The 218,799-nt window shown below is 52.5% G+C and carries 262 protein-coding genes, 1 tRNA gene, 1 other RNA gene, 39 pseudogenes and 1 riboswitch (2 of these 304 only partly in view); of the genes and pseudogenes, 146 read left to right on the top strand and 157 right to left on the bottom strand.

Annotated features, from left to right (window positions below; translation table 11 throughout):
- Positions 1 to 1,183, bottom strand: partial view of a 3-demethoxyubiquinol 3-hydroxylase gene (ubiF, locus tag SGP1_RS07125; protein WP_011410675.1) — the 5' portion only. Its footprint begins 2 nt before the window's first position; the window shows 1,183 of its 1,185 coding nt (coding positions 1-1,183); the start codon lies at positions 1,181 to 1,183; only part of the stop codon is in view: it crosses the left edge, with 1 base visible at position 1.
- A 173-nt stretch (positions 1,184 to 1,356) separates the two neighbouring features.
- On the opposite strand from ubiF, the gene miaB reads away from it, so the two are divergent.
- From miaB to SGP1_RS07075, 11 genes and pseudogenes are all read left to right on the top strand, one after another.
- Positions 1,357 to 2,781 (top strand): tRNA (N6-isopentenyl adenosine(37)-C2)-methylthiotransferase MiaB, encoded by a 1,425-nt coding sequence (gene miaB, locus SGP1_RS07120; RefSeq protein WP_011410674.1) that lies wholly within the window; start codon positions 1,357 to 1,359, stop codon positions 2,779 to 2,781.
- Between the two features lie 223 nt (positions 2,782 to 3,004).
- Positions 3,005 to 4,099 carry a PhoH family protein gene (locus SGP1_RS07115; protein ID WP_011410673.1) on the top strand — a complete coding sequence of 365 codons (1,095 nt, stop codon included), beginning with the start codon at positions 3,005 to 3,007 and terminating at the stop codon, positions 4,097 to 4,099.
- Positions 4,096 to 4,566 carry an rRNA maturation RNase YbeY gene (gene ybeY, locus SGP1_RS07110; RefSeq protein WP_011410672.1) on the top strand — a complete coding sequence of 157 codons (471 nt, stop codon included), beginning with the start codon at positions 4,096 to 4,098 and terminating at the stop codon, positions 4,564 to 4,566. The genes SGP1_RS07115 and ybeY overlap by 4 nt, the downstream gene beginning before the upstream one ends.
- A 41-nt stretch (positions 4,567 to 4,607) precedes the next feature.
- Positions 4,608 to 5,486, top strand: coding sequence for a CNNM family magnesium/cobalt transport protein CorC (corC, locus tag SGP1_RS07105; protein WP_011410671.1), 879 nt, complete (start codon positions 4,608 to 4,610; stop codon positions 5,484 to 5,486).
- 7 nt (positions 5,487 to 5,493) lie between these two features.
- Entirely contained in the window at positions 5,494 to 7,023 is a 1,530-nt protein-coding gene (lnt, locus tag SGP1_RS07100; RefSeq protein WP_011410670.1) for an apolipoprotein N-acyltransferase, read from the top strand.
- 9 nt (positions 7,024 to 7,032) lie between these two features.
- Positions 7,033 to 7,248, top strand: a complete 216-nt coding sequence (locus tag SGP1_RS32950; protein WP_243466333.1) for a hypothetical protein — start codon at positions 7,033 to 7,035, stop codon at positions 7,246 to 7,248.
- Positions 7,176 to 7,613, top strand: a complete 438-nt coding sequence (locus SGP1_RS07095) for a pyridoxamine 5'-phosphate oxidase family protein (RefSeq protein WP_243466194.1) — start codon at positions 7,176 to 7,178, stop codon at positions 7,611 to 7,613. The genes SGP1_RS32950 and SGP1_RS07095 overlap by 73 nt, the downstream gene beginning before the upstream one ends.
- Before the next feature lie 716 nt (positions 7,614 to 8,329).
- A complete protein-coding gene (locus SGP1_RS07090; protein WP_011410669.1) occupies positions 8,330 to 9,226 on the top strand; it encodes an amino acid ABC transporter substrate-binding protein in 897 nt (298 codons plus the stop codon).
- A 155-nt stretch (positions 9,227 to 9,381) separates the two neighbouring features.
- Positions 9,382 to 10,120 (top strand): annotated as a pseudogene (locus tag SGP1_RS07085) (amino acid ABC transporter permease).
- Positions 10,120 to 10,605 (top strand): annotated as a pseudogene (locus tag SGP1_RS07080) (ABC transporter permease subunit). Before SGP1_RS07085 ends, SGP1_RS07080 begins: the two co-directional pseudogenes overlap by 1 nt.
- Positions 10,602 to 11,327 (top strand): amino acid ABC transporter ATP-binding protein, encoded by a 726-nt coding sequence (locus SGP1_RS07075; protein WP_011410668.1) that lies wholly within the window; start codon positions 10,602 to 10,604, stop codon positions 11,325 to 11,327. Before SGP1_RS07080 ends, SGP1_RS07075 begins: the two are co-directional and overlap by 4 nt.
- 82 nt (positions 11,328 to 11,409) lie before the next feature.
- Here SGP1_RS07075 and SGP1_RS07070 read toward each other — a convergent pair whose 3' ends face one another.
- Complete coding sequence (locus SGP1_RS07070) at positions 11,410 to 11,889, bottom strand: zinc ribbon-containing protein (protein ID WP_011410667.1); 480 nt, start codon at positions 11,887 to 11,889, stop codon at positions 11,410 to 11,412.
- A gap of 269 nt (positions 11,890 to 12,158) precedes the next feature.
- Between SGP1_RS07070 and leuS the strand changes: the two genes are divergently transcribed.
- From leuS to lipA, 14 genes are all read left to right on the top strand, one after another.
- The gene (gene leuS, locus SGP1_RS07065; protein ID WP_011410666.1) at positions 12,159 to 14,741 is read left to right on the top strand and encodes a leucine--tRNA ligase; all 2,583 of its coding nucleotides are present in this window, start codon (positions 12,159 to 12,161) and stop codon (positions 14,739 to 14,741) included.
- Between the two features lie 14 nt (positions 14,742 to 14,755).
- A complete protein-coding gene (lptE, locus tag SGP1_RS07060) occupies positions 14,756 to 15,334 on the top strand; it encodes an LPS assembly lipoprotein LptE (RefSeq protein ID WP_011410665.1) in 579 nt (192 codons plus the stop codon).
- Between the two features lie 34 nt (positions 15,335 to 15,368).
- Positions 15,369 to 16,400 carry a DNA polymerase III subunit delta gene (gene holA, locus SGP1_RS07055; RefSeq protein ID WP_011410664.1) on the top strand — a complete coding sequence of 344 codons (1,032 nt, stop codon included), beginning with the start codon at positions 15,369 to 15,371 and terminating at the stop codon, positions 16,398 to 16,400.
- Entirely contained in the window at positions 16,393 to 17,046 is a 654-nt protein-coding gene (nadD, locus tag SGP1_RS07050) for a nicotinate-nucleotide adenylyltransferase (protein WP_041866741.1), read from the top strand. The genes holA and nadD overlap by 8 nt, the downstream gene beginning before the upstream one ends.
- A gap of 181 nt (positions 17,047 to 17,227) precedes the next feature.
- Positions 17,228 to 17,533, top strand: coding sequence for a ribosome silencing factor (rsfS, locus tag SGP1_RS07045; protein WP_041867430.1), 306 nt, complete (start codon positions 17,228 to 17,230; stop codon positions 17,531 to 17,533).
- A gap of 3 nt (positions 17,534 to 17,536) precedes the next feature.
- Entirely contained in the window at positions 17,537 to 18,007 is a 471-nt protein-coding gene (rlmH, locus tag SGP1_RS07040; RefSeq protein WP_011410661.1) for a 23S rRNA (pseudouridine(1915)-N(3))-methyltransferase RlmH, read from the top strand.
- A gap of 37 nt (positions 18,008 to 18,044) precedes the next feature.
- Entirely contained in the window at positions 18,045 to 19,949 is a 1,905-nt protein-coding gene (gene mrdA / locus SGP1_RS07035; protein WP_011410660.1) for a peptidoglycan DD-transpeptidase MrdA, read from the top strand.
- 6 nt (positions 19,950 to 19,955) lie between these two features.
- Positions 19,956 to 21,068, top strand: a complete 1,113-nt coding sequence (gene mrdB / locus SGP1_RS07030; protein WP_011410659.1) for a peptidoglycan glycosyltransferase MrdB — start codon at positions 19,956 to 19,958, stop codon at positions 21,066 to 21,068.
- A 136-nt stretch (positions 21,069 to 21,204) separates the two neighbouring features.
- Entirely contained in the window at positions 21,205 to 21,387 is a 183-nt protein-coding gene (locus tag SGP1_RS35605) for a hypothetical protein (protein ID WP_158302352.1), read from the top strand.
- Positions 21,384 to 21,620, top strand: coding sequence for an SPOR domain-containing protein (locus SGP1_RS36215; protein ID WP_041866739.1), 237 nt, complete (start codon positions 21,384 to 21,386; stop codon positions 21,618 to 21,620). Before SGP1_RS35605 ends, SGP1_RS36215 begins: the two co-directional genes overlap by 4 nt.
- Before the next feature lie 204 nt (positions 21,621 to 21,824).
- Entirely contained in the window at positions 21,825 to 23,036 is a 1,212-nt protein-coding gene (gene dacA / locus SGP1_RS07015; protein ID WP_011410658.1) for a D-alanyl-D-alanine carboxypeptidase DacA, read from the top strand.
- 130 nt (positions 23,037 to 23,166) lie between these two features.
- Entirely contained in the window at positions 23,167 to 23,430 is a 264-nt protein-coding gene (gene ybeD / locus SGP1_RS07010; protein ID WP_011410657.1) for a DUF493 family protein YbeD, read from the top strand.
- 77 nt (positions 23,431 to 23,507) lie between these two features.
- Entirely contained in the window at positions 23,508 to 24,104 is a 597-nt protein-coding gene (gene lipB, locus SGP1_RS07005; RefSeq protein WP_424141157.1) for a lipoyl(octanoyl) transferase LipB, read from the top strand.
- Between the two features lie 178 nt (positions 24,105 to 24,282).
- Positions 24,283 to 25,248 (top strand): lipoyl synthase, encoded by a 966-nt coding sequence (lipA, locus tag SGP1_RS07000; RefSeq protein ID WP_011410655.1) that lies wholly within the window; start codon positions 24,283 to 24,285, stop codon positions 25,246 to 25,248.
- 62 nt (positions 25,249 to 25,310) lie between these two features.
- Here the strand turns inward: lipA and tatE are convergent, their stop codons facing one another.
- Positions 25,311 to 25,511 carry a twin-arginine translocase subunit TatE gene (tatE, locus tag SGP1_RS06995; RefSeq protein WP_041866738.1) on the bottom strand — a complete coding sequence of 67 codons (201 nt, stop codon included), beginning with the start codon at positions 25,509 to 25,511 and terminating at the stop codon, positions 25,311 to 25,313.
- 169 nt (positions 25,512 to 25,680) lie between these two features.
- Positions 25,681 to 25,744: riboswitch (Fluoride riboswitch) on the top strand.
- A 75-nt stretch (positions 25,745 to 25,819) separates the two neighbouring features.
- Here tatE and crcB point away from each other — a divergent pair.
- Positions 25,820 to 26,217, top strand: a pseudogene (gene crcB / locus SGP1_RS06990) (fluoride efflux transporter CrcB).
- Between the two features lie 210 nt (positions 26,218 to 26,427).
- Here crcB and SGP1_RS06985 read toward each other — a convergent pair.
- The 56 genes and pseudogenes from SGP1_RS06985 to SGP1_RS06775 all read right to left on the bottom strand — a co-directional run bounded on the left by SGP1_RS06985 (position 26,428) and on the right by SGP1_RS06775 (position 54,740).
- Positions 26,428 to 27,194: pseudogene (locus tag SGP1_RS06985) on the bottom strand (DNA adenine methylase).
- Between the two features lie 462 nt (positions 27,195 to 27,656).
- Positions 27,657 to 28,629: pseudogene (locus SGP1_RS06980) on the bottom strand (IS110 family transposase).
- Between the two features lie 347 nt (positions 28,630 to 28,976).
- Positions 28,977 to 29,552 (bottom strand): phage baseplate protein, encoded by a 576-nt coding sequence (locus SGP1_RS23630; RefSeq protein ID WP_050747484.1) that lies wholly within the window; start codon positions 29,550 to 29,552, stop codon positions 28,977 to 28,979.
- Between the two features lie 33 nt (positions 29,553 to 29,585).
- Positions 29,586 to 29,939 carry a tail fiber assembly protein gene (locus SGP1_RS25530; protein ID WP_050747483.1) on the bottom strand — a complete coding sequence of 118 codons (354 nt, stop codon included), beginning with the start codon at positions 29,937 to 29,939 and terminating at the stop codon, positions 29,586 to 29,588.
- A gap of 208 nt (positions 29,940 to 30,147) precedes the next feature.
- The gene (locus tag SGP1_RS06965; protein WP_041866737.1) at positions 30,148 to 30,354 is read right to left on the bottom strand and encodes a hypothetical protein; all 207 of its coding nucleotides are present in this window, start codon (positions 30,352 to 30,354) and stop codon (positions 30,148 to 30,150) included.
- A gap of 195 nt (positions 30,355 to 30,549) precedes the next feature.
- Positions 30,550 to 31,023: a hypothetical protein gene (locus SGP1_RS06960; RefSeq protein ID WP_041866736.1), complete on the bottom strand. Its 474-nt coding sequence runs from the start codon at positions 31,021 to 31,023 to the stop codon at positions 30,550 to 30,552.
- On the bottom strand, positions 31,020 to 31,415 hold the full coding sequence (locus SGP1_RS06955) for a putative phage tail protein (protein ID WP_243466264.1): 396 nt from the start codon (positions 31,413 to 31,415) through the stop codon (positions 31,020 to 31,022). Before SGP1_RS06955 ends, SGP1_RS06960 begins: the two co-directional genes overlap by 4 nt.
- 16 nt (positions 31,416 to 31,431) lie before the next feature.
- Positions 31,432 to 32,205 carry a baseplate J/gp47 family protein gene (locus tag SGP1_RS06950; RefSeq protein WP_243466193.1) on the bottom strand — a complete coding sequence of 258 codons (774 nt, stop codon included), beginning with the start codon at positions 32,203 to 32,205 and terminating at the stop codon, positions 31,432 to 31,434.
- Positions 32,154 to 32,471: a hypothetical protein gene (locus SGP1_RS32935; RefSeq protein WP_243466192.1), complete on the bottom strand. Its 318-nt coding sequence runs from the start codon at positions 32,469 to 32,471 to the stop codon at positions 32,154 to 32,156. The genes SGP1_RS06950 and SGP1_RS32935 overlap by 52 nt, the downstream gene beginning before the upstream one ends.
- Before the next feature lie 224 nt (positions 32,472 to 32,695).
- Entirely contained in the window at positions 32,696 to 32,836 is a 141-nt protein-coding gene (locus SGP1_RS35600; RefSeq protein ID WP_341532846.1) for a hypothetical protein, read from the bottom strand.
- Positions 32,837 to 32,993: 157 nt separating this feature from the next.
- Positions 32,994 to 33,158 carry a hypothetical protein gene (locus SGP1_RS32930; RefSeq protein WP_243466191.1) on the bottom strand — a complete coding sequence of 55 codons (165 nt, stop codon included), beginning with the start codon at positions 33,156 to 33,158 and terminating at the stop codon, positions 32,994 to 32,996.
- On the bottom strand, positions 33,155 to 33,655 hold the full coding sequence (locus tag SGP1_RS06940) for a phage baseplate assembly protein V (protein WP_011410652.1): 501 nt from the start codon (positions 33,653 to 33,655) through the stop codon (positions 33,155 to 33,157). The genes SGP1_RS32930 and SGP1_RS06940 overlap by 4 nt, the downstream gene beginning before the upstream one ends.
- Positions 33,648 to 34,742: a phage baseplate assembly protein gene (locus tag SGP1_RS06935; RefSeq protein ID WP_011410651.1), complete on the bottom strand. Its 1,095-nt coding sequence runs from the start codon at positions 34,740 to 34,742 to the stop codon at positions 33,648 to 33,650. Before SGP1_RS06935 ends, SGP1_RS06940 begins: the two co-directional genes overlap by 8 nt.
- 52 nt (positions 34,743 to 34,794) lie before the next feature.
- Positions 34,795 to 35,658 carry a hypothetical protein gene (locus tag SGP1_RS06930; protein WP_041866734.1) on the bottom strand — a complete coding sequence of 288 codons (864 nt, stop codon included), beginning with the start codon at positions 35,656 to 35,658 and terminating at the stop codon, positions 34,795 to 34,797.
- Between the two features lie 45 nt (positions 35,659 to 35,703).
- Positions 35,704 to 35,899, bottom strand: a pseudogene (locus tag SGP1_RS29295) (DNA circularization N-terminal domain-containing protein); the annotation flags it as partial.
- 44 nt (positions 35,900 to 35,943) lie between these two features.
- The gene (locus SGP1_RS06920) at positions 35,944 to 36,651 is read right to left on the bottom strand and encodes a hypothetical protein (RefSeq protein WP_041866732.1); all 708 of its coding nucleotides are present in this window, start codon (positions 36,649 to 36,651) and stop codon (positions 35,944 to 35,946) included.
- Between the two features lie 15 nt (positions 36,652 to 36,666).
- The gene (locus SGP1_RS06915) at positions 36,667 to 37,665 is read right to left on the bottom strand and encodes a phage tail tape measure protein (RefSeq protein ID WP_148203412.1); all 999 of its coding nucleotides are present in this window, start codon (positions 37,663 to 37,665) and stop codon (positions 36,667 to 36,669) included.
- 328 nt (positions 37,666 to 37,993) lie between these two features.
- The gene (locus SGP1_RS30645) at positions 37,994 to 38,131 is read right to left on the bottom strand and encodes a hypothetical protein (RefSeq protein ID WP_158302351.1); all 138 of its coding nucleotides are present in this window, start codon (positions 38,129 to 38,131) and stop codon (positions 37,994 to 37,996) included.
- Positions 38,132 to 38,171: 40 nt separating this feature from the next.
- Positions 38,172 to 38,309, bottom strand: a complete 138-nt coding sequence (locus tag SGP1_RS30640) for a hypothetical protein (RefSeq protein ID WP_158302350.1) — start codon at positions 38,307 to 38,309, stop codon at positions 38,172 to 38,174.
- Between the two features lie 66 nt (positions 38,310 to 38,375).
- On the bottom strand, positions 38,376 to 38,549 hold the full coding sequence (locus SGP1_RS32925; protein WP_243466190.1) for a hypothetical protein: 174 nt from the start codon (positions 38,547 to 38,549) through the stop codon (positions 38,376 to 38,378).
- A 1-nt stretch (position 38,550) separates the two neighbouring features.
- The gene (locus tag SGP1_RS06900; RefSeq protein WP_243466189.1) at positions 38,551 to 39,786 is read right to left on the bottom strand and encodes a phage tail sheath C-terminal domain-containing protein; all 1,236 of its coding nucleotides are present in this window, start codon (positions 39,784 to 39,786) and stop codon (positions 38,551 to 38,553) included.
- Between the two features lie 260 nt (positions 39,787 to 40,046).
- Positions 40,047 to 40,496, bottom strand: a complete 450-nt coding sequence (locus tag SGP1_RS06895; RefSeq protein ID WP_050747481.1) for a phage protein Gp37 — start codon at positions 40,494 to 40,496, stop codon at positions 40,047 to 40,049.
- Positions 40,450 to 40,620: a phage protein Gp37 gene (locus SGP1_RS35000; protein WP_148203410.1), complete on the bottom strand. Its 171-nt coding sequence runs from the start codon at positions 40,618 to 40,620 to the stop codon at positions 40,450 to 40,452. The genes SGP1_RS06895 and SGP1_RS35000 overlap by 47 nt, the downstream gene beginning before the upstream one ends.
- A 124-nt stretch (positions 40,621 to 40,744) precedes the next feature.
- On the bottom strand, positions 40,745 to 41,041 hold the full coding sequence (locus tag SGP1_RS06890) for a gp436 family protein (protein WP_243466188.1): 297 nt from the start codon (positions 41,039 to 41,041) through the stop codon (positions 40,745 to 40,747).
- A complete protein-coding gene (locus SGP1_RS06885) occupies positions 41,025 to 41,657 on the bottom strand; it encodes a Mu-like prophage major head subunit gpT family protein (RefSeq protein WP_041866730.1) in 633 nt (210 codons plus the stop codon). Before SGP1_RS06885 ends, SGP1_RS06890 begins: the two co-directional genes overlap by 17 nt.
- A gap of 13 nt (positions 41,658 to 41,670) precedes the next feature.
- Entirely contained in the window at positions 41,671 to 42,645 is a 975-nt protein-coding gene (locus SGP1_RS06880) for a phage protease (RefSeq protein ID WP_011410650.1), read from the bottom strand.
- A 248-nt stretch (positions 42,646 to 42,893) separates the two neighbouring features.
- Positions 42,894 to 43,127: a phage virion morphogenesis protein gene (locus SGP1_RS32920; RefSeq protein WP_243466263.1), complete on the bottom strand. Its 234-nt coding sequence runs from the start codon at positions 43,125 to 43,127 to the stop codon at positions 42,894 to 42,896.
- A gap of 54 nt (positions 43,128 to 43,181) precedes the next feature.
- Positions 43,182 to 43,367: a hypothetical protein gene (locus SGP1_RS32915; protein WP_243466187.1), complete on the bottom strand. Its 186-nt coding sequence runs from the start codon at positions 43,365 to 43,367 to the stop codon at positions 43,182 to 43,184.
- Positions 43,368 to 43,513: 146 nt separating this feature from the next.
- A complete protein-coding gene (locus SGP1_RS06870) occupies positions 43,514 to 43,714 on the bottom strand; it encodes a hypothetical protein (RefSeq protein ID WP_148203409.1) in 201 nt (66 codons plus the stop codon).
- A pseudogene (locus tag SGP1_RS32910) lies at positions 43,690 to 45,290 on the bottom strand (phage portal protein family protein). Before SGP1_RS32910 ends, SGP1_RS06870 begins: the two are co-directional and overlap by 25 nt.
- A gap of 160 nt (positions 45,291 to 45,450) precedes the next feature.
- Positions 45,451 to 45,972 carry a phage terminase large subunit gene (terL, locus tag SGP1_RS32905; RefSeq protein ID WP_070108742.1) on the bottom strand — a complete coding sequence of 174 codons (522 nt, stop codon included), beginning with the start codon at positions 45,970 to 45,972 and terminating at the stop codon, positions 45,451 to 45,453.
- Between the two features lie 96 nt (positions 45,973 to 46,068).
- Positions 46,069 to 46,578: a hypothetical protein gene (locus SGP1_RS32900; RefSeq protein WP_243466186.1), complete on the bottom strand. Its 510-nt coding sequence runs from the start codon at positions 46,576 to 46,578 to the stop codon at positions 46,069 to 46,071.
- Positions 46,536 to 46,910, bottom strand: a complete 375-nt coding sequence (locus SGP1_RS32895; protein WP_070108740.1) for a hypothetical protein — start codon at positions 46,908 to 46,910, stop codon at positions 46,536 to 46,538. Before SGP1_RS32895 ends, SGP1_RS32900 begins: the two co-directional genes overlap by 43 nt.
- Positions 46,911 to 46,940: 30 nt before the next feature.
- Positions 46,941 to 47,153: a hypothetical protein gene (locus SGP1_RS06850; protein WP_041866728.1), complete on the bottom strand. Its 213-nt coding sequence runs from the start codon at positions 47,151 to 47,153 to the stop codon at positions 46,941 to 46,943.
- A gap of 226 nt (positions 47,154 to 47,379) precedes the next feature.
- Positions 47,380 to 47,847 (bottom strand): annotated as a pseudogene (locus SGP1_RS06845) (DUF1804 family protein).
- Between the two features lie 226 nt (positions 47,848 to 48,073).
- Positions 48,074 to 48,247 (bottom strand): hypothetical protein, encoded by a 174-nt coding sequence (locus tag SGP1_RS25510; RefSeq protein WP_243466185.1) that lies wholly within the window; start codon positions 48,245 to 48,247, stop codon positions 48,074 to 48,076.
- On the bottom strand, positions 48,237 to 48,701 hold the full coding sequence (locus tag SGP1_RS06835; protein WP_011410649.1) for a hypothetical protein: 465 nt from the start codon (positions 48,699 to 48,701) through the stop codon (positions 48,237 to 48,239). Before SGP1_RS06835 ends, SGP1_RS25510 begins: the two co-directional genes overlap by 11 nt.
- A 111-nt stretch (positions 48,702 to 48,812) precedes the next feature.
- Positions 48,813 to 49,172 carry an N-acetylmuramoyl-L-alanine amidase gene (locus tag SGP1_RS06830; RefSeq protein ID WP_050747478.1) on the bottom strand — a complete coding sequence of 120 codons (360 nt, stop codon included), beginning with the start codon at positions 49,170 to 49,172 and terminating at the stop codon, positions 48,813 to 48,815.
- Between the two features lie 209 nt (positions 49,173 to 49,381).
- Complete coding sequence (locus SGP1_RS26815; RefSeq protein ID WP_083764696.1) at positions 49,382 to 49,573, bottom strand: phage protein GemA/Gp16 family protein; 192 nt, start codon at positions 49,571 to 49,573, stop codon at positions 49,382 to 49,384.
- A 76-nt stretch (positions 49,574 to 49,649) separates the two neighbouring features.
- Complete coding sequence (locus tag SGP1_RS36210; RefSeq protein WP_158302349.1) at positions 49,650 to 49,856, bottom strand: hypothetical protein; 207 nt, start codon at positions 49,854 to 49,856, stop codon at positions 49,650 to 49,652.
- Positions 49,766 to 50,287 carry a 3'-5' exonuclease gene (locus SGP1_RS06815; RefSeq protein WP_050747477.1) on the bottom strand — a complete coding sequence of 174 codons (522 nt, stop codon included), beginning with the start codon at positions 50,285 to 50,287 and terminating at the stop codon, positions 49,766 to 49,768. The genes SGP1_RS36210 and SGP1_RS06815 overlap by 91 nt, the downstream gene beginning before the upstream one ends.
- A 342-nt stretch (positions 50,288 to 50,629) precedes the next feature.
- Positions 50,630 to 50,821 carry a hypothetical protein gene (locus SGP1_RS06805; RefSeq protein WP_041866725.1) on the bottom strand — a complete coding sequence of 64 codons (192 nt, stop codon included), beginning with the start codon at positions 50,819 to 50,821 and terminating at the stop codon, positions 50,630 to 50,632.
- A 3-nt stretch (positions 50,822 to 50,824) separates the two neighbouring features.
- Positions 50,825 to 51,070 carry a DUF3164 family protein gene (locus SGP1_RS36205; protein WP_424141141.1) on the bottom strand — a complete coding sequence of 82 codons (246 nt, stop codon included), beginning with the start codon at positions 51,068 to 51,070 and terminating at the stop codon, positions 50,825 to 50,827.
- A gap of 7 nt (positions 51,071 to 51,077) precedes the next feature.
- On the bottom strand, positions 51,078 to 51,341 hold the full coding sequence (locus SGP1_RS36200) for a DUF3164 family protein (protein ID WP_424141156.1): 264 nt from the start codon (positions 51,339 to 51,341) through the stop codon (positions 51,078 to 51,080).
- 99 nt (positions 51,342 to 51,440) lie between these two features.
- Positions 51,441 to 51,656 carry a hypothetical protein gene (locus SGP1_RS06795; RefSeq protein WP_041866724.1) on the bottom strand — a complete coding sequence of 72 codons (216 nt, stop codon included), beginning with the start codon at positions 51,654 to 51,656 and terminating at the stop codon, positions 51,441 to 51,443.
- Positions 51,657 to 51,663: 7 nt separating this feature from the next.
- On the bottom strand, positions 51,664 to 51,954 hold the full coding sequence (locus SGP1_RS06790) for a hypothetical protein (protein ID WP_041866723.1): 291 nt from the start codon (positions 51,952 to 51,954) through the stop codon (positions 51,664 to 51,666).
- Between the two features lie 11 nt (positions 51,955 to 51,965).
- The gene (locus SGP1_RS32890) at positions 51,966 to 52,226 is read right to left on the bottom strand and encodes a hypothetical protein (protein ID WP_243466184.1); all 261 of its coding nucleotides are present in this window, start codon (positions 52,224 to 52,226) and stop codon (positions 51,966 to 51,968) included.
- Positions 52,217 to 52,417, bottom strand: a complete 201-nt coding sequence (locus SGP1_RS34995; protein WP_279379446.1) for an AAA family ATPase — start codon at positions 52,415 to 52,417, stop codon at positions 52,217 to 52,219. The genes SGP1_RS32890 and SGP1_RS34995 overlap by 10 nt, the downstream gene beginning before the upstream one ends.
- Positions 52,410 to 52,904, bottom strand: a complete 495-nt coding sequence (locus tag SGP1_RS34990) for an AAA family ATPase (RefSeq protein ID WP_279379445.1) — start codon at positions 52,902 to 52,904, stop codon at positions 52,410 to 52,412. The genes SGP1_RS34995 and SGP1_RS34990 overlap by 8 nt, the downstream gene beginning before the upstream one ends.
- Positions 52,905 to 52,911: 7 nt before the next feature.
- Positions 52,912 to 53,247, bottom strand: coding sequence for a hypothetical protein (locus tag SGP1_RS32880; RefSeq protein ID WP_050747476.1), 336 nt, complete (start codon positions 53,245 to 53,247; stop codon positions 52,912 to 52,914).
- Entirely contained in the window at positions 53,248 to 53,430 is a 183-nt protein-coding gene (locus SGP1_RS32875; RefSeq protein ID WP_050747475.1) for a Mu transposase C-terminal domain-containing protein, read from the bottom strand. It abuts the gene before it with no gap.
- Positions 53,431 to 53,646 carry a hypothetical protein gene (locus SGP1_RS32870; protein WP_050747474.1) on the bottom strand — a complete coding sequence of 72 codons (216 nt, stop codon included), beginning with the start codon at positions 53,644 to 53,646 and terminating at the stop codon, positions 53,431 to 53,433. It abuts the gene before it with no gap.
- On the bottom strand, positions 53,636 to 53,989 hold the full coding sequence (locus SGP1_RS32865) for an integrase catalytic domain-containing protein (RefSeq protein WP_050747473.1): 354 nt from the start codon (positions 53,987 to 53,989) through the stop codon (positions 53,636 to 53,638). The genes SGP1_RS32870 and SGP1_RS32865 overlap by 11 nt, the downstream gene beginning before the upstream one ends.
- Positions 53,990 to 54,235, bottom strand: a complete 246-nt coding sequence (locus SGP1_RS32860) for a hypothetical protein (protein ID WP_243466332.1) — start codon at positions 54,233 to 54,235, stop codon at positions 53,990 to 53,992. It lies immediately after the preceding gene.
- Entirely contained in the window at positions 54,138 to 54,434 is a 297-nt protein-coding gene (locus SGP1_RS32855; RefSeq protein WP_050747472.1) for a hypothetical protein, read from the bottom strand. Before SGP1_RS32855 ends, SGP1_RS32860 begins: the two co-directional genes overlap by 98 nt.
- A gap of 84 nt (positions 54,435 to 54,518) precedes the next feature.
- Positions 54,519 to 54,740 (bottom strand): helix-turn-helix domain-containing protein, encoded by a 222-nt coding sequence (locus SGP1_RS06775; protein WP_243466183.1) that lies wholly within the window; start codon positions 54,738 to 54,740, stop codon positions 54,519 to 54,521.
- A gap of 171 nt (positions 54,741 to 54,911) precedes the next feature.
- Here SGP1_RS06775 and SGP1_RS32850 point away from each other — a divergent pair, with 171 nt between their 5' ends.
- On the top strand, positions 54,912 to 55,403 hold the full coding sequence (locus tag SGP1_RS32850; RefSeq protein WP_050747471.1) for a hypothetical protein: 492 nt from the start codon (positions 54,912 to 54,914) through the stop codon (positions 55,401 to 55,403).
- A gap of 575 nt (positions 55,404 to 55,978) precedes the next feature.
- On the opposite strand, the pseudogene cspE reads toward SGP1_RS32850, so the two are convergent.
- The 6 genes and pseudogenes from cspE to SGP1_RS06745 all read right to left on the bottom strand — a co-directional run bounded on the left by cspE (position 55,979) and on the right by SGP1_RS06745 (position 61,229).
- Positions 55,979 to 56,187, bottom strand: a pseudogene (gene cspE, locus SGP1_RS26800) (transcription antiterminator/RNA stability regulator CspE).
- Between the two features lie 251 nt (positions 56,188 to 56,438).
- The gene (locus SGP1_RS06765) at positions 56,439 to 57,206 is read right to left on the bottom strand and encodes a DUF481 domain-containing protein (RefSeq protein ID WP_011410648.1); all 768 of its coding nucleotides are present in this window, start codon (positions 57,204 to 57,206) and stop codon (positions 56,439 to 56,441) included.
- A 345-nt stretch (positions 57,207 to 57,551) separates the two neighbouring features.
- A complete protein-coding gene (lpxP, locus tag SGP1_RS06760; RefSeq protein WP_011410647.1) occupies positions 57,552 to 58,475 on the bottom strand; it encodes a kdo(2)-lipid IV(A) palmitoleoyltransferase in 924 nt (307 codons plus the stop codon).
- A 504-nt stretch (positions 58,476 to 58,979) separates the two neighbouring features.
- Positions 58,980 to 59,459 carry a lipoprotein YedD gene (yedD, locus tag SGP1_RS06755; protein ID WP_011410646.1) on the bottom strand — a complete coding sequence of 160 codons (480 nt, stop codon included), beginning with the start codon at positions 59,457 to 59,459 and terminating at the stop codon, positions 58,980 to 58,982.
- A 369-nt stretch (positions 59,460 to 59,828) separates the two neighbouring features.
- Complete coding sequence (locus tag SGP1_RS25500) at positions 59,829 to 60,128, bottom strand: hypothetical protein (protein WP_070108739.1); 300 nt, start codon at positions 60,126 to 60,128, stop codon at positions 59,829 to 59,831.
- Positions 60,129 to 60,374: 246 nt separating this feature from the next.
- A complete protein-coding gene (locus SGP1_RS06745; protein WP_011410645.1) occupies positions 60,375 to 61,229 on the bottom strand; it encodes an N-acetylmuramoyl-L-alanine amidase in 855 nt (284 codons plus the stop codon).
- Between the two features lie 1,268 nt (positions 61,230 to 62,497).
- Between SGP1_RS06745 and SGP1_RS06735 the strand changes: the two genes are divergently transcribed.
- From SGP1_RS06735 to SGP1_RS06710, 6 genes are read left to right on the top strand one after another with little or no spacing between them, the layout of a single operon-like run.
- Entirely contained in the window at positions 62,498 to 62,872 is a 375-nt protein-coding gene (locus SGP1_RS06735) for a hypothetical protein (RefSeq protein ID WP_041866721.1), read from the top strand.
- Positions 62,850 to 63,209 carry a hypothetical protein gene (locus SGP1_RS06730; protein ID WP_148203408.1) on the top strand — a complete coding sequence of 120 codons (360 nt, stop codon included), beginning with the start codon at positions 62,850 to 62,852 and terminating at the stop codon, positions 63,207 to 63,209. Before SGP1_RS06735 ends, SGP1_RS06730 begins: the two co-directional genes overlap by 23 nt.
- Complete coding sequence (locus tag SGP1_RS29280) at positions 63,166 to 63,645, top strand: hypothetical protein (RefSeq protein ID WP_148203407.1); 480 nt, start codon at positions 63,166 to 63,168, stop codon at positions 63,643 to 63,645. The genes SGP1_RS06730 and SGP1_RS29280 overlap by 44 nt, the downstream gene beginning before the upstream one ends.
- A gap of 59 nt (positions 63,646 to 63,704) precedes the next feature.
- Entirely contained in the window at positions 63,705 to 63,839 is a 135-nt protein-coding gene (locus SGP1_RS34985) for a hypothetical protein (RefSeq protein WP_279379444.1), read from the top strand.
- A 37-nt stretch (positions 63,840 to 63,876) separates the two neighbouring features.
- On the top strand, positions 63,877 to 64,407 hold the full coding sequence (locus SGP1_RS06715) for a hypothetical protein (RefSeq protein ID WP_148203405.1): 531 nt from the start codon (positions 63,877 to 63,879) through the stop codon (positions 64,405 to 64,407).
- Entirely contained in the window at positions 64,364 to 65,665 is a 1,302-nt protein-coding gene (locus tag SGP1_RS06710; protein WP_011410644.1) for an RHS repeat domain-containing protein, read from the top strand. The genes SGP1_RS06715 and SGP1_RS06710 overlap by 44 nt, the downstream gene beginning before the upstream one ends.
- A gap of 212 nt (positions 65,666 to 65,877) precedes the next feature.
- On the opposite strand, the gene SGP1_RS32845 is transcribed toward SGP1_RS06710, so the two are convergent.
- Complete coding sequence (locus tag SGP1_RS32845) at positions 65,878 to 66,156, bottom strand: hypothetical protein (protein ID WP_041866716.1); 279 nt, start codon at positions 66,154 to 66,156, stop codon at positions 65,878 to 65,880.
- Here SGP1_RS32845 and SGP1_RS32840 point away from each other — a divergent pair.
- Together SGP1_RS32840 and SGP1_RS06695 are read left to right on the top strand one after the other, a co-directional pair.
- A complete protein-coding gene (locus SGP1_RS32840) occupies positions 66,148 to 66,399 on the top strand; it encodes a hypothetical protein (protein ID WP_041866715.1) in 252 nt (83 codons plus the stop codon). The genes SGP1_RS32845 and SGP1_RS32840 overlap by 9 nt on opposite strands.
- Before the next feature lie 50 nt (positions 66,400 to 66,449).
- Positions 66,450 to 67,112: a hypothetical protein gene (locus SGP1_RS06695; RefSeq protein WP_011410643.1), complete on the top strand. Its 663-nt coding sequence runs from the start codon at positions 66,450 to 66,452 to the stop codon at positions 67,110 to 67,112.
- 148 nt (positions 67,113 to 67,260) lie between these two features.
- Here the strand turns inward: SGP1_RS06695 and SGP1_RS06690 are convergent, their stop codons facing one another.
- Complete coding sequence (locus tag SGP1_RS06690) at positions 67,261 to 67,449, bottom strand: hypothetical protein (protein WP_041866713.1); 189 nt, start codon at positions 67,447 to 67,449, stop codon at positions 67,261 to 67,263.
- An 8-nt stretch (positions 67,450 to 67,457) separates the two neighbouring features.
- Between SGP1_RS06690 and SGP1_RS06685 the strand changes: the two genes are divergently transcribed.
- The 3 genes and pseudogenes from SGP1_RS06685 to SGP1_RS06680 all read left to right on the top strand — a co-directional run bounded on the left by SGP1_RS06685 (position 67,458) and on the right by SGP1_RS06680 (position 69,117).
- Entirely contained in the window at positions 67,458 to 67,823 is a 366-nt protein-coding gene (locus tag SGP1_RS06685) for a hypothetical protein (RefSeq protein WP_041866712.1), read from the top strand.
- Between the two features lie 265 nt (positions 67,824 to 68,088).
- Positions 68,089 to 68,214: pseudogene (locus SGP1_RS36195) on the top strand (hypothetical protein); the annotation flags it as partial.
- 132 nt (positions 68,215 to 68,346) lie between these two features.
- A complete protein-coding gene (locus SGP1_RS06680) occupies positions 68,347 to 69,117 on the top strand; it encodes a hypothetical protein (protein ID WP_243466182.1) in 771 nt (256 codons plus the stop codon).
- 83 nt (positions 69,118 to 69,200) lie between these two features.
- Here SGP1_RS06680 and SGP1_RS31135 read toward each other — a convergent pair whose 3' ends face one another.
- Genes SGP1_RS31135 through SGP1_RS06670 form a run of 3 tightly spaced genes read right to left on the bottom strand, consistent with a single transcriptional unit; the run spans position 69,201 to position 69,992 of the window.
- The gene (locus tag SGP1_RS31135) at positions 69,201 to 69,416 is read right to left on the bottom strand and encodes a hypothetical protein (protein WP_162010778.1); all 216 of its coding nucleotides are present in this window, start codon (positions 69,414 to 69,416) and stop codon (positions 69,201 to 69,203) included.
- A gap of 16 nt (positions 69,417 to 69,432) precedes the next feature.
- Positions 69,433 to 69,732, bottom strand: coding sequence for a hypothetical protein (locus SGP1_RS29270; protein ID WP_041866711.1), 300 nt, complete (start codon positions 69,730 to 69,732; stop codon positions 69,433 to 69,435).
- Positions 69,729 to 69,992 carry a hypothetical protein gene (locus SGP1_RS06670; protein ID WP_148203404.1) on the bottom strand — a complete coding sequence of 88 codons (264 nt, stop codon included), beginning with the start codon at positions 69,990 to 69,992 and terminating at the stop codon, positions 69,729 to 69,731. Before SGP1_RS06670 ends, SGP1_RS29270 begins: the two co-directional genes overlap by 4 nt.
- 338 nt (positions 69,993 to 70,330) lie before the next feature.
- Between SGP1_RS06670 and azuC the strand changes: the two genes are divergently transcribed.
- Positions 70,331 to 70,414 (top strand): stress response protein AzuC, encoded by an 84-nt coding sequence (azuC, locus tag SGP1_RS36190; protein ID WP_148203648.1) that lies wholly within the window; start codon positions 70,331 to 70,333, stop codon positions 70,412 to 70,414.
- 101 nt (positions 70,415 to 70,515) lie between these two features.
- On the opposite strand, the gene SGP1_RS06665 is transcribed toward azuC, so the two are convergent.
- The gene (locus tag SGP1_RS06665; RefSeq protein ID WP_011410640.1) at positions 70,516 to 70,842 is read right to left on the bottom strand and encodes a helix-turn-helix domain-containing protein; all 327 of its coding nucleotides are present in this window, start codon (positions 70,840 to 70,842) and stop codon (positions 70,516 to 70,518) included.
- A gap of 91 nt (positions 70,843 to 70,933) precedes the next feature.
- Between SGP1_RS06665 and SGP1_RS06660 the strand changes: the two genes are divergently transcribed.
- Positions 70,934 to 71,185: a helix-turn-helix domain-containing protein gene (locus SGP1_RS06660; protein ID WP_041866709.1), complete on the top strand. Its 252-nt coding sequence runs from the start codon at positions 70,934 to 70,936 to the stop codon at positions 71,183 to 71,185.
- Between the two features lie 32 nt (positions 71,186 to 71,217).
- On the opposite strand, the gene SGP1_RS06655 is transcribed toward SGP1_RS06660, so the two are convergent.
- The 6 genes and pseudogenes from SGP1_RS06655 to SGP1_RS06620 form a co-directional block, all read right to left on the bottom strand.
- Complete coding sequence (locus tag SGP1_RS06655) at positions 71,218 to 72,177, bottom strand: DMT family transporter (protein WP_041866708.1); 960 nt, start codon at positions 72,175 to 72,177, stop codon at positions 71,218 to 71,220.
- A 76-nt stretch (positions 72,178 to 72,253) separates the two neighbouring features.
- A pseudogene (locus tag SGP1_RS06650) lies at positions 72,254 to 73,085 on the bottom strand (AraC family transcriptional regulator).
- A 535-nt stretch (positions 73,086 to 73,620) separates the two neighbouring features.
- Positions 73,621 to 73,956: a hypothetical protein gene (locus SGP1_RS06645; protein ID WP_041866707.1), complete on the bottom strand. Its 336-nt coding sequence runs from the start codon at positions 73,954 to 73,956 to the stop codon at positions 73,621 to 73,623.
- A gap of 1,262 nt (positions 73,957 to 75,218) precedes the next feature.
- Positions 75,219 to 75,431, bottom strand: coding sequence for a hypothetical protein (locus SGP1_RS06635; RefSeq protein ID WP_148203403.1), 213 nt, complete (start codon positions 75,429 to 75,431; stop codon positions 75,219 to 75,221).
- Positions 75,432 to 75,585: 154 nt separating this feature from the next.
- Positions 75,586 to 76,524 (bottom strand): IS5 family transposase, encoded by a 939-nt coding sequence (locus SGP1_RS06630; RefSeq protein WP_011410636.1) that lies wholly within the window; start codon positions 76,522 to 76,524, stop codon positions 75,586 to 75,588.
- A gap of 572 nt (positions 76,525 to 77,096) precedes the next feature.
- The gene (locus SGP1_RS06620; RefSeq protein ID WP_341532861.1) at positions 77,097 to 77,636 is read right to left on the bottom strand and encodes an acyltransferase family protein; all 540 of its coding nucleotides are present in this window, start codon (positions 77,634 to 77,636) and stop codon (positions 77,097 to 77,099) included.
- Positions 77,637 to 78,226: 590 nt separating this feature from the next.
- On the opposite strand from SGP1_RS06620, the pseudogene SGP1_RS06615 reads away from it, so the two are divergent.
- Positions 78,227 to 78,880: pseudogene (locus SGP1_RS06615) on the top strand (IS5 family transposase); the annotation flags it as partial.
- 16 nt (positions 78,881 to 78,896) lie between these two features.
- Here the strand turns inward: SGP1_RS06615 and SGP1_RS26790 are convergent.
- From SGP1_RS26790 to SGP1_RS06575, 9 genes and pseudogenes are all read right to left on the bottom strand, one after another.
- Complete coding sequence (locus SGP1_RS26790) at positions 78,897 to 79,289, bottom strand: GNAT family N-acetyltransferase (RefSeq protein WP_041866702.1); 393 nt, start codon at positions 79,287 to 79,289, stop codon at positions 78,897 to 78,899.
- A gap of 258 nt (positions 79,290 to 79,547) precedes the next feature.
- A complete protein-coding gene (locus tag SGP1_RS06605; RefSeq protein WP_243466331.1) occupies positions 79,548 to 79,919 on the bottom strand; it encodes a hypothetical protein in 372 nt (123 codons plus the stop codon).
- Between the two features lie 507 nt (positions 79,920 to 80,426).
- Entirely contained in the window at positions 80,427 to 80,702 is a 276-nt protein-coding gene (locus tag SGP1_RS32835; protein WP_243466181.1) for a hypothetical protein, read from the bottom strand.
- A gap of 12 nt (positions 80,703 to 80,714) precedes the next feature.
- Positions 80,715 to 81,251 (bottom strand): LacI family DNA-binding transcriptional regulator, encoded by a 537-nt coding sequence (locus SGP1_RS32830; protein WP_243466180.1) that lies wholly within the window; start codon positions 81,249 to 81,251, stop codon positions 80,715 to 80,717.
- A 468-nt stretch (positions 81,252 to 81,719) separates the two neighbouring features.
- Positions 81,720 to 82,223, bottom strand: coding sequence for a protein disulfide oxidoreductase (locus tag SGP1_RS06595; protein ID WP_011410634.1), 504 nt, complete (start codon positions 82,221 to 82,223; stop codon positions 81,720 to 81,722).
- Entirely contained in the window at positions 82,223 to 82,948 is a 726-nt protein-coding gene (locus SGP1_RS06590) for a DsbA family protein (RefSeq protein WP_011410633.1), read from the bottom strand. The genes SGP1_RS06595 and SGP1_RS06590 overlap by 1 nt, the downstream gene beginning before the upstream one ends.
- On the bottom strand, positions 82,945 to 84,948 hold the full coding sequence (locus tag SGP1_RS06585) for a protein-disulfide reductase DsbD family protein (RefSeq protein ID WP_011410632.1): 2,004 nt from the start codon (positions 84,946 to 84,948) through the stop codon (positions 82,945 to 82,947). Before SGP1_RS06585 ends, SGP1_RS06590 begins: the two co-directional genes overlap by 4 nt.
- A gap of 49 nt (positions 84,949 to 84,997) precedes the next feature.
- Positions 84,998 to 85,354, bottom strand: a complete 357-nt coding sequence (locus tag SGP1_RS06580) for a hypothetical protein (protein ID WP_041866701.1) — start codon at positions 85,352 to 85,354, stop codon at positions 84,998 to 85,000.
- 374 nt (positions 85,355 to 85,728) lie between these two features.
- Positions 85,729 to 86,567, bottom strand: a pseudogene (locus SGP1_RS06575) (LysR family transcriptional regulator).
- Positions 86,568 to 86,822: 255 nt separating this feature from the next.
- Here SGP1_RS06575 and ampC point away from each other — a divergent pair.
- The 3 genes and pseudogenes from ampC (at position 86,823) to SGP1_RS23590 (ending at position 89,085) form a co-directional block, all read left to right on the top strand.
- Positions 86,823 to 87,843: pseudogene (ampC, locus tag SGP1_RS06570) on the top strand (class C beta-lactamase).
- Between the two features lie 409 nt (positions 87,844 to 88,252).
- Positions 88,253 to 88,570 (top strand): hypothetical protein, encoded by a 318-nt coding sequence (locus tag SGP1_RS23595; RefSeq protein ID WP_148203401.1) that lies wholly within the window; start codon positions 88,253 to 88,255, stop codon positions 88,568 to 88,570.
- A gap of 266 nt (positions 88,571 to 88,836) precedes the next feature.
- On the top strand, positions 88,837 to 89,085 hold the full coding sequence (locus SGP1_RS23590; RefSeq protein WP_148203400.1) for a hypothetical protein: 249 nt from the start codon (positions 88,837 to 88,839) through the stop codon (positions 89,083 to 89,085).
- Positions 89,086 to 89,164: 79 nt separating this feature from the next.
- Here the strand turns inward: SGP1_RS23590 and SGP1_RS26785 are convergent.
- A pseudogene (locus tag SGP1_RS26785) lies at positions 89,165 to 89,251 on the bottom strand (DUF882 domain-containing protein); the annotation flags it as partial.
- Between the two features lie 72 nt (positions 89,252 to 89,323).
- On the opposite strand from SGP1_RS26785, the gene SGP1_RS06560 reads away from it, so the two are divergent.
- The 9 genes and pseudogenes from SGP1_RS06560 (at position 89,324) to SGP1_RS06515 (ending at position 101,182) form a co-directional block, all read left to right on the top strand.
- Complete coding sequence (locus tag SGP1_RS06560; protein WP_011410631.1) at positions 89,324 to 90,223, top strand: IS5 family transposase; 900 nt, start codon at positions 89,324 to 89,326, stop codon at positions 90,221 to 90,223.
- Between the two features lie 1,058 nt (positions 90,224 to 91,281).
- Positions 91,282 to 92,001 carry a hypothetical protein gene (locus tag SGP1_RS06555; protein WP_011410630.1) on the top strand — a complete coding sequence of 240 codons (720 nt, stop codon included), beginning with the start codon at positions 91,282 to 91,284 and terminating at the stop codon, positions 91,999 to 92,001.
- A gap of 1,003 nt (positions 92,002 to 93,004) precedes the next feature.
- Positions 93,005 to 93,868, top strand: a pseudogene (locus tag SGP1_RS25490) (IS256 family transposase).
- A gap of 2,803 nt (positions 93,869 to 96,671) precedes the next feature.
- Positions 96,672 to 96,983, top strand: a complete 312-nt coding sequence (locus tag SGP1_RS26780; RefSeq protein WP_148203399.1) for a hypothetical protein — start codon at positions 96,672 to 96,674, stop codon at positions 96,981 to 96,983.
- 218 nt (positions 96,984 to 97,201) lie between these two features.
- Positions 97,202 to 97,390 (top strand): helix-turn-helix transcriptional regulator, encoded by a 189-nt coding sequence (locus SGP1_RS26775; protein ID WP_083764694.1) that lies wholly within the window; start codon positions 97,202 to 97,204, stop codon positions 97,388 to 97,390.
- A gap of 683 nt (positions 97,391 to 98,073) precedes the next feature.
- Positions 98,074 to 99,024: an Rpn family recombination-promoting nuclease/putative transposase gene (locus SGP1_RS06525; RefSeq protein WP_011410629.1), complete on the top strand. Its 951-nt coding sequence runs from the start codon at positions 98,074 to 98,076 to the stop codon at positions 99,022 to 99,024.
- Between the two features lie 114 nt (positions 99,025 to 99,138).
- Positions 99,139 to 100,008, top strand: a complete 870-nt coding sequence (locus SGP1_RS23570; protein ID WP_011410628.1) for a DUF1796 family putative cysteine peptidase — start codon at positions 99,139 to 99,141, stop codon at positions 100,006 to 100,008.
- 78 nt (positions 100,009 to 100,086) lie between these two features.
- Positions 100,087 to 100,266, top strand: a complete 180-nt coding sequence (locus SGP1_RS29260) for a hypothetical protein (RefSeq protein ID WP_148203398.1) — start codon at positions 100,087 to 100,089, stop codon at positions 100,264 to 100,266.
- Positions 100,253 to 101,182: an acyltransferase family protein gene (locus SGP1_RS06515; protein ID WP_158302347.1), complete on the top strand. Its 930-nt coding sequence runs from the start codon at positions 100,253 to 100,255 to the stop codon at positions 101,180 to 101,182. The genes SGP1_RS29260 and SGP1_RS06515 overlap by 14 nt, the downstream gene beginning before the upstream one ends.
- A 40-nt stretch (positions 101,183 to 101,222) precedes the next feature.
- Here the strand turns inward: SGP1_RS06515 and SGP1_RS06510 are convergent, their stop codons facing one another.
- From SGP1_RS06510 to SGP1_RS06425, 20 genes and pseudogenes are all read right to left on the bottom strand, one after another.
- Positions 101,223 to 101,597, bottom strand: a complete 375-nt coding sequence (locus SGP1_RS06510; protein ID WP_041866698.1) for a tail fiber assembly protein — start codon at positions 101,595 to 101,597, stop codon at positions 101,223 to 101,225.
- The gene (locus SGP1_RS31365; protein ID WP_166506520.1) at positions 101,597 to 102,022 is read right to left on the bottom strand and encodes a hypothetical protein; all 426 of its coding nucleotides are present in this window, start codon (positions 102,020 to 102,022) and stop codon (positions 101,597 to 101,599) included. The genes SGP1_RS06510 and SGP1_RS31365 overlap by 1 nt, the downstream gene beginning before the upstream one ends.
- A 142-nt stretch (positions 102,023 to 102,164) precedes the next feature.
- Positions 102,165 to 102,269 (bottom strand): annotated as a pseudogene (locus SGP1_RS36185) (tail fiber protein); the annotation flags it as partial.
- 801 nt (positions 102,270 to 103,070) lie between these two features.
- Positions 103,071 to 103,568, bottom strand: a complete 498-nt coding sequence (locus SGP1_RS06495) for a DUF2612 domain-containing protein (RefSeq protein WP_050747464.1) — start codon at positions 103,566 to 103,568, stop codon at positions 103,071 to 103,073.
- Positions 103,552 to 103,728, bottom strand: coding sequence for a hypothetical protein (locus SGP1_RS30635; protein ID WP_158302346.1), 177 nt, complete (start codon positions 103,726 to 103,728; stop codon positions 103,552 to 103,554). The genes SGP1_RS06495 and SGP1_RS30635 overlap by 17 nt, the downstream gene beginning before the upstream one ends.
- 8 nt (positions 103,729 to 103,736) lie before the next feature.
- Positions 103,737 to 104,024, bottom strand: coding sequence for a hypothetical protein (locus SGP1_RS31360; RefSeq protein ID WP_050747463.1), 288 nt, complete (start codon positions 104,022 to 104,024; stop codon positions 103,737 to 103,739).
- A 441-nt stretch (positions 104,025 to 104,465) separates the two neighbouring features.
- On the bottom strand, positions 104,466 to 104,726 hold the full coding sequence (locus SGP1_RS31665) for a hypothetical protein (protein ID WP_050747462.1): 261 nt from the start codon (positions 104,724 to 104,726) through the stop codon (positions 104,466 to 104,468).
- Positions 104,723 to 105,082 carry a hypothetical protein gene (locus SGP1_RS06485; protein ID WP_041866697.1) on the bottom strand — a complete coding sequence of 120 codons (360 nt, stop codon included), beginning with the start codon at positions 105,080 to 105,082 and terminating at the stop codon, positions 104,723 to 104,725. Before SGP1_RS06485 ends, SGP1_RS31665 begins: the two co-directional genes overlap by 4 nt.
- A 2-nt stretch (positions 105,083 to 105,084) precedes the next feature.
- Entirely contained in the window at positions 105,085 to 105,771 is a 687-nt protein-coding gene (locus SGP1_RS06480; protein WP_050747461.1) for a hypothetical protein, read from the bottom strand.
- The gene (locus SGP1_RS06475; RefSeq protein ID WP_011410624.1) at positions 105,734 to 106,615 is read right to left on the bottom strand and encodes a hypothetical protein; all 882 of its coding nucleotides are present in this window, start codon (positions 106,613 to 106,615) and stop codon (positions 105,734 to 105,736) included. Before SGP1_RS06475 ends, SGP1_RS06480 begins: the two co-directional genes overlap by 38 nt.
- Positions 106,608 to 106,913: a phage baseplate plug family protein gene (locus SGP1_RS06470; RefSeq protein ID WP_011410623.1), complete on the bottom strand. Its 306-nt coding sequence runs from the start codon at positions 106,911 to 106,913 to the stop codon at positions 106,608 to 106,610. The genes SGP1_RS06475 and SGP1_RS06470 overlap by 8 nt, the downstream gene beginning before the upstream one ends.
- Complete coding sequence (locus SGP1_RS06465; protein WP_011410622.1) at positions 106,913 to 107,707, bottom strand: hypothetical protein; 795 nt, start codon at positions 107,705 to 107,707, stop codon at positions 106,913 to 106,915. The genes SGP1_RS06470 and SGP1_RS06465 overlap by 1 nt, the downstream gene beginning before the upstream one ends.
- Positions 107,708 to 107,717: 10 nt before the next feature.
- Positions 107,718 to 109,565 carry a hypothetical protein gene (locus SGP1_RS23555; protein WP_011410621.1) on the bottom strand — a complete coding sequence of 616 codons (1,848 nt, stop codon included), beginning with the start codon at positions 109,563 to 109,565 and terminating at the stop codon, positions 107,718 to 107,720.
- Between the two features lie 198 nt (positions 109,566 to 109,763).
- On the bottom strand, positions 109,764 to 110,186 hold the full coding sequence (locus SGP1_RS06455; RefSeq protein ID WP_041866696.1) for a hypothetical protein: 423 nt from the start codon (positions 110,184 to 110,186) through the stop codon (positions 109,764 to 109,766).
- Complete coding sequence (locus tag SGP1_RS06450) at positions 110,186 to 110,620, bottom strand: phage tail fiber protein (RefSeq protein WP_011410620.1); 435 nt, start codon at positions 110,618 to 110,620, stop codon at positions 110,186 to 110,188. The genes SGP1_RS06455 and SGP1_RS06450 overlap by 1 nt, the downstream gene beginning before the upstream one ends.
- Positions 110,621 to 110,629: 9 nt before the next feature.
- A complete protein-coding gene (locus SGP1_RS06445) occupies positions 110,630 to 112,111 on the bottom strand; it encodes a DUF3383 family protein (protein WP_011410619.1) in 1,482 nt (493 codons plus the stop codon).
- On the bottom strand, positions 112,108 to 112,641 hold the full coding sequence (locus SGP1_RS06440) for a phage neck terminator protein (protein ID WP_148203396.1): 534 nt from the start codon (positions 112,639 to 112,641) through the stop codon (positions 112,108 to 112,110). Before SGP1_RS06440 ends, SGP1_RS06445 begins: the two co-directional genes overlap by 4 nt.
- Entirely contained in the window at positions 112,613 to 113,002 is a 390-nt protein-coding gene (locus tag SGP1_RS06435; protein ID WP_011410618.1) for a hypothetical protein, read from the bottom strand. The genes SGP1_RS06440 and SGP1_RS06435 overlap by 29 nt, the downstream gene beginning before the upstream one ends.
- Positions 112,989 to 113,453 carry a hypothetical protein gene (locus tag SGP1_RS06430; RefSeq protein ID WP_011410617.1) on the bottom strand — a complete coding sequence of 155 codons (465 nt, stop codon included), beginning with the start codon at positions 113,451 to 113,453 and terminating at the stop codon, positions 112,989 to 112,991. The genes SGP1_RS06435 and SGP1_RS06430 overlap by 14 nt, the downstream gene beginning before the upstream one ends.
- Entirely contained in the window at positions 113,441 to 113,863 is a 423-nt protein-coding gene (locus tag SGP1_RS06425; RefSeq protein ID WP_041866693.1) for a DUF4054 domain-containing protein, read from the bottom strand. The genes SGP1_RS06430 and SGP1_RS06425 overlap by 13 nt, the downstream gene beginning before the upstream one ends.
- Before the next feature lie 83 nt (positions 113,864 to 113,946).
- Between SGP1_RS06425 and SGP1_RS06420 the strand changes: the two genes are divergently transcribed.
- Positions 113,947 to 114,213, top strand: coding sequence for a hypothetical protein (locus SGP1_RS06420; protein WP_041866692.1), 267 nt, complete (start codon positions 113,947 to 113,949; stop codon positions 114,211 to 114,213).
- On the opposite strand, the gene SGP1_RS06415 is transcribed toward SGP1_RS06420, so the two are convergent.
- The 8 genes and pseudogenes from SGP1_RS06415 to SGP1_RS06380 form a co-directional block, all read right to left on the bottom strand.
- The gene (locus SGP1_RS06415) at positions 114,210 to 115,241 is read right to left on the bottom strand and encodes a hypothetical protein (RefSeq protein ID WP_011410616.1); all 1,032 of its coding nucleotides are present in this window, start codon (positions 115,239 to 115,241) and stop codon (positions 114,210 to 114,212) included. The two genes, SGP1_RS06420 and SGP1_RS06415, sit on opposite strands and share 4 nt — an antisense overlap.
- A 2-nt stretch (positions 115,242 to 115,243) precedes the next feature.
- Positions 115,244 to 115,726 carry a structural cement protein Gp24 gene (locus SGP1_RS06410; RefSeq protein ID WP_011410615.1) on the bottom strand — a complete coding sequence of 161 codons (483 nt, stop codon included), beginning with the start codon at positions 115,724 to 115,726 and terminating at the stop codon, positions 115,244 to 115,246.
- Positions 115,726 to 116,829: a DUF2213 domain-containing protein gene (locus SGP1_RS06405; protein WP_011410614.1), complete on the bottom strand. Its 1,104-nt coding sequence runs from the start codon at positions 116,827 to 116,829 to the stop codon at positions 115,726 to 115,728. Before SGP1_RS06405 ends, SGP1_RS06410 begins: the two co-directional genes overlap by 1 nt.
- Before the next feature lie 83 nt (positions 116,830 to 116,912).
- Positions 116,913 to 117,599, bottom strand: coding sequence for a phage minor head protein (locus SGP1_RS06400; protein WP_011410613.1), 687 nt, complete (start codon positions 117,597 to 117,599; stop codon positions 116,913 to 116,915).
- Positions 117,574 to 118,722 (bottom strand): annotated as a pseudogene (locus tag SGP1_RS23550) (DUF1073 domain-containing protein). The gene SGP1_RS06400 and the pseudogene SGP1_RS23550 overlap by 26 nt, the downstream one beginning before the upstream one ends.
- A 260-nt stretch (positions 118,723 to 118,982) precedes the next feature.
- Positions 118,983 to 120,353 carry a PBSX family phage terminase large subunit gene (locus SGP1_RS06390; protein ID WP_011410612.1) on the bottom strand — a complete coding sequence of 457 codons (1,371 nt, stop codon included), beginning with the start codon at positions 120,351 to 120,353 and terminating at the stop codon, positions 118,983 to 118,985.
- Positions 120,340 to 120,737 (bottom strand): annotated as a pseudogene (locus SGP1_RS06385) (DNA-packaging protein). Before SGP1_RS06385 ends, SGP1_RS06390 begins: the two are co-directional and overlap by 14 nt.
- 11 nt (positions 120,738 to 120,748) lie before the next feature.
- Complete coding sequence (locus tag SGP1_RS06380) at positions 120,749 to 121,219, bottom strand: lysis protein (RefSeq protein ID WP_011410611.1); 471 nt, start codon at positions 121,217 to 121,219, stop codon at positions 120,749 to 120,751.
- A 151-nt stretch (positions 121,220 to 121,370) separates the two neighbouring features.
- On the opposite strand from SGP1_RS06380, the gene SGP1_RS29250 reads away from it, so the two are divergent.
- Positions 121,371 to 121,691: a hypothetical protein gene (locus SGP1_RS29250; protein ID WP_148203395.1), complete on the top strand. Its 321-nt coding sequence runs from the start codon at positions 121,371 to 121,373 to the stop codon at positions 121,689 to 121,691.
- Between the two features lie 52 nt (positions 121,692 to 121,743).
- On the opposite strand, the pseudogene SGP1_RS06375 reads toward SGP1_RS29250, so the two are convergent.
- Together SGP1_RS06375 and SGP1_RS06370 are read right to left on the bottom strand one after the other, a co-directional pair.
- Positions 121,744 to 122,220: pseudogene (locus SGP1_RS06375) on the bottom strand (lysozyme).
- Positions 122,217 to 122,459, bottom strand: coding sequence for a phage holin family protein (locus SGP1_RS06370; RefSeq protein ID WP_011410609.1), 243 nt, complete (start codon positions 122,457 to 122,459; stop codon positions 122,217 to 122,219). The pseudogene SGP1_RS06375 and the gene SGP1_RS06370 overlap by 4 nt, the downstream one beginning before the upstream one ends.
- A 107-nt stretch (positions 122,460 to 122,566) precedes the next feature.
- Here SGP1_RS06370 and SGP1_RS30630 point away from each other — a divergent pair, with 107 nt between their 5' ends.
- Positions 122,567 to 122,707 carry a hypothetical protein gene (locus SGP1_RS30630; protein ID WP_158302344.1) on the top strand — a complete coding sequence of 47 codons (141 nt, stop codon included), beginning with the start codon at positions 122,567 to 122,569 and terminating at the stop codon, positions 122,705 to 122,707.
- A 9-nt stretch (positions 122,708 to 122,716) separates the two neighbouring features.
- A complete protein-coding gene (locus SGP1_RS06365; protein WP_041866690.1) occupies positions 122,717 to 123,157 on the top strand; it encodes a hypothetical protein in 441 nt (146 codons plus the stop codon).
- Between the two features lie 217 nt (positions 123,158 to 123,374).
- Here SGP1_RS06365 and SGP1_RS34980 read toward each other — a convergent pair whose 3' ends face one another.
- From SGP1_RS34980 to SGP1_RS06330, 10 genes and pseudogenes are all read right to left on the bottom strand, one after another.
- Positions 123,375 to 123,689, bottom strand: coding sequence for a bacteriophage antitermination protein Q (locus SGP1_RS34980; protein WP_050747455.1), 315 nt, complete (start codon positions 123,687 to 123,689; stop codon positions 123,375 to 123,377).
- Positions 123,690 to 123,729: 40 nt separating this feature from the next.
- Positions 123,730 to 124,056, bottom strand: coding sequence for a bacteriophage antitermination protein Q (locus tag SGP1_RS34975; RefSeq protein ID WP_050747454.1), 327 nt, complete (start codon positions 124,054 to 124,056; stop codon positions 123,730 to 123,732).
- Position 124,057: 1 nt separating this feature from the next.
- Positions 124,058 to 124,417 carry a RusA family crossover junction endodeoxyribonuclease gene (locus tag SGP1_RS06355; protein WP_011410608.1) on the bottom strand — a complete coding sequence of 120 codons (360 nt, stop codon included), beginning with the start codon at positions 124,415 to 124,417 and terminating at the stop codon, positions 124,058 to 124,060.
- Positions 124,414 to 124,703, bottom strand: a pseudogene (locus tag SGP1_RS06350) (DUF1364 domain-containing protein). Before SGP1_RS06350 ends, SGP1_RS06355 begins: the two are co-directional and overlap by 4 nt.
- A 2-nt stretch (positions 124,704 to 124,705) precedes the next feature.
- Complete coding sequence (locus SGP1_RS06345; protein WP_041866689.1) at positions 124,706 to 125,218, bottom strand: phage N-6-adenine-methyltransferase; 513 nt, start codon at positions 125,216 to 125,218, stop codon at positions 124,706 to 124,708.
- A 215-nt stretch (positions 125,219 to 125,433) separates the two neighbouring features.
- Positions 125,434 to 125,733 (bottom strand): NinE family protein, encoded by a 300-nt coding sequence (locus SGP1_RS29245; RefSeq protein ID WP_148203394.1) that lies wholly within the window; start codon positions 125,731 to 125,733, stop codon positions 125,434 to 125,436.
- The gene (locus SGP1_RS06340; RefSeq protein ID WP_041866688.1) at positions 125,730 to 126,167 is read right to left on the bottom strand and encodes a recombination protein NinB; all 438 of its coding nucleotides are present in this window, start codon (positions 126,165 to 126,167) and stop codon (positions 125,730 to 125,732) included. Before SGP1_RS06340 ends, SGP1_RS29245 begins: the two co-directional genes overlap by 4 nt.
- A gap of 109 nt (positions 126,168 to 126,276) precedes the next feature.
- Positions 126,277 to 127,508 (bottom strand): annotated as a pseudogene (locus SGP1_RS06335) (DnaB helicase C-terminal domain-containing protein); the annotation flags it as partial.
- Complete coding sequence (locus SGP1_RS29240) at positions 127,498 to 127,929, bottom strand: hypothetical protein (RefSeq protein ID WP_148203393.1); 432 nt, start codon at positions 127,927 to 127,929, stop codon at positions 127,498 to 127,500. The gene SGP1_RS29240 and the pseudogene SGP1_RS06335, both read right to left, overlap by 11 nt.
- Positions 127,926 to 128,258 carry a hypothetical protein gene (locus SGP1_RS06330; RefSeq protein ID WP_050747452.1) on the bottom strand — a complete coding sequence of 111 codons (333 nt, stop codon included), beginning with the start codon at positions 128,256 to 128,258 and terminating at the stop codon, positions 127,926 to 127,928. The genes SGP1_RS29240 and SGP1_RS06330 overlap by 4 nt, the downstream gene beginning before the upstream one ends.
- 458 nt (positions 128,259 to 128,716) lie before the next feature.
- On the opposite strand from SGP1_RS06330, the gene SGP1_RS06325 reads away from it, so the two are divergent.
- Positions 128,717 to 129,280, top strand: a complete 564-nt coding sequence (locus SGP1_RS06325) for an ISAs1 family transposase (RefSeq protein ID WP_041866687.1) — start codon at positions 128,717 to 128,719, stop codon at positions 129,278 to 129,280.
- A gap of 689 nt (positions 129,281 to 129,969) precedes the next feature.
- Here SGP1_RS06325 and SGP1_RS06315 read toward each other — a convergent pair.
- Complete coding sequence (locus SGP1_RS06315; protein WP_041866685.1) at positions 129,970 to 130,293, bottom strand: hypothetical protein; 324 nt, start codon at positions 130,291 to 130,293, stop codon at positions 129,970 to 129,972.
- A 134-nt stretch (positions 130,294 to 130,427) separates the two neighbouring features.
- On the bottom strand, positions 130,428 to 130,685 hold the full coding sequence (locus SGP1_RS26765; RefSeq protein ID WP_243466179.1) for a Cro/CI family transcriptional regulator: 258 nt from the start codon (positions 130,683 to 130,685) through the stop codon (positions 130,428 to 130,430).
- A gap of 54 nt (positions 130,686 to 130,739) precedes the next feature.
- Here SGP1_RS26765 and SGP1_RS32815 point away from each other — a divergent pair.
- A pseudogene (locus SGP1_RS32815) lies at positions 130,740 to 131,018 on the top strand (helix-turn-helix domain-containing protein); the annotation flags it as partial.
- A gap of 623 nt (positions 131,019 to 131,641) precedes the next feature.
- Positions 131,642 to 131,989 carry an antitermination protein N gene (locus SGP1_RS36180; protein ID WP_083764691.1) on the top strand — a complete coding sequence of 116 codons (348 nt, stop codon included), beginning with the start codon at positions 131,642 to 131,644 and terminating at the stop codon, positions 131,987 to 131,989.
- On the opposite strand, the gene SGP1_RS06300 is transcribed toward SGP1_RS36180, so the two are convergent.
- Positions 131,978 to 132,460 carry a hypothetical protein gene (locus SGP1_RS06300; protein WP_050747926.1) on the bottom strand — a complete coding sequence of 161 codons (483 nt, stop codon included), beginning with the start codon at positions 132,458 to 132,460 and terminating at the stop codon, positions 131,978 to 131,980. The two genes, SGP1_RS36180 and SGP1_RS06300, sit on opposite strands and share 12 nt — an antisense overlap.
- Before the next feature lie 146 nt (positions 132,461 to 132,606).
- Between SGP1_RS06300 and SGP1_RS06295 the strand changes: the two genes are divergently transcribed.
- From SGP1_RS06295 to SGP1_RS06275, 7 genes are all read left to right on the top strand, one after another.
- Complete coding sequence (locus SGP1_RS06295; RefSeq protein WP_041866683.1) at positions 132,607 to 132,849, top strand: hypothetical protein; 243 nt, start codon at positions 132,607 to 132,609, stop codon at positions 132,847 to 132,849.
- Positions 132,850 to 133,012: 163 nt separating this feature from the next.
- Positions 133,013 to 133,171: a hypothetical protein gene (locus tag SGP1_RS30625; protein ID WP_158302342.1), complete on the top strand. Its 159-nt coding sequence runs from the start codon at positions 133,013 to 133,015 to the stop codon at positions 133,169 to 133,171.
- 242 nt (positions 133,172 to 133,413) lie between these two features.
- Positions 133,414 to 134,046, top strand: coding sequence for an AAA family ATPase (locus tag SGP1_RS06290; RefSeq protein WP_243466178.1), 633 nt, complete (start codon positions 133,414 to 133,416; stop codon positions 134,044 to 134,046).
- Entirely contained in the window at positions 134,046 to 134,684 is a 639-nt protein-coding gene (locus SGP1_RS06285) for a PD-(D/E)XK nuclease family protein (protein WP_011410605.1), read from the top strand. Before SGP1_RS06290 ends, SGP1_RS06285 begins: the two co-directional genes overlap by 1 nt.
- 68 nt (positions 134,685 to 134,752) lie before the next feature.
- Positions 134,753 to 135,349: a hypothetical protein gene (locus tag SGP1_RS06280; RefSeq protein WP_011410604.1), complete on the top strand. Its 597-nt coding sequence runs from the start codon at positions 134,753 to 134,755 to the stop codon at positions 135,347 to 135,349.
- A gap of 264 nt (positions 135,350 to 135,613) precedes the next feature.
- A complete protein-coding gene (locus tag SGP1_RS29235) occupies positions 135,614 to 135,823 on the top strand; it encodes a transcriptional regulator (protein WP_148203392.1) in 210 nt (69 codons plus the stop codon).
- A gap of 32 nt (positions 135,824 to 135,855) precedes the next feature.
- Positions 135,856 to 136,548, top strand: a complete 693-nt coding sequence (locus tag SGP1_RS06275; RefSeq protein ID WP_011410603.1) for a helix-turn-helix transcriptional regulator — start codon at positions 135,856 to 135,858, stop codon at positions 136,546 to 136,548.
- Positions 136,549 to 136,703: 155 nt separating this feature from the next.
- Here SGP1_RS06275 and SGP1_RS06270 read toward each other — a convergent pair whose 3' ends face one another.
- Positions 136,704 to 136,991, bottom strand: a complete 288-nt coding sequence (locus SGP1_RS06270; protein ID WP_148203391.1) for a DUF1640 domain-containing protein — start codon at positions 136,989 to 136,991, stop codon at positions 136,704 to 136,706.
- Between the two features lie 320 nt (positions 136,992 to 137,311).
- Between SGP1_RS06270 and SGP1_RS06265 the strand changes: the two genes are divergently transcribed.
- The 11 genes and pseudogenes from SGP1_RS06265 to SGP1_RS06235 all read left to right on the top strand — a co-directional run bounded on the left by SGP1_RS06265 (position 137,312) and on the right by SGP1_RS06235 (position 144,818).
- A complete protein-coding gene (locus SGP1_RS06265; protein WP_011410602.1) occupies positions 137,312 to 138,070 on the top strand; it encodes a Rha family transcriptional regulator in 759 nt (252 codons plus the stop codon).
- 70 nt (positions 138,071 to 138,140) lie between these two features.
- A complete protein-coding gene (locus SGP1_RS36175) occupies positions 138,141 to 138,488 on the top strand; it encodes a hypothetical protein (RefSeq protein ID WP_148203389.1) in 348 nt (115 codons plus the stop codon).
- A 125-nt stretch (positions 138,489 to 138,613) separates the two neighbouring features.
- Positions 138,614 to 138,724: pseudogene (locus SGP1_RS36170) on the top strand (phage antirepressor KilAC domain-containing protein); the annotation flags it as partial.
- A 51-nt stretch (positions 138,725 to 138,775) separates the two neighbouring features.
- Positions 138,776 to 139,153, top strand: a complete 378-nt coding sequence (locus tag SGP1_RS36165) for a phage antirepressor KilAC domain-containing protein (protein ID WP_341538084.1) — start codon at positions 138,776 to 138,778, stop codon at positions 139,151 to 139,153.
- Between the two features lie 44 nt (positions 139,154 to 139,197).
- On the top strand, positions 139,198 to 139,947 hold the full coding sequence (locus tag SGP1_RS06255) for a Rha family transcriptional regulator (protein WP_011410601.1): 750 nt from the start codon (positions 139,198 to 139,200) through the stop codon (positions 139,945 to 139,947).
- A 12-nt stretch (positions 139,948 to 139,959) separates the two neighbouring features.
- Positions 139,960 to 140,163, top strand: a complete 204-nt coding sequence (locus SGP1_RS26755; protein WP_083764690.1) for a hypothetical protein — start codon at positions 139,960 to 139,962, stop codon at positions 140,161 to 140,163.
- Between the two features lie 5 nt (positions 140,164 to 140,168).
- Positions 140,169 to 140,354 carry an ANR family transcriptional regulator gene (locus tag SGP1_RS06250; protein WP_041866682.1) on the top strand — a complete coding sequence of 62 codons (186 nt, stop codon included), beginning with the start codon at positions 140,169 to 140,171 and terminating at the stop codon, positions 140,352 to 140,354.
- Between the two features lie 138 nt (positions 140,355 to 140,492).
- Positions 140,493 to 140,573, top strand: a pseudogene (locus SGP1_RS36160) (hypothetical protein); the annotation flags it as partial.
- A 161-nt stretch (positions 140,574 to 140,734) separates the two neighbouring features.
- Positions 140,735 to 141,900 (top strand): annotated as a pseudogene (locus tag SGP1_RS06245) (tyrosine-type recombinase/integrase).
- A gap of 339 nt (positions 141,901 to 142,239) precedes the next feature.
- Complete coding sequence (locus SGP1_RS06240) at positions 142,240 to 143,319, top strand: tyrosine-type recombinase/integrase (RefSeq protein ID WP_243466177.1); 1,080 nt, start codon at positions 142,240 to 142,242, stop codon at positions 143,317 to 143,319.
- A gap of 110 nt (positions 143,320 to 143,429) precedes the next feature.
- A complete protein-coding gene (locus tag SGP1_RS06235; protein WP_011410600.1) occupies positions 143,430 to 144,818 on the top strand; it encodes an MFS transporter in 1,389 nt (462 codons plus the stop codon).
- Between the two features lie 189 nt (positions 144,819 to 145,007).
- Here the strand turns inward: SGP1_RS06235 and SGP1_RS26750 are convergent, their stop codons facing one another.
- Positions 145,008 to 145,586, bottom strand: a complete 579-nt coding sequence (locus SGP1_RS26750) for a metal-dependent hydrolase (protein ID WP_011410599.1) — start codon at positions 145,584 to 145,586, stop codon at positions 145,008 to 145,010.
- 207 nt (positions 145,587 to 145,793) lie between these two features.
- Here SGP1_RS26750 and SGP1_RS06230 point away from each other — a divergent pair, with 207 nt between their 5' ends.
- The 5 genes from SGP1_RS06230 (at position 145,794) to SGP1_RS06205 (ending at position 149,058) form a co-directional block, all read left to right on the top strand.
- Entirely contained in the window at positions 145,794 to 146,699 is a 906-nt protein-coding gene (locus SGP1_RS06230) for an Rpn family recombination-promoting nuclease/putative transposase (RefSeq protein WP_011410598.1), read from the top strand.
- Positions 146,700 to 147,223: 524 nt separating this feature from the next.
- A complete protein-coding gene (locus SGP1_RS06220; RefSeq protein WP_041866681.1) occupies positions 147,224 to 147,511 on the top strand; it encodes a hypothetical protein in 288 nt (95 codons plus the stop codon).
- Positions 147,511 to 148,017, top strand: a complete 507-nt coding sequence (locus SGP1_RS36155) for a hypothetical protein (protein WP_011410597.1) — start codon at positions 147,511 to 147,513, stop codon at positions 148,015 to 148,017. The genes SGP1_RS06220 and SGP1_RS36155 overlap by 1 nt, the downstream gene beginning before the upstream one ends.
- Entirely contained in the window at positions 148,004 to 148,624 is a 621-nt protein-coding gene (locus tag SGP1_RS06210) for a YqaJ viral recombinase family protein (protein WP_041866680.1), read from the top strand. The genes SGP1_RS36155 and SGP1_RS06210 overlap by 14 nt, the downstream gene beginning before the upstream one ends.
- 32 nt (positions 148,625 to 148,656) lie before the next feature.
- Positions 148,657 to 149,058, top strand: a complete 402-nt coding sequence (locus tag SGP1_RS06205) for a single-stranded DNA-binding protein (RefSeq protein WP_041867407.1) — start codon at positions 148,657 to 148,659, stop codon at positions 149,056 to 149,058.
- A gap of 8 nt (positions 149,059 to 149,066) precedes the next feature.
- Here SGP1_RS06205 and SGP1_RS06200 read toward each other — a convergent pair whose 3' ends face one another.
- Positions 149,067 to 149,426 carry a hypothetical protein gene (locus SGP1_RS06200; protein WP_011410595.1) on the bottom strand — a complete coding sequence of 120 codons (360 nt, stop codon included), beginning with the start codon at positions 149,424 to 149,426 and terminating at the stop codon, positions 149,067 to 149,069.
- A 116-nt stretch (positions 149,427 to 149,542) separates the two neighbouring features.
- On the opposite strand from SGP1_RS06200, the gene SGP1_RS06195 reads away from it, so the two are divergent.
- From SGP1_RS06195 to SGP1_RS31660, 39 genes and pseudogenes are all read left to right on the top strand, one after another.
- On the top strand, positions 149,543 to 150,343 hold the full coding sequence (locus SGP1_RS06195) for a KilA-N domain-containing protein (protein ID WP_011410594.1): 801 nt from the start codon (positions 149,543 to 149,545) through the stop codon (positions 150,341 to 150,343).
- A gap of 294 nt (positions 150,344 to 150,637) precedes the next feature.
- A complete protein-coding gene (locus SGP1_RS29225) occupies positions 150,638 to 150,829 on the top strand; it encodes a hypothetical protein (protein WP_148203388.1) in 192 nt (63 codons plus the stop codon).
- Between the two features lies 1 nt (position 150,830).
- Positions 150,831 to 151,124, top strand: coding sequence for a hypothetical protein (locus tag SGP1_RS29220; RefSeq protein ID WP_148203387.1), 294 nt, complete (start codon positions 150,831 to 150,833; stop codon positions 151,122 to 151,124).
- Positions 151,117 to 151,527, top strand: coding sequence for a replication protein (locus SGP1_RS06185; protein ID WP_041866678.1), 411 nt, complete (start codon positions 151,117 to 151,119; stop codon positions 151,525 to 151,527). Before SGP1_RS29220 ends, SGP1_RS06185 begins: the two co-directional genes overlap by 8 nt.
- A gap of 193 nt (positions 151,528 to 151,720) precedes the next feature.
- Complete coding sequence (locus SGP1_RS23520) at positions 151,721 to 151,969, top strand: hypothetical protein (protein WP_050747446.1); 249 nt, start codon at positions 151,721 to 151,723, stop codon at positions 151,967 to 151,969.
- A 308-nt stretch (positions 151,970 to 152,277) separates the two neighbouring features.
- Complete coding sequence (gene dnaC, locus SGP1_RS06175; RefSeq protein ID WP_041866677.1) at positions 152,278 to 153,009, top strand: DNA replication protein DnaC; 732 nt, start codon at positions 152,278 to 152,280, stop codon at positions 153,007 to 153,009.
- Positions 153,010 to 153,304: 295 nt separating this feature from the next.
- Complete coding sequence (locus SGP1_RS06170) at positions 153,305 to 153,850, top strand: phage N-6-adenine-methyltransferase (RefSeq protein WP_011410592.1); 546 nt, start codon at positions 153,305 to 153,307, stop codon at positions 153,848 to 153,850.
- A complete protein-coding gene (locus SGP1_RS06165) occupies positions 153,816 to 154,181 on the top strand; it encodes a RusA family crossover junction endodeoxyribonuclease (protein ID WP_041866676.1) in 366 nt (121 codons plus the stop codon). Before SGP1_RS06170 ends, SGP1_RS06165 begins: the two co-directional genes overlap by 35 nt.
- A 39-nt stretch (positions 154,182 to 154,220) precedes the next feature.
- Positions 154,221 to 154,400, top strand: a complete 180-nt coding sequence (locus SGP1_RS26745) for a phage holin family protein (RefSeq protein ID WP_083764686.1) — start codon at positions 154,221 to 154,223, stop codon at positions 154,398 to 154,400.
- 22 nt (positions 154,401 to 154,422) lie between these two features.
- On the top strand, positions 154,423 to 154,656 hold the full coding sequence (locus SGP1_RS06160; protein ID WP_041866675.1) for a hypothetical protein: 234 nt from the start codon (positions 154,423 to 154,425) through the stop codon (positions 154,654 to 154,656).
- Complete coding sequence (locus SGP1_RS06155; protein ID WP_011410591.1) at positions 154,656 to 155,153, top strand: lysozyme; 498 nt, start codon at positions 154,656 to 154,658, stop codon at positions 155,151 to 155,153. The genes SGP1_RS06160 and SGP1_RS06155 overlap by 1 nt, the downstream gene beginning before the upstream one ends.
- A 163-nt stretch (positions 155,154 to 155,316) precedes the next feature.
- Positions 155,317 to 155,931, top strand: coding sequence for a Rha family transcriptional regulator (locus tag SGP1_RS06150; protein ID WP_050747445.1), 615 nt, complete (start codon positions 155,317 to 155,319; stop codon positions 155,929 to 155,931).
- Positions 155,909 to 156,118: a hypothetical protein gene (locus SGP1_RS06145; protein WP_041866674.1), complete on the top strand. Its 210-nt coding sequence runs from the start codon at positions 155,909 to 155,911 to the stop codon at positions 156,116 to 156,118. Before SGP1_RS06150 ends, SGP1_RS06145 begins: the two co-directional genes overlap by 23 nt.
- A 245-nt stretch (positions 156,119 to 156,363) precedes the next feature.
- Complete coding sequence (locus SGP1_RS06140; protein ID WP_011410590.1) at positions 156,364 to 157,353, top strand: DNA cytosine methyltransferase; 990 nt, start codon at positions 156,364 to 156,366, stop codon at positions 157,351 to 157,353.
- A pseudogene (locus tag SGP1_RS35585) lies at positions 157,268 to 157,746 on the top strand (lysis protein). The gene SGP1_RS06140 and the pseudogene SGP1_RS35585 overlap by 86 nt, the downstream one beginning before the upstream one ends.
- Positions 157,743 to 157,958, top strand: coding sequence for a DUF551 domain-containing protein (locus SGP1_RS06130; protein WP_050747444.1), 216 nt, complete (start codon positions 157,743 to 157,745; stop codon positions 157,956 to 157,958). The pseudogene SGP1_RS35585 and the gene SGP1_RS06130 overlap by 4 nt, the downstream one beginning before the upstream one ends.
- 5 nt (positions 157,959 to 157,963) lie before the next feature.
- Positions 157,964 to 158,278 carry a hypothetical protein gene (locus tag SGP1_RS29215; RefSeq protein WP_148203385.1) on the top strand — a complete coding sequence of 105 codons (315 nt, stop codon included), beginning with the start codon at positions 157,964 to 157,966 and terminating at the stop codon, positions 158,276 to 158,278.
- An 8-nt stretch (positions 158,279 to 158,286) separates the two neighbouring features.
- The gene (locus SGP1_RS26740; RefSeq protein WP_011410589.1) at positions 158,287 to 158,625 is read left to right on the top strand and encodes an HNH endonuclease signature motif containing protein; all 339 of its coding nucleotides are present in this window, start codon (positions 158,287 to 158,289) and stop codon (positions 158,623 to 158,625) included.
- Between the two features lie 153 nt (positions 158,626 to 158,778).
- Complete coding sequence (locus SGP1_RS06120; RefSeq protein ID WP_041867403.1) at positions 158,779 to 159,246, top strand: phage terminase small subunit P27 family; 468 nt, start codon at positions 158,779 to 158,781, stop codon at positions 159,244 to 159,246.
- Positions 159,197 to 160,945, top strand: a complete 1,749-nt coding sequence (locus SGP1_RS06115; protein WP_011410587.1) for a terminase large subunit — start codon at positions 159,197 to 159,199, stop codon at positions 160,943 to 160,945. The genes SGP1_RS06120 and SGP1_RS06115 overlap by 50 nt, the downstream gene beginning before the upstream one ends.
- Positions 160,945 to 162,273 (top strand): phage portal protein, encoded by a 1,329-nt coding sequence (locus SGP1_RS06110; RefSeq protein WP_011410586.1) that lies wholly within the window; start codon positions 160,945 to 160,947, stop codon positions 162,271 to 162,273. The genes SGP1_RS06115 and SGP1_RS06110 overlap by 1 nt, the downstream gene beginning before the upstream one ends.
- 15 nt (positions 162,274 to 162,288) lie before the next feature.
- Positions 162,289 to 163,166 (top strand): annotated as a pseudogene (locus SGP1_RS06105) (head maturation protease, ClpP-related).
- 12 nt (positions 163,167 to 163,178) lie between these two features.
- Complete coding sequence (locus SGP1_RS06100; RefSeq protein ID WP_011410585.1) at positions 163,179 to 164,423, top strand: phage major capsid protein; 1,245 nt, start codon at positions 163,179 to 163,181, stop codon at positions 164,421 to 164,423.
- 59 nt (positions 164,424 to 164,482) lie between these two features.
- Positions 164,483 to 164,800 (top strand): head-tail connector protein, encoded by a 318-nt coding sequence (locus tag SGP1_RS06095; protein ID WP_041866673.1) that lies wholly within the window; start codon positions 164,483 to 164,485, stop codon positions 164,798 to 164,800.
- Positions 164,797 to 165,180, top strand: a complete 384-nt coding sequence (locus tag SGP1_RS06090; RefSeq protein WP_041866672.1) for a phage head closure protein — start codon at positions 164,797 to 164,799, stop codon at positions 165,178 to 165,180. The genes SGP1_RS06095 and SGP1_RS06090 overlap by 4 nt, the downstream gene beginning before the upstream one ends.
- Positions 165,167 to 165,700 carry a hypothetical protein gene (locus SGP1_RS06085; RefSeq protein ID WP_011410584.1) on the top strand — a complete coding sequence of 178 codons (534 nt, stop codon included), beginning with the start codon at positions 165,167 to 165,169 and terminating at the stop codon, positions 165,698 to 165,700. The genes SGP1_RS06090 and SGP1_RS06085 overlap by 14 nt, the downstream gene beginning before the upstream one ends.
- A complete protein-coding gene (locus SGP1_RS06080; RefSeq protein ID WP_011410583.1) occupies positions 165,690 to 166,229 on the top strand; it encodes a phage tail terminator protein in 540 nt (179 codons plus the stop codon). Before SGP1_RS06085 ends, SGP1_RS06080 begins: the two co-directional genes overlap by 11 nt.
- Complete coding sequence (locus SGP1_RS06075) at positions 166,226 to 166,498, top strand: DUF2635 domain-containing protein (RefSeq protein ID WP_041866671.1); 273 nt, start codon at positions 166,226 to 166,228, stop codon at positions 166,496 to 166,498. Before SGP1_RS06080 ends, SGP1_RS06075 begins: the two co-directional genes overlap by 4 nt.
- Positions 166,495 to 167,994: a phage tail sheath subtilisin-like domain-containing protein gene (locus SGP1_RS06070; RefSeq protein WP_011410582.1), complete on the top strand. Its 1,500-nt coding sequence runs from the start codon at positions 166,495 to 166,497 to the stop codon at positions 167,992 to 167,994. Before SGP1_RS06075 ends, SGP1_RS06070 begins: the two co-directional genes overlap by 4 nt.
- Positions 167,994 to 168,359 (top strand): phage tail tube protein, encoded by a 366-nt coding sequence (locus tag SGP1_RS06065; RefSeq protein WP_041866670.1) that lies wholly within the window; start codon positions 167,994 to 167,996, stop codon positions 168,357 to 168,359. Before SGP1_RS06070 ends, SGP1_RS06065 begins: the two co-directional genes overlap by 1 nt.
- Positions 168,356 to 168,679 carry a phage tail assembly protein gene (locus tag SGP1_RS06060; protein ID WP_011410580.1) on the top strand — a complete coding sequence of 108 codons (324 nt, stop codon included), beginning with the start codon at positions 168,356 to 168,358 and terminating at the stop codon, positions 168,677 to 168,679. The genes SGP1_RS06065 and SGP1_RS06060 overlap by 4 nt, the downstream gene beginning before the upstream one ends.
- Before the next feature lie 84 nt (positions 168,680 to 168,763).
- A pseudogene (locus tag SGP1_RS06055) lies at positions 168,764 to 170,647 on the top strand (phage tail tape measure protein).
- Positions 170,648 to 170,681: 34 nt separating this feature from the next.
- Entirely contained in the window at positions 170,682 to 172,004 is a 1,323-nt protein-coding gene (locus SGP1_RS06050) for a DNA circularization protein (protein WP_041866669.1), read from the top strand.
- Positions 172,001 to 173,063, top strand: a pseudogene (locus SGP1_RS06045) (phage baseplate assembly protein). The gene SGP1_RS06050 and the pseudogene SGP1_RS06045 overlap by 4 nt, the downstream one beginning before the upstream one ends.
- A gap of 47 nt (positions 173,064 to 173,110) precedes the next feature.
- Positions 173,111 to 173,677, top strand: coding sequence for a phage baseplate assembly protein V (locus tag SGP1_RS06040; RefSeq protein ID WP_011410578.1), 567 nt, complete (start codon positions 173,111 to 173,113; stop codon positions 173,675 to 173,677).
- A gap of 5 nt (positions 173,678 to 173,682) precedes the next feature.
- On the top strand, positions 173,683 to 174,093 hold the full coding sequence (locus SGP1_RS06035; protein ID WP_011410577.1) for a phage GP46 family protein: 411 nt from the start codon (positions 173,683 to 173,685) through the stop codon (positions 174,091 to 174,093).
- On the top strand, positions 174,083 to 175,153 hold the full coding sequence (locus SGP1_RS06030; RefSeq protein WP_011410576.1) for a baseplate J/gp47 family protein: 1,071 nt from the start codon (positions 174,083 to 174,085) through the stop codon (positions 175,151 to 175,153). The genes SGP1_RS06035 and SGP1_RS06030 overlap by 11 nt, the downstream gene beginning before the upstream one ends.
- Before the next feature lie 5 nt (positions 175,154 to 175,158).
- Positions 175,159 to 175,749, top strand: a complete 591-nt coding sequence (locus tag SGP1_RS06025) for a YmfQ family protein (protein ID WP_041867402.1) — start codon at positions 175,159 to 175,161, stop codon at positions 175,747 to 175,749.
- Positions 175,736 to 176,827, top strand: coding sequence for a hypothetical protein (locus SGP1_RS31660; protein ID WP_050747443.1), 1,092 nt, complete (start codon positions 175,736 to 175,738; stop codon positions 176,825 to 176,827). The genes SGP1_RS06025 and SGP1_RS31660 overlap by 14 nt, the downstream gene beginning before the upstream one ends.
- Here the strand turns inward: SGP1_RS31660 and SGP1_RS26735 are convergent.
- Positions 176,744 to 177,352, bottom strand: a complete 609-nt coding sequence (locus SGP1_RS26735) for a tail fiber assembly protein (protein ID WP_083764685.1) — start codon at positions 177,350 to 177,352, stop codon at positions 176,744 to 176,746. The two genes, SGP1_RS31660 and SGP1_RS26735, sit on opposite strands and share 84 nt — an antisense overlap.
- Positions 177,352 to 177,744, bottom strand: a complete 393-nt coding sequence (locus tag SGP1_RS06015) for a hypothetical protein (RefSeq protein ID WP_041866667.1) — start codon at positions 177,742 to 177,744, stop codon at positions 177,352 to 177,354. The genes SGP1_RS26735 and SGP1_RS06015 overlap by 1 nt, the downstream gene beginning before the upstream one ends.
- Positions 177,745 to 177,986: 242 nt before the next feature.
- On the opposite strand from SGP1_RS06015, the gene SGP1_RS06010 reads away from it, so the two are divergent.
- Positions 177,987 to 178,577: a recombinase family protein gene (locus tag SGP1_RS06010; RefSeq protein ID WP_011410572.1), complete on the top strand. Its 591-nt coding sequence runs from the start codon at positions 177,987 to 177,989 to the stop codon at positions 178,575 to 178,577.
- Positions 178,578 to 178,699: 122 nt separating this feature from the next.
- On the opposite strand, the gene SGP1_RS06005 is transcribed toward SGP1_RS06010, so the two are convergent.
- From SGP1_RS06005 to SGP1_RS05995, 3 genes are all read right to left on the bottom strand, one after another.
- Positions 178,700 to 179,212 (bottom strand): DUF1543 domain-containing protein, encoded by a 513-nt coding sequence (locus SGP1_RS06005; RefSeq protein WP_148203384.1) that lies wholly within the window; start codon positions 179,210 to 179,212, stop codon positions 178,700 to 178,702.
- Positions 179,213 to 179,305: 93 nt separating this feature from the next.
- Positions 179,306 to 180,760 (bottom strand): SH3 domain-containing protein, encoded by a 1,455-nt coding sequence (locus tag SGP1_RS06000; protein ID WP_011410570.1) that lies wholly within the window; start codon positions 180,758 to 180,760, stop codon positions 179,306 to 179,308.
- 618 nt (positions 180,761 to 181,378) lie between these two features.
- Positions 181,379 to 181,455: transfer RNA gene (locus SGP1_RS05995), tRNA-Arg, on the bottom strand.
- Between the two features lie 183 nt (positions 181,456 to 181,638).
- On the opposite strand from SGP1_RS05995, the gene folD reads away from it, so the two are divergent.
- Both folD and SGP1_RS26725 read left to right on the top strand, forming a co-directional pair.
- The gene (folD, locus tag SGP1_RS05990) at positions 181,639 to 182,511 is read left to right on the top strand and encodes a bifunctional methylenetetrahydrofolate dehydrogenase/methenyltetrahydrofolate cyclohydrolase FolD (RefSeq protein WP_011410569.1); all 873 of its coding nucleotides are present in this window, start codon (positions 181,639 to 181,641) and stop codon (positions 182,509 to 182,511) included.
- A gap of 2 nt (positions 182,512 to 182,513) precedes the next feature.
- Positions 182,514 to 182,681: pseudogene (locus SGP1_RS26725) on the top strand (RNA-binding S4 domain-containing protein); the annotation flags it as partial.
- Here the strand turns inward: SGP1_RS26725 and cysS are convergent.
- Positions 182,671 to 184,044: a cysteine--tRNA ligase gene (gene cysS / locus SGP1_RS05985; RefSeq protein WP_011410568.1), complete on the bottom strand. Its 1,374-nt coding sequence runs from the start codon at positions 184,042 to 184,044 to the stop codon at positions 182,671 to 182,673. The pseudogene SGP1_RS26725 and the gene cysS sit on opposite strands and share 11 nt — an antisense overlap.
- Positions 184,045 to 184,297: 253 nt before the next feature.
- Between cysS and ppiB the strand changes: the two genes are divergently transcribed.
- On the top strand, positions 184,298 to 184,792 hold the full coding sequence (gene ppiB, locus SGP1_RS05980) for a peptidylprolyl isomerase B (protein ID WP_011410567.1): 495 nt from the start codon (positions 184,298 to 184,300) through the stop codon (positions 184,790 to 184,792).
- Positions 184,793 to 184,802: 10 nt separating this feature from the next.
- On the top strand, positions 184,803 to 185,522 hold the full coding sequence (locus SGP1_RS05975) for a UDP-2,3-diacylglucosamine diphosphatase (protein WP_011410566.1): 720 nt from the start codon (positions 184,803 to 184,805) through the stop codon (positions 185,520 to 185,522).
- Between the two features lie 136 nt (positions 185,523 to 185,658).
- Here SGP1_RS05975 and SGP1_RS34970 read toward each other — a convergent pair whose 3' ends face one another.
- Both SGP1_RS34970 and SGP1_RS29210 read right to left on the bottom strand, forming a co-directional pair.
- On the bottom strand, positions 185,659 to 185,790 hold the full coding sequence (locus SGP1_RS34970) for a hypothetical protein (RefSeq protein WP_279379443.1): 132 nt from the start codon (positions 185,788 to 185,790) through the stop codon (positions 185,659 to 185,661).
- Positions 185,787 to 185,972, bottom strand: a complete 186-nt coding sequence (locus tag SGP1_RS29210; protein ID WP_050747442.1) for a hypothetical protein — start codon at positions 185,970 to 185,972, stop codon at positions 185,787 to 185,789. Before SGP1_RS29210 ends, SGP1_RS34970 begins: the two co-directional genes overlap by 4 nt.
- A gap of 233 nt (positions 185,973 to 186,205) precedes the next feature.
- On the opposite strand from SGP1_RS29210, the gene purE reads away from it, so the two are divergent.
- Both purE and purK read left to right on the top strand, forming a co-directional pair.
- Positions 186,206 to 186,715, top strand: coding sequence for a 5-(carboxyamino)imidazole ribonucleotide mutase (purE, locus tag SGP1_RS05965; protein WP_011410565.1), 510 nt, complete (start codon positions 186,206 to 186,208; stop codon positions 186,713 to 186,715).
- Positions 186,712 to 187,782 carry a 5-(carboxyamino)imidazole ribonucleotide synthase gene (gene purK / locus SGP1_RS05960; RefSeq protein WP_011410564.1) on the top strand — a complete coding sequence of 357 codons (1,071 nt, stop codon included), beginning with the start codon at positions 186,712 to 186,714 and terminating at the stop codon, positions 187,780 to 187,782. Before purE ends, purK begins: the two co-directional genes overlap by 4 nt.
- Before the next feature lie 38 nt (positions 187,783 to 187,820).
- On the opposite strand, the gene SGP1_RS05955 is transcribed toward purK, so the two are convergent.
- The 3 genes and pseudogenes from SGP1_RS05955 to SGP1_RS05945 form a co-directional block, all read right to left on the bottom strand.
- Positions 187,821 to 190,052: an NADP-dependent isocitrate dehydrogenase gene (locus SGP1_RS05955; protein WP_011410563.1), complete on the bottom strand. Its 2,232-nt coding sequence runs from the start codon at positions 190,050 to 190,052 to the stop codon at positions 187,821 to 187,823.
- A 412-nt stretch (positions 190,053 to 190,464) separates the two neighbouring features.
- A pseudogene (locus SGP1_RS05950) lies at positions 190,465 to 191,511 on the bottom strand (ABC transporter permease); the annotation flags it as partial.
- 38 nt (positions 191,512 to 191,549) lie between these two features.
- Complete coding sequence (locus tag SGP1_RS05945; protein ID WP_011410562.1) at positions 191,550 to 192,116, bottom strand: ATP-binding cassette domain-containing protein; 567 nt, start codon at positions 192,114 to 192,116, stop codon at positions 191,550 to 191,552.
- On the opposite strand from SGP1_RS05945, the pseudogene SGP1_RS29205 reads away from it, so the two are divergent.
- The 3 genes and pseudogenes from SGP1_RS29205 to SGP1_RS32785 all read left to right on the top strand — a co-directional run.
- A pseudogene (locus tag SGP1_RS29205) lies at positions 192,087 to 192,420 on the top strand (GDSL-type esterase/lipase family protein); the annotation flags it as partial. The gene SGP1_RS05945 and the pseudogene SGP1_RS29205 overlap by 30 nt on opposite strands.
- Positions 192,421 to 192,627: 207 nt before the next feature.
- The gene (locus tag SGP1_RS05935; protein ID WP_011410561.1) at positions 192,628 to 193,545 is read left to right on the top strand and encodes an SPFH domain-containing protein; all 918 of its coding nucleotides are present in this window, start codon (positions 192,628 to 192,630) and stop codon (positions 193,543 to 193,545) included.
- On the top strand, positions 193,514 to 193,984 hold the full coding sequence (locus tag SGP1_RS32785; RefSeq protein ID WP_424141140.1) for an NfeD family protein: 471 nt from the start codon (positions 193,514 to 193,516) through the stop codon (positions 193,982 to 193,984). The genes SGP1_RS05935 and SGP1_RS32785 overlap by 32 nt, the downstream gene beginning before the upstream one ends.
- 323 nt (positions 193,985 to 194,307) lie before the next feature.
- On the opposite strand, the gene SGP1_RS05925 is transcribed toward SGP1_RS32785, so the two are convergent.
- On the bottom strand, positions 194,308 to 194,907 hold the full coding sequence (locus SGP1_RS05925; RefSeq protein WP_011410559.1) for a hypothetical protein: 600 nt from the start codon (positions 194,905 to 194,907) through the stop codon (positions 194,308 to 194,310).
- Between the two features lie 155 nt (positions 194,908 to 195,062).
- Positions 195,063 to 195,380 carry a hypothetical protein gene (locus SGP1_RS05920; RefSeq protein WP_158302340.1) on the bottom strand — a complete coding sequence of 106 codons (318 nt, stop codon included), beginning with the start codon at positions 195,378 to 195,380 and terminating at the stop codon, positions 195,063 to 195,065.
- A 508-nt stretch (positions 195,381 to 195,888) separates the two neighbouring features.
- Between SGP1_RS05920 and SGP1_RS32780 the strand changes: the two genes are divergently transcribed.
- The 5 genes and pseudogenes from SGP1_RS32780 to SGP1_RS36145 all read left to right on the top strand — a co-directional run.
- The gene (locus SGP1_RS32780; RefSeq protein ID WP_243466175.1) at positions 195,889 to 196,026 is read left to right on the top strand and encodes a hypothetical protein; all 138 of its coding nucleotides are present in this window, start codon (positions 195,889 to 195,891) and stop codon (positions 196,024 to 196,026) included.
- Positions 196,027 to 196,156: 130 nt separating this feature from the next.
- Positions 196,157 to 197,648, top strand: a pseudogene (locus SGP1_RS26715) (heavy metal translocating P-type ATPase); the annotation flags it as partial.
- Between the two features lie 59 nt (positions 197,649 to 197,707).
- A complete protein-coding gene (locus tag SGP1_RS05910) occupies positions 197,708 to 198,508 on the top strand; it encodes a TraB/GumN family protein (protein ID WP_011410558.1) in 801 nt (266 codons plus the stop codon).
- 78 nt (positions 198,509 to 198,586) lie between these two features.
- Positions 198,587 to 198,949, top strand: a pseudogene (locus SGP1_RS36150) (YbaK/EbsC family protein); the annotation flags it as partial.
- Between the two features lie 39 nt (positions 198,950 to 198,988).
- Positions 198,989 to 199,588, top strand: a pseudogene (locus SGP1_RS36145) (cation:proton antiporter); the annotation flags it as partial.
- Positions 199,589 to 199,614: 26 nt separating this feature from the next.
- Here SGP1_RS36145 and hemH read toward each other — a convergent pair.
- The 7 genes from hemH to apt form a co-directional block, all read right to left on the bottom strand.
- Complete coding sequence (gene hemH / locus SGP1_RS05900; protein WP_011410557.1) at positions 199,615 to 200,622, bottom strand: ferrochelatase; 1,008 nt, start codon at positions 200,620 to 200,622, stop codon at positions 199,615 to 199,617.
- Between the two features lie 407 nt (positions 200,623 to 201,029).
- A complete protein-coding gene (gene adk, locus SGP1_RS05895) occupies positions 201,030 to 201,674 on the bottom strand; it encodes an adenylate kinase (protein ID WP_011410556.1) in 645 nt (214 codons plus the stop codon).
- Positions 201,675 to 201,991: 317 nt separating this feature from the next.
- Positions 201,992 to 203,878 (bottom strand): molecular chaperone HtpG, encoded by a 1,887-nt coding sequence (gene htpG / locus SGP1_RS05890; RefSeq protein ID WP_162010790.1) that lies wholly within the window; start codon positions 203,876 to 203,878, stop codon positions 201,992 to 201,994.
- 146 nt (positions 203,879 to 204,024) lie between these two features.
- Entirely contained in the window at positions 204,025 to 204,630 is a 606-nt protein-coding gene (gene recR / locus SGP1_RS05885; protein WP_011410554.1) for a recombination mediator RecR, read from the bottom strand.
- Positions 204,630 to 204,959: a YbaB/EbfC family nucleoid-associated protein gene (locus tag SGP1_RS05880; RefSeq protein ID WP_011410553.1), complete on the bottom strand. Its 330-nt coding sequence runs from the start codon at positions 204,957 to 204,959 to the stop codon at positions 204,630 to 204,632. Before SGP1_RS05880 ends, recR begins: the two co-directional genes overlap by 1 nt.
- 59 nt (positions 204,960 to 205,018) lie before the next feature.
- The gene (dnaX, locus tag SGP1_RS05875) at positions 205,019 to 207,223 is read right to left on the bottom strand and encodes a DNA polymerase III subunit gamma/tau (protein WP_011410552.1); all 2,205 of its coding nucleotides are present in this window, start codon (positions 207,221 to 207,223) and stop codon (positions 205,019 to 205,021) included.
- A gap of 74 nt (positions 207,224 to 207,297) precedes the next feature.
- Positions 207,298 to 207,849: an adenine phosphoribosyltransferase gene (gene apt / locus SGP1_RS05870; RefSeq protein ID WP_011410551.1), complete on the bottom strand. Its 552-nt coding sequence runs from the start codon at positions 207,847 to 207,849 to the stop codon at positions 207,298 to 207,300.
- Positions 207,850 to 208,104: 255 nt separating this feature from the next.
- Here apt and priC point away from each other — a divergent pair, with 255 nt between their 5' ends.
- Positions 208,105 to 208,638 carry a primosomal replication protein PriC gene (priC, locus tag SGP1_RS05865; RefSeq protein WP_011410550.1) on the top strand — a complete coding sequence of 178 codons (534 nt, stop codon included), beginning with the start codon at positions 208,105 to 208,107 and terminating at the stop codon, positions 208,636 to 208,638.
- 109 nt (positions 208,639 to 208,747) lie between these two features.
- Complete coding sequence (locus tag SGP1_RS25480; RefSeq protein ID WP_070108800.1) at positions 208,748 to 208,897, top strand: DUF2496 domain-containing protein; 150 nt, start codon at positions 208,748 to 208,750, stop codon at positions 208,895 to 208,897.
- Between the two features lie 29 nt (positions 208,898 to 208,926).
- Here SGP1_RS25480 and acrR read toward each other — a convergent pair whose 3' ends face one another.
- The gene (acrR, locus tag SGP1_RS05860) at positions 208,927 to 209,586 is read right to left on the bottom strand and encodes a multidrug efflux transporter transcriptional repressor AcrR (protein WP_011410549.1); all 660 of its coding nucleotides are present in this window, start codon (positions 209,584 to 209,586) and stop codon (positions 208,927 to 208,929) included.
- A 144-nt stretch (positions 209,587 to 209,730) separates the two neighbouring features.
- Between acrR and SGP1_RS05855 the strand changes: the two genes are divergently transcribed.
- The 6 genes and pseudogenes from SGP1_RS05855 to SGP1_RS05830 all read left to right on the top strand — a co-directional run bounded on the left by SGP1_RS05855 (position 209,731) and on the right by SGP1_RS05830 (position 215,805).
- Positions 209,731 to 210,927 carry an efflux RND transporter periplasmic adaptor subunit gene (locus tag SGP1_RS05855; RefSeq protein WP_011410548.1) on the top strand — a complete coding sequence of 399 codons (1,197 nt, stop codon included), beginning with the start codon at positions 209,731 to 209,733 and terminating at the stop codon, positions 210,925 to 210,927.
- An 18-nt stretch (positions 210,928 to 210,945) separates the two neighbouring features.
- On the top strand, positions 210,946 to 214,110 hold the full coding sequence (locus tag SGP1_RS05850; protein WP_011410547.1) for an efflux RND transporter permease subunit: 3,165 nt from the start codon (positions 210,946 to 210,948) through the stop codon (positions 214,108 to 214,110).
- A 152-nt stretch (positions 214,111 to 214,262) separates the two neighbouring features.
- Positions 214,263 to 214,519, top strand: a pseudogene (locus SGP1_RS05845) (type B 50S ribosomal protein L31).
- Positions 214,520 to 214,538: 19 nt separating this feature from the next.
- Positions 214,539 to 214,679, top strand: coding sequence for a type B 50S ribosomal protein L36 (gene ykgO / locus SGP1_RS05840; RefSeq protein WP_011410546.1), 141 nt, complete (start codon positions 214,539 to 214,541; stop codon positions 214,677 to 214,679).
- Between the two features lie 516 nt (positions 214,680 to 215,195).
- Positions 215,196 to 215,555 carry an Hha toxicity modulator TomB gene (gene tomB / locus SGP1_RS05835; RefSeq protein WP_011410545.1) on the top strand — a complete coding sequence of 120 codons (360 nt, stop codon included), beginning with the start codon at positions 215,196 to 215,198 and terminating at the stop codon, positions 215,553 to 215,555.
- A 46-nt stretch (positions 215,556 to 215,601) separates the two neighbouring features.
- A complete protein-coding gene (locus SGP1_RS05830) occupies positions 215,602 to 215,805 on the top strand; it encodes an HHA domain-containing protein (RefSeq protein WP_011410544.1) in 204 nt (67 codons plus the stop codon).
- A gap of 490 nt (positions 215,806 to 216,295) precedes the next feature.
- Here SGP1_RS05830 and ffs read toward each other — a convergent pair.
- An RNA gene (ffs, locus tag SGP1_RS25475) (signal recognition particle sRNA small type) lies at positions 216,296 to 216,392 on the bottom strand.
- A gap of 200 nt (positions 216,393 to 216,592) precedes the next feature.
- On the opposite strand from ffs, the gene SGP1_RS05825 reads away from it, so the two are divergent.
- Positions 216,593 to 216,895 (top strand): MGMT family protein, encoded by a 303-nt coding sequence (locus tag SGP1_RS05825; protein WP_041866665.1) that lies wholly within the window; start codon positions 216,593 to 216,595, stop codon positions 216,893 to 216,895.
- A 194-nt stretch (positions 216,896 to 217,089) separates the two neighbouring features.
- On the opposite strand, the pseudogene SGP1_RS05820 reads toward SGP1_RS05825, so the two are convergent.
- A pseudogene (locus SGP1_RS05820) lies at positions 217,090 to 217,640 on the bottom strand (YbaY family lipoprotein).
- Positions 217,641 to 217,897: 257 nt separating this feature from the next.
- Positions 217,898 to 218,799: pseudogene (gene amt / locus SGP1_RS05815) on the bottom strand (ammonium transporter); it runs 328 nt beyond the window's last position.

Genomic DNA, 218,799 nt, shown 5'->3' with positions numbered 1-218,799 from the left:
ACAGCCCCAGCGCGTAACACAGCACCCGGTGCTTAAGGCCGCCGGCGCGCTGTGCCAACATCAGGCCGAGATTGCGTGCCAGCATTAGCGGCGGCAAGTAGTTGCTAAACGTCGTGTAAAACGCATCCATTCCCGCCTGCATCAGCAGGTTATCGCCGCGCCGACGGCGTTGGTAACGTTGCAGCACCGCCCGCGTTTCCCAACGTTCACCACGATCGCGAGCGACAATCAAGACCTCCGCCAACGCATCGGCATCGCGAAAGCCAAGATTGGCCCCCTGCCCGGCGAGGGGGTTAATGGTATGCGCGGCATCCCCTATCAGCGCCAGCCCCGGCAACACATAGTCGCGGGCGTGGCGGCGCGTTAAGGGAAACGATGCCGCCCCATGCAGGGTGAAGGCACCGAGCCGGTCGGGAAAGGCCGCCTGCACTTCTCGCGCCAGCGCCGGCAGAGGGAGTTTATCCAACTGGCGAATACGCGCCGCGCTGTCATACCACACCAGCGACGCCCAGCGCCCGTAGAGCGGCAAAAACGCCCGCGGTCCAGAGGGGTGAAACGCCTGCCAGGTCACGTCCTGTTGCTGTCCGCCGTCCATTTCTACGCTGAGCAAGAGGCAGGATTGGCGATACTGCCAGCCGCTGACCGCAATGCCCGCGTGTTGACGTACCCAGGAATGCGCGCCGTCGGCCCCGACCACGAGCCGACTCGCGACGCTACTGCCATCATCAAGCGTTAACCGCCAGCGGCCGTCGTCCCACGCCATGGCGGCGAGCGACGCCGGGCAACGCAGCGTCAACGCGTCGCAGTCTGTAAAGCCTTGCCATAAGGCCTGCTGGAGTCGGCGGTTCTCCACCATAAAACCCAGCTCCGGCAGGTTAAGGGAGGCGGCATCGAACGCCACCACCGAAGACGGCCATTCCCAGGTTTCCAGACGGCGGTACGGCACGCAAAACCGCTCGTCGAGGCGTTGCCAGGCGCCGATGCGGCGCAACAGCGCCACGGAAGCGCAGCTGATAGCCGACACCCGCAAATCCGGCGGTGCGTCATCTGCGGCCGGCGTCGGCGGCGCCGGATCGATTATCAGAACCCGGAAGCCCGCTTGCGCCAGCGCCAGCGCCAGCGCCGCCCCCACCATGCCGCCGCCAGCCACCACTACTTCATAGCCTGTCTCGTTCGTCTTCATTTCGGCCTATGCCTACGCTATTATTTTCCAGTTTCCGGTAGTGTACCGCAAAATTGGCCCTTCCAAGATCCGCCTCGCGCGCTAGACTGGTCACAACACCGGCAAAGGATTACAATACGCGCCCTGCGCAAGCCTACGGGCTTTTTAATACTGCATCGAGTACTGGCAAGCTGATGACCAAAAAACTCCATATCAAAACCTGGGGCTGTCAGATGAATGAATACGATTCATCCAAGATGGCCGACTTACTGGATAGCACTCACGGCTATCAGTTGACGGACAACCCCGAAGAGGCGGATGTCCTGCTGCTTAACACCTGCTCCATCCGGGAAAAAGCGCAGGAAAAGGTGTTCCATCAGCTGGGGCGCTGGCACATGCTTAAGGAAGCCCGACCGGAATTGATCATCGGCGTCGGCGGCTGCGTGGCGTCGCAGGAAGGCGCCCATATCCGTGAGCGGGCCAATTACGTGGATATCATTTTCGGGCCTCAGACGCTGCACCGCCTGCCGGAAATGATTAATCATGTCAATGGCACCCGCAGCCCGGTGGTGGATATCAGCTTTCCGGAAATCGAAAAATTCGATCGTCTGCCGGAACCGCGCGCCGAAGGGCCGACCGCCTTTGTGTCTATCATGGAAGGCTGCAACAAATACTGCAGTTTTTGCGTCGTACCCTATACCCGCGGCGAAGAAGTCAGCCGCCCGTGCGACGATATCCTGTTCGAGATAGCCCAGCTTGCGGATCAGGGTGTGCGTGAAGTCAACCTGCTGGGACAGAACGTCAACGCCTATCGCGGCGCCAGCTATGACGGCGGCATCTGCACCTTCGCCGAACTGCTGCGGCTGGTGGCGGCCATCGACGGTATCGACCGTATCCGCTATATCACCAGCCACCCTATTGAGTTTACCGACGATATTATCGACGTTTACCGCGATACGCCGGAACTGGTCAGCTTCGTGCACCTGCCGGTGCAAAGCGGCTCCGATCGCATCCTGACCATGATGAAACGCGCCCACACCGCGCTGGAATATAAATCGATCATCCGCCGGCTGCGCAAGGCGCGCCCGGATATCCAAATCAGCTCCGACTTCATCATCGGCTTTCCGGGCGAAACCCAGCAAGACTTTGAGCAAACGATGCAGCTTATCGCCGACGTGAATTTCGACATGAGCTTCAGCTTCATTTACTCCGCGCGTCCCGGCACGCCTGCCGCTGATATGGTGGATAATGTCAGCGAAGAAGAGAAAAAACAGCGGCTCCATATCTTGCAGGAACGTATCACCCAACAGGCCATGCAGTACAGCCGCCGCATGAAGGGTAAAGTGCAACGTATTCTGGTGGAAGGCACATCGCGCAAAAATGTGATGGAGCTGTCCGGCCGTACCGAAAACAATCGGGTGGTCAATTTTGAAGGCGCGCCGTCCATGATTGGCAAATTCGTCGATGTGGAGATCGTCGACGTGTATCCCAATTCCCTGCGCGGCGTCTTGTTGCGCACCGAAGATCAGATGACATTGCGCAGCCATGAAAGCACGGCGTCGGTCATTGCCCGCACCCGTAAAGAGAACGAACTGGGCGTGGGCATGTACCAGCCGTGACCCCCCTGCCCGCCAGCTTTCCGGAGCGGCTTGCCGCTCCGCCGCCATGCGGCTCACCTGCTTGCATTGCACTAATTGTGCCCCAATATACATATAATGGTCTTTGCCCTTGACGCGTGGGTGGGGATGCTTCATTTATTAATCTTGGGCCTTCGCTGCCGGCCCTGCCGGCGCACGACCTGGGGTTCACCTTGCAAAAGCTTGAGAGGCCGAGAGGAAAGATTTGAACGTCGAAACCAAAGAAATCATGCTGGAACCCGCAGACAACAACCGTCTGTTGAGCCTCTGTGGGCCGTTTGATGACAATATCAAGCAACTTGAGCGCCGGTTGGGCATTGAGATCAATCGGCGTGACAATACCTTCAAGCTGGTGGGTAAATCGTTGTGCGTTGACGCCGCCGCGTCGATCCTCACCTCGCTGTACGTCGACACGGCTCCTCTGCGCGGCGTTATCGCCGATATCGAGCCGGAACAAATCCATCTGGCCATCAAACAGAGCCGGGTGCTGGAGCAAACGGCGGAGAGCGTGCCCGATTATGGCCGCGCGGTGAATATACAAACCAAACGTGGCATCATCAAACCGCGCACGCCCAATCAGGCGCAATACATCGCCCACATTCTCGATCATGACATCACCTTCGGCGTCGGCCCGGCCGGGACCGGCAAAACCTATCTGGCGGTGGCGGCTGCGGTAGACGCGCTGGAGCGCCAGGAAATTCGCCGTATTCTTTTGACCCGCCCGGCGGTGGAAGCAGGCGAGAAACTGGGTTTTCTGCCCGGCGATCTCAGCCAGAAGGTCGACCCTTATCTGCGCCCGCTTTACGACGCCCTCTTTGAAATGCTGGGCTTTGAGCGGGTGGAAAAACTGATTGAGCGCAATGTCATTGAGGTCGCGCCGCTGGCCTATATGCGCGGACGAACCCTGAACGATGCATTCATTATTCTTGACGAAAGTCAGAACACCACCATCGAACAGATGAAGATGTTCCTGACCCGCATCGGTTTCAATTCCAAAGCGGTCATCACCGGTGACGTCACTCAAATAGACCTGCCGCGCAATCAGAAATCAGGGTTGCGTCACGCGGTGGAAGTGCTGGAGGAAGTGGAAGAAATCAGTTTCAATTTCTTCCATAGCGAAGACGTGGTACGCCACCCGGTAGTGGCGCGAATTGTCAATGCCTATGAAGCCTGGGAAACCGCCGATCAAAAACGCAAAGAACAACTCGCCGCCGAGCGCAAACACGAGGCCTTGGCACAGAACAACGGCGCCGCTCTGGCCGGCCACGGTTCGTCATCCTCCAGGGAGTCTGATGCATGAGCGACGTGATACTTGACCTGCAGCTGGCCTGCGATGAAGCGCGTGGTTTGCCCGCCGAGGCGGATTTCCTGCGCTGGCTGCAGGGCGTGCTGCCGCTGTTTCGCGACTGCGCGGAGGTGACCGTTCGCCTGGTGGACGAAGCGGAAAGCCATGAACTTAATATGACCTACCGCGGCAAAGATCGGCCCACCAATGTGCTTTCCTTTCCCTTTGAGGCGCCACCGGAAGTGGAACTGCCGCTACTGGGGGATTTGGTAATCTGCCATCAGGTAGTGGAGCGCGAAGCGCAGCAGCAGGAGAAGGCGCTGGAAGCCCATTGGGCGCATATGGTTGTTCACGGTTCACTGCATCTGTTAGGGTATGATCATATACAGGATGAGGAAGCCCTGGAGATGGAATCGCTGGAAACCGAGATTATGCAAAAGCTCGGTTACCCGGATCCGTATCTTGCGGAAAAAGAGGCGTAATGCCCCCCATAATCATTAGAGAGTGAAACTGACTAAACGCTATGAGCGACGACCATTCGCAGAGCAACGATAGCCCCAGTCCCAAGAAGGGCTTTTTTACCCTGATGCTAAATCAGCTGTTTCACGGCGAACCGAAAAACCGTGACGATCTTCTCGAACTTATCAGGGATTCCGAACAGAACGAGCTTATCGACCCCGATACCCGCGATATGCTGGAAGGCGTCATGGACATCGCCGAACAGCGGGTACGGGATATCATGATCCCCCGCTCGCAGATCATCACGCTGATGAAAAACCAATCGCTACAGGAGTGCCTCGACGTCATCGTCGAATCGGCCCATTCCCGCTTCCCGGTTATCAGCGAAGATAAGGATCATGTTGAAGGGATTCTGCTGGCCAAGGACCTGTTGCCGTTCATGCTCAGCCACGACGAACCCTTCAGCATCGAGAAGATTCTGCGTCCGGCGGTCGTGGTGCCGGAAAGCAAGCGGGTCGACCGTATGCTGAAGGAGTTTCGCTCCCAGCGCTACCATATGGCCATCGTCATCGATGAATTCGGCAGCGTGTCCGGTCTGGTGACCATTGAAGATATCCTGGAGCTTATCGTCGGCGAAATCGAAGATGAGTACGACGATGAAGAAGATCAGGATATTCGCCAGTTGAACCGCCACACCTTCACCGTTCGCGCCCTGACGCCCATTGAAGATTTCAACGAGGTCTTCAATACACACTTCAGCGATGAGGAAGTGGATACCATCGGCGGCCTAGTCATGCAGGCCTTTGGCCATTTGCCGGCGCGCGGCGAGGCCATCGATATCGACGGCTACAATTTCAAAGTGGCGATGGCCGACAGCAGACGCATTATTCAGGTACACGTCAAAATCCCTGAGAACTCACCGCAACCCATCATGGAAGATTAATTCCCCCATGGCCATCGCCTCACTGTTTGCACGCCAGCGGCTCCGCGCGTTGCTGGCGCTCGTTACCGGCGCCTGCGGTACCCTGGCATTTTCCCCCTACGATTTCTGGCCTGCGGCTATGGTTTCGCTGGGCGGCCTGCTGGCGGTCACCCTCAACCGCAGCGCCCGGCAAGCCGGCTGGCTGGGCTTTCTCTGGGGATTCGGCCTGTTCGGCACCGGCGTCAATTGGGTCTATGTCAGCATCGCGCAGTTCGGCGGCCTGCCCGGCCCGGTCAATGTGGCGCTGGTGGTGGTGCTCGCCACCTATCTGGCGCTTTATCCCCTGCTGTTTGCCGCCCTGCTGGCGCGGCTGTGGCCGCGTACCAGCCTATGGCGGTTGGCGCTCGGCGCGCCGGTGCTGTGGTCGATCACCGAATTTTTACGCGGTTGGGTACTGACCGGCTTTCCCTGGCTGGAATTCGGCTACAGCCAGATAGACGGCCCGTTAAAAGGCATTGCGCCGCTGTTCGGTGTACAGGCGATCACGTTCATACTGGTGATGATAAGCGGGCTGGCGGTCTATGCGCTGGCGCAGCGGCGAACGTTGCCGGCTGTCGCCGCGTTGGCGCTGCTGCTGCCCTGGCCGCTGCGTTCGCTGCATTGGTATCAGCCTCAGCCGGAGCGGGCCATTAACGTCGCGCTGGTGCAAGGCAACATTGCCCAGTCGATGAAATGGGAGGCGAGCCAGGTGGTGCCGACGCTGGATATTTACCTGCAGCGTACCCTGCCGGCTCTTGGCAAGGCGCAGATGGTTATCTGGCCGGAATCGGCTATACCCGACGATGAGATTGCCCAAAACGCCTTCCTGACCCGTCTTGATGAACAGCTACGCCAGGGACATACCCGGTTGATCACCGGCATCATCGACGCGCGGCCTACCCCACAAGGCTACGATTACTACAACAGCATTATCGTATTGGGCGAATCCACACCCTACCGGTATCCCTCCAAGGATCGCTACAACAAGCATCATCTGGTGCCCTTTGGCGAGACCGTGCCGTTGGCAAGTCTGCTGCGGCCGCTGGCGCCGCTGTTCAATCTGCCGATGTCATCGCTCAGTCAGGGACGTTATTTGCAGCCACAGCTGCGGGTGGCCGGTATGAAGCTCACCGCCACCGTCTGCTATGAGATTATCCTGGGCGGTCAGGTGCGGGATAATTTCCGCCCCGATACCGACTTCCTGCTGACAGTGTCAAACGATGCCTGGTTCGGGCATTCCATTGGCCCGTGGCAGCACTTCCAGATGGCGCGTATGCGTTCGCTGGAGCTGGGGCGGCCGCTGCTGCGCAGCACCAATAACGGTATCACCGCGGTCATCGACGCCGACGGAACGCCGCAGGCGCAATTGCCGCAATTTACCCGCGACGTGCTCAACGTTCGCGTGACCCCGACGCAGGGAATGACACCCTACGCCCGTGCCGGCTCCTGGCCGCTATGGATTGTTACGCTGCTGGCCGGATTTACCGCGCTGGTTTTTGATCGCCGCCGAGGCGCCTGAGGAAATGGCATGCTGCTTGATGAACGCTATGTGCTGAAGGACAGCGCGCAATTGCGCGACTATTACGCGGCCCCCCATCCTGGCGTGCTGCATAAACAAATCGACCATGTGGATGACTATGCGCGCCGGCTTATTGCTCGTCGCCGTTTATCGTGCTCGGCACGCAGGGTCCCCGCGGGTTCGACTGTTCACCGAAGGGTGGCGAACCTGGCTTTGTGCAGGTAGAGAACACCAAGACGCTGCTGCTGCCGGATCGCGGCAGCAATAATCGCCTGGACGGGTTGACCAATCTGCTGCATAACCCCGCTGTCGGGCTGTTGTTTTTGATCCCCGACTGGTCTGAGTGTTTCCGGTTGAATTATCAGGCGCAGATTTCCGTGGATCCGGCGCTGTGCGCTCGCTTTGCCCAAAACGGCGTGCCCGCGAAGAGCGTGCTGGTTATCCGGGTTGATGAAGCGTTTATTCACTGCGGCCGCGCGATCGATTTCGCCGGACTGTGGGAAAGTAACAAACGGTTGGATGCGGCGCAGTTGCCGAAGGCGCTGGATATTTTCAAAGCGCATGTCGCTCTGCATAAAGCGGCGCAATAGCGAAAACCACCGGGGACACGCGGCGAGGCCCGCGTGCCTTCGCAGCTGCGCCGGCTTGCGGGTTCGTCAAGCCTCCTTCAGCCCGCCGGCTGCGCCCCGTTACGCTGCCTCCGCCACACCGGATATGCATCGGCGTCCATTTGCCAGTCGCTGAATTCTCCTCATCTCCCCATCCCTCGTCCCCATAGCCCATAGCCCATAGCCCATAGCCCATAGCCCATTATCCATTCATCCTTTAGATCCATGGTCCCTTCGTCCCTCATTCCCTTGCTTTGTCAGCGCATGAATTGTCTTTGTCTCATAAGGGAGCTTTTTTTGCTCCTTCAGACTCTGCTGCGCTGCCTGCAGGATAGCGTTGATACTCGGTCGAGATGCTGCTTCATAGCGGGGCAACAGTTTCACCTGGCATGAATATTGCTGCCAATAATGTGTTGAGCATACCGAGGCGGCGTCACGTGACAAGGGCCAGCGTTCTGTTGCGGTGCAGGTCACGCACTGGAAATGAGCAGAACATCGTCGTGTGCCGCATTTTAGTGTGCAGCGGTTCTCAAAACTTCAACATTTTGGTGTTAGTTTATTTACATTAGGCTATTTTAACGGTAATTATATTGACAAATACGTCTCAAAAGTGGGTATTACTTCAGGCCAGCTTGCCGCCACAGTGCCGCCGGACGCTGATAGGTCTGATACCGTAATCACAGCAAAGGAGCAGGAAGATGCACATGCGCAAATTGGCGTTATCATTAGTGATGATCGGCATTGCCGCCAGTCAGGCTCATGCCGAAGAGTTAACGGGCACACTGAAAAAAATCAAAGACAATGGCGTCATCGTGGTAGGTCACCGCGAATCGTCTATTCCTTTCTCCTATTATGACAACCAGCAGAAAGTGGTAGGCTATTCGCAAGATTACTCCAACGCCATCGTTGACGCCGTGAAAAAGAAAATCGACGCGCCGAATCTGCAGGTTAAATATCTGCCCATTACGTCCTCCAATCGCATCCCGCTGCTGCAAAACGGAACCTATGATTTTGAATGCGGCTCCACCACCAACAATCTGGAACGTCAGAAACAGGTGGACTTCTCCGATACGCTGTTCATTATCGGCACCCGCCTGGCGGTGAAAAAAGGGGCGCTAATCAAAGACTTTAGCGATTTAGCCGGCAAAACTGTCGTCGTCACCGCCGGAACCACGTCGGAAGTGTTGCTCAACAAGCTCAACGATGAGAAGCAGATGAAAATGCGCATCATCAGCACCAAAGATCACGGCGACTCTTTCCGCACCCTGGAAAACGGCCGCGCGGTGGCCTTCATGATGGATGACGCGCTGTTGGCCGGCGAACACGCCAAATCGCGCAAACCTGATCAGTGGGATATTGTCGGTACGCCGCAGTCGAAAGAAGCCTATGGCTGCATGCTGCGCAAAGACGACGCCCAGTTCAAGACCCTGATGGATGACACTATCGCCCATATTCAAACGTCCGGCGAAGCGGAAAAATTGTACGACAAGTGGTTCAAACAACCCATCCCGCCGAAGAATCTGAACATGAACTTTGCCATGTCGGACGATATGCAAGCCCTGTTCAAATCCCCTAACGATAAAGCCGTAAACTAATAACGATAATAAGGGCGGGATTGCCCGCCCTCTTGATTGCTGACCAAAGGCCCGGACAGACAGACGCGCCAAGGCCGTTCCCCGAAGCGCGGGAATACGGGGCCATTCATCAATCTTCAGGGTAGCGTTTGCTACCCTTTTTTACCGGATTTTTTATGTCAAAAAATTGGAACTAGGGAATTTTTTTGAAGCTGCCATGTTCGGCAACACCACCTATTTGGGTTGGCTATGTTCAGGCTTTCAGGTCACCATCGCCGTGTCGTTCTGCGCCTGGATAATTGCTTTCGTCGTCGGTTCGCTGTTCGGTATTCTGCGCACCCTGCCTAACCGCTTTCTGGCGGAGATCAGGATCTATTATGTGGAGCTGTTCCGTAATATTCCACTGATAGTGCAGCCGTTTATCTGTATCTGGTGGTGCCGGAACTGCTGCCTGCCTCCATCGGCACCTGGTTCAAAGCCGAGCTGGATCCCACTATTCAGTTCTTCGTGTCCTCGATGCTATGCCTGGGGCTGTTCACCTCCGCGCGCCTTTGCGAGCAGGTGCGTTCCGGCATTCAGTCGCTGTCCAAGGGGCAATTAAACGCCGCACTTGCGATGGGGCTCACGCTGGGACAGGCCTATCGCTATGTTCTGCTGCCCCATGCCTATCGAATCATCGTCCCGCCGATGACCTCGGAAATGCTTGACCTGGTAAAAAACTCGTCGGTCGCCTCGACGATCGGTCTGGTGGAAATGGCGGCGCAGGCCAGCAAACTGCTGGATTATTCCGCCCACGCCTATGAGTCTTTTACCGCTATTACCCTGGGCTATCTGCTTATCAACGCCGTGATTATGCTGATAATGCATTTTGTCGAAAGAAAAGTGCGCCTGCCGGGCAATCTGGGGAACAAATAATGTACGAATTCGACTGGAGTTCTATTCTGCCCGGCTTGCCTTATATGTTACAGGGCATGGCCGTAATGCGTCTGTCGCCGTAAACCGATATCCGGCTCATTTCCGCCATGATCGCGTTTTCGCTGTTCGAGGCGGCCTATTATTCGGAAATCATTCGAGCCGGTATCGTCAGTATCGCTCGCGGTCAATCTTCCGCCGCACTGGCGCTGGGCATGACGCACTGGCAATCCATGCAATTGGTGATTCTGCCGCAGGCGTTTCGCGCGATGGTGCCGCTGCTGCTAACGCAGGGTATTGTGCTGTTTCAGGATACCTCGCTGGTTTACGTATTGAGTCTGGCCGATTTCTTCCGTACCGCTTCCTCTATCGGCGAGCGTGACGGTACGCAGGTGGAAATGGTGCTGTTCGCCGGTTTGGTTTATTTTGTCATCAGCCTGAGCACGTCGACGCTGGTGAACTATTTGAAAAAAAGGACGGTTAGATGATTTCCCTGAAAAATATTTCCAAGTGGTATGGTCACTTTCAGGTGCTGACCGACTGCTCAACCGAGGTCAATAAAGGCGAAGTGGTCGTGGTGTGCGGCCCTTCAGGCTCCTGTAAATCGACGCTTATCAAAACCGTTAACGGCCTGGAACCCATTCAGGAAGGAGAAATCCATGTCAACGGCATCAGCGTTAGCGACAAACGTACTAATCTGGCGCAGTTGCGCAGCAAGGTGGGCATGGTGTTCCAGCATTTTGAGCTATTTCCCCATCTGTCGATTATCGACAACTTGACTCTGGCGCAGGTGAAGGTTTTGAAACGCGACAAAGGGGCGGCGCGTACCAAAGGGCAAGCCCTGCTGGAGCGGGTGGGTCTGGCGGCGCACGCCAGCAAATTCCCGGGTCAGCTGTCCGGCAGCCAGCAGCAGAGCGTGGCGATCGCCCGGGCGCTGTGCATGGATCCGGTTGCAATGCTGTTCGACGAACCCACCTCCGCGCTGGATCCGGAAATGATAAACGAAGTGCTGGATGTCATGGTGGAACTGGCCCAGGAGGGGATGACAATGATGGTGGTCACCCATGAAATGGGCTTTGCGCGCAAAGTGGCCAACCGGGTCATTTTCATGGATGAGGGCCGCATTATCGAAGATACGCCGAAAGAGGCGTTTTTTGCCCATCCCCAGTCGGACCGCGCCCGCGATTTCCTGGCGAAAATCCTGCATTAATCGTCCCACCGCACGGCAGGGAGAATCTCTGCTCCCGCCCTGCCGCGCCTCTATTGTTGTCCCTGGTCTACCGCCGGCGCCCTTAACGGAACGGCTGACGATGAAATTCATCGAAGCTGCAATCCGGGCAAAGCGGCAAGGTTTCCGGGGTATAGAACGCCAGCGTATGATGACAGCGTTCGCACACCAGATTGCCCAGGCCGACTACTTCTCCGCTGTGGTAGACGCCTTGGTGGCTGACGTCCTTGAACACCTCTTTCCATTCCAACTGCGTCCTATCGGTAATATCCGCCAGCCGCTGCCATAAGCTCTCCTTAATCACCCGCAAAAACACGCTTTCGTCATCCTGCTCACGGCTTTCATCGTAACTGCGGGCAAACTCCTCCAGATCCCGGCGCACCGCGCGGGTCACGTTCTCCACCTCCAGGGGGGTAAGATCGCCGCTGGCCAGCAGGCTCCGGCGGGCATCCGCCTCAAGCGCGTCGATATCCCGTTCCCCTTGTTCCAGCCGCTGGGTCAGCGAAGTAAGCAATTGATGGTAATGTTGCGCGACATTGTCCATTATTTTCTCCTTGACCGGCGGTGCTGCCGGCTCGTTGTCATCGTCTTCATTATTTTAGTTCAAAACGGTCTGCGCGCCCGGTGTCACGCACCTCACGCGAGGGGGATTTGCCACGCTCGCCGCGAATATCGGCAGAAAAACGGCCCAGCCGGGCGCTGGGTGTTGTTGCCACTATCGCTTATCAGCTATGCTAGACGGATACTAGCATTATGCTTCATACGCTCCCTGCGCGAGCGTCGCCGTATTTCACTTAAGGACCACTGGCTGCCATGCAAGAGCTTTATCGCCCGGAAGAGATAGAATCCACCGTCCAGCAACACTGGCATGAAAACGATACGTTCAAGGTTACCGAAGACCCCTGCAAGGAAAAGTACTACTGCCTTTCCATGCTGCCCTATCCTTCCGGCCGCCTACACATGGGGCATGTCCGCAACTACACCATCGGCGATGTGATAGCCCGCTATCAGCGCATGCTAGGCAAAAACGTCCTGCAGCCTATCGGCTGGGATGCGTTCGGCCTGCCCGCCGAAGGGGCCGCGGTGAAAAATAACACCGCTCCGGCACCCTGGACCTACGCCAATATCGATTACATGAAAAACCAGCTTAAACTGCTGGGCTTCGGCTACGACTGGAGCCGTGAAGTCACCACCTGCCGCCCGGACTATTACCGCTGGGAGCAGTGGTTTTTCACCCGCCTGTATGAAAAGGGGCTGGTGTATAAAAAGACTTCCGCGGTCAACTGGTGCCCGCAGGATCAGACGGTGCTGGCCAATGAACAGGTCATCGACGGCTGCTGCTGGCGCTGTGACACCAAGGTCGAGCGCAAGGAAATACCGCAGTGGTTCGTGAAGATTACCGCCTACGCCGACCAGCTCTTGTACGATTTGGACAAGCTGGAGAGCTGGCCCGAGCAGGTGAAAACCATGCAACGCAACTGGATCGGCCGCTCAGAAGGGGTGGAAATTACGTTCCAGGTCGCAGACAGCGAAGAGACGCTGACGGTTTACACCACGCGCCCGGACACTTTTATGGGTACAACCTATGTCGCGGTAGCGGCGGGTCATCCGCTTTCGCTGCAGGCGGCGGCGTCCAATCCAGCCCTGGCCGATTTTATTCAGGAATGCCGCACCACCAAAGTGGCGGAAGCGGACATGGCCACGATGGAGAAAAAGGGCATGGCCACCGGCCTGCATGCGGTGCATCCGCTGACCGGCGAGATGCTGCCGGTCTGGGTCGCCAACTTTGTGCTGATGGATTACGGCACGGGTGCTGTCATGGCGGTGCCGGGGCATGACCAGCGCGATTTTGAGTTCGCCCGCAAATATGACTTGCCAGTGAAACCAGTTATCCGCAATGCCGACGGTAGCGAGCCGGATCTCAGCGCTCAGGCGATGACTGAAAAAGGCGTTCTGTTCAATTCCGGTGAATTTGATGGTCTGGACTTCCAGGCGGGCTTCAACGCCATCGCCGATGCGCTGGTGGCGCAGGGCGTCGGCGAGCGCAAGGTGAACTATCGCCTGCGCGATTGGGGGGTTTCCCGCCAGCGCTACTGGGGAGCGCCGATTCCGATGATGACGCTTGAAGACGGTACCGTCGTGCCGACACCGGAAGATCAGCTGCCGGTTGTCCTACCGGAAGACGTGGTGATGGACGGCATTTCCAGCCCGCTGAAAGCCGATCCGGACTGGGCGAAAACCACCTACAACGGCCAGCCCGCGCTGCGTGAAACCGATACCTTCGATACCTTCATGGAATCTTCCTGGTATTACGCGCGCTATACATGCCCGGATTATGACCGCGGCATGCTCGATCCGGCCGCCGCCAACTATTGGCTGCCGGTGGATCAGTACATCGGCGGCATTGAACATGCCATCATGCATCTCATGTATTTTCGTTTCTATCACAAGCTGCTGCGCGACGCGGGTCTGGTCACCTCCGACGAGCCGGCCAAGCGTTTGCTGTGCCAGGGGATGGTGCTGGCCGACGCCTTCTACTATCTGACCTCCAGCGGCGAGCGCGTCTGGGTGTCGCCGCTGGAGGTCAGCGTGGAACGGGATGAGAAAGGCCGCATCGTGAAATCGACCGATGCCAGCGGCCGCGAGCTGGTGTACGCCGGCATGAGTAAAATGTCGAAATCGAAAAATAACGGTATCGACCCGCAGGAAATGGTCGAGAAATACGGCGCCGACACGGTGCGCCTGTTTATGATGTTCGCCTCACCGGCGGAAATGACGCTCGAATGGCAGGAATCCGGTGTGGAAGGGGCCAACCGGTTCCTGAAGCGCGTTTGGAAACTGGCCTATGAGCATCCCCAGCAGGGTCCGGTGGGCGCACTGGATATCGACGCCCTGAACGACGAACAAAAGGCGCTGCGCCGCGAGGTGCATAAAACTATCGCCAAAGTCACCGACGATATCGGCCGCCGTCAGACGTTCAACACCGCCATCGCCGCCATTATGGAATTAATGAACAAGCTGGCACGCGCGCCGCAGCAGACCGGGCAGGATCGCGCTCTGCTGCAGGAGGCGCTGGTAGCGGTTGTACGGATGCTTTATCCTTTCACCCCGCATGCCTGCTTTACGCTCTGGCGGGCGCTGGGCGGCGAAGGGGACATCGATAATGCACCGTGGCCGGTCGCAGATGAGGCCGCTATGGTGGAAGACGCCAAGCTGGTGGTCATTCAGGTCAACGGCAAGCTGCGCGGCAGGATTACCGTGCCCGCAGATGCGGACGAAGCCCTGGTGTGTGAACGCGCCTCCCAGGAACATCTAGTGGCGAAACATCTTGAAGGGACCACGGTGCGCAAAGTGATTTATGTACCGGGTAAGCTGCTTAACCTGGTTGTGGGTTAACAGAAGGAGGCGTTGTGCGATATTGGACTTTAGCACTGGTACTGGGCCTGGCGGTGACGATCACCGCCGGCTGTGGTTATCACCTGCGCGGCACCACAGACCAGGTGCCGACCGAAATGAAAACCATGACCCTGAACAGTTATGATCCTTACGGGCCGCTCACCCGCGCCGTGCGGGCGGAACTACGTCTGAACGATGTGACGCTGGTTGACGACGCCCAGGACAAAAACAATACGCTGCCGTCGCTGCGTATTGTCAATTCCTCGGAAAATCAGGTCACCGCCTCGGTGTTTCAGGACGGTAAAACCGCCGAATACCAGATGACGCTGGGCGTACACGCGCAGGTCCTGATGCCCGGCGAAGATTACTATCCTATCGACGTCAAGGTTTATCGCTCGTTCTTCGATAACCCGCTAACGGCGCTGGCGAAGGATGCCGAAGGGGATATTATTCGCCAGGAGATGCGCCAGCAGGCCGCGCAGCAGCTGGTACGTAAGCTGCTGACAGTGCATGCCGCGGAAGAGGCGGATAAGGCGCTGGACGCAAAACTGAAACAGCAGCAGCCACCGCAGCCGGTGGCGCCGGCCTCCTGATGACCCTGTGTCTGGTGAAACGGCGGTCAGCGTCATGATTCGGCTGTATGCCGAACAGTTGGCTGCGCAATTACTGGAAGCACTGCGCCCATGTTATCTGCTGTTTGGCAACGATCCGCTGCTGCTACAGGAAAGCCAGGATCGCATTCGCGACCGGGCACAGGCGCAGCAATTCGACGAGCGTTTCAGCGTCACGCTGGACGCCGCCACCGATTGGGACGCGATTTTCAGTCTGTGCCAGGCGCGCAGTCTGTTCGCCAGTCGGCAAACGCTGCTGCTTGTCCTGCCGGACGGCGGCATCAACGCCGCCATGGCGGAAAAAATGCTCCAGCTGGCGTCGCTGTTGCATGACGACGTGCTCTTGATCCTACGCGGCAGCAAGCTGACCCGCGCCACGGAGAACGACTCCTGGTTCAAGGCACTGAGTCAAAACGCGGTGCTGGTGAGCTGCACCACGCCGGAGCAGGCGCAGCTGCCGCGCTGGGTGGCAAGACGTGCCGCGAGTATGAAGCTGACGCTGGATGATGCCGCCTGCCAGCTATTGTGTTATTGCTACGAGGGCAACCTGCTAGCGCTGGCCCAGGCGCTGGAACGATTGTCGCTGCTTTATCCTGACGGCAGTCTGACGCTGCCGCGGGTCGAAGCGGCGGTGAACGACGCCGCACACTTCACGCCGTTTCACTGGGTCGACGCCGCGTTGGCGGACAAAAGCAAACGCGCCGCGCATATTTTGCGTCAGTTGCGGCTGGAGGCCACGGAGCCGGTCATCCTGTTGCGCAGCATCCAGCGCGAAGTCCTGCTGCTGCTGACGCTCAAACGGCAAACGGCCGTCGCGCCGCTGCGTACCCTGTTCGACCGCCACAAGGTCTGGCAGAACCGCCGTTCGCTGCTGACGCAGGCCATAGGGCGGCTTACTCTGGCGCAGTTGCGCGATACGGTGGCACTGATGACGAAAATCGAACTGGCGCTCAAACAGGATTATGGCTACCCCGTATGGTCCGATCTGAACGCCCTGGCGTTATTGTTGTGCGGCAAATCGCTGCCCACGGCAATGTTTGATGTCTGAACGCGCGCTCACCGCCTTTTACGGAGGCACGTTCGACCCTATCCACTACGGCCACCTGCGGCCGGTCATCGCGCTGGCGCGCCTTGTCAACCTGCAGCGGGTGATCCTGCTGCCGAACAATGTCCCGCCGCACCGGCCGCAGCCGGTGGCGTCTGCGCAGCAGCGGCTGGCGATGGCGCGGCTGGCGATTGCCGAATTGCCCGATCCCATATTCACCCTTGATGAGCGCGAACTCCAGCGCCCGACGCCTTCTTATACGGTAGACACGTTTGAAGCGCTACGCCGCGAGTATGGCCCGGACTCGCCGCTGGCCTTCATTATCGGCCAGGATTCGCTGCTGACTCTGACGCAATGGCATCGCGGCCTGGAATTGCCGGCGTTATGCCATCTGCTGGTGTGCGCCCGGCCCGGTTATGACTACGGGCTGGCCGATGAGCGCGACAATCGCTGGCTCGCCCGCCGGCTGACCCGCGATCCGCAGGCGCTGCACCAGCAACCGGCGGGGCTTATCTATTGCGCGGCCACGCAGCAACTGGCCATTTCCGCCAGCGATATCCGCGCGCGCTATCGGGAAGGCCGCGCCTGCGACGGCCTGCTCCCTCCCTCGGTGCAAGGTTATATTGACGCACAGGGCTTATACCGTTAGTGCGCGCGCTATGCTATGCTATGCGCCTTATCTTCTCTTCTTCGCCGGCCTGGCCGGCGCTGTTAATCTCTGTTCATTCCGCGGTCAACCGGCGCCTGGCAGCTATCCCATTGACTAGCGTCACCCTGTTTCAGCGTGGCGCGTGCGAAGCATACCGGAGGGGGAACCTTTGCTTGATACCATGCTCAAAGATTTTGTTGTTGACAAGATAGACGATTTGAAAGGGCAGGACATTATTACCCTCGACGTGCGCGGCAAGTCGAGCATTACAGATTGCATGGTGATCTGCACCGGGACATCCAGCCGCCATGTCATGTCCATTGCCAACCATGTGGTACAGGCGTCGCGTGCCGCCGGCCTGATGCCGCTGGGCGTAGAGGGGGAAAACGCCGCCGACTGGATCGTGGTCGACCTGGGTGATGTGATTGTGCATGTGATGCAGGAAGAAAGCCGCCGTCTGTATGAGCTGGAAAAGCTCTGGAGCTGAGGGGTGAGACTGCAGCTTATCGCCATCGGCACCAAAATGCCGGACTGGGTGCAGACCGGGTTTAGCGACTATCTTAAGCGCTTTCCCAAAGATTTGCCCTTCGACCTGACGGAAATTGCGGCCGGTAAGCGCGGCAAAAACGCGGATATTGCACGTATCCTGGACAAGGAAGGCGAGCAGATGCTAGCAGCGGTAGCAAAAGGGAACCGCATTGTTACGCTGGACATCCCCGGCGCGCGCTGGGAAACACCGCGGCTGGCGCAGCAGCTCGAGCGCTGGAAACAAGACGGGCGCGATGTCAGTTTCCTTATCGGCGGGCCCGAGGGGCTGGCCCCTGCCTGCAAGGCAGGGGCCGAGCAAAGCTGGTCGCTGTCCCCGTTAACTTTACCGCATCCGCTGGTCCGGGTGCTGGTCGCGGAGAGCCTGTATCGTGCGTGGAGCATTACAACCAATCACCCTTATCACCGTGAGTAACGCGGCGACGATGATTAACGTGAACTAATTCCGCTGAATGAAAATAGAACGTAACCCCTTTCGCGACTATTCAGCCGAGTCGGCGCTATTTGTGCGTCGCGCACTAGTGGCGTTCGCCGGCATATTGCTGCTGAGCGGCGTCCTCATCGTCAATCTGTACCATTTGCAAATTACCCGCTTCGAGGATTACCGCACGCGCTCCAATGAAAACCGCATCAAGCTGGTGCCTATCACGCCGAGCCGCGGCATTATCTACGATCGCAACGGCACGCCCCTGGCGCTGAACCGCACCATCTATCAGTTGGAACTGGTACCGGAAAAGGTAGACAATTTAGCGCAGACGATTGCCGACATGCGACCGATTGTCGATTTGACCGATGATGATATTGCCAATTTTGAAAAAGAGCGTAAACGCTCCCGCCGTTTTACATCGCTTCCACTTAAAGTCGGTTTGACCGACGTGCAGCAGGCCCGTTTCGCCGTCAACCAGTACCGCTTTCCCGGCGTCGAAGTGAAGGGCTACCAGCGTCGCTATTATCCCTACGGCTCTGCACTCACCCACGTCATAGGCTATGTGTCGAAAATCAACGACCGCGACGTGGAACGTCTGGATAAAGAAGGGATCCTGCCGAACTATGCCGCGACGCACGATATCGGGAAATTGGGTATCGAACGCTACTATGAAAGTGCGCTGCACGGTAAAACCGGTTACGAAGAAGTGGAAGTCAACAACCGCGGCCGGGTGATCCGTCAGCTGCACGAGCAGCCGCCCCAGGCGGGGAAGGATATTACCCTGACGTTGGATCTGAGCCTGCAACAATATATCGAGAAGCTGCTGGCCGGCAGCCGCGCCTCGGTGGTCGTGGTGGATCCCCGTGACGGCGGCATCCGCGCGCTGGTATCCAACCCGAGCTACGATCCCAACCTGTTTGTCGACGGTATCTCCAGCAAGGAATACCACGCGCTGCTGGAAGATGAAAACCGCCCGCTTATCAATCGCGCCACCCAAGGCGTCTATCCGCCCGCCTCCACTGTAAAACCCTATATTTCGGTGTCGGCGCTCACGCTTGGCGTCATTAATAAAAATTTCTCCTTGTTCGATCCGGGATGGTGGCAATTGCCCGGCTCGGAGAAACGTTACCGCGACTGGAAACGCTGGGGGCACGGCCGGTTGAACGTCACCCGGGCGCTGGAGGAGTCGGCGGACACCTTTTTCTATCAGGTAGCGTATGACATGGGCATTGACCGGCTTTCCGAATGGATGACCAAATTTGGCTACGGCCAGTATACCGGTATCGATCTGTCCGAAGAGCGCGCCGGCGTGATGCCGACCCGCGAGTGGAAAGTCGCACGCTTTAAAAAACCCTGGTACCAGGGGGATACCATTCCGGTCGGGATCGGCCAGGGTTACTGGACCGCCACGCCGCTGCAGATGTCCAAGGCGCTGATGACGCTGATTAACGACGGAGCGGTGAGGACGCCGCATCTGCTCTCCGGCACGCGGGAAAACGGCCGCCAGGTTCCCTACCGTCAGCCGGAGCATGTGCAAATCGGAGACCCACATTCCGGCTTCTGGGAAATAGCCAAAGACGGCATGTATGGCGTCGCCAACCGGCCAAACGGCACGGCGCGCAAGAGTTTTGCCGACGCGCCTTACAAGGCGGCCGCCAAATCCGGTACAGCTCAGGTGTATGGTCTGAAGGCCAACGAAACCTATAATGCCCACAAAATCGCCGAACGCCTGCGCGACCATAAACTGATGACCGCCTTCGCCCCCTATGATAAACCGACGGTGGGCGTAGTGGTCATTCTGGAAAACGGCGGCGTTGGACCGGCAGTGGGAACGATTACCCGCCAGATTCTGGATCATATCCTTCTGGGCAATAACACCACAGACTTACCCGCGGAGCCGCCCGCCCCGCCCGGCAGCGAGAGTGATTAACCCATCATGACTGATAATCCGCAACAAACTTCCCTGTGGAACAAGCTGCACATTGATGTGATGCTGCTGTTTTTCGTTACGCTGCTGCTGGTGTACAGTGCCCTGGTGGTGTGGAGCGCCAGCGGCCAGGATGTCGGTATGATGGAGCGTAAGATTGCCCAGATAGTGATGGGTCTACTGGTGATGCTGGTGATGGCGCAGGTGCCGCCTCGCGTCTATGAGGCCTGGGCACCGTATCTGTATATCTTCTGCGTGTTTCTGCTGGTGCTGGTGGACGCCTTTGGCCAGATCAGTAAAGGTGCGCAACGCTGGCTGGATCTGGGCATTATCCGCTTCCAGCCTTCGGAAATCGCCAAAATCGCCGTGCCGCTGATGGTCGCGCGTTTTATCAACCGCGACAGTTGCCCGCCGTCGCTGAAAAATACCACTATCGCGCTGGTGCTGATTTTTGTGCCCACGCTGCTGGTGGCGGTTCAGCCCGATTTGGGCACCGCTATCCTTATTGCCGCCTCTGGCCTGTTCGTGCTGTTCCTGTCGGGAATGAGCTGGAAACTGATCGCCATCGCCGCGCTGCTGGTGGCGGCGTTTATCCCCGTGCTATGGTTCTTTTTGATGCATGATTATCAGCGGGATCGGGTGATGATGCTGCTCGATCCTGAAACCGATCCCCTGGGCGCCGGCTATCATATCATCCAGTCGAAAATCGCCATCGGCTCCGGCGGCCTGTCGGGAAAAGGCTGGCTGCACGGCACCCAGTCACAGCTGGAATTCTTACCGGAACGCCATACCGACTTTATTTTTGCCGTGCTGGGTGAGGAGCTGGGGCTTATCGGCGTGTTGGTGCTGCTGGCGCTTTATCTTGGCTTAATCATCCGCGGTCTGGTGATCGCCGCGCGGGCGCAGAACACCTTCGGCCGGGTAATGGCCGGCGGTTTGATGCTGATTTTGTTCGTTTACGTGTTCGTGAATATCGGTATGGTTAGTGGTATCTTACCAGTGGTTGGCGTGCCGCTGCCGTTGGTAAGCTACGGCGGTTCGGCGCTCATCGTGTTAATGGCGGGGTTTGGTATCGTCATGTCGATACATACTCATCGAAAAATGTTGTCCAAAAGTTTATAGAGGTGAGCAATGCAGAAGCTTAGATGCGTTATCGGCATGATGGGGTTGCTACTCGGCGCCTGTTCTACCCAGCAAGAGACGCAGCCGTCGGCGCCGGCAGCAGGCCTATACCGGGCCGGTGGTGGAGATCAGCGGTGTGGAACCACACTATGAGCCCTATAATCCGGGCAATATGCAAGATTACACGGTCAACGGCAAACGCTATAGCATCGTGAAAAACCCGCAAACGGAGGCAATACCGGCGGTAACGGCGCGCTGCTCACGTCCGGCACTGGCGCAACCGCGGCCTCCCAGGAAGGCGGGGCCGAGAGCGCAATGACCGGCACACAACAGGACGCAACGCTGCTCACCAGCCCCAGTCAGCCGCCGCGGTTTCCTGGGCGCGTGGTGGAAACACAGCCCGCCGAACCTGCTGTGCCGGGCAGAGTGGCGGCCAGCGGCAATTTATACCGCGTGCAATTGGGCCCGTTCCAAAGCCGTCAGCAGGCGCAAGCCTTGGTGCAGCGGTTGCAAAGCGAAGCGCAACAGTCTGCCTTTATTGCCGCGCAGTAGCGGCCGTAATGCCTTTTTGGCCAGTGCGCCGTTTCCTGGCGACGCCGGCCGTTTGTCAACGTGCCCACGCCCCGTGTAAACCCCTGAAACAAAATTATTTGCCTTAGCCGCACGCGGTGCCGTTTTGCCTGATGCCGCCTTTTTTGACATCTGGTATAGTGTGGCACGATTTTAACTTACCCCTACGGATGCCGTTGTCCTGACATGAAAAATGTAACTACACCTCTCTTATTCAGTCGGTTAGCCTTAAGTACCGTTTTGGTGATGGGCGTTGTTTCCACAAGCTTTGCCGATGATGTCAATCTGAAGACCATGATTCCGGGCGTACCGCAGATCGACGCCGAATCCTATATCCTCATCGATTACAATTCCGGTAAAGTGCTGACGGAAATGAACGCCGACGTGCGCCGCGATCCCGCCAGCCTGACCAAAATGATGACCAGTTACGTCATCGGCCAAGCGATCAAATCCGGCAAAATCACCCCGAATGATGTGGTTACGGTCAACAAAGATGCCTGGGCCACCGGCAATCCGGTTTTCAAAGGCTCCTCGCTGATGTTTTTGAAGCCCGGCGACCGGGTACCCGTGTCACAGCTGAACCGCGGTATCATTCTCCAATCGGGTAATGACGCCTGCGTGGCAATGGCGGACTACGTCGCCGGCAGCCAGGACGCGTTTGTGGGGTTGATGAACAATTATGTCGGCGCCCTTGGGCTGCAAAACACCCATTTTGAAACCGTGCATGGCCTGGATGCCCCCGGACAGTTCAGCTCCGCCCGTGACATGGCGATGATCGGTAAAGCGCTGATCCGCGACGTACCGGACGAGTACGCCACCTATAAAGAAAAAGAATTCACCTTCAACAACATTCGCCAGATGAACCGTAACGGCCTGTTATGGGACAGCAATCTGAACGTCGACGGCATCAAAACCGGCCATACCGAATCTGCGGGCTATAATCTGGTGGCCTCGGCGACCGAAGGCCAGATGCGGCTGATTTCAGCGGTGCTCGGCGGACATTCAATGAAAGGCCGGGAAAACGAAAGCCGCAAGCTGATGACCTGGGGTTTCCGCTTCTTTGAAACCGTCGCGCCGCTGAAAGCCGGCAAAGAGTTCGCCGCCGAGCCGGTGTGGTTTGGCGATACCGACAGCGTTAAACTGGGCGTGGACAGCGATGCCTATCTGACCATCCCGCGCGGCCGGATGAAGGATTTGAAGGCCAGCTATGTGCTGGACAATCAGGAATTGCATGCGCCGCTGGCGAAAAATCAGCGGGTAGGCACCATCAATTTTCAGCTGGACGGCAAAACCATTGAACAGCGCCCGCTGGTGGTGCTGAATGAAGTGAAAGAAGGCAACTTCTTCAGCCGCATCGTCGATCATGTCAAGCTGATGTTCCACCATTGGTTCGGTTAATCCCTTCATCCCTTGTCAGGGGCGAATCAGCACCCCTATAATACCCCTATTGTTTCTGCTCCCGCCGCGGCGGGAGCGCCTGCCGTCTGTTGTTACTACGGCAGGCTTACGCCGGTCACCGGGAGCCCTTATGAAAACTAAACTCAATGAATTGCTCGAATTCCCCTGCCCTTTTACCTATAAGGTGATGGGCATCGCCCAACCGGAGTTGGTCGATCAGGTGGTGGAAGTTGTGCAGCGCCATGCCCCGGGCGATTATTCCCCCCAGGTTAAACCCAGCAGCAAGGGAAACTACCATTCTGTTTCCATTACCATTACTGCTACCCACATCGAGCAGGTAGAAACGCTGTACGAAGAGCTGGGTAAAATCGATATTGTGCGTATGGTGCTGTAAGCCGGGAGATAAACGTGTCAGAGAGCCTGGTTATCCGCCAGCTTGGCCTGCAGCCCTATGAGCGGGTCTCGTTTGCGATGCACCGCTTCACCGATGCGCGTAGCACCGCCAGCGCTGATGAAATTTGGCTGGTACAGCATCCGCAGGTCTTTACTCAAGGTCAGGCCGGTAAAGCCGAGCACCTGCTGCAGCCAGGTGCTATCCCGGTGGTACAAAGCGATCGCGGCGGTCAGGTGACCTTCCACGGTCCGGGCCAGCAGGTAATGTATGTCCTGCTGGACCTGCGTCGTCGCCGGCTGGGCGTGCGTTCTCTTGTCACCCTGCTGGAGCAAACGATCGTCGCCACCCTGGCGTGCTTTTCAATTAGCGCCCATGCCCGCACCGACGCGCCGGGCGTCTACATCGGTGCCGATAAGATCTGCTCGCTCGGTTTACGTATCCGCAAAGGCTGCTCATTCCACGGCCTGGCGCTGAACGTTGCCATGGATCTCTCGCCCTTTTTGCGTATCAATCCCTGCGGCTATGCCGGCCTGCGCATGACGCAGGTGAGCGATTTAGCCCCCGGCACCGGCATCGACGACGTCGCGCCGGTATTACTTGCAGAATGCCTGCGGCTGATGAAGGCCTCCGCTGGTGAGATTCAAGGCTGGGATCCGGCGTATTATGGCACCTGAGCCGCGGCAGACGGGCTGCACGGGTAGGTATTGGCCTTCAGGCCACGTTTTGCATTCACCCGCTGTGAACAACATGTTATAATTTTTAAAATTTTTTTGATATTCGCCAAAAATTCACGCAACAGACTGATTTATCTGCTTTTCAGGCTGTCGACTTCTGGACTGGACCTGCACCATTATGAGTAAACCGATACAGATGGAACGCGGCGTTAAATACCGTGACGCTGATAAAATGGCGTTAATCCCTATCAAAACCGTCGCGGTGGAACGTCAGGAAATTTTGCGCAAGCCCTCCTGGATGAAAATCAAATTGCCCGCCGACTCGACCCGTATTCAGGGCATCAAGGTGGCAATGCGTAAAAACGGCCTGCACTCGGTGTGCGAGGAAGCCTCCTGCCCTAATTTGGCGGAATGCTTTAACCACGGCACCGCCACCTTTATGATTCTGGGGGCCATCTGCACCCGGCGTTGCCCTTTCTGCGATGTCGCGCACGGCCGTCCCGTCACCCCGGATGCCAACGAGCCGGAGAAACTGGCGCAAACCATCGCCGACATGGGGCTGCGCTACGTCGTGGTCACCTCTGTCGATCGCGACGACCTGCGCGATGGCGGCGCCCAGCATTTCGCCGACTGTATCAGTGCCATCCGCGCCAAAAATCCTAACATCCGCATCGAGACGCTGGTGCCCGACTTCCGAGGTCGTATGGATCGCGCGCTGGAAATCATTAACGCGGCGCCGCCCGATGTCTTTAACCATAATTTGGAAAACGTGCCGCGTCTGTATCGTCAGGTGCGTCCCGGCGCCGACTATCATTGGTCGCTCAAGCTGCTGGAAAACTTCAAAGTCGCCAATCCGCAGTTGCCGACCAAATCCGGTTTGATGGTGGGATTGGGCGAAACCAACGCCGAAATCGTTGATGTGATGCGCGACCTGTGTCGTCATGGCGTCACCATGTTGACGCTGGGCCAGTATTTGCAGCCCAGCCGCCATCACCTGCCCGTTAAGCGCTATGTCAGTCCGCAAGAATTTGATGAGATGAAACAAGAAGCGTTGGCGATGGGCTTCACCCACGCCGCCTGCGGGCCCTTCGTACGCTCGTCCTACCACGCGGATTTGCAGGCTAAAGGGATAGAAGTCAAATAATCTCCCGGCGGGCGGGCAAAAAAAGCGGACGCCTCAGGTGTCCGCCTTTTTGCCGCGATGCATTATTCTTTGCGATCGGCGATGCGCGCTGCATCATCAGCCTGGGTCTGCTGCGCCGGCACTGAATCGTCATTCATGGCTTTTTTGAAGCCTTTGATGGCCGCACCCAAGTCGCCGCCCAGCGAGCGCAGCTTCTTGGTGCCGAACAACAGCACAATCAGGGCGCCGACGACTAACAATTTGGTAATGCTTAAACCTTCCATAACCACCTTCCGGTTTTACGCTGACTGATAATTACAGCGGTGAATGAATATACCCTGTCTTGTACCGCTAATGCGGTTGCAATACAAGCGATATATGTAACAGGTTGCCACCCGTTACGCCTGTTGCGTCGCGCCCTCTCAGCTGTCCCGCGCCAAAAAATCTGATATACTTTCCCCAGGAGATGAAATTACTCTTTATAACCGCCGCTCTGGCTGATGATGTCTACGTTCATCCGCAGGTATTAGGGAACGTGGCGTCACGTTTTCCTTTCCGGGGTTTTTACCCACTCTTATTGTGAAAGGTTGTTATGTTTGCCTTATTTTCGGCTGTCTTCATCGGCGGCGGTATCGGTAGTGTCCTGCGCTGGTATGTTAGCGTCAAATTAATCCATTCGGTTCTGCCCTTCCCCGCCGGCACGCTGCTTGTCAATTTGGTGGGGGCATTTATCATCGGCTTAGCGCTTGTGCTCTTCCCGCGCATGCCGCAGCTGGATCCCGCCTGGAAGTTACTGCTCACATCACCACCGGTTTTTGCGGCGGTTTGACCACATTCTCCACCTTTTCCGCTGAAGCCGTGGCCTTGATGGCCGGCGGGCAGTTGGTCTGGGATGTGGGTAATATCCTGCTGAATCTGCTGGGTTCGCTGCTGATGACGGCGGTGGCGATCGGCTTGGTGAATTGGCTGACGCCACCCTTGCCCCTTTAACCTTGACGGCTCGGGCTGCGGCCGAAGTTGCCTACGCATAGGACTTCGCGCTGCAAAATCGGGCCGTGCTCGGTCTTCAGGTGGCGAAAACCTGCTGCCCTTATGTAGCGATGTAATAAATTCTGGACTAATTTGCAATCAATTCTGGACTCCCATAAACCCTAAAAAATGGCCATTTTGGACAATCCAGAATTGTTTGCAAAAAGAAAATCAGGCGAAATTGCGAATGATCAACTCGCATCTACTATGACGGTTGTTGCCTAATGAGTATTTTAGGTCAACAACGTCGATATGAGGGTTTTTGAAGATACTCCTCATTTCCAGGATATCATTAACTGAAATAACCATTCTTCCTGCTATTGAATGAGCCAGGCTATCAATGATGCCATATTGTTTTAGGCCAAACGCCACGCTATAGCCTTGAGTCTTCCAGAGGTGGATCAAGGTAGAACAATGTGTGTTGCCTATCATATTTTTCAATACAAGTTTGCCACCCAAGATGCTCTATGGTTGCCTGAGATAAACGTAGATGAGCCTGAGATAGCTGTTCTTCTATTCTTAAGGAGGTTCAATGCCTGTGATCGCACAGCGGAAGTACCAAAGTTCTACCCGCTCACTTTGCCACCAAATGTGAGTTGCTGGAGATAGTAAAACCGTGCGGCTCGCTGTATATCGGTCAGCGTTTATGGCGGTGTTTCTTTTAGCCAATCAAACAGCTGCCTGCTGCTTAAAGCCCACTTAAACTGACGTATAAATTCCTCCAAGCGGTACTTAACCACCCGATAGAGGTTTATCAAATCGCCATTGATATCGTTCAGCACTGCGACTTTGGATGGTTCCTTGCTGAAAAACAGCGCCGCTCCCCCACAAAATGGTTCAACGTAGCATTTGTGCTCAGGAAAGCACGATAGAATACGTTTAGCCAGCCGCCGCTTTCCTCCCATCCAAGGTACGATTGGTGTACTCATTAATGCAATACTCATGCGTTACTATAATTTTTGCCGATCAACAATCAGAAATTGATCGTCAAAGCAATTATTGCTACGCCTGTAACATGTAGATACCGTCGGAAACGTAGGGGTAAATGCAGTGGATTCGCATCCTGATCGATCTCACCATGGTAGTAACTATGTTTGGAAAGAAGAAAACGGGGTATCATTAGCGCGCAGTAGCCGAAACGGCCATGCACCGCATCAAAACAACCCTAGAGAACAATCTGAGACTATGGATCTAGGGCCTGTTTAGATTTAGCTGTTCTGATGGATTTTTGTTCACAATTAGAACAAAAAATAAACTTTTTCCTTATGGATATCTTGAATTAAGTAATTTATTTACTGGATTTCTGATTACTTTAAAAGCAATATTTATTTAAAATTCAAAGAAACATGCTGATCATCAACAGGCCCTAGGGAGAGAAGCAACTGTCTTGAACGATAAAATTATAGAGAAACGTGATGGTACGATTCATCCCACTCTTCGTTCTTTCTGAGCATCGTGTTCAGGATAGTCAGAAGTTTACGCATACAGGCAACCAGCGCGACTTTTTTGGCTTTTCCCGCTGCAAGCAGCCGCGTATAAAATGCTTTTATCACCGGATTAAAGCGGGTTGCGACAAGTGCGGCGATATAAAGCGCTGTTCGGACTCCGCCCCTTCCGCCAAAGATGGTTCGCCGGCCCCGCATGGTACCCGAGTCCCGGTTTATGGGAGCAACGCCTACAAGCGCGCTGATGGCTCGTCTCGAGAGGCTACCCAGGTCGGAAACCTCCGCCAGCAACGCTGCAACCGTCATCGTACCAACCCCTTTAATACTGCTCAGTCTGGCAGCCAGCTCTTTGAAGTGGTTCCTGATGTGGTTGTTCATATCTTCATCGATTCTGGCAAGCTCATCTTCCAGCGCTTTGATGATGATATTGATACTTTTCCTGCTCTGTGGATGAACGGGATAAAGACGGTTACGCTCAGCAATCAACATCGCTGTTAGCTGGCGTCGGCGCACTACCATCGCAGCAAGAACCTGACGCTCCGCATCCAGCATGGCACGGATAAAGCGTTCCCGCCCTGGATGTCGATTAGTGACCTCCGCCATTTGTGCAAGCACCCGTGCATTAATACGGTCCGTTTTTGCCAGATAGCCCATAGTGCGGGCAAAGTCACGAGCCTGTCTGGGATTGACCACCGCGACGTCAAAGCCTTCAGCCTGAAACAAGCAGGCCACGGCAGCTTCAAGTCCACCAGTGGCCTCTATCAGAACCAACACCACCGGATACTTTCTCAGTTCATCAGTAATAGCATCAAAACCGTCCGTCAGAGTCATTACTGACCGTAAACTGAGCAATATCACTGCTGGCAGCAATGTCCAGTGTCGCTTTAGAAACATCAATTCCCACAAAAAGTGGATTTGGCAGACTCATTATTACCCATCCTTGCAAATACGTTATGGAGTACGGACAACTGTTCGGGTTTCAGATGAGTGGCTCAGTATAGGCGTCATTAGCTTCTCTACAGGCTATAAACCCTGGGATGAATCAGACTACATACACCTTGCCAAATCTATTCGTAACTATGCTAACTAAATTTCAAGATACAAGAGATGGCGAGAATCAAGGTGCTTAACCTGACAACCCGGTTAGGAATGCTGTACAATGCCTACATTACATAACAATTGCTCCACCAAGCCAGGCGAACTCTTATTGTCAGTTTTCATTTATTCAATAAGGACTAAATGAACATGAGATAATAAATGCCATCTATGTTACTGTTACACTACTAATCCAGTATTTATATTTGTTATATTGGGTTTTGCTAGAGAGTTGTGGGTATGCTCACCACTATCACTCATCCGCCTGGAGCCATGATCAAAGCTGCATGTACTACCGTTAAAGGTATGAGCATGTGGCGGTGAGTTTTCCATGGTCAGTTTTACGGTATCAGAGCCGCCCGTGCTTTTTACATCACTACCATCTTTTTTAGCCAGCCGGATAGTCCTATTTTCACCAATATAGTCCCATTTCGTCCCTGGAAATAACGTGTTTGGATCTTTATTTTCGGCAAACCAGACAACCACGCCCACGGGATAAACGCTGCTGACCGCGTGAGATAATGAGGCGGCGGCAATAGCCTTAATCGCCGCCAGTAACTGTGCCGACCGGCTGCCATTGAGCTTCATGCCCACCTCAGCCAGAATATTCTTATGCTCCGTCTGGGTATCAATCATCACCCCCTGCATGGCATTCAGCCATTTGGCGTACACCACAGTCCCCTCGGCACTGGTAGACGGGTCACCATCGTGAAACAGGCCATCTGTGGTCTCGACAGATGAAATAATATCTTTCATTTGTTTTTTTCCTCGTGATTAAACACATTACGTCTATGCAGGGTATTTCGGTGTTTTAGGCAAGTAGATATCCGGCGCAGCGCTGATATCCACGCGGTTAAGCAGTACACTGTAGGTCTCCCACTCTGTTAGCACTGCTTTTTCTTTATCCGTTGATATACCCAGTCGAACAGCACGTGCCAGTGGGGCTATTTTGTTCTCAGCCTGTCGCTGCTTTTCTTCTTTCAGCATGGCTGCCGCTTCGTGGTATTCTTCAGCACTGTAAATTCGCGGCTGGATTTTTCCGTCTCGATACATCCACTCCCCTTCAATGAGAGTATCCTTGTCGACCGTCTGCAAAATGCTCGCATTAACCTCGGTGACGGACAGATCAATGGGGACCAGCATGTGCCCGCCATTTTGATTAATCCGTTTTTCTCGATATACGCTATTTTTAATGTCCCTGGTGAAAAAAGTTTTTGAGCGTCGTACCAGTCATTGCCGTTTTCGTCTTTCAAAAACAGTTTGGTGTAGAGGCCAAATTTCTTAAATACCACTGAATTTTCATCGGGTTTGTAGCGCTTAAAATTTCTTAATGTTTGCATGGCATTTTTCTTTAATCGTTAACAACACTGACCCAGGTATCACCAACCAATAATTGAAAATAGCGAACGGCGAATTCGGTAGTGGTAATATAAGCATTTGCCTTAACGCCGACACCACCATCGCCAAAAGTGTGGCGATCATAGCCTATGCCGCCTGTCCAGGCGATGCCTGTCAGGCGGCCTTTCGTGACGAAGGTCCTGTGAAGATGGCCGCTCAATGTCCCGCCCTAAATGGGACCCGCCACATCACCGTTTTCGTGGAAAGTCAAGGTTTTACCGCCCCATGAGATGGTGACATTGCCGCCAAATGTCGCTCCACCGCCAGCGTGAAACTCACCGGTGTTATGAAACTCAAATGCCCCATCTCGTCCCCCTGACCAGACATGAAACCTCAGGGAGGCGGATTGGCCTATCTACTCCCAGAAATAGATATCACTGCCCTGAGCACCTTCTCCCTGAAAGCGAAGTCTTTGCGTATTACGGACATTATTTGCCTTGTCATGAATGATGCCCGATTTCACCAGATAATCCTGCGCGTTTTGTGCCCGTTCAACGATATCTTTCAGCCCCAGATTGGCCACGAACGCCGTTTTATGCGGGATATCCGCACCGTTGTTTCGCTTAAGCAGGCTCTGGCTGCTATTCTCTTCCTGCAATTGTTGAATCAGCCCCTTGATAGCCTCGGCCAGCTGGTTGTTTTGTGCCAGGTTGGGCTGCATTCCGGCGGCCGCCAGAATATTTTTCTGCTCGGTCTGTGTATCGATGACCGCACCCTGCATGGCGTTCAGCCATTGGGCGTAGACCACGGTGCCCCTGACGTCGCCGGCCGGGTCGCCGTCATGAAACAGTCCGTCCTCGCTGTCAATCGGCGCGATAATGTCCTTCATGGGCGCGTCTTCTCCCTAGTTAAAAACTCCTGGGTGCGCGCGGGTTTCAGGTCCTTAAACAGGCCTTCAATCAGGTTCTGGCCAAAGGTCAACAGCTTTTCCCCGGCCACCGAGCTGCCAGCGAGGAACGGCTCCGGCTCGTCAATGGTGACGCGGTAACCCAGCGATTTGGCGAGATTAATAAAGTATGTCCGGCTCAGGCCGCCGGTGGCGTTAATCCTGGCAAGTACCTGCTGGCAGCGCTGCTGTAGCGTCATGCTGCTGTCGGGGGAAAGACTTAACATTCGCTCCCAATCGGCCAGCAGCCCCACAGCCATAAAGGGCGTAATACCGTCTGCCACTTCGCCTGCGCGGATTTCCAGCTGTGCCAGGCTCTTCCCTTCGGCCTGCAGTTCGACACCGAGTCGCTCACCGGTCAGCGCATAGCTTTTCGGTGGCAGCAGGGCACTGAGCAGCTGCGCGTATCCATTGCACGGTCTGTTTGTTCACCACCGGCACTACATTGGTTTTCGGGGCAAGCAACTGGTAGTCCACCACGCCGACCACCTCCGATATCAGTGCCCCCAGCTGGGTTCTGACCGCCACTTCTCCGGGCACCAGACGGTTAAAGTAGTCGGTGAGCGCGCTCGTAATCTGTTTGCGCGCCGCGTCAAGCGTCAGGTTGCTCAGGCTGACCCGGGACGTGATATCAGCTTTCACCACCTCGGGGGCCAGTACCAGGCAGTCTTTCACAGTGACCGGGCGCATCTCGTCAAGGTAGCGCTGCACGGCCTTAATCGTCTCAGGCGAGGGTAAGTCATTATGGGTGACTATCACCACATCCACCGTACCGTAGCCCCGGCGCAGCGGGTAAACATAGGCTTCGGTGACGCCGGGCAGGGACACCGCCCAGCGATGGTAATCGTATTGATTGCCGCCCGCAGGCGAACGGCGTATCACCTCCAGCAGACGTGCCAGCAGGGCGGCGTCGGATTCGGCCTCACTGCCGCCGACCATACGGGTAAGTGTCACCTTGCTGTCAACACCCTCAGGTGCCATCAGCAGCGTCCCCGGCTTATTGTCCGCCAGATTGCCCTGGGTACCGCTTTCGAGTGCTCGCGCGGGCAAGGTCAGGCTGCCGGTTGCGTCTATCATGCCCGGCGCGGTGGTCTGGTAGCGCTGACGGTGGCCTGTGGGACGCAATTGCAGCCGGCCGGGGTGGCCGATTTCGGCGTGAGGTTGCGTGTGCGGGCGTGCATCACCAGATAGTCATGGTCGGCGGTGTCCGGAAACATCTGCCGCACTATCCACATCTGGTGCTGGTACAGCCCCTGCAGCGCACTGGCAATGGCGTTCGCACGCACCGCGTAGTCACTGTCGGGGCCGGTATCGGCGTCCGGCAACTGGTTGCGGATATCACGCAAGAGCGTATCGGCAATCTCGGTATGGGTGGGGGTGCTGTGCGCCATGTGGATATCCCGTTTAAATGACCTTTACCAGTTGGGTAAAGGTCTGCAAATTGCCGTTGGCGGCCTCGACATCGATATGCAGCCGCAGGTCGCCCTGTGCCGGACGGCTGACCCTGATATCAATACGACGGGCGCGGTTATCAGCCAGCAGCGGTTGCAGTGCCTGCTCGGCATATTATTGAGCCAGTCGGAGGGTGGTGGCCGAGTCCTTGGCCCGCGCCAGCTCATACAGGCGCGACCCCAGCTGCAGGGTCAGCCCAATACTGCCCAAGCGGCGTCATCAGGCGCAGGTAGACCGCGTTATGCAGGTCAGTGGTGCGGGTGCCGGTGTAATCGCCGGTCAGGCTGTCAATCAGTGCGTCCATGGCGTCAGGGTAAGGCAGGAGACGGGACCGGAGGAGTGACGCGCACGTAGGGGGTAACTGGCCGGGTGGCGGGCGTTGCGAGGTTGTCTCGCGACAATTAAAAATGCAGAGTCAATGCGAACGCCTTTTTAATTGTCGTCAGACATACGATGCCATCTTACCCGTTAACCGGTCCGTCGGACAGCCCCGCAGGCGTGGGATGCCTGTGGCCGCTTTGCCGGATGCCGTTGATTTCCACCTCGGCACTACGCAGGGTGCCTCCCTGATACTCGATATCCCCCGCAAAGAGCGCCACCGCGCCGTCACCGCCGTTAAGGGTCATCTACCGTGACCGCGGATATGCCCCTCGGCCGTCAGTGCCTGTGAGGCTGACAGCATCGGTATCTCAAAGCCGGCGCGCTCTTTGGCATTCACCTGGAAACGCTTGCAGGTGACCTGATAATCGTCGCATTCCACGGCAATGATTTTGTGCCGTTTCAAAGTAATACTGGCCCCTTCATCGGTATACAGCGCCACCTCGCCGTTTGCCAGCCCCTGCAGCCGGTAGGTGCTGTGTTCGGTGGCAATCACGATACTGTGGCGGGTACGGCCGCCCACGGGCAACACCACCGCCATGGTGCCGGCCGGCAGCACCGAGGTCAGGCCGTAGTGCTGGAACAGCTCCACGTCCGGCGTAATCTCGCCGGCCAGCCCCGAGACCTGGGCAGTCTGGACACCGCCCGTGGGCATCACGCGGCTCAATACCGCGCAGTAGGCCAGACGCAGGCCGCCCAGGGCACGGCGAATACGCTGGTCGATGTGTGTTATCAGGTCAGCCATCTATCTGCTCCCAGCTTTGCCATAGGGCTTTCGCGCCCTTGACCTTGCTCAGACGCTTGCTGTTCGACAACGAATCCGGCAACCAGACGCCATCCTCACGCAGCGTCAGCAGGGTCTGCAGCGGCTGGCCGCCGCTAAAGCGTCGGTGCATCAGGTAAAAAGTGTCGTCAATGCCGTGCGGCTCGCTGTGTATCCGTACCTGCTGGCCCGGTGCCCACAGCTGACCGGCGGCGGTATGCAGCCCGCGCACCACGGTGGTGATAAGCAGGCTGTTAAGCCTGGCGTCCGCCATCAGCTTGCGGGCGCGAAAATGCACCTCCTCATCGCTATCCGTATCGCCTACCACTGCCACCAGGGGGCGGTAGACCGGGACGCTCACATCTTTTACCTGACTGCGGCAGTCATGGCGGCCGTCGGCCTGTGCGCTGCCATGCCCCTGGGCCAGCACCGTGACCTCAGAGTAGCGGCTGCTGATATTGTCACTCACCGCCAGGCGCAGCAGGTTATTGCCCTGACCGTCGCGCCGCATTATAAGCGGGGTGCTGTAGTCCGGGCCACCCACCACCAGAGTGCCGTCGGCGCTCACCCAGGGCCACAGCCCGCTGGCTTCCACCGCTTTGCGCAGCGCGCCCCAGGCGGTATCGCCGGGGTCAATGCTGACCTTTTTGGCGGCCAGCGGCGAGGTGGCCTGCAGGAGAATGTAGGTGATTCCCAGCGGCCGCACTATCTGGGTGACCACCTCCTGCAGGCTCATGTCCTGGGCGCTAAACAGCGGGGCCGAGCAGTCAACCAGCACGGCAGCCGCATCGCGGCCATAGACGCTCAGCGTATGCTGCCCGCGCGCCACCTCGTGGCGCAGTTCGTCCATCTGACCGGTCATGATAAGCGCGTCACCGGCACGCAATTTGGCCAGTGCGCCCACCCTAACCTCCGGCGGCAGACGGGCCTGACTCAGCCCGACGGTGAACGCCCAGCCCGCCTCCGGGGTCAGCAGGTCGGCGTCCACTTCAATGTCCAGCCAGTCATCATGGGCTACCCCGCCAATCTGCAGGGCGATGCGCTCGGTAGCGTTAACGGGCGAAGGCATACAGACGGTCTCCGGGTTGCAGCGCGTTGGGGTTGCGCAGGGTGGGATTTAATCAGGCCAGTTCGCTGGCGCGCGCGGCCTCGCCGTACCATTCAAAGGCCAGCAGATGCAGCGCAGTGATAAGACGGCTGTCGTTGCGGGCGTCGGGTGTGACGTCGTGGGTCTGGTGTGCCGTGCGCTGCCGGGTGTCCATCACGGCGCGCTGGGTCACGATGGCGGTGACGATTAACGCGCGCACCTCTTCACAGGCGTTCAATATCGCTGCCGGAAAGCGTCGGCGTCGCCTCTTCCGCCTGAAAGATATCCGCGCCACGTCAACCCATTCCGCTATCGTCACCAGGCGCACGGTCTGGTTAATCAGCTCACGGTCGGCCTGCGGCATAATGCTGGCCCGGTTCAGGGTGGAGGCAAAAACGCCGTCCGGGTTATGGGATGCGTTCGCCGTCATGCGCCGTTCGGCAAACCCGGCCAGCCGCTCGCCCTGACTTCGCACTGCCAGCCAGTCCGACAGTCGCGTCACCTCGCTAAAATTCAACCGGTCACTGAAAGCGGACAGCAGCCCTTTCAGGTCAGAGACAAACGCCGTGGGCATATCAAGGTAGTTCATCACGCGGCCCAGCGAGGTCTGCACCTCGTCGGCCAGCGCCTGCACCACATACTCCGCCGAGGCCACCAGATTACTGATGCGGGCGATACCTCCATTGCCGCGCTGGATGGTCGCCAGTGCGTCCGACAGCCCAGCGGTTACACTGTCCAGCAAGCTACCGGTGCGTGGCACACTGCTTACCGGCGCAAACAGGGCCTGCTCCGTACTGGCCTCGACAAACACCAGCTCCACGGTCACCGCGTTAAGGGGCTTTACCTCGTGCTCGACGCCCGCTTCCAGCAGCTGCACACGCGGCAGTGAGCCATACACCGGGTGAAGTAGCTCACCGGGGCTGGGGGCTTTCAGCGCTGCCAGAAATGCCTTGAGGCGCGTCTGGTAGCCGTTGCCCCAGAATAGCGCACAGGCGCAGGTTCAGTGCTTTCAGCCCGTGGTCTTCTACCTCAGCGCCGTCACGCCAAGGGTATTCATACACCACCGTATCGCGGGCCAGCACCTCGCGGGTGTAAAGGCAATCGAAGGCGGTACCCCAGAAAGACGCCGGCAGCAGCATATCGACACCCAGCTGCCCGGCCAATTGATAAAGCGTATTCGCCATCAGTGTCGTCTCCCGTCACGCGCCAGCCGCGTCTCCACGGCAGTGGCAATCTCGCGCCCGTACAGCGTGACGCTGACATTGACGGCAGGAGCCGAGGTGGCGGCCGGGGCCGTCGCCGACGATGTCGCCTCCCTCGGTGTGGTGTGGCTTCCCGCCAGCCAGCGGCGTATCTCGTCCAGCACATCCAGCGCGCCGACAGACGGCATGGGCACCGGGCTGGGCGGCAGCCCGCCTGCCTGTGCCTCAGCCTCCTTATCCTTGCCGCGCTGCAGCTGTATGAGCGGAAAGTCCTGAGCTCCTTGCAAGGCCATCAAACCACTCCCCAGAAGCGGGAGACCCTTTAGCAGCGCCCCAACTTTACTGGCCGCGCCTTTCAGCACGCCCCCGGCGGCCCTGGTCAGCGTACCGCCGCCTTTACCCAGCAGCAGGTCCGCGCCGGTCTTGACGGCCGCAGCCGCCCCCAGCGCGGTAATGGCCAGTGACGCCTGGGTCGCTGCTGTGGTCAGTCCGGGAAATTTCTGGGCCAGCCTGGCCCCGCTCTCCGCCACGTCGCCCAGCACCTGAGAGACCGGGGCCACGGCGTCGTTGGTAGCAAACAGCTTTTCATTCTCCGCCTGCTGAACGCGAAACTGGCTGTCTTTTCTCACCAGGCTAAAATCCAAATCGGCCGAGCGCGCCCCTTCAGGCGTCTCAAACTGTTTGACCACCTCATCGGTCAGCTGTTAGAACATCGCCCGGCTGCGTTCATAGCCATAAAACGCATTGCGCGATTGCTGATTGGTCAGAAGGGTCGAGACATAGGCACCGTGACGCCCTTCAATCGCCGCTTCCAGGTTAGCGTGCTTTTCCGGATCACGCGTATTGGCCATCTCGGCGCGCAGTTTTTTCGTTTGCGCATCGTGCCTGTCCGCCAGTTGTATCACCCGGTCCAGCGTATCGAGTGGCGTCAGGCCGGCTTTCGCATCCTGGGTCATCAGCGCCTGGATATCGACGCCCTTGCCCCGGATAAGCAAATTTTTAGCGTTGTTTTTCAGGTTGGTGGAGGACAGCTCGGCCAGCAAATCGTTGGCGTTGGTGGCCGCCTCACTCGGTTCACCGGCAACCGAGCCGGCGGCTTCAAACAGCGCCAGGGTCTGGGCATAACCCCGTCGTCCATGGAAGCCGGCCGACTTGGCGGCCTCAAGCGCGCGCGGCACAGCCGAAGCCAGCAGCGGCACGTCCACCAGACCGTGTTGCGCCGCCGTGGTGGCCCCGCTCAGGGCGATGCGGCTGTCGCGCTCACTGAGGTTAAAATTGACCGCCGCATTTTGCAGCAGCGCCATCTCTTTTGGCTCAGCCCCGGTGGCCGTGGCGTTTTTCATCACCTCCGGCAGATAGGAAAAGGCTTTTTCCTTCGGCATGGAGCGCAGCATGATTTCCAGCGCTTCCATGGCCGGGCCGGGGGTGCCACCGCCGGCGCGAATGTGCTGGTCAATGACCGTCAGGCCCGCCTCGCGCACGCTCGCGTTATCATTGCGGTAGGCAAAATTGGCCAGCTTGCGCAGGTGCGCATCGTAGTCCATCTGGCGGGTAACAGGCTGGTGCAGCGTCATGGCCCTGGCAACCAGCCCGGAGCCGAGGGACAGCGTCCCCTTAAGCCAGCTGTGTTGCTGGCGTTCGGCCCCGGCCATTTCCTGACGCAGCCGGGCAATGCTCGCCTGCATCCTGTCATAGGCGCGCACCTGCTCGCTGGCCGACAGGGTGCCGCTGCGCGCCAGGCGCTGATAGGCTGCCTGGGTGCGCTGGATTTCCCGCTGCAGGTGACGCTCGCCGCGTAGCCCCAGGGTTTCCCGCGCCTGACTCAGGCGGCGGAACTCCTCCGACAGACGGAGAATGCCCGGCGTCGCGCTGTCCTTGACGCCAAAGCGTAGCTGGGATCAAATTCACGGGCCATGGGTTACGTCCATTTGGCTGAGGGAGGCCGGCGGCGCAGGCTTTTGATGGTTCTGTTTTTCCGCCAGCCCTTGGGGTTTTCCAGACACCCGATAGCGTCGAGCAGCCCGCCCAGGGCTACAGCGTCAAGGCGGCGGGCGCGGACGGCGCTGATGCCGTACTGTCCGAGTCGGACAAGGGAGAAACGGTAGTCGCGCAGGGGGCTTCAGCGCGCTGAGCTTTTTTTTTCGCCTCAAGCTGGGCGGTATGCAGCACGGCATAGTCCTCAGGCACCAGTGTGTCGCACAAAAGCGAATTAGGTAATGTCTTCCGGTGCCAGGTTGCCCAGCTGGGTCAGGCAGCGGGCCAGAATACCCACCGCCGTGCCGGATTCGGGAATACCGTCCTCGATAACGGCGATTTCATCGCCCACGGTGGCCAGACGGACCGTCACCTCACGTTGCAATACGCCGTCGAAATGCCCAGGTGATGCGCTTGCCGCCGGTGAGGGGGTATTGCGTCAATTTCGCGCCCGAGATTTTTCCCAGTGCAGGGTATTGTTGACCGGCACCACAGCGGTGATGGACAGCTCCCAGGTGGCAATCCCCTGAGTGTAACCCTTGGCGCGTCCGATGGAGTTCATGGTCTTGACCAGCTGCTTGCCGGTGCTCGCGCGCAGACTAAACTCAGTCACCTCAACCTCGGTGCTGTTGACCTCCAGATAAAAGATAAATGGTGGTGGCAAACACATGCAGACCGCACACCACCGCCGCCGGTATACTGTCATCGGCGCGGCTGTCATCCTGCCGACTGCGCGTTACCGTCAGCTGGTCCTTGTGCGCGTCCACGTTCTCAACGATTTCCAGCTGCTCCAGGGCGTAGAGCACATCGAGCAGCTCGGAGCGGATACGCTGCAGGCGGATATCGTTGAGCTTTTCGCGCGGGAAGCACTGGGTGATACGGGCACGGCAGGCCAGGCGCACATAGTCCAGCGAGCGTAAGATGGTGATATCCATCAACGAACGGTCGGTGACGCCCATGCTGTTTTTCACATAGGTACTGACCGCCCGCACAATCTGCACCTGACTGCCGTTCACTTCAAAAGGCGTCAGGCCTTTGGCCAGCGCGTTTTCCTGCTCGCTACGCCCCGGCCATTTGTCCTGCGGCGTGATGTCCGCACCGGGTAACGCCAGGGTATTGAGCGGACGCGCTGGGTCGGACTCGCTGGCGATAATGGCAGCATATATCGCCGCCAGCTCGCCGTTGGGCAGCATTGAACCGCGGTACCAGCCCATCGTGATGCGCTGCTCCAGCGGCCCGGACACCTTGTCCAGCCAGGCGGCAAGGGTGGTGAGCGCGGTTTTGCTGGCGTACGGCGAAATCACCAGGGTATGCCCGGCGCTGAACATCGCCGTCAGCGCCGCATCCAGTGCGGGGTCGCCCTCGCCGCCGCGCATCGGCGTTAGCGCAGCGGTGATACCCGGCGCGCTGACCGTGACGGCCACGCCAATCTGGTTACCACAGGCCCCTTTGTTCCGTGCCGTCAGCACCAGCTGCTTGCTGGGGCTTTTACCGCCGGACGATGGCGGCGGGATATCCGCCAGACTCGCCGTTACCGGTAGCACGTCCAGGGTGTTGATGGCCTCGACCAGGCTGAGCATCAGCGCCCCGGCGCTATCGCCACTGGCGACAGCAATGGCGACGGTTTCGCCGCAGACACTCACCCTTACCTGCCCAGTGCCGCTGGCGCTGCCCTTGAGTACCAGCGTACCGGTGGTCGCCACGCCGGCCTCGCTGTCCAGTATGCCCACCACCGACAGCTGCAGGGTATCGTTGGCGCGGATGGCGGCGCGCGCCATCCGGTGTGCCTGGGAGCCACGACCAAACAGACGGGCGGCGTCCTCATCGCTGAACACGTTTACCGGCGTCAAGGTATCCGTGTCCGGCCTGGTGGTGCGCTGGGCTAGAATGACCAGCTTCTGGTCGTTGGTGTCAAGCGCCCGCGACGCCAGGGTGGTGTTAAACCCAAAGTAATCCGGGTTTATAGGTTGGCGTCAGTATCACGGCATCAATGCTCATGCGTCCCCCTTGGTGGATGGTTTATCGCGCAGCCCTTGACGTGCCATCACGTCAATCATGTTCTTTTGCCCTGGTGGTCACGATATCCTGCGCGACAGCCGTTGACGGGTCATCAGTGATACGCCAGCCCGGTGCGCTCATGCATCGGCCACGGTGTATCCAGTCTCCCCTGATGGTCAGCAAACAACCGATCAGGATCATTGTCACCTTCCGGCGCAGGCCAGCGGCCGTTATCCAGCGCCTCTTCAACCCAGACCGTGTCGAACTCGCAGGCATAGGCCGCCAGAGCATCACTGTTTAGGCGGGTGCTAAACAGCGAGCGCACCCAGCCCGGCAGCAGAGGCTCGATGTGCAACCCCATATCCTGACGGCTCATCAAGCGCCGCACGGCCTGAATCAGCCGGTTACAGCCCACTTCATCGCGGGCCGGGCCGCCCTTGCGCTGTGCCGCTTCCTTGCACACCGAACAGGCCGCCAGCAGCACCGAGAAACGCCCGGTGGTGTAAAACAGCTGTTTATGGGTACTGAGCGGGCGGGTCTGCTGCACGCCGAGAAAGGTCACCCAGCAAGCTGGCGATAGCCCCCACATCCTCTAGCTCGCCGCCATAGCTGCCGACGCTATACACCATGCGACCCAGCCCGTCTTTAAGGCGCACCATCATGGCGTTTTCAATTTCGCTTATCATTAAAATCCCCTTCCGCCAGTCTAGTTGCGTCCCCAGATGCGGCGACTGGAAAAGAACGCCGCCCCAGCGTTACCCTGCAGCGTCCCACCGTTCTAGGTGGTGGCCAGCGTGACCCGCCCATTGGCTACATTTTCCAGATAGCGTCACGGTAGCGGTCACGGATTTCACCGGTGCACACCCGTTCGGTGCCGGTGAGGCGGTAGCGGGCGATATCACAGGCAATGCCGCGCAGGTTGGAGGACACCACCGGCAGCGGCAGGGTATAGCGCCCGCCGATATAGCCATTAATCTCATCGGCTGCGGCCTGCAACCCGCCGGCAAGCACGGCAGCGTTAATCTCGCCGGTGTTGTCGCGGTCGGTCAGGGTGCGAACCTCACGCTCGCCGAAGCGCAACACCATGTCATCACGGCGCGCGTACACGTTTATTTGCCCGTCGAGCCGTAGGCCATCTGCCAGAAGCCAAACCCGGCCTGGCCGCGCGCGCCTCTGCACCAAACTTGAACTGCTTGCGCATAAACACGTCCGGGCTGTTGATATCGGTCATGGCGACAAACAGCGGGGCCTGGCGCTGCTGGAAAATCCGCTGCTTTAACGGGCGGCTGGTATCCATCAGGAACCAGGCGCTGTCCGAGGTCAGCCAGGGCACGACCAGCACCTCGGCGGTGCCTTTGTAGATATTGGCCTTGCCATCATCCAGACGTTCTGCGGTGATAAGGGTACGCGCCACATAGTCCAGCGCCGGCGGCACGACCAGCAGATTGGGCATGATATTCAACGGCCGTCCCTCTTCGTCCTTCATCTGGCACAGCTGCTTGCGCGCCTCGCCGTAGGACGCCTGCGCCTTGACCTGCTTGTCGCCTATCCATTTGCACATCCGCGAGAAGCGGCTTAACCAGGCGTAGGTGTTCTCCTTGCCGGTGGACGCCACCAGGGTGGCGACTTTGTCCCATTGGGTGGGCGCGGCGTCAAACGCCTGGTTAAAGGTGAGTTTAATGTTGCAGAAAATTACCCTTAAATTTGCGGCATTCACTAACATAGTCAGTTTCTCCCTATTCGACCCAAACGCCCGCCGCGTCAAGCATGATGATGGTGCCTGCGGCTGACCGGCTGGCGGGTTTCCCCGGCTTGCCTTCCTGCGCGGGCATGCCGCCGTCGCTGGCAGAGATCGTCTGGTTATCCACCACATAGGCCGGCTTGCCGACATGCTCCTGCTTCACCGAGCCGTCGTTCTCCCACAAAAACGCCTTGTGGCGGCGTACCAGAATCTGCTGGTCGCCGTTGCCGCTCAGCTGACGACCGAGTGCCGCCACCTGCTCACGCAGTTCATTGACCACGCTGACAGGGGCATAGGCAGCCGGATCGGGTGGTGTGCTGGTCTGCTGTGACAGCGCGGTAATCTGGTTATCCTTCTCGCTGAGCAGCGACAGCAGATTGATGTGAGCCACCGCCGTCCCTTGTCCGCACGACAGGCGGTCGATGAGTTTTTTCAGCTCAACCGTCACCTCGTCAGGCGTGGCCGACAGCGGCAGATTCAACATCCAGCGCAGTTGTTCTAACAGTTCATCCACGTTATTTTCTCCCGTGAGTTGTTGTGACGCCGCCAGCAGCGCCGCCATACCGTCAAGCGCCGGCACGTTGGTCAGCGCGGCATTCACCAGGCAGGTCACATTGCCCTGCCCGTCGTAGCGAAACAACGGGGAGACAAAGCGGTACTCCCCGGCGGCAATCATAGTGCGGGCGCGCTCGACCCATTCCAGCTGCGAATACCAGCCGGCAACCGGTGCAGGCTGGCCGTTCTCCCTGGCACGGACAGCCTGGTGCTCATAGTCAAAGCAGTAGGGCGTCTGGCGCGCCTGGGCGGCGTCAATTAAACGTTGGGCCTGAGGGGCCTCAAGCCGCCAGTGCGTCACGTCGGTGGGACGCGAATCCTGCGAGCGAAAGGTGCCAGCCGGAAACAGCTGGACACGGATGCCGGCGCTCTCCAGCACCACGGTCAGTGCGACAAGGCGGACGGTGTTTTTCACGCGGTGGCAGTCCCAGAAGCATCATTCATGGGAAACAGCCTAACCTGCGCTTCGGGTATCTCGTCGTGACGGGGGTGTAGGGGGTAAGAATGGGGAAGGAAAAGGACACAAACGCACTGCCATCAGACTACACCGCTAACGTGGGCGGCGATACCCCGTTTAAATCGCTCCAGAATCGCTTAACGCGGTTTCACCCACATCATCGCCTGCCTGACTATAAAAAAACGCGCCACGGCCTTTACAGGGCGTCATTCTTCCAGCGCGTGCTGGAGGTAATCATTGATGGTATGCGTCAGGGCCTGATAATCCTGCTCGGTCAGACTGAGAAAGGGGCGCGCCGGTATCGTTGAGCCGGGATGATTGACGCGTTTTACCACCCGGCCGTTAAAGACCAGCGCCTTTTTATAGCGTGGGCGAATGACATGGGGCCGGTTGGTGGTGCCCTGCTGGTGAATACGCTCGTACACCACATTGCTCCCCACCACGGCCTGGTCGTTATCGGCGTCGCTGTCAATGGAGGCGGCCAGCCGACCCGACTACTGCAGGATTTTGCCAGCGCGGTCAATGGGCAGCCAGCGTGGGCGGCCTTCCTGCTCGAAATTTTCCACCACCGCGTCATACAGATCTTCACTGAGGGTGCGCATTAACGGCTGGCGGTGGCTCAGGGACTGCGCCAGGCGCTCAAAGGCCTGACGCAGAGTATCGGGCACGGTGATCGTCACATCTTCATGGTGATACCTCTTCTGACGGCCTGGGTCAGTTTTACTTAGCAGGATGGATCATTTTTCAATTGGTAGTGACACATACGAATCAGTGATCGGGTGAAATCAGAATCGCTGATCGGATACGTCCGAATCTGCACTATGATTTACTGCAGCGTACCCCACAACACCTCATCACCCGCCTGATGTTTGAGTGCGTCCAGATCGCCAACGATATCAACGTGGCGAACCCTAAGGGACCCCACCTTGCTGTCGGCAGCGCCGGCGGATTGACCTGCGACCAGGCCATCTATCGACACCACGCCCTGACGGGCGCTATCCTTCAGGTCGAAGACGTACAGCAACACCGGCGTCGTCGGTAGAGGATGGTGCACGGACGATACAGTGACGACACCAAAGCGGACCAGAAGATCGCGGGCAGCGCTCCCTGCTTGCTGTCGCGGGTAGCGTGCAGCAGGTTGGCGTCTGTCAGGGTGATCACTGCCAAGTCCGGCACAACGCCTTTGCCGGCCAGCGCGTCCACCACGGCAGGCCGCAATGCGCCGACAGGGCGAAAGTCGCCACGTGCCTGCCGCTGTGCCATCACCTGACTGACCCAGTTACCGGTATCGCGGTTTAAGGCATTAAGCAACGCCGGTTGGCCTAGCGTTTCCTCTACCGCCTGTGCTGCCAACCGGGTATCGGCGCGGGCGGCGCGGTTGAGCAGCTGCTCGCTGAGATGGCAGAGGTAGCCTTTGCCGGGGTTAAGATGAAAGCCCGCATCCGGGGTAAACACCTGGCCGGTTTTTGGGTATTTCAATCCCGTTACCGGCCGCATCTTACCGTTAACGCCCTGCGGCTGGTCAACCGTGACGCGATAGTCGTCGGTGGATTCCAGCCCGATAGGGTGACGTGCAAGCTGTGCCGGCGTCAGCGCCCGTACCCGGCAGCGGCAGTTGTAGCCGTTCGGGCTGGCACCGATAAAGGGCGGGAGATTGCCAGGCAGCTGCAGCAGGGGCTCGTCGTCCCGGGCGGCAGGAATGCCGCTTTCCGCTAGTGCCCAGGCCACCGGCACCGGTACGCCGCTGCGCACCAGGAGATCCAGGTTCTCGGCGGTCTTCTTCATATCGCGCGGCTGGCGGTTATCAAACTCAAAGCGGCACATGCGGCGCGGGGTGATATCGCTATAGCCGTTAAGCTTGAGCAGCCGATAGAGCAGGTCGCGGGTCAGCGTGCCGGCCCGCTGCACCGCATCGCTGGCGGTCAGCTCGTGGCGCCCCTCGTTATGCACGTTGCCCAGGGCATTGGTGCTATTCTTGCCGTCTGCCTGTGTGGTCAAGGTGCCACCCAGAATGACCTTGGACTGGGTGCTTTCGCACCACTGCATCATATACTGGAATGGGTCGACCTGCCCCTGGGCGACGGATTCAAAGCGGATAGCGGTGCGTTCGTGGATAATGCCGCCGGCGTTATGCCCCAGGTCACGCAGCGCCCACAGCAGCATGTTCTTTTCTTCTTCACTGGCCCCGTCGGAATAGGTACCCACACCAGTACCCGGAACAGACCGCTTTCGGCTACCCAGCCGCTTTTGGCCTGATGGCGATGCAGCAGCCAGCCAAAGGGATTAAGCCCAGCGCCGTCAAGGCTGCCTTCAATCAGGCGGATAGTGTTACGGTCATGGGTCGCAGTCTGGAACCAGCGTTGCGGGCGCTTGTAGAAGGCACAGGGCAGCCAGATGTTTTCCGCCTGTTTCCACTCTATTTCCACGGCAGCAAAGCCGTGGCCAATGGCGTCCAGCAAGTCGAACAGCAGCGTTTCAAACTCCGGCAGGTCTGAAAACCATTCAGTCGCGGCGTCCGCCATCGCCTTTTCCTGCGCACTGGGATGACACGGCGGCACAATGCGCCAGGTAAGCGGCATCACCGAACGGCGGCGCTTGCTCATCTCGGCAAAAAGATGGCCGTCGCGCTCCTCCATATCAAAAAACAGGTCAGCCTGGCGCACCAGGTGCCCCTGCTCGGCCTCGCTCAGGATGTCATACACCCGGTGGATATCGATGCCCAGCAAGGGGGGCTCGGCCACCTGCTGGTAACGCAGCTGGCGGTCATCGGCGGTCTGCGGATGCGTCAGGGTGCGGTGGCGCAACAGCCGGCCGTAAATATCGGTGAAAATGCCCATTACCAGCCTCCACGGGAAAAGCCCAGCCGTCCGGGGTGACGGCACCGGACAATGAGCGGTATTCGGTTTTCGGGCCGTGGCTCACGGCCAGCGTCCAGAGCATATGCAGCGCGTCCGGGCCGTCGTCATGGTCGGCGCGGGGAAAGTGACGCAGCTGCTGTATCAGGGTGGTCTGGCTGGCATGCAGCCTGATAAGTCCGTTTTCCATATGAGGCTGCAGGGTCTCGATACGTAACAGCTTGTCGGCATGGGGAATAATGGCGCGCGCCGGCACCGGGTGGCCCAGCTGCGCGGCACGCTTAATCAGCTCGGTGCGCAGAAACTCCTGAAACTGCACCGCCTCAATGCCCCAGACCAGACAGTGGTATTCTTTTTGCAGGGCAATGATATTGCTAATAATGGCGTCCGGCAGCCGCTTGCGTATCTGCGCTTCCACCACATCCAGCACGCCGGTGGCGCGATTAAAGCCTCCAACCAGCAGCGCTGACGGGTCACGGCTGGCCCCGGCCTTGCCGAGACTGGGGTCGCAGGCCCCGTAGAAGACTCACTCGTTAAGCTGGTTGACCCAGAAATGCAGGCAGTAGGCAAACAGCGCATCCTCGCCGCTGACCGGGTCATTCTGGTACTCGGCATAAAAGGTGGCGTGACCGTCACGGGCGCGGATATGCATCAGGGTCAGCAGCGGACGGGCGGACCAGGAGACTTCCGCGCTTTCCTCCATCTCGGTACGGTGTGACGTATAAAAATCCTGCGCCGCGTCCTCTCCCTGGTTACGCAAGCGTTGCTCCCAGGTCTCCCAAAGCGACAGATTCACCGGCCACTGGTGCAGGGCCTTAAAGTGTGCCTGCCGCCACAATGGGTTATTCAGGGTGCGCGATAATACCGAGTCGTAATGCAGGAGGTGCCCATCTGCCAGACGCGTCCCACACCGCAGGCTTCGGGGGTTAAATTCCAGCTCGGCCTTGATGGCTTCGAGCATCGGGTAGGCCTGGTCGATGGAGTCCATCACCACTAGGGCATAGTGCTTGATGTCGCGCACCAGACACCACAGCACAAACAGCTGGCTGACCAGCGTTGACTTGGCTTCCCCGGCGGCGCGGCGATGGCGTCCTGCTCGCCTTTGGGGCTGGAGATTATCTGTGGCAGGCGCTGAAACAGGTAGCAATGCAGTTCGCTGGGGTCGGCATGACGGATATAGTGCGGAAAATAGGTCTGCACAAAATAGCGATACCCGTTCACCGGTTGAGCCACCTGTAGACGCCGCGCCGCCATGGCCTCAACTCCGGTGTCAAAGCCCAGGCATTCAGCCTCGATGGTGCGGCGCAGACTGGAGGCCAGCGCGGCCAGCGAGTACTGAAATTCACGGATGGAAAATTTCGCCGCCATATCTCGCTTTAAATCCCCTGTAAACGCGGTTTACACGCCATGATGACGCTCAGCCAGCACTGCATTGATGCGCGACACCAGGGTCTCGGCGACCGTGTCAACGCTGCCGGCGACACTCGCCAAGCGCAAAAAATGCGCACCGTCGCCCAGACCGACATAGACATCCTCGCCAACAACCCTGACCACGCTGATCTCGGCCGGGTCGAGGTACGCGCCCGGTAACAGTTTTACTAATTGATTCATGCCAGCGCTGCCTCTATCTGGGCCTTTATGCGGGTTGACGCCTGGAACGGCGTTTCGCAATAGGCGACATCAACGGTATGCACCGCGCCGTCGCGCAGCTTGACAAACACCTCGCCGCCGTTGCTGACCCAAACCTTGGTGATTTCTGCCGCGATAACGGCTACGTCATCCCGGATTTCAACGAATTAATTAGCCATAATGTTTTTCCAGTACCGACCCGAAAGCCTCAAGAATGTAAACAAACGCCGCCAGATGCCGGGGGAGGGGGGTTGTCCTGAATAAACGCAGAGAGCAGCTTCAGTGTCTCCATGGCGGTGGCCAGCTGGCTGGTCTCGGGCAGGATTTTTTTGCTGGCAGCAATCGACTTGCTCCACGCATCCGTTAAACGTGCCAGCAGCTCAACCCGCTCTGCGGCGGTCAGTATGTCAGCCTGGTTGACCTTTTCCAGCGTCTCCTGAAACTGCGCCATCAGGCTGGTCAGGATGGCGCGTGCTATATCTTCCGGCGTGCCGCTGGCCAGCAGATGGGCGCTGCGTATCACCTCTCAGTCATTGCCATTGTCCAGCGCTTCTTTTTTCCAGCGCCGGGCGGAATGCACGCTGACGCCGCACTGAATTGCCGCCAGCTCCATAGACAAATTGCCGAACACATAAGCCCGGCGCAGACCCTCGCGGGTGGCCCTGGAATGCGCCATTACACCCCCCAGTCGCGCCCGTATGAGCGTCAGCCCGGTGGCGACCACGCCGCCGGCGGTAGCGGCCGCCCGTGCGCCTTTCACCTGCAGGCAGTCAAAGCGGCGGTCGATACCGTCAAGCTGGGTACGAATGGTGCGCAGCTCTGACAACACCGGCGATATCACGTCCTCTGGCTCCATGAATAAGGCTCCTCGTTATTTGTCGGCCTTGCGGTCGAGCTTGTTATCAATACGTTGAATGCTGTCCTTGATGTCCTGCATCATGCCGCTGATAGTCCTGCCGTACTTGGGTCAGTTCATACTGCAGGCGGCGAATGTCCTCATTCAGGCTACGCAGCCACAGGCCGCCGAGCGCCGATAGCAGGCTCAGGGCAATATCGAAGGCCAGGTCAAGGCTCATCGCGCGGTTTCTCCTGTTCGCGATAGAAAGCGTTCAGTGCCTGTAGCTGTGCCTGCAGGGTCAGGGCGGTTTCCAGCGCCTGCTGTGTGGCTTGTGCCTGCTGGCGTTGTCGGGCTTCACACTCGGCCTGCCGGGTGGCGAGCGTTGCCTGGGCGACCAGCCTGGCCTGCTGAGCGCCGCGCCAATAGCCTGCACCACCGGCAAGCGCCACAACCAGCAGCGCCATCGGCCTCTCCCTGCTTACGGGCGCGCCGTCCTGCGCTAAAGCGGGCGACGCCACCATGGGTGACCCAGGCGCCGAGCGAGATAGACTCCGAGCGTCAGGTCGGTCTCCTGAAGACTCCAGGCACAGCACCACCAGGGAGCTGACCAGAAACGCGCCGACGATAATCACATCCGAGGTCGACAGCCGCCCCTCGGGGTTAGTGACCAGCTCAGTCAGACGCGCCATCATGGAATCAGCTCACACAGATGGTCGCGCAGCGGCGCGAAGTCCCCCGCTACCCAGCGTGGCACCGAAAAGCCCGGACACCGCTTATTGGAAAATTCACTGTGGCCGTGCAAACTAGCATCGGGCAAACACACACGCAGCGTCAATACCTGGTGCGCAGCACGGCCCACTGCGCCGAAGTAAACTGGTCGGTTCCCACAGGCAGAGTCCCAGCGAGTCGGCATTATAGCCGCACACATGGGCACCCACTTCTTCTGCACCTCGCCCGGTCAGCAGCTGACCGTCAGCGTCAATCACCCCGTGGTAGCCGATGCTGGTCAAACCGTTATCATTGGCCGGGGCGTCACGCTGAAAACCGCGTGCCCGGTGCCAGCGATCAATCACCGGGGCGGCGGTTTCGCCACACCGCCCCAGAACGCTACCATTGGGCGTGGCGGCGCAGTGAATGATAATGCGATGAATGACGCGGGACATAAAAAAACCTCATGCAGAACATGAGGCTATTGTGGCGAAAGGCAGCCGGCGGTGCCGATGACGGGGGCGTAGAGGGTAATACTCAGAACAGGGTGGGTTGCTCGGGCAGTGGCCACGCCTGACGCTGGCGCACCAGCTCGCGGGCGCGGGTCGCGGCGATGCCATAGCGCGGGCACAAGAGCGTCAGGGCCATGGTGGTGGACTCCCCCTCAGCCCTCAGCCGGTCCAACTCGGCCAGGAAGCAGCGGTTGCGCCAGGCGCGCCACGCGCTCCAGCTCGGGAGTGGTACAGTCCTTGGCGCTATTTTTACCGGTCTCGCGCAGCAGGACGCCGCGATAGGTCTCTTCATCCCAGCCGAGTTTATTTTTACCCGTATGCACAATTTTAATCAGATTTTTCATGAGCGTCATTCCGAAGGTTAACCGCATGATGATGTTGTCCAGACGAATGCACTCCCCTCTCACTGAAGAAAGGCACTTAGGGCAGGGATCCTAGGGCAGTCAAGGCGCGCTTGCACTCGGCAAGCGGGTATTCGGTTACTGACGCATAAGACTTGCCATCATCAGGAAATAATCGTTGCCAGGCGGCATGCGCTATCTTGACCTGGTGCAGGGCATCGGCCAGCGCACGATGCTTTTCACCGTCAAACGCGATGGCGCGCACATCAATGCCTGACAGCCGCACCAGGGTGCGCAGGTTGGCGACATCCCAGAATGACCAGGGTAGCGGTCATTGCCCTGGTCGTCTTTTTGCGGGTCAACGCGGTCGAACCAGCTCTCCAGCAGGGCAATATCGAATACCGCGCCGTTACCCCAGGGCACGCGAGGTTTGGCGCAGTGGGTGGCGATGAACATTCGCAAGGCGCAAGCGACCACGTTGGGACACGCTTTACCGCCAAAGGCCTCCTGACGCGACTCATCGCTCTGTTTTTGCCACCACAACAGGGTCTCTTCCTCTGGCTCACCGTATTGGGGTGCGACCTGATAATCGATACGCGCATAAAACGTCTGTCCGACCCGCCCTGTTGCCGGCTCAAACATCACCGCCGCCACCGACAATATCGGGCAACCGGTTTTTTTACCCAGCGTTTCGATATCGAGTATCACGTTATTCATGGGTCTGTTTATAACTTTTCCTCAATGCTGTTTTTTATAGCGCATTACCGCCTGTTTCATTTGTTGGCGGATAGCGTCTGAATAAATTATGCGTTGCCGCGCGTCATAAAAACGCAGGCTGAAGGGCATCGGGACGAGGCGTGACTCCTGCACCATACTGCGGTCATTAAGATAATAAACACAGCGATTGCCGTTATACCAATACTCACATTTAATCGCACGATATAACATGTTTATGTCCTCCCGAGCGGGTTGAGAAAAACAGGTGTGACATTTATTTGGAGCAAGCCAGCACCGGCGGATTTACGCCATTCTAAAACAGGGTGTTAATACATTATTTCTTTAGTGGTCAGGTTTCAGCCACAGAATATTTTCAAAATAAGGCCCCACATTAATTTCAACTACCGTGCAGGTGATTAAATCCTTTGCCCTGTCCAGTGTTCTTATTAATGCACCCTCTTTTAAAATCCGGTTAGGTTGATAAATAAAAGTTGCGCCGACCGGATAGCACTGATTAAACTGTTCTGCCTTCATGATTCATACCCCGGCGATATCCAGCGACAACGGCCGATATTGCCCGGTCTCCTCAATACGCTCATAAAGGCGGATATAACTCTTGCTGCTCACCACCTGCACCGTTTCCGCCAGTGCATCCATTGCCCGCAACCAGCGCGGGTCGGTAATATCATGGCGACGCAGCTGCAGGATGTGGGCCGGATTAATATCACCGTTCTTATCGGTGGAAAACGTGGTCAATAATGGCCAGTAGCTCCGGGCGCGCATTCTACGTTCACTCCGCCATGCAATCATCAATCAATGCCTTGGCGGCCTGGATACGCTCATCAAAGGTAATGCGGTCCTGCAGGGCGCGGATGACCTTGTAGCGGCCATCAAAGGAATACAGCGTCACATTGCCTTTTCTGCCGCCACGTTTTACCCCGTACTGCTCAATCGACAGGTCAATCAATGCCTGAATATCGACAAACGCGCGGTGTTTAAAATCTCTTAATGCCTCATGCAGCGGCCGGGCACGCGCCACAATATCTTTAACCAGTGCGTCGCACTCCTTATCAATGTGTTTACCATGGCGTCGGGTATCAATGCGCCCTTGGCGTCCTGCCAGTAGCCGACGGGCACCGTATTGTCATGTGAGTTAGTGGACATGATGACCTCTCCTGTTAAATGTATTGGAAATAGAGCCTTTATTGATGGCCTCAAAATCAGCCCGGCACGATAATACGGTGGCAAGTGCATCGTGAATAAACTGGGCTTCTTTATCTTCAACTTCACTGCCCACACCGCTGGTATTGATATTCACATCAATGCCGAGGGGCATTTGCTGAACAACGATTTTAATTTCAATTGTCATGGTAAACTCAATGTAATGACGCTGACCAAATCACCTTGCACCCACCTTTCATGAATGCCCCTTGCTTAAAACCACTCCGTGCGTTTTTGCCAACGATGACATAATACGCCTTACCCTGTTTTAATAACTGCTCACAGAGCTGATGGTGTTCAATACGGATAACGGGTTTACAATTATGCAATATAACGCTTTTTACGCTCACGCCTCTTATCGTCAAATAACGAATAACGGCTTCCGCCTGCGTCATCGCGGCGATAAGATGATTGTTAGTCGATGCCTCTTTATTATGGACTGACATACTTTCCTCCTTCAATGAATCAGCGTTTCCGCATAGCGGTCGATTAACGTCACGGAAATCCCCTGATTGCCGATAGCGCTTGTCCGGGCCACCCCGCGCGCCAGTTTAAACAGGCGGCGATAATTCCCCCGTGAATGTTTGCGAAAGGCAGCGGCAATCTCCGGCACAAGCGGCTCGCCCGATGTCTCGTCGTTCGATAACAGGCTGCCCAGAATGGCGCTGAAATCCTCGGCTTCACTTTCTTTCTTACGAGACTCCAGGTCTAACGCCATGCCCACCCGGCTATGCTATAGAGCTGGGCATATTCCCCGCGTGAGCCTTTCAGATTGAGCAGCAGACGCGGCATCCCCGCCAGCACAATGGCCACCCCGAAACTGTCGTGAATGCGCCGCAAGACCTCAAGCGCCCTGTAGGGCAGCAGCTCGGCCTCGTCAACCAGCACCAGCCAGTGCTTATCACGCAAGCCCCTGCACACACTCCTCTATCAGCTCGTGGATATTGCCGGTTTTTCGCAGACCCAGCCGGGCGCACAGCGCCTGCAATAACACCTTGGCGGTATAGCCGGGAGCGGATTCAATCAGGATGACGCCTTTATTGGCGCTGTTGGCGCGCACATACTCCTTCAGCACCATGCTTTTCCCCATGCCTGCCGGGCCGTATATCACGCCGATATCGCCGAAGTCGTGCGTGACGCTAATCAGGTCCAGCGCCACCCTGGCCAGATGGGTCGGCACAAAATGCACCTTGATGTCCCGCCGGTGGGCGCGCTCTGTCTCACGGTCAAGAAAATCCCGTAACGTGCTCTCGACGTTATCAATATTGCCGTTGTAGACCCCCTTTAAATATTGTGAAATGGTGGCACCGCTTAATCCGGTTTTATCGGCTACCTTGCTCTGGGTATGCCTGACCGTTCCATCAGCTGGAAAATACGTTCTCGCGTTGTCATACAATATATCCTTACCGGTTATTACCGACCTGCTTGATATCGTGCTTATATTCAAATAAATATACCTTCTCTTTTTCGAGTGCCGCTGCCTTGGGTATCAGCAGGCTGTAATTGCTTTCCCTGGACGTGTCAATCACCGGACGTAATTCGTCTTTCTCATCCTGAATTTTGCTTGCGGCCAGTTTAATGCGACGCTTGGCGCGCACTTCCAGGGCTTTTTCCACTCTGGAGACCGGCACCGGCGAGGCGGTATTGCCATTCCAGAGCGCGGTGCAGAGATAGGCTCCGTCCATCTGGCGAATAATCACTTCGTTGGAATTATGGATATCGTAGGCCACCAGCACCATCTAGCGGTCTACCTCAATCAGCTCCCTGGCAAAATACTGGTTATTCAACAATTCAACCCAACCGCGCTGGGCCACCCGTTTCTCTTCCGGCATAAAGATCTCGCGCAACTCGCCCTGCGTCAGGTATTCAATGTTGTATCCTTCCTCAGCCAGCAGGACCTTGCGGTAGGCTGCCGGCGTCATCTACTTGCCGTTGACCTTCGGCAGCGCGCTGTGCTCGTGGCTGTGGTTATAGCGCTGCACCTCTTCCTCGATGGCGTCTATCAGCTGCCGCCAGCTGGGCAGAATCGCCAACGTCTTCTGCTGGGTGGCGTTCAGCTCCTTCCCCTGACGCAGTGCATTCGACAGACTGAGCAGTTTTTGCCCCTGCACCCGTGTCCCGTTGGGGTCAGCGCTCAATAATGCCTCGCGCCTGGGGATTGCCGGGGATACCAGTAATATGCTCAATGCCCAGCCGGGGGAAAATCCCGGTGATATCCGCATCCAGCATCTTGTTGGTCTCACCGCCACCGTTATCGGAGTAGGCAAACAATGACTTGCCGTGGTGCTGGAGGGCATAACGCCACGCATCCGCTACCGCGATGGCGTTTTCCGCCAGAGACAGGCTCCAGCCCAACAGATACCGGGTGCTCCCGTCGAGCACCAAAGTCAGCTCCGGGGTAAAGGGCCGCCCGTGTATCGGATGCGCCACTTTCATGTTCAGCGACTTGCCATCGGCTATCCAGCAGCCGTTCACCGGCATCTACGCCCAATCCCTCTGCTGGTACACCTGATACGCCTTAAGCGCCGAGCCAGTGACCCGGCCCTTGACCCTTAGGTGAGGTGCAACCCGCCTGACCATGCGATTAACCTTGTCATAGGTCGGTAAGGCCGCCAGCATGGCGGGCTGGTCATGGTATTTGCCCTGCCAGTCCGCCTGAAATGCGCGGTAGGCTTCCAGTACCGTCGGGCCACAGGGCCGGACATTGGCGCATGATCGCCAGCTCATCGCGTGACTTGATGGCGGTGCTGCCCTTGACCGATTCATCAACCGGCTGTGCCGGGGCTTGCGCTATTAAAGATTTATAGTGCCGCTGTTTGATGATCTCGCGAGCTTGCTCTGGCAAACAATCGATGTGGTACTCGAAAGCCTTGGTGCCCGAACGCTTACGGACCAAATCTGGTGAATTTGCAATCCGCTTGTTCAATGACCAGCGAAGCCCCTGTAAGGTGCCTGGCAATCCGGGTAAACCGACTCACTCACCGTAACAAACATAATTACGATACCTTGCTCATATAACGACTCGGCCAAATGCTACCGGATCCACATTGAGTGCATTAGCGATAATGCGTTCACCTTTGGGATAGGGACGATACAGCGCGTTTTTTAACGTGCTGGACGCCAGCCCCGAGCTGCGGGAGAGATCTTGCATGGTGATCCCTTTCTTATGCAGGGAGGCCACGATATCAATCCGGTGCCAGTCACGATGATTCACTTCATTTTTATCTAACATTCAATTACCCTAAAAAGTTAACCATGCAGGTAAGTCATGAGGCTTATCCCTACGACAAGTATTGATCTATATTGAGTGCAATAAAAGCAAATTTTATTTGTCTTTTTTTGGATCAATTGTGCTCAAATTTTTATTTTTATATGAAAATCAAGGTATTACAAGGAAAAGAAAATGAAAGATAAAAAAGAAAGTAAATTTGCTTTTCAGGAGGGGGAAAAAGCAACTATTGCAACACGTCTAAGAGAACTTATTGGTCATAGAAGTGTAAGAGCCGCAGCACAAGATTGGGGATTATCATTCTCTACATTAAACAACTACCTGACTAGGGGAACAGAGCCATCACTCAATGTGGCAATAAAAATATCAAATTTGGAGAGCGTATCTGTTGAATGGTTAGCAACAGGTGCTAATCATAACTGTGATAAAAAAATATCGCCTTCAACCAAGAATGCATGGTTGACCGTGCTTGAGTCTCTTGATGATAAAGAGGTGCAAGCTTTATTGAGAACGATACATAAAAAGGGCGTGGATGGGATAATTGATCGTGTCTCACATACTAGCACCGCATCAAACTCACTTAACGCCGCATTACTCAAGCTTCCATTAGAAGAAAAAACTCGGTTGATGGAGTTACACAATGCTAAAAAGGGGCGAGACACCTGAAGAGTGTGCAGTAGGAGATGTGGCAACCTTGGACAGCAAGAACAGTGGAGCAGCCTAAGTAAAGATTAGGCTTTTATTTCTCGAATTTCATTAACTTTCTGATTTAATTATACTATTTTAACCTAGCTCACTCATACTTGGGTATGATCAAAAGGTGTTTAAACTACCTTTAAATCTGCTCAAACCACAGCCATTAGAGTCCAGAATTTTGTGAAAAAAATCATTTTCTGCTCATTTTTTTCGACGAGTCCAGAATCCTTAAAATCGTTGTAAGCCTTGCCGTAAAGGGCTTTCAGCTAACCCAGCGTTTCCTTTGAGAGTCCAGAAATGGCTGCCACCCCACACCTACGAGGCGCACATCGATGATGCGTTCACCCGAGCCTACGCCGGCGCCGGCGCCCTATGCTTGCCCCGACTCCCTTTGGCATCATCCCGCTATCATTGTCTTGTCATCCTTGCCTTTCGCTTGTCGCAGTACTTTTTGGCTGGCGATAATTTGCACCCGCATGCTCTATCTGGCCGTGTCGCGCAGGCAAAAAACCGCCTCAGGGCGGGTTTTTCAGAAAACTGGCTAATTAAATAGCAGTAACGTCAGCAACCGAAGGGCCTTTGGCGCCATTAGTGATTTCAAACTCTACGCGCTGACCTTCAGTCAGGGTTTTGAAACCGTTGCTCTGGATGGCGGAGAAGTGTACGAACACGTCTTTGCTGCCATCTTCAGGAGTAAGAAACCGAATCCTTTGGACTCATTAAACCACTTAACGTTACATTTAATCTTAGACATCAAACTTACCTTTAAATAAATGATAGACACAAACTCTGTGTCGTCGATTAGTACAGCAATTGACAAGCTTTTTATCCAGCATTAGATCAGTAATCCGTGATAAATATTGCTAAAAAAACATTTTAACCCACGGATCACGCTGGGACAGCACACCTTACGCTGCTGCTGCCGATTTCTTGCCACTTCGCCAATCCACCCAGCGCTCAGCCCGTCCCGGCCAGCAGGGACTATCCCTTCTGCGCCGACGCAGGTTACTGCATTTTATAAACTAACGATACCGACGTGCGAGTATCGGTATGCTTCGGCGCGCTATCCGGCGGATCCTGGTTCCAGGTAACGTTATAAGCCACCTTCAACGCAAAATGGTCGTTAATATCGACATTCAATCCGGTTTCGGAGTTGACCGTGGTGTCATCGTTGGCGAGCAGCGACAGCCCCTGGATAAACTTGGTATTGTCGGTCAGCTGGTAGCTGTAAGATGCCGCCGCGTAGCCCAGCGCTTTGGTGGCCGTGCCGCCGCCCTGGTATTCATCGTGACGAACGCCGGGACCCGCTTCAATACGCAGGGTATGGATAGGCCCGGTCAGGACCTGGCGGCCGTAACCGGCCACCAGCGTATCGCGCGAGCGATAGCCGTTATAGCGATCGCTTAACCAGCTCCCTTGAGCAAACAGAAAGTTTTGCGCGCTGAGGTTGTGACGAGCACGGGCGCCGGCCTGGTATTTCTCTGAACTGCGCTGATCGTCGGACGAATTATTGGCCGCTTCCCCCCAAAGACTGTAAGCATTTGACTGCTGGAACCACGTCATAGTGGTGCTGGCGGCCAGATTGGAGTTGCGGGTGTTACCGCTTTGGGCGTTGTAACTTGCCTGAGCATTACCATCAAAACTTTTTTTGGCGGTGGAAGGATCATCCAGCGCGTTAAAAATATCGGTGTCGGCGAAGGTGGTAAAACTGGCCAGCGACATGCCAAGGGTGGTCAACAACGAGAGTGCCCGGAAGCGCTTATTGCGTAACATAAGATACCTGTCAAATTGGCGGAAAGGGGTAATGCGCATTTAAAGTTCATCAGTGTAGCCAAGAGACGTCGCCGGTGTACTGGTAATTTTGTGTAATATTGGTAACAAAATTTGAGAAAAAAGGCAAAAAGTTGAAGAAACTGTGGCTCAGGAGGAGTAGGTCGTAGAAGAGTATCAAGAATAGCTATACTAATAAATCACTTAGCGAATTGCACGTCCTTTTGGTTCGCGGTAGTTATCCACAGCTCCATGGCATTCGGATAATTCCGGAAGCGTCGGTTGAGAACCGCCCCCGGGATTGGACTCGCCACGCCGGCGGCGTGACGATGGGGGTTCGGTAGAGAATTATACATACAGCGAAAGCTCGCCCCGCGGACGGGTTTTGAAACGGCGATGCAGCCAAAGATATTGCTCCGGCGCGCGTAATATTTCCTGCTCCACAATCCGGTTCATGTAACAGGTCGCCACCATTTCATCATCCTGGGGATAGTCGCTGAGCGGCGGCTGAATCAACAGCTGGTAGCCGCGCCCGTCTTGCTTGCGAATCAACACGACCGGCACCAGCTGCGGCTGTGCCAGACGGACCAGTGTATAGGTTCCCCGCGTGGTGGCCGCCTGGGGAACGGCGAAAAACGGCGCGAAGATGCTGCCCCGAGGACCATAATCCTGGTCCGGGGCAAACCATACCGTTTCGCCCTGCTTCAAGGCATGCACCATGCCGCGCAGATCTTTTCTATCCAGCATGGCTTTATTGGAGCGCATACGCCCCCAGGTCTGGATAAACTCCATCACTTTATTGTTATGGGGACGGTACATGGCCATCATTGGTTGGCAAAGCCCCATCGCCCTGCCACCGAGTTCCAGCGACATGAAATGGATACCGATGACCATAACCCCCTTGTCGTGGCGGCTGGCCTGTTGCAGATTCTGGAGGCCGGAAACGTCAAACCAGCGTTTGACGCGTGCATCGGGCCAGAACCAGGCCATACCCGTTTCCATCAATCCCATGCCCAGCGAGGTGAAGTTGCTGTTCACCGTGTCTTCCAGACGTGTCCTGTCCATATCGGGGAAGCACAGCTCAAGATTACGGCGGGCAATGCTCACCCGCCGTTTTAAAAACGGCTTCGACATACGACCCAGAAACCCGCCCAGTCGACGCAATACTGGATACGGCAACTGCACCAGCAGCCAGAGCACGCCTAAACCAAACCAGGTCAGCCAATAGCGCGGATGAAATAAGGCAGGGGAGAATTTTTGAGGTTGCGACATCAACTTTTCCTAATGACGGGTTGCATGACGTAACGCATCAATCGGAAAAACTATCAATAGCGGTACAGTTAGCAACTATGACACTCTTCGGCGTTCATTATTCGCCGAAAAGTTGTAATATTTTATTTCTTTACACGAGGCATCGGTTTAAAAGCGGCCTCTACGCCTGGCGTCATCCTCAGGATCAGGTTTCACGAGGCAACTATCTCGGGGCGCTCAGGGCCAGGTTGGATAGTGACAGCGATAGACGGGATGAGGGAAAGGGATCGCATCACGCGCGGAAGGAGCATAACAGAATGCGGGTGCGGTTACCCGTAAAGACAGGTAAATTATTTTTACCAATCCTCGATTACCGCCGTGACGACATTAACCACGGCTGAGCCTGCAATCCACCGCATGAGGCGTTGCCGGCCCCCTACTACACCGGGTGGAGAAGGCGACAACGCAGGATTTCGGGCGCATTAACGCCGGCGGCGGTCGGCTCCTGCACCGGCTTGTTGCACGTTATCTTACCACTCCAGCCTTTTTTCGCGTCCCGGTTCCGGGAGCCTTGGCCGTTGGCTCCGCGGCGCTGAACACCCAATTGTCCCCCTGTCCGGCAATAAACGGCTGGCACTGTTCCGTGGGCGACGTGCTACGCTGCAGGGTGAGGCCGCCATAATGTAAAACATCATGATCCAGCCGCAGCGCGCTGACTTCGTTTTTCTCGTTAATATTATACAGCCGTGCGTCGCGCGTGGTCAGTTTGCCCGGCCGGATGATGGTTCGTTGCCAACTCCTGCAATCCAGCGTGTTCCCGGAACGACTGATTATCAAGCTGGCTACCGCCTCAGGGCTGACAAGCGCCTTCTGAGGCGAGGTGCTGGTCCAGATACCAGAATAGCCTTGTGGAGCCGGCGCCGCCACTACCTTGACATATTCCGGGGCGCCGGCGCACCCGCTCAGGGCCGCCGCCAGCAGTATCATGACGGGAGTTCGCTTCATAAACCGATCCTTGTGAAAGAGAACCGAAATGTTAACACTAAATAGACCTTGAGGTTTAGCCCCTTTTTGACCACTCAGCCAACGAAGAGCACTCTGCCAGGAAAATTCACCAGGTCGGGGAGAGGCGCTGCTCCTGAGCAATTCACTACGGCGGCAAGTGGCGCTACCTGAGAGATTCACTCCGACGGTGAGAGGTGCTCTGCCTGCGAAAGGAGCGTTATCTACCCGGTTCGACGCACGGCAAGCGGGCGCATCCCTCCCAGAGCAAGTTATCACCGGCGATCACTGTCGCGCCGGGAAAAGGTAGTCTCGGGGTTTACGAACGGGAGGGTGCATTAGCGATGGCAAGCATACCGCGCCGGGGGCACATCACGACATGCTGAATATCTGATCGGCTATAAGGGAATAACCGCCATTCCACTCCATACGGCCGGTCACCGTCAGGCGTTCGCCGCGTAAATGTGCCATCAGTTCCAGCGCCATGATATCGAAACCTACTACGGTCAGGGGGTAGGCGCTGCGTTTTTTGCTCTCCGCCAGAATGGTCGCTTTGACCATCGGCCGGCCAGCGATATTTTTGATACGGCTAGGTGATTTGGTTATCACGCCTGACAACGTGGTCACCGGTTGATCAGCGTTTTCAGAAAGGGTTGAAGTACCGGGATTCATGACAGGAAAACCTCCATTAGTCTCTCTCTTTTGCCTGTAACGAACCTCAATTTTATCAAATTGTGCGTCTGACGTCTGAACAATTGTGCAAATGACAGCCAAAAACCCGGGGGCAGCGCAAAGAAATAGCGAAAAAAAAGGTGTAAGCCTTACCACACGGCGCCGCGGCGACCTCTGCCGCCGCGCCGATTCAGATGCTTTTTATGCCGGATGATATGTAACCGGACGTGTCGTCACAGTACGATTTCAGGTGGGAGTGCAGTATTTTTCCACCAGCGCACGGGCAATCGCCTCAGTTTCCATGTCCGCGACACCGGTGATATTGCTTGAACGAAAATGCATTTGGAAAGCGCTAATGACGCGCTGCGTCTCCGGATCCATTTTGCCCGTTTGCGGGATGGTGTAACCGTAAGCGGCCAGCGCCTGCTGGATAACCGCGACATTGCCGGCAGACCAGCGGTGTTTACCCTGTAAATATTTCGTCACCGTTGCCGCATCCGGCCATGCGCCTATGCCCTGCTGCGCCATGGCCTGCCACGGAAACTGCGGACCGGGATCGGTTTTCCGCAGCGGCGCGATATCGCTGTGCGCTAGGACGTTCTGCGGCTTGATCTGGTAACGGGCCATAATATCCCGGGCCAGGCGTGCTGCTAATACTATCTGCTCTTTATGATAAGGGATCCATTGTCTCCCAGCGGCGCTCTCATGAAAGCCATCATTGACAATTTCAATACCAATGGACGTATCGTTGATATTATTCCGGCCAGCCCAGCCGCTTACGCCCGCGTGCCATGCCCGCTTATTTTCCGGCACCAACTGTAATACCACCGGCTTGCCGTTGAATTGCCCGGGATTGGAAGGAATAAGATAATGGGCGCTCACGCTACCGTGCGTAAGCAGCCGCAGAGACTCTTTATCATCCGCGGCAGTGTAATGGAATATGAGAAACCGGACGCGTTCATCCTGTTCTTGGGAGGGAAAGGAGGTATCGACCGCGTAATCGCCATGATCAATCACGTTGGTGGCCTGTTTTTCGGCAACGTGATGCCCAACGCACCCCGCCAGCCCCAGCACGCTCAAAAGCAATATAATCCTTTTCATATGAACTTTTCCTAGCGTAAAAAAAATCATCTTAGCAACGACAAAAATAACAAAAGGTCAACCGATGCACGGCAGATAATAAATTTCATGACTTTTATGATGAATATAACAATCCGATATCATTGTTATTTACAGTACTTATTACAAATACAAATTCATTAAATAAAGAAATTAATTCATATTAAATACATCATCCGTCACCCCGGCAGCAATAAGACGGCAGCGCGTGGCTCCTCCCTGAAAGCGATATAATGACAGCGCTTTCTTTTGCCCTGGGAGTAATAATGTAGGGCATATTGCCGACCACGCTAAATCCCGCAACCAATGCGTTAACGTTAGACCGCCTTTTTCGCCCCTCTACACGATTACCGTTCCAGTCCTTTCCCGCAGAAGGCACCGCCGTGATAGCCACTGATGCCGGGATTAATGTGCATAGCGCCGGCGACGTCCCCCGAACTCAGATATTGACCGGTTAAGCCGGTGTGACGGTTTGCCGACTGTCAATCGTCCATCCGCCGCCCTAATAATGACGCCTCACCCTGTAAGACTTTCGCTCTGCCTGGCGGGGTTGCGCAACGATGGCAACCGGCGGCAGAAACGGCATGACCGCCCTCTTTCTGGTTCGGCCCGCCGCGCTGGCCGCCGCCGCTTACCCGCCGTACACCCTGTGTGGAACGCCGTTGCCCGCGACGGTGTTCCACCCTCTTGCGCCGCGTTTGCTAGCCGACCTCGCGCCGCGGGGGTCAGGTGGTGCCCGCCATCCGGCCATGCTATAAAAATTGATAGCCCAATCATGGAAAATAATGCCGTCTCCGGACCGGCCGGCGGTGTTGCGCACTGTCCCATTTACGGCGGCCCGCGCCGCCGGCGGATAGCCGTCATCAGCCCGTAAGCCATAACACTTGCGCACGGCCTTGCAACGTAATTTGCCCAGGCAAAGCCAACGCCTTTGCCGTGATGCCTATTACCCACGATAAGGATATCGCTATGCACCACCCTTTTACAGCACAGGTCGACCCCCGTACTGGCCTGATACAATTTCGCCTACCGCTAATCACCGCTATCAGCAATAACCATTTAGGGCCAGAATTTGCGCTATCGTTGAATTATTCCCTGTTGGATCTGTAGGACGTTGGCTACGGAAAAGGCTTTAGCGCTAATCTTAGCCGCTACGATCCCGCCAGCCGTTTATTAACGCTTTCCAGCGGAGAACAATATCGCCTCGACGACAACGAGTCTGAACCGGCGTCTAGCCCGCCGGCTATGAAATGATTTTCACCTATGTTGCCCTCAACGGCCGGTTGCGTCTCGCACAAATTAAAGACGCTCAGCAGAGTCTGGTTGATATAAATTGGACTGCCCTCTCTCATGTCGACAGCCAGACCTCGCCCCCGGATCAAGTCCATCTCGCCGTCTGGCCCGGACAGCACCAAAGTTACAGCTTATTCTTGCTAAAAGAACAGGGCCTGTTTACCCAGGTGAGCCAGCATGATCATTTCGACACCACGCGCTGTCGCGCCGGCACACTTTGCCAGCTGGCTATGACCACAGGATCGGCTGATCTCGCTGCGCCTGCCCGGCGGCATCAACGAAAGTTTTACCTACTACGCGGACGGTGCCGTGCGGCCGCAGCCATGCATTGAAAGCCATTCCACGCGCGTGATGGATAACCAGACGGTGTTATATCAGCAGACGTTTCGCTTTACCGATATCGACTTTCTCACGGCAGACGATCCTCTCAGCCGGCCGGCCATGCTCCCACCGGGTCAAAGCTATTCATCGCACATCCATATCGCCCGGGAAGACCGCAGTCCATTGCTGCAAGAGGCGCCGAGCACCGGCAGCGAAACTATCACGCGCCGCTATGACAGCTATCACCGGCTGGTCAGCGAAGAGCACCTGACGGACATCATGCAGAACAATCAGCGCAAACGCAGTGAACACCTCATTTTGTCTAACCTACCCGTCTCCCGTCGATGATGCGACGACAATGCCGCTGGCGCAATTACCCCGAACCTATTGTTTGCCGGCAAGAAAAGAGGAGCGTTGGCGCAATCCCTTTTTTGACAGTAGCTCGCCACAGGCGCTGCATCCGGAAAAAAAGGAAATCACCCGCTATAACTACGACGTCGACGGCAATTTGACCCTGTGCGTTTACCCCGATGGGGGTCAGTTTACCCTTAATTATTTCAACGCCGGTGGCAACACCCCCGAGTGCCCTACCGATCCGCTGGGTTTTTGCCGTTTTGCCGCCGAAGTCAGTTTTGAAATTCCCCCGTGCGATACCCCGACATCGCAGATTCGCCGGATAAACTATAATATGGCGCGCTCCCCTGCTACCGCCCAACGGTGCTGCCCCATGACACAGTGGTGCTTTGCCGCCAGGCGACCTATATCCTCTTCAATTTCCCTCTAACGCGCTCCGCCGCCAACTCCGCCGGGATTGATACGCCCAAGGTACTCAACCGCGTTGACTTGAAAACACTTGAATTAAGCTATTATAATGAACCGGAAGCCACGTTCGGTTCGCGCCACGGGCAGCTGAAAACCCAGCGTATTACCTATACCGCCGAGCAGGAAAAGACGGTGGTCAGCAAGGAGTACCTGTAGGAAAAACGCACCGTCAAAGATAAGACCCCCGCTGGCTATGAGCTGGTATGCTGCTGCCATTTTAGCGCCGCTGACACGTTTGCAACAACGCACCCGGCGACAGACGCAGCATAGGAGCACCCGAGGCCGACCCCCGCCCGACGACGCCTTCGCCACGCCAGAATCCTCACCGTCGGGGATGGGCGGCGAGCCGCTGCAAACGCTTACCACCACCACCTGCTGGTCCCTGCCCGATTATCATCCAACCCGTTACATTGATGCTCAGGGCAACCGGACCGAATACCACTATCAAAATAACGGCCTAGATTTCTCCGTCATACGCTACGCCCAGACGCCCTGCGCCGCCGAACAGCGCCGCGCTATAAACTATAATCTGCAACAGAACACGCTGGTTCAGATTAGTGAAACCGACTGTCTGGGCAATACTGTGCATCTTTATCACGATGGTTTTGGCCGTTTGCATAGTAAGATCTACTCCATCGCCAGTCTGGCGGATGTAGCGGTAACGCTTGAGGAGCAGCTCTATGACGGTGCCGGTTCCGGTGCAAATCACACAATATCTGTGTAACTATTTCTATGACAAGTGGGGCCAACTTGGCATCATCCTGCACCATGACAGCGAGCAGGGGCAATATCACCTGATCCAGAATGACCCCCTCACCCACAGACAAACCCGCGAGCAATTTCCCTATGATGTCGCATCGCGTTCGGTCGATTTGCGCGCCTGCTCATCGGGCGTAGTCGAAGAGCATTATGATGCCTTCGGCAGGCCGATAAAGCTGCTGCGTGAAACGCGTAGCGCATTAACGACAGCGGGTTGCAACCCTACGCCGAAAGCCCGGAACAGCCGATTGAGGCGACGCAGTCTCCTGACTCACGTCTGCCATCCGGCGTGCGAACTCAACAACATCGGTTTCCTCATCAGCGCCGTGGAATTTCAACGCGACGATATGCAGTGGATTATCAGGATCACCGAGACGCTATCACACCATTATGTGAATTATCATTATGGCTTCCACGATCGCGTAAGCCTGGTGAATATTTGCGGCACTGGCGACATCCGCTATCGCTATGACCACCATGATGGCCCGCCGACCCAGGTCCGTTTTATGCCCCCGTATCGGACGCCGCAGTCCCCTGCAATGCCTGCCGCAGCTCAGCATGTTCTGTATGAGCGCAGCCTCGATCGTTGGGGACGGATACTGACGGAAAGTCATGGGGGGCAACGCGCTAACCTTTGGCACTACGAGGGTGCACGTCCCCTTCCGATTGCCTATACCGATGCCGGTCATCACAGCGTCGAATACCGTTATCATGAACATATGAAGCATGCGCTCGTTGAAATCAAGCATGCCGATGGCCAGCGGCGTTTCAGCTATGATGCTGTCGGCCGGTTGACCTCGGTTCAGGATCATTTCCTCGACGATACGGCAGGCCCTTGTCTGCGTTATGTGTATAATAGCCAAGGGCAATTAATCCGCGAAACGGTATGCGGCCCGCGCAACGATGAGGGTTTTTGGACCGAGTACGAATACAGTCTGTCCGGCCGCTTGCTGCAATCCCGCGATAGCCTTGGCCAGATCCAGCTTTATAACTATAACCGCGCGGGACGGCTGACAGCGCTTACCGCAAGCGAAGTTGAACTTCAACTGGACTATGATACGTTCGGCCGGCTGGCGCAACATACCGTGACCGAGCGCAGCACGAGCAAAGGCTTGCGGCGAGAACTGTGCTACGGCTTTTTTAATCGGGTAACCCATCGCGATTACTCCTTGCGGGCCACAAAAGGCCGATGCCAGGGCGATACTGATAACGCTGAAGTATAACGAATTAGATAAAATCACCGCCAGAACAATAACGGAAACCGTCGCAAATCTCAGCCGCTCCCGCCACGAAAAATTTTTCTATGATCGCCGCGGCTGTCTGACGGATTGCAGTTTCAAGGGGGACGATATCGCCAATATCACCGAGGTCGTCACCAAGACCCTTCCCGTCGGTGAAGCTGCCGCTAACGCTGGCGAAGAAACCGCTTTCACCGTCAATTATCTGTATCAGGATAGCGAGGCGCCCCTAACCGGCTGACCGGTATTACGCATTCCGGCGAACCGACACCGTCAAACGAGACGGTGTCGGCAGGATAATTCAGGATCAGCAGGGCTACCGCTATTATTACAATCCCTTTGGCAATCTCGCCCTGCTCACTCACCCGGGTCATGACTATAAACTCTACCACTATGATCCCGAGGGTCGCCTGATCGCCTGCGAGGATAAGCAAGGCGAAACGTTTTATCTGTATAGCCAGAATCAGTTGGCCCATATCAAACGCTATGCGCGCGATAGGCCATTTCCGCCTCAGGCTCTGCTTGAAGCCATCGGTCAGGGCGACATGTCTAACGTGGCAGGCATTATTAACAGTCTGACGGCGAATATCCACTTGGATGTCAAGAAGGTGGGCTCCACGCGCTCGACGCTATTTCATTATGGCGCTCACCATGCGCTTATCTCGCGCTCCGAGCGCCAACCGGGTTGGCCCTGTGTCTTGTTGCTGGCCGCCAATTAGCAAGGCAGTACGATACTGGCCGGCGGTAATGCCCACATGGATTATCATCCGTGGGGAGAGGCCGCGGCATATCAAATGAACACGGCCCGCACACCCCGATTGCGGGACGGTTGCCGCCGTCCTCAAGAAAAGTGGCATCACCGCTGACGCAACCCGGCTTTGACAGCCTGTTGAGCGCCACGCCCCCGCTGCATATACTCCTCACCGCAATGGACTTCAGTTGGGCAGCCTGCGCTATTGCGTCGGGAGCGTTGGAACACAGCGATCCTTTAACCAGTTGCGCTCTGCTGTGGTCATCAAAAACGCTGGCGCTGGACGCTTTTCAGCGCCAGTCTCCCGCTGCGCTGAAGTATGGAAATAATGAGGTCAATAATTTCAGCGACTATCGCTTGCAAGATGACCTGGTCGCGGGTGCGTGCATTTTTTCGCAGACGAGGGTGCAACCAGACCATCACGGCGCTATGTTAGCGGCAGGTCCCTTCCCCGCGCAGTTCGCCGGTCCATCCCTTCTACAGGGTCAGGCGGCGGTGGGACAAATGCACAGCATCGATCATCCGCTGTTACTGCTCGCCAGCTATGCCGCCGGCGCTGTCCCGATGATGACGGGCTGCGGGTGCGCATTCTCGGCGGTGAAAGGCAGCGCAGACCTATTGTTTTTTTATCGGTCATCGGTCCGTGCCTGGCGTTGGCTACATGTTGCTTCATCCCGATAGCCATTTCGCCGGCGGTCGTCCGTTACCGGACGCAGAGATCGCCTACATTCCCCCGTTTCCCGGCGCTTTTTGACCTCAGACAGAGGACGTATGAATACCTTTACCTCACCGCGCATTGATCCGCGCACCGGGCTGTTGCGCTTTCACCTTACCGCTTCTGCACCTTGTCGGTAATGACCATCGGGGACCGGTGCTCAGCCTGATGCTCAATTATTCCCCTTTCTAGACACAGCGTAGTCTGTACGGTCAAGGTTTTCACGATACCCTGTCCTGGTTTAACCCCGAGTCCCGGCAGTTGCAAACCGCCGACGGCGAGCACTTCGGGCTTACCCGACAAGACGGGGAATGGGCCTTTCTTCCACCGTCCCCGCCGTACATCAAATTGGCGACGCACGCGGCTGCCTGACCGCCTGCCGCTACGACGGCGAGCTGCCCTTGCCGGCAACGGTGCAAAGCCAAAGCGAGCAAGTGATCGCCGAAACATTTACCTGGGATGCGCTCAATAATCTCACCGCGGCCATCGTACACTATGCGCAACCGACACGAAGCGGTTGTTGTCCCGCCGAACAAACCGTCCGCTATGAATACGACAATCCTGACCACCTGACTCGCCGCACGCATATCCAGTACGGCGGCGCCGATGCCAGGCGTCTTGAGCTGGTCTATGATTCCGCAGGCCGGCTGATATTCGACGGTCATCGGCTGCAGTGACAGAGCGGACAAGGACCGACCTCCCTGCGTTTTTATCATGACCACCGATTGGCGCATATGCTATTCCCCAGCCCCGCCAGACCGGCGGGGGACATTGACCGGGTCAGCTATGTTCACGCCGCCGGTCTGGCGGCGGTAAAAACCCGCTCGGCAGTCTTCTGCAATACGACAACCAGCCTCCTCTCCACTATCTCGCCTGGGGGGAACAGGCGCCGACGGCACCGGCTGATGATGCCGGTACAAACCTCTTGCCGGGTTATCTGCCCTGTGGCAGGGCGAGATCTTTGATGCACCGAGCGGCGGCTACTTTTTCGGTAACGGCTATCGGCTTTATCGTCCCGACCTCCAGGGCTTTACTACTCTGGATACGCTGCGACAGGGCGGAATTTCAGGCATTAACTGCTATCTTTACGGCCGCGGCGACCCGATCAACCGTTACGATCCCGATGGCCGCTTAAGCTGGAACGCTTGGGCGAATTATGCCTATGGCGCTGGCGCCACGTTGCTGGCCCAGGCAGTGTTTATGGCCGCCGGGCCAGTAGGTTTCGCTGCCGCGCTGACCTTGTCCGCCGCCGAATTGACCAGCGGTCTGCTCGCAATTGCCGCCGGCATGCTGGATCGCCAGCATCCGCACGCGGCCAGCGTATTGTCATTGTGTTCATTAGGCATTGCGCTGGCGGCCAGCGGTATCGGCGAAGCGGCCGCGGCCAAAGAGGCGTTGACAGTAGAAAGCGCGGGCTTTGCGCCGCGGCCCATTTACCACCTCAACGCCTCGGAGATGGGATTATACACCAACTACGCCAACCGGCGCATCCTGGCATTCCAGACCCATGGCGCGCCGACAGGCGCGCTATTGCAGGATCCCGGCGGTCAACTGGTTTCCGCCGCGACGATCGCGCGCGAGTACATACAGCCACTGCTGAATGTTGCCATGGAAATCGAGCAGCAGGTATTTTCACCCAATGAGCCGTTATTGCTCCTTGCCTGCTATGGCTCGCGCAGCGGTACGGCACGGGAGGTGGCCAATGTACTGTGCCGGCCGGTGGCAGCCTACGATAACGTGCTGTACACCATAAAGGCGATATTTGCCGAGGGCTGGATGGGCAGCGATGTAATGCCGCGCTATCAGGTGATCCATAACCCTCTACGGCGTTTATGGCTGCATATCAGTGGCCAGCCGATGCTTCAGTCGGCCAGCTATCAAATGGTCTATCCGGACGGCTTTGACGCCATGCAGCAGGGAACACTATCAGCCATCAACAACTTCGAGCGTCATTATTATGGACTAAATTAACGGCATGCCCCGTTAGAACGGACCGGCGGTCAAGACGCCGGCATTGCCCTTCCCCACGTGTAATCGCCCACCCGTCTGCGGGGTCAATAGGCAGCTCCTTGACCGGCATCAACCAGGCTGTCATAGCCGGGGATGCGATAGCGCGATTCGCGCCCCTGCGCCTTTGGCGGAGTGGGCCTATGTCCATCCCCCGAGAACCAACAGTTTCTCATGACGCTTTCATTATGCATCAGCAGAGCTCTCTTGGTGCGAGCGTCCAACAGGTCGATATCCCTGTCGGTAAGATACAGCGGCGTCACCTAACTGCAGCCGGTATCAACGATCGCCGGCAGCGTCGGGATAGCGCCACTTTTCCCGCAGCCGCTTATCAACATCACCAGCAGACAAACGAGTAATTTCATCCTTGATGTCCCCTGACGTTCTGGCAACCTCACTCTGCCGTTGAACGATATGCGCCACCGCTTCCCGCCTAGCCACCTCGCGCTGCACGTTGGCCCGCTTTTGCGCCGCGTCGCGCCCGCGCGCCCTGCCACAACCGAAAACCGCCATCAGTAACCCCATCATTCCCCCCAGCAGCGTGGCGAAGATGCCAGGGTGTGAGAACATCGCCATCATTGATTTTCTCCCGCCGGCTGGCAGGTCTCGGTGACCACGGCAGCAGTATCGGCGCGTTTATAGCCCAACGCCTTATCCATGGAGATTTTTTTGTTGAGAACGTTAGCCCCGACCGCCACACCGAAATACAGGCCGAACATCCATTCGCTTAGGCACAAATGGTAGGGATACCAGCAAATCACGCCGGTACAGGTTAAAAAGGCGATGGCCTGGGTCCATTTACTGAGCGAATAGCGGCCATGACCAACGCTTTTGAGCATACATGCAATCCCCATTACTTCCCTGCCGTTTGACGGCATGTCTGCATCATCCTGAGTTGTCTTGCCTCCTTCCCCGCTTGGCAGGGGAACAGCGTTTAATGTAGGAGCCGCAGAGCAAACCTCAGCGCAACGATTCAGGGGTGCCGTGTATGACCGCGCGCAGGTTTTCACGACGTTGCGGGTTGGCGCCAAGGAGGTCGAAACGAAGACGTAATGGGAACGGCGGGTAATTTTTATGTGACTTGAATCACAAAAAATTGCATTAATGTGACGAATATCATATTATAGGCGCATCAGAATTAAACATTGGCAACACACCGAACTGGTCGAGGAACAAGATGAAATTTCGTAACTTTATCAAAAAAATTCTGGCGTCCTATCTGAACACCGTCAAAGATGTACCGCCCGGCGCCATAATGTAATTCCGTCCTTGCGACAAATAAAAAAAGCTGCCACGGCAGCTTTTTTTATGTTTCGATTATTTTAATGGCCCGGCGCCTACCCGCACGTTGTCGCCATTGCCTCATTTTGCCCGCAGACGGCGCGCACATTGCATCACTTCCCCACGCCGCGGCTTCGCCAGCGCCAGAAAAATAAGCATCAACTCCGCTAACTCATCATCTTCGGTATACAGATAAGCGAGCGGCACCTCAAGCACCGTTGCCAAATGCTGGGCAATTTGAATATTGGCCTCATGGACGCCTTTCTCATAACGATTGATACGCGTACTGGCAACGAACTCATCGATACCCGCCGCAATACCCAATTGCTTTTGCGAAAGGCCCTTGGCCTGCCGTGCCTGTTTTAACCGGCGGCAAAAGACATCAAGATAAGAAGGTCGTGTGATCATAGCTACGATAATCGTAGTTTCGGCTTGTCATTATAACTACGAATAACGTAGTATTGTAGCAGGAGATTCAAAACCCACAGGAGATGTGTGCATGAAGGAAGACTGGCACAAGGCTGATATCATAGCTGCATTACGTAAACGCGGTACTTCCCTGGGCGCCCTGTCCCGCGCCTTTGGCTTAAGCTCCACGACGCTGTCTAACACACTGCATCGTCCATGGCCTAAGGGGGAAAGAGTGATAGCTGAAGTGATCGGCGTCCCGGCGGCCGAGATTTGGCCGAGCCGCTATTATGATCACACTGGCGCCCTACGGCCGAGAAAAGAGAAAGCCAAGGGCGCCTGAGTGCGGCCGTCGCCACCGCGGCCACCTGACGCTTAGAGTGAAACGATTTTTTCCACCTGCTCTGGTTTGATACTGACCGCATAGGCGACGCCGATAATCAGACACGCGATGCCGGTAAGGGACAACAGCGGCGGCCACGCCTGACGCAGCAAAAAGGTATAGGTCAGGCCGGCCAAGGTTTCAAAAACGATAAGCGGCCCCACCAGTACCGTGGGCAAGCGCTGGCTTGCCTCGTTCCAGCAAAAGGCACCCAGCCAGGAACACAGCAGTCCGATGGCGATCATCAGCGGCACGAACACCATTGGCCGCGGACCGAATGGCAAGGGGAACGCCTGATGGGTGAACCCCATTGCCAAGCAAATTACCCCATAGGCCACCGCCGCCAGCGGCAGAGTGGCAAGCCCCTGCGCCGTAGCCCAGGTAGTGGGTTTATGGCACGCATGGCGACGCAGCCAGCGCGCGTTACGCAGGGGATACCAGGTCCAGCACACCACGGCGATGAGCGCCAGAGCAATGCCGCTCAAATAACGCCACAAATCAAAAGGTTGCACGTTTTGTCTCAATTCAGCCGCATTCACGCACACCAGACCGGTGGCAATTAACAACAAGGCCGGCGACAAACGCCCCCAGGGCAATTTACCCTCGTCCCGTCCATAGGCGACATTGGCGCTTACCGCCAGCAACACCGGCAGCGTGCCGATGATCATGGTGGAAATCGGCGCCCCTGTGCGCTGTATGGAGCTGCTCAGACAGGTGTAATAAATCAGATTGCCGACCAGCGATAGTTTTACCGCCTCCAACCAGTCCTGTCGTTGCAGCCGCTTTAAGCGGTGCCGGTCATACCAGGCCATAGGCAAGGCAATGAGCCCGAAAGAAACATAGCGCCCCGCCGACTGCAGAACGCCGGGGTAATCCGGCACCAGCAGGGGTCCTACGAAAATCATTCCCCATAATAAGCCCGCGCCGAGCGCGAAAAATATCCCTGTTATCATCATGTTTCCTGTTTTTTGTTAGGATCATCTCTGATTGTGCCCGGTGCTAACAGCAAAATATTGTATGAGATTGCGGTCAGCGTGCCGCCGGTAGCACCTGTTTTTGATAGCGAACCGGTGTAGTGCCATAACGTAACGCGAATGCGCGGGTAAGATGCGCTTGATCCGTCAACCCTGCGGCGACGGCCACATCCGCCGCCGGCATCCCGCGCGCAAGCATCCGTTTGGCCTGGCTTAGCCGGCAGGCCATCAGCATTTGATGGGGCGTGGCATGGAACCGTGCTTTGAATTGACACAGAAAATGATAGGGACTCAAGAAGACCAGACCCGCCATCTCCTCAAGCGTTATCGCCCGGGCATGACACGCCATGATGTAATCGCGGACGATATCCAGACGGTGCGTCGCTTCCATTCGCGACCGTCTGGCCACGTGCGCATGAGGGCGCAGCAGGTCGGCAATCTCAAGCACCAGTCCGACTCTGCAAAGAGCTTCCTGACTTTGCCAGAGCGCCGCCAGCAGCTGGGACAATGCCGTCGCGCGCGTCAGATCTTGACGTACCACGTTGCCAAACCACCAGCCGCTTTCGCCACTCAAGTCGCACAATGTGGAGGGCGCAATGTAAATCATCCGATAGCGCCAGCCCTCTTCGGTCACCGCCTCGCCGGTATGCAATTCGTCGGGATTCATCATCACCAGCGATTGGCGGGGGCAGATGCAGCGCGCCGCGATAGCGGAACCGTTCCGCGCCGGCATCGATAATGCCCAAACCAAAAGCGTCATGGCTGTAGGGCTCAAACGCATGGTGCAACAGATGCGCGCGGTAGAGTTCCATCCCCTCCAGACCTGGCGGCAAGCGGAACTGAGCACGGTTTTTTTCATAGTGAACGTTGGCTAGTACGCCTGACATCATGGGCTCCCCTGGTCATCCTGGCTGTGCGGCAAAGGCCCGAAGGCCGCACTACGGCCTTTGCGCGCGGATATCTTACCGCGATTTGACCTAGTCCGGCGGTAGAAAAACCGTCACCGTTTGACCCTGTCGGCGCAAAGGATAACGCGCAGAGCGACACCTGCTCCAGAGAGAGCATAATGCCCCGATCAGGGTAGTCAGAAAAAGCGCCAGAAGACCGGCTGATGGTACTTTAGGTATGGGCTGGCGATCTCACAGCGTTGTACAGCCCCCTGCCCCACCAGCCCCCGAACAAAAAAAAGCCCGTCAAAGCGGGCTAGCTAAAGAGATGTTGTTATAATTCCCTAGTGTGGCCAAAAAACAATATATCACATTATGTTATTATTTACATAAAGAATAATCCTAAAACGTTATCATCAGGCCGCGCGCCGGTAGTAGAGGCTAACATCGGCTTTAACCCCAATATCGCCTGCTAACCGGCGACCGTTTGTTTCACTAGATCAACCCTAACGCGCTAACGCGGCGCAGCGGTCATTCACCTAACGGCGCCCCAGCGGCGTTCCTTTATCCAGCCATCATCAGCCATAAACTGTTCAAACAAGGCATCCCGATCGGGCTTATTGACATCCATTATGTAACTTTCCATTTTCTCACGTCGAAGGTGCCAAGGATGATGTTTGCGTTCGTTACCCTCACTTGAGACGGTAGTCCCCTGTTCATCCCAAACCATGCTGCGCTGCGCGACTTCGTTTTTCACCGGAAACCGCTGATGGGCAACGCCCTCGCAATGCATCTTCGCCTCGGCGAGCGGCAAGGCGTCGACCCGGCCGTTAATCCATACCGTCGTACAACCCGACAGCAATCCAATCAATATCACACTCCTACCGCACACTTTGAACATCTTTCCCTCGTGACAGGCGATATGCCTTTTTTGGTACTAATTATCAGTCCCGCCGGAGCAGTGATGACCAATTGCCGGACGTTATTTGCGGCCGCTTCGATAGGACTTGTTAATATTCCATAAGCGTATAGGCTCAGGATCGGTGCGGGGTAAAGGGCATTTACAACGCCAAAACCTAAAGCACCCATTACCGTAGTCCATGCGGCTGACACCTGATTGTGGTCCCTGGTTCCTTTTCCGCCGACTGTCATCCTGCCATCACTTATCTGCTCCATACTTCCCAGGCGTCATATAACCAGATAGTGCTGTACGTCCTTTAGCTCGCCCACATCGTGTGGGCATTTTTTCGTTCAGTCGCTTTTACCCTGTAACCGTTAACAGCGGACCCGCTTGGACTACCACGCGATCTGCGATATAGCGATTGCCTGGCGTACGGCAAATCAGCCAAGTGCGAAAATGCTTATACGTTAGCGGCTCACACAGGCCTTGCGCGCACTCATGCCGGGTATATATTACTGATTCATTGTTAATCCGCTTTCTATTAGCGATAACATTCAACAAAGCGTGACCTTGTACATGAAACAACTTACCATAGCTCGCGTAAAGTCAAGGCCCTTTATCACGCTGAATTATTTTCCCTTAAGTTAACTTATAAACGTACTACCGGCCCATTAGACAAATGAAGAAATTCAACTCCGTTTCATTTTTATTGATAAAAACGACGGTGGAATATCAGCGCCACCCACCGAAAATACCGCCACAGTAAAGAGTGACTACACCAAACATATTAGTCTGAACATCCTTTCTATACGGGGTGACCCTGCGCAGACGGCGGCGGGTCATTTGGGGAAGGTAAAGGACAAAAGACGGAGGCTATCCGGGATCACCAGTACACGGTGGCCAATCCCCGGCTCTGACCCAGTGAGGTCAAGTGCCAGCGCAGACAAGTTCTTGGTCCTTGGCCCACCCTGGAAAAGACTCGTTCAACTTAAGAGATTGACGATAATAATTCATGTTGTGTTAACGTCAATTAGTTATATAGCTCTCATTTTAATTTTCCTTCGGTTTTGTTTTGCAGCACAATTGGCTTCACTCTTTCCACGATTTGGTTTCAAAAAAACCTCGAAGCATGAAGCCAATAGCAGCCCCGCAAATTAAGCCATTTAGCAAAGAAAAAATCACCGCCGCTTTTTGCGGCTGATACTGCACTTAAATCCGGTATAGTGCCAAGTTCAAATTTTGTAAATCAAATAGACATTCCAGACAATATACTCTGCCTTGAGTTTTAAAATAATCACTAAGGGCATTGTTTGCACGCTCTCACCCCGGCTTTGATTAAGCACAAGACACCCAATGCTTCCTAAATCATCAAAGATACGGCGATCAAATTCATGCCGCACGCGCGTCAGCGCCAAAGACAATGCCGCTGACAGCATGCTTAGCATAGCCTAGGATGAACTCTCGACGCATGGCGAGGTCGGGTGGTTAACCCTCACAGACCGGTTAGGTTGCTGCCTCCCCTGCGGCCTCAACCGAATGGAGAAAAAAATACCTTTGAGCGGCTTTGTTGAATAAATCAGAACTTATGACTACGCCCCCCTAGCAGATCGATTGTGATGCGATCCGGATGCTGTTCGGCATTCCTAACAGCGTCATTTTGTTAAGCGCTTTGACCATCGCCATTGCCTCACCTACCTGCGCATCATAGTCACGCAGACTTAGATGATCGCCCATAAGCGTTTTGAACCGGAATATCGCTGTTTCAGCCACTGAGCGTCGATGATAGCCCACTTGCTTTTTCCATACATCGTTACTGCCGCTTAGACGCTGATTCGCAACGGCGTAGTTACGCTCATGGTATCGGTCTGGCCAATATTGCGCCCCACCTCGTGGAGGAATAAGAGGCCTTATTTTCTTCCTCAGCAGAGCATCATGACAGTAGCGGGTATCGTAAGCGCCATCAGCCGACGCTTCCCTGATTTTACGCTGGGTCTGGTTTATCAGAGCGGGTAGGGCCTGAGTATCCGTCGTACCGCTGAGCGATAAGTCAGCACAGATAATCTCATGCATTACACTGTCTGCGGCCATATGCAGCTTATGCCACACCCTCCGTCTGTCGGCACCATGCTGTCGGACTTTCCATTCGCCTTCGCCAAAGACCTTCAGGCCGGTTCCGTCAATGACTAGAGGTGAGATTTCACCACGGGTCGGCGTTTTTATGCTGATCTTAACTGTCTTTGCTCGCTTGCTGATCAGCGAATAGTCTGGGCATCTTAGCAGCAGCACCATCAGTTTAAAAATGGCGTCAACGAAGCCCTGTAAAGCCCTTAACGAAAGGCCAAACACGCGTTTCATCATCAGAACAGTGGTGATAGCCATATCTATGTAGTGAAGCGGCCGGCCACGCCGTTCAGGCGTTGTTTTTTCCGCCCATGCAACAATTGCCGACTCATCCAGCCATATCGTCAGAGCCCCGCGCTGCTTGAAAGCTTTGTTGTAAGTGGACCAGTTGGTTATTTTAAACTTTTGCTTTGCCATGGAGTGCAGATGTTGAAATGACGGTAGTGATCTGAGCAGACGATCACCTAAAAGTTATATTTATTCAACAAAGCCCCCTTGAGGGCGCTGCACCGACGGCGTCATGGGTATCTTCCTCCGCGTGGATTGGACACTGTTTTCGACTCTCACCTCTGGACACTGGCAGTGTCATGCTAACACTAAAAAATGAAACTAAATTTTGATAATTTCATGAAACCGGTAACAATTTTGGCGGTTTTCAGGTTTATAGATTTTCAGGGGGTCAGGATTTCAAGATTCAGGGTGCCGGGGTTTAGGGCTGCACGGCATGCAATCACTCCGTTTGGCGACGAAATGATGTTGTCGGCAAGGATGTTGATCTGTTAGCAGCGGCAAATAAGGCAGACGGCCGCAAGCGTAGCACAGGCGTCGTTAGCCTTATAAGCTGATGAGCTTATTTAACCACCGATTTTGGCTTAACAGGCAGCACAGCAGATAGGAAGCAATGAACGCCAGCAGCGAATAACAGATTAGATAACCATAAGGTGATAAGAAGCTGAATTTTGGATACAGGGTGTTAAACCGCCGTTGATTTACATAATGAAAATATTATGCACCAGATAAATGCCCAAGGTCTTGTTGCCAACGTGGGAAATTATTTTTTCCAGTCGTTTTACACGGCTGCAAAGGAGCAGTATGAAAACACTAATGGCTGCACCCTGTAAAAAAACGTTATAGGTTTTACCGTAGAAGAAGTTAATACCCCAGCGCTGTGTTAACCAGACCAAGAGTGTGAAACTCGCTAATGCCAAAAGTATCAACCCCCCGTTACCCTCCGCGGCAAAGGCAGGGGCTGGAAAAAGAGACCGAGATAACCACCCAATAAAAAGCTGACTAACCCCGTTAACTGACTCGACATCGATAATGGAGGCTATACCTAGCCCGGCGGTAAGTGCGTTTTCCAGTAACGATACGTTGGCGATAATAAACAGGGCCGCGATAACGTTTGTCAGCATTGCCCGCTGTGCTTTGACAAAGGCGAATCTCAATAGCGGTAAAATGAAATAAAGATTGATAATGGAAAACAAAAACCATAAATGGCTTGCATCACTCATGCAGGTATCAAGATTTATAAACGTCAGTAAATTATGCTTTTCAACCTCGGTGAAGGATGCAATAATTATATTATCGTAAATATAATAAAAAAATCAGCGCAATCCCGACGTTTTTGGCTTTAAGGTAGCATAAGAGAACTGATCGGTGCGCCGGTTGTTCAGAAGAAAGTAGCCGCTAGCCATAACGCCAAAATCCTCAAAATTTTGATGAAATCAATGCTGTAAATACGCAACGCGATAACCTCGAAAAGATATTATGCTAAAAAATAGCATGGTCATCGGTGAACGATTAAGTCATTCTTGGATAATATATTGTTTTGCCTACCGCTGCGAAAAGGCGTCTAGCGGTACCGCAGTGCAACCCGATAGCGAGTCAAACTAATAAGCGTAACAGCGCAGTGGCCTAACAGCGCGTCCTCGTATCAGCAGTCAAACATTTCTGCAATTAACCCCTTGATGTAATGCCAAACCCCGTTTATTGGCCACAGGTGTTATCAATGTGCGTCTGGCATGCCGGTTTAGAGGATAAAAACGGCTTTGTTGAATAAATATAACTTTTAGGTGATCGTCTGCTCAGATCACTACCGTCATTTCAACATCTGCACTCCATGGCAAAGCAAAAGTTTAAAATAACCAACTGGTCCACTTACAACAAAGCTTTCAAGCAGCGCGGGGCTCTGACGATATGGCTGGATGAGTCGGCAATTGTTGCATGGGCGGAAAAAACAACGCCTGAACGGCGTGGCCGGCCGCTTCACTACATAGATATGGCTATCACCACTGTTCTGATGATGAAACGCGTGTTTGGCCTTTCGTTAAGGGCTTTACAGGGCTTCGTTGACGCCATTTTTAAACTGATGGTGCTGCTGCTAAGATGCCCAGACTATTCGCTGATCAGCAAGCGAGCAAAGACAGTTAAGATCAGCATAAAAACGCCGACCCGTGGTGAAATCTCACCTCTAGTCATTGACGGAACCGGCCTGAAGGTCTTTGGCGAAGGCGAATGGAAAGTCCGACAGCATGGTGCCGACAGACGGAGGGTGTGGCATAAGCTGCATATGGCCGCAGACAGTGTAATGCATGAGATTATCTGTGCTGACTTATCGCTCAGCGGTACGACGGATACTCAGGCCCTACCCGCTCTGATAAACCAGACCCAGCGTAAAATCAGGGAAGCGTCGGCTGATGGCGCTTACGATACCCGCTACTGTCATGATGCTCTGCTGAGGAAGAAAATAAGGCCTCTTATTCCTCCACGAGCGTTGAGAGGGAATATTTTTAGGATCGGCAACCGCAATCAGGTAGGTTGCGCCAGTTAGCTCTGCCGCGAACGGTTTCAGCGGCTTCTGTTGCATAGCATTTGCCGTTATGTTCTGGGACGAGCCACCAGCCAATCTCTAACGGTGCGCCATCAATGTTCTCCAGATGCTGCAGGCATGCTGCACCCACGATGGCACCCGAAACCTTTTCTTTGATAGCCCACCACGAAAACCCGTATTTCTCCCAACGCGCACGAACACGTCTGATACCTTCCCAGGTCTCTTCAGGTGTTTTAACAATACCGTTGTTGATGTAACGCATCACACTGGAATCGTTATCCATTACCCTCAAGCCTTCGTAATGTAAGTCATTGTAGGGTTCAAGCGTTAAACACGCTATCTCTAACTCCATCTGATATTCCTTTCACGTGAACGGGTTACTTCGGGTGCCCTGCTCCGGGAAATTAACGTATCACTTTGTAAGCAATATAAGCCACTGACGCAGGGAGGACACGTGCGTGTGGCAAAGCCCTCTAAGAGCGAAATAAAGACGTTAACCGTTCGGTTTGACACTCAATACTGAGGCTCTGACATCAATAACCCGAGAGGTATGTCTTAAAAGCCCAGCTTTAATGAAGAAATAAATTTCCCACCTCACCGTGCAGATGACTTAGCTGTGAGGGATGAGTAATTCCCGCTCTATCCGCTCGCGGGTCTCAACGGCCTGGTACTTCATTTTTTCCGGGTAACCAAACTCTTTCCAGGCAATCTCACTCAGGACGGTGATATGTCTCATCATGGTCTGCCAGTCGCTGTCCTTAAGCCGTGTGGCTTTTTCTGACCGACCCGCTGTGGCTGCCCGTTCAGGATCACCGAAGTCGATGATGACCAGATAAGCTGCAGGCTTATCTTGACTGACAGGCTCATCCATGCGGGAAAGGGCGCTAAGATTGCGGCATATTTTGTGGGTTAGGTCGACCATTAGCGGGAAGTTTTCTTCACTCACCAGGTCGTCAAAAAGAGTGCCTGCGATGATGGACAACTGATACTCCGCAAGGGCTGAATTCAGCACTTCTCGCTGCACAGGCAAATAACCCCAGGGCCCCAGCTACAGGGCGCAGTCGCGATGGAAATGGCCATGATTTTTTTCTCCAGATGCGGCAACACTTATGAGCACTGACAGGCCTGACAGCAAAAGCCTGAGGCAGTGCGCGCAGTATTGCGCCAGCTTTTTATTACCGGCAACCATTCGGAGTGAGTTATTTGATAATGATCATGATTTTTATATCATTTTTTTGATAGCTTTAAATCAAACCCAGATAGCACAACCCTTTGCCTGATGGCAGGACGATTCAGACATTTTCCCGGGTTATGAGATCGAAAGGCACGGTAACGTGTACAGGATTGCGATCAGTTCCCTGATGTCTGCTGATAAAAACAGAGACGATCTTTTCAGCCACTGCATCTATACGGTGACGTATCATGATGTCGACATGCCCCTCAATGAGTGCCATCTCATCGCCGATAAACGGACCATGGTAGAGAATTTTTATATCATGCCGCTACTTTTAAAGACGGCCTTAATCATTCCCTGTATGCCACTGCAGGGCGCATAAATCATCGTAATAACGGGATTGTTTTTTAGCAGCTGCGTTGCCGCAAGGTAGCCCCCATTGATACTTTCGAGCGTCTGTAAGGGCTCCAAAACCACGGCATCTTTTCTGTTTTCACGCAGATACGAACGAAAGCTTATTTCACAGCTTTCCTGACATTTAAAACGGTGGTCATCAAGCAGCACGCCAATGACACTTTCTTTTTCAGTCATGCGTTCAGCAAATCATCCCGCCGTGCGTCCTGCTTTAAGGTTATCCAGCCCTATATAGCCCGCCAGGCCGCAGGGAGAGAGATCAGAAAACAAAGTGAAAGTTTGCACACCTTCTGCGGAAAGCTGCTTAATCGTATGCCGTATAAGAGGATGATCGAGCGCAACAAATCCGATGATATCAACACGTTTTGCCAGCTCTTCAAGAGACGATACGACTTTCTCTACATCGTGAATATCAGCCCACAGAAACTCGGGTTCAGTCTCCATTTTTCCGTCTGCAAACCGACTGATTTCTTCTGAAAGCACCTGATAAAAAGAATAATCATTGGGAAGCAGAATGAATCCAGTGCGTACGGGAATCTTTACTTCCGTGGCTTCATGGATCATAACCTTTCGGAGGTCTTCCCGGTAACCGAGCGCTTCGGCAGCACGCAGAACCCGGTCCCGGGTTTCCTGCCTGACAGAGGCTCTGTTGTTTAACACACGATCAACGGTAGAGACCCCGACACCGGCCGCTCTGGCCACAGCTGACATAGATATTTTTTTCATTGCGCTGCCTGAGATGATAGATTTCTATCATTCTAAACACACAAATAGTGCAGCGGCAAAATACTTCATCGCATTCTGCCATCTCATAATGTTTTACATGAGATTGATGTCTGAAGACTCAGCAGCAGAAAGACTAAGCTTTTTCATTTCTATAAAGTCGCATGACATCAGTCAATAAAAATGCTGCTGTGATTTATTCAGCACAATTCGTTATCAGTCTCCAATTCGTAAATTGCTGTTGATATACGCACGTGGCACAAAACTGCCCCCCTTAAATATGGGGGGCATATTTCAGAATGTCGTCCAGTTTTCTTCAGGCGTTGTCTCTTTTGGTGGCCTGGTGTAGTTATGAGTGAGCTTTTGGTGATGCCTTCTGAACTAAGGCGTCAATAAGCGGCATTTATGCTTCAGAGGCATGCTGCGTTCGACTCACATTAAAGAGTGCGACACCCGCAGGTGCCACATTCGTCAGGCATATTTTGTTGCCCACCACAGGCGCAGCTTCAGCCCGGGGCTGCTGGTCCAGCCGCTGGTAGTACTGACCACCCTGCCTTTATATAACACCATAAAGGTGGGTGTGGCATTGATTTGCCAGCGCTGCCCCAGCACCCCGCTTTCATCATTGATGGCAATGCCTTGCACGCCCTTTTTTTCCAGCCAGGTGGCCACGCGGGCATCATTGCCAGAACGCAGCGCCACGCTCACCACCTGCGTGCCATTCCGACTCAGCGACGCTACGGTAGACGTGGTCAGTTTGCAGACGCCACACCAGCTGGCCCAGACATATACCAACACCGGACTCTGCTGGCTGAGCTGTGCCAAATCGACCTCGCCTTGCATCGCGCTGAGCGGCGGCTGCGCCAGATTGTCCGGCAGCTGTGGCGCGCGCAACCAGTCCATTCCGAACATTATCGCAGTGGCAATCAGCGCCAGCATTGCCACTTCACGTACCACTCGTGTCAAACGCGACATTAAGGTTTCGCCTCCAGCACGTTCTTCACCGCGGCTTCCAGCTGCGCATAGGGTACGGCACCGCTGATGAGCTGATTGCCCACAAGTGTTGCCGGCGTGCCCTGTACGCCCAGCTGCTGCGCCAGCGTCAGGTTAAGGTTGACAGTATCCAGGCTGGTTTTGCTGGGCTCATCGAGCTTAATGCCGTTTTTCTCCATCGCAGCTTTGATACTGGCTTCATCGTGATTACCTTTTTTAGACATCAGACGCTCATGCAGTTTGAGGAAGTTGCCGGGCTGCTGTTCCCATACCGTAAGCGCCAGCCGCGCGGAGGTCAGCGAGCTTTCTGCGCGGTACGGCAGCGGTTTAAGCACCACCGCCACCTGCGGATTGGCTTTGAGCATCTTTTCGATATCAGCTTCAAATTTTTTACAGAACACACAGTTGTAGTCGGTGAAGTAGACCAGCGTCAGCGCCGGCCGGGCTGCGCCAATACGTGGAGAACCGGCATCGTTGAACAGCGCCTCATGGTTTTTCTCCACCACCTGCGCCACCACACTCTGCTGCTGTCTCGCAGCTTCTTTATCAAGCTCCGCCACTGCTTCGGCCAGAATAGAGGGATTCTGCACCAGCGTTTCACGGATCAGCTGTTTGATGAGCACTTCCTGCTCAGAGTTGAACGGCGCTGCGGCCAGCGCAGGCAGAGTCAGAAAAATCAGGGAGAGCAACAGGTTTTTTTTCTTCATTTCTTTGCCTCAGAAAGAGTTGAGATCACCGCGTCGCGACTTAACAACGGGGATAAAATTCGGCTCTGCGGCATTGCCGGGCCATAAATCTGGTTAAAGGGAATGGCGACGCTGTCGCGCCGGCGCAGAAATTCACTGATTGCCGGATCAGGTCGAGTCCAGTCGCCCTGCAGCAATACCACATCGTCAGCCTGAAGCGCCTTACGCACGTCGGGCTGGCTGAGAACACGGGATTTGTTGACCTTGCAGGTGATGCACCAGTCAGCAGTGACATCGACAAACACGCGTCTGTTCTGCTGTAGCGCCTGATTTATCGCGGCTTCGGTCAGTGGCTGCCAGTGCAGAGTCTCCTCTTCCGGCTCAATGCGTGTGATCAGGAATAGCGCGCCTGCCAGTGTCAGGGTGATTAAGGTGATGCCCGCCTGCTGCAGCGCGCGGCGACTGATCAGCCAGACAGCTAGCACCAACACCAGCAAGGCGGCCAGCACGCCGGCAAACGTTGCGCCCCAGTGCGGGATCAGCAGAGTAACCAGCCACATTGTCGCCATCAGCATAAGTAACGCCAGCACCGTGCGCAGGTGCATCATCCAGCGACCCGGGTGCGGCAGGCAGCGCGCCAGACCCGGCAGTGCTGCGACCAGTAGCCAAGGCAGGCTCATGCCTATGCCGAGCGCAGCAAACAGCAGCCACAGCTGTGGCAGCGGCGCGGTCAGCGCGTAGGCGGCTGCTGTACCGAGAAACGGCGCGCTGCAAGGCGTGGCCAGCAGCGTGGCAAAAGCCCCTTGGCCGAAATGGCCCGTAAGGCCGTTACCGCCCACGGTAGCGAGCCGGGTATTAAGGCCGGACGGCAGGCGAAAATGCAGTAGGTCAAAGAGGCTCGCGCTGAACAGGAACATTACCAGCGCCATTAGCAGCAGAAAGCCGCCACTCTGGAACTGAATTCCCCAGCCCAGCGCCTGACCACTCAGGCGCAGGCCTGTCATCAGCAGCGCCAAGAGCAGAAACGAGAACAGGATGCCGGCGCTGGAGGCAAGGAACTGCTGGCGCGTCTGATGACGGGTTTGTCCCTGCTGCTGCACCAGGCTGCTGAGCTTGATCGCCAGCACCGGCAGCACGCAGGGCATCAGGTTGAGGATCAGGCCGCCAAGCAGCGCCAGCAGCAGCACGGACCAGAAGGTAGTGTTTACGCCTTTCCCGTCTAACAGTGGCTGTGAGCTCAGCACGACGCTGCTCTGCTGAGCCATACCGCCATCGGCAATCACCATCGACAGGGTTTTACCACGCAGATCCGGTGCGGTTTCGCCCCATTCGTCCGTAACTGGCACGCGTGCTTCAAAGGTATCACCTTTTACGCTGATCTGCGGTGCCGCTAGCATGCTGCCTTGGGGATAGTCAAAGAACAGTTCCGGCTGGTGCCATCCCTGCTGGCGCTGCGCGCGGATCTGCAGTTCGCCGTTAATAAAGCTGGCATCCAGCTTATCAGTCAGCCCGCCCGTGGGCGGGATCTGCCCCATTGCCCGCGCGTAGTCACGTGCAAAGCTGTCGTCTGTCGGCTTACTGAGATCGAGGCTGAACGGAAAATCCGTTAGGATGCAGACATCGCTGCAGGTTGAAAGCGTGAGCGTACCAGCCAGCGTCGATCCAGCCAGTTTACGGATTTCGATGGGCAGCGTGATGTCGCCTTTGTAGCCCTGCGTGGTCAGACCGCTGACATCAAAGCGTGCCGGTGTTGGCCAGTACCATTGTGCCTCTGCGCCGGTTGTCTGCCAGCGAATGTCCGGCGCGACACCACCTTCGCCCGGCGTGCGCCAGTAGGTTTTCCAACCAGGCTGAAGGCGGATATCCAGCAGCAACTGCTGGTCTTGACCTTGCACGGCGCTGCGCAGGCGCACTTCGGCGTGGCTGTTTTGCTCATTTCTCAGCCAACCGCTATCGGCGGCCTGCGCGACAAACGCGCAGCCAGCCAGCAGGAGCATCAGGCTCCTGATCAGAACGTTCATGTGTTTTTCTCCAGTGAATAACAGGATTTACGCGGTGTGACGCGTGATGCTATTCCTGGAAAACGCAGAGGAGCAGATGTCGCCGTTGCAGCGGCGACAGAAGCAGCGCGCGGCGATAGCAGGTGGCCGAAACAGCCTGAAAAAGCGTGGCGATCAGCGCCAGAAGCAGAACAAGAAACGGTAACGCAGTATCAAGCAAGGGCGCATTGCCGATAAGGGATTTTGCGCCCAGCGCGCAGGGCTTATCGCTGCCTGCAATATCGTCAGGGTGGTCTGCATGCTCGGAGGCACTAATGGGCGCCACAGGCTGCGCCGGCAGATTGAAGCTGCGTTGCACAAGACAAAACGCCAGCACCAGACAAACCAGTGCCAGAATCAGTTTTGCGCGTTGGGGCGATATCATCATGCCGCAGCCTCAGAGAAAAGTTCCGGTATTCTATGTCACGACAACAGAAACACCAAGTACAGGTGTGTAAACTTTTGTCTAGTCAGGTACGGCTACGGCGGAAGGGACTGCAAGCGGCCCTGTCTGCGTTTTCAAGATTACAACCGGCGGTAAACTCTGGCGGTGGCCGGTTATGGAAATTATTCACACAGTGAACTTGCTTCCCACATCAGAAAGTTATGCTGCGTCTGGCGCGGTAACATGTCCGGAGGCTGCGAACCGAAGCCTGATGTGTAAATGCGAAGCCATGAGCAGCGTGTTAGACCTTTCTCCAAACGTTTTCATCAGGCAGAAAACTGAGCTGCAGACGGTCGGCATTACACTATATCCTGCTGTTAATCCGTATCTTCCTCACCTGCCCAGCTGAGCAGCCATGAAGTAAACTCCTGCATGACTGCAGTCTGCGAGCGCGACTGCAGGCTGGTCAGCCAGTATCCTCCTAGGTCCACAGACTGACTGAATGGCCTACAGAGACTTCCGTCCCTGAGTTGCTGCCTGAACATGTCAGGCGGCGCCAGTGCCACGCCTGCACCGGTCAGCGCTACCTTCACCATAGTTAATGATGAATCAAACATCATGATGCGCTGCGTGGGTCCTGGCGGCAATTCTCCCGACGCCTGAAGCCATGCTGACCATTCATCGCGTCGGCAGGAACGCAGCAGGGTAAACTGAAGCACATCCGCGGGCCTTTTCAGCTTTCGTCCTAACGCCGGCGTGCACAGCAGGGAAAGGGGCGCGTCGCATATGTAAACGACGTCGGTTCCGTGCCAGGCGCCGCTGCCATACCGGATCGCGTAATCAAGTCCCTCATCGGTCAGATCCACTCGGTTGTTGTTCGACGAAAGAATCAGCTCCGCATGCGGGTGTTTCTGCCGGAAATCATTCAGCTCAGACAGAAGAAAGCCCGTCAGAAAAGCCCACCACGCCCACCTTCAGCCTCACTCGCTCCCGGCCGCTGAGAAAGCTATCGAGCGTGCTGGCGATAGTATCAAAGGACTGATTAAGTATCGGCTGTAAGCCCTCGCCTTCAGGCGTTAGCTGCAGCCCTCTTGAGATTCGTGTAAACAGCCGCATGAGTAACGTTAAGTTCAATGGCCGCTTTGGTCAGGCTCAAATGCCTCGCGGCGGCTTCAAAAGCCCGGAGTGAATTCAACGGAAGATAGCTGCGAGTCATGGCTGTCCTGTAAGTTTATTTGTTGGCTGCCGCCAAATATAATTGATTGCGATTCGTAACTAAAGTGTGCAAAAGTTCAACCCGCAAACTTACTGCCTTTCATTCATACACCGGAACGTAATCAATATGAAAAAGATTACTTACGCCTGCCTCCTTTTGGCCTCCCTGGCAGTGGCGGTCACCTCATACGCGTCGCAACCCCTGATGCCTTAGAGCCAGGTTAAAGAAATTGTCGACAGTAACATCCGCCCGCTGATGGAAAAAGAGAGCATCCCGGGCATGGCGGTGGGGATTGTTTATAATGGAAAAGCGCAGACCTACAGCTACTGCCTGGCGGACACGAAAGCGCGTATTCCCGTCAGCGAAAATACTATTTTTGAGCTGGGCTCTGTCAGTAAAACTTTTACCGGTCTGGCAGCCGGATATGCTCTGACGGAAGGCATCGCTGACCTCAGCGATCCGGTGCGCAAATACTGGCCTGCGCTGCCGACCGCCCCCTGGGATAATATCCGGATGCTACACCTCACCACCTATACCGCAGGCGGCCTGCCTCTTCAGCTACCGGACGCGGTCACCGATGAAAACCTATTATCAGACGTGGCAGCCTCAGTACGCACCCGGGACGGTCAGGAGTTACTCCAATGCCAGTATCGGCCTGTTCGGACACCTGATGGTGAAAAAGAGTGGGCTGACGTTTGAACAGTACCTAACCAGTAACATCCTTAAGCCCCTGCGCCTGTAACACACCTACATTAACGTCCCTCAGTCTGCGCAAAAGGATTACGCCTGGGGCTACAGGAAGGGGGAACCGGTGCGGGTATCGCCGGGCATGCTGGATGCTGAGGCCTACGGCGTGAAGTCAACGGTAAAGGACATGGTAAGCTACCTGATGGCCAACATGCGTCCTGAAACGTTAATAAGCATGCCTGTGCTGACGCAGGCCATAGAGAAGGCGCAAGCCCGGTATTTTCTGACCGATGGCATGTATCAGGGGCTTGGATTTGAGATGTACAACTGGCCTGCAGACCCTCAGAAAATCATCGATGGAAGCAGTAATGCGGTGGCCCTTAAGCCGCACGAAACGCAGGAGCTTAATCTTTCTCAACCAATGTCATCTTCTTCATGGGTGCATAAAACTGGATCCACTAATAGTTTTGGCACTTACATCGCTTTTATACCGAGTAAAAAATGTAGGTATCGTCATGCTGGCCAAATAAGAGCTATCCCAACCCAGCCCGTGTTGAAACAGCCTACCGAATTATCAGCAGTTTTCTGAAATCAGAATAATTCTGACAGCACATAACATAAGGATAAGAATGCCCGGCTTTCTTATCCTGCCGTACATCAAAAATCTCTTTCGATAGGTGAAGTTATACTTTTTCCTCGCTCAACAATCATTCACATTTAATTCGGTAATTTAACACTCACTTTGAAAACTAATCGAAATCAAGATACATTAATCCACTAGCAAACTTTTTACATCGAAAGGAAACATCTTAAGATGAGATTATTATTTTTATGCTTCATGCTATTTATGAATAGCATCCAGTCAGCCTCGGCAAACAATCCTGAAAATTTCATTTATTTTCCCCACCGAGAAACAGGAGGTAAAAACATCCACTCTGACAAAGCATTAAAGGATTCTCGCTTTAAAGGCGCACAGATTGTATGCACCTGGAGAAGTCTTGAGCCGTAAAAATGGAAATATAATTTCTATTATATTAATAATTTTATATATATTAATAAAAAAACTCTGGATCCAGCTTCAGGATAAATCGTTTGTACCCTATGTTAAAAATGTGCCTAACTACATTTTGAATGACCCGATTTACAAGGGTGGTGTTCTGAAACAAAGCATACTTACCGCTCCTGAACGTGACCCCAACAAACCGGCCGCTGAAGAAGAATACAGCTGGGCAGCTAAAATGTGGGAAAAACCGGTACGCGAGCGTTTTCAGAACCTCGTAGTAGCCCTGGGTACAGAGTTTGTATGGAAGAATTGAAGAAATAAATATAGCAAAAATTCAATTGAAATCGGTACAGAAAAACCAGACGGCTCAACCGTTTTCCCGCCTGACTTTGACCCACAGATTTATGTCAATTCCATCAAATCTAATATGCATGCTTTACGCAATGCATTTAGTAAATCAATTGCTATGGTTTATCTGAACTTCCTTCCGGGTGAATGGCTTCCATGGCAGGACAAGGGTTATATACGAAGCTTATTTGCAGAAACTGAAAATTGCATATAGGTATAGGTGGGCCGGATTTGATGCCTTTCCGTAAAAGCCATATGGCCCAGACTTACGGCTTTTTCAAAACCTATCCTGACACGCTTGTAAAAGGCATGGCCGTACAGGAAGGAAACCTGCGGCAGATTAACCCGCGAACAGGAAAGAAAAATACTGTTAATGACATCATACAGTTTGCCAATCAAAATATTGGACTTGATTATATATTCTGGGTAGAGGATGAACCATATTTTTCAAAAGAGGTTTTACGACGACTGCCACGATGAACATTCATAATAAATTATTCAGATAACTTTCCCGTATCACAAAAAAACAGGACGTTCAGAACTGGCAACTGTTGCCCTTTTACCAGTTCCTGAAAGGTCCTGTGTCGATATGAAGAAAATTATGTTTTGGATAGTATCCGACTCCTCCTTTCTTCATACTCAGGGCTTTGTTGAATAAATATAACTTTTAGGTGATCGTCTGCTCAGATCACTACCGTCATTTCAACATCTGCACTCCATGGCAAAGCAAAAGTTTAAAATAACCAACTGGTCCACTTACAACAAAGCTCTCAAGCAGCGCGGGGCTCTAACGATATGGCTGGATGAGTCGGCAATTGTTGCATGGACGGAAAAAACAACGCCTGAACGGCGTGGCCGGCCGCTTCACTACGCAGATATGGCTATCACCACTGTTCTGATGATGAAACGCGTGTTTGGCCTTTCGTTAAGCGCGTTACAGGGCTTCGTTGACACCATTTTTAAACTGATGGTACTGCCGCTAAGATGCCCAGACTACTCACTGATCAGCAAGCGAGCAAAGACAGTTAAGATCAGCATAAAAACGCCGACCCGTGGTGAAATCTCACCTCTAGTCATTGACGGAACCGAATGGAAAGTCCGACAGCATGGTGCCGACAGACGGAGGGTGTGGCGTAAGCTGCATATGGCCGCAGACAGTGTAACGCATGAGATTATCTGTGCTGACTTATCGCTCAGCGGTACGACGGATGCTCAGGCCCTACCAGCTCTGATAAACCAGACCCAGCGGAAAATCAGGGAAGCGTCGGCTGATGGCGCTTACGATACCCGCTACTGTCATGATGCTCTGCTGAGGAAGAAAATAAGGCCTTTTATTTCTCCACGAGGTGGGGCGCAATATTGGCCAGACCGATACCATGAGCGTAACTACGCCGTTGCGAATCAGCGTCTAAGCGGCAGTAACGATGTATGGAAAAAGCAAGTGGGCTATCATCGACGTTCAGTGGCTAAAACAGCTATATTCCGGTTCAAAACGCTTATGGGCGATCATCTAAGTCTGTATGGCTATGATGCGCAGGTAGGTGAGGCAATGGCGATGGTCAAAGCGCTTAACAAAATGACGCTGTTAGGAATGCCGAACAGCATCCGGATCGCATAACAATCGATCTACTAGGGGGGCATAATCACACAAGTTCTGATTTATTCAACAAAGCCGCGAAAATATCTTTTCTTCAGGAAAGTTCAGCTGAAATTCTTTGATAATATCCAGCATACGTTTATCCACAATTTAAAGCCAGTGGATAAATATTCATAAAAGATTTCTTCTGTCGGGGTATTCACTAAGATTTCGTAAAATCCCGGATCACGCCTGCTGAAACGAAAGTTCTGATTCAAGATTAAAGTGCACGCTCTGGCCAGCTCCAGAATTTTAAGGGGTAGTGTCGCTATATCCTTTTTGAACCTTCCCAGACAGACATCTTTTTGTCAGCTATTCCCGGATATCATGAAGGTTCATACCGGTTTTTATCTGATGCGAAATCGCATCATCACTCAGTGGCTTATCAGCCCTTACTGCGTTGTGTTCCTGATAACCGACGCAATACATAACAGCAAATATGATGACCCGAATTACATTAAAATACAGGTATGGTGACTCTATAGTCATACAGTAAAATATTGCCGTTATGCTGTCATGAATGATGCTTCTTTTTAACTTTCGATTAAATTGGCTCTCATCAGACCTTCTTTAGCATTAATGTTTTTCTTCATTAATAGGGAGCTGACAAAAATAAAGAATCAGTCATCAGAATGATTTATTTTCCTCTACCGTTCGCTCTGCAGATGATATTAAATCCGGCTCTGATTTGATTCTGTTTCGCCTGTGTCGCCTATTCTATTTATGCATATCTGTGAAAGTTTCATGACGTTACTTTTATGGCGGAGTATAAGCTGGCTTGGGTGTAGCTGGTATGCAAAAACCGGCCGACTGTAAACGAAAAGCCGGGTGCACCTTACTGCCTCAGACGTGGCAGCCTGCGTGCTCGCTTCTATTTCCTTTAAGCACCAGGCATTGAGCCTGGAGTACCTGGATGACTCTCCCTGCCCCTAACCTTTATTTTTACACATACATATCAGTTACTTAGGAGTACATCCTGTGCGGGGAGACACCATGAAAATCCACTTTTTATTTCCGGCTTACCAGGTTATTCTCCGAATATGGAAGAAAAGCCTAAAAACCTATCCGATGAGGATCCGGTGCGGATCGATTTATTCTCGTCGAAAACGCTTTACAGATGCGCGAAAATACGTTCAACACCCGCAGACAACGGAGAACGAAAGTTTGGGTACTTTTTCCCTGCGAAAATGACGCAGATTTCATACAGCGACTCCAGTGATCACAATCTGACCAGAACGGGCGCCGCCCGCTATTTTGACTACGAAAGTGCGGTCGCGCTGCGCAACCTGGCGGCCGCCTACGGCACCGACATGCCGCGCTACCTGCTGGCCCCCGAAGTAGCCGTGCTGCTTTCAAAGGTGACCGATCTCCGCAAACGTCTGTTTATCGATGCCCTCTGGAACACGGGGGGCCGGCTCAATGAAATTCTGCCGCTTACACGGGGCGATTTTGTGCTGGACGATCCGCTGACCGGCACACCCCTCTCTCTTCGCCGTTTGTGGTGCTGCGTACCCTCAAGCAGCGTCGCCTTGAAGAATCCGCCGTTAGCCGTTCACGGCGCCGCGGCCGGCCGACAAAGGAGCAGCAGCAGGCCCAGCGGGAAGTGGAAGCGGAAATACGCGATAATCCGCCGCGTGCCGTGCCCCTCACCGATCCTGCTTTCGTTCAGCGACTCCGTGAATGGTTCGCGACCGTGCCGCCTGCCGCCGGCGCCCGGCTCTGGGATGCCAGGAGTGAAGACACCGCCCGCAGCTGGATAAGCCAGGCGGTTAAGGCCGCTAAACATGACAGCGTCACTTTCTCTATCCGGCCCATCACACCCAAGACATTCCGGGATTCGTTTGCGATGCACCTTGTTCAGCACAGGTGCCACAGAAGGTGATCCAGACCCTGATGGGCCATAAAGACGCAAAGTCTACAATGGTACACACGGGTGTTTGCAATGGATGTGACACGTCAGCTCGGAGTCCGGTTCTCAATGGATACCGGACATGCCCGGGCACTACTCGGGCAGTGATCTCCAAGATACTGACGCGTCAGACAGCTCAACAGCCATCAGAAACGCGGTGGAGATGCTATGAAAAAGCCGTTCCTTAGCTGCGTTTGCCAGAATACTGGATGAGATTTTTACCTGATTTTACGCACGCCAACCACCTTCAACTTCCCTTCAAAGGGGAACAATGCTGATAGTTACGCTGTAAAAGTGGGAATTTCACACTAAAATAAAAGTTATATATCATTTTAAATCAGTTAGTTATAAGTTAATTTTTAAGAGGTAATTCGGAAAGCTCTGCTACGCCAGAAAAACTTGTCTGTAATGTTCAGATAGCATCATCGCGTTGACATGATTCCCTATTTTATAAGGTTGATGTTAACGCTTCTCACTCCGACCGAGCATAAGGTCGTCATTGTTAGTGTTCCTTTTTTGCGTATCCGCTCCCAGTTAACTGACTCATGTTGCCAATTAACTTTGACCGATATAAATCTGAATGCCTGCTTTCATTCGAGGAGAATGCCTAAAGCATACCTGTTGTTGTCACCAGAAAGCATCTACTTGAATGCAGGCGTTACTGTTTTTCAAATGAATAATGTACTAAACGCTTAAGCATCTCCTTATAGATTTTAAATAAATAGATAAAACAGCAGGTTATCAATAAAGAGTTCTGAGTTACGCTCATTTCTGGTGTATGAGGTTTCGGAGAGGGTGGCGTATCCTGCTGATTGATTTCGTGGATGATTTCAACAACAGAGAGATGATACGCCATGAAAAAGTCTACCCTACAGGTCTCCGCAGAACCAGATATTACCGATGATCCCTTGCATGCACTCATCCGTCATGGTGCCAGACAACTGATGGCCGCCGTCGTTGAGGCTGAGCTCGAAGCCATGCTGAACGCCGTCTTGACGATGGGCGTCATGCCGTCGTCCGTAACGGTTATTTGCCACAGCGTTCAACAGCGCGTTGCTGCCGCCTTATCTGAAGCGAGCAAAAAGCGTCGAAGCGTTGCTGCCATGGCTGTATCTGCGAGGCATATCCACCGGTGATTTTCATGAAGCCCTGGGGGCGCTACTCGGTGAAAAAGCCCACGGCCTCTCCGCGAGTACCATCAGCAGACTGAAACAGCAATGGCTTGAAGTGCACAGGCAATGGTGCCTGCGTGATTTAAGCGATACGCGCTACGTTTATTTCTGGGCTGATGGCATATACAGCCATGTCAGGCAAGATGATCGCCTTTGCCTACTGGTCATTATCAGGCGTCACTGAGCATGGACGTCAGGAGCTGGTTGCGGTCGAAGAGGGTTATCGAGAATCAGAAGCAAACTGGGCCGAACTTCTCAATGGCCTGCAAGCAGGTGGCCTAACCGTATCTCCCAAGCTGGCTACGGGAGACGGTGTCCTTGGTTTTTGGAACGCAATGGCAAAGATATTCCCGGACACGCAGCACCAACGCTGTTGGGTGTGGTTCGAGAGAAACCACCCTGTCAATGGTATTTAAGCTGCTCCAGTCTGCTCAGAAAAGCTGGAACCGGCTAAGAGGATTTGACCTGCTGACCCTGGTGGTAAACAACGTCCAATTTCAGGATGGAGAACAGATTCACGAAGCATCAGAGCAGAGCAGAACGTAGCCTGATCGCCATACACCAGATTTGATAATAACTCTCGGCCCGACGCGGGCGCCTGTTATTCTTAAAACACGCTCTGATAAGCTACAAATGATCCCGTGCGCATTACCTCGGCGTGCCGTTTGGCACGCGCTGGGGTTTGCTGCGCCCAGGTACTCGTTAACATCCCGGCCGCCGCCCCGGTATAATTACCCGCTGTGATGAACGCCAACGTATTGGCAAATTTGGCCAGTCCTTTCACCCCCATCTGATAAGCCATACTAATGAGAATGTCCTGGCGGGGTCCATTACATACCTTCATGGCCGCCCAGATCTTAGGGGTAGCGCACATCTGATCAATTTCCGTGTTCACGATATTCTGCAACCAAACGTCTGAAACTTCCTTAGAAGGGTAAAGGTATAATAGGAAAGTGGCGTGCCCTCTGGTCCCAACAGAATGCCTGTTCCCACCATTGGAAATCCGAGGCTATCGTAATAAGGCGTCTCCCGGTATCCCTCTTCATAATTCAGCAATGGGATTATCTGGCTCACGTTCGTTCTCCTGCTTGATTGATTCCACGATTAATAAGGTTTGCTCACCGTATTTCAGGCAACTTAGCAGATTCATTTTTTACCCCATCAATCGTTTAATCCTTTACAGCAATCTGTTGTGCTCGTCGTGAGCAAGCAAAAACACACGCATCGCAACGACCTTACTCAATGACAGAGTCAACAAACGAGCTTTGGTTTAATAGCGATGCTGTTATGAAATTCAGAATTAATAATCAATATGTTTCGCACACGGTAATATGGCTCTTCAGCCATTATGGATCCGTTTTTTTAAACCTAGACCGCACGGGACCAGTCACAGGCATTATGTAACGAGCCGCTTATCTCATTAGGCACGCAATAAATTGCGGTGACGCAATGGATATCACACCGCTAATGCGTCGTCTCCCAAGCATAATCAACGCGGACTTGTTAATTCATCTAACCAGCCGCGGGTGGCGTTGCCGCCCTCTCCGTTGCGTATAGCACATTGCGGTCCGTGGAAAAGAATAATGTTGCCGATAAAATAAGCTAATTTTAATTTTTTTATTAAGCTGAAATGATTTATCATCATAAGTTAACGGGAGGAGAAAAAAATGTTTAATTGCGGAGATGTTATAGCAATAAATTTTTGTCAAATCCATTTGGAGCTTGCGGTGCGAGAGATTGAACATTATGGCTATGTCACTACAACTGCCCTGGCTCAGATTCTAAGAGCAACACGGCAAACACAAATCAGGTTTAACGACGGCTCATCGGCAAAAATCAATTTCCATGAGCATTTTATTGTTTACCAGGATCCTAAAGGAAACATTTTAACAACGGAGTTCTACGATTGCAATGGCTAAAAATAATGACAGCCCCGGCACACCGCGTGGTTTTAATAATATGGCAACCAGCCGGCCCGCAGCACATTATTTGTCGCCGTAATACAGTGTGGATAATCCCGAAAAGTTACGCCTGTTCGTGAGTGGAAAATAAGCTTATGACTTTTCGCCATCCGCGAAATCTGCCCCTGGCACCTGAGTCTGCTAGGCAAATGCCGGATATAACGACGATGCTGCACTTCAGTGGATTCATATTTGGAATGGGGGAACGGATATATGCCTTGGGATATCGCTACAAACACAGCTGCTAAATTTAGCCGTACAGGAGATCAACGCAAACGGCGCGTTGACGACCAAGGCTATCGCCAGTACGTTGATGGCGATGCGCCAAACGCAGCTCACTTTCAGCGATGGTTCGACCGCCACGATGTTACCGAGTATCGTTCTATTGCCTATCGGGACCCGGAGGACAACTTGCAGGCAATGGAATGTTATTACCGGCTTTGTTGAATAATAGGGAATCATGCTGTTTTGCCATACTCGTTTTGGCGGAAAATGCTTGTCACTCTAGGTGTGCCGTTTTCTTACGCGGCCTAATTGCATGATTTTACGTTGCCAGGATCAGCAGTTGCACTGGAGGGGCAGCATAAAATCGGTTTATTCAACAAAGCCGTTATTACCCTGAAGAATAGTGGCTCTCGCCTTAGCCCAGAGCCCAATGTGATATGCAAAACCGAACAAGACAAAGAAGCGGGCAGCGCAAACCGGAAAACGGCTGTACTATTGCTTTTTAGGGAAAGTGCACCCCTTCCCCTGACACCCTGAAAAATCCAACAACAAGCGCACCTGATTCAGGACGATGCTTGCGTGACGGTTTTCTCCATCAAGGCTGCGCCATCCTTCATTCTTCAACTGACGCGTCTAGCATCCTCAGTGCCTGAGCATAACGCAGTTATCACGTTGTTTATTACCCCGGCTTACGGCCCTTTTTGGTCACATCAGCGCCTTTCAACTACAGATACGGTCTGTTGACATACTGCAACAGTATGTTTCCAGAGACTGCTCAAGGCGTACATTTTGTTGGTACTATTATCAAGGGAAATACACTTACCGGCCGCCATGTCATAGCGGTCTCGCTATCGTTATCAGTCACATGAACGAGCAACATGTCAGGAAAAGGTTGTGGGATAAGTAAACAGAAACGGGTTACACCAGGATGTCCACTTATCAACACACCTATCGTCCTTAGCCCGGAACACGCTCCTGATGAACGCCATCAATGACTCTTTACCGCCATGATGAAATGCCACAACTTTTATTTTTCTATCTCAACGAGATTATATCGACTCCCTGTCTAACTGGGGGAATGTACTCTTTACTTGGGTGAATACATGTGTAATTTTGAAAATTTGCTGAGGAGTGCATACGAAGTAAACACGGGAGACTACATCATGGATGCTTATAATGCATTAATTGACGATAAAATATTAACTCTGCAATCTCTTAATACCCTTTCAACAAGAACAATGTTAGAAAATGCACCTATATCTTGGGGGATAAAGGACACTGAATCTAGAGATGTCTATATGAATAAATCCTGCTTAGATTTTTTGAATTCCCCCAAGGGAAGGGATCTGATTACGAAGGAAAAAAAGATGCTGAGTTCCCGTGTGAATGGGCAACAATGGAAGCCGAATATCTCGCGCTGGATAGCAGAGCAGTGCATCGATGGCGCTGAGATTATATCCACCTCATACTACTAGCTGGCGAGATAAAAGATTTGAACCTTACTATTCACCACAGTTTCTGTAAAAAAATAAGGATGATGATTCATTAAGAACAATATATTATGCCAAAAAATTTAATTATGTACTCATTCACGATTTATTGGATAACATCTACCCTCAATAATATCATTGACCGCACCTGTTGATATTTTCACGAAAGATAATGAGACATCATTATTTAGGCGATACAGAAATTGTCAGCGAAAGATATTGCCAAAAGATTAGCGATCTCATTCAGAACCGTTGAGAATAGGTTAATCAGAATTTACGAAAAAATGGGCGTTAATTCGATCAGAGGGCTGAAGGAATATTGCCAAATTGTGGGATTAAGCAATTATGCCCCCAAGAAACTTCTAAGAGAAGGGGTTAACTTCTGTTGGTAAAAAAATGACCAGGTTAAATGCACCGCGAATCCGCCCTTTAGAAGCGGACTCGAAAATAACAGACCAATTAATTTGCAGATTCATATTTTTCCATTAATACATCTTCTACCATCTTAATTCTACAGTTTTCTTGCTTGATATCCAAGCCGATGGCGTGATCTCTACTCAGGGATAGAAAAAAGTATAAGAAACGTTCCACTTAGCATTACTGACGTTAAGAGGCTGGGTAAGTATCTAGCGGGTTTAGCGCGATGCGCTTTAACGTTTGATTCAGCATGTAATACAAAGAGATGGCTTGTTTTAACCTGCAGTGGCTCACATTTGCTCCAGCATAGCAGAGTGTCTATTTAACGTTCATAGGGATGCTCTGATGTTAAATGGTATACCCTACAGGATTCAAACCTGTGACCTACGGCTTAGAAGATAGTAGGTATATTTTTAAGTCATTGTAAATACTGGCCTAATCTGCATTCACAAATGGGAAAGTGGCAAATTGTGACACTCTAATGACACTATTATGGCACTCTAGTGACGTCACTAATCTGGCACTATGAGAAGTCAGCAAAAATACAAGGTGCTACTGCAATAATTTATGAAATTATGATTATTTATCGTAAATTCACTTGATAATTATATAAATTATTTCAATGGTTAGATTTTCATGATCACGGTATACTGCATCGATGTCCAAGTCCTCACTATCTCAACATGATTCCCTGTTCAAAAAGTTCCTCGGCGATATCGCGGTCGCCAGGGACTTTCTGGAAATCCATCTGCCGCCGCATCTGCGGGAGCGCTGCGACTTCGGCACACTGGCGATGGAGTCCGGCTCGTTTATCGAAGATGACCTCAAGAGCCAATGCTCGGATATGCTGTACTCGATGAAGACCACTGCGGGCCATGACGGCTACGTCTACTGCCTCATCGAACACCAGAGCCGCCCTGAGAAGCTGATGGCGTTTCGGTTGCTACGGTATGCGGTAGCGGCCATGCAGCGGCATCTGGAGCAGGGCAACGACCAGTTGCCGGTGATCATTCCGCTCCTGTTCTATCATGGCACCACGTCGCCGTATCCATACAGCACCCAATGGCTGGATTGCTTTGCTGACCCTGAACTGGCAGAATCAGTCTACAGGCAAGCGTTCCCGCTGGTTGATATCACCGCTATGCCGGATGATGAAATACTGTCTCATCGGCGGGTAGCGCTGCTAGAATTGGTGCAGAAGTACATCCGAACGCGGGACATGCTAGAACTGTCTGCTGATATCGCTCGTCTGCTCAATCTATGGGCGATACCGAAAGAGCAGTTCCGTAGCCTGATGTACTATATCGCGGAGCGGGGAAATACTTCGGATGAGTCGCAATTCCTACAGCATATCGCCACCAAAGCAACAGACTACCGGGAGGACATCATGACCATTGCAGAGCAGCTTGAAGCTAAGGGCATCCAGAAGGGCATCCAACTCGGGCGGCAAGAAGGACGTCAAGAAGGCATCCAGCTTGGCGAGCAGAAAGGTCGGCAGGAATCAGCCCGCAGTATCGCTCGCCAGATGCTTGCCCGTGGCATGGATCGCGATGTAGTCAAAGTATGCACTGGCCTATCTGACCATGAGCTGGATGATTTGACGCGCTAGTAGTTTCTCTGCTTTTCTTGATTTTTCCCAGCAGCGTAGCTAGGTTTAAGGCTGGGTTATTTTTTTAACCTAAAACCTGCAATATCTCATCAGCCAACAACACTTTCACAAAATATGAATATACTTGATAAACACAGAGTCATGGGTTATGTAAAAAACCTTTTGAAATTCAATGCTGATAATACTGCCTCAGAAAGCCTATCACGCAGTTCTGAACAACTGCCTAAGATTTGCAATAGTCCTACATGTGATTCATCAGAACTTAAAGATGAAAAGACACAGCTACAAAATAACCAGTTGCATATTAATTTTGGAAGTAAAAAAATAAATGGACTGCCTATTTCTCATGTTGTCTCGTTAGGTAGCCATTGCTTGACAGCTAGTATATTAAAAAAGTATGGTTTGAAAAAGGCATCATTTCCTTTTGACTGGATTTTTTCTAGTCCCGAAGTGGTTATTGATTGTCTAAATGATGAATTTGAGTTATTTCTTGATAAACGTCAACATAAGTTTGTTACGGGCAATAGGGTAAATGGTAGCAGTGAACCAGGTGCTACACATATTTATTTTCAGGAGCATTATGGAACTAAAGAGTTTTTTACGCATAGAGACACCACAATCGAGGAGAACTATAATTACTATTCACGAGCAGTCTCTAGATTTAAGGAATTGTTGAAATCTGATGAAGGAAAATTATTTATTATAATAAGTCGTGGGAATCGTGATCTTATAAACAATTTTGATGCCTTGACGAAAGCATTAGAACAAAAAACCAATAATTTTTTCTTAGTTGGTGTTCAATTATTACATTCAAGAACGGAAAGTTTCCCCCTTTTCTTGGATGAGAAGAAAAACACTGTAAATTCAGCTCTCTACAGCTTCTCTTCAACATCAGTAGAAGAATTTAGAGATCATTACCCATCTATGACAGATGAAATGATAATATTATCCTTAATCTCAGATTTTGATATTAAATTAATTTAGCCTATTTTTTTATTGGTATAGATGATTAGAAGAAGTGAAATTGCAACATATATACTTTTCAAGGATACCCAATAATAAATGAAAGTTGATTCGATGAATAATAAATATGACAAAGTGGTTTTTGCAGATCAATTAAGGGTGTTAGCCTTCTTATGCGTGGTTATTGTACATTGGATAGGTGTTTATGCCATTCATAAAGATGTTGTTTCTGATTTGACATTTTCACCGCCATCAGAAATTGATATTGAATATATATAGAATTATCACTCCTGGCATACCCGAATTCAATTATGGACCTTTTGGCGTTGCGATTTTCTTCATCATCAGCGGTTTTGTTGTATCTTTTTCATTAAAATCTAAAGAAAGAATACCTTTCATTAAGGCAAGGCTGATTAGGATTTACCCAACGTATATCGCATCAATGTTTATTATGATAATAGTTCTTTATTCAACATCAATTTTTTTCTGGTCAAACAAGCCAAGCCTAACAATTAGTGATATTATATCTAATGTTGCTTTAATTAATAACCTAGTTGGCATCAAGTCTATTGATGCTGTTAACTGGACATTAGCAATAGAGATAAAGCTTTATCTTTTATATACTACATTCAGAAGTATAATCATAAAAAATGCCAGCCCGTTCATCTTGGGATTTGGATTGTGCTCTATTTGTTTTTCTTACTTAGTATCAGCTAATGAAAATCATTCAGCGATAACTGCTTTTATTTCTGATGTGATTTTCATAAACTACATAAACATAGGACTGTGCTTCTACCTTGCATACTCCAATATAAAAGGCACTACTGAAACTATTTTTCTTGGAGTCTTTTCCATGGCCAGCTTTATTGTTTCGCACCACATGATATACAGCCCCCCTCTTCACAAGCTAATAAGCTTTAATTACACGTATGCAATAATTCTGTTTTTTATTGCTTATATAAATCTAGATCATTTTAAAGATATAAAAATTATTTCTTACCTTGCAAAAATCAGCTTTCCATTCTACGCTCTACATTCAGTTATAGGATATATAACTCTACGCATACTTGAAAAAGAAGGTGTCCGATACAGCTCTAGCTTAGTTATCACATTTTTAGTTATTATTATCCTTTCGCATTTTATCAATAAAATCATTGATTCACGATTCACAAAAAAAATAGCTCGCAAAATTTGATTTTATTTCCAATGATTAATGCCAATCATGGGATAGGCGGCTAATTAAAATTAGGTGCCGTAGACGTGTCAACGGAAATAAGTAAATCAATATAATCAAGCCATAAGTTCAATTGAGAAATCTCAATATCCGTGAGCTTTTTTCCAATAGCCAGCTTAACCTGCCATACAAGAATTTTCTGTCTTGCGTTATTTAGCAGTGATACCTTTTCTTGTTCAGCCAGTGCTACATATTCTTTATGCGGTAATGAAGGTGTATCTGGCCGTTTAAAGCCTCCATTAACATATTTCCATCCAATGCCTACGCCTTCAGAGGCAAGTACTGCTTTTCCTTTTTCTGGACGCCATTCAGACTTACCATCCCATACAACAAAATTGGTCACTACGGCATCTTCTATGACAGCATAGTTTTTCATCAAGAATATTCCTCTATAATACAAATGCCATTTGCACCACTACCAGACGATGTACTGCTTGAACCAAAACCTGCCCCCCCAGAACCATGCGCTCTAGCAGATAAAGATTCACTAGCATTCACGCCAGTTCCACCGCCTCCCCAGTAAGAAACGCCTCCAACAGTACTATTTCCTTGAGATCCTCCGCTTGTACCGTTACCACCATCAATCCCAAAACCACTGCCAGAGCTGCTTCCCCCTAATCCGAAATCCGTTGTACCGCCATTGGCCTTCATTAAATTACCAAAGATTGAATCCCCACCCGGGTTACCCACTGCGCCAACATTTGTAACCGCCTCTCCTCCAGCGCCGATTGTCACGTAAGTACCATCGATGGGTTCATCAATGAAAGCAATTCTTGTCCCCCCCGCACCACCCGTGTCCACCTCAACGCTTACGGACGAAAGGGGCGTGACATCAAGTAGCGCTTCAGCATTTCACGCGGATTTTCCGTGTCCCCAGCGTCGGCGTATAGATGCCGCTTTTGGTGAAGGACTGGATATTCAGCAGGCGGCCACTACTGAGAGTATCAGCGAGCGCCTTCACCGCCTTTGGCGTCGCAGCCAGCGTCTCGCTGTCGCTGTCTATGGCGCTGCTAAGCTGGGTGATGCCCGCAACTGTTGTGCTGGCATTCACGATACGCGGCACAAGGCCACTGCCGTCGCCAATAATCTCCCTCGACTCACCCTTGGGCACCACAACACCCGCTCCCGCTTTCGTGCGACAAATCAGCGAGCCACTGCCCGTGCATTGATTCACCACCGTCCAGCTCGTCTGCCACGCGGGGAAAATGACCGCCATATTGGCCTTCAGCTCACCTGTAAGCACGATACGCACCTTGGCCGACTGTAACGTGGTCAGCGTCACATCCGCCTTTACCAGCCCGGATAGCGTGGCAATACCGTAGTTTTCTGCCGGTACCCTGCCCGTCAGCCGGTCGTCTGCCACCTCGGGATTATCCAGATTGTTATTGTTATCGACGGTGTTCAGCCAGAAACCGCTGTTCTCCACGTTCGGGATTTTCGCACCGGCAGGATAACCGCCGACGGCGTTGGCAAACGCCGCATCAAACGGGTAACCCGCCCCGGCATTGGCCCAGCGACCCATCGCCGAGAGTTCATTGAGGATACCGTTAAAGTCCTTGCCGCTGGGCGGAATGCCGCCCGAGACTTTGGGCACCATCGTTTCCGGCGGAAAGCCCAGACTCAGCGAGGCCTCGCCGCTGCCGGTTTTGCTTTCCAGCGGGATATCACGCTTGTTGCCGTTCTGCCCGAACGGTATCGCGTGTTTGGTGGGGGTATGGCTGGATTTCATGTAAACTCCCATAAAAAACCTGTATGTCGCAGGTCATTCAGTAAAAGGTGCCCTCATCCATCGTATAGGTGTCTGCCGCAAAGCCCAGATTGAGCGTCGGCGCAATGATAAATCGCACCTCTACCCCGCTCGGTACCGGCACAATGCCAGCGTTTTCAGTATCGCCAGGTCAGACGGCGTCGGCGGAAACTCGAACACAATGTTCATGGCCATATCCCACCCGTCAGTGCAGTACACCTTGCCCCGGTCAGTAAACAGAATGCGCAAAAAGCGGTTAACCGACGGGATAGTGGCATCGGTAATATTGCTAAAGGCTTTTGCCCGTATCAGCTTGCGGTAGGCATCATCGGTTAATCTGACCACCGATGAGGGTTGCAGCCCGGCATAAAACGGTGACACATCGAACGGCTGCGGGTAGCCGTCAATGGCGGTGATTTCAACTTCGTCAAAGCCCAGATAATCCGGGGTATCTTCCACCGTCAGATAACGCGACACGTCGACAATTTTTCCCCAGATATCCAGACCATAGGTTTGTGCCGTCTCGATATCCCATAACGCCGTTAAAAAGGTGTCGGTAAAGCGCTCGAGACTGACGGCCTGCTCAAAGGTGGCTATCACAGCGTTTAACGCCAGTGATGCTGCATACTACGCCTGTATCGTCTTCAGGTAGTTCAGCCGTCACCACCTGAATAGCCGTCTCTGACGTCACCGGCACCTGGTCAATACCCAGCGTCACCCCCGACGACCAGTGCTGAGCGTCCAGTGATAGCTCTATCACCGCGATATTCAGCCTGACCGGGTCAGCGGCGGCACACCGGCATAAAACCGCCCGGCAGGGATAAGTGCCCCGATGGTCGCCGCGGCGTTGATATCGTCCTGCCCGGTAAACGTCTTGATAATCGCCTGCTGGATACGACTATCGGTATCGGCGGGCAGCTCAGTGCGCTGATTTTGCAGCGTCACCCGAAAAGACACCGTGGTGGGCTTTGCCGTCTGCCACTGCAAGGCATACTCGGGATACAGTGGGCTGTAGCCCTCGGTATGTTGAACGGTGTAATGCGTATCGCTGTTCATCTCGCAACCGAGGGCCTTGTTGTTGAAAATAGCCTGGGCAATATCGGCCTGTGCACCGCCAGCAGCGCCTCCTGAAGAGACACATCCAGATTGCGCGCATTCGCGGCGACAGAACGACGCCGGCGCGCTTCAAACGCCGTACGGCCTTCTACCTCATTGCCCAACACGCCGGCGACGTGATTCGTGATGGCCGACCAGCCCGGTAAATCTGGATTAACTCCCCGGCACCGAAGGGAATAGGCCCCTGGGTCGTATTCTGGAACCAGCGCTGCCGCTCGCGGGCAGGGTGGCAGCATTGACCGCAACATACTGATAGCCGCGCGTATCTTGCGCCACACTGCCTGCGGGAATGACCGCCCCCACCGCGCCGCTACAGGTCGCCGTTACCAAGGTGCCCCGTCCGGCAACGCACTTCAGAAAATAAAGCCGCCCGATACCATCCTAAAAACGCCCAGCGGCATAATCCGGGTTAATCTGGTTAAACAGGCACAGCAGCCGGTCATACACCTCGGCAATGATTTCCGCTTCGCTGCTGGCTATCTGCCCCTGTGGCGTGGTCAGTTCACGACTCATGCTACTGCCCAGCGCAGCATCAAAATCCACCAGGCGACCCGCCAGCACATCGGCAATATCGGGAATAGCCAGACCCGCTGCAGTGAGAGTGACGCCCGGTACCGCAGTCGTTAAGGTTTTCTCGTTCATAAAGACACCTGGCTGCTTTCTCCATTCGTATCGACCACCGCGATAACGCCGCTGGCCCCGCGCTTATCACGATGGGCTATGACGGTGGCTCTGGCCTGCGCCACGTAGGGCAGTCTCATCGCCTGTTGTTCAAGCTGCGCCTGGATAAAGGTGGTCGTGGTGGGCTTACCCAGTATTTCACTCATCCACGGTATGCCAAGCTTGTCATTGAACCACACCTCGCCCAAAAACGTTTTACAGGCGCTCGCCACGTCCTGTGCCACTGCGGCCGCCTCGGACACCGTGGCAAGATGACCGGCCCCGTCCAGCGTGATATCCCACGTCTGTGAATGCAATTTCAGTGACTGTGTTAGCATGCTTACTCCGTCGGAATATCGGGCGGTGCAGACGTGACGCGACTGCTGCCGCTCTCCACACCCTGTACGTCGTGCCGATGGCGGTTAAAATGGTCGCGCAAGTCTTTGAGCGACACGCTATTACTGCCGGCATGGTCAACGATATCACCCGTGAAGGCCGCTAGCGGCGTATCGATGGTCACCCCTTCCGGGGCCTTGAGGGTGGCATGGTGGCACGAGACATTGACCGGATTGGGGGTAACGATATTGATCGCGTTTTTCGCCAGCTCCAGATATTGCGTCGGAAAGGCATTCAGCAAACCGCCCAGATAAACACCGTCCGTGCGCGAGTGGCGACGCTGGCTACCCGCCAACGCTCCCCGGCGGTTGGCGACAACCAGGCTGATATCCCGGTCACAGACAGCAAACAGACCGATATCCCCCGGCTCCGGGTTCATGATGATGGCACTCCCGCCACATTGCCAGCGCAGGAAACGGACACCGTAGACCGTGCCGTGCGTTATCGGTTTGCCCTCGGGATCGGCGCGGTTAACCAGCGAGGTCACATCGACAGTTTGTGCCGCCGGATCACAGGCATTGACGCATGCCAGCTCAATAAACACCTTACCGGTCAGCATTTTTTCAATCATAAATTCAATACTGCCCGCATCGCTATTGCTGTATTCCGCGCGGATATACGGCGTTGTCATCGGTGACACTCTCCTTGGTTGCTTGGCAGACCGTTTGCCACACCCCGCCTTCGCTCCAGGTGGTCAGCACATGATCGGCGGCAAAAATAATGTAGTTGCCTGTGGCATTCGGTAATGCAGTCTCAAGATAAACCGCCCTGCCCACACTCAGCATCGGGGAGTAGACGGTATTAAACAGGATCCCGCGGGGGGTAAAGACCGGGTAACCAATCAGGCCATGTGCCGGGCTGATGTGCGGACGCAGGCCATCACGTTGTTTTACCCAGGCATGAAACGTATTCTGCTCATCCACAAAGGCGCTGAGGCGGTAATCGAAACAGATATGGATCAGTTGCTCAAAGGGGCTGCCCTCGTAATAGGGATTATTGGCCACACCGGGCACATCGTGCAGATCCACCCCCATACCAGCGGCACGGGCGATGGCGCTAAGCATACGGGTCAGTTTCACTGCGCCCTGATGGGTAAAGGGGGGTGCCGCCCGCTGTCTTGCCGCCAGCGCGGCCACCGCATAGAGGTGAAGGGCCGGCTCTGGAGCGGCATTCATATCCGCCCACGCCGACACAATGCCTCCCTGAAAAATCTGCCCATCTTTGTGGTAAAGGCCGATCCGCAGCGTATCCGGTGAGCCAGTATAGATACCTTGCCCCTTGCTGGAGAGCATCGACAAGAGTGTCAGCGACAGCCCGCGCAGGGTGATCTCGGCGGTAAAACCCTGTATTCCGGTACAGGCGCGCATGATCACCTGCGCCTTGACGTTGCTCAGGGTAATTTCATCGGTATTGTGGTTATCGAAAGCCCCCTGAGTCAGCGTAAAACGCACACTTAATGTTTTATGCTCATACATTCAGTTCATCCGCCGTCAGATAAAAAAGCCGGAAGCGATCGCCCAGCTGTGACCAAACCGGATCCTCCGTCCCTTCCCGGTCTGAAAAAAACAGATCACCGGCAAAGCCCAGATAGCCATATCGCACCAGACGGCTCATATTCAGGCAGGGGATCCCCTGAAGCAACGGCTTGCCCTCTACCGTCAAATCCAGATAAAGGCCGTTGGGCATTTGAAACAGGCGGATAAGGCAGGATTGCCCCGCCAGCCCCACGGTAAACTGTTGGGCTTTCAGGGGGCTAAGTGACATCTCCAGCATCAGAAAAGTCCTTGCGCGATAGCGTGAATATCTTGACGAAGGGCGTTGCCGGTGGCGCTACCGACCGCCTGCGGCGATTGCCCGACCGTCTTGAGTGCGCGGGTATTGCCCGGCGCGGGAACAGGCTGTCCGCTGCGTGGTACCGCTTTCACCGTATCCAGGCTCACACTACGGGTATTACCGGGTACCGATTCAGTGACCGCACTGGCACTCTTCGCCGTGGCATTGGCGGCAGGGCGGTTACGCGTCGCCGGGGAGGACAGCACGACCTCTGTCGCCTGTATCACCTCCTGAAAAAACAGATCCACGACCAGCAAGGTGACGCCGTTTCTTGCTGTCACGCTGTAGTCCTTGCCCACCAGATCATAGCTGACAAACGTTTCTTTCGGTGTTTCAATATCGTACAGATCGGTATTGGCGATCATGTCGTCGATGGCCGCCAGGATATCGCTTTGGCTGGTCAGCGTCAGGTTAGCCAGATTCGGTATTGAGCCGGCATATCCGGTAAAGCCGTTAATCACCACCCTGACCGTCAGCTTGCCGGGCGATTGGATCTTGTTGAAGGCACCGTACTGGCCTTGGGCCACGGGTGCAGTAAGAATGTTTGCCCCTTTGGTGGGCTGCAGCGCCACGACGCCATCAAACCCTAATGCATTTTCTGACGTCTTATGCTTTAGAATACGGTAAGACGCCCCGACGATACTGTTGATGATACTGAGTGGACTGCCACCGCCCAAGGCATTGAACAGGGTGGCGGCATTGATATTCAGCCTATTGCGATTAACGAACGCCATAGGACCCCCTTTACGGCATGACGCCGCTGATATACGGCGCGGTCAGCTGCGATTGGCGCGCCTTTTGCTGTATCTGCTCGAGCAGCACATCAGCCTGTGCCGTGTTCGTCGTCACATTTACGTTCTGGATATGATTTTCCGTTACGGTATGGCTGACACGCTGGCTATGATTGACCGTCTGCGCCTGTTGGAGAGCGCGTTGCTGCTGCGGGTAGTACGCTGCCATCTGCGGATTGTCGGTACGACTGTCTGCTACCGCCTTGGCAAGGGTCAATGCGTCATAAGGGTTAGTGCCGTTTTCATGCCGAATAATGGCCGACACCAGTTTTTGCATCACGGCGTTATCATTAAGGTCAAGTCGCGTATGCGCCTCAACACCTAGCGCCTTGGACACCTGCGCAATATAGGCGGCGGTATTATTTTCACCGGCCGGTGCCCACGTAGAGATAATATCGTTAACGGTGCGCAATGGCCGCCCGGTGGTTTGTCCGCTGTAATAGCGCATCAACTGTCCCGATAGCGCCTTGATCCCCGTGTAGGGTGTCTCGAAGATGGCATAGCGCCCATCACTCCCCGTCGCCCCCTGCTGCCTCCTAAACTCAATGTTGCCGGGATTGTTGTTGCGGATCCCCCTCGATAGGCGAGCAGACTGTGCATGCTGTGCAACCTGAGCGCTATTTACCGCCAGATTGTGACGCTTCAGCCGTACAAGCTCACGCATCTCTTCGCTTTGTGTGGCGATCCCGCCATAGTGTCGTCCGTCTTTTAATGCCTTGAGTCGCTCCCACACCTCCACGCCCGATGCGGTGGTCACATACGCGCCGGTTGCCGTGAGGGCCGCTCCGAGGGCCCCTGCCCTACCAGCAGCCCCCACCGCGCCACCCGTCAATAATCCTTTTGCTTTGACCGCTACCCAGGCTGCCAGCAGCAGCTTCATGGCATTTTCCGCGCCGCCGACCGCCGCCGTAAAGTCCTGGATGCCTGCCGCGCCTGATTTGAAAAAGGCCGCAATATCATCGCCATGATCGGCAACATATTTAATCAGGTCTTTCAGTATGGGCATCAGCGCTTCGGCTATCGGAATAATGGCGTCGTACGCCTGCAGGCTTAAAATCCCCATCTGTTGCTTCAGATCTTCGAGCTGGGCATTGACCCGTTGCGCCTGGGCAATCAGCGCGGGGGTCAAACGTGAATTACGGGTAAATGTGCTGGCGTTACGGTCAAATGTCTGGTCGCTCATGCTGCGTTGCAAGCCCGCGTCGAGTCCGAGCCGGTTAGCGTATTGCAGACGCAGATCGGCGTTTTTGAGCGATCGCAATGCCTGGCCAACACGTGCGAAGGCCTCATCTGGCGATGTTGCACCGATAATGTCTACCCCGGTGACGCCCTGTAACTGTGATAACGCCAGCGTATAGTCATTGACATCCGTAATACCGGCACGTAGCCATGCCTGTGAATCGCGCAGGTTTTTTAGCTGCGTCATCACTGCGCCGGTACTGCTGCCGGCGGCTTCTGCGGCACGAGACAGCCCATCAAGACGTTGTGCCGGGATAGCCAGATAGGCGGACTGGTTTCCCAGCTGGGTCAGGGTGCGCGATATGCCGCCCAGCAGGCCCGTTATGCCGCCAAGCGTCAGGGAAACGCCAAAGAAACCCAGCGCCGCCTTGGATAGCGCAGAAAAGGCATTGACCCCCTCCCGCCCACTGGCGGCCACCTGTTTACTGAGCACACTGACCTGTTTTCCACTGTGTACCGTGTGTTTATCCAGATCATCCAGGGCAATGACGATTTTCTTTTTGTTGTTAAGAAAATCGCGGGCGTCTACCCGGTAGACATAGACATACTCATCGACGTCCATGGTTGACCTCGCTGTAATGCTGCCAGGCAGCGTGGTTATGGCTTTCCACCGCTATCATTTCCAAAAAATCCCACAGATCTTTCACGCTGTAATCCCGCTGCAGCTCAATTAAGCGCGCTTTACCTGAACGCACCACGGCGGCGATATGCGGGGAGATATTGCGGGTCGTGACCAGTGACGAGGGACTGCCGCCGTCTCTCAGGCAGGGGTAGTCGATTCGGCGGCGACGGTTAAAAAATCGAAATTGAGCCTGAAAACGTTATCTTTAAGCGCGCGCAGGGTAGAAATCTCCTCAAAATCATTATCAGGATCTAGCGCCCGCTCTATCACCTTGCCCTCATGCTTAATCCGTATTTTTACCGTGGACAACAGTCGCTGGCTGATAAGCCTGGCCGCCTCACGATCTGCATTGGCAAGGGCCGTGAGGCCGACTGTCGCCAACCCCGCCGTGCCCATCTGCACCACCTCGGGCGGAATGCTGTAAAAACGTGACTGGCCCATGACTCTGAACATCTCTTCAGCCAAATATTCACCCGCCACGGCGGACATTTTGGTGATGATAAACACCTTGCCCGCATCACGGTTTTGCTCTTTCACGACATACTCATGTGTTTTTCGCATTACAGGGCACTCCGGGTCACCGACTCAAAATGAAAAACGGCCTGGCGCGCGCCAAGAATACGTTGCCCTACAGGGGCTGGGGGCCAGGAATACAGCACCCCGTTAACGAAGCTGTATTTGGCTTCCAGGGCCGGTATGGACAAGATGGCATTACAGGCGAAGATCGTGATAGCGGCGCGCTGGGCGGCATACCAGTTATCAAATCGCGTCGCGGCTGACGAGGTCGGCGTCAAGCTGAGCGTCAACTCGGTCGGATTGAAGACAAAACCGGCGTGGTACTTGCCGTCCGCGGACATCAGATCTTCAGCCATTTCAAGCGCGGCGGTTTCAAACATGCTGTCAGCGGCGTAATCGTCTACATCGAAGCCCCCTGGGTAAAACTCGGGCACCACAATGCGCAGTGCGCTATTGGCACTGGTAATATTCGTAAGCATGAATTGTCCTTACATAACGTCGAGAGAGGCGAGGCGGATATGCTGGATAAGGCTACCGTCAGTATAGAAAAAGACTGCCCCGGTTAATTTGCGCTCGGTGCGGTTCGTGGCACTCTGTGGCGGGATAGCCAGGTACCATCCCTCAGCATAAAGCGTGTTACTAATCTCTTTACCGACGGCATTATTCACCTGCTGGCTCTGTGAGGCGTCCAGCGTGATCCCGGTGCGGATCGCACCAAAATTCAGGGCTTTTTGCGCCACATCAATCACACAGGCCCGCAAGGCGGTATACCCCTTTTCATTAAAGGGAAACGATTGGTTCTGTGTGAAAACAGTGGCGAAAGCCCCGAGCAGGTTGGCGTTGATCCACACCTGGCACAGAAAGGTATCGAGCCATTTAAACGCACCACTGATGGCCCCGTCTGAGGCATAGTGATAGACGATATTGTTCGCCCCGAACCTACCGTAATAGGTGTAACCGTTTGACGCCAGCGCATCGGCGATGGTGCCATCGGTGACATTCGCAGGTAGACCCGAAAACGCGCGGAATTTATAGGAGACGCGCCCATGGGTGGCGTCAAAATTCAGTGAGCCCGCATACGCCAGCGCCGTCATGGCATAGCGGTAATCGCCGTACATCATGGCAACATTTTGATAGCCGTTCACCGTCATTATCTGATGCGCCAGACAGTCGGGGTTATTGGCTATCGTTCCCGCCGAAGTATTATCCCAGGCGATATAGCCAAAACGGTAGTTCTGCTGCGTCGCCCAGGCAGCAAACGCCAGGCTTTGTGCGGTGGTCGGCGCAAACAGCGTAGTAAACAATACCCAGTTCTGATGCGCTCGGGTCAAGGTATCCATCGTTTCGGCAACCACTGAGGGGGCTGCGCCCTGAGACAACGCTGCACCGCTGTCAGCGGTCAATTTCAGCGCCGCGGCAGCACTCCCCGAGGCAAAGGTTATCGTGCTGTCTGCGCCCGCTTTCACGCTGCTGACGCGAAAACGCTGCTGGACCGATAACCATTTGACTGACACCTTGTTGCCTATCGCCGTTTCAAGGGCGGCGGCGGCCGCATCATAGCTGGTCACTGCACTCAGATTGATATCACTGCTGGTCACGGATTGGCCATCAACCGTCAGCTTGAGCTTACCACTCACCGCTTGCAATGCCGTCACGGGCTGGCCCTTGAAACTGCCCGAGACCAACCAGGCCGACGCACCGGCCTCGTCAGTCACAAAGCGGCCTATCAGTAGCGTACTCGCCCGTGTCGTGGCGTTGTCGTAACCGTTAAAATAGAGTCCGGCTGCCGTGTATTCGTCCGACGCAGCGCCAAAATAGTCACCCACGGCGGCCTGCGTGGAAAACGCCTGTACGCTACCGGTTGGGGCCAGGTCATTGCCGGTCAACAACAAGCCCGTCATATCCAGCGCCGTGCCTGCCGCACTGATGACGCCCGGGGTAATGGAAAAATCGCGTTGTAAGGGGATCATGCTAAAGTCTCCTGGTCTGCCTGATAAGGCGATACCGCCGCCCGGTCAAAAAACGCCTGCGGAATGATAATGTCAATCTGGGTCTGCATCGTCAGGGTGACGGTGTAGCGCTCAAGGTACTGGTGTGCATCGGTATTAAACACATTCTGACGAACGTCACTGGCATACAATGGCGTTATGGCCGGATGAAGGGCATGGATAGCGTCCACGGCGTACCCATCACGAAACAGCGTCTCCAGCATCACCGTGTTTTCAGCAGCACGACGGCCGTAAAGGTCAATTTGAACATCAAGGGTGCGTAGCACGTGTTTCGTCACCGTGCTGCTGTCGGTATTACCGGTATCCTGGTTCGTCGCCCAGGTTGTCCCTAGCCGCTTGAAGAACAACGGCGTCATGATAGCGACATCGCCATGGGGCATGGGGACCCGGTTAACCTGTGACGACCAGACTTCACCGATCCCGATGTTGCCGACCAGAAATGCCTGAAGCACATCAAGGATATCATCCAGCGTTAAGGTCACTTGCATCATCCTGCCTCCTGACCAGGAGCCGGCACCAGTCTGGCCACAGCTCTATTGCCTGTTCAACCAGCCAGGTCTCGCCATTGACAAGAAACAGATCGCCGCCTATTTGCTCACGGCGTACTGCCCCATAAAAATTGCCGTCAACGTAAATGGACTTCACTATCCCCTGAAGATTCAGGCCGTCAACATGCTGCAGATCATCGGATGATAAGGGCTGAAACTGGATAGAGACGCGCTGATCTGGCTGGTATTGGGGTTTCTGCCTGGCACCGGGTGACGCCGTCCACCCGGACGCGCGACGTACGCGCGCCTCAATAAACGGATTGACGCGGCCAATCGCCCGGCTGGCCAGCTTATGCAGGTTCATCCTCGCCTCCTACCCAGTGCGTGACGCTGTTTAACATCACACGTGTATCAACAAGAGGATCATCGTTAAGGTTTTTGGGCGGCGATTGCCGCGTGCGCCGCCGGTAAAGGGTCTTCTGTGCCAATGGTGGGGATGACAGCGCCAGGATTGAGGTCTGCACATCCGCAACCGCCTGCTCGCCCACCAGATTTAATGCCGTATCGGTGTCTACGCCGGCACGTAACGCCCGAGTACAGGTGCGCACCCAGTCCACCTGATGTTCAGCGATGGCAATATGGAAAAAAGGGCGTGGAGGCTGTCTTTTCTCCGGTCGCCCCACCTCATTCGTATAAACCACCACCGGCACCGACGTGCCATCAGGGTAGGTTGCGCCTGCGGCAAAGCCCACTTTCAGTCTGCGTGACTGAAGCTGCTTCTCCTGCGCGTCAAGAAGGGCTTTCATCTTACGCAACGTGCCCCTCCTGTTTCGCCGGGTAAATAGGCAAACAGCCGGTAGGGTTTGGTCAGCTGCCAGAAGAGTTGCCCATATTCGCTCTGCATATACCAGACGGCGTCAAAGGGCAGTCCAGTGCCGATATCAAAAGAGACGCTGACGCTGCCTTCGCTGGCGCTGCCGATACGTCCCACAGCCCCCTCACCACCATGACCGTCCGCGTCACCATAGCGGCCATAGGCCAGGTGGGCCAGCAGCAAATACAGCAGGCGCTCGCGTTTATCGAGGTTGGATTCGAGCGAAAAATCGCTGTTATCAAACCCCATACAGGCCAGGTCAAAAAGGTAAACGAGTGCGTCATTGGTAACATTGCTAAAGCGAGGATACCACGCCCGAAATCGGGGGATATCAAGCGTGACCGCCGCCATTTACACGCGCTCCGTGACGACAGCACCTTCGGCACCACCTGCTCCATGCCGGTTTTTACCCCTTTGCGTTCACGGGTGGTATCATGAATGGCGTTTTCGGACTTGATTTGAAAAATCAATCCCTTCTGGACATAAGGCGCGGCGGCGTAAAGCCCCAAAAATGTGTCGAACCACTCGGCATCGACATCACGGGTAATACCACAGCCATTTACACCGAAGGGCGTAAACACCCCCTCTTCAGATTTAACGCCGCGACTGGCGCCGCTAAAGTTCACGCGGACGCCATCAACCGTGACGCTAAGACCGTGTGGCAGGCGGCATCCAACAATGATTTTTTGTGCCATGATTAAATCCCCAACATTTGAGCAAACAGCATCGGCTGTGTAATGACGGTACCAAAGGTTCCGGCGGACACTTTCTGCTCCCAGCTTGACGGCTGGGTGATGACCGGATGCGCGCGGTATTTTTCCGAGAAGGCCACATAGCATGACGGCTGGCCACCCCATTCCGGCAGGAACATCTGCATCAGTTCACCGGCATCGGTACTGAACTGCGGCGCGGTTTCAATCACCAGATTTGGGAAGGCTTTCTTAATCATGTCTTCCAGCGAGGTATTAAAGCTTTCATTAGCGCTTTTCAGGTAGACCGACGCCTGGTTAGAAAGCACCAGTTTTAACGGCGAAGCCATATCTACCCCATCCCCGACGGCACCGTGAGTGCGGCCGACCAGATCGCCGTACAGCGCCAGAATATCGTTATAGCGCTCCTGGATGGTTTTATCTTTCCACTGCGTTTTCTTACTGGCATTCGCCACGGGGGTGATCGGCGTGGGCAGGGACGGATCATTCAGCACCCCGTGGTTCACGCCTGAAACGCCGTAGAAAGCGAACTTGTTGCGCACGATATTCAATGTATTGGCAATGGCATTCTGCTTTTCAGCCACATAATTAACCAATGCCAAACCGTAACGTTTCACTTCCAGATCGCCATAGGTGATCATGCTCTGGTAACGATACTGGCGGATATTCTCCCATTGGATATTGACCTGGTTCGCGCCGTTATTATTGTAATCGCCATAAGACACAGTCTCGCCTGAGTATTCCGAGCGGCCAATCAGATGGTAATCCAGCTCCCAGGCCCCCAGCTTACGTTCACCGTAAATTTCAGCCGCGCGCGTTGGTGCGAAGATGGTTTTCAGTATGGTCGGATCAATGCCGCCGGCAACAATAGCGGGAATGCCGCCGTTGGTCACCGTGGACGGCAACGGCTGCGCGTCATTGGCCAGATAGAGGCGACTGACGGACGCAGGCAGTGTCACACCACCGGCCTTGGCGCGGTTCATCACCGCATGAAAATCCTGTTGAGTAAGTCCTGACATGGTTAGCTCCAGCTCGACATTTTGAATATTTCACCGACAGCAGCGGCGGTCATGACCACGAAGGGGGTTTCCACTGCACCGTCAACGGTGGCATCTGCCGCCCCGGTTTTCAGAGTGCCATCGGCCAGCACGGCAAACACTTTCTGCCCAATGGCGGCGGCATTCACCGCTTTCGCCCAAAAATCCCCGGTCATGTACACGGAGACGTGGGTACCGGCGCTGATTTTCATGGTGGTCGCGTCAAATAGGCCGATGATGCCGGTCATCTCATTACCAACGAAGCCAAGCGGTTTACCGGTGCCGGTATTGTTAAGAAGCACATCGCTGGTGGTGTCGCGCCAGGCGAAACGGGCCATGTTCAGGCCATTTTTCCCCGCACGGAACCCGTCAGCCGGCGGCGGTACGGCGAAAGCATCATTACAGGAGGCAAACGCCCCTTCACGCCCAGGAGCCGGATACAGCCCGACGTTTTGTTGAAATGCCATTATTGACCTCCAAAGAAGCTGTCTACGCGGTTAACGGAATGGGCATCCATCGCCACGGTGGCCGGTTGTGAGGGCCAGGATTTCAGCACTTCAACCATTTTTGGCAACGCGGAAGGGTGAACACCTTGGGTGTCGATACCTTCTTGCGCCAGCGCCAGTCGGTACACATCTTCGGCCGAATCACAGGCCACTTCACCAATCAGGGAAGCACAGTCGCGCTCGGCCTGACGTAACGCCATAAAATCCGTCCAGGCCGCCTTACGGCCCTGTTCGGTTGCCTGACGGGCGATAATCGCCGCATCATTGGCGGTCAGCGGGCGCGCATCGTTGGCTTTTTTATCGTCCTCCTGGTCATCCACTTTTTCGTTTTTGTCCTGTTCATCATCGGCTTTTTTGTCTTGCTCTTCGTCATTGGCTTTTGCGGCGCGCTCAGCCATAAACTCAGAAACCGACTGTAATTGTTCATCGCTTGCGTTTGGCAGGCTCTCCTTGAGACCCGCGAGCACATCATCCTGCGCCGAGGTGTCTTTTTCTTCTGACATGGGTAAACCCTCTGGTTTTGCGTCATTGACGAGAATATCCGGGCCCGTGCGCCCGTCCGGTACGATGGCGAGGTGATAAGTGTGAATATCGAGCATCACCCCGTCATAGTTTTCTCCTTCAAACTCACCCGGTGTCATATCCGCCGTGTACTTGTATGACGGGGAGAGTTCGCGCTGGATATCGGTTTCGATACCGGCCTGTGCACCCGCATCCCAGACCACAATAGAGGCCACCAGGTAAGGATGTTCATAGCGCACATCGTTCATCACCGCACCGACCGCCAAGTCAGCCAGTGGCCGGGTGTTATTGTTCTCTGGATGCCCTAGCAGCACGGGAATACCGCGAAAACTGGCGGTGGACTGCTCAAGCTCCTCGGGGGCCCGTAAAAGGCGATAGAGCCGCTTTTTTTGCAGCCCAAGTTTTTCATGGCCGGGGATTTCCTCCCCGTAATAGTCGTTGATGGTGGCCTTGCTGATACGATTGTCGCGCACAAACATCTTGCCGAACCGGTCTACCTCGCGGGCAGAGTCCATCGCAAGGCGTTCATTTGTGATTGGCATGGATTAATCCTGAAACGGGAGAACGGGCCGCCAGAGGCAGCCACAGTTAATTTTTTGTCCGGGAAGGAGATATTCGCCGCTAATCAGACACCCTTTGGCGAGGTCAAACTGGCGGCCACATGGTCAGCCCTGGGATGTTGACCGGCACCGGTGTGCTGCCAGATACCCTTCGTTATCCCCAGCGAACGTTGCCGGATAACCGCCAGCGTCGCATTAGCCTTGCGGGTCTGGTCTCGCGCAATCAGCTGCGCCCGACGCGCCGTGACGCGGTATTGCTCGGTTAACTGCTGGGTCAAGGTGCCCAAATCGCCGCCACGTACCACTGACTGCATCACCAGTGATTCAATCTGTGTGAAATAGTTCTGCGGTATCGATTTTATCAGCGAGACATTCTCGGCGATGATCGCAGTTGAGGCATTGTGCATCTCGGCGGTCATGTTGAAATCAAGGGCAAAGCCCATCGCCTTGAGCTGCACTATCAGGGCCCGGTCAGTATGACCTTGTGTTCGTGTATAAAAGGCCTTTGCTATCTCTTGCGATAATCGATTGAAGCGCCGTCCCCAACGCGTGGTGAGTTGGCGCAGCAACGTTCTAAAATGCACCGCCGGGCTGGCATCGTTTGCCATCCCCGTCTCGTTAAAAACCGACTGGATAGCCGTTATCACCTCACGAGACATCGCCCTGATATCACGCCGCAACGTTCGCTCATACCAGCACGTAATACTGGCATTGGGCAGCGCCGGATCAAGCGTCTTCTTCCTCTTGTTCATATTCCGTGTCCTTCAGGAAGCCGAAGCCAGAATGCGAGTCATTCATCAACCACTGGTGACCGTCTGCCGTATCAATGGTACCGGCGGTTTGCAACGTACTGAGTGCCTGCGCGTTTTTCAGGCGTACATCAGCCAGATCGATATCACTCATCTCTTCCAGGGGATTAAACTCGAAATCAATTTCTTCACGAATTTCCCCCAACTCAGCGAGCATAATGTAATCCAGCATCGCTTTAATCAGCGGTCTAACGTCCCGCTCCTGGATCCCCGCCACGGTTTCATGCCAGACATCAATCTCACCCTGACCACTCGAGCTGAGGCCGGGGGACAGATTGCCCAGCAGCTTAATCACCGGCATTCGCGAGGGGATACACAACTGCTCCTGGTAATTGGTGGCCAGTTTTTCCAAATCGGTCATAGGGGTATTGACTTGGAAAAACTCCTCTTCTTTGTCAAGCGCCAGTACGCCACGGTTGTTGCGGTACTCGGCCATCAGGTCAATACGACGTTTGAATTCAGCAGAATTTTGCATTCTGGCGTCCATATCTGTTTTCAGGCCAGATAACGTGAACGCCTTGATGATCTTGGGAATTTCCTGGCGGATTTGCGCCCATGCATTGACGTAAGGCTCCATGAGCTGCGTCAGTGACAAGCCTCCAAAGTTGTAAGACGGTTTGAGGATTTGCGACACGGGGCGCGAGACCAGGTCAATAAAACGTGAGGCATGCACCGTTTTACCCATAACAAACCACGCATCCGGGCGATAGTAATTATCGGCGAGCGGATCATTGGCATTGTACATCGCTGGGTACATCCAGACCGGCTCAACCAGACGAAACCCTTTCAACTTGCCATTCACCTTGCGCGGATCTTTGAACAGCGGGTTCTACTTCTCATGGTCATCCGCACCGGTATCAATATAGATATGCGCCACTCCAAACAGGGAGTCATGGAAGACGGCATGATGCACGATGTCCTTAACGCCATACTTGATTAACAAATCTTCCATGTGCTCAACCAGCGCGGGCTCATCGGCACTGCTGGTGATTTTTATCCCTGTCCGGGTGATTTCATCGGCAAAGACCGCGTGGACATTGGCGTATTCCGGGGCTTGCGACAACATGGCAAGATACGGATAGCCCCGGAAGCCACCATACTGAAAGCCCATGCTATAACTGTTTAACGTCTCATAAGGCGTACTGTCCATTGCCAGCGCGCTGTCGCGTTGCCCGGCGGGAATGACACCCTCAGGCTGCTTGTAGGGCTCAAACGCCGCCACCCTGGCATCATTTCCTGTATTCAACGCCGACAGCGGGATAGAAAACGGTTTTTTCGGCGAAACAGGCGCATCCGCTGTCACGCGTTTTTTATCGCGTCTGCCCATCAGTAAAAGGCCTCATCAGGAATGTGGAAAGGTTTATACGTTGGCGCAAAGGCCATAATCAGAGCGTCAGCCCGATTGGGGGACGGTATGCCGCGTTTTTTCATGTCCTTTTTACTTTCCACCTTCACCCTACCGTTGTTATCGTAGTCAACCCAGGGGCGCGACAATTCCGCCTTGAGATAGTCAAGTGAGGAAAGACGGGATGAAAGACTAATGAGTTGGTCATCTCTCAGCCCTTTGACAAAATCGCTATCGTCGGGATGGTGCTTTATATACTCGACGGCATGCCAGGTGTTATAGAATCGTTCCCGGACACCCCACCACGCCTGTGCCTTGAGGTTTACAAACATATCTTTGTTGGTTTTTCCATCAACATATTTTGCATCAGGTTTAAAAACGCCTCCCCCGGCATTGAAGCCAGACGCGGTAATACGACTCACTCGTCGCAAGCGCGCTTTCACACCCGCCCCTACGCCGATAGAGTCAAAGATAATTTCATCAGCAATGACACTTTCAGCGTAATTTTTCACTCTGTCTGCTGATTGAATAACATCGCCTTTATTCCACGTCTCCAGATGCATAACGACTGAGCCGTGGGACAATATCAACGCATTGCTATCCTCACCCTCGTCTGCGACGTCAAAACCAATACGTTTTTTACCCGCTGGCTCAAATCCCAGCGTTATATGCGCATCGACGGCCGCAGCAATCCACAACGGCTTGATAATCGCCAGATCGCTGTCCGCAACCGGCTCCCCTTCCCAGATATGCAGATACAGGTCATAGTCCTTGCACTTGCATTCCTCCATTTCCAGGCGGAGTACTTCAGGGAAATGGGGATTGTCGGTGTAATGCACCGTCAGCAGGCAGATATCATCCAGTGGATTGACAACAAAGCGTTGATAGGTGTCGTCGAGGATATTCTTCGGATTAAAGCTAACCCAGATTTCACTGCCCGGTTTGCGGATAGTGGGGATAAGAATATCCCAGCTCTCCTTGGTCACCGCTTCAGCTTCTTCTACCCACGCAATATCAATGCCTTCCAGCGATTTAATTTTGGTAACGTTATTTTTTATACCGTAAAACATAAACAGGCTATCGGTGGCAAGATAGCGGATATACGCTTTCTGAATCTCGAACTCCTTCAGATAACCTTCGCGCTGGATAGTGTCTGCAATCAACTGGATAACAGAATCGGCCATACTGGCCTGGAACTCACGTGCGCAAAGAAAGCGATAAGTGCCTCGTCGCGCTATTTCTACCAGTAACCGTGCGATGGCCCATGATTTACCGCTTCCCCGTCCACCTTTGGCAATCTTGTAGCGATGTGGCTGAATAAATGGATGGAAAATAGCATTAAGAGTCGTCATCATGAAATAGTGAGGAGAGTGGTTTGGTCTCTACCTGAAGTGCGCCGCCGTCTTTACCGGTCAGTTCCTGCTTATCCGAGTAGCCATGTTTGGTCAGCATAAGCTTGGCAATCGTTGCGTTAAATTTGCTCTGCAATCCTTTGTTAATTAAACGATTTTCCTGCAGAGCCAGAATGCCCTCTAAGATGTCCTTAAATTCAGCATTCTGTTCACTGTATTCGTAAACGCGCGAGCGACTTTTCCCAGGTAACAAGCTAATCCGGCAATGCTCGGGACAACATCACCCAGCTTTTCATAGTCCCCTAACAAATAGGCTCTAGCCTTTTCCAGACTTTGTGCAAGCTCACTCGGGCGACCGACTTTATTTTTTGTTTGTCGTCCCATGTCTTATATCCTCATTCTGTCCTGGCGTTGGCCGCCAGACAGACCTGTCGTGCGTAGTCCTGCAAGCCGTTTATTTGCTCTCTCGCGATGTCAATTCGTCGTCTGAGAGTGAAATAATGTCGTTGAGCGGCGTCAGCAAGTCTGGCGCCGGCTGCATCATCCATGCGGGCGGCGGTGCTATCGGTTGGCACTGCTGGACAGATGGCGTTGATTTGCAACCGACGACGACCGTCAGCCACATCGCGCTCAAGCTGCGCAATACGTTTTTTATCATGTTCAAGCTCTCGCGTGTGTTGCAAATCCAGCACGGCGATAGTCTGTATTTGGCGACTTAACTGCTCAATCTCCGCCAGCCGGGATTTAACTTCGAGTTCAACTTGCCTTAATGTCTCTTCCGCACCTTTATATTGGATACGGTAGTAAAGTATTGCGCCCAGCATTGATGCAAGAAAAGTGACGAAAGTGAGGAATCTCCAACGCATATTAAAATCCTAAGGTCAATACCGTATGTGCATTCTCTAGATTAAACGATATATATAAGTCGGAAAGTTACTTAATCATTCAGATTGTAAGTAAGTTATAAGCATTGCGATCTGGAATATTATTTGTTTTAAGAAAAAGGAATTTATAAAAATGAGTTCATATTTTAACATTCAGATAGATAATATTTTCTCTCAGGCTAAGTCTGGAGTATCTGATTTTTATTCAGCGCGCGCATCAGTTCTTAGCAACTTAGTTTCCAAGTTATGCTCTGCCGTGAGAAATATAAACTCATCTAGTTATGGACACTATTCTCCACGCGACATGGAAAATCCAGCTAAGCTATGCTCTACCGTCAAAAATATAAAACCATCTAATTACGGTAATTATTCTCCAAGAAAGATAGAGGCTCTCTCTCATCTGCAACACGCAGAAATTCAGTTGCAAGAGCATAAAAATGAAAGATTAATATAAAAATTTAACAATCACTTTCGTTACTATGAGGTCTATCTATTTGATTAACTAGTTAGTCGGACCTCAAGCAAAGCTCTTGTTCTATCGCTCGCCTATTGATCAGTCCCCTAGAGATCTTGCCGTCAACATACTTCCAGCGCCGCATTTCATCACAGGCACCGACCCTGTCTCCTGCGTTCAGTTTCTTCAGTAGCGTAGAGCGCTAAAACGCCCCGCTCCCCACGTTGTAGGCGAACGAGGCAAGTGCGGCTTTCTGGCTCTCAGTCAGTGGTACGGTGACATTGGCATCGACTACCGCCATTGCGGCTTTCAGGTCGCTATCCAGCAGGGATTGGCATTCAGCAGCGCTATAGCGTTTACCGGGAATGATATCGCTACCGGTATGTCCATAGCAGACTGACAACACGCCGCCGGAATCCCGGTATGGCGTGTAGCGTACGCCCTTGTGCCATTGGATTAGCACGGTCGCTAATGCTATAGCGCCGCCTGCTGTGGCTTTTATCAATCGGTTACGCAGCTCGGGATTCATTGGTCGCGCTTCGTCCTAAAACGGTATTCCTTATGCCGGTAAATCCAGTTCAGTAGGAAGGTCGCCAGCGTACAGGCGATACCGGTAATCAATGCCCATTCACTGAGCGAGAACACACCCAGCAGGCACGTGACAAGGGCCCAGCTGTAGGCAGAGCCGGTAGTAAGTTTTTCCATGGGTATTATTAGGGTTATTGCGCCACCTCGTCCGGGGTGGCTATCGGTCAGGAAAAAGGCCACGCCGGAGCGTAGCCTTGGGATTAAGTGCCAGATAGCGTCTGGCGGCGCATTTCCACATCTGATATCGTTAACTCGCCAAAATTTACTATTCAGACACGGAGAAATTTATGAGCAACCCTAAACATCAAGTTACTGGTGACAGTCTACCCAAAGGGCTTGCAAAGACAATCTACGAGCAAGCCAAACAACCCAAACCAGTTACACCGCCATCTCAAAATAATTCAGGGGGAAGCGGTAAAAGTAATTAAAGAGGATTTATGAGTCGAGAAAACACTATTTACGCAATCTATTATTCTTATGTTCTACACCGCATTTTTAGTGTGATTACAGGCAGAATTGATAAAGTTCTTACTTTCTGCTTGTTGCTTCTCGGCTCATCTGTCATGGCCTCCATTGGAAATCCTCTGTTTACCGGCTTATGTATCGCAACAATTGCAGCCGTCCAGAATGCGTTCAAATTTGGCGCTGAATGCGAATCATCGCGAGTACAAGCTTTACGCTACGTGTCCCTCTATACTAATGTCGAAGATTACGATGATAAAGAGCTTTTATCCCAGCACAGCAGTATACAAAAGCATGACTCGACGGTATGGTCATCACTAGAAACTATTGCTGAGTACCGAACAGATATGGTTCTTAAGGGGGATTCTAATATAAAAATGACCACCCTAGAGAAAGCACTTGGATTTTTTTGTTAGAACAAAGCCCCGGCATTAGCCGAGGCTTTATCGCACATCTGTGCAAAACTGATACTGACTGGACAAAAATCAGATGTGCGACCCAATAATTTTATTTAGCAATCAGTAGCTGTCAATAGCAGAAAACCTCAACCACCTGAGGGAGTTGAGGCCCTGAAAAGCCGGATTTGACGCATCCAAGCTTTAGCTACAATTTAGACATCATATATATTTATAGTTAAATTATAGGCGAAAAATTCACTTTTGCAACTTCCTTTCTGAATTTGTTGGTTTTTCCTACATCTCTCAGTGCCATCTCATCTATTTCATGCACCAGCTGAACCAGTACACGCCATCGCCCCTGGTAGTTTTGATTCCAGTTGTTCGGGCATACCCCCAGCATATCCGCCAGTTCAGCGTAGGTATAGCGATCCGGGCGACCATCTATTTCCCCTGCGACCACCTGCACAGCGAGCAGAGCCAGCCCTTGTAAGCGCTGCTTCACCTTGCCAGAGATACGCCCCGGTTGTTGCGCCATGAATTTCTGCCACACGTAAGGCACCACCTTGAGCTGTTCAGCGTGGTAGCGGTAATCACCGTAGCAAGCAATACCGGATCCACGCTTGCAACGGCTCATCGAGGCCGCCGATGGCACGACGCCAGGGCACGAGAGAATAATCGCACTCATGCATCAGAATAACGGATTTGCCCTTGACTCGCGTTTGCTTCGCTTTCACCGGCGACGATGGCACCCTGACCATGCGCCCGTTCGCGTAGCTCAAGAAGCGCGGCGGGTTACGGTTGAAACGCAAGGTCTCTATCCGCGTCCGCTCCACCAGATTGCCCAACTGCCCATTTTTAGTGATGAGAGTATCCGCTAACGCATATCTGACCCGGCCCCACACCCACTCAATGTTCATTCTATGCCTCCAGCAGCGTTAACGTAATGTCGAGTTTCCCGCCCTGCACCTTCTCGCCCCGGATAATGTGCAGGTCGATTATCTGGTTGTCGTCTTCGTAAACCCCAGCGTGCTGGAGCGCATCGAGGGGCGCTTTTAAAAGATTGTCCAAATCGCGTTTCCTGCGGTCTGGTGGGTTCGCCACCACCCTGACTCTAATCTGGCCGGAAAACCGCACAGCGAGCCGTAGGCGCATGATTTCGGCCATTACCGAGCGCCGGTACTGGATGCCTTTCTCTTTGATGAAGTGTCTGCCTTTGGCGTGATACCAGTAATGATTGACCGAGGGAGGAAACGGGAGGGTGATGTGGTATCGCCTCACGTTGATATTTTTTCCTCCTTCAGCAAGACCGCCTGTGTGCGAATAACGCCTTCCAGATGTGCCAGTCGGGCATATTCAACATCGGTTAAACGGGTTCGACGATCGATTTCGTCATGGCACCGGCTACAGGCCCAGGCACCGAACAAATCTTGGGGTTTCATTCCCGTACCAAAAGGCCAGCCATGCGGTAATGGGTCAGTACCACAGTCTCAGTATCACCGCCGCATATTCCCGGCAAACGAACCATGCATTCGCGGCCCTGCGCTTCTTTGCGAAGATTTACCATACCTACCCCCACATTCGGTTAATCAGCACCTGTTTACTTACCGTAGTCATCCCTTTTGGGGTTATTCGCCACGGTCGCCAGATGAACAACACGCTGCCCTTGCTGTTACCCGCCTTACCCTTCTCGCCGGTTTCAGCGCTGATAAACGACAATCGCCCCTCGGTGATGAATCGCACCTCATCAGCCGTTTTTTGTGCCTGAGCGAACCACGCCGTCGAGGTGTCGGAAGGAAGGAGCATCACGACAGTCTGTTGCTGTAACGCACACTGCTCGGCGGCCTTTTTCACCCACGGCATGATATTGCTGTACGGGGGATTGCAGAAAATGGCACCCCGGGTGTGCCAATCGCAACTCAGGGCATCATCCTCTTCGGTCAGATAGTGGCGACACCGGGTGTTATCGTGGTCGGCGGCAGCATCAAGGCCGAACCCAAACTCCGCATCCAGCGCACGGAATATCTCGACCGGCGTCTGCCATCTGTCCTTACACACCTTCGGGGTTTTGCTGATAATCATTTCCTCACCACCCATGCAAGTTTACTGAGCTTGTAAATCTATTTTTGAAGTCCGAGTACGAGCGCGCATCATCCGCACATCACGAATATGAGCGCTGTAGTCGTAGGTTTGCGTATTCCGGTGAAAGTGAACGGTCATTCCGGCCCTGTGAACGCTGATTCCGGCAGTGAAATACAGCGTGCTAATAATCACATGGGTTTATTCTGTTGAGTTTGTCACGTTCTAGCCCCTGTTTCCTTTGGCAACGGTTCTGTTGCAGGACTGAGGCGGAGCGCAGCGCAGTGAGCACCGAACAGTCCTGTGGCAGAAGCGTAAGGGGATGTCACGTTTAACTCATTTGGCCGAGTGTTCACCCTCCAGAATATGCGTTCACTTTGCGTCGGAATACGCAAGGTTTTTACTTCATCCTCGCCCAGTATCTCGCGGACTTTGTTGCGCGAACGCTTGGTCGGCCTGAACAGGCAATGCTGCATCATCCGAAAAGTGATGCTGGTGTTCTGTAATCTCTTTTTCATGTTGCTCTCCCAAAATAATCCCCTGAATAACGCACCTCCCGCAGCCTGACGCCGTTACCGACCGCCCAGGCTTGCGCGTATTCGATTAAACTGTTCATGCGCTTCACGCCCATCTGAGCCGTGCTCTCGCGGATGCTGCAAAACTCCCCCTCCAGTCCTGTAACCACTTCTCCCGGCCTGCCTGTGGCGATGGCATGGCCTGAGACGAACAACGCTTTCCAGTCCAACATCGAGCGGGGTTTATCTGCCCACAACACTTGCCGAGAGACATCGGTGCATAGCGCATGCAGCAGACTGTTTTGCGTCTCACTTCTTTTGCTGTCGTTGATGGTGATTTCGAGGGGGCGGTGTTCGTCAGTGGGGAGTGAATCAATAAAAACTTTCAGGTTTTTCCGTATTCGTTCATCACGCAGCAGGAAGCTTCTTTTTTCCATCAACCACCTCTGAATTTACCCACCCAAACAAAAAGGGCTGCAATGAAAAGCAGCTCCACGAGTTCTTCTGTTAAATATGCCGTCATCGGTATTTTCCTCGCTGTTTGCGTTAAACCGCTGCCCCACTGGCATAACGTTTCATTGGCGCGACGTTAGTGTTGCTCTGGCAAGCGTTCACAGCTTGTTCTTGGTCGGTTGGCATAAAATGCCCGTTTTTGAATTCCTGGTAAGCCGTTCCCTGGGTGCCGAACCGGTTTTTGGTGACAATGAGTTCAGCGTATTTCGCCGCTGGACTATTCTCGTTGTACACCGCATCGCGGTAGAGCATGATGATGCTGTCAGAGCGTCCTGCTCAATGCTGCCTGAATCTCTTAAATCAGCACAGGTAGGCCGCTTATTGGTGCGCTGCTCTACGTTTCTGGATAGCTGACTTAGCGACATCACCGGCGTTTTCAGCTCCTTTGCCATACGCTTGAGGCTGCCGGAAATATGCGCGACGGCAAGGTCATTACGCTCTGCTCGTGGCTTCTCAATCAGACCCAGATAATCGACCATAATCAGCGATAACGCAGGGTGGGCAAGCTTGTGCCGGTAAGAAATGGCTCGTATCTGCTCGATGGTCAGTGATGATGCATCCACGACCCAAACATCAAGCCCCTGTAAGCGGCGAAGTCCCTGAGATACTCTTGCCCAACCTCCGTCATCCATCCGGCAAGGCTTGCGTAGCGTCGAAACCGGGAGATGACTGGCTCCCGCCAATGAGCGCTCGATAACCTGCATCGCATCCATTTCCATCGAGAAAATCAAAACACCCTTGCGTTCGATTTCAGTTATCGCGCCGTTCTCCGTGTCAATCTGGCGTGTAGTATGCTGTGCAGCGACACCCTCCGCCACCTTCAAGGCAAATTCAGTCTTTCCCATGCCGGGACGGGCGGCAACAATCACCAAGTCCACCGGATTGATACCACCAAGAATGTCATCCAATTCCTCAATGCCCGTTTTCAATGAGTCCGAGGCTTCCCCATTCTTCAGACACTTTTCCAAAAGCGCGGTGTAGGGGGCTATCAGCTCGTCGATATGCATTGGGCGGACTTCGTCGGCGGGGCAGTCGATATCACGCAGGGAGGCCAATACCTGCCCCATCACTGCCAACGCGCGCTCATGGTTCGGGCACTGGCGCACCTGCTCCAGTCCATCGCCTAACAACGCCGTGAAGCGCCGCACACGCTGATAGTCGGCCAGTACCCGTGCATACCCCTTGAGATTCGCTGCACTCGGACACTTCTTCGCTGTCTCCATCACCGCGCCAAAGTTGCCGCCCCCCATCGCTTCACCCACCATCTCCAACGATGTCGTTGTAGGCGTTCAGGTAGGACTCGTAGTCGAATGAAATGAATTTTCTGCGTTCCGGTTTTTCACAGTTCGCAGTCAACGCAAGTTGACTATGTGTTTTATTATTTACTTCTTGTTCTACTAACTTCTTGTTCTGTTCACCGGGTCGTGCTTCGGGCGGTGTACCGGGTATACACGCTGAAGCCTTGCCAGCACTGAGTTTGTTTGTATCGGCTGGTGTATCGCAAGGTGTACCGGCTAAAAACTGCTCTAACGGTGTATCGGGTGGTGTACCGGGAGCCCCCTCCAAAGCATTGTCACATCTGGATTTGCGTGTATCGGCGGGTGTATCGTCTAAGCCTATTTGATATTGGCTATAATTTGTGATACATATCACAGTACCAAGTTTGGTTCCTCTGGTGGTTATCATCCCTTCTCGGACAAAAAATTCAGCATTCGGATAACAGACTGCTTGCTTTTTTCAGTCCCATCCTGATCACATAATTTACGCGCCAGAATAGCAGTAGTAGTGACGAGTTCGCCTAATTGAAGGTGCCATCCCTTGCCAGCAAATTTCACTGTGCGTGGCTTGTAGGATGCCTCACCAATCAATCTGATCCACATAGCCAATTTAGCCGTATCTTTGGCCCACTCCTTAGACAGCAGACTCCTGAACAGAGCAACATACCCTTGTTTTTTATTTTCCATCTGCAAATTTACCTTTTGACACCTGAAATCGGCATAGGCAACGTTAGTCATGACGACGCTCCTTCAACTTGCGGAATTCTTGCACCAGGCGTTTAGCTATGCGCCGGGCGATATGTTCAAGGTTGCCGGGATAGCCCAGCTGGTAACAATGATGTTTTTACTTGCGCTTTTTCAAAGCGTGACTCATATTTACTTTGCTACTTAAAGTGGCACCTCAATAACTTGTGTTCTTAAGCCCCCAGCATCCGTATGTCGGGGGCGTTTTCTTGTCACCATTCACCATCAGATGTTTCTAGTAATCCGATAACTGCTTAACGACGCCCATTATTTTTGACTCCATCTTTGGCTAATCGGAACTCGTCAATAAACCGCTCTGCGAACGATTTGTTATTCACTGCCGCGACGACAATGCCATCGGGTGAATCCAGGTAGCACCGCTCCCAGGGCTGTTAACTTCATATCATTTGTACTAACGTCTCCAGTGTTCACGTCGATACGATGAGGAAAACATGCTGTTTGGAGGACTTTTTTCTGAACTGGTTGATCAGCGCGTAGCGAAAGGCAGGCGCTATGCGCTGGAGCCACTGCTTTTCGGGTTATTACTGGCGGTGCTGTCGGGAGCAACATCATTACGGAAAATGGAGCTTTTCCTCAATGAGCGGCTCAAGCAGCTAAACTCTCTGTTTGGCACGCACTGGAAGAAAGCTCCGACTTGGGTAGGTATTCGGCGGTTTATGCTTAAGCTCGACGTTCAGGGACTTGAAGAAGCCCTTCGACAGCATGCCGGAAAATATTCGTCGTCTGGTGTGGCACCACAGTTCGTTGCTCTTGATGGCAAAGCTTTACGCGGCAGTGCCTCTCGAGTAACTGATACGCGCGCACGGCAGCTGGTGTCGGCTTTTGCCCAGTTGGATCTGATTGTGCTCGGGCATGTAGAGGTGCCTGAAAAAACGAACGAAATTCCGGCCACGCAAGCGCTGATCGAGGCGCTGGCCCTATCGGGTCGCGTCTTTACTCTTGATGCCATGCACTGTCAAAAAAACACTTTCTCTAGCCTTAGCTCATGGTGCTGACGTGTTGGTTCAAGTGAAAGACAACCAGCCCGAGTTGTTTGCTGTCTGCCAGATGATCCCGAAGTTTCAGGCCCCCGCACAACAGCATACCGACCATGGCAAAGGCCACGGGCGAATAGAAATACGCACGATTCAGACGTTTGTTCCGGCTACAGGATGGTTGCCGCAAAACTGGCAACCTCTGGTGAAGGCAGTAATATAAAGTGACTCGCGAGGTGACGCACAAACGTAAAGGTGTTGCCGAGGTCAGCACAGAAACCGCTTGGTGAGTCAGTACCGCACTCTTTGATGCAGAACAGTTTCAAGCGGCAATTCGAGGCCATTGGAGTATAGAAAACCAAAACCACCATGTTCGAGATGTTGCCCTGTTTGAGGACGCCTGCCTTATCCGGCAGCAGCCCGGGATCTTGGCTCGATTGCGTTCGATCGCGCTGAATTGCATGATTCTGAGTAAAGTATCAAGCATTTCCCGAACGCTGTACCGCAATGTATTGAACTTTGACTACGCCGTTTCTATCGCCGAAGGAAGAAGTTAACAGCCCTGGCACCGCTCCTCTTCTTGCTTGAAATGATCATGTTTCTTCATGTATAATTATCTCCTCGATTTGGTAGTAATTTGTTGTGAAATATGGCCTTTGAAGTTCCCGCTTCAGAGGCTTTTTCTTTTGTATTGGCTTCATTCTTTCCCCCTATGCGACAAGACATTTATCGCCTGATGTCGCTTCCAGTTGCATGCGCGCAAACTCCATAGCCGATGACATCAGCCAGCGGTATTGCTCCAGTGGTAGCTTCTTCTCACCCTCGAAAACGAAATCCTGTACACCACTGGCGGCTAGAATATTCATCGTTTCTGTGAGCTTCTCGGAGCGGCGCAGAATGGTTGAATCAGGAACACCAAGCAATTTGGCTATGTTCGTTTGCTTAACGCGCATGATTGCCTGATAAGCTGATGCAACGAGGTGACGGCTGATGAACTCAACCGCAGAATTTTTGCGTGTTTTTGCGTTCTCCATCGGAGATAATCCTTTGTGTGATAAGTAGATAAGTAACAGACGTGACGAAGCCGTGAGCTAGTCACAGTGAGTTGGTACTGTGGGATTATGGCTGCCCTTCTTCAGGGCGGAATGTTAGAGAACGGTACTACTAGTTAGGCTGCGAAATCTGCATGATGCCGTTGATTCGGGAAGGGCTTGATTTCTTCAGCCTTAACCTCGCCATTAGCGTATACAGTAACTGTGATATGCCGTCTTGCTTTTAACGCTTTGCAGATCGCAGCTTGGCAAATGCCTAATGCTTGTGCTGTTTTCTTTTGTCCATGCAAAGATGCATATTGGCTTAATGTTAATCGATCCATTGAATAGCTCCTTATCGTTGCCTCGATAAAATATAACTTTTTGTTATTCACAAGTCAACACCTTCTGTTTTTGTTAGATATTCCAATTGGTGATATCATTTTTATATGAAAAAGAAACCGTTAAGTCCTGAACAGCATGAAGATGCGATGAGGCTCAAGAGCATTTTTGAGTCAAAGAAAAAACAATTAGGCTTTTCACAAGAGTCGATAGCTTATGAGCTGGGTATGAGGCAAAGCGCTGTAGCTCAGCTTTTAAACGGAGTAAATCCTTTAAATATGAGCAATGCAGCAAAATTTGCTAAATTGTTAGGTGTATGTGTTAATGATTTTAGTCCAACGCTTGCAGAAAAAATTGCAGAAGTATCCGCATCTATACAGCCTACTCAAACTCGACATTTGAGTAGGGAAGAAGAAAGACTTCTTGATATGTTTTCTAGCCTGCCCAAAAGGGATAAGGAGATCTTTTTAAACCAAATTAGTGAAAGGAAAGATGAAGTTGATCAACTATTTGAAGAAATCATAGAGGCAAGAAAAATTAAGAAAATCATTTGATTAACTGATGTAACATGGCTGATTTTGTGAATTCAGCAACTATTGATCTTTCCCCTATCCATTCCCGAGTCACTCCCTCTTCTATGAATCCAAGCTGAGCTAACGAGGTAGGATCTCAGCAATCCTTTATTAAATCAATTAAATAATTAAAGGTTATATTTATCCCATCAACTCACTAGACAAGCGCAAGCCCGACAGTGGAGCAGCAACGGCAATCCCCCGGCAGGCAAGACTACGAGTTACCCGCCGATTGCCTGAGCTTAAGTAGCCAGCCTGAGGCGTATGAACATGACGGCGGTTGAATCAGATACATGCTCTTAAAAATTCGGCCCTGAAAAAGGGCAACTATCTCAAGGCAATGAGCTTTGAGGTGTGGTGAATGATGCAGTCCATCAGGATAAGCCTAAGAACAGCACCGGCCACCACACCACCCAAGTTTATTGACGGAGGTGTCTATGCATTATGATTCGCAATCACGTCGCCGAGAACGACGCGCAGCTAGACAGGCTGAGTGGAAGGCAGCAAATCCACTCCGTGTTGGCATAAGAGCGAAACCATTGGAACGACCTGCCTTACATCTTAAGAGAAAAGTTAGCAGGATAAACAAAGCAGTATCCCCAATGAATCTAACGGATTTATTCCAGTACCAAGAGCAAATCACCCTTTCCGCCCAGAAGCACATGAAAGCCAGATATCCACATCGCGGGGCGGTAGTGGAATTTGAGGAGAGATCGTGCTGCTTGGAGAATGTGGCATTATTTCAGGCGGGGTATAGGAAATCAATCAACATATCAGTAAGGTGAATGAGGCATAGCTGCTTCATAGTCAATTATAATCTTATCCATCCTGTATTCATTTTTACATTCAGGGCAGTAAGACATATGAAACCCAGACTCATTTTTTGTAGGCTGAAGTATAGATATTATTCTGTTCTGGTAGCAGTGAGCACAAAGATAGTGATGGGGGATCTCTCCCTTTGGAGTAGATTTAAGGATGTATACTATCGCCCCCCCAGACGTTTTATGTATTTCGTATTCACTCGATTGGGTAGTAAACATGTTGATCTTGGTATTTTCCTCTCTAAGCTCCACTGTGATTTGACGCTCCGCATGGAAAAGGCCAGACAACTCAGCATTAAGCATTTGTAATTCAGTTATTTTTTCCCGTAGTGCACCAGCGGCCTTATCTATAACCGACTGATCCCTACTTTCCTTCAAGATTTTAACTAAATCATAAGCCTGCTTTGCGACGGCAACACCTGAAAAAATATCCATATCAATTATTCTCAACTCGTAGGGGGGATGAAAGTTTATCAAGTTTCTCACTGTAGGGGTACACGAGAACCCTCGCCGCCTGAGAGGGTCACCAAATCAGGCACTTAACACGGAGACCACCATGAAAAAATTATCAGGAAAAAGATATGTTTAAAACCTTCTGGACACTGAAAATCATTAACGTCATTTCAATTATGACATGGATAGCGGCAGGGATAACCACTGTCATTGGCATCATGGATGCAGAACCAAAAATAGTTATCTTTTCAGCTATCGCACTAATGTTCAGCCGCCTTTTTCTTGAGTGCATTGCTGTTCAATTCGTGCAGGCTGAAACCTTAAACAAAATTCTTGATATGTTAAAACCAAAGGAGCAACTTTATGAATAACATCATTTGTAGCGACAGCATAAAAGAAGTTGTTTTATTCCATGACGATTCCGTAATGAATTACGCGCCAAAATTATCGGCCATTGCCACAGAAGAAGGCATGCTTGGCTAGTTAAGTAAAGATACTCTTATCACAGACTTAGAAAATGCCAACGATGAAATTATGTCACTCAAAGGCGAACTGGCAAAATGGAAGGCGTTGGCTGAAGGGCAGGAATGGCTTTTAGAAGACGAGAAAGACTTTAAAAATAAATTCTGGATATCTATGAAAAAGGCTTGGCAAAGAAATCACCAGCACATGAGATACTGGCAAACATCGTAGCTGACACTTATTTTAATATTTAAACGCGTCATCGCCAACCAATAAACCCCATCAAATAACACAAGGAATAATTCTATGTACCTCGCTATTGCAGGGGCGACATCCGCTCGCCCTTTTGACCCTGTGCTGTCGATACAGCACCATCAATACAATAAATTAACCGGCAAGAAAGTCATGACTTCCGATAAGAAAAGCTTGCTTGATCGTCTGATTGATTTTCTTCGCAGCCCCGGGAGGCCATAATGAACCCTTATTTAGCACAAGATAAATATTACGACTATCTTGAGAAGAAGCATCAACATTTACAGGGTTTCGGTGCCTTGAAAGCAGGATTTTCGGGATGGCTAAATCTGCTTAAATCATTTGGTAAAGATATTATCCTGATAGCTCACATGGAAGAAAAGCAGGTTGGAGAGGATTTAGTTGAACGTCTTGATATTCAAGGCGGCTCTAAAGGTGAGATTTACAAAGTCGCCGACGTTATGGGACAAATCCGCATTGAAGGCTCAGGCCAGAATACAAAAAGATTGCTCGACTTTAATCCCAGCGCCTCCGGCTTCGGCAAAAATCCGGCACAGCTGCTAGTTCAAGAAGTCCCGCATTTCAGTCAATACCCAGATTATTTATCAGCTATCATCAGTACCATCAAGCAAGAGCTAAATAAACAGTCTGAAGAAGCGAGAAAATCCCAAGAAGATCTACAGCGTCTTCGAGTTGACCTACAATGCCTCGAAAGCGAAGAAGACTTTCAGGATGCCGTAGAGCATTTCCGGGAAGCACCTTCAGAGCATAAACGCCTTTTGAACGAAATAGCTAAAAGTAAAGGATTCTCGTTCAATAAAGACGAGGGTAAATACATCAAGGTGGCAGCGTAATGATCAGGATATCCGCCACCAATCTTGAAGCCTTCCGCAGATGGAAGGCTAATCCCGATGCAGAACTGGATGAAATTATTAACTATCTGCTGAAAAAGACGCCTCCAACGGAAGCTATGGCCGCAGGGTCAGCTTTTCACAAAGTCTTAGAAAAGGCTTCTTTGGGGGAGTTGAATATCGAGCAAACGGACGGGTTCACTTTTGATTTTAGTAAAATAGAAAGTGAAATAGCTTTACCAGAAACAAGAAAGAGGAAAATTACCAGACAGCAAATGGTTAATGGTGAGCGCGTAACCTTTGTCGGCATTGTCGATGCTATGGATGCGACCACTATCTACGACCACAAGCTTACCGGCTCTCTAGACCCAGAGAACTATACCGATAGTTTGCAATGGCGCTGCTATCTTGACTGGTTCAGTGCAAGAAAATTTACTTACAACTTGTTCAGTAAATACCAGCCGGCGGCCAATCCCGGTACCTATCTCATCAAACAGTTTATGCCGATAAGTTTTTATGCATATCCCAATATGCACAGAGACGTAATGGCCGTTGCCGAAGAATTGGTTGAATTTATTAAGAAATATGTTCCAGAACTCATCAAGGATGATGTAAGTTCAACAAGTTTCGAGCTAAATTGAGTGTATTCACAGCCACTTTATCGCTACTATAGCTTTATAACCATCTTAAATTTAAAGGAAATTATACCATGAGCAAGGCTTTGTTTACCTACGACGAATCAGCCGCCATATCCGCAGGCCAGAGCAACTTTATCAAGGAGTCCGGTGCTTACATTATCACTATCGACGAAGCCAAAGTAGTGAAAAGTCCAAGTGGCGCAACGTTCATTGAGTTTTCAGGCGAATCAACAGACGGCTACCTTATCCAATACCTTTCCGTCTGCATCAACAAGAAAGACGGCTCGGACAATAGCTACGGCGTTAACATGATCCAAGCCATCATGGGCTGTACCGAAGTCAAAAGCATCAGCGAAAAGATACTCAGCGCCAGCCAAACTATCGTGCCTGAGTTCGCAGGGAAACGTGTAGGGCTACTGTTGCAGAAGATTTTACGCACCAAGCAGGACGGCGGAGACACCTACAATTTTGAAATCCGTATCCCGTTCTATCCTGATACGAAGCAGACCATCAAAGAGCGTCTCGAAAGCCAAGATGCCAAGACTATCGATAGTATGCTTTCTACGCTCAAGGATAAGGACGAGCGCCGTCACGGTCCGCAATATAGCAGACAGCCATCCCACGACGTACCGCCAGTCGATGCTTACGAGGATTCAATCCCTTTCTGATACCAATTCAGCACTCCCTGCCGGTTGCCTTATTGGCAACCACATTAACGAAATGAGCATTTGGCGGTGCCTGAAGGGACTCTGAATCCCAACAGACACCTAACCCAAAACCTACCTATATAGGATTTGAGCTATGAAAAAGAGTACAGCGCCAGCACGCGCATTGGAAGTGCAACCGTTCACCCGTAGCGAGATTGTCCATTTTGCATTTACCTCGAAGCATCTGCCCCCGCATCATCACCTCCTGAACGTTGGAGGTGCGGCATGAAGGTATTTGACCCCGCACAGTACCCCGAGCTGCGCAACCTTTTCCCTGAACTAACGCCTGTTCAATTTGAAACAGCATTCCTTTTTTCTTTTGGTTGTTCTCAGAAAGAAATATCTGTATTACGCGCTGTCAATTACAGACTGGTTCAGCGTGAAATAGCGGGCTATCATTTCACAAATAACAACACAATACTGACCATTCATTAAGTAGTTAAATCTCTTTTCAAGGACGATTTTTAATGAGTGGTGTAGCACTAAAGCGAGAAGCTATTTCTGATCAGATTATCTATATGTGCGAAAACAACCCCAATCCATGTCATATTCGAGATAGTGAGCACCGATATGCCTATATCAATCCGGCGATGGCTGAATTACTGGATTTGCCGAAAGGTTTTAACATTGAAGGTAAGCAGATAACAGACATACATCATTGGATGGCAATATTTTTAGACGATATTTACCAACATGATAAAAACGTGATCGACAACAAGTCTGCGATATCTTTACTCATTACCTCTGCTTTTGGTCGTGAAGACATTGTCCAGCCTTATATTTTTGATATCCAACCTTTCTTCAACGATAAGGGCCATGTGGTTGGTACTATGGCAGAAGCTAAGCTATGCAGATTTTTCTCACCTCTGCAATATGCAGATGGCGAATCTCCCATAACATTAACCATGAATATGCCTCATAGCTATTTTACAGAACGCGAACTTGAAGTAATATTCTTTACTTATCATGGATTAAGCAGTAAAGAAACAGCGAAACGATTAAAAATTTCTCATAGAACCGTAGAAAACAGGTTATGTAATCTGTATCAAAAGACACGCGTTAATAACATCTACCAATTTCGAGAGTTTTGCAGAGATATTGAACTTGATTGCTACATACCGACAAATCTGTTAGTTCCCTCAATTCGAGTTATTGGATAACTATTATTCATCTGCAAATTTGTTGCCCATATACAGCAACCAAAAACAGAAGTCCCCCGCCCTCATTGACGCAAGGATAACCCATGCGCTATAGCGCACAGGTCAGCGTCACATTTTGAGAATGGCGGCGATGATACTGACACCGGCAGCGACCATTAACCGAGCCGGATGGTCATCTGTAAGCCAAGCTTATCGAAACGGGCCTCAATTTTGTCAAAGCGGGCTTGCATTAGAGCTTCATGCTTATCGAAGCGAGCGTCAACCTTATCGAATCTGGCGTCAATTTCCTTGCGTACGTCCTCAAGGTCGCGCTTGGTAGCAACATCGACGGCCTCATGCGATTCACGAACCGCAAGCGAAATTGCCTTGGCCTGATCTTTAGGCAAGCCAGCAGTTTCCAGCGTTTCAACGAATTTCAATGTATCGAACGCAACTTGACCCATAGGGGTTACTCCTCTTTTGAGCAAGTGTAACCCAGCAATCGTATTGACGGAAGATCACCCCATACGCTATAGTCACTCTGCATCTGCAAATTCAGGTGCCGGGATTGATACCCCGCCGAGATTCACCGCGATAGACTGACACGCCGCGAGCGTGTTTTTTTATGTCGCAATCTAGCCACATCTCAATGGTGGACTGGATAGGGCTACCGAAAGGTAGGCCGGACGGTGAACCCGGTAGTATCAACCCTGTTCAGTTCACCACCAATATAGAGATTGATACCTCTTGGTGGTGATTATAAGTTCACTATCTGGAGGTCAGCATGACGCTTCAAACATCTGTTACCACACCAAAAGTTACCATTCATAACGGTAAAGCTGTTACTACGTCGCTTGACGTTGCTGAATATTTTCAAAAACGTCATGACGATGTTTTGAAGAAGCTGCGCGCACTGGATTGTTCTGCTGATTTTAGCGCCCGCAATTTTGCGGGGGCAGAATACACCGACGAACAGAACAAACCTCGCCCGATGTTCGAGATGACCAAAGATGGCTTCGTCTTCCTCGTCATGGGCTTTACCGGCAAAAAGGCAGCAGCGTTCAAGGAAGCTTACATCGCAGAATTTAACCGCATGGAGGCTGAGCTTTATGCGATGCCGAGACATAATTCCTCAGCAGCCGAACTATTCACCGACGATAATCTTCGCAGATTAACTCATCTCGTTTGGAGCATGGCTAACAGCTTTCGTTTTGAAAAAGCATGGACACAAGGGATCTGGCATGCTCTACGGCTCGTTACCGGCGTACCATCTCCACAGCACTTTGAAGTTCGGCAGATACCGTTATTAGCCGAAGAGTGCAGTCGTATCTACTCCATGACCACCCAGCTAAAGCAAACAATCTTCGAGGCAGAACGGCAAGCCATAAAGCGTGTACTCCGTCAGCAAGAAGATGCAAATCTCGTACTTGGCGAGATGCAACGGATGATCGAGGATAGTAGCCAACAGCAGTCCAATGTTATGTCCCAAGCTCTGACTAAATGGCAACAAGCAAATGTTAGCCAGTTCCTGCAACGTCACTAAAATTTCCTTCCTGCCCCGGTAACACTCCGGGGTTACATCTTCATCGTTTTTACTAACGAGGTATATCTGTATGCAAAATTTAACCATTGCACAAACATTAACCATGTCCAGCCTTGAAATTGCCAATCTGGTCGGTAGCCGCCATGACAATGTGAAGATAGCCATTGAACGTCTTGCTGCAAAAAGCATTATCCGGCTTCCTGCAATGCAGGATTCCGAAAATATCAATAACTTAGGATTACTGCGTATTCCGGCGCAAAGTGAACGCATATTCTGGAGGGTGAACACTCGGCCAAATGAGTTAAACGTGACATCCCCTTACGCTTCTGCCACAGGACTGTTCGGTGCTCACTGCGCTGCGCTCCGCCTCAGTCCTGCAACAGAACCGTTGCCAAAGGAAACAGGGGCTAGAACGTGACAAACTCAACAGAATAAACCCATGTGATTATTAGCACGCTGTATTTCACTGCCGGAATCAGCGTTCACAGGGCCGGAATGACCGTTCACTTTCACCGGAATACGCAATTACCTCAGAAAACAAAAATCTATGTCTTCATTGGCGAACAGGGAAAGCGCGATAGCATTATCGTCGTCGCTCAGCTCTGCCCTGAGTTCACCGCCCGTCTGGTTGACCGCTGGCAAGAGCTGGAAAAACAGTTAGCCATCCCCGCCGACCCAATTCAGATTCTCAACGACCCAGCGGCCATGTGCGGCATCCTGCTTACCTACACCGAAAAGGTTATTGCTCTGGAAAGCAAGGTAGAGGAAATGGCACCAGACGTGAAAGCTCTGCACCGCATCGCCAAATCTGACGGCGGTATGTGCATCACCAACGCCGCCAAAGAGTTGCAGGTGCGCCCCAAAGACCTGTTCGCCTTCCTCCAGGAGCGTGGCTGGATTTATCGCCGTGTGGGTGCCAAGAACTGGATGGCCTACCAGAGCAGAATCCAGTCCGGCTACCTCGAGCATAAAATCTCGATTATTCCCGGTAATGATGGCACCGACAAAATTCGTGAGCAGGTGATAGTGACGCCAAAGGGACTGGCGAAACTCTCTCAAACTTTCTGCCTCGAACCGGCATAACTAAATTCTTTTCCATCAATCGTTTAGCTACGAGGAATATTCACATGCAAAATTTAGTTTCTGAACATATTTTAACCATGTCTAGCCGTGAGATTGCCGAATTGACAGAAAAACGCCATCCGGATGTAAAACGCGACATTGAACGGATGATTTCTGACCTACAGGGAGATGTGAGCAAATTTGCGCACATCTATCTGGACTCCATGAATCGCCAGCAGACTGAGTATCTACTCGACCGTGATCACACCGAATGCCTGCTCACTGGCTATAGCGCTGTTCACCGCATGCGCGTTATCAAACGCTGGCATGACCTCGAAAAACTGGCTGCTAAACCTGTCCTGCCGGAAAACTACATCTCTGCCTTGGAAGCCCTGCTGGAATCGAAAAAGAGTGAAGCTGCACTAGTATTGGTCAACAAAGAACAGGAGGCAGAAATCCACGACCTCAAGAACTTATTCAAGGAGGGCATGACCTCTACCCAGTTCTGCAAAATGCTCAACGGCGTCAATACCCAAAAGGTTAACGGCTGGCTCGCTGAACGCAATTGGCTCTACAACGAAAGCAAATCCGGCATCCGTTGGCGGGCCACGTCGTACGCTCGCGACAAATACCTGACTGAGCACCAACACATGATTAGCGTTCACGGTGCAGACGACTTCATTAAATACCAGCCAGTATTACTGCGTAAAGGGGCTGAGCGCATCTATGACCTATACCGTCGCGGCAAGGTGCCAATGAAACTCAGCTGGAACGGCGATTTTACCCATCAAAAGCAAATCAGCTTCGCATCGTAAGAGGAACCGTGCATGAAACCCCGAATTCCCGTCGACATCCGTCGGCGGGCTAAAATGCTCATCCGCCTGTGGCGCTCAGGTGCCATCTACGCCAAACGCACCTACCGACGCAAATATCTATCAATCCCCGTTAATCGGAGATGGCGGGCATTATCAAAAGACAACGGACGGCACTGGGACGTGATGAGCCATGCCACCTACGACAATGAGATTTAGACGTTATGAAGAACATGAAGTACTTTAAGGAAGCGCTGTTAGCAAAAACGCTCGAAAGCAATCGTGAGTTTGCTGAGGCAATCTTGCAATGGGGCAAGGCTGCCAAGCAAGCTAAATCACTGCATAACTTGGGCTGGGCAATGGCGCGTAAAGATTACTGCAAATCATGTTTGCGGAACGGATGGAGATAAGTGCAAATCCTTTAAATTGTAAATACTTACTCCCTTCATTAAATCACTACATACAGTCCCTTTCTATGATTCATAACTAACCGGCCTATTCACCGTCATGATAAACGGCGCAGCGGCTTGATTTAAACAGAGGTTATTATGGCAACGCTTAGAATGGATGATGAGATTTTCAATCTTTCCGAAGCGGCTCAATTTCTTAAAAAATCGCCACGAACTGTACGAAAACTCATTAAAGATAAACGACTTCATGCAAGTAAATCTGGATGTAATGGTGGTGGACAATTTGAGATTTTGAAGTCTGCCTGCCTTGAGTATGTCCACTATCAGCAACATAATCAGGCCGTGAATGCAGAGAACGGCCATTCAGAAAGGAAATCTAGATGGCACTTAAACAACGTTATGGCAATTGGTACTGTGACTTCGTTGAACCGGGTGGCAAAAGAATTAGACGCTGCCTTGATACGACAGACAAAAAGCAAGCGCAGGAACTCTATGATCAGCTGAAAGCGGAAGCATGGCGGATAAGTAAATTAGGAGAAATCCCTGACCATACCTTTGATGAAGCTTGCCTACGCTGGATTACAGAGAAAGGGCATAAACGTTCACTGGATGATGATCGCACTAAAATAGAGTTTTTTCTCAACTATTTTGCAGGAAAGTCATTGTCCAGCCTGACAGAAGATAACATTATGCAGGCTGTGGCAAAAATGCCAAACCGTAAACATCGTCAGATATGGGAAACCAGAAGAGATGCTGCACTACGTAAAGGTCTTCCTGTTCCTGATTATGTTGAAAAACCCGTATCTGCGGCAACACGTAGAGCCAGCACCTCTCTTTTATGCGAGGTCTCTTAAAGATAGCGGCTGACGAATGGAAGTGGCTTGAAAAAGCCCCTGTGATCAAGGTCAGGAAACCCGTTAGCCGGCGGATCCGTTGGTTAACGCGAGACGAGGCATCCACCTTAATTAAATGCATGCCAGAAAATTTTCGGCACATCGTCATATTCGCTCTGGCTACTGGGCTACGCCGTTCAAATATCATCGATCTTGAGTGGTCACAAGTGGACATGCAACGGAAGGTTGCCTGGATACATCCGGAAAATGCCAAAGCAGGGAGAGCAATAGGCGTTGCACTGAATGATACTGCCTGCAAGGTGCTTAGAGATCAGATAGGCCGTCACAACCGTTATGTCTTTGTCCATACTAAAGCAAAACATAAAGCAGGAGGAGGAAAAACGCCAGAGGTCAGGAAACTTCGCGTGGATGATAACTCAGCCTGGAAGACTGGCCTAAAGCGCTCAGGGATAAAAGATTTCAGATTTCATGATTTGCGTCACACCTGGGCAAGTTGGCTAGTGCAGGCAGGTGTGCCGTTGTCCGCCTTACAAGAAATGGGCGGCTGGGAATCCATCGAAATGGTGCGCCGCTACGCACACCTTTCGCCCAGCCACCTGATCGAGCATGCCAGAAAAATTGACGATGCGCTGGCGAGCGATGTCACTAATCTGGCACTTTTGGATAACGCTACAGGAAACCAAACGGCGTAAACTATTGATTTAAATGGTACGCCCTACTGGACTCGAACCAGTGACCTACGGCTTAGAAGGGCGATAACTTCTGATTTTAACTCATAACAGATGATTTCATTCGCTTTCAATTTACTGTAATAAAAAGATTTTCACATGTTGCCTGATTTCATATTATAACATAGTATTTCACCATAACGACACCCGTAAGAGCACCCGTAATGGCAGGAACACTACTCACTGACAGCAAGATCAGAGGTATTAAACCCAAAGAGCAAGCGTATTACGTATGGCAGTCATCAGCCACCAGAGGTACAGGTCGCTTGGGTCTGAAAATTTACCCTTCCGGCAGAAAGATTTTTGTTTAGCAAGTACCATAAAGATGGTGCTCGCAAATTCCTTTCACTGGGAGATTATCCCACGGTAACTCTCGCAGAAGCAACCGCAAAAGCCCTCACCGCCGCTGCCAATATCACCGCGCCAGAAACGTCTATTGCTGAACACGCTACTATAAAACAATTGTTTGACGATTACATCACCACTCAAAAAAAACAAGGTAATCGCTCTCATGACAAAACAAAAAACAGACTCAACCAAGTGTTAACCAGTAAGTACATTGATCCTGCTACACCCGCTAAGGAAATAACACCCGTTCAGATTAAGCGTGTTCTTGCAGAGTTTATAGAGCGTGGGGCAAACGCCGGAGCAAATAAGATTAGAGCTAACCTTCATGCCGTATTCAATTTTGGGTTATTCGCGGACAACGATCCGGCCAACATTAACGGAAAAACCATTTACGGGCTTGACCGAAATCCAGTCAGTGTCATTCCACCACAAAAACGGGTAGATAAAGCACTTGATCGTTTTTTGTCATGGGAGGAACTCAGCGAGCTATTAAGATTGCTCTCAGTAACGGAATCAGCTTGCCCCATTCATCCAGACTTCGCTCAATTGACCATGCTGTGTATCTTTACCGGCGGGCAGCGCCCGTGGGAAATAATGACCAATACTCGTGATCATTGGGATGAGAAAAATAAAACCCTTACAGTACCGCCTCACATATCAAAAAATAGTGATTTCCACATTATCCCATTGAATCAAAGCGCCACTGAAATTTTAAAACGGCAGAGGGAAAAGTATCCAGACGTGATGTTTCTTTTTCCGGGCAATACAAAAGAAGGGCATTTGCTATCCGCTGAATACAGTAAACAACTCCGTAAATTTTGTAAATTAACCGGTTTTAATAAATTCACCCCCAGAGATATTCGCCGTACCTTTAAAACTCTGGCGGGGGATATGGGCATTAGTGCGGAAATGCGTGATAGACTTCAAAATCACAAGAGGCCAGGTGTGTCAGCGAAACATTACGATAGGTATAACTATCTAAGAGAAAAACGAGAAATAATTGAACAGTGGGAAAAAAAATTACTTGCTTTATGATGGATATAATTTTACATAAATTAGCTATTAGCTCTGAACGGCTAATAGATTATAAATATAGGGCCTTCTACCGCTAGGAATACTCTTTTGCGGATACAAAAGGAGCAAGTATGCAATCAGTAAAAGTAGGTATCACTGCTATACAACAACTGGATTCAGCTCCCCTAACAAAAAATCAAAAATCCCTTATATGTATGCTTACTATTGGAAATATTCTCGAATTTTTTGATTTATTTCTAGTCGGTTTTGTCATTACCCTGCTTATGCAAGATCAACGGTGGTCATTAGGCACAATACAGTCTGGTTTAATCCTTGCTGGGGCAGGACTTGGAACTGTCATCGGCGCAATTTTTTGGGGGTGGCTTGCTGATAAATATGGCCGTAAGAAATCATTTTTCTCATGTATTTTATTACTTGTAATATTTACCGGACTGGCTGCACTAACGCCTGAAAATAATTGGCTCTTTTTGTCAATCATGCGAGTTTGCGTAGGTATAGCCGTTGGCGGGCTTAATGTGATTTCTGTGCCTTATGTTCAAGAATTTGTACCTTCTAAAAAAAGAGGACTGTTTACTGGTTTGACTTCAGCATTTGTACCATTGGGTCTATTTCTCGGATCATTCGCTACTCGTTATCTGGCTGAACCGCTTGGTTGGAGAGGACTTTTAATTATTGGTTGTCTTCCTGCTATTTTATTAGCATGGAGAAAATTCATTCCAGAATCACCACGATATTTACTCTCTAAAGGACGTTTTCAGGATGCCCGTGAAGCTTACGCCTGGGCGATGAATATCCCTGTAACTAAAGTGGGGCATTTACCTGAATATGTATCGATTAGCAAAAGGTCTTATCTAAATATAATAAGGCACTACCCAAAACAACTTACTATTGTCGCTATTGGTTCATTTTCTTTTATACTAGGAAGTTTCGCTATTCAGTCATGGGGACAGGTATTATTGAATCAGATTTTCCATTTTAGTATTAATGTTGTGGCAAATTTATTCATGATACTGTCTTTAGGGGATTTAGTTGGCCGATTATTTTCAGCATGGATTTCCGATTATCTTGGAAGACGTCGAACTCTCTTTTTATTCGGTCTTATTGGTGCTTTTGGATGTATAATTGCAGCATTGTCTATACAGATCAGCACAATCGTGCATTTTTTAAATTTGAATATGCTATCTTCAAGCTGGATTTTCTTTTTTGGCATTCTTATCGCTATGATGTTTGGCGATGGGGCATTTGGAATTATTAATACATTTGGTGGAGAAATGTTTTCTAATCAGGTACGATCGACCTGTCTTGGACTCGGTTATGGTGTAGGTGCTACCGCTAAAATTGTTGGTCCTGTTTTTCTCGGCGGTCTAATCGATGGCAAAAATTTTTCTGAAAATGTCGTGTTCGTACCTTTCCTCATATTTTCATTTATTTTTTTTATCGGTTCTATCGTTTATCTGTTTGCTCACGAAACCCGTAATATCCAGCTTGAGTCGATGTAATTGATATCAATCTATGACTCAGATTCGTTAGTATTCATAGATATGAATTTAATCACTTAAGAGCAAATATCTTATGTATACTCAATAAACTTCAAGATGCACGGCAAGACCGCTCGAGGGGCTTGCTACTAGAGCCTTCTGATGGGGAGGTGGATGCATCTTGAAGTACGTTGAGTATAAAAGTCAATTTCAAATCAAATTGTTACGTACCCTTTGCCATATATTCTGTATAGAATCAGTAACCCATAATTTATTACTTATTAATATGTCAAAGGGATACAGAACAGCACATACCAGTACCAATACACAAAATATTCGTTCCCACTTAGGATATTTACTGGGGTTCAATATTGGCATACAGAAACGTCGACGATATGGCCATAGTAACGGTATTCCTGCTGGTGTTAACATATCAGCTACAACGTGGCTAATATAACCAACGATCATGGCATGGACAAAATCTACCGGTATCGGAATGATAATTCGTGACAATAAGTCTGAAGAAAGAAATATGCTGCACCCTACAATAGCCAGAAAACTGTGAGTAATGCCTCTATGACCGAACACTTTGGCAATGGGTATCGAAAGCCATTTTAATCGTTGGCCTAAAAAAGACTTGGGGTGATCGATGTCTGGTAGCAGGCAGGTTAATATTCCGCCAATAATGATATGCCCCCAGTTCCCTTGAGCTAATGCTGGTGATAACTCCAATTTCTTCGCAAAAATAGCGCTTGCTAAAACAAAGATGAAATGCCCGCCAGCAGTCATAGTAACCACACATAGTCATATTTTGATGTAATTATTTTTTTGTGTGTATTGTGCATCTAAAATAATTTAACAATCAACAGTTTACTAAGTTAAAAAAACGGTCCATGCTAGATAGCTGTTAGTGATATTCATTAAAAGCGATCCGGCTTATTAAAGGTTCAGTAATTTCAATGGTAGACTATCCCCTTAACGCGATATATTACACCCATGACAAAACCATCACTATCCCAACATGACTCGCTATTCAAAAAGTTCCTTGGCGATATCGCTATAGCTAGGGACTTTCTGGAAGTACATTTGCCATCTCATCTTCGAGAGCGCTGCGATTTCAGCACTCTTGCAATGGAATCAGGCAGCTTTATCGAAGACGACCTTCGTACCCAGTGTTCAGATATGCTTTACTCCGTGCAGACGAATTCGGGGAAAGGTTATATATACACAGTAGTCGAGCACCAGAGTCGCCCTGAAAAGCTAATGGCATTCAGGCTTCTACGGTACAGTGTGGCAGCCATGCAGCGACATATTGAGCAAGGTAACGATACCTTACCGGTAGTGATCCCCGTATTGTTCTATCACGGTGCTACGTCACCTTATCCTTATAGCACGCACTTCCTAGACTGTTTTGCTGATCCTGAGCTAGCAGCTACGGTGTATCAACAAGCTTTTCCGCTGGTTGATATTACCACGATACCGGATGAGGAGATCCTGACCCACCGACGAGTCGCACTCCTGCAACTTGTACAAAAGCACATCCGAACGCGCGATATGTTGGAACTTGCCGTAGAATTAGCTACTCTAATAGAAAAATGGCAGTATTCCAAAGAACAATGCAAGAGTTTATTATATTATATAGCTCAAGCAGGAAATACGATTGACGGCGAGGGATTCATACGTACCCTTGCGGAAAAAGCACCGACTTACCGGGAGGATTTTATGACGATTGCAGAACAGCTTGAGGCTAAAGGCCGCGAAAAAGGCAAGCATGAAGGCTACCAGCTAGGCCGACAGGATGCCATTCGTCAACTAGCCAAACAATTATTTGCTAATGGTGTTGATCGGCAAATTATAAAAACATCTACTGGTTTAACAGATGATGAACTAGATAAACTATGAGGCAAGAAGCTAGCTTGCCTCTAGCGCATACGGTAATCTTAATATAAAATAACATGTTGATTTTTATAGCACATTCTCTTATCTGTTTCAGCATCCAATAACTTTCAACAAAAACTCCCGAAAAATATCCTTATTTACTAACCAATTATTAAACTCATTTTGTATGGTCATCCAGTTTTCTGGTCGTAGTGGGATGATCTGACAGCCGAATCCTCGCCCGTTTTTCTTATCTGCTTTTGTGCTTCCCCGCCATCGGTTCCATAGTGTGCGAGAGCCGGAGCTATTTGTCCGGCTGATGGCGCTATCTCATCATGCATCAACCACATTGTATATTTCCGAAATTCAGGAGCCTGTAGCACTTTTTCCATAACTTCGGCCCGTGCTGTTTGTTTACGCAGTAAACCTTCTTGCTACATTCAAAAATCAATTAGACAGATACCCAACGGACAGCATTGATAACCGCTGCTTAACGAAAGCTTATCTCTATGCGGTCAAGAACCGCTATCGCCGAAGAAGGAAGCAGTATGGACATTCAAACTGAGAATGAAATTCTTCGGGCGCTGAAAAAATTAACGGTTGAAGAAGTGGAATTCTGTCATCCGGGCGGCGAGTATTTATACGAAAGTTTAACCAACGCTTATCTTGCTCAAAAACTCTCCGATACAGATAAAGGCGATGAATACGACGCATGGTTACTCGCACTGGAAACTACCGCCGGATTCGATGAAGTCTTATACGATGTTACCAAAAAAGTCGAACAAATTCTGTATCTGATGCGATGCCGTGATGCTTACTACGAGGTGCCCGCTTAATGACTGAAAAAACGCATTATAGAAAGGCGTTCGATTCCCCTTATTTGAGCAGCGCCGATATTGTTGAGCCGACAGTGTTAACCATCTCTCATGTTGTGCTCGAATTAGATAAAACCAAGAAAACGCAAGACAGGTTCAATACGGCTTATTTCAAAGAGAAGCACATTAGACCAAACGAAAGACTTAAGCCAATGATTCTTAATGCAACCAATAGCAAGGTCATTAAAAAAATATCAGGTTCGTCATTTATCGAAGACTGGCAGAATTTAACCGTGATGATTGAGGTTGAGCATGTCAAGTTTGGACGTGAATATGTCGAAGGATTAAGAGTCTACCCTGCCATTACTCAGAAAAAAACATTAACACCTGCTCAGGTTGAAATGTGGGAAAAGGCCAAACAAAGCTACATCAATAATGGGTCACTCGATAAAGTATTAGCACATGTTGAGATGTCACAGGAAGACCAGGAACGCCTCAAGCAGGAGTGCGCTAATGCAATGGCATGACGTACAACAAAATACGGAAGTGTGGGATACGCTTCGTTTAGGAAAGGTCACTGCATCACAGTTTAGCTGTTTTATGGCCAACCAGGGAAAAGCTTTCGGCGAACCGGCCAAGCGATATGCGTTACAGATTGTCCTAGAAATTATTACAGGGAAAAAATCAGAATTTAGTTTCACTAATGAGCACATGTTACGTGGACACGAACAGGAGCCAATAGCCAGAAGGCTATACGAAGAAACAAATTTTGTTGATGTAACTAACGGCGGATTTTTTGATTGTGGTGATTATGGCGATAGTCCAGACGGATTAGTTGGAAATGATGGTGTTATTGAAATTAAGTCCGTTACCGCCGCTGTGCATTTTGAAACATTGAAACGTAGAACGTTTGACCCCGTTTATAAATGGCAACTTATAGGCCACCTTGACTGCACGGGAAGGGCTTGGATCGATTTTGTCAGCTATTGCTCAGACTTTCCTGAGTATCGGCAATTAATCTCGCATAGGTTGTATCGCAAAGACTACGAAGAAGAGATTAATCAACTTCAAGCAAGAAGAAAAGCGTTTCTTAATCTGGTTGCCACTACCTGTGATGTTATAGAAAAAAGTTGATTGAAATAATCAATCATAAGCGAGTCAACATAATGACAATAAACACCGTGATATTTTCCGGTAATCTTGGCGGTGACTGTACGACACGCAGTACCACAAGCGGCAAGTTGATTGCCACATTTTCTTTACCAGTCAAGCAAGGATACGGTGAGCATGAGAAAATCTCTTGGGTGCAATGTCGAATGTTTGGTGCCAAAGCTGAAAAGTTACCCATTTATCTGACACGAGGAACCAAGGTTACTGTTATCGGCCAATTTTTGCTCGAAAGTTGGACGGGGAAAGATGGTATAGAAAAAACAACCGCTGTTGTTCTGGTTAACGAGATTGATTTCTCCAGTAAGCAGGAAAATAAACCTCAGCAAAATCAACCACTAGCAAGTCAATCTGGAAATGTAACGTCAGGCTCATTTTATGACGACGAGATCCCCTTTTGAAGGCTAGTTTAAAGAAATTTCATAATGGCCGTAGCGATACCGACGATAGCAGCCATCATGCCAGCCATTTTTATGAGCAACCAAGTTGATATACTTTCAACATCTTTGCGAAGTAAAGCGATTTGAGCGGCTGTATCTTTACGGGAATCGATGATCTGTGCTTCCACTTTTTCAAAACGATGTTCCATATCCTTACGGACATCGGCAATATCGCGTTTTACCTCGGTGATATCCGACTTCGTCGCTACATCCGCCACTTCGTGTGACTTGCGAACAGCGATAGAAATCGCTCTTGCCTGATCTTTCGGCAACCCAGCGTTTTCTAGTGTTTCGACGAATTCTTGAGTATCAAATGCAACTTGGCCCATAGCGAAACCTCCTGTTTTTTCTTTAGTTTAAACCTTTTGAGGGTCAACAAGCAAAATTTTAAAAGTCACCCGTCAATGTATTTCAACCAAATTCATTTAACAATGAAGAAATTATTATGACTAAATTAATTGTAATTGAAAATACCGTTGTTCGTCAGGACGCTTTCGGACGTTACTGTTTGAATGATTTACATCGTGCGGCAGTGGCGCAAGGTAAAGCGACGGAATCTCAGCGCCCATCAAACTTCCTTAAATCAGAAGGAGTAAGTAATTTTGTACAAAAAGCAAGCGAAGCTACGAAAATAGCTTCGGTCAATATCATCAAAGGTGGTATTGAATCTGGTAGCTGGGCAGTTGAGCTTATTGCTATCCGATATGCTGCTTGGATAGACCCCGCTTTTGAAGTTCAGGTTTATGAGCGGTTTAGAGATTCAGTAAAAAGCAATAACGGTGTACTGGTTGAAAAGGTTCAAGCTGGATTGGCAATGCTCGCTTTTTACAAGCAGGAGCTACGTATTGCACCTTCTGCCATGTTGGGCGCAATGAAAAAACTCCAATCGTCCCTCGGCATGCCAGATATTCTACCAGCCTACGCCATAGACGCACCAGAGAAAAGTGTAACCGGATCAAGTGAGGTTACACATTCGCTCACTGAGCTTTTACTGCTGCACGGTAAACCCTATACGCCCCAATCTGGTTATCGGCGGCTGCAACTGCTCGGACTCGCTGAACGTAAATCGCGCCCTAGCAGCAAGCATCCTGATAAAGAAAAACTGTTCTGGTCGCTAACGGAGAAAGGTTTGCAGTTCGGTAAGAACCTGACAGACAACAATAACCCGCGCCAGACGCAACCACACTTCTACGACAGCCTCTTTCCCAAGCTTTTAAGCGTCATGATGAACGGAATTGCAGCATAAACCCATGTACGCATTGACGAAAGAGCAAAACATGCGCTATATTCTACTCAGCACCTTAACAAAACGGGTGCCGGGTTTGACAGCCCAAGTCAAAGAGCGGATATAACACGCCGCTTTAGTGCGGTTTTTTACGTCCGAAATCAGCGTTACGCCCCAATAATGGCGTGATGTAACGGGGGAGCCGTAAGGCTCGCCGGATTTCTCTTTGACCGGTCTGTCAACCCTGTTACGTCTCGCCACCCTGTTTGACAGCAGGTAGCGAGATTTGGAAAACTTCAAAGAGAGGGCAACACTATGGTTGCTACGACCCAAACTCGTTCTGAATTTATTGATACCTACTGGATTATTCCAGAGTACTCCACCACGCCTTACGGCAAAGTGTCGTTTACACGTCAAGATCGCCGCACCTTCAATTCCATGTTCAAAGATAGCCGCCTAATATGGGCTGGTCGTCAACCTGTGCAAGCTGGTATGGGGGGAAATTAACATGAGAATTGTTGATACCTCGACTGCACAGCAGGAAAAAATAAGACCAGAAATTAGTCATGAAAGCCACACCAGACTTATTAGAGCGATGGAAGTGGCGGGATATATTTACGAACACATAAATAAACATTCGTGTGAACATGAGTCAATGCCTTGGCTTCCTGAAATTATTGATTATTTACGAGAAGATATTAGTTGCATTTTTAAGGAAATCGACGAATGGGAGTTGAAAGATAGTTTATCAAAAGTCGATTTACTTAAAGAAAATGATTTACAGGAACCTTGTCATGACTAACGTTACCTATGCCTATTTTAAATCAAAAGATGAGGAACAGGCGTTTCTCATGACGGGAAGCGATATTGGATTTACTAAGTGGGATAATGAGTTAAAGGAAGCATTACTACGCGCGCCTCTTACATTTCGGCAATATAAAGTATTTGACGCAATTCACCGACTGACTATCGATTGGAATAAACAGTGTGCACACATTGAAAATACGCGAATAGGGAAAATGACGGCTATCCATCATACACATGTCAGTAAAGTTAGGAAGGAACTTGAAAACATGAATATGATATTCAAACACAATAATGAAGTCTCCATAAATCAAAATTATCATGAGTGGAGTTTCAATAAAAGTTTAGCTAAACCAGCTAATAAAGTTAAGCCGAAACAGCTAATAGTGAGGAAACGTTAGCTAAAACGGCTAATAAAAATAAGCCAAATCAGCTAATGAGCGTTTAGCCGAATCAGCTAAACATAAAAGAAAGGAAAGAAATATATTAAAACATAAACCACCCCAAACCCCTCCTTCGGTAAAATCAAAATCGTTTGACCCAAGCTCGGTAGAACTTCCTGATTGGCTACCGAGACCAACCTGGGATTCTTGGGTGCAGTACCGGAAGGAAATCAACAAGCCGATTAAATCCCAGCAGACGGTAATTCAGGCTATCAAGCTGCTAGGCAAGTGCCGCGATAACGGACATCAGCCTGAAGAAATTATTAACGCTAGTATCGCCAACGGTTGGCAAGGACTCTTCGAGCCACAGCAAGCCGCTAAACCTCGGGCGACCAGTTTGGTCAATCAGGTGGCAACACGTCCCAGTAGTCCAGCGGGATTTATCGTGGTGAACGGCTGAATCTTGAATTTGTATGCTCAATCCTGTTCTAGAATCAATTTTAAGGCACCGAGAAAGCCCGTCACGGCGTTTTCTACCCTAAAGACACGAACGTACCACTTGAGCACTAGAATCGCCCAGAGAGGCTTGCAGGAGTTTTTAGCGTGAGGTTGTGTTCAGCAGTCGATTCTAAGGTATCCAGGAACCGCTGAGTGACGTTTTCTCAACCCTAAAAGACGCGCACCACAGATTCGATATTAAACCGCTCTCAGCGTGTTACAGCTCGCGTGAGTGGATACGCTGAAGCGACAATACGGAGTTTCCCCCCGATGATGAATATCATTGAACGACTGAAAAAAATTATGCCAAAGCATGTGCAACCCATAACCACTAATCGTGATGAATATTTCGCCGTGGTGGAAAAAATATCACGGGAAGCCAGTCAGAAAACCGTGGAATTGAACAGGCAAAACCGCCTCAAGTATCTAATTGGACGCTCAGGGATATCCCCCCTGCATCAGGATTGTCGCTTTGAAAATTATCAAGCCTATACTGCTGATCAACGAGCTGCTTTACATCAAGCTATTGCGTTTGCAAAAAACTTTGGCTCAGGTTTTGGGGGATTTGTTTTTAGCGGCTCCTGTGGGACAGGGAAAAATCATCTTGCAGCCGCTATTGGTCATTGCTTGATAAACAAAGGTAAATCCGTGTTGTGCATCACCGTTGCTGATTTGATGATGCGCTTTCGGTCAACGTATGAAAAACATGCCGAATGGAGCGAAGAGGGCTTATTGCGTGAGTTATGCAACGTTGATTTACTGGTTCTCGATGAGATAGGTATCCAGCACCGAAATAGCGACAATACGCAAATTCTGATTAACCAACTTGTTGACCGTAGAACGTCACACAAAAAACCGATTGGTATGTTAACTAATTTAACGGGTGAGCAAATAAGCGGCGTATTGGGCGAGAGAGTACTTGACCGCATGATGATGGATAACGGCATTTGGATTAATTTCAATTGGGAAAGTTACCGCTCAAAAGTTAAATGTCATGCTTAAACCAAACAAACAATCCGCATCGCCATTTTATCTTTAAAAAAGTAAAAATATTTATGACATATTTACGAAAAAGTTGGTTTCGACACGAGGCCATCAGCACGAGGCAAGCTAATAGACTTGTGAAACGATATACTGAGAAAGGGTATCATGTTGAGAAATCGCTTAACGCCGACCATAAATTATGGGATGTCGCCGTTAAACTGGTAGAAAGCGGGAATAATCACCCCACCCCACGCTGCATGATTAACAAAGTCTGGAATTCTCCGTTATATAAAAATCCTACCGTGGTTTAAATATGCTAATCAGTAATACACCAAAGTCATTCAAAGACAGATGGCAAACACCTATTGAAGTATTTCGAGCCCTTGATGCTGAATTTAATTTCAAACTGGATGCTGCCGCCGATAAAAGCAACGCGCTATGCAAAGCGTTTTTAACTGAACAGCACGACGCATTGAAAAGCGACTGGAATAGCAAAGGTGCTATCTTCTGTAATCCGCCATACAGCAAGATTATGCCTTGGGTGAAGAAAGCGGCTGAGCAGTGTAAAAAACAGAATCAGACTATTGTGATGCTACTGCCTTCTGATACCTCTACAGCATGGTTTTATGAAGCGTTAAAAACATCTGATGAAGTGCGTTTCATCACCGAGGGACGACTCTCATTTATCTCTGCCGAAACAGGCAAGGAAGGAAAGGCGGGCAACAGCAAGGGCAGTGTGTTGTTTATCTGGCGACCGTGGCGAATACCTGGATGCTGGATGACGTATGTCCAAAGAAAAGAATTATTAAAAAAAGGTGTGAATCGTGATAATCGAACTCCCCTTCCCGCCCAGCGTTAATACTTATTGGCGACATAATTCAAAACGCATTTACCTCAGTGATAAAGCAAAAGAATTTAAAGCAACAACCGCAAAAATTGTCAAAGAGATGCGCCAGAAATCTGACTGTCAAAAATTTGAAGGTGAGGTCTCTGTATTGATGCAACTCTATCTACCCAACAAGAGAAAGCGTGATGTAGACAATTACTCTAAAGGCGTACTCGATTCTTTAACTGGGGCAGATATTTGGCACGATGATAGCCAGGTTCGCGTGATGACCGTTGAGAAGATGGATAACAACGGTGGTGTAAAAGGCGGCAAGTGTGTTGTCATTATTGATGAATGTTGTTAACCGTTAAAATCCTACAAAACTAAATAAATAAAACACTCTATGAATAACATTGAAAAATACACAACGGGCACGGCCTATAGTGCCAGCGCGACGACGTTTCTATGCGGTGCGCTATCGCTTAGTGAATGGGCGCTGGTTACGGGTATTATCTGTTCAATATTGACCGTTGGCCTCAACTGGTACTACCGACATAAAGAGTACCGTTTCAAGAAAAAATAATAACAATAAAGAGGAAGTAACGATGGGCAATGAATTAAAACTCCATTTTCACCCTTCCAGTGAAAAACCCGGCAAGTCATCAAAAGCTGAGCAGTATCTTATTACCAATAATGCAGCTTATTACAATGTCGTGGTCAGTGTTGTTGCGGAAAGTGGGGATTTTCTCTACTTCCAGGGTTGGGATAACGGGCAGTATGAAACGTTCACACCCGACATGTACCAATACTGGGCTGAACTACCGATCGGATTACTATAATGTCTCCCGAACTTCGTAAACGATTGATAACAGTGACGTCAGGTGGCGTATTAGCGCTGGCTGCCGTCTTGGTGCAGTGGCACGAAGGTAAGCGCTATAAGCCCTATCGTGATGGCGGCGGGGTGCTCACTGTCTGTCACGGTCATACCGGCAAGGACGTTACGCCAGGGGAAATTTATAACGAAGAAGAATGTAACGCGTTGATGAAAAAGGATTTGCAGGTAGCACGTGCTACTGTTGAACGTTATGTCACTGTTCAGCTTACCGATTTGCAGAAAGCCGCTTTGACTTCATTTGTTTACAATATCGGCAGTGGGGCATTTGCCAATTCAACGCTACTTAAAAAGTTGAACGCCGGAGATATTCAAGGCGCTTGTGACCAGATGCGCCGATGGAAATACGATGAAGGAAAGGTATCAAACGGGCTGATTAACCGCAGAGAGGTAGAACGGGAAATTTGTTTAAATCCGAATGCACTAATCAATCCAACTCAATGAGCCTTGGTTGTCGTTCAAGGCTTTTCTATACGCTCCGCTGTGTAAAGAATCACATCAAACCTGAACCTTTTGAAATGAGCCTTTGAGGAAGTCGGTTAGTGCTGGCGAGCCTTGATGGACTAATTTCCTGTGCGGCAAAGGTTCATTTCAAAAGGAAAACGCAATGCAATATTCAAATGTTGTAGTACTACCTGTATCAAAAAAACCTACCATGAGTAGCCTTGAAATGATCGACTACATTAACGCTGACCGTGCATCAAAAGCAAAAAGTGAAGGATTGGCGTTCCCTTGCAAGAAATACAGACAATTACAACACAGAAGCTTTTTAACAAAAGTACCGAAAGTGTTAGGCGAGCACTCAGCAAAATTTTTTGCTCAGTACAAAGACAGCACCGGTCGTGATCTTCCTTGCTACCGCTTCCCCAAGCGTGAAGCCTGTTTGATGGCTATGAGCTACAGTTACGAATTACAGGCCACCGTGTTCGACAGGATGACTGAGTTAGAAGGTGGTCAAGATATTAACCTTCTCGACTTGTCCGGTTTAACAGAACTCACCATTAAGCAGATGCAAGATCGGGTTGCACTGGCTGAAAAGCATTCTTTTACAGAGCATGGTCAAAAAGGTAGCAGCCTAATGGCATTGCGTAGAAGAGAAAAAAAGACAATTACAATAGTTGAAGAACAGGTGAAAAAACTCTCTCAACTTCTTCTATGCGATCTTGGCGATTTTCCAGATACCAGGAATTTAAAACAAGATGAACAACCTAGAATTCATTGAAAAACATGTAATAACTGAATTGATGAAGCAAGGATATGACCAATCTGTGGCACGGATCAGTGCAGACATAGCGAAAGAACATTATCGCCGCAATACCGCCAGTGCAAAAGGTAAGATGTTTGTAGATTGTCTGCATGTTGCCAAAGTCTGGGCTGGAAAATATCAGCCTCAAATTAAAATAAAATGAGGATGACTTCATGTGGATATTAATCCTGGCTATGTATGCCAGTCCTTACTCATTCAGTAACGTAGCTAGCCTTCATACACAAGAGTTTGACACTGAAAATAGGTATCAATTTGCCGCAAAAAGGTTTGAACAGGAATTTGAGACTTTTAAGGACATCAACGCAAAAGCAATTTGTGTAAAAAAATAATTACCCGTTCTGAATTTATCCCCATAAATCTTATTATATCGCACGGTAAGGAATCATTTTGTCTGCTTATTACAACGAGATTGACCCTTACGCGGCACAATGGCTGCGTAATTTAATCGTTGCTGGCCATATCGCCGAGGGTGATGTCGATGAACGCTCAATAGAGGATGTGAAACCTGATGACCTCAAGTCATATACCCAATGTCATTTCTTCGCCGGAATGGGTGTCTGGTCATACGCATTGCGTCATGCAGGATGGCCGGATAATAAGCCAGTCTGGACAGGAAGCTGCACTTGTCAACCTTTCAGCGCGGCAGGCAAGGGAAAGGGATTTGCTGACGAGCGACACTTATGGCCCGAGTTCTTCCACCTCATCCAGCAGTGCAAACCTGGCGTTATCTTTGGTGAGCAAGTTGCAAGCCCTGACGGACTCTCTTGGCTCGACCTTGTACAAACTGACCTAGAAGCAGCGGGCTACACCACAGCAGCACTTGATTTATGCGCTGCGGGCTTCGGTGCACCGCACATCAGACAGAGACTCTACTGGGTGGCCGACGCCCACTGCGCGGGACTGGAAGGATGGCAGGGAATGCAATGCAGCGATCAAATCCCAGCTAGGACGTTTGGTATGGCTGACGGGCTGGGCAACACCCAATACAATGGATATCTTACCGATGAGAAGTCGGAAAGCATTAGCCAACTCGAGGAAGAAAGGCGGCTGTGCCAATCTGAAAGATCAGATACACGAAATAGTGTACTGCAAATATCCCTGCCGACTAACAGCTTCTGGCGAAATGCGGACTGGCTCTTCTGCCGGGATGAAAAGTGGCGGCCAGTTGAACCCGGCGCATGCCCGCTGGCTGATGGGATTACCTCCAGAGTGGGACGACTGCGCGCCTACGGGAATGCGATTGTTCCGCAAGTTGCATCAGCATTCATAACGGCATTTCTGGAAACAACTTATGCATTGGAAAATTCCTCTTGTTATCGCTTTGCTACTGACCTCAATGTTAGGAGTAACCCTGTATTACCGGACACTGTATTATGACGCTGAAAAAGCACGAAAGATTGCTGTATTTGATAGGGAAAAACAACAGGTTGCATTTGAGCAGTTAAGCCATCAAATGCAGACCATCTCAGCGCTGGATACACAACACACCAAAGCACTTGAACATGATAAGAAACTTATTACCCAGCTTGAGCGCGATGTGGCTACTGGTCGTCGCCGGTTGCACGTCAAAGCAACCTGTTCCAATGTGTCCGCCAATGCCACCTCCTCCAGCCTGGATGATGCAGCCCGCGCCAGACTGACTACACCGCTCAACGAAATTATTTCACCCTCAGACGGCGAATCGAAATTGCGGAAGAGCAGATAAACGGCTTGCAGGATTATGTGCGGCAAGTAGTCTTGTCTCATCAACAGGAAGCGAAGAATAAATGAACTGGATTGATTGTCGTGTTCGTCTGCCAGATATTGACGATAACGTACTTATTTATAATAACAATACAAAAGGTCAGCTAGTTGGCGTTTATCTGGGTAATGGCCAATTTCACTATGCCGATTGTTGTCAAGGTATCCAGAAAATATGTACCGCCAGTCACTGGATGTCGTTGCATGAGCCGCCAATTGTGAATAAAAGCATTAGAGGATAAACAATATGGGAAAATATAGGAGCGTTGGTTTTCACGCAATTCAAGTCTTTTTTAAAGATACGGATATGCCAGAAGAATATCTGTCGATGTGTGCGCCAACAATAACATATGATTTCTTAAGATTTATTACGCTTGAAAAGAAAGAATGTATTATTCCAGCATCGAGAGTAAAACACTTAAAAGTACTTCCTCTAGAAAAATACAGAGCAAGCAATAAGAGTGAATCGAAACACACCTTTTGTACAAGTATTGATTCTGATTGTATCAATAATATTCAAAAAGAATTGCGAATATTATTTAATAATAGACCAGTGAATTAAAATACCAAATGAAAAAAATCACACTCTACGATTCTCGCTGGGATAAAGCGCGCCGAGTTTTTCTTGCCAGAAATCCATTATGCGTAATGTGCCTGGAAAGTGATTTAATTAATCCTGCTACCGTCGTTGACCACATTGTACCGCACCGTCTTCACTTTGCTCAGACAGCAGAAAAAGTTAAGACAGCACAAAAACGTTTTTGGGATGAAAAGAACTGGCAGCCCCTCTGCGTTCAGCATCACAACACAACCAAGCAACGAATGGAAAAAGGTAACAAAGGCTTTGGCTGTGATGAAAACGGGATGCCGAGTAATCCCAATAGTCACTGGTATCAACAAAATAAATAGGGAGGGTGGGTTAAAAGTTCCCGTAAAAAGGGCTTACTGACCTATGTGCCCCCTCTGTACGCACAGTCGCGAAATGAAATCTCATTTCACAAAACATCACATATTATTGAAATATAAATATTTTTATAAAAAACTAACAAAATGGATACATTTATTGCAGGAAGACGCCCAAAACCCACCGCCTTAAAATTAGTGACCGGCAATCCAGGAAGAAGACCACTTAATAGCGCAGAGCCTACCCCACCACCCTATTCAGCCCCTCCCCCAAAACACTTATCCAATACGGCAAAAGAAACCTGGGAGCGGCTAACGCTGCTGTTAAATAGCATGGGCGTATTAACGATTGCCGATGCTTTTGCACTGGAAAGGCTGTGTGATATTTACGCTGAGATCCTGCGGTATCGCGTCTTGATAGAGAGCAACGGTGAAACGTTTGAGGTGCATTCTCAAAACGGCGTATTAATCAAGGCGAATCCAGCCGTTTCGATGCTGTCGGATGCGGATAAACGCTTTAAAAGCTATCTGGTTGAATTTGGCTTAACACCCGCCGCAAGAACCAAGGTGAGGACGCATGACAAAGAAAAAAAACCGGACGAACTCGACGAGTTCTTCGCTCACTGATTTGACCACCCACTATGCCACTCAAGTTGTTTCCGGCGTGGAGATTGCCGGGCCTGATATTCGTCATGCCTGTCAACGTCACTTGCGGGATTTATCGACGGGTAATACGCGGGGTCTGTTGTGGGATGTCGGATCCGCACAGCGTGCCATCCGTTTTTTTTCCAGCGTATTGAAATTGAACGGCGGTATCTATGAAGGCAAGCCATTTAATTTACTCCCTTGGCAGTGTTTTATCGTTGGCACCCTTTTTGGCTGGCGAAACAACGAAGGACAACGCCGTTTTCGGATGGCCTACGTTGAAGCCGGAAAAGGATCGGGAAAATCGCCACTGGCGGCGGGGATAGGGCTATATTGCCTGGTTGCTGATAATGAAGCGCGAGCCGAAGTCTATGCCGCTGCCACCAAAAAAGACCAGGCGATGATCCTGTTTCGTGACGCCGTCGCGATGGTAGACCAATCGCCAAAGCTGGCCGAACGTATCCAGAAATCCGGTGGGGCGGGTAAGGAATGGAATCTGGCTTTTTTACAGGCTCGTGCTTTTTTCCGGCCTATCAGTGCTGATGATGGGCAATCCGGCCCGCGTCCTCACTGTGCCTTGATTGACGAAATTCACGAACACAAAAGTAATCAGGTCGTTGAAATGATGCGGGCGGGCACAAAAGGCCGCCAACAGGCCTTGATTTTCATGATCACCAATAGCGGCCATAACAAAACCAGTGTGTGTTACGACTATCACGAATACGGCCGTAAAGTGGCAGAGGGCAGCATTGAAGATTATAGCTTTTTCGCATTTATCTGTTCGCTGGACGAAGGCGATGACCCCTTTAAAGATAGCGGTTGTTGGAAAAAAGCGAATCCCTCATTAGGGCATACGTTCAGCGAACGCTATCTACAGGAGCAAGTCACGCAAGCCCGTGGTATGCCAGCCAAAGAGAGCCTGGTTCGTCGTCTCAATTTCTGTCAGTGGGTCGATGCCGAGAATCCCTGGATTAATAGTGATAGCTGGATGGCGTGTGAGAAAACCTCGCTGGATTTAGCGTCGCTGGCAAACTCACCCTGCTACGGTGGCCTGGATTTATCCGGCAAGCAGGATTTAACGGCGCTGGCGCTTTATTGGCCGGAAGAAAAAGTGGCTTATGTCGAGTTCTGGACACCGAAAGACACCTTACTGGAACGTGCCAGGGTCGACAGAGTGCCTTACGATACCTGGTTGCGAGCGGGTTATCTTAACGCCCCGCCAGGGAATGCGATTAATCTGGGTTTTGTTGCCCAACGGATAGCGGAATTATCCGCACGATATACCCTCAATCGTATTGCCTACGATGCGTATCATATTGATTATTTACGGCCAGAACTGGAAAACGAAGGGGTGAATACGCTATTAACGCCGCACGGACAAGGCTTCGGCAAATCGAAACAATCCGGACTTTGGATGCCGCGATCCATTGAATTGTTTGAGCAGCGTCTTCTCGGTGGCGAATTACGTATTGATTTCAACCCCTGCCTACGTTGGAACGCCGCGAATACGGTTATTGAAGAAGATAAAAACGGCAATCGTGTTTTTAGCAAACGCCGCAGCAACGGCCGTATTGACGGTGTGGTAGCACTGGCGATGGCAATCGGAGCCGCCGAGGTGCTTGAAGAAGAAACCGGCGATCTGGATGGCTTTTTAACAAATCCGATTATGGTAGGACTGTAGTGAAAAAACATCAATCTCCCGGTAAAATTAAAAGCGCGGTGCTCAACTGGCTAGGGGTGCCACAGAATTTAACCGATACGCTGTCATCGTTTCATGACTATAGCCAGAGTAAGAGTGGGCAAGTGGTGACAACGGATAAAGTCCTGCAACTTTCTGCGGTCTGGGCGTGTGTGCGTCTGTTGAGTGAATCAATATCCACGTTACCGCTCAAACTCTATCACCGTAAGTCGGATGGTTCACGCAGCCTCGCACAGCAACACCCTGCTTATCCTGTCTTGTGTCGTCGTCCTAACCTGGAAATGACACCTTCGCGTTTTATCCAAATGATTGTTGCTAGCTTGTGTTTACGTGGTAATGCCTTTGTTGAAAAAAAGAAGGTCGGTCAGCGTCTGGTCTCCCTCGTCCCACTATTACCCCAATACATCACCGTTAAACGACGTGATAACGGGCGACTGGAATACCACTATACCAACGACACCAAACCGGGTTATTCCTCATTAAAACCGCGAGTTATTGCAGATAATGACATGATGCACATACGGGGGTTCGGATTAGACGGCATTTGCGGCATGATGCCGTTGAAAACGGGTCGTGAGGTGTTTGGCTCGGCAATGTCGCTCGAAACGACGGCAGCGCGATATTTCCAGAAAGGCATGTCGGCATCCGGTTTTATCTCGTTCGATAAGTTGTTGTCAGAAGAACAACGTGAAAGATTTAATAAGCATCTTGAAAACTTTGCTGGCTCAGAAAATACCGGCAAAGTCATGCTGCTGGAAGCCGGAATGAAATTTAATGGTATCACCCTCGATCCACAAACCTCACAAATGTTGGAAAGCCGCGATCATAGCATCGAAGAAATCTGCCGTTGGTATCGCGTTCCACCGTTTATGGTCGGTCATATTACGAAACAAAGCAGTTGGGCTTCTAGCGTGGAAGGGATGAACCTGATTTTCTTGACCAATACATTACGGCCCTTACTGGTCAATATTGAACAGGAAATCGCCCGCTGTCTGCTGGATAATGACGAGGATTATTTTGCAGAATTTTCTGTTGAAGGACTGCTCAGAACCGATAGCACGGGTAGAGCAGCCTATTACACTACTGCGCTACAAAATGGCTGGATGAGTCGCAATGATGTGAGGAGACTGGAAAATCTGCCGCCGATTGAGGGCGGAGACCTGTATACCGTTCAGTTGAACCTGACGCCCCTCGATCAACTGGGGCAGGAGAATGACGGCGAAAAAGTGCGAGCGGCTCTAAATGCCTGGTTATTTCCTGAAAAATCCTCATCTCATCACCCGACTGGCACCCCGCAAGAAACAGAATAACTGGAGTTTTTCCCGATGAAAAAAAGTGCACTTCCGGTATTACCGGCGGTTTTTCCCTGTCCGAAAATGACCAATGAAATTTCACCGTCAGCATTGGCAAAATGGAACAGCAGCATCAGGGCATCAAGCCAGGATGATAATACGCTATCGATATTTGAGACGATTGGGCAGGATTGGGCAGGATTGGGCAGGATTGGGCAGGTGAAGGGATCACCGCTAAACGAATTGGCGCAATATTGCGTTCATTGGAAGGTAAAGATATTACCGTCAATATCAATTCGCCGGGTGGCGATCTGTTTGAAGGGCTGACTATCTTCAATCAACTCCGTGAATACGCGGGCAAAGTCACCGTGAAAATATTGGGATTAGCAGCTTCTGCGGCTTCAATCATTGCCATGTCAGGCGATGAGATACAAATCGGGCGCAGTGCTTTCCTGATGATCCACAACACCTGAGGGATGGCCGTCGGTAATCGCCATGACTTTGCCGACATTGCCGAAAAAATGACCCCCTTTGATTTTGCCATGCGGGATGTTTACGTCGCCAGAACCGGCATGGATGAAAAGACGATCACCGCGATGATGGATAATGAAACCTGGATTAATGGCGGCGAAGCGGTGGAGAAAGGGTTTGCGGATGCCTTCCTGCCCGCTGATAGCACACAACAGGATAACGATTCGCCTACCGCCGCACTGAGAAAACTGGATGCACTGTTGGCGAAAACCAATACACCTCGCGCTGAACGTCGACGATTATTTAAAGCTTTACGGGGTGATATGCCGAGCGCTGTCACGCCCTCTCACGGTACGCTGTCCGCTACCCCTGATGTTTCTTCCGAGACCTTGACACAACTGGATAATGCCTTGCGTCGTCTGGTGTCGATACCCTATTAAACTGGAGACAATATGTCTGATATTAATGAAATGCTTAAGAAAATAATGGCTTCTATCGAAGAAGCCAGCAGCAAATATAGCGCCCAGGCAGAGAAAGCCCTGAAGGAAGCGCAAAAATCGGGTGAGCTTTCCGCTGAAACCAAAGCGGCCGTTGATAAAATGGCGGTCGAACTGAACACCTTACGCGAAGCAGAAAAAACCCTGAAAGCCCAGGTAGGCGAAGTTGAACAACATCTTGCCCAAATGCCTGTGGCTAATGCGTTGAACGTGGTGAGTTCTATTGGTCAACAGGTGGTTGGCATGGAGGTAGTGCAGGCTTTAGGCTCGGGCATGGAATCCAGTAAACGAGTAATAGCCCCGATTAACGCCGCACTTATTTCATCGGATGTCACAGGAACGATTGTCGCCCCCGACCGTCAAGCAGACATCTTGACCAAGCCGAAGCAACGGTTGTTTATTCGTGATTTGATTGCCAGTGGAAAGACGCAAAGTAACACGATTTATTACGTGAAGCAGAAAGGATTTACCAATAATGCCAAGACTGTCGCGGAAAATACCGCCAAGCCCTATAGCACGATTGAATTTGAAGAGGCAACAGTCCCCGTTCGCACGATTGCCCATATGTTTAAAGCCTCCAAGCAAATTCTGGATGACTTTTCGCAACTGGCCTCCCTTATCGATATGGAGCTACGTTATGGCCTGAAATACGTTGAAGAGCAGCAAATTCTCTTCGGTGACGGTACCGGCTCAAACCTTAACGGGATCTTTACTCAAGCCACTGCATTCAAAGCAGAATTAAAACCAGCACATCGAACCGCGATCGATGATCTGCGGCTTGCCATGCTACAAGCGCAACTGGCACGGATCCCCGCGACAGGCCATGTGTTGCACTTTACCAACTGGGCACAGATTGAACTTATCAAGGATACGCTGGGGCGTTATCTCCTCTCCAATCCGGCAGCCCTGACTACGCCGACTTTGTGGGGCTTACCCGTTGTCGTCACAGAAGCCGCTGAGTTTAAAGATAAATTCCTGGTGGGGGCTTTCAATCTAGGTGCGCAACTGTTTGACCGTGAAGAAGCAAGCGTGGTGATCAGTACCGAGAATACCGATGATTTTGAAAAGAATATGATTTCGATTCGTTGCGAAGAGCGTCTGGCGCTCGCGGTTTACCGCCCTGAAGCCTTTATCAAAGGTGACTTAACCAAGATAGAGGTTTCAGGTGGCGCGGGAAAAGGTGGGAATAACGGAGAGTAATCAACGTTAAACACAATGGCCTACATGGGTAGGCCATTTTTTACTGGAAATAAACCAACATGTTTATTGACAAAGAACAGGTCAAGCGACAATGCAGAATTGAATTAGGCGATAACAGTGAAGATGTACTGCTTGAGAATTATATCGCTGCCGTAGAGCAAAAAACCATCGCACATCTTAACCGTAATCTCTACAAAGAATCCGTGCCTGAAACTGACCCTCACGGCCTGGTTATCAATGCGGCGATTATTCAGGGGATGTTGCTATTGGTGACGGGGTTATATGAGCATCGTGGGGGTATATCCGATATGGAACAGTGGTCTATTTTTCCGTTTTTTAAGTTTTTAGTTGATGACTACAGGCTGAGCGGACTATGAAACCGCATTATAGCAGACCGTATTCCCGTTTCCCCGATCCCAGAGAGTTAAATAAGCGCGTGTTGTTTTATACGCGACAGGATGAACCGATAGGCGGCAGCGGGATACAGGCAGCAAATCAAGACGAGCATACCGTCTGGGGAAAATTGATCCCCGTGAGTGACACACTTCGCCTCCATTCTTTTCAAATCAACAAAACCATCACGCATAAAATCATTGTGAGATACAGACAATCGCTTTACTCAAGTGATCAGGCGGTAATTAACGGTGTCGTCTATCTCATACGGGGCGTTACTGATATCCACAGTGCGGGGCGGTTTCTGTCTTTTTCCTGTGAAGAAATGAGCAGTCAACCAGAAAGGGGAAATGATTTTGGATAATCTCCATATTGATTTTCATCAACCCAAAGAATTTGTCTTTAATCGCGCAAGGATCCGTCGTGCTTTTGTGAAAGTCGGTCAAATGCATCTTAAAGCAGCACGTCGTCAACTGATGAAGCGGGGTGGCCGTTCACGACCTGGTGAAACCCCACGGTGGCAAACCGGGCGATTAGCGCGATCTATTGGTTATTACGTTCCGAAAGCGACATCACGCCGACCCGGGTTAATGGTTAAGATCGCCCCCAATCAGAAACGCGGTGTCGGCAGTAAACCGATTGAAGGCGATTTTTATCCTGTTTTTCTGCATTACGGGGTACGTAGCGCTTCTCGTGGTATGTCTAAACAGCACAAACGCCAAAAACGTCACCACCAACGCGGTGGTTGGCGTATTGAAAAACGTCAAAATTACATGGTCGCCACGTTAACGCAGCTGAAAAGCTGGACGAACTACACGCTAAAGAGAGCACTGCGTCAATCACTGCGGGCAGAGCGAAGAAAAGGAAAGAATCATGAAACTTAGTCCCATTATTGCGGCATTACGAACCTTGTGCCCCCGTTTTGAAAACAGAGTGGGCAGTGTCTCTCAATATGAGGATTTACCGGATTGCGGCAAACTGGCTTTACCCGCTGCTTACGTTATTCCAGGAGAAGATGTTGTCGGTGAACAACGGTCACAAACGGATTATTGGCAATCATTAACCGAAAGTTTTTATGTCGTGGTGATTTTAAATAATGCACGTAATCAAAAGGGACAATATCCCTCTGTCGACACATTAAATGAAGTCAGGTCTGAAATCTGGCGGGCATTACTGGGTTGGCAGCCAGAGCCGGGTTGTGGTGCAATTAATTATGCCGGCGCGGAGGAAGCCGATTCAAACCGCGCTGAATATCATTACCTGTTTAAATTTAATACTGAAACAGACATCAACGCCGAAGATACCCGCCACGATGCTGACCTGAAAAATTTACCCGATTTGCATACCGTTGCTATTGATCTAAACGAACAAGCAAGCAGTGTAAACGCGCATTTGGAGATGAAGATAAAATGATGGGTACCCAACCTGAAATTGTTTTTATTAAGCCTAAGCACGGGCGAAAGGTGCCTATTCCGCAATATATGCGCGATACCCAAGAATATTTTGGGGAATATCTGCCCGAAGAAGGTTTGCAGGTTCAAAAAACGCTTTTTTGGATCAGAAGAAAACAGGACGATGATATTGAGGAAGTGAGTCAATTCTATACCTCCCCAATCGTGCAAGAGACGTCTGATACCGCAAAAACTAAATTAAAAAAAGCTAAAGAGGAGACGCAGGAATGACCATTAGCTTTAATACCGTGAACGCTAATCTGCGAGTGCCTGGTTTCTATCCCGAAATGGATAACAGCGCTGCCAATACGTTGCAAGCCAGCGGCCCCGCACTGCTTATTGGGCATGCACTACCCACTGCACAAATGACCTTGAATTCACCGATGATCATGCCCTCGGCAGAAATGATACAACAATTAGCCGGTCGTGGCAGCCAGTTGCACCGCATGGTGCAAGCGTATCGCCGAATTGATGCTGTCGGTGAACTGTTTGTCATTGCCGTACCTGAAACAATGGGCACTGAAGCAAAAGGAGACATCACGATTAGCGGGACAGCAACCGACTCTGGTGTCGTCACTCTCTATATCGGCAATCAACGTATTTTAGCTGCCGTCAAGAAATCGGATACGGCGAATACGGTTGCTGCCGCGCTTGGCAAGGCCATTAACGATAACGAGGACTTACCCGTCACCGCGACTATAGATGCTGACAAAATCAGCTTGACGGCAAAACATAAAGGGTTAACCGGCAACGATATTCCCTTGATGATGAACTATTATTCGCCGACAGGCGGTGAGAATACGCCTCACGGTCTTAATATTACCATTACTGCCATGAGTGGCGGTGCTGGCTCTCCCGATATGGATAGCGTTATCAGCGCAATGGGTGACTTATTATTTGATTTTATTGGGCTGCCTTTCTCTGATACTGCCTCTTTGCAAAAGATGAGCGCGGAGATGAACGACACGAACGGTCGCTGGAGTCCTTATCAACGGTTATACGGTCATGTTTATACCGCAAAAAAAGCGACGGTCGGTGAACTGGTCGCTTTTGGCGACACCTTTAATGATCCGCATCTCACCATTGCAGGCTATGAGAAAGCGACACAAACTGCGCTGGATGAACTGGTCGCGGCAAGACTGGCACGGTGCGCGATATTTTTGCGTAATGATCCCGCCAGACCGACCCACACGGGCGAGTTAAACGGGGTGTTACCCGCACCGTCGGGCAAACGCTTCACCTTGACAGAGCAGCAATCCCTGCTTTCACACGGTATCGCTACCGCCAATGTCGAAGGCGGCGTATTACGCATTCAGCGTGATGTGACGACCTACCAGAAAAACAGTTACGGCGTGGCCGATAACAGCTATCTGGACAGTGAAACACTCTATACCAGCGCTTATATTTTGCGGCGATTGAAGTCGGTGATCACCAGCAAGTACGGGCGGCAAAAACTGGCTGATGATGGTACCCGATTCGGGGCAGGGCAAGCGATCGTTACGCCAGCCGTGATCAAGGGTGAACTCTGTGCGGTGTATCGCCAGTTGGAAAATGAAGGGATTGTCGAAAATTTTGACGCTTTTCGTCAACATCTCATCGTTGAGCGCAACGCCAATGACCCCAATCGAATTGATGTGGTCTTTCCTGCGGATTATATCAATCAACTGCGGGTATTTGCGTTGGCGAATCAATTCAGGCTGCAATATAACCAGGGTGAGGTGGTGTGATGACGGGCAAAAGAAAAATAGGTGGCACCTGCTATTTTAAGGTGGACGGCCAACAACTCTCACTGAATGGCAGTGTAGAAGTGCCGATGAATACGGTTATCCGAGAAGACCTTGTGGGTATTGATGGCAGTGTGCATTACAAGGAAACGCATCGTGCGCCTTATATCAAGGCAGAATTTAAAGTTGAGCGAAGTTTTCCGATAGAAAAACTCACTACAGCAGATGAAATGACCATTACCGCTGAATTAGCTAACGGTATGGTCTATGTATTGTCAGGCGCGTGGCTATCCGGTGAATCTTCACATAATGCTGACGAAGGCACGGTCGAGATGGAATTTCACGGAGACGAAGGATTTTATCAATGAAATCAATAGTACTGAGTAAGCCGATTCAGGTACACAATAACAAAGTCACCGTCCTGGAAATTCAGGAACCCACGTTTGATCAGGTTGAAAAATACGGCATTCCTTTTAGTTACTCTGAACGAGGCGATATGCGGTTGGATACGCGTTCAGCTCTGTCTTATCTGCCTGAACTGACGGGGATACCCCGCTCCTCGGCACAACAGCTAGCGCTACATGATGTGTTTGTCGCTTCGATGATCATCGTGGGTTTTTTTACCGGTGCCCAGAACCTGGCAGTCTCAGACGACGATTCTATAACGTTGCCTGGTTCTGGCGACTAAATCCCCTTGAATTACGCCAGCATCCGCTAAGCCAGTTCTTTGATCTGGAAGCGGAGGCTGTTCGCATTAACAAGGAGCAGCACGGTGGCTAACAGTATTGAGTTAAAAGCAATTATCACTGCCGTTGATAAACTCTCCGCCCCGCTAAAGGGGATGCGGCGTGAAATGAAGACTTTCAAGAAAGAGTTTAGCGCGGGAATGGCAGGTGCGGCGGCATTAGGGGCAGGGATTGTTACCGCAATGGCTGGCCCTATCAAGCAGGCAATAGACTTTGAGTCGACGATGGCTGATGTCCGCAAGGTGGTTGATTTTGATACGCCTGTACAGTTTAAACAGATGTAGGAAGATATTCTTAAGCTATCGACAGCATTGCCGATGGCCGCAGATGGCATTGGTCAGATTGTGGCCGCAGGCGGTCAAGCAGGGATAGCGAAAGAAGAATTAATGTCCTTCGCCCAATCCGCCGTAAAAATGGGTATCGCCTTTGACCAGACAGCTGAGCAATCTGGGCAGATGATGGCACAGTGGCGTACCGCCTTCCGGTTAACGCAAAATGATGTCGTCTCGCTTGCCGATAAAATCAACTACCTTGGCAATAACGGGCCAGCCAATGCCGCCAAAATTTCTGAAATTGTGACCCGTATTGGCCCGCTGGGTGAAGTGGCGGGTCTTGCCTCCGGTGAGATTGCTGCACTGGGCGCAACGATTGCCGGTATGGGCGTCGAGTCAGAGGTGGCGGCAACCGGTATAAAAAACTTTATGCTGGCGTTAACCAAAGGGAAATCAGCGACAAAATCACAAAAAATTGCGTTACGCACCTTAAGAATCAGTCCCAAAAAACTGGCCGCACAGATGCAGAAAGACGCGAAAGGTGCCATGTTGATGGTGCTGAAAGCCATTGAGAAAGTCCCTAAAAAAGATCAGGCCGCATTATTAAATGATTTGTTTGGCTCTGAATCCCTTGGGGCCATTGCACCGCTGCTCACCAACCTTAAATTATTGGAAGTTAACCTGGATCGCGTCGCCGATAAACAAAAGTACGGCGGATCGGTGCAAAAGGAATATGCTACTCGGGCAGCCACTACCGCAAATGCAATACAACTGTTTAAAAATCAGATGCATGTAGCCAGCGTGAGTATTGGTAGTATTTTTCTACCTTCAATTGTTGAAGCGACAGAGACAATCCAGCCGTTGATTGAGCAATTTCGCACCTGGTCAAAAGCCAATCCAGAACTGATTAAATCCTTCGCCAAGTGGGGCCTTTATCTATTGGGAACCGCGACAGCGGTAGGGGTTGTCACCCGTGCGTTCAGGCTTTTTAACAGTGTGATGAAAATGTCGACGCTGGGTAAGCTGGTCTCGTTAATGGTCATAGGCGGTGGGCTTATCGTCGAAAACTGGGAAACGATCGGCCCGATTATTAAAGCGGTCTGGCAAAATATTGATGGCGTTATTCAGGCAATCGGCGGTTGGGAAACCGTGCTCGCCGGTATTCTGGTTTTTGTTACGACAAAATGGGCTGTCGATATGGTGAAATCGATTCGGAATGTCACCCGTGAGATGAAAACATTGGCTAAAAACAGTCCTTCTGGCATCAAGGGCGTACTGGGAAAAGCCGGGCTGATTGGGGGGATATCTATGGGCGTCGAACCGCTTGTTGACAAGGGTCTTAATGCGGTGTTTGGGGGTAATGAATGGTTTCAAAACCTCAGGACAGCCCGGGATTGGAGCGAGTTTGGTCGTTCAATGATTGGCAACAGTCATTTACTTAAAGATGACAAGGGTAACTGGCAATTTAAGGAAGATCCGCCAAATACCCTGGATTCATTTGGCAAAAACGAGACAAGAGACGGTGAAGTTAGGCTTATCTTTGAAAATACCCCACAGGACATGCGTGTCGCCCCAGTGGGTAATGCCCTACCCTGGCTGAGTTACGATGTCGGCTATAACCGATTTTCCAGACAGTGACCGCTTCGGCGGTTTTTCTTTTTAAGGAGGGGTGATGAGTCACTGGAAAGATAAACTACGACCAGCATCTTTTCGCGGCGTGCCGTTTCAGGTGGAAGACGACGAGGGGACTTTTGGACGGCGAGTACAAGTTCACGAATACCCCAATCGGGATCAGCCCTATACCGAAGATCTGGGACGCGCCACCCGACGCTTTAGTATTAGCGCCTATCTGGTCGGTAATGATTTTTTCGAGGCCAGAGATCGGCTGATAGTGGCTATTGATACGCCAGGGCCGGGTACGCTGGTACACCCCTACTACGGTGAGATAGCCGTCTGTATTGACGGTGAAGTGAGAGTGATCCATAGCGGGCGCGATGGGAGGATGTGTCGCGTCAACTTTAGTGTAGTTGAGGCGGGCGAGCTATCCTTTCCAACAGCGGGTATTGCGACGAGCCAAACGTTAATTTCTTCCTGTTCAGCCCTAAATGATCGCATTGGTGAGGCGTTTGCTAACGTGGGCTTAAAAGATTTACCCGATTTTGCACAGGATGGCGTGTTAGCGCGTACTAAAAGCATGATTAACAACGTCACCAAAGCCTTTGACACTATTGATAGCGGCATTACTGCTGCGTCAAGGCTACTGCATGGCGATATTTCAGTGATCTTAAAGCCCGGCTCATCCGGTAAAAGCCTGGTCGAAGCGATACAACGAATGTGGCGTGCGGGCAGACGTACTGGGCAAGATGCCTTGATGCTGGCACAGCAAATTAAAACGCTAGCGGGTGTTACGCTGGGGAATGATTTAGCCCCGCGTGGAGTCTGGAAAAGCGATAGACCCAGTGTACAGGCTGAACGCAGGCACAGTAATCGGATTGCGGCTTTGTTGCGTACGACGGCGATCCATGAGGCAACCTGGCGACTGACACAATTGCCACCACCACGGACTGCCCTATTACCGGTTAATCAACGTGGAAAACGTCAGATACACGTCAATATTTCCCATCCCGCCTTGCATGCTGCTTTGCATAAGACAGATAACCCGATGGAAAGGGTAGCGGCAGTTACGTGGGATGCGTTGGTCACCGTGCGAGAAACGCTGAATCAGTCTATCGAGCACGAACAGGCGTCAACGCTTGACGATGCGTTGTTCCTCGCCTTGCAACAGGTAAAAACCGATGCGAACCGTGATATTGCAACACGACTGGCGCAAGTTGAAAAAACGGTTACCCGTACGCCAGAGGCGGTGCTACCCGCACTGGTTCTGGCCGCCAAGTGGTATGACAATGCGGCACGGGAAACCGATATCACCAGCCGGAATGCCGTTAATCATCCTGGCTTTATGCCAGTTAAACCTTTGAGAGTACCCGCAAGATGAGTAATCACGTGATATTGCGCGTCAACGGGCGCGAATGGGGGGGCTGGACGCGGGTACAGATTTCAGCAGGCATAGAGCGGCTCTCACGCGATTTCAATGTAGAAATCACCCGCCAATGGCCTGGGGAATTAGGAAGCGTACCGTTACAGCCCAGAATTAAAAAAGGTGAACTTGTCGAAGTTCTCATCGGTCAGGATAAAGTCCTCACCGGCTGGATTGAAGCCACACCGATACGTTATGACGCTAAAAGTATCCATGTTGGTATCAGTGGTCGTAGTAAGACAGCGGATTTAATCGACTGTGCTGCGAATACGACGCTTTTTACGGGCAAAACCTTACATCAAATCGCGTCAGAACTGGCAAAACCGTTTAGCATTAAGGTCATTAGCCAAAAGGCCCCAAAAACGCCGCTACAGGCTTTTCAAGCTGACTATGGGGAAAACAGTCCATGAGGTGCTGAACAAGGCGCTAGGAAGCCAACAGGCGCTCGCCTGGGATGACGAAGACGGCAATTTGTTAATTGGTTTGGTTGGTAATGACAAAGCCACCACCGCGCTGGTCTGGGGTGAAAATATTCTTACCTGTGATACCGAGCAAAGTATCCGTGAACGATTTTCTGAATATCAAGTAGCAGGTCAACGATCGGGTGATGATGACGATTTCGGAGAAGCCACGCTGACAGCACTCCGCGCCAGAGCCAGGGATAGCCAGATAACGCGCTATCGTCCGCAACATATCCAGCAATCCGGCAATGCAACCGGAGCCAGTTGCCGCGCTCGGAGTCAATTTGAAGCGCAGCAACGGGCAGCCAGAACCGAGGAAACCACTTATACGGTGCAAGGTTGGCGGCAAGGTGACGGCAGTCTGTGGAAACCTAACCAGAGGGTTATTGTTTTTGATCCCGTGCTCGGCTTTAACAATCGGGAACTGGTCACTAGCGAAGTTGTTTATACGCAGGATGAAGGCGGAACACGCTGTGAACTCCGTGTTGCACCCGAAGCCGCGTATATTCCGCAGCTTGAGGAATTGAAAGTGCTGACCGCAGAAGATGATTGGTAACAGATATCTAAAGCGATATCACCCTTTATTAAGCAGGAGATTTATTAATGAAAAACGCCGTAGCCATGCTACAGCGGGTCTTGTTGCGCCTGTGGTCAAGAGCCGTTGTGCGAGGGGTAAATAGCACCCTCGCTTGCCAGCAACTGGATATCTCGTTAGTGGCAGGTGAAACAAAAAACGGAATGGAATATCTAGAGCCTTACGGGTTTACCTCAACAGCGCATGCTGGTGCGGAAGGGGTTGCCCTGTTCCTGGGTGGTGACCGCTCGCATGGCGTAGTGATTAGCGTTGCTGATCGGCGCTACCGGATAAAAGGGCTAAAAAGCGGTGAGGTAGCGATCTACACGGACGAAGGCGACAGCATCATGCTCAAGCGTGGACGATTGATAGAAGCGACCACGGACACTTTTATTATTCACGCCAAAAACAAGATCGTGCTGGACACACAACAAGTAGAAACGCCGGGAAAGATCACGGCGGCACAATCCATCGTTTCACAGGCAGAAGTACAGGACAAAACCGGCTCATTGAGCACCATGCGAGCGCAGTACAATACCCACGATCACAAAGGTGATAGCGGGGGCATAACAGGCAAGCCTAATCAACAGATGTAAATAATATGCTGATGAATAAAAAAGTGAATACAGCGTTACCCGATCAGGAACGGCTCAGGCGGGCAGTGATGATATCGCTTTTCACCTGGCGACGCGCTGAACCGGATGATGACACAGATACGCAGTTTGGGTGGTGGGGCGATACTTGGCCGACCGTACAAAATGACCGGATTGGCTCTCGATTGCATCTGCTAAAACGCACGACCTTAACCCATCAAACGGCGCAAAGAGCGAAGGAATATATCGCTCAGGCGCTCAAGTGGATGACGGAGGACGGGGTAGCGCTTCGGATTGATATTGAGGTAGTACGCTCAGGCATCGATAGATTAATTGCAACTGTCATCCTGACGTTACCTGACCATAACATAAAAACGATGACCATCAACAATTTGTGGAGCGTAATCCATGCAAAATAGCGGTTTTTCGCGCCCGACCCTGCCACAACTGATAGACACCATTCGCGGAGATTTGCTCACACGATTTAATGAAGATAGCGTGTTGCGCCGTCTCGATGCTGAAGTGTACGCAAGAGTACAGGCCGCCGCTATTCATACTCTATACGGCTATATCGATTATTTAGCGCGCAATATCTTGCCGGATTTAGCCGATGAAAACTGGTTGACCCGACACGGTAATATCAAGCGTTGTCCCCGCAAAGGTGCAACCAAAGCGAGCGGATTTGTTCGCTGGGAGGGGGTACAAAATGCCATATCGCTGCCCGCTGACACTGAAATACACCGTGATGATGGTCAAATATACACCACAACGGTCCCAACAACATCAGCACAGGGTGTACTTCGTGTGCCTGTCGTTGCAAAAAGCAGTAGTCAGGCTGGCAATTGTGAGGACGGCATTGCGCTACGACTCGCTACCCCTATTTCTGGTTTATCATCGACCGGCTATGCCGATAGCATCAGGACGGGAACCGATATTGAAGACCTGGATAGCTGGCGACAACGCATCATGGCGCGCTGGTACGATACGCCGCAAGGGGGTGCGGATAGTGATTATGTTCGCTGGGCGAAGGAAGTTTTAGGCATCAGCCGCGCCTGGACACATCGACACAAGAACGGTATCGGCACAGTTGGGGTCATGGTGGCGAGTGATGATGTAGACCATCCTGCCCCCACACAGGAAATCTTAACCAAAGTCAGAGAGCATATATTACCCCTTGCCCCCGTTGCGGGTAGTGGCTTAACGGTTTTTGCGGTAACAGAAAAAAGCGTTCCTCTCTCGCTTGCCTTATCGACGGATACCTCCGAAATTCGAGCCGCTGTCATCGGAGAAATCAAAGCCTTCTTACAGCGAGAAGGCGAACCCGGCAGCAAGCTTTTTCTTTCAAGACTCACTGAAGCCATCAGTCTTGCGGCAGGTGAAGTCGCTCATCGTCTTATTGCGCCAACGGGAGATATTGAATTGGCCCAGACGGAAGTGCCGGTATTGGGTGAGGTCACGTGGGCAAAATATAAAGAGTGAGCATTATGACAAATCTGGACGACGAATATACGCAATTGTTGCGAACGTTATTACCGCCTGGCCCCGCATGGGATGAAGAAGATCCTCTGATTAAAGGGCTAGCCCCTTCACTGGCACAAACCCATCAACATGCTGATAGCCTGATGATTGAAATTAACCCAGCCCAATCGGTTGAATTAATTAACCGTTACGAAAAATTATGCGGGCTGCCGGATAAATGCCTCGCTAATAGAACGCAAACGCTAGAAGAAAGGCAACGGGTGCTTGATGCCAAGGTGAATACTGTGGGCGGTATTAATGAGGCTTTTTTCAAAAAGCAGTTGGAAATATTGGGCTATCCAACAGCAACAATAGAGCAGTTTCAACATGTTGATAGTACACCCGATCCGACTTGGGGTGACAAGTGGCGCTACTACTGGCGAGTAAATATTCCTGCTGAAGCGAATGTACGCTGGATGAGTTGTACCAGTTCTTGCAATGAGTCAATTCGGACGTGGGGAGATAGCGTGGTGGAATGCGTTATTAAACGCCAATGTCCTTCCCATACCCAAGTACTTTTTTCCTACATAAAAGGAGAAAATGATGCATCGCATTGATACCCCCACCGCACAAAAAGATAAATTCGGTCAAGGGAAAAACGGATTCACCAACGGCGATCCGACTACCGGCACACCGTCAACAAAATTGAATAGTGATATTTATGATGCACTACAGGAAGAAGTTTGTACTGTGGTTGAGCGTTCAGGTATCCGATTGGATAAAAGCCAGCATGACCAGCTTTATCAAGCAGTGAAAAAATTGTCCGAGGTAGAAGCGAATAAAGCGAAACTCGCGTTAGTTGATGGTGCGGCAGTAGATTTGAACACGTTAAATAAGCTTGCAAAAGCCCTTGGTAATGATGTGAAATTTTCGGAAACAGTGATTAATTTATTAAATCAAAAATTAGCAAAAAATCAAAATGGGGCCGACATCCCCGATAAGAATCTGTTTCTAACAAACCTTAGTTTAACAGAAACGGTAGATTGTGCAAAAAATGCACTGGATAAACGGACTGGCGGCACCGTCAAGGGCGACATTATGTCACAGGGTACCCAAATCGGACTGAAGGGGGATAACCGCAAGCATCTGGGTTTTCATAATCAGGACGGTAGCGTTCGCATGTGGCTCTACAAAGACAAGGGCGGTGATGGCGTTCGGCTAAACAACGGCAATGACGGCGGCGGCGATTATATTTTTCATAAAGATGGCAGTTTTCGTGCTCCTTCTTCGGTGTATGCCGGAGCCGCAAGGATAGCCCATGACGGCAATATCCACGGTAGCAAGTGGGGTAATCAATGGCTGGACGTTTACCTGAGGAATACCTTCCAGCCCAAAGGGGCCTACAGCAAACCCAATACGGCGAAGCGCGAGGTCAATGGATGGTGGAAATGCGGGGACACGGGGGTGATTATCCAGTGGGCAAGATATGGAAAAGATAAAGGGGAAGGAACCTATGATTTCCCGTTGCCCATGAAATTTCCCCAAAAGGGATTGTTCTGTCTCGGCTATGTTGGCTCTGTGCTGGACTATGACGCGGATGGTCAGTCGCAGTCAGCCCATCTGGTCGATAACGAGACCGTCAGGGTGACGGTGGATAATGGTCTTGAAACCGTGGTTCTGGCGATTGGTTTCTGAAGGAGGATCTGGCCAGTCGATATCCGGCGCGCTGCTGATATCGAGCCGATTAAGCAGCACTCGGTATTTTTTCCACGCCAGCAGCGTCACTTTTTCGGCGTCTGTCGCCATGTCGAGGTCTACGGCGTCCTGAAGCGGGGCTATAATTTTTGCTGCCTGTTCAAGTCGATAATCTCGCTTATGGGTAGCTTGCTCCATAAGTTCATCTGCCGTGTAGACGCGTGGAACAACCTGACCATTAAGAAAGCACCATTTTCGGTTAGCAGCTGCCTCTTCGGGCCATTCAGATACTTCTGCCACGCTGCACCCTTCAGGACAGAAGCCGCTGATATCGTAACCCATTGAACGTATTACACCGTTGGTTTCATACTCGATTTTCATTGTTTCTGGCTGAAAAGTTTTCTGGCACTCATACCAGTCTTGACCATCTTCTGAGATAAGAAAAATCGCACCAATAGAGCGTTCTAGCGCTTTTTTATCAACAGAATTAGGGTGGTATCGTTTAAAGTTTTTAATGTTTTTCATCACATAAACCACACATTTATCCAGTTACCATTAATGTTTTTTTGAAGGACACGCCGTTGAACAAAATCAACATATGCATCACCATTACCGTTATACACGCCGGTAATCACATGAGACGGTTCATCACGATAGCCTGGTCCCTTCCATATCTGAACTTCCTGCATATGCCCCAATCGAATATCGCGCACAAAGGTATTATTTAGCCATCCGCTGAGATGCCCGCCCCATAATGATCCGTGGATATTGCCGTCTTCTTGATAGGTCGCTCCTGCGGCATGAAGTGCCTGGGGAGAGTAAAAATGCCCGTTTTTATTGAATACCCAATCTCCGCCACCGTCATTACCATTGTTTAGCCGGACGCCATCACCGCCGTTGTCTTTGTAGAGCCACATGCGAACGCTACCGTCCTGATTATGAAACCCCAGATGCTTGCGGTTATCCCCCTTCAGTAAGAATTGGCCACCCTGTGAAATAATGTCGCCCTTGACCGTTCCGCCGGTTCGTTTATCCAGTGCATTTTTTGCACAATCTACCGTTTCTGTTAAAACAAGGTTTTCTTAAATCATGAATTTAGCTAAAATTTTGACCAAACCAAGCGATTACAAGGCTTACCGGGTCTGAGAAAGGGTTAAAAATGGCAAAAATTGGCTATATGAGGGTGTCAAAAAATGACCAAAACACCGATTTACAGCAAAAATCCTTGATTTGCGCAAATTGTGAACAGATTTTTGAGGATAAAATCAGTGGAAAAACAGACCAGAGACCGGGATTAAAACGCGCGTTAAACTGCCTGAAATCGGGTGACACCCTGGTAGTCTGGAAGCTAGATAGATTGGGACGCAGCATTAAACATTTGATTACTTTAATATCCAAACTTGAAGATGAAGGTATTCATTTTCATAGTTTGACGGATGCCATTGATACTTCTACGTCCGCAGGCCGTTTTTTCTTTCATGTGATGAGCGCGTTGGCACAGATGGAGCGGGAACTGATTGTTGAGCGTACCAAGGCTGGTTTAGCCGCAGCAAGAAGCAGAGGGCGTATTGGAGGCAGACCACAGTCACTATCTTTTGCACAGAAGCAGGAAGCTCAAAAATTATTGGCGAATGGTCATAGCAGAAAACAGTTGGCATTACTGTATGGGGTTTCATTGGCCAGCATCTACAAATATTGTCCAGTTAATCGAAACGCTCAAACAGACCAAAGTGCCTCCGATGAAAAATGACAGTGTATTTCTGTGCTCTGCGTGTAAAAAATGGCTTGCTATTTATCGCCCGTTTTGGCTTCAAATATCGCATGCCGTATCAGTAATACCTCGTAGCATTTGCAATGAATTTAATTTTTTATTCATTTATGCTGAAGTGCATTTTGGCGACCAATTGGTTGATATCCTTGGCATTCAGGTCTAAAAGGAGTACCCATCTCCGATGGAGTGAGATGCACATACAGATCGCTAACTTTATCAAGCAGAAGGCAGTCATCCAGCTTTTTGAGATTGTCTTTATGTTGATACTGAGCATCGGTAAGTAATGACGTCAGAGCCTTTGCTTTAGCTTCGTGAGCATTGGGTGCTACAAATAGGTCAAAGGCGTGTAGCTCAGCAAGAGTCGAAGGTTTGTAAGCACCAACGTTCACAAAAAAAAATTTATTTTTTCCTGTTGCGGGTACATCAGAGAGCGTAACAGCATACCCATCCACCCAAGTAATACGAGAATATCCATCAATGTGTACTTTGTCCACATCACCAAACCAAGCTTCTCTAAGAGAAGGCCAAGCATCTTTCGGTTTTTGAGCTGCTACAAACTGGATATCATGAACTTCAATGTTGGCCTTACCAGCATTGCCACCTAGGTAAAACATATACAAATACACCTGCTTTTCTCCGTGAGTTGATGCTTGATATGGTTTTCTTGAATAATTTGAGCAATGTATTTATTAAACAACGCCTAGTTGTCATTCAATAAAACCTAGCTTGAACTGCTTCTTATCCGCCAGCGATACTAGCTCAGGATTTTGAGGATAAAAGGTAAGTATGGGAAAGAAAACTGAGCCGCCAATGATGCTCCGACTATTCGAGTTTCGTGGACGTAATCCCCATATATTTTGATATGTCATCGGGACTTCTTGACCGTTAATAATAGTATTACCGATATACAGCATAATATGCCCCGGAATGTAAACCAGTGTGGTAAACGGTTTACCATGCTTCTTAAGATAATTTATACGAGCATTCATTGTTTCTTTACTGAGATCTACAATCCTGGCGGTCGCCTGTATCTGTGCGGAAGAGTCTCTAGGCAGCAATATGCCGAAAGGCATCAACAGGCTGTGCATTTCTGCAGAACAGTCATTATAAAAGTTATAGTTTCCCCAGCCGTAGGGTTTACTACTCATCGATTTCATTAGTTTTGCAATATTAGCCGGTGTCATCTGCCATGGCATGGCTGTAAACTCATCATCGCTTAGTTTGACCCACCGAATTTCTGTACTACCCCCACTCATGCGTACAGGCACAGCAACCAAAAACCGACCCAACTGTTTATCCTTGAATGGAAGAATAGTCCCAGGGCGAGCCATAAAATAATATTGACCATTTTCCTGTACAGTGACAGGTTCTTTAATGAATGCCCCGAGATGTTTTTTTGCCAGTGATACCCAGTCAGTTATAAATTTTTGATCTACACTCGCGATATCTTCGCTGTGGATCCATCCAGTCTTCGTTGGCGACACTACGTATGTCCAGCTTTTATCCCTACTTTCAGTAAGCATATATACGGGGGTGCCAGGTCGAATGGCGGAATTCTGTAAGTTGTCAAATGGATATCCCTGTCCAGCCTCTCGGGGATCATCATAAGCAGGGTCTATTGTTGGCAGATCTCTTAATAACGTTTCTCTAATAGCTATAGCTCGCCTAGACGATTGATAAATATTATCAATACTGGTATCCGTATTATTCTTTACCTTCGTCTTCCAATGGACAGAATGTATCCTGAAGTTTTCTCCCCACGAAATACTGTTACTAGCAAGGTACCGGTTAATATTGGCATTACGAGCCGCTACCCACGTTCCACTATTCAAAAAGGAAGTTATGTAATACGGATTCCAAGGAGATCGCTCTTGCCTGTTCATACCAAAATAATTTGATTTAAGAGAAGAAAAATATCGTTGTTGAACGACATTATCAATAACGGAAACATTTATTCTATCAGAATCCGGAGGAAGCCATTTATCAACAGACTGTGAGTAGTTCTCTATTGGAAAGAGGGTTTTTGTTGTATCAAGATAGGCTGGTACCTCATAGCTTAAGGAAACGGGATCATTAACACCCAATCGGTAAGTATCGGTATTACATGCAGATAGCAACCACGGAAAAGTGAGGCATAGGAGCTTTGTTCTGTGTAACATCATAATCCTTCTCATATAAACACTTGGTAATGCCTTCAATTAGTAAAATATGAATTTTTCAATGTAGTGTAGTACCGAAAATCACAAGAAGTGTGATTCCGTTTCACTGATGGAAACAAAAGTAGATCGCCATTTATCCCACGTTTTGGCTTTAAATATCGTCAACGATATCATGCAAAGGATATTGAGTGGCCGAAACTACCGCTAAAAAATTAGCGCGGTGAGAATGCCTATTTAAATATATTGGTAGCGACATACTGACCCTCCTTCATTACGTGACCACAACCCCCATTCCTACGATTCACAACTTCCTGATTGCTCACCGTTATGACGAATAGTGAAGAAGCTTAATATTAAAGAGAGGTTTATAAAATGGCAACCCGTTATATCGGACTTAAAGAAATGTGCCAGTTGACAGGCAAAAGCCATCCCACCCTGTGGCGGATGTGGCAAAAAAGAAAGATTTTCCAGCTCCACAGAAAAGTAGAAGCGGTACTTTCCTAGGCTGGCCTGAAAAAGAGTATGAAGAATGGGTCGAGGTTCAAAGACTTAACAACACCCGTTAAAGCACCTGTTATTTTAAATTTCGAGAGAGAAAATAGCATAACTTGTTGATTTAAATGGTACGCCCTATAGGATTCGAACCTATGACCTACGGCTTAGAAGGCCGTTGCTCTATCCAACTGAGCTAAGGGCGCACAACATTATCGGTGGTGCCGAATGCGTTTTGGATTATACGGAGGTAAGCGTTTGAGTCAATGGCTTTTCTGCCCATTGTTCTGTTGGCAAAAGGCCAGGATGCATTCTGTGCCTGACAGCGGGACGCGCTTCTGCCAAAATAGCGCCCTCAGCCTGATTACATTGACGGATTTCCGATTCAGATGGTAGCAAAAATAATTGATGGTAGGGCCGTTGCCCAGCAGGTCAGAAGTGAGGTGGCCGCGCGGATTCAGGCGCGTCTGAAGGCGGGCAAGCGCGCGCCGGGACTGGCGGTAGTGCTGGTCGGCGGCGATCCCGCTTCGCAAATTTATGTTGCCAGTAAACGCAAAGCCTGTGAAGACGTCGGTTTTATTTCCCTCTCCTATGATCTGCCCAACACGGTCACGGAAGCGGCATTGTTGGCGTTGATTGATCAACTGAATGCCGATCATCGGGTGAACGGGATTTTGGTGCAGTTGCCGTTGCCGGCGGGGATAGACAATATCAGCGTGCTGGAGCGCATTGCGCCGGATAAAGATGTGGACGGTTTCCATCCGTACAATGTCGGCCGACTGTGCCAGCGCGCGCCTCTGCTGCGTCCTTGCACCCCGCGCGGCATCGTGACGCTGCTGGAGCGTTATCATATCGACACCTTTGGCCTTAACGCCGTTGTGGTCGGCGCGTCCAATATCGTTGGACGCCCCATGAGTCTCGAGCTGTTGCTGGCGGGCTGTACCGTGACCGTCACCCACCGTTTCACGCGCGATTTACGGCGCCATATTGAAAATGCCGATCTGTTGGTCGTGGCGGTAGGCAAAGCGAGCTTCATCCCCGGCGAGTGGATTAAACCCGGCGCTGTGGTCATGGATGTGGGGATTAATCGTCTGGAGAGCGGTAAAGTGGTGGGCGACGTGGATTATGCCAGCGCCGCCGAGCGCGCCGCCTACATTACGCCGGTGCCCGGCGGCGTGGGGCCGATGACGGTTGCCACCCTTATCCAGAATACCCTTCAGGCCTGTGAAGATTATCACGATACGACAATGCCGGAGGCCTGACCATGACGACATTTTCTCTTGAAGGGCATCCTTACATCGCGTTATGCGATCTCCTGAAAATCTCAGGCTGATGCGAGAGCGGTGCGGCGGCCAAGCTGGCGATTGATGAGGGTCGCGTGACAGTTAACGGCGCAGTGGAAACCCGCCGGCTCAGGCCCGTTAACAGCGGCGCCAGGTCGTCCCCTGGGGGCCGTCTTCCAGCACAATGCCGAGCGCAGTCAGTTTATCCCGTGCTTCATCCGCCAACGCCCACTGCCGGGCCTTGCGCGCGTCATTGCGCTGCTGGATCAGCGCCTCTATCATGACATTGTCCTCCGCGGCGCCCTGTTGCAGGAAGGCGGCAGGTTCCTGTTCCAGCAGACCCAACACGCCGGCCAGCTGGCGTAACGTCGCCGCCATCCCCTGCGCCGCCGGCTGTTCGCTTTTCAGGCGGTTGACCTCACGGGCGATGTCGAACAGGACGGAATAGGCTTTCGGCGTATTGAAATCATCATCCATTGCGGCGATGAATTGCGCCACAAAATGGTCCCCGCCGGCAGGAACGGCGGTCGCATCGGTACCGCGTAGGGCGATATACAGGCGCTCAAGGGCCGAGCGCGCCTGTTTGAGGTTCTCTTCGCTGTAATTAAGCTGGCTGCGGTAATGGCCGGACATCAGGAAATAGCGTACGGTTTCGGCATCGTAATACCGTAGGACGTCGCGTACGGTGAAAAAGTTGCCCAGTGATTTGGACATCTTCTCGCGATCGACCATTACCATGCCGGCGTGCATCCAGACATTCACGTAGGGACCATCATGGGCGCAGGTAGACTGCGCAATCTCATTTTCATGATGGGGAAAAATTAGATCCGACCCGCCGCCGTGAATATCGAAATGATGGCCAAGCTGCCGGCCGTTCATGGCCGAACACTCAATGTGCCAGCCGGGGCGGCCGTCGCCCCACGGCGATGGCCAGCTCGGCTCGCCGGGTTTTGACATTTTCCACAGCACGAAGTCCATGGGATTTCGTTTCACATCGGCCACTTCGACGCGGGCGCCGGCCTGAAGCTGCTCCAGATCCTGACGGGACAGCAAGCCATAATCGCTGTCGCTGTCTACGGCGAACATTACATCACCGTTGGCGGCCACATAGGCATGATCCCTGTCGATGAGCTGGCCAACCAGTTCGATGATCGCGTCTATATAGTGGGTGGCGCGCGGCTCCTGATCGGGGCGCAGGATATTCAACTGATCGAAATCGCTATGCATCTCGCTAATCATACGCTCAGTAAGCTGATGAAAAGTTTCTCCATTCTCAGCGGCGCGACGAATAATTTTGTCCTCGATATCGGTGATATTACGGACATAATTCACCTCGTAACCGCGGTAGCGAAGGTAGCGGGTTACGACGTCAAAGGCGACGAAGGTGCGCCCATGGCCGATGTGGCAAAGGTCATACACGGTGATGCCGCACACATACATGCCGACTTTACCGGCATGGATAGGTTTAAATTCCTCTTTTTGACGGGTCAGGGTGTTAAAAATCTTTAGCATCGAAAATCATTCCATGTGTCTGCGGATTACGCGTGTAGAGCGCCCAGCGGTAAAGGTCAATAAACCTAACGGGGTATTGAACCCTGAAGCCGCAGCTATTGCAAGGGTATGCCACGGAATTACCGGTGGTCGACGTGGCGCGGGAAGGGAAACCGGGGGCCATTGCTGACTCCATGACAGAGTTATGCTATAAAACCCCTCTGCCCGTACACTTTGTATGAATGCAATTCATCAGACTTTCAGGACATTAACTATGGTCACTTTACATACCAATCACGGCGATATCGTTATCAAAACCTTTGCGGATAAAGCGCCGTTAACCGTTGAGAATTTCCTCAATTATTGCCGCGGCGGGTTTTATGATAATACCATTTTCCACCGCGTGATTAACGGCTTCATGATCCAGGGCGGCGGCTTTGTCCCCGGCATGGAACAAAAAGCTACCCAGGCGCCGGTGAAAAACGAAGCCAACAATGGTCTGAAAAACAACCGCGGTACGCTGGCAATGGCCCGTACCAACGATCCGCATTCCGCCACGGCGCAATTTTTTATCAACCTGGTGGATAATGATTTTCTCAACTTCCACTCCGAACGCCCTGACGGCTGGGGATACTGTGTTTTCGCCGAAGTGACCGAGGGGCTGGACGTGGTCGACAAAATCAAAGGCGTCGACACCGGCCGCAGCGGCATGCATCAGGACGTCCCGAAAGAAGACGTTGTCATCACCCATGTGACCGTTGCGAAGTAATTCCGCCCGCATGTCAACCCTGTTCGTCGCAGATATTCATCTTTGCGCACAAGAGCCGGCGATCACCGCCGGTTTTCTGCATTTTTTACGCACGCGCGCGATCGCCGCGCAAGCGCTATACATCCTTGGCGATTTGTTTGAGGTGTGGATAGGCGATGACGATCCCAATCCGCTGCATCACGAGATTGCCGTCGCGCTACAGGCGCTGACCCAGCGTGGCATTCCCTGCTATTTTATCCACGGGAATCGTGATTTCCTGCTCGGCAAGCGTTATGCCGCCGCCTGCGGCATAACGCTGTTGCCCGCGCAGCGGGTGATGCAGCTGGACGAGTTACGGGTCGTGATTTTGCATGGCGACACGCTGTGCACCGACGATAACGACTATCAGCGTTTTCGCCGCCGGGTGCATCAACGTTGGCTACAGCGGCTATTTTTGTCCCTGCCGCTGCAGCTACGGCTGCGTATTGCCGACAGGATGCGTGCCAATAGCCTGCGCGCCAACGCCGGTAAAACCGCCGACATTATGGACATCAATGCGCAGGCGGTTATGGCCGTGATGGATGATACCGGCGCAACGGTGATGATCCATGGCCATACCCACCGGCCGGCGATCCATCAACTGCCCGGGGAGCGCCGTCGTGCGGTACTGGGCGCCTGGCACCATCAGGGATCGGCCATCGAGGTTTCCACCAGCGGCGTCATGCTGCATGAGTTTTCTTTCGGCGGCTGAAATCCGCTGTCGGTGGACCCGTCGGCGTTCTCCTGCCTCCTGAAACGATACGCTTATGTCTGTGGTCCTGCGTACCTTCGGCACCGCCGCTCTTACAACACCGGCAGGTTTTACCCGAAAGCCGCATGGAGAACCGCTAAAGCGTTTCCACCAAGACAAACTCTTCCACCACCAGCGCCATTTCCGCCGTCACATCGCAGAAACGCACGAGGCGCAGGGCGGTGGGGTGGATGACCGCCAGCGTACATCCACGGCCGTCAAGGATCACGCTGTAATCACGGCTGCATCTTGCTGGTAGGCCTCCAGCGCGCTGCAGGTGGCGGTTTTAATTCCTCCTGCGACCAGCGCACCTAATTCGTCGGCCATGTCCGCGCTGTCGCCGAATGCCCAGAATGATGCGCCCGGATACTTTGCCGCAAGAGTTGCATTTTCCTTTACGTTAATTTCCATAAGCTATGTCTCGTTAATCCCTGCCCGCAGACGCGGGGGCAAGGTCGTTAGTGAATGAAACCGTGGGCTGCATTTTAGGCTGTGCGGCGCGGTTTTTCATGGGGCTAAATCGCCGCCGGCGGCTACGCAACCGTTTTCCTCCTTTTAGACCCATGATATGCTCTACGCCCGGTTAGTCAGGCCGCACGGTCTGTTAGCAATGCCGACATTATGATCACAGGAGCACAACGCGTATGCAATCCACCCTCGCCACGGCAAAAATAGCCATTGTCATGGGCTCTCAAAGCGATTGGAGCACGCTGCAATTTGCCGCGGAAATTCTCACCGCGCTGCACGTTCCTTTTGATGCGGAAATCGTCTCGGCGCACCGTACGCCGGATAAGTTATTCAGCTTCGCTGAGCAGGCGGCAGACAATGGATATGTGGTGATTATTGCCGGCGCGGGCGGCGCAGCGCATCTGCCAGGTATGCTGGCGGCCAAGACACTGGTTCCGGTATTGGGTGTTCCGGTGCAAAGCGCGGCGCTAAGCGGCGTGGACAGCCTGTATTCCATCATACAAATGCCGCGCGGCATCCCGGTCGGCACTCTGGCCATCGGCAAAGCCGGCGCCGCCAACGCCGCCCTGTTGGCCGCCCAGATTTTAGCGCTGCATGATACTGCGCTGGCCGGACGTCTGCGCCAGTGGCGCCAACAGCAAACCGATGAGGTGCTGAGCCATCCCGATCCGAGGGAACAGGCATGAAGCCCGTCTGCGTTCTGGGCAACGGCCAATTGGGTCGTATGCTGCGGCAAGCCGGCGAGCCGCTGGGCATCGCGGTGTTTCCAGTCGGTCTCGATGCCGAACCCGCATCCGTTCCGTTCCAGCAAAGCGTGATCACCGCCGAAATCGAGCGCTGGCCAGAGACCGCCCTCACCCGCGAACTGGCGCGTCATAATGGCTTTGTCAACCGTGATATTTTTCCCCGGCTGGCCGACCGGTTAACGCAAAAGCAACTGCTGGATCAGTTGCGCCTGGCGACCGCCCCCTGGGAGCCGTTGACGGGCGCAGCCCAATGGCCGGAGGTGTTTGTTTCCTTCGGCGATCTAGCGATTGTCAAACGCCGGCTGGGCGGCTATGACGGTCGCGGGCAATGGCGGCTTCATCCAGGTGACAAGGCCGCCCTGCCCCAGGACTGCTACGGCACCTGCATCGTCGAGCAGGGGATCGCCTTTGACGGAGAAGTGTCGCTGGTGGGCGCCCGTTCCGCCGACGGCGCTCAGGTTTTTTACCCGTTGACCCACAATTTCCACCAGGATGGCATTCTGCGCGCCAGCGTCGCGCTTCCCACCCCGGATAGCAGCCTGCAACGGCAGGCGGAAACTATGCTCGGCGCTATCCTGCACGAACTGAACTATGTCGGCGTGATGGCGATGGAGTGTTTTATCGTCGGCGATCGGCTGCTCATCAATGAACTGGCACCACGGGTGCATAACAGCGGCCACTGGACGCAAAACGGCTCCTCCATCAGTCAATTCGAGCTGCATTTGCGCGCCATTCTGGGGCTGCCGCTGCCGACTCCGGTCGTTAGCGCGCCCGCTGTGATGGTGAATGTGATTGGCAGCGGGATGAACACCGACTGGCTGGCAGACCCGCTAGTCCATTTGCATTGGTACGAAAAAGAGGTCCGCGCCGGGCGCAAGGTCGGGCACCTAAACCTGTGCCATCCCGATGACGCGGCGCTCAGCCGCAGTCTGCAGCAGTTGATGACGCTGTTACCGGGGGATTATGAAAACTGCATCCGCTGGGCGAGACAAACACTGGTAGACTGAGGATGGCTCCGCCGGGCAGGGCTGCCCGGCAGCCTTGCTTAGGCTTTCACCGCCTGTAGCGCTGCGTTAAGAGTGGCGCTCGGACAGATGGCTTTGCTGGCCAGCGCCGGATTCGGGTGGTAATAGCCGCCGATATCCACCGCTTGGCCCTGTACCTGATTCAGCTCCGCTACAATCTTCTGCTCATTGTCTGCCAGAGTACGGGCAAGAGAGGTGAACTGCTGCTGCAGCGCCGGATCGTCGTTTTGCTCCACCAGCGCCTGCGCCCAGAACAGCGCCAGATAAAAATGACTGCCGCGGTTGTCCAGCTCGCCCGTTTTGCGGGACGGCGATTTGTTGGCGTCGAGGAATTTGCCGGTGGCCTGATCCAGCGTTTTCGCCAGCACTTTCGCCTTGCTGTTACTGCCCGCGATACCGACATGCTCCAACGAAGCGGCCAGCGCCAGGAATTCTCCCAGCGAGTCCCAGCGCAGATGGTTTTCCTGCAAAAACTGCTGCACATGTTTCGGCGCAGAGCCGCCGGCACCGGTTTCAAACAGGCCGCCGCCGGCCATGAGCGGTACGATTGAGAGCATTTTGGCGCTGGTCCCCAACTCCATAATCGGGAACAGGTCCGTCAAATAGTCGCGCAACACGTTGCCGGTTACCGAGATAGTGTCCTTGCCCGCGCGAATACGGTCGATGGAGAACCGTGTGGCCTCCACCGGCGACATGATGCGGATATCGAGCCCGTGCGTATCGAAGTCCTGTAGATAACGCTGCACTTTCTCAATCATGCGCGCATCGTGTGCACGGGCCGGATCGAGCCAGAATACCGCCGGCGTGTTGGATTCACGGGCGCGATTAACCGCCAGCTTCACCCAATCCTGAATCGGCGCATCTTTGGCCTGGCACATACGCCAGATATCCCCTGTTTCGACCGGATGCGTCAGCAGCACATTACCTGCTTCGTCGGCGACCTGCACTACCCCGTCGGCTGGGATCTCGAAGGTCTTGTCATGCGAGCCGTATTCTTCAGCCTTTTGCGCCATCAAACCGACGTTTGGCACGCTGCCCATGGTCGTGGGATCGAAGGCGCCATGCCGTTTGCAATCCTCAATCACCGCCTGATAAACGCTGGCATAGCAGCGGTCGGGAATGATGGCTTTAGTATCATGCAGCTGGCCGTCAGGCCCCCACATTTTGCCCGAATCGCGGATCATCGCCGGCATTGAGGCGTCAACGATCACGTCGCTTGGTACATGCAAATTGGTGATACCTTTGTCGGAATTCACCATGGCCAGCGGCGGACGCTCGGTATACAGCGCATCGATGGCCTGCGTGATTTCTGCCTGATCCTCGGCCGGCAGATCTTTGATTTTAGCGTACAAATCGCCGATACCGTTGTTGGCGTCAAAGCCCAGCGTTTTCAATTTATCGTTATAGCGGGCCAGCACGTCTTTATAAAATTCCGACACCACGATACCGAACATAATCGGATCGGACACTTTCATCATGGTGGCTTTCAAATGCAGCGATAGCAGAACTCCCTGCCGTTTGGCATCGGTAATCTGCTGCGCGATAAAGCTGCTCAGGGCCTTTTTGCTCATTACCGCGGCGTCGATGATTTCGCCGATGTTGACCGCGGTTTTGGCTTTCAGCACCTGTTTGGCGCCATCGCGGCCGATGAGCGTGATACTCACGTTGCCGTCGCGTTCAATCAGAGCGGATTTCTCGCTGCCGTAGAAATCGCCCTCTTGCATTTGAGTGACGTGGGAGAGAGATGACGACGTCCATACGCCCATGCGATGTGGATGCTTACGGGCGTAATTCTTCACCGACAGCGGCGCGCGGCGATCGGAGTTACCTTCGCGCAAAACCGGGTTGACCGCGCTGCCTTTGATTTTGTCATAGCGGGCCTTGGCCTCTTTTTCCGTGTCGGATTTCGGCTCGTCGGCATAATCCGGCACCGCATAGCCCTGCGCCTGCAGCTCTTTAATGGCGGCCTTCAACTGCGGCAGCGAAGCGCTGATATTCGGCAGTTTAATGATATTGGCTTGCGGCGTAACCGCCAGTTGGCCCAGTTCCGCCAGATGGTCCGACAGACGCTGATCCGATTGCAGATATTCCGGGAAATTGGCGAGGATACGCCCTGCCAGCGAAATATCACGGGTCTCGACGGCGATCCCCTGGGATTGGGTGAACGCACGGATAATAGGCAGCAGCGAGTAAGTCGCCAGCGCCGGGGCTTCATCAGTGAGCGTATAGATAATCTTGGACGTGGTAGTCATTTATTACGTTAACTCCTCTCTCTCTCATAGCGATTGCAACTATCTGAAGAGTGCCGAACCGTTGCGTTCACCGTTGACACCCATTGGGAGCATAAGCGGAAACGCGGGTTTTCCGGATAACACTTCCTGGTGCTAAGTGGGCAGAGTGAATCTGCGAAGTGGCAGAGATCGCTGGCTGATAACCTCTGCGTAATTGTCGGACCTATTTACATTGTAGTGTGACGCCAGGCCGTTACTGTGCAGCAGGGGTCCGGGCCCTGTCAACCCGGTTGTCACTCTGCTGATTATTTTTTGTTGCGATAATGTTCCCATAGTGTAAACGCTTAGCCAAAATCCTGACCAAGTCGCCCTCTTCTCTGGACCAGACGGGCGCCACGTCGCCCTGCTGCAAAAACTGTTTTACCGGTTCCACCTGTTCTCCGGTCATATTCAACAAAAAATAGTTGGGGCTTTCCGGCGGCAATTGCTGTTGCCAGCACTGCAGCAGGTCGCCGCGCATCACCAACAGCAGCCCGAGCAACATAAACGACAGTGAAAACGCCGCCAATTGACTCTGCGTCGCCCAAGGCTGACGCAGTAAACAATTGACCGCCAGCCGTAAGGTGAGACGGCCGATAACGCATCGCGGCGCAATACGCGCAGCGGACGGGTGGCGAGCAGTTGCCGGTAAGGACGCAACCCCACCATCACGGCCAATGACCCCTAACGACCACAGCCAGGGCCATACGCCGGCGGGCGGAAGTTTATCCGGCAACACCGGCTCCAGGAGTTTTATCAGCAACGCCTCGAACGCCAGACCGATAACGGCGCCGCTCGATTCCTCCCTGCTGTACCAGCGCTGATCGGCTTTTAACTGCGGCGTCAGCCAGTCCTCGAAGCGTTGGAGCTGTTGGGGTCCGCCGGCGAACATATAACGCCAGGTGACCGGCCCCACCCGGCTGGAAGGCGCCGGTTTGCTCACGTCGGCGGTATTGATGATGATGCCCGGAGCGGTTTGAAACGGGTTAAAACCGCTGTCCGGTTCGCGCAGCACTTCGCCCGCCACCAGCAGCGTCGCGTCACCCACCTCCAGGGAATCGCCCATTTTCAGCCCCAGCAGCGCCAGCAGCCGCGGCGCCACCAGCACCTCTCCCTCTGCCGGGCGCAGATTGGCCGGTCGGGTCATCAAGGCGCCATACAGCGGGTAGTTGCCGTCGGCGGCCTTGACCCGGGCCAATTGCGCCGCGTCGCCGGCAAACGTCATGGTCATAAATGTCAATTGCCGGCTGAGCGTCAGTCCGTCGGCGGCGGCCTGGGAGAGCCAACGTTCATCTACCGGCCGGGCCGCGCGCAATACCCGATCTCCGGCCAGAAAATCGCGGCTTTGCTGGTTTAGCCCTTTTTCCATCCGATCGCTAAGCGTTCCCAGCGCCAGCACGCAGGCTACCGACAACGTCAGCGCCAACCAAACGATTAACATGGAGGGGGTTCGTCATTCGCGCCAGAACCAGCGAGCTATCATACTACTTCCTCCAACCGGCCGTCCTGCAGACGCAGTCGGCGTTCACAGAACGCGGCCAGTTGCCGGTCGTGCGTTACCAGAATCAGGGTAGTGGCGAAATCCCGGTTCAGGTTGAACAGCTCGTCGGCGATGCGATCGCCGGTGGCGCAGTCCAGATTGCCTGTCGGTTCGTCAGCGAACAGAATTTGCGGCCGGCCGATGAAGGCGCGCGCCAGCGCGACCCGCTGCTGCTCGCCGCCGGAAAGTTGCGCCGGCAAATGGACGTTCTCCAGCGCCGTCAGGGTAGGTACCAGCATGAACGACTGAAAAACGAAGCCGAGTTCTTCATTCAACGCCGTCAGATCGTGCCCCAACAAATGCACGGCACCGTCGCTACCGTAGTCGAGCCCGGCCAGGATCCCCAGCAGCGTCAATTTACCGGAACCGGACTCGCCAATCAGCGCTATTTTTTGCGCGGGTTTGACAACCAGCTCAACTCCGGTAAGGATGTAGATATGGTGTTCACCCCCCTGACCGACGTGCTTACTAAGATGATGAACTTCAAGAACGTTTTCCGCTGGCATTTCCCTTTCCTTATTCTGTTGAGTCTGGTGAGCGTACGGGCGCTGGCAGCAGGACGATAACGCCATCAACGTGGTCAACGCCAGCATCAGCGGTGATACCGCCACCCAGGGCGTAGCACGTCTGCCGGCGCTACTGCGCCAGCATAAGCCACGCTGGGTGGTCATCAAGCTGAGCGGGAATGATGGTCTGCGCGGTTTCCCACCTCCGCAGATAGAACAAGATTTGGTCAAAGCCATTACCTTAAGCCAACAGGTGGGCGCGCAGCCGCTACTGATGCAGATTCGCCTGCCTTTTTCTGCCGGTTTTATCACGCCACCGGCGGCCAAAAGCGCAAAAAACGCGCCCGACTCCCTGTAACCGTTATGATCCCGTCCCTTTTATTGCGCGAATCACTGTAACCTGGCGCGCTTTGTTGTATCTTCTCTTTTACGACACGCGACCCGCCCGCCTCAAAGGGCAAGATGGCGGCCCGGTGCGTTATCCTCTGGAAATGAAAAGGAGCCTTCACCTATGTTAATAGTCATTCCCGTTCTGGTCGTGCTCGCCCTTATCGTGGTCGCCGCGGGTATCAAGATCGTGCCGCAGGGCTACCAATGGACGGTTGAGCGATTCGGCCGCTTTACACAGGCGCTGAAGCCTGGTCTGAATCTGGTCGTGCCGTTTATGGACCGCATCGGCCGTAAAATTAACATGATGGAACAGGTGCTGGATATCCCCTCCCAGGAAATCATCTCTAAGGATAACGCCAACGTCACTATCGACGCCGTCTGTTTTATCCAGGTGGTGGATGCCGCGCGCGCCGCGTATGAAGTCAGCAATCTCGAGCAGGCGATCCTCAACCTGACCATGACCAATATCCGGACCGTGCTTGGCGCCATGGAGCTGGACGAAATGCTGTCCCAGCGCGACAGTATCAACGTCCGGCTGCTGCAAATCGTCGACGAGGCGACCAATCCCTGGGGCATTAAAGTCACCCGCGTCGAGATCCGCGATGTGCGGCCGCCGGCGGAGATGATTGCGGCGATGAACGCCCAGATGAAAGCGGAGCGAACCAAGCGCGCCGATATTCTGGAGGCGGAGGGGGTGCGCCAGTCGGCCATCCTGCGCGCGGAGGGGGAGAAACAGTCGCAGATCCTGAAAGCCGAGGGCGAGCGGCAGTCGGCGTTTTTGCAGGCCGAGGCCCGGGAGCGCGCCGCCGAAGCGGAAGCACGGGCCACGCAGATGGTCTCTGAGGCGATCGCCGCCGGTAATATCCAGGCGATCAATTACTTTGTGGCGCAAAAATACACCGATGCGTTGCAAAAAATCGGCTCCGCCAACAACAGTAAAGTCATTATGATGCCGCTGGACGCCAGTAACCTCCTGGGCGCCATTGGCGGTATTGCTGAACTGATTAATGAGAGTAAATCCGGTCGGAGCAAGGGATGATGTGGATGGCGATAGCGGAACATCCGCACAATGTCTGGCTGATTCTGGGCGGCCTGCTGCTGGCGCTGGAAATGCTGGGCGCAAGCGGGTTTCTGCTGTGGAGCGGTATTGCCGCGCTGCTGGTAGGGCTGGTGCCGATTGGCTGGGAGTGGCAGGGGGCGACCTTTGCCGTGCTTACCGGTTCGGCCTGGCTGTGGTGGTATCGCCTGCGCGCCAGCGATCGCGGGCGTCCGGTATCGGTGTTGAATCAGCGCGGACAGCAGCCATCGAGCTGCGCACGCGCCTATCCGAGCCCCTTAGCAACGGTTTCGGCCGCCTGCGCGTGGGCGACAGCACCTGGCGCATCCAGGCCAGCGAAGATCTGCCGGCGGTGACCTGGGTAGAGGTGTACGCCACTGAGGGGATTACCCTGCGGGTGCGGCGCGCCTTACCAGAATAGCGGTAGCAGGCCTGAGCGGTCCGCCTGCGCCCGCGCGAACTCCTGTTAGCGGACCCGTATCGGTCACCGCACCCGCGCCGGCATTTGCTAGTGTAGCGCATCGCAATGCGCAGATACCAACTCGTCGGCAAAGGGCGGGCCCACCCACGGCACTCCTTCGTCTATTCTGTCCTGACCGATACAGCAGAAGGCGAGTTCTCGCGACCGCCCCACCGCCCCTCACCGGACGGCGGAATTTGTGTTGCCATATTGCCCATCAGTTGCAACGCCCTTGCGGCGGAACCGAGCTCGCCTAGAGGTCAACCATTGCCGTCGGCGCCGAATTAGCGCGCCGCCTCAACATGCGCACTGGCGTGAAAATCGACGCACTTAACCTGACCATCAGGCGGGATAGTCAACGTCACCGCCATCTGAAAGTGCGGATAGATGTCCCGCTTGGGACCGTTAATATTGAATTCAAGATGCGCCTCTTCGCTCATCAGACGGCGCGTCGTCTGGCGCACCGTCAGACAGCGTTTTCCGGCTGATAGAACAGTTCCACGGCGTTGGAAATCCCCCCCCAGGACAAAATTCTCATTAAAGTCATTGGGAAAAGACGCCATTCCTTGATGGACATCGGCAAAACCGCTTTGACTGCCCACCTCAACCAGCGCTGCCCGTTGCTGCGGCGTCAGTTTTTGATAAAGCCCGTGGGTGGCGTCGGTAATGTCTTCCTCCATCATACGGCTGACGCCATCAAATACTGGCCGGCCATCGATGATGCTTTCACCGCTCAACCGCCACATATCGATTAACAACCGATGCGGCGCCATTTCCCCGATCGCCGTTTGGATATCTTTCGCCAATTGCTCACGCACCGAACGGCTGATGCTCTGTTTCACTTCCGGATGCTGCACGACTTGCTGCAGATAATAAACCGCCAAGGCAGAAACCGGCGAGCTATCCGAGTCAATATAATCCAGCGTTTTGACGCAAATATCGCCAATATAAAAATCGACGCCGCGATAATGGTTTTCCTGGACGCGAAATAATGCCTTGTCTTCCGCCTTCGCTAAGGCTTTAAGATTGGTAAATGCATTTAGCGCGGTGTGAAGCGAAGTGGATTTGCCTTCACCGCCCGGGGTTCCGGCAAGTTATCGCTGTGAATCAAGCGATAAAGGCAGTCAAGGGCGTCCGATTTATTATATGGACGGAAAAAATTTTTAATACGATCCCAAATTCCCAGGTGTGTGGCATAGTCTTTATCCGGGCTGAGCAGGCGGCCAATACGGGAGGGATTAATGGCCAACGAATGCTGACCAATATCGACCTTGAGTGATAATGACATAACGAATTCCTTATCAACCTTTATATTTGAGTAATGATGACGCGATGTGATGATGCTGAGCGGCGACACCGACCACGAACGCCAATACACCTTCAACGGTCATAAGACCTTTACCCAGGCGCAACACGGGGATTACGAATCATTAACAGGATTATCGCACCGGCAGGCCTTAACGTCCTGGTGCATAGACGATCACGCTTAACCTTCATGGCCACAGGGTTGTTGGACTATATTCCCTCCACTGCGAAACGGGATCGGGTCAATACCGCAAATCACCGCCCCAAACCTTTGGGGCCGAAGATGTCGTCCCGCCTCAGGGGGCTGGGCGCTCGCGGGCGCAAAATGATGTATTTTTAGCTTTAAAGACTTGACCTTCGCCCGACAGGAAGGTTTAGGCTGATTGTCATAACATGACCGGTAGTACGATGTTCTTGCTGCAAACGCACGGGTGATAGCCGGCTACCGTCCCTTTTATCTGAGGAGGAAACCATGTCTACGACGACGGAATTAGCGTTGCAGGATTTGACCTTCAACCATTGCATCAATCGGGTGAAACGAGCGTTGGAAGCGGTACCGGGTGTCCGCCGAGGTGACGCTGGATCGCGCCCACGTCACCGGTAACGCCACCTCCGGCGAACTGATCGCGGCGGTGCATCAGGCCGGCTATCAGGCGCGCCAAACCGAGGCGGCCGCTGCCCCAAAACTGCGCCGCTGACGGGCCATAGCGAAGCGCAGGAGCCCCCGGCAGCGGCGAAAACATTTCCGGCGCAGGCCCACGCGCCGTTGGCAGAGGCCCCTGTGCTGTCGTCGGCGGATGAGAGCCTGCATTTGCTTATCGATGGAGTGAGCAACTGTTGCCGCTGGCGCACGTCGTGCCCGGTATGACGCTGCGCTTGGTCAGCGGCGACCGGGTACCGGTAGATGGCGATATCGTCCAGGGCGAGGTCTGGCTGGATGAGTCAATGCTGACCGGCGAACCGGCAGCACGGCACAAACAGGCCGGCGATCGCGTCCATGCCGGGACGGTGGTGGCGGACGGTAGCGTGTTGTTCACCGCCCAGGCTACGGGTAATCAAACCACGCTGGCCAGAATCATCCGGCTGGTGCGGCAAGCGCAAAGCAGCAAACCCGCCATCGGCCAGTTGGCCGACCGGATTTCGGCGGTATTTGTGCCTGTAGTGGTGGCTATTGCGCTGGCGAGCGCCGCTATCTGGTTTGTGTTCGGGCCTGAACCCTGCATTGCCTACACGCTGGTAATCGCCACGACGGTGCTCATCATTGCCTGCCCCTGCGCGCTGGGTCTGGCGACACCGATGTCCATTATCGGCTGGCGTCGGCCGCGCCGCGGAATTCGGCGTGCTGGTTCGCAACGCCGACGCTTTGCAGCAAGTGACCAGTACCGATACGCTGGTGTTCGATAAGACCGGCACGCTTACCGAAGGACGGCCCCGGGTAATGGCTATCGAACCGTTTAACGGCTGGGATAACCGGCGCTCGCTCACGCTCGCCGCGGCTATCGAACAGGGCTCAGCTCATCCGCTGGCGCACGCCATTCGCGCCCGCGCGCAGGAAGACGATAACGGTCAAACTCTGCCTCAGCCGGAACAATTCTGCACCTTATGCGGTCTTGGCGTTAGCGCACGTCTGGCAGGACAGCAGGTTTTACTCGGCAACGACGCGTTGCTGACGCAGCAGGGTGTGGACACACCGGGCGGGCGCAGGACGGCTGCGCTATTGGACGCTACAGGGCGCCACGCCGGTATTGCTGGCCGTGGACGGTCAACTGGCGGCGCTGTTCGCGGTGCATGACCCGTTACGCAGCGACAGCGGCGAAGCGCTTGAGCGTCTGCGCGCGGCAGGGTATCAGCTGGTCATGTTGACCGGCGATAACGCCGACACCGCCCAGACTGTCGCGGCCCGCCTCGGCATCGATCAGGTCATGGCCGGCGTCCTGCCCGACGGAAAAGCGGCCGCCATTGTCTCATTACAGCGCCAGGGCCATCGGGTGGCGATGATTGGCGATGGCATGTTGGCGCAGGCGGAAGTTGGCATCGCCATGGGCAGCGGCAGCGATATGCGTTGGCGTTGTCTAACACCACGTTGCGCAATATGAAACAAAATTTGCTGGGTGCGTTCTTTTACAACGCGCTGGGTATTCCTATTGCCGCCGAGATCCTGTTTCCTTTTACCGGTACCCTCCTCAGTCCGGTAGTGGCGGGCGCGGCGATGGCGCTTTCCTCCATTACGGTGGTGAGTAACGCCAACCGGCTTATCCGCTTCAAGCCGTCATACGCCCGCATCGACCCGCGGAGAACGCCGGCGGCGGCAGATTCCTGACCGCCCACCCGTCGCTTCATGCTACCCTTAGCCAACGAAAAAGCACCGGAGCGATAGGCATGAGAAATGTATTACGGCGCCTGGCGAGTCTGTTGGGCGCGTTAACGCCGGCGACGTTTCCCTGGCCGGGCATGGATGTCAGCCTGGCATCGGGGCGACAATTTCATTTGGTGGGCAGCATCCATATGGGAACATCGGCGATGGCCCCCCTGCCCGCGCGTCTGCTGGAGCGACTCGAGCAGGCTCAGGCGCTGATCGTGGAGGCGGACATCACCGTCAGCCCGCCTCTGACAAACGCCGGCGAGACACAAACGCCGTTGGCGGACCGGCTTAGCGCATCGCATTATGATCACGTGCATCAGTTGAGCGAAGAATACCATTTGGATCTCGCGGCGCTTGACGCCTTGCCCGCCTGGCATATCGCCTTACTACTGCAATCCCGTCAGGCGGAGCGGTTGGGCCTGCGCGCCGATTACGGTATCGATTATCAGTTAATCCAGGCTGCACGCGCCAATGATCAACCGATTATCGAATTGGAGGGACCGGAGGAACAGCTGGGGCTGCTGCGCAAATTGCCGGATCAAGGCGCGGCGCTGCTGGAGGACACGCTGACGCACTGGCACACCAATGCGCGGCTGCTGCAGGTCATGATCGGCTGGTGGCTAGAAAGCCGGCCGGTGGACGTGCGCCAGGCGTTTCCCGCAACCTTCAGTCAGGATCTCTACCGCTATTTGATGACCGACCGTAATCATCGCTGGAAATCCACGCTGCAACAGCTGCCGCCTGGCGCTTACGTGGTGGCGGTCGGCGCCTTGCATCTCTACGGCGCTGATAACCTACCGGGACTGCTGCAGCAATGAACACCATCGGGGATCATTTACCCGCCGGAGTGCTTGCGCTACTCTGAACGCCTGAACTTTTGTTTGTAGGATCCCGTCATGACGCCCTCGGTCACCTTACTGGAAAAACACCGTATTTCTTTTACTCTGCACGCCTACGAGCACGAAGCCAATGAAACCCATTTCGGCGAGGAGGCGGTACAGAAATTGGTGCTCAGCGCCGATCGGGTCTATAAAACGTTATTGGTCTCTCTCAATGGCGAACCGCGGCAGTTGGCGGTGGCGGTCACGCCGGTCTCGCTGCAGCTGGATTTAAAGAAAATTGCGCGCGCTTTGGGCGCCAAAAAAGCGGAAATGGCCGATGCGCAACTGGCGCAGAAAACCACCGGCTATCTGGTGGGTGATATCAGCCCACTGGGGCAGAAAAAACGCCTGCCGACGGTCATTCATGCACCAGCGCAGGCCTTCGCCACCATCTTTGTTTCGGGCGGCAAGCGCGGTCTGGATATCGAGCTGGCGTTGACGATAGGCAAGGTGGTCGCCTTTATCACCCTGATGATTGTCGTGGGCCGCCGGCTGGTCCCCTGGGTACTGGCCAGCACCGGTTCCCGTGAATTGTTTACCCTCGCCGTACTGGCGCTGGCGCTCGGGATTGCCTTCGGTGCGGTTGAGCTCTTCGGCGTTTTCTTTGCTCTCGGCGCCTTTTTCGCTGGCGTGGTACTCAACGAGTCCGAGCTTAGCCACCGCGCCGCGCATGATACGCTGCCGCTGCGCGGCGCCTTTGCCGTCTTGTTTTTTGTCTCGGTGGGTATGCTATTCGACCCCACTATTTTGCTGCAGGAGCGGCTGGCGGTAATGGCGACCCTGGCCATCATCTTGTTGGGCAAATCGGCCGCGGCCTTCGCGCTGGTCAAATTGTTCGGGCTGTCGCTGCGCACCTCGTTGACCATTGCCGTCAGCCTGGCGCAGATCGGAGAATTCGCGTTTATTCTCGCCGGCCTGGGCATCGCGCTCGATATGCCGTCCGAACAAGGGCGCCATTTGGTCTTGGCCGACGCGATTTTGTCGATAATGATTAATCCGCTGATGTTTGCCCTATTGTAGCGCTATTTGGCACGTTATGACAACTAAAACGACGCCAGCGAAACTACTGCAGGTGGAGGTGCCGATGGTCGCAGCGCCGCCGTCACAAGCTGGTGCAACAGATCGACATGTGCCGCATCATCATTTAGCGCCGGGATATAATGGAATGTACTACCGCCGGCATGTTCAAATATCTCCCGGTTTTGCACCTGAATTTCCTCCAGCGTTTCCAGGCAGTCAGCGGCAAAGCCGGGACAAATCACCTGCACATGCTGCACGCCCGCAGAAGGCAGGCTTTTCATCGTTTCATCGGTGGCGGGTAGCAGCCAGGGATCACGGCCGAAGCGCGACTGGAAGGTCATCATTACCTGTTCTGGCGGGTAATCCAGCGCCGCGGCCAGGGCTTGGAGGGTAACGTCGCACCGCTGCGGGTAATCATCACCCTCCTCGGCGTAACGCTGCGGTATGCCGTGGAATGAGATAATCAGCCGATCCGGCCTACCGTGCCGGGTAAACGCGCGCTCAACGCTTGCGGCCAGTGCCGCGATATAGGCGGGATGTGCTGCATAATCGCGGATGAAACTTATCGATGGTAACCGGCGGTAACCGGTGAGAATACGCGCCACCGCATCCCAAATCGCGGCGCTGGTGGAGCAGGAGTACTGGGGATATAGCGGCAGAATCACCAGTCGGGTGATGTCTTGCGCGAGCAGGCGCGCGATTGCCTGCGGCAGCGCCGGCTGGCCATAGCTCATCGCCAGCTCTACCGCGACATCAGGCAAGCTGGCGGCCAGCGCCTGCTGCTGGCGGCGGCTGTAGACCAGCAGCGGCGATCCCTCGTCCATCCAGACGCTTTGATAAAGCTTTGCTACCCGCGGTGAACGCAGCGGCAGGATAGCGCCGTACAATAGCGGTAGCCATAGCGCCCGCGGCGTATCCACCACGCGTTTATCGCTGAGGAATTCGGCCAAGTAACGCTTGACCGCCCGGGGAGTGGGGGCTTCCGGCGTTCCCAAATTGACCATCAATACGCCGTATTTTTCCTGGCTCATTGCTATTTCCTTATCGGTTCGTCGCCGGCGCTAACCCAATGAATTTATCAGAGTTAAACGCGCTGGCGGAGAGGGTATTGTAGCGGAAAAGCGGCTTTTGAGAATGGTTATCATCCATTATCATTGCAATAGGTGATGTCTGAGGGGGGCGCCAAATGGTTGCGCCAATAATCAGGCGTAGCGCCAGCGGTCGGAAGCAGTGGCAACAATTGGATACAGCGCTAGCGGTCGGATGCAGCGCCAACCGTAAGAGCCAGCAACGCGAATGCGGACACAACAACCGGCATGAGCGTTCGGTCAAGCATGACAGCGGTCAAGGGTGGTTCCCAACGGACCGCGCTGACAGCCTGCGCCCAGACGGAGGCACAGGCGCGGCTGCTTGCGGTGGCGAATCATCCAGCGGTAGATCAACCGAGGATGGCGGCCAATTCAGCGCTCACTTCGCTCACATTGCGGGTACCGTCAAGGGTGAAATACCGGGTATTCCCGGCGTCCGCTTCTTTACGGTAATAGTCGATAAGGGGTGCCGTCTGCTGATGGTACTCCACCAGGCGCTTGCGTACGGTGTCTTCCTGATCATCCTTGCGGCTGGTCAGCAGCTCGCCGGTCACGTCATCCTTGCCTTCTTGCTTGGGCGGATTGAACTTCACGTGATACACCCGTCCTGAAGGGGCATGCACCCGACGACCGACAATACGGTCAATAATAAGGCTATCCGGCACCGCGAATTCCAGCACATAATCTACCGCGATACCCACCTCTTTCATGGCGTCCGCCTGAGGGAGAGTACGGGGGAACCCATCCAGTAAAAAGCCGTTGCGGCAATGGTCTTGTTTAATGCGTTCTTTGGCCAGTGCGATGACCAGCTCATCGGTCACCAGCTTTCCGGCATCCATGAGGGCTTTGGCCTGTCTGCCGAGCTCAGACTGCGCTTTCACCGCGGCACGTAGCATATCGCCGGTGGAAATCTGCGGAATGCCGTACTTCTCCATGATAAATTGTGCCTGAGTGCCTTTACCAGCGCCCGGAGCGCCCAGCAGAATGATACGCATTGCGTCAATCCCCTTGCTAATCCAAAAGTATTTTAAAATCTGAAAAAACGATAAACCATACCAATACCGGCACGCTTTCCTCAAGCCACCGGACGCATTGACGGCGCTTGTCCGCGGCTTTCGGATTTGCCTGAGGGAAACGCCCTACCGCTGGCGCCCACGATCATAACGCAAAACCGTTTTGGCGGCGCGGGAATATCATGGCAGGCGGGGATTTTTTCGCACCTGGCGGCAAGGGACATTTCCTACCGACGCGCGCAAGAAACGGCAGACTGCCCCGAACGGGGGCCTGCCGCGATACCTATAGGGATTTGACCTTAGGCGTTTAACAGCTGGTTCATACGGCGGATAAACTGATTGGGATCGTCAAGCGTACCGCGCTCGGCCAGCAACGCTTGATCCAACAGCAGCTCCACCCAATCGCCAAACGCGCCGTCATCGCCCAAATTGGCAGTACGTTTGACCAGCGCGTGGTCCGGGTTGAGTTCAAAGATATATTTGATCTCCGGTGCGGCCTGACCGGCGGCGGCGAACAGTTTGGCCATCTGCGTCGTCATGTCATCGGCATCGGTCGTGACGACCGCCGGGGTATCGGTGAGACGGTGCGTCAGCCGTACTTCTTTGACTCGCTCGCCGAGATAGGTTTTTACGCGCTCAACGAACGGCTCAAGGGCTTTTTCCACCTCTTTCTGCTCTTCGTCTTCTTCATCAGCCAGCTTATCCAACGACGGATCGGCTTTGCTGACCGACTGGAACGCTTTGCCGTCAAACTCCGTCAGGTAGCTCATCATCCATTCATCGATACGATCAGAGAACAGCAGCACCTCGATGCCCTTCTTACGCAGCAACTCCAAATGGGGACTGCTCTTGGCGGCGGCATAGCTGTCGGCGGTGATGTAATAGATTTTTTCCTGCCCTTCCACCATGCGCCCGACATACTCTTCCAGCGAGACGGTCTGTGCCGGGCTGTCTCCATGGGTAGAAGCGAAGCGCAGCAGTTTAGCAACCGCTTCACCGTTGGTAGGATCCTCGCCGGCGCCTTCTTTCAATACCAGACCAAACTCCTGCCAGAACGATTGATACTGCTGTGCATCGTCCTTGGCCAGCTTCTCCAGCATCGACAGCGCACGTTTAGTCAGCGCACCCTTCAGGTTCTGCGTCACGCGGCTGTCTTGCAAAATTTCCCGCGACACGTTGAGCGGCAGATCGTTGGAATCAATCAGCCCCTTCACGAAGCGCAGGTAATTCGGCATGAATTGTTCGGCGTCATCCATGATAAACACGCGCTGCACATACAGTTTCAGTCCATGTTTGTGCTCACGGTTCCACATATCCCAGGGCGCTTTCGCCGGGATATAAAGCAGGCTAGTATATTCCTGTTTCCCTTCAACCCGATTATGGCTCCAGCTTAGCGGCTCACTGAAATCATGGGACAAGTGCTTGTAGAATTCTTTATATTCGTCATCGCTGATGTCGGCCTTGTTACGGGTCCACAGCGCCTGCGCTTTGTTGATTTTTTCCCAGGTCACGACCTCTTCGTCGCTGCCCTCTTCTTCGCTTTTGCTACGTGTCTCGATTTCCACCGGCAGCACAATGTGGTCGGAGTATTTGCCGATAACGCTCTTGAGACGCCAGTCATCAAGGAAATCGTCTTCGCCCTCGCGCAGGTGCAAGGTGATTTCCGTACCGCGCTCCGGCTTGGTGATATCGGCGATGGTGTAATCCCCTTCACCAGCAGACTCCCAGAACACCCCTCCATCGGGTTTGGCGCCGGCGGCACGGGTGCGGACGGTGACCTTGTCCGCGACGATAAAGGCCGAATAGAAGCCAACGCCGAACTGGCCGATGAGCTGGCTGTCTTTTAGCTGATCGGATCCCATCGATTCCAGGAACGCCTTGGTGCCGGATTTGGCAATCGTACCCAAATTGTCAATCACTTCCTCGCGACGCATGCCGATACCGTTATCGCTGAAGGTGAGAGTGCGTTTTTCTTTATCGCAGGACAGGCGTACGCGTAACTCGCCGTCCCCTTCGTATAAATCGGGCTGTGACAGGGCGCGAAAACGCAGTTTGTCCGCCGCATCTGATGCGTTGGAAATAAGCTCGCGCAGGAAGATTTCTTTATTAGAATAAAGAGAATGGATCATCAGATGAAGCAGCTGCTTTACTTCCGATTGGAATCCGCGGGTTTCTTGTCCTTTCATACTCATGTTATACCTCAATCCAAAATGCGACCAAATAGGCAGTTAAAGACGGCAATGAAGTACAAATGGGGATAAGGGAGGACTATTTCAAGCGAAAGGTGAAAAAAGCGTACCTCCGGCCGCCGGCGGACCGGCCTGAGGCGGCGTCAGAACTTGATGGGATGACGGCCCGCCAGCGAATGGGACAGCGTGGTGCCGTCCACCATTTCAAGCTCGCCGCCTACCGGCACGCCATGGGCGATGCGGCTAGCCATGACACCGTAATGCGCGCACATTTCAGCGATATAGTTGGCGGTCGCCTCCCCTTCTACCGTCGGGTTGGTGGCCAGGATGACCTCTTCAATGCTTTCGTTCTCAAGCCGCTCCTGCAGCCGCCCGAGACCGATATCGTCCGGGCCGATACCATCGAGAGGTGACAGGTGCCCCATCAGCACAAAATAGCTCCCGGCGAACTGGCCGGTCTGCTCAATAGCATGGATGTCTGCTGGGCTTTCCACCACGCAGATTTGGCCCGACTGCTGCCGGCGGGGATTGGCGCAAATCGTGCAGACAGGCTGCTCGGTGAAGGTGCGGCAATCCGCACAATGGCCGATTTCCGACATCGCGCGGGTCAGCGCCTGCGCCAGACGCATCCCGCCGCTGCGATCGCGCTGCAGTAAATGGAAAACCATACGCTGCGCCGATTTCGGCCCGACGCCCGGCAGGCAGCGCAAGGCCTCCGTCAATGCCTCCAGTAAGGGACTGGTTTGCATCAGAACGGCATTTTAAAACCAGGAGGAAGCTGCATGCCGCTGGAGACGGCGGCCATTTTTTCCTTTTGGGTTTCGGCAATACGGCGGGCGGCGTCGTTGAACGCCGCGGCGATCAGATCTTCCAGCATATCTTTGTCATCTTCCAGCAGGCTGGGATCGACCTCGACACGGCGGCAATTGTGCGCGCCATTAATCGTGACCTTGACCAGGCCGGCGCCCGACTCTCCCGTCACTTCCAGCTGCGCGATCTCTTCTTGCATCCGCTGCATTTTTTCCTGCATTTGCTGGGCCTGTTTCATCAGGTTACCCATTCCGCCTTTACCAAACATAGTCTTCTCTCTTAGTTGCATCGGGCCGCACTGGCGGCGTCTTGCCGCAGCGCGGCGGGTTATACGGGCCGGATGCTGTCTTCATCCAGCTCGGCGTCAAAAAAGCGTCGCAGCATCTGAATGTGCGCATCGTTCATAATCGCTTCCCGCGCCCGCATCAGTTTCTCTTCATAAATCGCCTGGCGCCATTCCAATGGCGTTTTCATCGCCGGATTATCATCTTCCGTTACGGTTAATTCAACCGGCGCGCCCAAATCGGCGCTCAGCGCGGCGCACAGGGCGCTTTGCGCCGAGGCCGAGTTTAGATGACGCTGCGAGGCGCGCAGGTGCAAACAGACTTTGCCCGGCGCCAAATCCTCTTTCCAGGCGTTCAAAGCCAGCTGCTGCACCAGTTTGGGCACCGCCAGACGGTTGACCTGCGCCGCCCAGGGATCGCGCGTCAGCGACTCTTCTGCCAGGCACAACGCCAGCTCCGGCGTTTTTTCATGCTCCAGCGCCGTGCGCAGCGCCTTCGGGGTCGTTACCGGCTCCGGGGCTGCCTCGGGCTGTTGGCTGGCACGCCAGCGGTACTCCTCCGGCCGCGGGGTTTTCGCCGGCTCTGCCCGGCCGGCGGCGGGTTGGCGCTGATGCGCGCGCTCGCCTACGGTGGCCAGCCGCTCCAGCGCGGTAACGGCATTTTTTTGGAGCGCCGGCGCCGGTTCATCCTTTTTTGTTTTTTGGCTCTCCTGCCGCTTTAATAGGGCGGTGCGGGCCTGCAAAAGCTGTGCGGTCGCATCTGGCAACGGGCTGTCGCCTTTGGAAGACGGCGCGAAAGGTGCCCGCGACGCTTCCTTCTCAGGCGTCAGAACGCCGTCTTGCCAATCGCCCTGCGCTTCATCATCATCGAAGCCGCTGGCGGTATAGGCCAGCATTATACTCTCTTCGTCGCTATCGACCCCGCTGGGCTGACGACCGCCAGGCGACGACGAAGTCTGCGCGCCAGTCAATGATCCCGCTACCGGAGCAGCGCCGACGCTACGGCCGCCGTTAGCGACGGGCGCAGGCCTGGCGGCGGACGCGTCCGGGGCACCGGCTGTTGCGGCCGCGCCGGTGGCAATGCTGTCGTGGCGCGCGTTAGCGCCGAATTCAGCCGTTTTTTTTTCCGTTCTGGCGACGGTCGTCACCGTTTCCACCACGGCGGGATGGAACGCCAGCGCGCGCAGCAGCGTCATTTCTACTCCCATCCGGGGATCGGGCGCAAAGGGCAGCTCTTTGCGCCCGATAAGCAGGATCTGATAGTACAGTTGCAGATCGGCCGGCGGCAAACGCCGGGCCAGGTCGCGCAAACGCGCTACGCTGGCCGGATCGTCCTCATTATTCAACTGGTCCGGCACCAGCTGGCACAGCGCCAGACGATGCAGTAAAGAAAGCATCTCGACAAGCAGACTTTCCCAATCCATACCGCGGGCAGCGCATTGCGCAAGTTGTGCCATCATCGCGCCGCCGTCGGCGTTGGCCAGCGCCTCGATAAGCGCCAGCGGCTGCTCGGTGTTAAGCGTTCCGAGCATCAGACTTACCGCCTCGGCGCTCACCTCCCCCTGGCCCATGGCGATGGCCTGGTCGGTCAGACTGAGGGCGTCGCGCATGCTGCCGTCGGCGGCACGGGCCAGCAGCTGCAGCGCGCGCGGCTCGGTAACGATCTGCTCCTGCTGCAAGACGGAGGACAGCTGGTTGCGGATCTGCTCAACGTCGAGCGCCTTTAAATGAAATTGCAGACAGCGGGAAAGGATTGTAACCGGCAGTTTTTGCGGATCGGTGGTGGCCAGTAAAAACTTGACGTGCGCCGGCGGTTCCTCAAGGGTTTTCAGCAAAGCGTTAAAGCTGTGGCGGGACAGCATATGCACTTCATCGATCAGATACACCTTGAAGCGGCCGCGCGCCGGGGCGTATTGAACGTTATCCAGCAGCTCACGGGTGTCTTCAACTTTAGTGCGCGAGGCGGCATCGATTTCAATCAAATCGACAAAGCGCCCTTGCTTGATTTCCCGGCAATTATCGCACTGGCCGCAGGGGGTGGCGGTGATACCGGTTTCGCAGTTCAGCCCTTTGGCCAGCAGACGGGCAATCGTGGTTTTACCCACGCCGCGGGTGCCGGATAGAAGATAGGCATGATGGATCCTGCCCAATGAAAGGCCGTTTGCCAGCGCTGTCAGGACATGCTCCTGGCCTACTACATCGGCAAACGTTTGCGGACGCCACTTACGGGCAAGCACCTGATAGCTCATGAGTCGCGATTTACGTCGGGGGAACAGAGGGCCATGCTAACACAGCACAGCACAGCACCGCGAGGCTGTTGTCATCAGTGGCCGGGGAAGAGTACCAGGCTATAACTAGCTACGCCGATACTGTTTAGAAGCGTTTCACCCCCGAGGTAGGCCAAATTGATAACGAAGGCCGCATCCTGCACCTCGCCGCCGAGCCGCCGAATTAGTTTCACCGTGGCGCAGATAGTCCCTCCCGTGGCCAGCAGATCGTCCACCACCAGTACTTTATCGCCGGGTACTATAGCGTCTTTATGGATTTCGAGGCCGTCGGTGCCATATTCCAGCACATAGTTTTCACTGATGGTTTCACGCGGCAGCTTGCCGGGCTTGCGCACCGGAACAAACCCCAGCCCCAACGCCAGAGCGACCGGTGTGCCGAACAGAAATCCACGCGCTTCGGTGCCAACGATTTTCGTCAGGCCGGCATCGCGAAAGCGATCGGCCAACAGCGCGATGCTGGCGGCATAGGCGCGCGAGTTTTCCAGCAGGCTGGTGACATCGCGAAACAGGATGCCGGGTTTCGGATAGTCCGGAACCGATTTAATGCTTTGCTTGATTAATGCTAATTGTTGTTCCGTAGCGGTCATAGTGGGTATGCCTGGAAAAACCTCAATTCATCATCAACGCGGTGCCTGTCATGGCTAAAACAAGACTGACCGCGCACGAAAGCGCTCAAATCTATGCAAACTACCGCAAAAATGCAACCGCCGGCAAACGTAGAAGAGGCAAATTATTGACGTGGCGCAAGGCTGCGCCCCCTGCGTTAATGCTGTGCATCACTGAAAACGACGGGGTATTATCATAAAAGTCGACTCCGATGTCATTCATTACAGGTAAATGGCGTGCACGCATCTCAACTGATTACCGCCCTTGGCGCCCGACTTAACGAATTAGCCGCACGCATCGACACTCAGGGACACCCACTGGTGCAGCAATCCCGTTTCGATCCCCTGTTGTTCAGCGCGCGCGGCAACCGGCTTCAGGACTATCTGTCCGAGAGCCGCGCAACGCTCTCCCATTTGACCAGCGCGGTGGAACAGGGCCGCACCGAGCGCGTTGCCTGGCTGGCCCAGCGGCTCACCGATCAAATGTTGGCACTCTCACGCGAGCTGGCCACGCAAAATTTGCGTCACGAGCACCCAGCCAGCACGCCGGCCGAAGATGTGTATGCCCGACTGGCCGAGCATCAGGATTATGAGCGGCGGTTGCTGGCGATGATCTGCGATCGCGATAGCTTGCGCACTGCTGCAAACGATCTCGCCCGCACTCGGCAGCTACAGCAGGAAATCGCCGCGCTGGAAGGACGTCTTATGCGTTGCCGGCAGGCATTGACCCGTCTGGAATATCAAATAGAGTGCCGGGAACGGGGAGAATAAACAAAATAATTCATCCGGTGGAACAAATGGATTACCTTTTCATCTTTAAGAGATGTAAATAATATCATCTATACTTCAGTTTACAGCCTGAGTTGTGCAGGAGAACGAGGTGACCCTCGAAGACGAATCCCCCGAAATCAGATTGGCGATCGATTTGATTATGCTGCTGGAAAAAAATGAACTGGCGCCGGAGCTGGTGCTGGCGGCATTGGAAATCGTCAAAAATGATTACTTGCGCAAAGCGGAGACGGCGGAGTAAACGTTTTCAGGCTATGTAAGCGCAGATCCTCAGGCGGATTGCGGCGCGTCGTTTTGTCCGCAGCGCAACATCGGGCTCATGCGCAGCATGTCGATAAGCCCAAATACCAGGGTGCGCGACTCGGCTTGCAGATCAAAACTGCCGGGAATGAACAGCCAGTTTTCCATGAGGCCGGTCATGTAAGCGCGCAACATGATCGCCGCACGCCGGCAGTGCAGCGTTGCGGGTAATTGCTGCTGTTCGATGCAGCGGCCGAGTGTCGCTTCCAGCCGGCCGTAACATTCATCAAACAATTGCGATCGCACTTCCTGGTACAGCGCCATTTCACCCACGAATTCGCATTTATGAAACAAAATTTCCATAAGCTCACGCCACTGGCGGTTAGAAACGGTAGCGTCAAGAATGTAAATCATTGTCTCGGTTAACACATAAAGTGGATTGTCTGGATATTTTGTTTGATACTCTGTTTCAAAATCTTGGATCTTACTGTCAGCCGTATGAAGTATTTCATTGAATAACTCGGCTTTATTTTTGAAGTGCCAATAAATCGCGCCGCGCGTTACCCCGGCCAGTGCCGCGATATCATTAAGTGATGTGGCGGATACCCCTCTCTCTGAGAAGGCCTTGATGGCGGCGTCCAGTATATGCTGGCGGGTTTCCTGAGCCTGTCGTTTGGTTTTTCGTGCCATAGTGCCGTTTTAGCGGGATCTTTGGATTTACATACATTCAAGAATGTATGTAACATAGCATAATGAAAAATGTAACGCAGCACTGTCTTTGGGGCTTGTGATCACTTGATCAATTTTTTCAAATCGGAATCTTGGGGTTTATCTATGAACAAAAACAGAGGGCTATTGCCTCTGGCAGCCGTTCTTATGCTTTCCGGCAGTTTTATTCTCGCAGGCTGTGATAATAAAGAAGCCAACAAAGCAGGAAATCAGCAGCAGGCTCCCGAAGTGGGCGTTGTGACGCTAAAAAAACAAGCACTGAATGTCACCACCGACTTACCGGGCCGCACAGCCGCTTTTCGTGTCGCGGAGGTCCGCCCGCAGGTCGATGGTATTATCCTGAAACGTAACTTTGTCGAAGGCAGCGATGTTACGGCAGGTGTGTCTCTCTATCAGATTGACCCTGCAACCTATCAGGCCGCCTATAACAGCGCCAAGGGCGATCTGGCACAGGCACAGGCGAATGCCGGCATTGCCCGGGTGACCGTCAACCGCTATAAAAAACTGCTCTCCACCAGCTATGTCAGCCGCCAGGACTATGATCAGGCGGTGGCCACCCTGGCGCAAAATGATGCCGCCGTGCAGACCGCTCAGGCCGCGCTGAAAACCGCCCGCATTAATCTGGCTTACACCCGCGTCACGTCTCCGATAAGCGGCCGCATCGGCAAATCCGCCTTCACCGAAGGCGCGTTGATCACCAGCGCGCAAACAACGGCCATGGCGACCGTGCAGCAGTTGGACCCTATGTATGTCGACGTGACTCAATCAAGTAACGATTTTCTGCGTCTGCGCCAGGAGCTGGAAAACGGCACGCTGAAACAGCGTGACGGCAAGTCGACAGTGCATCTGCTGATGGAAAACGGCGGCGAATATGCGCAGACAGGTACGCTGGAATTTTCCGACGTCACGGTGGATGAAACCACGGGCTCCATTACGCTGCGCGCCATTTTCCCTAATCCGCAACACACGCTGTTGCCGGGTATGTTTGTACGCGCCAGATTGGATCAGGGCGTCAATGAAAACGCGTTACTCGTACCTCAACAGGGCGTAACCCACACGCCCCGCGGCGAGGCGAGCGCCATGGTGGTCGATAGCAATAATAAAGTCGCTATCCGCCAAGTCACGGCGCCGCAGGCGATTGGCGATAAATGGTTGGTCACCGCCGGGTTACAGGAAGGCGACAAAGTCATCGTCGCCGGTGTGCAGAAGGTGAAACCCTGCATGCAGGTCACTCCCAAAGAGGTGACCAACCAGGAAAAACAACCGGAACAACCTCAGCCTGACACCGCTAGCAAGTCTTAACAGGAACGGGTAACCCTTATGTCTAAGTACTTTATCGATCGGCCCATATTCGCATGGGTGATTGCCATTATCATCATGCTGGCGGGGGCACTGTCGATACTCAAGCTGCCCATCGAACAGTATCCGGCTATCGCGCCGCCGACGATCCGCATCACAGCGACATATCCCGGCGCGGACGCCTCAACGTTGCAAGACAGCGTGACGCAAATAGTCGAACAGAATATGAACGGCATCGACCATTTGATGTACATGGCGTCCGATAGCGACTCGTCCGGTACCGCGACCATCACGCTGACCTTTGAATCGGGTGCCGATCCGGATATCGCCCAGGTTCAGGTGCAGAACAAACTGCAGCTTGCGATGCCGCTGCTGCCGCAAGAAGTTCAGCAACAAGGTGTACAGGTGCAGAAATCCAGCGCCAGCTTCCTCATGGTCGCCGGTTTTATCAGCGATGATAAAAACATGACTCAGGAAGATATCGCGGATTATGTCGGCTCCTCGCTGAAAGATCCCATCAGTCGTACCAACGGCGTAGGCGAAGTGCAACTGTTCGGCGCCCAATATGCGATGCGTATTTGGCTCGATCCTAACAAGCTTAATAACTTTCAATTAACGCCGGTAGATGTCATCAGTGCGCTTGAGGTCCAGAACAACCAGATCGCCGCAGGCCAGTTGGGGGGATCCCCTCCGGTGAAAGGGCAGCAGCTTAACACGTCGATCATCGTGCAAACTCGGCTGAAAACCACCGACGAGTTCGGTAAAATCCAGCTGAAGGTCAATCCCGATGGCTCGCAGGTCCGGCTGAAGGATGTGGCCACGATTGCGCTCGGGGGTGAAAGTTATGACATCATCGCCCGCATTAACGGCCAGCCCGCCACGGGTCTGGGGATTAAGCTCGCCACCGGCGCCAATGCGCTGGATACCGCCAACGCGGTCAAAGCAGAGCTGGGACGGCTACAGGCCAACTTCCCCGCGGGGCTGAAAGTGGTTTACCCCTACGACACCACGCCGTTCGTGAAGATTTCCATCACCGAGGTAGTAAAAACGCTGGTGGAAGCCATCATCCTGGTGTTCCTGGTGATGTATCTGTTCTTGCAGAACTTCCGCGCTACGCTTATCCCGACTATCGCGGTGCCGGTCGTCTTGTTGGGGACCTTCGCCATCTTGGGGGCGTTTGGCTATACCATTAACACCCTGACGATGTTCGCCTGCGTGCTAGCCATCGGGCTCTTGGTGGATGACGCCATCGTGGTGGTGGAAAACGTCGAGCGCGTTATGGCCGAGGAGGGACTCAGTCCCATTGAAGCTACGCGGAAATCGATGGGCCAGATTCAGGGCGCCCTGGTGGGGATCGCGCTGGTGTTGTCCGCCGTGTTTGTACCGATGGCGTTCTTCGGCGGCTCAACCGGCGCCATTTACCGTCAGTTCTCCATCACCATTGTATCGGCAATGATTCTGTCGGTTATCGTGGCGCTGGTTCTGACCCCTGCCCTGTGCGCCACCCTGCTCAAGCCCATCAAAAAAGGCGACCACGGCAAGACCACAGGCTTTTTCGGTTGGTTTAATAAAAAGTTCGATCAGAGTACTCATCATTACACCGACAGTATCGGCCACATTCTAAATAGCACCGGCCGCTACCTGCTGATTTATCTGCTGATTGTGGTCGGCATGGCGCTGTTGTTTATCCGCCTGCCCACCTCATTCCTGCCAGATGAAGACCAAGGGGTTTTCCTGACGATGACCCTGCTGCCGGCGGGTGCGACGCAGGAACGCACCCAGCATGTGCTGGATGAAGTGACCCAGTACTATCTTAACAATGAGAAAGACAACGTCAGATCGGTGTTCACCGTCAACGGGTTCGGTTTCGCCGGACGCGGGCAGAACTCCGGTATCGTGTTCGTCAGCCTGAAAGACTGGGGTGAGCGTTCCGGGGCTGAGAATAAGGTCCCCGCAATAACCGCCCGCGCCAACCAAGCTTTCTCGAAGATCAAGGACGGCATCGTGCTGGCGTTTAACCTGCCGGCAATCGTCGAGCTGGGGACCGCAACCGGTTTCGACTTTGAATTGATCGATGAGAATAACCTGGGGCATGAACAGCTGACCGCCGCGCGTAACCAGTTGCTGGGGATGGTGGCACAGCATCCTGATGTACTGCAAGGCGTCCGCCCGAACGGTCTGGAAGATACCCCAGAGTACAAGCTGGATGTCGATCACGAAAAAGCCGAGGTGCTGGGGGTTTCGCTGTCGGATATCAATACCACCATTGGCGCAGCGCTCGGCGGCAGTTATGTTAATGACTTCATCGACCGCGGCCGCGTGAAGAAGGTTTATGTCCAGGGTGACGCGCCCTACCGTATGCTGCCGCAGGATATCAATAACTGGTACGTGCGCGGTTCGGATAACCAAATGGTGCCGTTATCGGCGGTAACTACCGCTCGCTGGCAGTACGGTTCACCCCGTCTGGAGCGCTATAACGGGTTGCCGTCAATGGAAATCCAGGGGGAAGCCGCGCCCGGTAAAAGTACCGGTGAAGCCATGGCATTAATGGAGCAACTGGCGGGCAAACTGCCGGCGGGAATCGGTTACGATTGGACCGGCATGTCCTACCAGGAACGGTTGTCTGGCAACCAGGCCCCAGCGCTGTATGCAATATCGCTAATCGTGGTGTTCTTGTGTCTGGCTGCGCTGTATGAGAGCTGGTCGATCCCGTTCTCGGTTATGCTGGTTGTACCGCTGGGGGTAATTGGCGCCCTGCTGGCGGCAACGCTGCGCGGTCTGAACAATGACGTGTATTTCCAGGTTGGTCTGCTGACCACTATCGGACTATCGGCCAAGAACGCGATATTAATCGTGGAATTCGCCAAAGATCTGATGGAAAAAGAAGGCAAAGGACTGATAGAAGCAACGCTGGAAGCGGTACGCATGCGCTTGCGGCCGATTCTGATGACTTCCCTCGCCTTTATTCTCGGCGTACTGCCCCTGGCTATCAGCACCGGGACCGGGTCCGGCTCGCAAAACGCGGTCGGTACCGGCGTGATGGGCGGGATGGTTACCGCTACCCTGCTGGCTATTTTCTTTGTACCGGTGTTTTTTGTGGTGGTGCGCCGCCGCTTCGGTAAAAAAGGCCATCAGGACGAACTGGAGCAGGGACATCCGGTGGAGAATCCGCCGCCGCGGCCGTAAGGCGCGAGGTGATTATACCACTCCCCGAGGGCCGCTTTGCGGCCCTTTTTTTGTCCGCGGCATAAAACGGCTAACACCCGAACGGCAATTGTATAATGTCTTTCCTGGCGCTATAATTAAAATGTTATAACATAACAAAAAGGAGAAGCATGATGAAACCCGATATTCATCCCCTTTATCGCCAGGTGTTTTTTCACGACACGACGGCCGATGTCTGGTTTAAGGTCGGATCTACCATCGCCACGACCCGCACGTGGACTACGAAGGACAAATCTACCCCTATGTCACCCTGGAGGTTTCCAGCGCGTCACACACGTATTACACCGGCAAAGAGCGCACGGTAGCCAAAGACGGCAGCACCGCACGTTTCAACCAACGCTTTGGCCGTTTCCTCGATCAACCGTCATAATCCACAGGACAACTTTAAGATGAAGGTATTAAGTTCACTTGCGAGCGCCAAAACGCGTTATCCTGATTGTCAGGTGGTCCGCCGCCGCGGGCGTGTGTACGTAATTTGCAAATCCAATCCGCGCTTTAAGGCGGTTCAGGGACGCAAAAAACGCCGCTAACTTTGCAAGAGAGGCTCATCGGGGCCAAGAGAGAAAGTCAGCGCATCGCTACGCCGGGAGAAATACCTTCAGCGCTTTTTATTTGCCGCCGTCAGACAGCAAAATGGTCTATACACGAACGTTGTAAGGGTAATGCAGGGATTTACGCATATTTGTAAACAAATATTGTAATCGAGTGAATAAGAAGAAAACACTCTTTTATTTATCCGACATGTCTGCTAATTTTAAAGTACTAATCGCGCATACAGCACTGTATAATGTTATTCAGCCGTACCGTTTCATTCCGCACTAGCGCGCCGGCAACGAGAGAACGCTGAGGCCCTATCCCACGCTGTTTACCTGAGCTTTGCCGTCACGGCAGGCTATGACTCAGGGACTGTAAGTTAATGTAAGCAAGGGATGCCAAATCGCCTAAAATATCCTATCTTTAATCTGGAATGGGCGAAGTGGGTATCGATCCATGTCCCCAGCCGGGTTTTAAGATCACTGCAATTGCTATGTGTTAGGAGGGCTGATATGGATGAGTATTCACCCAAACGCTACGATATTGCGCAATTGAAATACCTGTGTGAAAATCTCTATGATGAAGGCATTGCCAGTCTGGGCAACAGCTATCATGGTTGGGTAAATGACCCAAGTTCCGCCGTCAATTTGCAGCTTAACGAATTAATTGAGCACATAGCGGCGAATATTGTCATCTTCAAACTTAAATACCATAATGAAAGTGAGCTTACCGATCAGGCTGAAACCTTTTTAGACGATACTTTTACCCTGTTCAGTAGCTATGGCATCAATAATTACGATATACAGCGCTGGCGGCGCAGCCGCAGGCGTTTATTCGGAACATTCTCGGAGACAGAGCTCTGTACAACCTGAGAAAGTAAGCACATCCCCGTTCAACTGACTGTACGAAAAGGTAAAAATGAAAAAGATCGACTATTTAATGCGCTTGAGGAAGTGCAGAACGCTGGAAACCCTTGAGCGTGTGATTGAAAAAAACAAATATGAACTGTCCGATGACGAGCTAGAGATATTCAATTCCGCCGCCGATCATCGTCTGGCGGAACTGACGATGAACAAGCTATACGACAAAGTACCGGTTTCCGTCTGGAAGTATGTACGCTAAAACTGATTATTCTAAATATAATGTTGGTGTTAATAAACATGACTATTAATACCTTTTTTACCCGCCGGCAATTAAATTACCTATTGCCCGCTCCTGCTGAAATACGCTCTTTTTCGCGCCATTGACGTCAGGTTAACTTCCTATTTGTCTGGCGCGCGATGTAGGTGTAAATGGCGAGTGCGTTATCATACTGGTTAATAACATTATTGGACTTTTCTATAGGCAGGTCAAAAGCTACACAGTCAAGCGCCTATTGCATCGGATTTCCCTCATTTTCGCTGGGTTGCCCTGACGTCATTTCGTACAATTGTATTTTTACAGGTGCCGGACGGGAATGCACTGGCCGGCAGATACGATTTCCCCACGCCATTAATAAAGGGCAATAGCGGGAAAAACACGCCTTATTTCCACTGAAAGAGGGAGTGATCCAAAGTGGCACGTGGGTATGTTGCGTCATGACAGGACGAGTGGCAGCTGAAATGGGTGGAGGCCCCGCCAGCGACATCCCGGCACACACGTCGCTTGCTGCGGCTGCTTCCTTCCGGACCTGACCGAGTTCACAAGGTAGTGTTGCGAGAGCACCCACGGAGCCTCCATTGACGGCTCGTTTCACACGAGCGCGGGGCATTATCAATTAAGGCTTCGGTAATTGCAAGCCGAGGCGGTTTAAGCGCCGTTTTCTTATCCAATATGTTTTATACTTAACGCTTCAGCGCAGACGGCTTGCGGGAGGCGAACCGAATATGACAGGATAATCCCCACGCCGATTTACCTGTTGAAGTGGAATATGTCCGATCCCTCTCATGATAATTTTCCCCAGCGCGTTTACCACATCGTGGCGGCTATCCCGTATGGACGACTGATAACCTATGGTGAAGTGGCGCATCAAGTGGGTGGTCTGTTAAGCCGTTTGCCTGAAGGCAGCAAACTTCCCTGGCACCGGGTGGTTAATCGTCACGGCGCCATCTCGTTAAGCGGGGAGGATTTTTACCGTCAGCTTCACGTGCTGCAAGAGGGAGGACTACTGCTACAGGATAGCGGCCGATTTGATCTTGACCGCTACCGTTGGCGACCGGAAGACGTTGATTAATCGCGCCTGACGGCGTGCGGACGGCTTTGGTAAACAATCGACGCCGTTTCCTGCTGCCCCGCGTGCGGCCGCTACTAACTATTGACGCGGTGAAAGTGTGGCCACCGTTGACACGTTGCCATGAGGGAAACGGGCTTGGTTATGGGAAGGCCGCCGCGGGCGACGGTCATGATGTGCACAAGCGCCGCTATCTATCAGAAGGACGTGGGCGCCGGAACACTATTAGAGGGAGTTACCTGCGTAGGCGACGTTAATGGAACCGTGGTCGCGGGCTTGTTTTGCGTCGGCAAGGCAACCGACTGTACCGGTATCATTGTCAGGTCGTGACGCGTGCCGCCTTGGGTGACCGCCATTTTGACCTGTTCGGTAATCATCACCACACGCCCATCGACGGTAATGGCGGCGCTCAGCAGAATACGGGCGTTGGGCTGGATATCCGAGGGGTTAAACGGCAACACAAAGCTGAACGGTGCCTACTTACCCTCGGTACGCACGACTCGCTGCGCGATAACCTTGGACGGGGTATCGGGGATAGTGGCATCGGATAGCGTTAGCGCTGCGTCAGGCGGCAGCGCAATACGTTCGCAGATATAGACCGTGCCGCTACCGCCGGCTGGCTAATCGCGCCCTGTTGGGCGGTTCCCGGCGCTTTAAACGCGGGGGTGGGAATATTGGCGCTTTTATCCGCGCATCCTGCAAGCGTAGCGCCCAAGGCGATACCCGCAACAACCTGCCAGTGTTTCATCTTTCTCTTCTCCTTCTTATTATTTGCCGGACCTTCACCACCGTGAGTAACGTGGTGGCGAATGCGATGGTGGTTCGTACCACCCAATGCTTTAATCATGGCACAAGATCCCGGAATTTTCCTCTCGCCGGGTTAAGGAGGATTTTCTCGCGCCCTCCCCCTTACCGGAGTAAACGGCGGCCATAAAAAAAGCGGAAGCACAAAGGCTCCCGCCAGGGGTGACCAGAACGACCGGTTCGCGAACCGGTCACGCTCGATTAAGGGTTGTAGGCGTTTTCGCCGTGGCTGTTCACTCCAGACCTTCGCGCTCTTGCTCTTCAGAAACATGCAAGCCCACCATCATATCGGCGATTTTGAAGCCGATAAACGCGACCACGCCAGACCATATCAGACACACCACTACACTTATAAGCTGTACCCAGACCTGATGTCTTATCGTGATGCCTTCAGCATAACCGATGCCGCCCAGAGAGGCGGAGGAGAATACCCCGGTCAGGAGACAGCCGACGATGCCGCAGACACCGTGTACGTCAAACACATCGCAAACGTCGTCCACTTTCAGCCATTTCTTCAATTTGACCACACCCCACAGCCCCGCTACGCCACCGACCAGACCAATGACCAGCGCGCCGCCGACACCGACGGTACCGGCAGCCGGAGTAATGAAGACCAGACCGGCAAATGCACCCGGAGCACGCGCCCAGTAAGGAAGGTTTGCCGCGCAGCATCCACTCGACGAACACCCAGGAGAGGATAGCGCTGGCGGAGCCGGCGTTGAAACCGAACCAGCCGACATAAAGGATTGCAGTGCCGGTAAAGACCATCGGCAGGTTATGCGGTTTGAAGGCTTCTTTACCGAAGCCAGCGCGTTTGCCCAGCAGGTAAGCGCCCACCAGACCGGCACTGGCGGCATTGATGTGCACCACCGTACCGCCGGCGAAGTCCAACGCCTCAAGCGATGCCAGGAAGCCGCCCGCCCACACCATATGCGCCATCGGCAGATAGGAGAACGTCAACCATACCACCACGAAAATCAACACCGCCGAGAAACGGATACGTTCCGCCAGCGCGCCAACGATCAGGCAAACGGTAATACAGGCAAAGGAGCACTGAAACGCCACATGAATCAGCTGATAGAAAATGCCGTTCAGCGCGGTCA

It is taken from the genome of Sodalis glossinidius str. 'morsitans', from assembly GCF_000010085.1.
In the GTDB taxonomy this organism is placed as follows: domain Bacteria; phylum Pseudomonadota; class Gammaproteobacteria; order Enterobacterales; family Enterobacteriaceae; genus Sodalis; species Sodalis glossinidius.
This window is presented reverse-complemented; position numbering and strand designations above follow the sequence as displayed.

What these genes read in the sequence shown, in the direction of transcription:
- SGP1_RS06670 (WP_148203404.1), bottom strand. Translation starts at nt 69,992, where the DNA reads ATGCTCAAAAGCGTTGGTCATGGCCGCTATTCGCTCAGTAAATGGACC.
- SGP1_RS29270 (WP_041866711.1), bottom strand. Translation starts at nt 69,732, where the DNA reads ATGATGGCGATGTTCTCACACCCTGGCATCTTCGCCACGCTGCTGGGG.
- SGP1_RS06085 (WP_011410584.1), top strand. Translation starts at nt 165,167, where the DNA reads ATGATTTTGGATAATCTCCATATTGATTTTCATCAACCCAAAGAATTT.
- SGP1_RS29260 (WP_148203398.1), top strand. Translation starts at nt 100,087, where the DNA reads ATGAAAGTTGATTCGATGAATAATAAATATGACAAAGTGGTTTTTGCA.
- SGP1_RS06290 (WP_243466178.1), top strand. Translation starts at nt 133,414, where the DNA reads ATGAACCCTTATTTAGCACAAGATAAATATTACGACTATCTTGAGAAG.
- SGP1_RS29215 (WP_148203385.1), top strand. Translation starts at nt 157,964, where the DNA reads ATGGGAAAATATAGGAGCGTTGGTTTTCACGCAATTCAAGTCTTTTTT.
- SGP1_RS06630 (WP_011410636.1), bottom strand. Translation starts at nt 76,524, where the DNA reads ATGGCAAAGCAAAAGTTTAAAATAACCAACTGGTCCACTTACAACAAA.
- SGP1_RS06585 (WP_011410632.1), bottom strand. Translation starts at nt 84,948, where the DNA reads ATGAACGTTCTGATCAGGAGCCTGATGCTCCTGCTGGCTGGCTGCGCG.
- SGP1_RS06480 (WP_050747461.1), bottom strand. Translation starts at nt 105,771, where the DNA reads ATGACAACGCCGTATATCCGCGCGGAATACAGCAATAGCGATGCGGGC.
- SGP1_RS29245 (WP_148203394.1), bottom strand. Translation starts at nt 125,733, where the DNA reads ATGAAAAAGAGATTACAGAACACCAGCATCACTTTTCGGATGATGCAG.
- SGP1_RS06795 (WP_041866724.1), bottom strand. Translation starts at nt 51,656, where the DNA reads ATGACAATTGAAATTAAAATCGTTGTTCAGCAAATGCCCCTCGGCATT.
- SGP1_RS06170 (WP_011410592.1), top strand. Translation starts at nt 153,305, where the DNA reads ATGCTAATCAGTAATACACCAAAGTCATTCAAAGACAGATGGCAAACA.
- SGP1_RS06285 (WP_011410605.1), top strand. Translation starts at nt 134,046, where the DNA reads ATGATCAGGATATCCGCCACCAATCTTGAAGCCTTCCGCAGATGGAAG.
- SGP1_RS05855 (WP_011410548.1), top strand. Translation starts at nt 209,731, where the DNA reads ATGAACAAAAACAGAGGGCTATTGCCTCTGGCAGCCGTTCTTATGCTT.
- SGP1_RS06685 (WP_041866712.1), top strand. Translation starts at nt 67,458, where the DNA reads ATGGGCCTTTCTTCCACCGTCCCCGCCGTACATCAAATTGGCGACGCA.
- SGP1_RS06885 (WP_041866730.1), bottom strand. Translation starts at nt 41,657, where the DNA reads ATGTTAGTGAATGCCGCAAATTTAAGGGTAATTTTCTGCAACATTAAA.
- SGP1_RS06065 (WP_041866670.1), top strand. Translation starts at nt 167,994, where the DNA reads ATGACGGGCAAAAGAAAAATAGGTGGCACCTGCTATTTTAAGGTGGAC.
- SGP1_RS06400 (WP_011410613.1), bottom strand. Translation starts at nt 117,599, where the DNA reads ATGAACAAGAGGAAGAAGACGCTTGATCCGGCGCTGCCCAATGCCAGT.
- SGP1_RS23570 (WP_011410628.1), top strand. Translation starts at nt 99,139, where the DNA reads ATGAATATACTTGATAAACACAGAGTCATGGGTTATGTAAAAAACCTT.
- SGP1_RS06435 (WP_011410618.1), bottom strand. Translation starts at nt 113,002, where the DNA reads ATGAACCTGCATAAGCTGGCCAGCCGGGCGATTGGCCGCGTCAATCCG.
- SGP1_RS06000 (WP_011410570.1), bottom strand. Translation starts at nt 180,760, where the DNA reads ATGATGTTACACAGAACAAAGCTCCTATGCCTCACTTTTCCGTGGTTG.
- SGP1_RS06205 (WP_041867407.1), top strand. Translation starts at nt 148,657, where the DNA reads ATGACAATAAACACCGTGATATTTTCCGGTAATCTTGGCGGTGACTGT.
- SGP1_RS31660 (WP_050747443.1), top strand. Translation starts at nt 175,736, where the DNA reads ATGCATCGCATTGATACCCCCACCGCACAAAAAGATAAATTCGGTCAA.
- SGP1_RS06510 (WP_041866698.1), bottom strand. Translation starts at nt 101,597, where the DNA reads ATGAAAAACTATGCTGTCATAGAAGATGCCGTAGTGACCAATTTTGTT.
- SGP1_RS06765 (WP_011410648.1), bottom strand. Translation starts at nt 57,206, where the DNA reads ATGTTACGCAATAAGCGCTTCCGGGCACTCTCGTTGTTGACCACCCTT.
- SGP1_RS07075 (WP_011410668.1), top strand. Translation starts at nt 10,602, where the DNA reads ATGATTTCCCTGAAAAATATTTCCAAGTGGTATGGTCACTTTCAGGTG.
- dnaC (WP_041866677.1), top strand. Translation starts at nt 152,278, where the DNA reads ATGATGAATATCATTGAACGACTGAAAAAAATTATGCCAAAGCATGTG.
- SGP1_RS06080 (WP_011410583.1), top strand. Translation starts at nt 165,690, where the DNA reads ATGAAACTTAGTCCCATTATTGCGGCATTACGAACCTTGTGCCCCCGT.
- SGP1_RS06655 (WP_041866708.1), bottom strand. Translation starts at nt 72,177, where the DNA reads ATGATAACAGGGATATTTTTCGCGCTCGGCGCGGGCTTATTATGGGGA.
- lipA (WP_011410655.1), top strand. Translation starts at nt 24,283, where the DNA reads ATGAGTAAACCGATACAGATGGAACGCGGCGTTAAATACCGTGACGCT.
- SGP1_RS36155 (WP_011410597.1), top strand. Translation starts at nt 147,511, where the DNA reads ATGACTGAAAAAACGCATTATAGAAAGGCGTTCGATTCCCCTTATTTG.
- SGP1_RS06665 (WP_011410640.1), bottom strand. Translation starts at nt 70,842, where the DNA reads ATGATCACACGACCTTCTTATCTTGATGTCTTTTGCCGCCGGTTAAAA.
- SGP1_RS06160 (WP_041866675.1), top strand. Translation starts at nt 154,423, where the DNA reads ATGGGCAATGAATTAAAACTCCATTTTCACCCTTCCAGTGAAAAACCC.
- SGP1_RS06075 (WP_041866671.1), top strand. Translation starts at nt 166,226, where the DNA reads ATGATGGGTACCCAACCTGAAATTGTTTTTATTAAGCCTAAGCACGGG.
- SGP1_RS06345 (WP_041866689.1), bottom strand. Translation starts at nt 125,218, where the DNA reads ATGATTATCAGCAAAACCCCGAAGGTGTGTAAGGACAGATGGCAGACG.
- SGP1_RS05955 (WP_011410563.1), bottom strand. Translation starts at nt 190,052, where the DNA reads ATGACTACCACGTCCAAGATTATCTATACGCTCACTGATGAAGCCCCG.
- SGP1_RS06025 (WP_041867402.1), top strand. Translation starts at nt 175,159, where the DNA reads ATGACAAATCTGGACGACGAATATACGCAATTGTTGCGAACGTTATTA.
- SGP1_RS06330 (WP_050747452.1), bottom strand. Translation starts at nt 128,258, where the DNA reads ATGACTAACGTTGCCTATGCCGATTTCAGGTGTCAAAAGGTAAATTTG.
- SGP1_RS06595 (WP_011410634.1), bottom strand. Translation starts at nt 82,223, where the DNA reads ATGTCGCGTTTGACACGAGTGGTACGTGAAGTGGCAATGCTGGCGCTG.
- SGP1_RS06390 (WP_011410612.1), bottom strand. Translation starts at nt 120,353, where the DNA reads ATGACGACTCTTAATGCTATTTTCCATCCATTTATTCAGCCACATCGC.
- SGP1_RS05880 (WP_011410553.1), bottom strand. Translation starts at nt 204,959, where the DNA reads ATGTTTGGTAAAGGCGGAATGGGTAACCTGATGAAACAGGCCCAGCAA.
- SGP1_RS23630 (WP_050747484.1), bottom strand. Translation starts at nt 29,552, where the DNA reads ATGAAAGATATTATTTCATCTGTCGAGACCACAGATGGCCTGTTTCAC.
- ybeD (WP_011410657.1), top strand. Translation starts at nt 23,167, where the DNA reads ATGAAAACTAAACTCAATGAATTGCTCGAATTCCCCTGCCCTTTTACC.
- SGP1_RS06475 (WP_011410624.1), bottom strand. Translation starts at nt 106,615, where the DNA reads ATGTATGAGCATAAAACATTAAGTGTGCGTTTTACGCTGACTCAGGGG.
- SGP1_RS06590 (WP_011410633.1), bottom strand. Translation starts at nt 82,948, where the DNA reads ATGAAGAAAAAAAACCTGTTGCTCTCCCTGATTTTTCTGACTCTGCCT.
- SGP1_RS25510 (WP_243466185.1), bottom strand. Translation starts at nt 48,247, where the DNA reads ATGAGCCTTGACCTGGCCTTCGATATTGCCCTGAGCCTGCTATCGGCG.
- SGP1_RS30625 (WP_158302342.1), top strand. Translation starts at nt 133,013, where the DNA reads ATGTCACTCAAAGGCGAACTGGCAAAATGGAAGGCGTTGGCTGAAGGG.
- SGP1_RS06040 (WP_011410578.1), top strand. Translation starts at nt 173,111, where the DNA reads ATGAAAAACGCCGTAGCCATGCTACAGCGGGTCTTGTTGCGCCTGTGG.
- SGP1_RS06470 (WP_011410623.1), bottom strand. Translation starts at nt 106,913, where the DNA reads ATGCTGGAGATGTCACTTAGCCCCCTGAAAGCCCAACAGTTTACCGTG.
- leuS (WP_011410666.1), top strand. Translation starts at nt 12,159, where the DNA reads ATGCAAGAGCTTTATCGCCCGGAAGAGATAGAATCCACCGTCCAGCAA.
- SGP1_RS06815 (WP_050747477.1), bottom strand. Translation starts at nt 50,287, where the DNA reads ATGAATAACGTGATACTCGATATCGAAACGCTGGGTAAAAAAACCGGT.
- SGP1_RS06405 (WP_011410614.1), bottom strand. Translation starts at nt 116,829, where the DNA reads ATGCCAATCACAAATGAACGCCTTGCGATGGACTCTGCCCGCGAGGTA.
- SGP1_RS06155 (WP_011410591.1), top strand. Translation starts at nt 154,656, where the DNA reads ATGTCTCCCGAACTTCGTAAACGATTGATAACAGTGACGTCAGGTGGC.
- htpG (WP_162010790.1), bottom strand. Translation starts at nt 203,878, where the DNA reads ATGAAAGGACAAGAAACCCGCGGATTCCAATCGGAAGTAAAGCAGCTG.
- SGP1_RS06115 (WP_011410587.1), top strand. Translation starts at nt 159,197, where the DNA reads ATGACAAAGAAAAAAAACCGGACGAACTCGACGAGTTCTTCGCTCACT.
- SGP1_RS06715 (WP_148203405.1), top strand. Translation starts at nt 63,877, where the DNA reads ATGAGCTGGTATGCTGCTGCCATTTTAGCGCCGCTGACACGTTTGCAA.
- mrdB (WP_011410659.1), top strand. Translation starts at nt 19,956, where the DNA reads ATGACTGATAATCCGCAACAAACTTCCCTGTGGAACAAGCTGCACATT.
- SGP1_RS06200 (WP_011410595.1), bottom strand. Translation starts at nt 149,426, where the DNA reads ATGGGCCAAGTTGCATTTGATACTCAAGAATTCGTCGAAACACTAGAA.
- lnt (WP_011410670.1), top strand. Translation starts at nt 5,494, where the DNA reads ATGGCCATCGCCTCACTGTTTGCACGCCAGCGGCTCCGCGCGTTGCTG.
- SGP1_RS06340 (WP_041866688.1), bottom strand. Translation starts at nt 126,167, where the DNA reads ATGGAAAAAAGAAGCTTCCTGCTGCGTGATGAACGAATACGGAAAAAC.
- rsfS (WP_041867430.1), top strand. Translation starts at nt 17,228, where the DNA reads ATGCTCAAAGATTTTGTTGTTGACAAGATAGACGATTTGAAAGGGCAG.
- SGP1_RS06185 (WP_041866678.1), top strand. Translation starts at nt 151,117, where the DNA reads ATGACTAACGTTACCTATGCCTATTTTAAATCAAAAGATGAGGAACAG.
- SGP1_RS06195 (WP_011410594.1), top strand. Translation starts at nt 149,543, where the DNA reads ATGACTAAATTAATTGTAATTGAAAATACCGTTGTTCGTCAGGACGCT.
- SGP1_RS06315 (WP_041866685.1), bottom strand. Translation starts at nt 130,293, where the DNA reads ATGGAGAACGCAAAAACACGCAAAAATTCTGCGGTTGAGTTCATCAGC.
- SGP1_RS07070 (WP_011410667.1), bottom strand. Translation starts at nt 11,889, where the DNA reads ATGGACAATGTCGCGCAACATTACCATCAATTGCTTACTTCGCTGACC.
- adk (WP_011410556.1), bottom strand. Translation starts at nt 201,674, where the DNA reads ATGCGTATCATTCTGCTGGGCGCTCCGGGCGCTGGTAAAGGCACTCAG.
- SGP1_RS06935 (WP_011410651.1), bottom strand. Translation starts at nt 34,742, where the DNA reads ATGCCTTCGCCCGTTAACGCTACCGAGCGCATCGCCCTGCAGATTGGC.
- SGP1_RS06220 (WP_041866681.1), top strand. Translation starts at nt 147,224, where the DNA reads ATGGACATTCAAACTGAGAATGAAATTCTTCGGGCGCTGAAAAAATTA.
- folD (WP_011410569.1), top strand. Translation starts at nt 181,639, where the DNA reads ATGGTAGCAAAAATAATTGATGGTAGGGCCGTTGCCCAGCAGGTCAGA.
- SGP1_RS32865 (WP_050747473.1), bottom strand. Translation starts at nt 53,989, where the DNA reads ATGCCGGTGAACGGCTGCTGGATAGCCGATGGCAAGTCGCTGAACATG.
- SGP1_RS35600 (WP_341532846.1), bottom strand. Translation starts at nt 32,836, where the DNA reads ATGGACGCACTGATTGACAGCCTGACCGGCGATTACACCGGCACCCGC.
- SGP1_RS06150 (WP_050747445.1), top strand. Translation starts at nt 155,317, where the DNA reads ATGCAATATTCAAATGTTGTAGTACTACCTGTATCAAAAAAACCTACC.
- SGP1_RS32845 (WP_041866716.1), bottom strand. Translation starts at nt 66,156, where the DNA reads ATGGGCCAACTGATTCTGGCTATACAGATAAAACGTTTCGCCTTGCTT.
- SGP1_RS06015 (WP_041866667.1), bottom strand. Translation starts at nt 177,744, where the DNA reads ATGTGGCTCTACAAAGACAACGGCGGTGATGGCGTCCGGCTAAACAAT.
- SGP1_RS32950 (WP_243466333.1), top strand. Translation starts at nt 7,033, where the DNA reads ATGCTGCTTGATGAACGCTATGTGCTGAAGGACAGCGCGCAATTGCGC.
- SGP1_RS32895 (WP_070108740.1), bottom strand. Translation starts at nt 46,910, where the DNA reads ATGGCGGCGAAATTTTCCATCCGTGAATTTCAGTACTCGCTGGCCGCG.
- SGP1_RS06365 (WP_041866690.1), top strand. Translation starts at nt 122,717, where the DNA reads ATGAGTCGAGAAAACACTATTTACGCAATCTATTATTCTTATGTTCTA.
- SGP1_RS06100 (WP_011410585.1), top strand. Translation starts at nt 163,179, where the DNA reads ATGTCTGATATTAATGAAATGCTTAAGAAAATAATGGCTTCTATCGAA.
- SGP1_RS06250 (WP_041866682.1), top strand. Translation starts at nt 140,169, where the DNA reads ATGAAGAACATGAAGTACTTTAAGGAAGCGCTGTTAGCAAAAACGCTC.
- dnaX (WP_011410552.1), bottom strand. Translation starts at nt 207,223, where the DNA reads ATGAGCTATCAGGTGCTTGCCCGTAAGTGGCGTCCGCAAACGTTTGCC.
- SGP1_RS06210 (WP_041866680.1), top strand. Translation starts at nt 148,004, where the DNA reads ATGCAATGGCATGACGTACAACAAAATACGGAAGTGTGGGATACGCTT.
- SGP1_RS06940 (WP_011410652.1), bottom strand. Translation starts at nt 33,655, where the DNA reads ATGGCTGACCTGATAACACACATCGACCAGCGTATTCGCCGTGCCCTG.
- SGP1_RS06775 (WP_243466183.1), bottom strand. Translation starts at nt 54,740, where the DNA reads ATGTTAGATAAAAATGAAGTGAATCATCGTGACTGGCACCGGATTGAT.
- SGP1_RS05975 (WP_011410566.1), top strand. Translation starts at nt 184,803, where the DNA reads ATGTCAACCCTGTTCGTCGCAGATATTCATCTTTGCGCACAAGAGCCG.
- SGP1_RS05935 (WP_011410561.1), top strand. Translation starts at nt 192,628, where the DNA reads ATGTTAATAGTCATTCCCGTTCTGGTCGTGCTCGCCCTTATCGTGGTC.
- SGP1_RS26815 (WP_083764696.1), bottom strand. Translation starts at nt 49,573, where the DNA reads ATGAAAAATCTGATTAAAATTGTGCATACGGGTAAAAATAAACTCGGC.
- SGP1_RS06035 (WP_011410577.1), top strand. Translation starts at nt 173,683, where the DNA reads ATGCTGATGAATAAAAAAGTGAATACAGCGTTACCCGATCAGGAACGG.
- SGP1_RS05830 (WP_011410544.1), top strand. Translation starts at nt 215,602, where the DNA reads ATGAAAAAGATCGACTATTTAATGCGCTTGAGGAAGTGCAGAACGCTG.
- SGP1_RS36165 (WP_341538084.1), top strand. Translation starts at nt 138,776, where the DNA reads ATGTGCGGCATCCTGCTTACCTACACCGAAAAGGTTATTGCTCTGGAA.
- SGP1_RS06095 (WP_041866673.1), top strand. Translation starts at nt 164,483, where the DNA reads ATGTTTATTGACAAAGAACAGGTCAAGCGACAATGCAGAATTGAATTA.
- SGP1_RS34975 (WP_050747454.1), bottom strand. Translation starts at nt 124,056, where the DNA reads ATGAACATTGAGTGGGTGTGGGGCCGGGTCAGATATGCGTTAGCGGAT.
- SGP1_RS06295 (WP_041866683.1), top strand. Translation starts at nt 132,607, where the DNA reads ATGTTTAAAACCTTCTGGACACTGAAAATCATTAACGTCATTTCAATT.
- SGP1_RS29240 (WP_148203393.1), bottom strand. Translation starts at nt 127,929, where the DNA reads ATGATAACCACCAGAGGAACCAAACTTGGTACTGTGATATGTATCACA.
- recR (WP_011410554.1), bottom strand. Translation starts at nt 204,630, where the DNA reads ATGCAAACCAGTCCCTTACTGGAGGCATTGACGGAGGCCTTGCGCTGC.
- SGP1_RS06425 (WP_041866693.1), bottom strand. Translation starts at nt 113,863, where the DNA reads ATGGCGGCGGTCACGCTTGATATCCCCCGATTTCGGGCGTGGTATCCT.
- SGP1_RS32860 (WP_243466332.1), bottom strand. Translation starts at nt 54,235, where the DNA reads ATGAGCTGGCGATCATGCGCCAATGTCCGGCCCTGTGGCCCGACGGTA.
- SGP1_RS06560 (WP_011410631.1), top strand. Translation starts at nt 89,324, where the DNA reads ATGGCAAAGCAAAAGTTTAAAATAACCAACTGGTCCACTTACAACAAA.
- SGP1_RS36205 (WP_424141141.1), bottom strand. Translation starts at nt 51,070, where the DNA reads ATGCGCGCCCGGAGCTACTGGCCATTATTGACCACGTTTTCCACCGAT.
- SGP1_RS06130 (WP_050747444.1), top strand. Translation starts at nt 157,743, where the DNA reads ATGAACTGGATTGATTGTCGTGTTCGTCTGCCAGATATTGACGATAAC.
- SGP1_RS06410 (WP_011410615.1), bottom strand. Translation starts at nt 115,726, where the DNA reads ATGGCATTTCAACAAAACGTCGGGCTGTATCCGGCTCCTGGGCGTGAA.
- ybeY (WP_011410672.1), top strand. Translation starts at nt 4,096, where the DNA reads ATGAGCGACGTGATACTTGACCTGCAGCTGGCCTGCGATGAAGCGCGT.
- SGP1_RS26750 (WP_011410599.1), bottom strand. Translation starts at nt 145,586, where the DNA reads ATGACTGCTGGCGGGCATTTCATCTTTGTTTTAGCAAGCGCTATTTTT.
- SGP1_RS32875 (WP_050747475.1), bottom strand. Translation starts at nt 53,430, where the DNA reads ATGACGCCGGCAGCCTACCGCAAGGTCCTGCTGGCTGAGGAAGGATAC.
- SGP1_RS23555 (WP_011410621.1), bottom strand. Translation starts at nt 109,565, where the DNA reads ATGGACGTCGATGAGTATGTCTATGTCTACCGGGTAGACGCCCGCGAT.
- SGP1_RS06300 (WP_050747926.1), bottom strand. Translation starts at nt 132,460, where the DNA reads ATGGATATTTTTTCAGGTGTTGCCGTCGCAAAGCAGGCTTATGATTTA.
- SGP1_RS06280 (WP_011410604.1), top strand. Translation starts at nt 134,753, where the DNA reads ATGAGCAAGGCTTTGTTTACCTACGACGAATCAGCCGCCATATCCGCA.
- SGP1_RS06270 (WP_148203391.1), bottom strand. Translation starts at nt 136,991, where the DNA reads ATGGGTCAAGTTGCGTTCGATACATTGAAATTCGTTGAAACGCTGGAA.
- SGP1_RS06380 (WP_011410611.1), bottom strand. Translation starts at nt 121,219, where the DNA reads ATGCGTTGGAGATTCCTCACTTTCGTCACTTTTCTTGCATCAATGCTG.
- tomB (WP_011410545.1), top strand. Translation starts at nt 215,196, where the DNA reads ATGGATGAGTATTCACCCAAACGCTACGATATTGCGCAATTGAAATAC.
- SGP1_RS07090 (WP_011410669.1), top strand. Translation starts at nt 8,330, where the DNA reads ATGCACATGCGCAAATTGGCGTTATCATTAGTGATGATCGGCATTGCC.
- SGP1_RS06660 (WP_041866709.1), top strand. Translation starts at nt 70,934, where the DNA reads ATGAAGGAAGACTGGCACAAGGCTGATATCATAGCTGCATTACGTAAA.
- nadD (WP_041866741.1), top strand. Translation starts at nt 16,393, where the DNA reads ATGTCTGAACGCGCGCTCACCGCCTTTTACGGAGGCACGTTCGACCCT.
- SGP1_RS06230 (WP_011410598.1), top strand. Translation starts at nt 145,794, where the DNA reads ATGACAAAACCATCACTATCCCAACATGACTCGCTATTCAAAAAGTTC.
- SGP1_RS06850 (WP_041866728.1), bottom strand. Translation starts at nt 47,153, where the DNA reads ATGAATCAATTAGTAAAACTGTTACCGGGCGCGTACCTCGACCCGGCC.
- SGP1_RS32880 (WP_050747476.1), bottom strand. Translation starts at nt 53,247, where the DNA reads ATGGTGCTGGTGGCCTACGATATCCATAATTCCAACGAAGTGATTATT.
- lipB (WP_424141157.1), top strand. Translation starts at nt 23,508, where the DNA reads ATGCACCGCTTCACCGATGCGCGTAGCACCGCCAGCGCTGATGAAATT.
- SGP1_RS29225 (WP_148203388.1), top strand. Translation starts at nt 150,638, where the DNA reads ATGGTTGCTACGACCCAAACTCGTTCTGAATTTATTGATACCTACTGG.
- SGP1_RS06070 (WP_011410582.1), top strand. Translation starts at nt 166,495, where the DNA reads ATGACCATTAGCTTTAATACCGTGAACGCTAATCTGCGAGTGCCTGGT.
- SGP1_RS05825 (WP_041866665.1), top strand. Translation starts at nt 216,593, where the DNA reads ATGTCCGATCCCTCTCATGATAATTTTCCCCAGCGCGTTTACCACATC.
- SGP1_RS06420 (WP_041866692.1), top strand. Translation starts at nt 113,947, where the DNA reads ATGAATGGCGTTTTCGGACTTGATTTGAAAAATCAATCCCTTCTGGAC.
- SGP1_RS25530 (WP_050747483.1), bottom strand. Translation starts at nt 29,939, where the DNA reads ATGCTGGTCCCCATTGATCTGTCCGTCACCGAGGTTAATGCGAGCATT.
- SGP1_RS05850 (WP_011410547.1), top strand. Translation starts at nt 210,946, where the DNA reads ATGTCTAAGTACTTTATCGATCGGCCCATATTCGCATGGGTGATTGCC.
- SGP1_RS06790 (WP_041866723.1), bottom strand. Translation starts at nt 51,954, where the DNA reads ATGTCAGTCCATAATAAAGAGGCATCGACTAACAATCATCTTATCGCC.
- purE (WP_011410565.1), top strand. Translation starts at nt 186,206, where the DNA reads ATGCAATCCACCCTCGCCACGGCAAAAATAGCCATTGTCATGGGCTCT.
- yedD (WP_011410646.1), bottom strand. Translation starts at nt 59,459, where the DNA reads ATGAAGCGAACTCCCGTCATGATACTGCTGGCGGCGGCCCTGAGCGGG.
- corC (WP_011410671.1), top strand. Translation starts at nt 4,608, where the DNA reads ATGAGCGACGACCATTCGCAGAGCAACGATAGCCCCAGTCCCAAGAAG.
- SGP1_RS06255 (WP_011410601.1), top strand. Translation starts at nt 139,198, where the DNA reads ATGCAAAATTTAGTTTCTGAACATATTTTAACCATGTCTAGCCGTGAG.
- SGP1_RS29220 (WP_148203387.1), top strand. Translation starts at nt 150,831, where the DNA reads ATGAGAATTGTTGATACCTCGACTGCACAGCAGGAAAAAATAAGACCA.
- SGP1_RS06745 (WP_011410645.1), bottom strand. Translation starts at nt 61,229, where the DNA reads ATGAAAAGGATTATATTGCTTTTGAGCGTGCTGGGGCTGGCGGGGTGC.
- SGP1_RS26755 (WP_083764690.1), top strand. Translation starts at nt 139,960, where the DNA reads ATGAAACCCCGAATTCCCGTCGACATCCGTCGGCGGGCTAAAATGCTC.
- dacA (WP_011410658.1), top strand. Translation starts at nt 21,825, where the DNA reads ATGAAAAATGTAACTACACCTCTCTTATTCAGTCGGTTAGCCTTAAGT.
- SGP1_RS36215 (WP_041866739.1), top strand. Translation starts at nt 21,384, where the DNA reads ATGACCGGCACACAACAGGACGCAACGCTGCTCACCAGCCCCAGTCAG.
- SGP1_RS06325 (WP_041866687.1), top strand. Translation starts at nt 128,717, where the DNA reads ATGCTGTTTGGAGGACTTTTTTCTGAACTGGTTGATCAGCGCGTAGCG.
- SGP1_RS06090 (WP_041866672.1), top strand. Translation starts at nt 164,797, where the DNA reads ATGAAACCGCATTATAGCAGACCGTATTCCCGTTTCCCCGATCCCAGA.
- SGP1_RS05910 (WP_011410558.1), top strand. Translation starts at nt 197,708, where the DNA reads ATGAGAAATGTATTACGGCGCCTGGCGAGTCTGTTGGGCGCGTTAACG.
- SGP1_RS06030 (WP_011410576.1), top strand. Translation starts at nt 174,083, where the DNA reads ATGCAAAATAGCGGTTTTTCGCGCCCGACCCTGCCACAACTGATAGAC.
- SGP1_RS06680 (WP_243466182.1), top strand. Translation starts at nt 68,347, where the DNA reads ATGGCCGCCGGGCCAGTAGGTTTCGCTGCCGCGCTGACCTTGTCCGCC.
- SGP1_RS26745 (WP_083764686.1), top strand. Translation starts at nt 154,221, where the DNA reads ATGAATAACATTGAAAAATACACAACGGGCACGGCCTATAGTGCCAGC.
- SGP1_RS32830 (WP_243466180.1), bottom strand. Translation starts at nt 81,251, where the DNA reads ATGAAAAAAATATCTATGTCAGCTGTGGCCAGAGCGGCCGGTGTCGGG.
- SGP1_RS32785 (WP_424141140.1), top strand. Translation starts at nt 193,514, where the DNA reads ATGAGAGTAAATCCGGTCGGAGCAAGGGATGATGTGGATGGCGATAGC.
- lpxP (WP_011410647.1), bottom strand. Translation starts at nt 58,475, where the DNA reads ATGTCGCAACCTCAAAAATTCTCCCCTGCCTTATTTCATCCGCGCTAT.
- SGP1_RS06275 (WP_011410603.1), top strand. Translation starts at nt 135,856, where the DNA reads ATGAGTGGTGTAGCACTAAAGCGAGAAGCTATTTCTGATCAGATTATC.
- SGP1_RS36175 (WP_148203389.1), top strand. Translation starts at nt 138,141, where the DNA reads ATGCAAAATTTAACCATTGCACAAACATTAACCATGTCCAGCCTTGAA.
- SGP1_RS35000 (WP_148203410.1), bottom strand. Translation starts at nt 40,620, where the DNA reads ATGATAAGCGAAATTGAAAACGCCATGATGGTGCGCCTTAAAGACGGG.
- SGP1_RS32850 (WP_050747471.1), top strand. Translation starts at nt 54,912, where the DNA reads ATGAAAGATAAAAAAGAAAGTAAATTTGCTTTTCAGGAGGGGGAAAAA.
- mrdA (WP_011410660.1), top strand. Translation starts at nt 18,045, where the DNA reads ATGAAAATAGAACGTAACCCCTTTCGCGACTATTCAGCCGAGTCGGCG.
- hemH (WP_011410557.1), bottom strand. Translation starts at nt 200,622, where the DNA reads ATGAGCCAGGAAAAATACGGCGTATTGATGGTCAATTTGGGAACGCCG.
- SGP1_RS06265 (WP_011410602.1), top strand. Translation starts at nt 137,312, where the DNA reads ATGACGCTTCAAACATCTGTTACCACACCAAAAGTTACCATTCATAAC.
- SGP1_RS36180 (WP_083764691.1), top strand. Translation starts at nt 131,642, where the DNA reads ATGCATTATGATTCGCAATCACGTCGCCGAGAACGACGCGCAGCTAGA.
- ppiB (WP_011410567.1), top strand. Translation starts at nt 184,298, where the DNA reads ATGGTCACTTTACATACCAATCACGGCGATATCGTTATCAAAACCTTT.
- SGP1_RS06805 (WP_041866725.1), bottom strand. Translation starts at nt 50,821, where the DNA reads ATGAAGGCAGAACAGTTTAATCAGTGCTATCCGGTCGGCGCAACTTTT.
- acrR (WP_011410549.1), bottom strand. Translation starts at nt 209,586, where the DNA reads ATGGCACGAAAAACCAAACGACAGGCTCAGGAAACCCGCCAGCATATA.
- SGP1_RS26780 (WP_148203399.1), top strand. Translation starts at nt 96,672, where the DNA reads ATGGATGCTTATAATGCATTAATTGACGATAAAATATTAACTCTGCAA.
- SGP1_RS06735 (WP_041866721.1), top strand. Translation starts at nt 62,498, where the DNA reads ATGATTTTCACCTATGTTGCCCTCAACGGCCGGTTGCGTCTCGCACAA.
- SGP1_RS06455 (WP_041866696.1), bottom strand. Translation starts at nt 110,186, where the DNA reads ATGCGAAAAACACATGAGTATGTCGTGAAAGAGCAAAACCGTGATGCG.
- SGP1_RS29250 (WP_148203395.1), top strand. Translation starts at nt 121,371, where the DNA reads ATGAGTTCATATTTTAACATTCAGATAGATAATATTTTCTCTCAGGCT.
- SGP1_RS06005 (WP_148203384.1), bottom strand. Translation starts at nt 179,212, where the DNA reads ATGTTTTACCTAGGTGGCAATGCTGGTAAGGCCAACATTGAAGTTCAT.
- SGP1_RS31665 (WP_050747462.1), bottom strand. Translation starts at nt 104,726, where the DNA reads ATGAACGAGAAAACCTTAACGACTGCGGTACCGGGCGTCACTCTCACT.
- SGP1_RS29235 (WP_148203392.1), top strand. Translation starts at nt 135,614, where the DNA reads ATGAAGGTATTTGACCCCGCACAGTACCCCGAGCTGCGCAACCTTTTC.
- SGP1_RS06440 (WP_148203396.1), bottom strand. Translation starts at nt 112,641, where the DNA reads ATGATGCAAGTGACCTTAACGCTGGATGATATCCTTGATGTGCTTCAG.
- SGP1_RS06710 (WP_011410644.1), top strand. Translation starts at nt 64,364, where the DNA reads ATGACGGTGCCGGTTCCGGTGCAAATCACACAATATCTGTGTAACTAT.
- SGP1_RS06960 (WP_041866736.1), bottom strand. Translation starts at nt 31,023, where the DNA reads ATGAAGGACATTATCGCGCCGATTGACAGCGAGGACGGACTGTTTCAT.
- SGP1_RS06465 (WP_011410622.1), bottom strand. Translation starts at nt 107,707, where the DNA reads ATGGCGTTCGTTAATCGCAATAGGCTGAATATCAATGCCGCCACCCTG.
- apt (WP_011410551.1), bottom strand. Translation starts at nt 207,849, where the DNA reads ATGACCGCTACGGAACAACAATTAGCATTAATCAAGCAAAGCATTAAA.
- SGP1_RS26740 (WP_011410589.1), top strand. Translation starts at nt 158,287, where the DNA reads ATGAAAAAAATCACACTCTACGATTCTCGCTGGGATAAAGCGCGCCGA.
- SGP1_RS26735 (WP_083764685.1), bottom strand. Translation starts at nt 177,352, where the DNA reads ATGAAAAACATTAAAAACTTTAAACGATACCACCCTAATTCTGTTGAT.
- SGP1_RS06235 (WP_011410600.1), top strand. Translation starts at nt 143,430, where the DNA reads ATGCAATCAGTAAAAGTAGGTATCACTGCTATACAACAACTGGATTCA.
- SGP1_RS32935 (WP_243466192.1), bottom strand. Translation starts at nt 32,471, where the DNA reads ATGGCGCACAGCACCCCCACCCATACCGAGATTGCCGATACGCTCTTG.
- SGP1_RS26790 (WP_041866702.1), bottom strand. Translation starts at nt 79,289, where the DNA reads ATGGAGTTAGAGATAGCGTGTTTAACGCTTGAACCCTACAATGACTTA.
- SGP1_RS06415 (WP_011410616.1), bottom strand. Translation starts at nt 115,241, where the DNA reads ATGTCAGGACTTACTCAACAGGATTTTCATGCGGTGATGAACCGCGCC.
- SGP1_RS06835 (WP_011410649.1), bottom strand. Translation starts at nt 48,701, where the DNA reads ATGATGGCGCGTCTGACTGAGCTGGTCACTAACCCCGAGGGGCGGCTG.
- SGP1_RS06525 (WP_011410629.1), top strand. Translation starts at nt 98,074, where the DNA reads ATGTCCAAGTCCTCACTATCTCAACATGATTCCCTGTTCAAAAAGTTC.
- SGP1_RS29210 (WP_050747442.1), bottom strand. Translation starts at nt 185,972, where the DNA reads ATGGAAATTAACGTAAAGGAAAATGCAACTCTTGCGGCAAAGTATCCG.
- SGP1_RS06555 (WP_011410630.1), top strand. Translation starts at nt 91,282, where the DNA reads ATGGAAGAAAAGCCTAAAAACCTATCCGATGAGGATCCGGTGCGGATC.
- SGP1_RS06485 (WP_041866697.1), bottom strand. Translation starts at nt 105,082, where the DNA reads ATGCTAACACAGTCACTGAAATTGCATTCACAGACGTGGGATATCACG.
- SGP1_RS06450 (WP_011410620.1), bottom strand. Translation starts at nt 110,620, where the DNA reads ATGCTTACGAATATTACCAGTGCCAATAGCGCACTGCGCATTGTGGTG.
- cysS (WP_011410568.1), bottom strand. Translation starts at nt 184,044, where the DNA reads ATGCTAAAGATTTTTAACACCCTGACCCGTCAAAAAGAGGAATTTAAA.
- SGP1_RS30630 (WP_158302344.1), top strand. Translation starts at nt 122,567, where the DNA reads ATGAGCAACCCTAAACATCAAGTTACTGGTGACAGTCTACCCAAAGGG.
- purK (WP_011410564.1), top strand. Translation starts at nt 186,712, where the DNA reads ATGAAGCCCGTCTGCGTTCTGGGCAACGGCCAATTGGGTCGTATGCTG.
- SGP1_RS06580 (WP_041866701.1), bottom strand. Translation starts at nt 85,354, where the DNA reads ATGATGATATCGCCCCAACGCGCAAAACTGATTCTGGCACTGGTTTGT.
- SGP1_RS31360 (WP_050747463.1), bottom strand. Translation starts at nt 104,024, where the DNA reads ATGAACAGCGATACGCATTACACCGTTCAACATACCGAGGGCTACAGC.
- SGP1_RS06010 (WP_011410572.1), top strand. Translation starts at nt 177,987, where the DNA reads ATGGCAAAAATTGGCTATATGAGGGTGTCAAAAAATGACCAAAACACC.
- SGP1_RS06050 (WP_041866669.1), top strand. Translation starts at nt 170,682, where the DNA reads ATGAGTCACTGGAAAGATAAACTACGACCAGCATCTTTTCGCGGCGTG.
- SGP1_RS32930 (WP_243466191.1), bottom strand. Translation starts at nt 33,158, where the DNA reads ATGACCCTTAACGGCGGTGACGGCGCGGTGGCGCTCTTTGCGGGGGAT.
- tatE (WP_041866738.1), bottom strand. Translation starts at nt 25,511, where the DNA reads ATGGAAGGTTTAAGCATTACCAAATTGTTAGTCGTCGGCGCCCTGATT.
- miaB (WP_011410674.1), top strand. Translation starts at nt 1,357, where the DNA reads ATGACCAAAAAACTCCATATCAAAACCTGGGGCTGTCAGATGAATGAA.
- SGP1_RS06635 (WP_148203403.1), bottom strand. Translation starts at nt 75,431, where the DNA reads ATGCTAAGCATGCTGTCAGCGGCATTGTCTTTGGCGCTGACGCGCGTG.
- SGP1_RS06445 (WP_011410619.1), bottom strand. Translation starts at nt 112,111, where the DNA reads ATGATCCCCTTACAACGCGATTTTTCCATTACCCCGGGCGTCATCAGT.
- SGP1_RS05945 (WP_011410562.1), bottom strand. Translation starts at nt 192,116, where the DNA reads ATGCCAGCGGAAAACGTTCTTGAAGTTCATCATCTTAGTAAGCACGTC.
- ykgO (WP_011410546.1), top strand. Translation starts at nt 214,539, where the DNA reads ATGAAGGTATTAAGTTCACTTGCGAGCGCCAAAACGCGTTATCCTGAT.
- SGP1_RS06060 (WP_011410580.1), top strand. Translation starts at nt 168,356, where the DNA reads ATGAAATCAATAGTACTGAGTAAGCCGATTCAGGTACACAATAACAAA.
- azuC (WP_148203648.1), top strand. Translation starts at nt 70,331, where the DNA reads ATGAAATTTCGTAACTTTATCAAAAAAATTCTGGCGTCCTATCTGAAC.
- SGP1_RS32835 (WP_243466181.1), bottom strand. Translation starts at nt 80,702, where the DNA reads ATGACTGAAAAAGAAAGTGTCATTGGCGTGCTGCTTGATGACCACCGT.
- SGP1_RS06830 (WP_050747478.1), bottom strand. Translation starts at nt 49,172, where the DNA reads ATGTCCCGCGTCATTCATCGCATTATCATTCACTGCGCCGCCACGCCC.
- SGP1_RS25500 (WP_070108739.1), bottom strand. Translation starts at nt 60,128, where the DNA reads ATGAATCCCGGTACTTCAACCCTTTCTGAAAACGCTGATCAACCGGTG.
- SGP1_RS32890 (WP_243466184.1), bottom strand. Translation starts at nt 52,226, where the DNA reads ATGGCGTTAGACCTGGAGTCTCGTAAGAAAGAAAGTGAAGCCGAGGAT.
- holA (WP_011410664.1), top strand. Translation starts at nt 15,369, where the DNA reads ATGATTCGGCTGTATGCCGAACAGTTGGCTGCGCAATTACTGGAAGCA.
- SGP1_RS06145 (WP_041866674.1), top strand. Translation starts at nt 155,909, where the DNA reads ATGAACAACCTAGAATTCATTGAAAAACATGTAATAACTGAATTGATG.